Genomic DNA, 230686 nt, shown 5'->3' on the forward strand with positions numbered 1-230686 from the left:
CGCGGATCTGGCGCTGCGCGCGCCCGCTCACCCCGCTCGACACCGCCGACCGCATCCGCTGGCAGCTCGACGGCTGGCTCACCCATCGCGATCGCCCGACCGCGCCGATCGTCGCGCTGCGCCTGGAACCGGTCGAGGTGGTCGCGGCGGGCGCGCTGCAACTCGGCCTGTGGGGCGGGGAGGGCGAGGAGACCGAACGGGCCCGCCGCGCGCTGGTCCGGGTGCAGGGCCTGCTCGGCGGCGAAGCGGTGCGCGTCGGCGTGCTCAGCGGCGGGCGCGGTCCCGCCGAGCGGATCACCATGATCGCCCTCGGCGACGAGCTCACCCCGGCCGCCGACCCGTCCCAGCCCTGGCCCGGCCGGCTCCCCGAGCCCGCGCCGACACTGCTGCTCCTGCACCGGCCCATCGTGCACCTGACCGCCGCCGACGGCACCGCCGTCGAGGTCACCGACCGCGGCCTGTTCACCGCCGACCCGGCCCGCCTGCACTGGGGTCGCAGGCAGTGGGCACTGCTCGGCTGGGCGGGCCCGTGGCCGGTGGACGAGCGCTGGTGGGCCGCCGCCGAGCAGGCGGGTCCGGCCGCCCGCGCCCAGGTCCAGCTCGACGCCGAACCCACCGAGATCAGGACCGTGCTGCTCGTCTACGACGCCGCCGCCTGGCACGCCGAGGGCGTCTACGAATGACCGAACACAGGGTGCCCTTACCGCTGGCCCCGGCGCCGGTTCTACAGTGAAACGACGCCTGTTCCGGATCGGCCGGACATCGGTCGAGGAAGGAGCCGTCGTGAACCCGTTCGAGAGCATGTCGTGCTCGGTGGCCGCGACGGAGCTGTCCCTGCTCGGCACCGCGGCGCATGTCACCGGCTGGCTGTGCATCGAGCATCCCGGTGCCTGGGGCCACGACGTGATCGGTGACGAGGTGCTCGGCCCGGAGATCACCGCCGAACTGGCCGCCCGCACCACCGCCGCGAAGGTCCGCCCGACCCTCATCCGCCGTCCCGGCCGCAACGAGTTCACCGGCACCCGCACCGTGCTGCTGGTCAGCTCGCGCCCCGAGGGTTCCTGGTGCGAGCGGTTCGAGATCACCGACCTGCGTCAGCTCCTCGACATCGACCTGCATCTGGTCGACGGCCCACCGCCGGGAATCGGTGCGCGCGTGGACGAGCCGCTGGTCCTGGTGTGCGCGCACGGCAAACGCGACCAGTGCTGCGCCCGGCTCGGCCGCCCGATCGCCGCCACCCTGGGCGCCGCCCATCCCGACCGCGTCTGGGAGGCCTCGCACACCGGCGGCCACCGCTTCGCCCCCGCCGTCGTCCTGCTCCCGTCCGGTCTCACCTACGGCCGCGTCGACGCCGACGCCGCCGAGGCCATGCTCGCCGCCGCCGACACCGGCGCCGTCTCGCTCACCGGCCTGCGCGGCCGCAGCTGCTACGACCCGATCGGCCAGCTCGCCGAAGTCGCTGTCCGCGAGCGGTTCCCGGCCCTGCCCGCCGACGCCCTGGTCGTCGAGCCCGATTCGAGCCACACCGCCGACCCGACCCTGGCCGGCGCCGCCGTCGTCACCCATCGCGACGGCCGCCGCTGGCGCGTCACCGCCCGCACGGTCCCCGCTCCGCCCCGCAAGGCCAGCTGTGGCGGCGCGCCGAAACCGGCCACCTACCTGGAAACCGCCGCGGTGGAGGAACTGTCAGTGCAGGCGCACCGGTAGTTCGGTCAGTCCGCGGATGAGGGTGCTCGTCTGATACCGCGGATCGTGGGCGTCGGGGGCGAGCGTCAGGGCGGGGAAACGGGAAAGCAGCGCGGTGAAGGCGATCTCGGCCTCCAGCCGGGCCAGCGGCGCGCCGACACAGAAATGGATGCCGTGGCCGAAGGCGAGGTGGCCGTTCGCCGCGCCGTCGACCCGGAGATCGTCGGGGTCGGGGAACCGGTGCGGGTCACGGTTGGCCGCGACGAGCGCGACGTGGACGAACTCGCCCGCGGGAATCTCGATGTCGCCCACCGTGATCGGCTCGGCCGTGACGCGCTCGGTGGACATGTTCACCGGGCCGTCGAAGCGCAGGAACTCCTCGACCGCCGCGGGCACGCCGGCGGGATCGTCGAGCAGCGCCCGCCACTGTTCGGGCGCGCGCAGGAGCGCGAGGGTGCCGTTGCCGATCAGATTGACCGTGGTCTCGTGTCCGGCGACGAGCAGCAGGAACGCCATCGCCACCAGCTCCTGGTCGGTGAGGCGGTCGCCGTCGTCGTCGGCGAGCACCAGCCGCGAGAGCAGATCGTCGGCGGGCCGCTCCTGCTTGGCGCGCACCAGGTCCGACAGGTAGGTGTGCATCTCGATCGCGGCGGTGGCGCCGTCCTGGGTGAGCCGGTGCACGCCGACGAGCAGTCGGGTCCAGGCCTGGAAACGGTCGCGGTCCGCGAACGGCACGCCCAGCAGCTCGCAGATCACCGCCACCGGAAGCGGAGTGGCGAAGGCGGCCATCAGGTCTACCTCGTCCTCGGCGGCGAATCCGTCGAGCAGCGCGTCGGTGATCTCCTGGATGCGCGGTCGCAGCACCGCCACCTGCCGGGTGGTGAAGGCCTTGTTCACCAGTTTGCGCAGCCGGGTGTGCCCCGGCTCGTCGGTGTTGAGCATGTGATCGGACAGCACCAGCGCCCGGTTGTCGACCAGCGTCCCCGTCCGGCTCGCCATGGTCGCCGCGAGTTCCGCGATGCCCTTGTGCAGCCGCGAATCCGCCAGCAGGGCCCGGCCGACCGCGTAGTCGAGGACCACCCACCGGACGATGTTGTCCGGAAACCGCACCCGATGCACGATCCCGCGCTCCCGCCATCGGCGATAGTAGGAGTGCGGATCGTCGTAGAAATCGTTACCGATGGTCTCGACCGTCGCAGGGCCCGAGTGATTCGCCGCCATGGCTCCAGGCTACGCCGACCGCGTCGCCACGAACTCTGGAAATCGGGCGAATTCTACTGCTACACAGTAGCTTTCGCTCGACTCACCAATGGGTGCCCGGCACCCAGCGCGCGGCGCGTCGCAGGGCGCTGCCGGTGGCCTTGCGCGCCGCCGACTTCGGTTTCGGCTCCGTTCGCAGCGCCGTCGGTTCGACGGCCGGTTCGGCGGGGTCGACCGATTCGCCCTTGGCGGCGGGGGAGTCCGGCAGGGCGCGGTAGTAGCGGTGCAGGATGCGGTCGCGCAGCTTGGGGGTGAGCAGCGCGCCGTACTCGGCGAAGGTGCCGAGCGGGACGTCGATGCGCTTGGGGCGCTCGGTGAGGGCGCGGACGATGGTGGCGGCGGCCCACTCCGGTGATTCGGAGGGGCCCTGGTCGCCACTCGGCGCGATCATCGGGGTGCGCACCAGCGGCATGTGGATGGTGGTGAAAGTGACGCCGTCGGCCAGGGTTTCGACGGCGGCGACCTCGGTGAACTTGTCCAGCGCCGCCTTGCTGGCGAGGTAGGCGGAGAAGCGCGGGGTGGCGACCTGCACGCCGGCGCTGGAGATGTTGACGATGTGACCGAAGCCGCGTTCGCGCATCTGCGGCAGCAGCGCCAGCGTCATCCGCAGCGCGCCGAAGTAGTTGACCGCCATGGTGCGCTCGAAGTCGTGCAGGCGATCGGTGGACCGGTGGATCGCGCGGCGGATGGACCGGCCCGCGTTGTTCACCAGCATGTCGACGTGGCCGTGCTGGTCGAGGATCGCCTCGACGGTCGACTCGACGGACTCGGCGTCGGTGACGTCGCACTGATAGCCGTGGGCCCGGCCGCCCGCGTCGACGATCTCGGCGACCACGGCGCCCAGTTCGTCGCCGCGGCGGGCGAGGAGGAAGACCACGGCGCCCTTGTCGGCGACCGCCAGCGCGGCGGCGCGCCCGATCCCGGACGACGCGCCCGTGATCACGACATGACTGCCGGTCAGATCGTGCCGCCGCCGACCGCGACGGCCCTGTGTACCGGGAGAAACCTGTGACATCACTGCTCCTTTGCAGCTCGTTCCCTCGAACTTACTCCAAAGTAAGTTCCGGGACCAGGCCCGGCGAAAAACTCGAAAATATGTTCGAACTCCTCTCGCCAACATTCGAACGTATGTGCGATACTGGGCCACATGGCGGACGATCGGATGGCGGATATCTATGCCGCGGTGCGGCTCGGCGGTGGCGACCCGGAGGCGGCGCGCGCGGCGCTGACCAGGCTCTGGGACGAGGTAGGGGAAGGCGGCGACCCGTTGCATCGCTGCGTGATCGCGCATCACCTGGCGGATGTGCAGGAGTTGCCGGAGGGCGCGCTGCTCTGGGATCAGCGGGCGCTGGCCGCGGTGTTCGGGCCGGGCGTCCCGCTGGACGAGGGACTGCGCGGATTCTTGCCCTCGCTGTATCTGAATCTGGCCGACAGTCACCGTCGCGTCGGTGATTTCGACATGGCGCGGATGCAGCTGACCATCGCGCGCGGGCACCTGGACGTGCTCGCCAACGATGCCTACGGCGCGGTGATCCGGTCGGGTCTGGGGCATGTGGAGGCCGCGCTGGAGTCGCAATCGATGGAGCGTTTGCCCGCGAGTTGAGGGGTCGGGCAACCGCGATCGAGTGGGAGGTGCGGGTGATGCGGGGGCCGTGAGAGGAGTGGGCGCGTGGGCTGGAGCAACGGTCCGCCGACCTGGTCGGAACTGGAACGGGTGCTGTCGGGCAGGCCGTCCCGCCGTCCCGCCGAGGAGATGCATCCCGGCGACGGCGGTGACAGCCCGGCCTGGTCGCGCAAACGCGGTGCGTACGAGGCGAACTCGATCGCCAGGCCCACCGTGTCGACGGTGCCCTTCGCCGAGCTGCACGCTCACTCCGCCTACAGCTTCCTCGACGGCGCGAGTCAGCCGGAGGAACTGGTGGAGGAGGCGGTGCGCCTGGGGCTCGAGGCGCTCGCGCTCACCGATCACAACGGGTTCTACGGGACCGTCCGGTTCGCCGAGGCGGCCAGAGAATGGGGAATGCCAACGGTTTTCGGTGCCGAACTGTCACTGGGAACCGATGCGGAGGCGGCGCCTGGCCGAGGGGATGCGGTCAGGCGCCGTTCTGTTCCCCGGGGCGGGCTGCGGCCGATCGGTGATCCCCGGGGTGCGGTCGGCGGCCACGCCGACGCCCCGGACGCGCTGCCGCGCACGGGGACTCCCGACCCGAACGGGCCGCACCTGCTGGTGCTGGCGCGCGGGCAGGAAGGGTATCGCCTGCTGTCGCGGCAGATGTCGGCGGCGCACATGGCGGCCGGGGAGAAGGGCGTCCTGCGCTACGACCTCGACACGCTCACCGCCGCCGCGGCGGGTCACTGGCACATTCTGACCGGGTGCCGGAAGGGGCATCTGCGCCTGGCCATGGAACAGGACCTGCGCGCGGGCGACACCCGGCTGCCGAAAGCCGACGCGGCGCTGCGTGAGCTGATCGAACGTTTCGGCGCCGACCGGGTGAGCGTCGAACTCACCCACCACGGCATCGCCACCGACGACGAGCGCAACGAGTACCTGGTCGCGCTCGCCGACCGCCTCGGACTGCCGGTCCTGGCGTCCACCGGCGCGCACTTCGCCTCGCCCGCCCAGCGTCGCCGGGCCATGGCGCTGGCCGCGATCCGGTCCAGGAGCAGCCTGGACGCGATGGCGGGCTGGCTCCCGTCCACCGGCGGCGCGCATCTGCGCTCCGGCGCGGAGATGGCCGCGCTGTTCGCCGAGTACCCGCACGCGGTGGCCAACGCGGCGGAACTGGCGCGCGAGTGCGCCTTCGACCTGCGCCTGATCGCCCCGAAACTGCCGCCGTTCGAGGTCCCCGCCGGGCACGACGAGGATTCGTGGCTGCGCGAGCTGAGCTATCGCGGCGCGGCCGAGCGCTATGGTCCGCCGGAGCGGAATCCGAAGGCGTACGCGCAGATCGAGCACGAGCTCGCGGTGATCAAGAAGATGACCTTCCCCGGGTACTTCCTGGTGGTGCACGACATCGTCGACTTCTGCAAGCGCAGCGACATCCTGTGCCAGGGCCGGGGCTCGGCCGCCAACTCCGCGGTCTGCTACGCCATCGGCATCACCAATGTCGACCCGGTGCGCAACGAGCTGCTGTTCGAACGCTTCCTGTCCACCGAACGCGACGGCCCGCCCGACATCGACGTCGACATCGAGTCCGATCGGCGCGAGGAGGCCATCCAGCACGTCTACGCCAAGTACGGCCGCGACTACGCCGCCCAGGTGGCCAACGTCATCACCTATCGCGGCAAGTCCTCGGTGCGCGATGCCGCACGGGCGCTGGGCTTCTCGCCGGGGCAGCAGGACGCCTGGAGCAAACAGGTGAGCCGCTGGTCGGGGGTGTCGGCGGAGCAGGGCACCGATATCCCGGCACCGGTGCTCGAGCTCGCCGGCGAGCTCGACGGCCTGCCCCGGCATCTGGGCATCCACTCCGGCGGCATGGTGATCTGCGATCGGCCGATCGCCGACGTGTGCCCGGTGGAGTGGGCGCGGATGGCGGGGCGCAGCGTCTTGCAGTGGGACAAGGACGACTGCGCCGCCGTCGGCCTGGTGAAGTTCGACCTGCTCGGCCTCGGCATGCTCTCGGCGCTGCACTACATGATCGACCTGGTGCGTGAGCACAAGGGCGAGAAGGTCGAACTGCACGCGCTCGATCTCGCCGAACCCGCCGTCTACGAGATGTTGCAGCGCGCCGACTCGATCGGGGTGTTCCAGGTGGAGTCGCGCGCGCAGATGGCGACGCTGCCCCGGCTGAAGCCGCGCACCTTCTACGACCTGGTGGTGGAGGTGGCGCTGATCCGGCCCGGTCCCATCCAGGGCGGGTCGGTGCACCCGTACATCCGCAGGCGCAACAAGCTGGAGAAGGTCGTCTACGACCATCCGGCGCTGGAGAATTCGCTCGAACGCACGCTGGGCGTCCCGCTGTTCCAGGAGCAGCTGATGCAGATGGCGGTCGACGTCGCCGGGTTCACCCCCGCCGAAGCCGACCAGCTGCGCCGCGCGATGGGCTCCAAGCGCTCACCGGAGAAGATGGAACGGCTCAAGGACCGTCTCTACCAGGGCATGCGCGACCTGCACGGCATCACCGGCGCCGTCGCCGACCGGATCTACGAGAAGCTCTACGCCTTCGCCAATTTCGGCTTCCCGGAGAGTCATTCGCAGAGCTTCGCCTCGATCGTGTTCTATTCTTCCTGGTTCAAGCTGCATCATCCGGCCGCGTTCTGCGCCGGACTGCTGCGCGCCCAGCCGATGGGCTTCTACTCCCCGCAGTCGCTGGTCGCCGACGCCCGCCGCCACGGTGTGCTGGTGCACGGGCCCGACATCAACGCCAGCCTGGCCGAGGCCACCCTGGAGAACGTGGGCACCGAGATCCGGCTCGGCCTGTCCGGCGTCCGCCACATCGGCACCGATCTCGCCGAGCGGATCGTCGCCGAGCGCACCGAGGCGGGCCCGTTCACGTCGATGCTCGACCTCACCGGACGCGTGGAACTGACTGTCGCCCAGGCGGAGTCACTGGCCACCGCGGGGGCGCTGGACCGCCTGGTCGATGCGGTGCCCTGGTCCGGCGAGCAGCGACTTCGCGGTGCCGCGACCGGGACGAGTCGAGCCGCCGCGCGCGCGGTCGACGATGTCACGCCGGTGGATCGAGCGGGTGCGACGGTGCGCGTACCGGCGGAGTCGGCCGATCGGGCGGACGAACGCCCGGTCACCGGGCGCGGCAGCAGCGTGCGCCGGGCCGCGCTGTGGGCCGCGGGTGCCGCGGCGGGCGAGCGTCCGCACCTGCTGCCCGGTACCGGACCGGCGACCGTCGCCCCGTCCCTGCCCGGCATGAGCGCACTCGAACTCGCCGCCGCCGACGTCTGGGCCAGCGGCATCTCGCCCGGCAGCTATCCCACCGAATTCCTGCGCGCGCACCTGAACTCGCTCGGTGTCGTCCCGGCCGCCGACCTGCTGCTCGTCGAAGACGGCACCCGCATCCTGGTCGCGGGCGCGGTCACCCACCGGCAGCGTCCAGCCACCGCGGCGGGCGTCACCTTCCTCAACCTGGAAGATGAGACCGGCATGGTCAATGTCGTCTGCTCGGTGGGTCTGTGGGCCCGCTACCGCCGGCTGGCCCAGAACGCGACCGCACTGCTGATCCGCGGCCGCGTCCAGAACGCCGAGGGCGCGGCCAGTGTCCTGGCCGACCACCTCGAACACCTCGACCTCACCATCGCCGCCCGCTCCCGCGACTTCCGTTGAACCACTGCCGAATCGATGCCGGACATCCGGGAATCGCTGCGGTATCAAGGAAGTGGAGCATCGAATCGTGGGGGCCGCATGTCGCACTCCGAACTGAACGCACTGTCGGTGACCTACCGGCAGGGCTACCACTGGGCCGTGGTGGATCTGCTGGCGTCGCTGCCATCGATCGTGCTGAGCGGTTGGCTGCTGGTGGGAATCGCGGCGCTGTCGGCGAACTGGGTCGCGGTGCTGGTCGCCGTGCTGTGGGTGGCGTCGGGCCCGGTGATGCTGGGCTGGCGCCGGCTCCTGCTGGGGGCGATGGCGCTGTCGTCGGAACGGGACCTGCCGGATGAACACGACCGGGTGAACCGCGCGTGGGCGCGGGTCGCCGAGGCCGCCGGTGTGCCCGCCGCCACGACCACGGTGTGGGTCATGCGTTCCGAGGCCGTCAACGGAGCCGTCAACGCCAGCGGCTATGTCAGTGTCACCCGCGCTGCCGTCGAGGCTTTCACCGAGCGGCAGCTCGAAGCGCTGATCGCCCACGAACTCGGGCATCGCCTGCAGGGCACCGCCACCTGGCGGTCGGTGATCCGGTGGTATCGGTGGCCATTCGAGTGGCTGGTACGCGCTGTTTTCGCGCCGGCGGACCGGTTGATGGTTCCGTTGCACCCGCGCCTGTTGCGATTCTCGAACCGCGTGATCGCCGCCCTGCGCTATTCCGCTCTCGGTGTGGCCGCCGCGACCACGCTGCTCGCGGCCCCGGCCGTCCTGGCCTACGGCACCGCCGCCTGCCTGCTCTTCGCGGCACTCGCACTGCTGCTCGGCCCCTGGGGTTCCGCACTCGCCCTGGCCCTGGCCGCTCTCCAGCCGCTGATCCGGCCCCGGCTGTCGCAGCGCCTCGAATTCCTGGCCGACCGCGTTGTCGTCGACCTCGGCTACCTCGACGACTTCCGCCACGTCCTGCGACTCGTGTACGACCGTTCGACGTTTCCCGGCTCCGCCTACCTCACCGAGGTCCCCACCCTGCTCGCCACCCACCCCCGCCTCGACGACCGCCTCGCCGAACTCGACCGCTACGCCCACCGAACTCACTGACCTGCGACTGCGGTGATCTCGCCGAGCTGGACCAGCTCGTGCACCGCGATCTCGCCGCGGCCCAGCTCATCCGGGCCGAGTACGAGGGCCTTCGGCTCGACTTCGCCGACGCGTTCCGCGTCCTGCCCGCCGACGTGTAGATCCGCGGGTGGGCCCGCTCGGGCCACTCGCGCATTACGCTGCGATCATGCGCAAGCTTGCGGTGGTGATGGTCGGGGTGCTCGGGCTGGTATTGCTGGCCGGGTGTGGGAACGACGTGAGCGAGAGTCCGGCTGATCACGCGTCCTCGCCGACGATCTCGGGCCCCGCCGCGGCGGTGGCGCCGGGGTATCGGGAGGGGGCGCCGGCGAAAGAGAGTCCGGCGCCACCGGATTCGGACCGCAAAGAGGTGATCACCGGGTCGGTCGATGTCACCTCGGGTGATCCGATCGGCGCGGCGGCGCAGGTCACCGAGCAGGTGCGTGTGCTCGGTGGGCGGATCGACAGCCGCACCGAACAGCCGGGGACCGACGACCGCGCGCCGCGCGCCGTGCTCAGCGTGCGGGTGCCCGCGGACAAGACCGATGCCTTCATCACCGGGCTCGACGGGGTCGGCACCGTCACCAGGGTGAGCACCAATCGCGACGACGTCACCATGCAGTGGCAGGACCTCGACGCCCGGATCAGCGCCCTGCGCGCCTCGGTCGACCGGTTGCGCGCGCTCATGGCGGGCGCGACCAACACCGCCGACCTGATCGCCGCCGAGGAGGCGCTGGCCAGCAGGCAGGGCGAACTCGACAGTCTCACCGCGCAGAAGCGTTCCCTCGACGACCAGGTCGCGCTGTCCACGCTCACCCTCACCTTCACCGCCGACGACAAGGACGCCCCCGGCGATCCGGACAACTTCTGGGACGGCATCGTCGCCGGGTGGAACTCGCTGATCGACTGGCTCCACGACGCCGTCGTCTTCGCGGGCAAGGCGGTGCCGTGGCTCGGCTTCCTCGCCGTCCTCGGCGGGGTGATCTGGCTGGTGCTGCGGACCGCGCTGCGCCGTCGCCGCCCCGCGCCGCCCGTCGCGAAAACCCCTGCGGCCGCGCAGACACCCGAGGAGGAACCGACCGATGCCGACCGTACGGGCGACGATCAAACCGAACAGCCGTAAAGGCCCACTGGTCGAAGTCGCCGACGACGGCACCCTCACCCTCTACGTCCGCGCCCCGGCCGTCGAGGGCAAGGCCAACAAGGCCGCCATCGAACTCCTCGCCGACCACTTCGGCGTCGCCAAATCGGCGGTGCGCTTGACCGGCGGCGCCACCTCCCGCTTCAAGCGTTTCGACATCGACGACTGACGCCGGAGCTCAGTCGATGACTTCGACCCGGCACGGCAATCCGGGTGTTCTGCTGAGCCGCGCGTCGCTGGTGAGCGGTGGAACATCGAGTCGTGCCGCCAGCGCGGCGTGGAGGCCGTCGTAGAAGGTGATCGTGTGACGGAGCAGCCAGTCCTGCTCGCTGAGCCATCCCTGGTGGGCATAGCGCCGATCGACCATCGTCGCCAGCATGCGCAGGCCGATCGTGGCGGTATCGGGGTCGATCAGGCCCTCGCGCTCATGGCGGCGCAGCACAGTACCGACTTCGGCATCGATGAGATGTGGCGCGTGACAGGTGCTGGCCTCGATCAGCCGTCCGACGGCGGTCCCGACGGCGTCCTTGCGCAGCAGCGCGGTCGAGGCGGCCGGGGCGTCGAGCACGTACTCGTCACTCGCCACGGGCGTCGTCCAGCGCGCTCAGGATCGATTCGCGATCGGCTCCTCGCTCGTGTCGCGCTCGAGCGAGTGCTATACGGCGCCGGGGAAGCCCAGTTGGCGCCAGGCCTCGTAGACCGCGACCGCCGCGGCGTTGGACAGGTTCATCGAGCGGCGGCCGGGCAGCATCGGGATGCGGACCTGGTCGGTGATGTGTGGGTCGGTGAGGACCTCGGCGGGCAGGCCGGTCGGTTCGGTGCCGAACAGCAGGGCGTCGTTGTCGCGGTAGGCGACCTCGGTGAAGCGGGTGGTGGCCTGGGTGGTGAACGCGAACACCCGGTCCGGCGCGATGGCCGCCCACGCCGTGGCCAGGTCGGGATGCACCGTCACCACCGCGAGGTCGTGATAGTCCAGCCCGGCCCGGCGCAGTTTCGACTCCGAGAGGTCGAAGCCGAGCGGCTCGATCAGATGCAGCGCGCAACCGGTCCCCGCGGCCAGCCGGATCGCGTTGCCGGTGTTGGGCGGGATCACGGGGTTGTGAAAGATCAGGTGCAGCACAGCGCATCACTCTGTCATGCCGGGCTCGCGCGCCCGGTTCGCCCCACCGATCGGGCGCGGGGCGCCCGCCGCGCGGCCGCGTCTGGAACAATCGGGGCCGTGAACAAGGCGGAGACGACCGGGAAGCATCGGGTCGTGCGGTTGAGCGCGGGGGAGCAGTACCTGCGCAGTCACCTGCCGATGACCGTGGTGAGCGCGCTGATCCTGGTCGCGATCGTGTTCGTCGCCTGGGATCGGTGGCGGCGCGGCGCGATCATCTTCGGCAGCGCGGCCCTGGTGGCCGCCGCCTTCCGGCTGTGCCTGCCGACGGTGCAGGTCGGCCTGCTCGCCGTCCGCAGCCGTCCGTTCGACGTGGCCACCCTGACCGCGCTCGGCAGCGCCATCGTCTTCCTCGCCGCCACCATCAACACCCTGGGCGTCAGCTGAGATAGCGCTCGGTGAACACCGCGCGCTCCCGCGGCCTGCGGCCGGGGTGCGGCGGCGTGCCCGCGCCGTAGCCGACGGCGACCATGACCGCGATCGCGGTCTCGGCGTCGGCGTCGATGCCGATCGCCTGCTTGACCAGCGCTTCGTCCCAACCGTTCATCGGCGCGGAGTCGAGTCCGAGCCCGGTCGCGGCGAGCATCACGTAGGTGGCCGCGATCATCGCGTTCTTCACGGCGTTCTCGCGTAGCAGCCCGCGCTCGCGCATCGAGTGATAGTCGGCGCGCGAGTCGAACTTCGCCAGGAACTGCTCGTTCCACGCCCCGTTGCGCGTCGCCTGCTCGGCGATATCGGCGTTGGCACCGGTCCAGGCCGTCGGATCGGCGACGAACACCAGCACCGCGGGCGCCTCCAGCGGCTGCGGCTGACCGAACGCCGCCGCCGAGAGCGCCTTGCGGCCCGCTTCGCTGGTGACGACGACGATCGAGCGGTCCTGCATGTTCCAGGCGCTCGGCGCCTGCACGGCCAGCTCGAGCAGTTCGTCGAGCAGTGCGGGATCGAGCGGCTCGGGCCGGTAGTGGCGGACGGTGCGACGGGTGCGGATGGCCTCGGTGACCGAAAGTGTCTGTGTGTTCATGATTCCTACTATCGGAGAGTCGCTCTCCATTGGGAAGTAGGCACCTTTTTGTGCGTTAGACTCGGTGAGGTGCGCACGATTCACGAGGCCACCGGCCTGCCCGCCGACGTCTACTCGGCCAAATGTCCCACCCGCGAGGTCCTCGACCACATCGCAGGCAAGTGGACGGTGCTGATCGTGGACGCCCTCGCCGAGGGCACCCTGCGCTACACCGATCTGCGCAGACGCATCGACGGCATCTCCCAGAAGATGCTCACCCAGACCCTGCGTCAGCTCGAGCACGACGGATTCGTCGCGCGCACGGTGTATCCCACGGTGCCGCCGCGAGTCGAGTACACGCTCACCGATCTCGGCCACAGCCTGCGCGAGCCGATCGCGGCACTGCGGGAGTGGGTCGAGACGAACATCAATCGCATCGAGAAGGCCAGGCACGCGACGGCGTCCTGATCCGTCGACGCGATCAGGCGGACTCGACGACCCGCTGTTCCCACAGGCTGCGGGTGCCGGTGTTGCCGTAGCGCTCACGGGCTTCGGCGGGGCTGATCGTCGACCGGGTGCGCGGCGGGGCGGCGGCGGCGTGCGCGGCCAGGATCTGTCCGGTCGTCTTCGCGACGAACGGGCTGGCCAGGATCAGTCCGCGGTTGTCGCGGCGCGCGGTGGCCCACACGAGCGCCTTCCACGGAAGCCGCGCCGACGCGTCGACGATGCCCGGCCGATCGAACCGGCCGAGCTCGCGCATCCAGGTGGGTAGCGTCGCGATCGTCGCCAGCGACAGCACGCGGCCACCGACGGCGAACGTTATGCCCTTGCTCGCCGACGGCCACAGCAGGAAGTGCATGGCCCGCACGGCCCGCTCGCTGACGCACAACTGCGGCCGGACCCGCGCGAAGTAGGCGCGCACCTCGTCGCGATTGCGCGGCACATCCGCGGGCTTGCAGGTCTGGAGTTCGGCGGCGATCACGCACTCGGCCCAGTATCGGTCCTCTTCGGCCGGACTCAGCGGGCCGGGGCCGAACATCTCGTAGGCCTTGAGGACCGAATGCCAACCGGTGACGTGGATCCACAGCTGGGAATCGGGGCTGTTGGCGCTGTAGCGCTTGCCGCTGATCGGTTCGATGCCGGTCATCGGCGCGTGCACCTTCATCAGGTGCTCGGCGGCCTGGATGGCGGTGCGGCCGTCGCCGAGCGCGACCAGCAGGAAGTAGGACAGCGTGTGGTCCAGGCGGGTGGCGGGATTGTCGTAGATCCCGTGCGAATCGGCCACCGCGGCGGTGAGGAAGGGGTCGAAGTGCTCGAGCGTGACCGCGCGCTGGAACCCGATCAGCGCGGTCGGTGCCGCCCACACCTTCCAGGTGGGGGAGTCCGGGCCGAAGAAGCCGTAGTCGTCGCGACGCAGAGTCGACGCATCGAATGCCATTGCACCTGCTCCTTTGCAGTTGCCGAGGAAGCCCTCGCAATTGAATACAACACCACCGTAGCAATTGCTCGAAACGAATACAACGGTTGCGTAGGATTGGTGCCGGGAGCCCGGTACCGGGGTATCGTCCAGGCGACGACAGGAGGAGCGCGTGACCGCGACGCAGGACCGACCACCGCGGCGCCGCTATGCCCCGCGCCTGCCACCGGACGAACGCCGCGCCCAGCTCCTCGACGCCGCGTTCACCGTGCTCGAGCGCAGGGAACTGCACGAACTGAGCATGGAGGCCGTCGCGCAGGAGGCCGGCGTCGGCAAGCCGGTGCTCTACACCGTGTTCAAGACCCGTGCCGAACTCGTCGAGGCGCTGCTGGAACGCGAACGTGAACGCGGTCTGGAGCAGATCGCCGACACACTGCCGGAGAGCCTGGTCGACACCGAGCCGCTCGCCGCCGCCTCGGCGACCGTCGAGGCGTTCGTCGGTGTGGCACTGGCGAATCCGACCCGCTGGCGGCTGATCCTGGCGACCCCGGCGAGCGCGCCGGACGAGTATCGCGCGGCGTTGACGGCGGCCAGGGCGGAGATCCTGGCCCGCGCGGAAGCCCTTGTCCGCGTGGGCATCGCGATGTCACCGCGCTGGGCGGCGATGGACGCGGCACTGCTCGCGAACTCGACCCTCACGGTCGCCGAGATGCTCGGCAGGCTCGCGGTCAGCGAACCCGAGGAGTATCCGCGCGAACGGCTGCAGGCCTATGTGCGCTCGATCATGACCCTGCTGGCCGGGACGACACGGGACTGAAACGGCCCGGGCGTCAGCGGTTCTCGCGGGCCAGCCGCATGGTTTCGGTGAGCAGCTTGGACACCGCGGCGGCCTCGGTGAGGAAGCCGTCGTGCCCGTCGCGCGAGTGCACGATCTCGAGTCCGGCGCAGCCCGGCAGCCCCTCGGCCAGCTCGGCCTGGGTGTGCAGGGGGTAGAGCCGATCGGAATCGACGCCGCCCACCACGACCGGCACCGTCGTCGCGGCCAGCGCCGCGGCGATCCCGCCCCGGCCGCGACCGATGTCGTGGCGGTTCATGGCCTCGCTGAGCAGCACATAGGTGGCCGGATCGAAGCGCTGACACAGCTTCTCGGCCTGGTGCTCGAGGTAGCTCTGCACCGCGTAGCGCCCGCCCGTCCACGGATCCTCGTCGCCCTGGGGACGATTGGTGAAGCGGTGGTCGAGCTCGCCTTCGGTGCGGTAGGTCAGGTGCGCGATGCGCCGGGCCAGGCCCATGCCGGTCATCGGCGCGCGGCCGGTGCCGTGGTAGTCGCCGCCCTGCCAGTCGGGGTCGGCCGTGATGACGGCCATCTGGGTGGTCTGGGTGCCGATCTGGTCGGCGGTGGCACGGGCGCCGACGGCCAGCACCAGCGCGGCCGCCGACCGCCCCGGCTGTCCGACGATCCACTCCAGTACCCGCATGCCACCCATCGATCCACCGACGACGGCGGCCAGCCGCTCGATCCCGAACAGATCGAGCAGCTGCGCCTCGGCGGTGACCTGGTCGCGGATGGTCAGGTCGGGAAACCGCGAACCCCACGGCGCGCCGTCGGGCGCGAGCGAGGACGGCCCGGTGCTGCCCTTGCAGCCGCCGAGCACGTTCGTCGCGATGACACACCACTCGTCGGTGTCGATCGGCGCGCCGGGGCCGACCATGCCCTCCCACCAGCCGGGCTGGGCATTGTCGGCGCTGGCGATGACGTGGGAGTCACCGGTCAGGGCGTGTTCGACGAGCACCACATTGTCGAGTGCGGGCGAGAGCTCGCCCCAGCGTTGCACCGCCAGCCGCACATCGGGGACCACGGCGCCGTTCTCCAGCGCGACGTCCCCGATGGCGACCACGCCGAGTCGCCCGTCCGGCGGTGGCAGCAGGGCCACACCGGTTGCGGGACGGGCGATCGGCGATTCGGTGCTCACAGTCACGTGTTCGCCGCCGCGAAACCGGCGCGCAGATCCGCCAGGATGTCGTCGATGCCCTCGATGCCCACGGCGAGCCGGACCAGCCCCGGGGTCACGCCGGAGGCCAGCTGCTCCTCGGGCGTCAACTGCGAGTGCGTGGTCGACGCCGGGTGGATCACGAGAGAACGCACATCACCGATGTTAGCGACATGGCTGTGGAGGCTGAGCGCGTCCACGAACTTCTTGCCCGCGTCGACGCCGCCGCGCAGCTCGAACGCGACGATCGCGCCCGCGCCCTTGGGGGCCAGCTGCTTGGCCCGCGCGTACCACGGCGAGGACTCGAGACCGGCGTAGTGCACGGCCTCGACGCCCGGCTGCTCGGCAACGAACTTCGCCACGGCCTCGGCGTTGGCGACGTGCCGCTCGACCCGCAGGCTCAGCGTCTCGATGCCCTGGGCGATGAGGAACGCGTTGAACGGCGACACCGCCGCGCCCAGGTCGCGCAGCAGCTGCACGCGCGCCTTGAGCGCGAAGGCGGGCGCGCCCAGGTCGGCGAAGACCGCGCCGTGGTAGCTGGGGTCGGGCTCGGTGAAGCCGGGGAAGCGGGCGTTGCCGTCGGCATCGCGCACGGTCCAGTCGAAGGTGCCGCCGTCGACGATCACGCCGGCCACCGCCGCACCGTGCCCGCCGAGGTACTTCGTCGCCGAGTGCACGACGATGTCGGCGCCGTGGGCCAGCGGCTGGATCAGGTACGGGGTCGCGACGGTGTTGTCGACGATCAGCGGGATGCCCGCCTTGTGCGCGATCTCGGCGATGCCGGGGATGTCGAACACGGCACTGCTCGGGTTGGCGATGGTCTCGCCGTAGAACGCCTTGGTGTTGGGCCGGATGGCGGCCTGCCACTGCGCCAGGTCGTCGGGATCCTCGACGAAGGAGACCTCGATGCCGAGCTTGGGCAGCGAGTAGTGGAACAGGTTGTACGTGCCGCCGTAGAGGTGCGGGCTGGACACGATGTGGTCGCCCGCGTTGGCCAGGTTCAGGATCGCGAAGGTCTCGGCGGCCTGGCCCGAGGCCAGCAGCAGCGCCGCGACGCCACCCTCGAGCGCGGCGACGCGCTGCTCGACGGCGTCCTGGGTGGGGTTCATGATCCGGGTGTAGATGTTGCCCGGCTCGGCGAGACCGAACAGCGCGGCGGCGTGATCGGTGTCGCGGAAGGTGTAGGAGGTGGTCTGGTAGATCGGCAGCGCCCGCGCGTTGGTGGCCGCGTCGGGGGACTGGCCCGCGTGGATCTGCTTGGTCTCGAAGGACCAGTTCTCGGGCAGGGCAGAGTCGGTCATGAAAAGCTCCAGGGTTGTTCGCCGGTGTTTCGCGTCAGATGGGTTGGATCGACGGACAACAACACATGGGGGCCTCCTGCGATGCGCGCTTGCTCCCGGCCTTCGGGAGCCCGGTCATCACCCGGAGCACCCCACCGCAGCTGGAGGGTTGCCGACCAGCGAGCCGGGGCTTGGCACTGGTACTCATGACCTTGCCGACATGTTAACCGGCGATTGCGCCCGCGCGGAAACTTCCCCCGGTTTCATGCCGTGGATCACTCCGCCGCCGGTGTGCCGACCGCTGGCGTGTCGGGGTCCGGCTGGGCGCCGCAGATGCGCCGAAGCTCGTGGTAGGCGCGCAGAACGGCGTCGCGGGTGACCAGCGCGGCGGCCTCGGGGGTCGAGCTGAGCAACGCGTCCTCGACCGAGACGAGCGAGAGGTGGCACAGCATCTGCCAGGTGCCTGCCACCAGCCGCACCGAGAAGTCGTCCGGGGTCGTCGACATCCGCTCGGCCAGTCGCGCGCAGACCGCGATGTTCTTCTTCTCGGCGTACTCGAGCGCCCGCGCGTTCACGGCCTGGCTGGCGCGCATGATCCGCTGCATCTGCAGGAACTGACGCAGGAACCGCACGCCGTCGGCATCGGCCTCGGTGTCGATGACCTGCAGGTAGGCGCCACACAGCGCCTGTAGCTCGTTGTCGGTGCGCGGTTGCTCGCCCAGCGCGACGGCGACGGCGAGCCCGAAGTCGTCGATCGGGGCGAGCACGATGTCTTCCTTCATCGGGAAGTACCGGTTCACCGTGCGGGGGGAGACGTCGGCGCCCGCGGCGATCTGCTCGACGGTGGTCGCGTCGAAGCCCTGTGAGTCGCACAGGTTCAGCCCGATCTCCACGATCGCCGCCTTGGTCTGCAGCTTCTTGCGTTCGCGCAGGCCGGTCGGCGCGCGATCGGGCCCGGTAGGGGCTGCGGGTTCGGTCGTCCGGTCCGCGCTGATCGGAGTGGTCGAGTCCAGCATTCCTCCAGATTACCGCCCCACCCGATTCGTCTGTCCTCGCCCGTCAAATGTCGCAGTCAGACATTTTTCTCTTGACGCCAATTGTCTCGCGGTGTCAGGATTGAGCGCGAGCCTTCGAGTGACTAGGAGTCCGCGGTGACCGGCACCGAAATAGATGCGAAACCTACTGAGATACAACAGAGTTCGACGCGCTGGTGGGCGCTCGCCGTGCTCGCCTCCGCGCAGTTGATGGTGATCCTCGACGCCACCGTCGTGACGATCGCGCTCCCGTTCGCCCAGAAAGACCTCGGCATCAGCGAGGGCGACAAACAGTGGGCGCTCACCGCCTACACGCTGATCTTCGGCGGCCTGCTGCTGCTCGGCGGCCGGATGGCCGACTACCTCGGCCGCAGGCGGATCTTCCTGATCGGCCTGGTCGGCTTCGCCGCCGCATCGGCCCTGGCCGGACTCGCCCAGGACGGCTTGCAGCTGTTCCTCGGGCGCGGCTTGCAGGGCGCGTTCGCCGCGCTGCTCGCGCCCTCGGCGCTGTCGCTGCTGTCGGTGACGTTCACCGACGTGAAGGAACGGGCCCGCGCGTTCGCGGTATTCGCCGGCATCTCGGCCGGTGGCGTCGCGTTCGGGCTGATCGTGGGCGGCGCGCTCACCGAGTACGTGTCGTGGCGCTGGACGCTGCTGATGAACACCCCGGTCGCGATCGTCGCGCTGCTCGGCGCGCTGGCGGTCATCGTGCGCGATGTGCCCGCGCCGCGCCTGGGCGGCTACGACCTGCCCGGCGCCGTCACGGTGACGGCGGGCCTGGTGGCGATCGTGTACGGATTCAGCCGGGCCGCCGAGGACGGCTGGCTGGCCGGGAGCACGCTCGGCCTGCTCGGGGTGGGCTTCGCGCTGCTGATCGCCTTCGTCGTCATCGAGGCGCGCTCGTCGAATCCGCTTCTGCCGCTGCGCATTCCGGGCGAGATCAACCGGGGCGGCGCGCTGCTGGCCGCGTTGCTGATCCCGATCGCCATGTTCGCGATGTTCCTGTTCCTGAGCTTCTACTACCAGAACACCCTCGGCTACTCGCCGCTGAAAGCGGGCGTCGCGTTCCTGCCGTTCCCGGTGGGCATCGCGGTCTCGGCCGGAGTCACCAGCGCGCTGATGCCCAAGCTCGGCCCGCGTCCGCTGATGGTCGTCGGCGCGCTGCTCGGCACCGTCGGCCTGCTGTGGCTGGCCCAGCTCGGCTACGGCGACGGTTACGCGCTGAGCGTGCTGCCCGCGCAGTTGCTGATCGCGCTCGGCATGGGCCCGCTGTTCGTCGGGATGCAGGCCGTCGCGCTGCATCAGGTCGACGCCGCGGACTCCGGTGTGGCCAGCGCGCTGCTCAACGCGGCTCAGCAGGTCGGCGGCGCGGTCGGCACCGCCCTGCTGACGACGCTGTCGGTGCAGGCCGCGAAGAACTACGCGACCGACAACCCGACCATCGACCACCTCGTCGAACGCGCCTCGATCTACAGCTACGACGTCGCGTTCTACGTCGGCGCCGGGTTCTTCCTCGCCGCCGCCGTGGTGATCGCGGTGATGATCAGGGACAAGCCGGAGAACCTGATCGAAGGCGACGAGCACGCCACCCGGGTGCCGGTCGCGGTCTGAGTTCGGAGCACCGGGCCCCGCACGCCGTTTCGGCAGGCGGGGCCCGCGTGTGTGCCGGGCGGCGGCGCGCGGGCCAGGCGATCGCAATTCGTTCGCAAGTGGGCGCCAATCGGCCGCGGTCACGCTCTGTGCATGACTATCGAGACCGCCGATGAGGCGAACAACACCGCGCTAGCGCATTCCGCCGACCGCACGTCGAGCTCCGTCCCGCCGGGGAGTCGGGATCGGGGCAGGGCAGTGGTCCTGGCCGTGGGCGCGGCCCTGTGGGCGGCGGGCAACCTCATGCATCCGCTGGAACACGCCGAGTCCTCCGAGCAGGCGGCCACCTGGGCGGCCGCGCATCTCACCTTCGCGGTCGGCGCGGTGCTGATGGCGGTCGGGCTGCCCGCGCTGATCCGGGCCATCCGCAGGCCGGGTGACGAGCGGGCGGGCAAGATGCTCACCCTCGCGCACGGGTTGCTGTTCGCCGGGCTGGCGGTGGTGATCCCGATCGGGGCCTATCACGAGGTGTTCGTCAGCACCCATCTCGACCACCACGCCGCGACCGAGATCGCCGACGCCTCGGCCGCGGTGCTCGCGCCGCTGTCGCTGGCGTTGCTGCTCGGGTTCGTGCTGCTCGCGGTGTACGCGCTGATCCGGCCCGCCGCCGTGTTCGGCCGCTGGTCCGGCGTGCTGATCATCCTGGGCACGCTGTCGATGACGGTCGCGGCGATGCTGCCCGGGGTGCTGCCCGGCGCGGAGGGCTGGTGGATCATCCCCGGAACCGTCGCCCAGGGTGTGGCGATCGGCCTCGCGGGGGTGCGTATCGCCAGGTAGATTGACCGCATCGAAGACGAAGGACCGTACGGCGGCACGCCCGCCGTACGCATCGAAGTGCTCGGCCCGTTGCGGGTCGAGGTGGGTGGGCGGCCCGCCGATCTGGGTGGACCGCGTCAGCGCGCGCTCCTGGCCCGTCTGGTGCTCGCCGGCGGCGAGGTGGTCTCGACCGATCGCCTGATCGACGACCTGTGGGCGGGCGACCCGCCGCCGAAGGCCCTGGGCGCCCTCCAGGCCCACATCTCCTACCTGCGCCGCGCCCTCGAACCCGATCGCCCGCCCCGCGCCCCGGCCACCGTGCTGATCTCCGAGGCCCCCGGCTACGCACTGCGGCTCGACCGGTCCGCGGTCGACGCGTGGCACTTCGAACGCCTGCTCGCCGACGGCGATCGCACCGATCCGGCGCAGCGCTACGCGGCGCTCGGTGCGGCCCTGGCGTGCTGGCACGGTGAGCCCTACGCTCCCTTCGCCACGGCCCACTGGGTCGTCCCGGAAGCCACCCGCCTGCACGAACTCCGCCGCGTCGCCGTCGAACGCCGCGCCGAAGCGGCCCTGGCGCTCGGCCGGTCGGACGAGGCCCTGGCCCTGCTGCACCCGCACGTCACCGATCACCCCGACCGTGAGAACGCCGCCCGCCTCCTGGCACTGACCCACTACCGCCTGGGCCGCCAGCTCGACGCCCTGGCCACCCTCCGCCGGGTCCGCGACTACCTGGACACCGAATACGGCGTCCGGCCCGGCCCGGCCCTCGCCGCCCTCGAAACCGCCATCCTCACCCACGCCCCGGAACTGGACCTGCCACCGACCCACTCGACCGCTGCGGCGCACCCCGCCGAGCCGATGCAGCAATCGACCGGGGCGGTGCACTTCGTCGAGCCGGTGCGGCAATCGACCGGGGCGGCGCACCTAGCCGAGCCGGTGCGGGGATCGACCGGCGCGGTACGCCCGGCCGACTGGGCGCAGGGATCGACCGGCGCGGTGCACTCTGCCGACTCGGTACCGGGATCGACCGGCGCGGTACACCCTGCCGACTCGGTGCAATCATCTGCTGGACCAGCCCAGACCGATCCGGTGCAACCGTTGGCTGGACCTGCGCGGCCGGGTCTGGTGGATTCGTCGGCTGGACAAGCTCAGCCCGCCGGTGGTGGGGAGTCGAGAGGCTCGGCGATCGGTTCGACCGAAGCCGTGCGGTCTGCCGACGGTGGGCCGCCGGTGACCTTCGCGGAGGCGGAGCCGCTCACCGACCACCGCGTCGGACACCCGGCGCGATCTGTCGGCGACGATGCCTCGGCGACCTCGGCGACCTCGGCGACCTCGGCGACCTCGGCGACCCCGGCGAGCGCGGCGAGCGCGGGTGTCGGGGGAGTGGGTGCGGCGAAGGCCGCCGGGGCCGGCGGTGGTCCGGATCGGCCCGCCCCGCGAGCGCGGTTCAGCGCGGACGCGGTCGGCTACGACGCCGAACGGGCGGCGCTGCGCGCCGAGGCGGCCGAGGTGGTGGCGCACGGGCGGGCCCGGGTGGTGTGGCTGGAAGGGGAAGCGGGAGCGGGGAAGACGACGCAGAGCGAGGCCCTGGCCCAGGTGCTGGCCGGGGACGGGTGGACCGTCGCCGGGGCCGCGTGTCCGGAGGTCGACGGTGCGCCCGCGGCGTGGGCCTGGACGCATCTGCTCGAAGGGCTCGGCGCGGAGGCGGAGCGGGAAGCCGGTCCGTTCGGCATCGCGCGGGCGGTGGCGCGGGCCTGCGCGCAGCGACTGGTCGACGGGCCCGTGCTGGTGATCCTCGAGGACGTCCATCGCGCCGACAGCGCCACCCTGCAGATCCTGCGCCAACTGGTGGCGTGGCTGGCGCATCGCCCGGTCCTGGTCCTGGTCACCGCGCGCGGTGACGAGGCCGACGCGGGCGTGCGCGCCTCGGCCGCCGCGCTGGCGGCGGTGACCGGCCGCCGCCTCGAACTGGGTGGCCTCGACACCGCGGCGGTGCGCGCCATCGCGAGCCGGGCCGGTCTGCGGGCCATCGACGACGACACCGCCGAACGCCTGCGCGCCAGGACCGGCGGCAACCCGCTGTTCGTCCGCGAGGTCGCTACCCTCGCCGCGGCGGTGGGCGACCTGCACGCCGTGCCGGACGGCGTCCGCGACGTCCTCGGCCGCCGGATCGCCCGGCTGCCCGCGGGCGCGGCCCGCGCCCTGCGCCTGGCCGCCGTCTGGGGCGACGACATCGACTTCGACACCCTGCTCGAGCTGACCGCCGAACCGGAGGACACGCTGATCGACCTGGTCGACACGGTGACCGTCGCCGGACTGGTCCGCATCGCGGACACCGATCGGATCACCTTCGCCCACGCCCTGATCCGCGACGCCGTCTACGGCGACATCCCCACCCTGCGCCGCGCCCGCCTGCACTGGTCGGCACTGGAACTCCTCGAACGCCGCACCGGCGCGTCCACGGCGGACCTCGAATCCGCTACCGGCACCGTCGACCTCGACGCCATGGCCCACCACGCCATCGCCGGGGCAGGCACCGCGAACGCCACCCGCGCGCTGCGCTACGTCCTCGCCGCCGCCCGCCGCCGCACCGCCCGTCGCGCCCACCAGGACGCCGAGCCACTGTGGCGCTCCGCCCTCGAATTGCACACCAGCGCAGGACACGTCGACGCCACGGCACCGCGCGCCGACCGCCTGGCGGCCCTGTCGACCACCTGCGCGCTGATCAACGCCCTCGCCTACGGCGGCAACGACGAACAGGCCCGCATCCTGCGCGTCGAAGCTCTGGCAACGGCGCGCGCCCTCATGCCGAACACCGCCGCCGCGCGCGGCGACGATGCCAGGATCATCGCCACCGATCCCGTCGTCGCGGTCCTCACCTGCTGGCGTGCCCCCACCATCTGGACCAGCCGCGAACGCGGTCTGCCCGACCCCGGCATGTGGGCGGAGCTGGCCGCCGCGTCGGCGCGTACGACAGCGCCCGACCTGCGGATCCGGCTGCTCGTCAGCACCGCCTTCGAAGTCGTCGGCTTCGACAACCCGCACGCCTTCGCCTGCTCCGCCGAGGCCTTGCGCACGGCGCGCGAGCTCGGTGATCCCGAATTGTTGTGCGCCGCACTCAATGCCAGGGCCTTCGTCGCGCTCGGCCCCGACCTGTGGCCGGAGCGCGGCGCCCTGGCCGACGAACTGCTGCGCGTGTCGACCGAGGCGGGGCTGCCGGAGTACCAGGCGGTCGCGCATTTCCTGCGCTTCCTCGTCGCCTCGGGCGCGGGCCGGCTCGTCGCCGCGCGAGCCGAGATCGCCAAGGCACTCGACTGCGCCGAGGGTGGCCAGCTCGGCCCGCTGCTGGTCGTGTCCACCGCGCACCTGGCTGTGCTCGCCGCGCTGCGCGGCGACTTCGCGACCGCCGAGGCCATCGATGCCGACCTCAGCGCGAAGATGATCGCGGCAGGTCACGCCAACGGCGCCGAACTGGTCCTGCTCGCCGAGATGATGACCGGGTGGGCGCTGGGCGACCTCGCGCCCGGCCTGGAGGGTTTCGCCGCGCTGAACGCGGCCGCGCCGCACGCGCTCAGGTCCGCGTACATGCTGGCCCTGCTCGACGCGGGCGACACCGAGCGAGCGGCCGCTGTGCTCGGCGCGGGCACCCCGGTGCTGCGGGACTACTACTGGTGCGCGATGTCGGTGTTCGAGGCCAGGGTGGTCACCCGGATCGGCACGATCGAGGCGGCCCGGCAGCTCTATCAGGATCTGCTGCCGAGGGCGGGCACCATCGCGGGAATGGACTCCGGGTCGGTCGCCTTCGGCCCGGTCGACACCGTCCTCGCCGAACTGGCCGACCGGCTGGGTGACCACGCCGCCGCGACCGCGCACCGCGCCGCGGCCGAGGACGTGCTCGCCGCCATCGCGACCGAACTGGCCGCACTCGACGATCTCGGCACCACCGCGGGCGGGCCGTCGGCGACCGCGTAGCCCGCCGCCGCCACTGGTTCATCCACCGGCCAGCACACGCTCCCGACGGCGGTATCCGAAACCGAACACCGTCAGCATCACCCGCACCGGCAGTCCACCCTCGGCCCTCAGTTCGGCGAGTTCCGTCGGCGCGCAGACCGCGACCATGCGCGGCAGTTCGAAACTCATCACCGCGCCGCCGCGGGCCGCCGCCTCGACCCGCTCCCACTGCGCGGTGGTCAGGTACTCGGTGATGATCGGGAAGACCGTGCGCTCCTCGTCGGCGATGTGCTCGTCGAGCACGGTGTGCAGCCGGGTCAGCCGCTCGGCCAGGTCGGCGGCGGCACCCGGGCGGCGGGCGACCAGGTCGGCACAGGTCGTCCTGATCTGGGCCAGCGCCGGGTCGAGCTGGGCATGGTCGTCGGTGAGCTCCCTGAGTTCCACCGCGTCGCCCGCGGCGGCGGTCAGCGTCGGCCAGAGCACCTCGTCCTCGACGCGGTGGTGATGGTGGATGGAGTCGCACAGCAGGCCGAGATAGTCGGCGATCGCGCGGGCCCGCCGCGGCGGACACGGTGTCCGGGTGGCGGCGAGTTCCCCGGTCAGAGCGGCGAACCGGGCGGTATCGGCCAGCATCGCGCGATGGGCCAGGCGCATGCCGAGTAGGTTGGGTGTCGAGCGTATGTCGGTCATGACCCGACAGTGCCCTCGGTCACTTGCGACCCGTTTGCCGTCCGCTGCGCCGGCGGAGTCCCGCACAGCGGGCCCTCCCATCGCGGTGAGGTAGGGGGCAGCAGTACGCTCGTCTTGTTTGCACCACACGTCCCGCAGACAACGCGGGGCATATACGTTGTCTGTTGGAACAGCTGGGGTCCGCTCACAAGCGTGTTCGCCTGGCCGTGCAATGAGGGCACCATCCTAGGAGGACACGAAGATCCATGTCCAAGATCAAGGTTGAAGGTACCGTCGTAGAACTCGACGGCGACGAGATGACCCGGATCATCTGGCAGTTCATCAAGGACAAGCTGATCCACCCGTATCTCGACGTGAACCTCGAGTACTACGACCTCGGCATCGAGTACCGCGACAAGACAGACGACCAGGTCACCGTCGATGCCGCGAACGCCATCAAGAAGTACGGCGTCGGCGTGAAGTGCGCCACCATCACCCCCGACGAAGCGCGGGTGAAGGAGTTCGGCCTCAAGAAGATGTGGCGCTCGCCCAACGGCACCATCCGTAACATTCTGGGTGGCACCATCTTCCGCGCGCCGATCATCATCTCCAACGTGCCCCGCCTGGTGCCCGGCTGGACCAAGCCGATCATCATCGGCCGCCACGCGTTCGGCGACCAGTACCGCGCCACCGACTTCAAGGTCTACGAGGCGGGCACCGTCACGCTGACCTTCACCCCGGAGGACGGCAGCGAGCCGATCGTGCACGAGGTCGTGAAGATGCCCGAGGACGGCGGCGTCGTCATGGGCATGTACAACTTCAAGAAGTCCATCGAGGACTTCGCGCGGGCCTCTTTCAACTACGGCCTGCAGCAGAACTACCCGGTGTACCTCTCCACGAAGAACACCATCCTCAAGGCCTACGACGGCATGTTCAAGGACACCTTCCAGGAAGTCTTCGACGCCGAGTTCAAGGCCGAGTTCGACGCGGCGGGCCTGACCTACGAGCACCGCCTGATCGACGACATGGTCGCCTCCTCCATGAAGTGGGAGGGCGGCTACGTCTGGGCCTGCAAGAACTACGACGGCGACGTGCAGTCCGACACCGTGGCGCAGGGCTTCGGCTCGCTGGGCCTGATGACCTCGGTGCTGCTCACCCCGGACGGCAAGACCTGTGAGGCCGAGGCCGCGCACGGCACCGTCACCCGGCACTACCGCCAGCACCAGCAGGGCAAGCCGACCTCGACCAACCCGATCGCGTCGATCTTCGCCTGGACCCGTGGCCTGGAGCACCGGGGCAAGCTGGACAACACCCCCGAGGTGATCGGCTTCGCGCAGGCGCTCGAGGACGTCGTCATCAAGACCGTCGAAGGCGGGCAGATGACCAAGGACCTGGCGCTGCTCGTCGGCGGCGACCAGGGCTACCTGAGCACCGAGGAGTTCCTGGGTGCGCTGGACGTGAACCTCGCTCGCGCCCTGAAGTGAGATAGAGCTGGGGCGCCGCGTCGAACCGCGGCACCCGCACCGCTGGGCAAGGCGCCCGCATCGGACCCGATGCGGGCGCCTTTCTCGTCGCCGGGCATCGGGGTGGGATAACTCACCCTCGCCCCGGGTAGCGATCGGGAAGCGGGGCCCGTTGCATTGATGCGTGACTTCTTCCCTCTCCGCCTCCGGTCTCGTCGAGACGCCACGCACGAACTGGCATGTCCCGGCGATGCTCGCGCTGGCGCTGGGAGGGTTCGGCATCGGCACCACCGAGTTCGTGACGATGGGTCTGCTGCCCGATATCGCGGCCGACTTCGACATCTCCGAGCCGACGGCCGGGCACGCGGTGTCGGCGTACGCGCTGGGCGTCGTCGTCGGCGCGCCGCTGATCGCCGCGCTGTGCGCCCGGGTGCCGCGCAAGAAACTGCTCATCGCGTTGATGGCCGCGTTCACCGTCGGCAATGCCGCGACGGTGCTGGCCCCGACCTTCGGCACGCTGGTGGCGGCCCGGTTCGTCTCCGGTCTGCCGCACGGCGCCTACTTCGGTGTCGCCTCGCTGGCCGCGGCTACGCTCGCCCCGGTCGGGCAGCGGGCCAAGGCGGTGGCCGCGGTGATGCTGGGGCTGAGCGTGGCGAATGTGATCGGGGTGCCGGGCGCGACCTGGCTGGGCCAGCATCTGGGCTGGCGGGACGCCTATGTCGTGGTCGCGGTGATCGGGGTCGCGACGGTGGCCGCGCTGTGGCGGTTCGTGCCGAGCCTGAGCGGTATGAAGATCACCAACCCGATGACCGAACTCGGCGCGCTGCGCCGCCCGCAGGTGCTGCTCACCCTGGCCGTGGGCGCGATCGGCTTCGGCGGCATGTTCGCCGTCTACACCTACATCGCCACCACCATGACCGACGTCGCGGGCATGCCGATCGGCGCGGTCCCGATCGTGCTGGCCCTGTTCGGCCTCGGCATGATCACGGGCAACGTCCTCGGCGGCATCCTGGCCGACCGGGGCGTGGACCGCTCGATCCTCGTCGGCATGATCGCGATGGTGATCATCCTGGCCGGCTTCGTTGCGGCCGCGCACAACCCGATCACCGCCTCGATCGGCGCGTTCCTGGTCGGCGCGTCCGGCGCCGCCCTGGCCCCCGGCCTGCAAACCCGCCTGATGGACGTCGCCGCCGACGCCCAGACCCTCGCCGCCGCCCTCAACCACGCCGCCCTCAACATCGCCAACGCGGCGGGCGCCTGGCTGGGCGGGCTGGTCATCGCCGCCGGTCTCGGCTACACCGCCCCCGCCGCCGTCGGCGCCCTCCTGGCGATCCTCGGCGTCGGCCTGTTCACCGTCACCGTCTGGGCCGCCCGGCGCCGCGCGCCGGACACCGCCGGCTGACCCCGCTGTCGTGCGTTCCGCCGGAGCATCACAGCTCGGACCATGCGACTCCGGACCATGGCGGGGTTCGTCCAGCCAGCAGCTGGAGGTGGAAGTCGGGGCCGTCATGTGTCCGGTCCCGCTCGGGATCGGTGAGCTGACTGATGGTGCAGATGTAGTCGCCGTTCGGGAGTTCGACGCTGGACCCGTAGATCTCCTTGTCGTCGTCCACGGCGGAGTCGGCGAACTGGGCGGCCATGGTGACCGTGTCCAAATGGACGACGACCAGCTCACCGCCCGTCACGGTGATGGGGCCGGCGATCTGCCTGATGATCGGCAGCCGCGGATCTACCGGCGAGTCCGAGAGGTCGATTTGCCATTGCTCCTCGCCGCCGGTTCCCCAGAGCAGCATCGTCCGCTGCCGGATCTGCGATTCGACGCGCTCGAACAGTAGCTCCAAGGTCCAGTCTTCGCCCACGAACGACGTGTACGCGTGTGGGTCGACAAGACCGAGATATCCCGAGTCATCGGTCATTTCGTCGATCCGATGCCGAAGCTGTGCCATGCAGGAGTCCTCCCCGGTTTGCTCACCGAACCCTACAAGCACGGAGGCCGGTCGGGCACCGAGCTGCAACGCGACAACCCGTGCACCGACCCCTGCCCGCGCCCGATCCACCGGCTGAACGCCCGGAAATGTCACACTCGGGCGCGCCGCGTCGTCTCCTCTGCGCAGGACCATCGGCAACAGGAGAGGTGTCATGTCAGTAGTGATCAGCAACCCGTCCGAACTGCACGATCCGACCGGGTTCGGGTACAGCCACGTCGCGCGGGTGACGGGCGAACTGGTCGTCATCGCGGGGCAGTACGACTCCGATGCCGAAGGGCACACGACCAGTACCGATTTCGGCGAGCAGGTGGATCGGGCGTTCGCGAATCTGGGCGTCGCGCTGCGGTCGGCGGGGGCGGACTACGCCGATGTCGCGCAGTTGCGCACGTTCGTCGTCGACCACGATGTGGAGAAGCTGACGGTGCTCGGCGCCAAGATCGCCGCGATCTGGGGTGACCGGCCGCCCGCGCAGACCCTGCTCGGGGTCGCCGCGCTGGCCCTGCCGGGCATGCTGTTCGAGGTGGACGCGCTCGCGGCGCTGGGCTGAGGTGACCGCGCACTCGCCGACCGCCCCGGCGGCGAGTGCGCGACGGACCGCCGCGGCTAGGCGGGCGGGTTGCAGGAGTACGCCGAGCCGCACTGCAGCTGGCGCAGGAACGAGCCGAACTCGTCGAGGAAGGCACTACCCGTGGACGCACCGCCCGGAGCGGGTTCGCCGGGGGCGACGACGGGGGCGGGGGTCAGCGGAGCGGCCGTGGCCGGGCCCGCGGCGAGGACCGCTCCGAAAGCCAGCGCCGCGATGCCTGCGCCGAGCAGCTTGGTGAACGCCATGGTGAATCCTTTGTTCAACTGTGTGACCGTGAAGGGCGGCTCGAAGTGTTGCATACGTGACCGATCGGTCGCAATAGGCGTTGGTATGCTCGGAAAGTGGCGCGTACCAAAGAATTCGACCCCGACGTGGTGCTGGACCGCGCGCTGGATCTGTTCTGGCAGCGCGGCTACGAGACCACGTCGATCGCGGATCTGATCGAGCATCTCGGGATCGCCAGGGGCTGCATCTACGCGACCTTCGGCAGCAAGCACGAACTGTTCATGCAGGCGCTGCAGCGGCACCTGGAGATCGTCGACGCGCGGATCACCGCGGAATTGGCCCGGCCCGGCCCGGCGCTGCCCGCGATCAGAGGGCTGATCGATCGGTTCGTGACCGAGTCCTGCGCGGCGGACAGATTCCTCGGTTGCCTGGTGACGACCGCCGCGGTCGAGCTCGCCGCACGCGACGCCGAGGTCGCGCGGCTGGTCGAATCCAGCTGGGCCCGTACGGAGACGGCGCTGTTCTCCGCCCTCTCGCGCGCCCGCGCGCAGGAAGAACTGCCGCCCGACGCCGATACCCGCGCCATGGCCCGCTTCCTGCTCGTCTTCTTCCAGGGCGTCTGGGTGCTCGAACGCGCGCCCAATTCCGCCACCCGCCTGCGCGACGCGGGCCGGGTGGCCGCGTCGATCCTGGGCTGAGTTCGGTCCTTTCAGGAACGATCGGTCAAGTTTGTGAGCTACCGGCGGCGCCCGCAGGCCGCGCCCAGCCGACGCTGAGCTGCACCGCCCGCTGCCACCGCTCGTACTCCTCGTCGCGGACGGCGCGGTCGGCCTGGGGCACCCATTGCGCCGCCACCCGCCAATTGCTCCGCAGCCCTTGCAGATCCGGCCAGTACCCCACGGCCAGGCCGGCGGCGTAGGCCGCGCCGAGCGAGACCGTCTCGGTCACCAGCGGACGCATCACCGCGACGCCGAGCACGTCGGCGATGATCTGCATGAGCAGATTGTTCGCGGCCATCCCGCCCGCGACCCGCAGCGATCGGGCCCGCAATCCGGCATCGGCGTTCATCGCCTCGACCACATCGCGGGTCTGCCAGGCGGTGGCCTCCAGCACCGCCCGCGCCAGGTGCCCCTTGGTGACGTAGGAGGTGAGCCCGATCAGCAAGCCCCTGGCATCGCTGCGCCAATGCGGTGCGTAGAGCCCGGAGAAGGCGGGGACCAGATAGCAGCCGCCGTTGTCGTCGACGGTGCTCGCCAGGGTCTCGATCTCGGGTGCGGTGGCGATCAGACCGACGATGTCGCGCAACCACTGCACCAGCGACCCGGTGACCGCGATGGGGCCCTCCAGCGCGTACACCGGGTCGGGACCCACCTGGTAGCCGATGGTGGTGAGCAGTCCGTGTTCGGACCGGATCAGGTCGGTGCCGGTGTTCATCATCAGGAATCCACCGGTGCCGTAGGTGCATTCGGTCTCGCCGGGAGCGAAGCAGGTCTGGCCGAACAGCGCGGCGTGCTGGTCGCCGAGGGCCGCGCCGATCCGGACGCCGGGGGCAACCGTGCGCGCGATCCCGAAATCGCCGGTGGAGGGCTCGATCCGGGGGAGCATCGCGCGCGGGATATCGAAGAACCGAAGCAGTTCCTCGTCCCACTGCCGGGTGGCCAGATTCATCAGCAGGGTGCGGCCCGCGTTGGTGACATCGGTGACGTGCGCGCCGGTGAGATTCCAGATCAGCCAGGACTCCATGGTCCCGAACAGCACCTCGCCGCGTTCGGCGCGGGCCCGCAGCCCGTCGACGTGGTCGAGCAGCCAGCGCAGCCGGGGTGCGGCGAAATAGGTCGCCAGCGGCAACCCGCTCAGCTCCGTGATCCGGTGCGCGCCCGGCGTTTCCCGGAACCGCTCGACGAGTTCCTCGGTACGGATGTCCTGCCAGACGATGGCAGGCCGCACCGGCACCCCGGTCGCGCGATCCCACACCACGGTGGTCTCGCGCTGGTTGGCGATCCCGATGGCGGCCACCTGCTCGACGGTGATCCCGGCATCGCGCAGCGCCGCGGGCACGATCCGCTCGACCGTCCGCCAGATCTCCAGCGCGTCCTGCTCGACCCAGCCCGAGCGCGGATAGCGCTGGCGGTGGGTCCGCTGGGCCAGGCCGGCCAGCCTGGCGTGACGATCGAACACGATGCAGCGGGTGGAGGTGGTGCCCTGATCCAGGGCGAGGACATACCGGGGCGTCACCGGATTCTCCCGTTCGTCACGCGGCGCCGGGGTCGTGCGGGGCGCGGCTGGGTGGCCCGGATCATCGCGCCGCTCCGAGATCGCGGTGCACGGCCTGCGCGGCGGCGCGCACCTGCTCCACGGCGGCGGGCCGGATCTGTAATCGGTTGTCGCACAGCCGATCGGTCGGTCCCGAGATGCCGATGGCGGCGACCACCAGTCCTCCTCTGGCGCGGATCGGCGCGGCGATGCCCGCCTCGCCGGAGCGATACTCCTCGACCTCGCCGGCCCAGCCGGTGCGCCGCACTTGCGCGATCGCGCGGTCCAGTGCGGTCGGGTCGACGATAGTGCGGCGCGTGAAGGACTGCAGCGCAGCGGGGTTCGATGCCGCGTCGTAGGCGAGCAGCACCTTGCCCAGCGCGGTGGCGTGCGCGGGCAGCACCTCGCCGACGGCGAGCACCTGCTCGGTGTTGTCGGGCCGGAACACGTGGTGCACCACCGTCACCCCCGACGGTCGCGCCACCGCCATCCGCACCGACTCGCCGGTCCGCGAGGCGAGCGCGTCGGCCCGGTGGATCGCGCGTGAGCGCAGTTCGTTGACATCGAGGTGGTCGGTGCCGAGCTCGCCCAGCGCGGGCCCGAGCAGATACCGCCCCGTCCTCGGGTCCTGGTCGACGAAGCCCACCCCGAGCAGCGTCCGCAGAATCCCGTGCGCGGTGGGTTTGGCCAGGTCGAGCGCGGCGGCGATCTCGCCCACCGCCATCGGCCCCGACCCGCGCGCGAGCAGCCGCAGCACGGCGGCGGCTCGCTCGATCGACTGGATCGGACCCGGCACCGCCCGAACCTATCAGCCCGAGCGTTCGGCATTGTCGAACGGCGGCCGTGGCGGCGGGGCCGGGCCGTTCCTAGCGTGGGTGCCGGGCTCGACGGTGAGCCCGCTCGAAAGGACCACGATGAATCGGTATGTGGGCGCGATCGACCAGGGCACGACCTCGACGCGTTTCATGGTTTTCGACCGCGGTGGCACGGTCGTCGCCCGGCATCAGCTCGAACACGAGCAGATCATGCCGCGGCCCGGCTGGGTCGAACACAATCCCGACGAGATCTGGGAACGCACCCGCACCGTCGTGAAGACCGCGCTCGCCTCGGCCGACCTCACCGCCGCCGATCTGGCCGCGATCGGCGTCACCAACCAGCGCGAGACCACCGTCGTGTGGAACCGCCACACCGGCCGCCCGTACTACAACGCGATCGTCTGGCAGGACACCCGCACCGATCGGATCATCACCGCGCTCGAGGCCGCCGGGCACAGCGATCTGATCCGCGAGCGCACCGGTCTGCCGCCCGCGCCGTACTTCTCGGGCGGCAAGCTGCGCTGGATCCTCGACAACATCGAGGGCGTGCGCGCCGACGCCGAACGCGGTGACGCCCTGTTCGGCACGCTCGACACCTGGCTGATCTGGAACCTCACCGGTGGCATCCGCGGCGGCGTGCACGTCACCGATCCGACCAACGCCTCGCGCACCATGCTGATGGATCTCGAGACCCTGCGCTGGGACGACGAGCTGCTGCGCGTCTTCGACATCCCGCGCGCCATGCTGCCCGCCATCGCGCCCTCGTCGAACCCGGCCGGTTTCGGCACCACCAACCCCGACGGGCCGTTCGAGCGCGCGGTCCCGATCGCCGGGGTCCTCGGCGACCAGCAGGCCGCCGGCGTCGGTCAGGTGTGTTTCCAGCCGGGCGAGGCCAAGAACACCTACGGCACCGGCAACTTCCTGATGCTCAACACCGGCACCGACATCGTGCGCTCGGCACACGGCCTGCTGACCACCGTCGCCTACCAGTTCGGCGACGACAAGCCCGTCTACGCGCTGGAAGGTTCGATCGCGGTCACCGGCTCGGCCGTGCAGTGGCTGCGCGACCAGCTCGGCATCATCGCGGGCGCCGCGCAGATCGAGGACCTGGCCGGCCAGGTCGACGACGCGGGCGGGGTGTACTTCGTGCCCGCGTTCTCCGGGTTGTTCGCGCCGTACTGGCGACCCGACGCGCGCGGCGCCGTCGTCGGCCTCTCGCGCTACAGCAACAACGCCCACTTGGCCAGGGCGACACTGGAATCCATCGCCTATCAGACCCGCGACGTGGTCGAGGCGATGCAGCGTGATTCCGGGGTGCGGCTGGCGACGCTGCGGGTCGACGGCGGCGTGACCGTGAACAAGCTGGCCATGCAGATCCAGGCCGATCTGCTCGGCGTCCCGGTCTCGCGGCCGGTCGTCGCCGAGACCACCGCCCTGGGCGCCGCCTACGCGGCAGGCCTGGCGGTCGGGGTCTGGAACTCCACCGACGAACTGCTCGCGAACTGGCACGAAGACCTCCGCTGGTTCCCCTCCTGGTCCGACGAGCAACGCGAACGCGGGTACGGCCGCTGGCTCAAGGCCGTCGAACGCACCCTCGACTGGGCCGAACTCGACTGATGACCGATCACCTCGACAAGGAGCACACCGTGTCCGTTCCCCTGGACTCCCTCTACCGCGACAAGGCGATCGCGGCGCTCGGCGACCGCGAGATCGACGTGCTGGTGATCGGCGGCGGCGTGACCGGTGCCGGCGCCGCGCTCGACGCCGCCGCGCGCGGTCTCTCGGTCACTCTGGTGGAGGCCCGCGATTTCGCCGCCGGTACCTCGAGCCGGTCGTCCAAGCTCATCCATGGCGGCCTGCGCTACCTGGAGCAGCTGGACTTCGCGCTGGTCCGGGAGGCGCTCAAAGAGCGTGGGCTGCTGCTGAACACGCTCGCGCCCCACCTGGTGCACCCCGTGCCGTTCCTGTTCCCGCTCCAGCACCGGGTGTGGGAGCGCGCCTACATCGGCGCCGGCGTCGCCCTCTACGACACCCTCGGCGGCGCGCGCGCCGTCCCCATGCACAAGCACCTGACCCGTTCCGGCGCACTGGAACTCGCGCCCGCGCTGCGTTCGGACGCGATGACCGGCGCGATTCGCTACTACGACGCCCAGGTCGACGACGCCAGGCACACCATGATGATCGCCAGGACCGCCGCCGACCACGGCGCGACCGTGCTGACCCGCACCAAGGTCACCGGGCTCGTGCGGGACGGGGCGCGGGTCGTCGGCGCGCACGTCGTCGACCTGGAAACCGGTGTCGCCCACACCATCCGGGCCCGCAGCGTGATCAGCGCGACCGGTGTCTGGACCGACGACATGATCAAGATGACCGGCGTCGACTTCCCGTTCCACGTGCGGATGTCCAAGGGCGTGCACATCCTGGTCCCGCGTGACCGGCTCGACCTGCACACCGGCCTGATCATGCGCACCGAGAAGTCCGTGCTGTTCGTGATCCCGTGGGCCGAGCACTGGATCATCGGCACCACCGACACCGCGTGGGAGCTGGACAAGAACCATCCCACCGCCACCGCCGCCGACGTGCAGTACATCCTCGACCATGTCAACGCGCTGCTGCGCGAGCCGCTGACCAGAGCCGACATCGTCGGCACCTACGCCGGGCTGCGTCCGCTGATGACCGGCGCGTCGAAGGAGACGGCCAAGCTCTCGCGCGAGCACGCCGTGGCCGAGCCCGTGCCCGGGCTGTTCGTGATCGCGGGCGGCAAGTACACCACCTACCGGGTGATGGCCGCCGACGTGGTCGACGCCGTCGCCGCGCGCCTCGGCGGTGACATCCCGGCCTCGACGACCGCGCAGCTGCCGATCGTCGGCGCGCAGGGCTATCGCGACATGCTGGCCGAGTCCGCCGAACTGGCCGCCACGGTGGGTCTGCCGCTCGAGGTCGTCGAGCACCTGCTCGGCCGCTACGGCGCGCTGGCCACCGACATCTTCGATCTGATCGCCGCCGATGCCACGCTGCGTCAGCCGATTCCGGGCGCACCCGACTACCTGGCCGCCGAGGCCGTCTACGCGGTCACCCACGAGGGTGCGCTGCATCTGGACGATCTGCTCACCCGCCGCACCCGCATCTCCATCGAGGTCCCCGACCGTGGGCTGGCCGCCGCACCGGAGATCGCCCGGCTGATCGCGCCGCTGCTGGGCTGGGACGACGACACCGCCAACGCCGAGATCAACCGCTACTACGACCGGGTCCATGCCGAACTGGCCGCCAACGAGGCGGGTGACGACGAAGCGGCGAACTCCGCCCGGCTGGTCGCTGTGCGGTGACGCGACGAACTCCCGCTTACCAACAGGTCTGTATGTAAGCGGTAGGATCGCCCGATGACCAGCACCGCAGCCGACAAACCGCAGCGGCGGACGCAGGAACAGCGCAGCAGCGAGATGCGCGTCCGGCTGCTCGACGCGACCATCGACTGCCTGGTCGAGTACGGGTACGCGGGGACGACGACACCGCGAGTCGCCGAGCGGGCCGGGGTGACTCGCGGCGCGCAGGTGCACCACTTCGGGTCCAAACACGACCTGGTGGTCGCCGCCGTCAAGCATCTGGCCGAGCGACGGGTGGCGGCGGCGATGAGCGAGATGACCCAGGTCTCGGTCGGTGACGATCCGGTCGGCGCCGCGCTCGAGTTCCTGTGGGAACTGCATCAGGGACCACTGTTCATCGCCACGGTGGAACTGTGGGTGGCTGGCCGGACCGATCCGGTGCTGGCCGCCGCGATGGAAGAGGTCGAACCGCTGGTCAACACCGCGGTCCTGCGGGCGGTGGCCGAGCTGGTTCCGGATGATCTGCGCCGCAAGGGCGCCCGCGACTTCGCCTACACCGCGATGGACGCGCTGCGCGGCATCCTCGTCGCCAACTTCGTCGTCCCCGACCCCGAACGCGCCCATCGCCGCTGGCGTCGCGCCGCGGTGGACCTGCGTGCCGCGGCGGCCGCCGTGATCACGGCCGATTCCCAGTGAGCGCGGGCAGCGCGGGTCGGTCGGGTCGATGCCTGGGTGTGGCGGGATAGTCCGACCGCGCGCCCGGACATGCCGCCGCGACACCACATCGGTAGCGATCGGTTCCACCGGCGGGGCCGGATGACTAGCGTGAACGCATGTACTCGCACATCGAGCCCTCGCGGGCGCAGGCACCGGACACGCTCTCGTGAGCCGGGGCACCATCGTGATCACCGGCGCCAGCTCCGGCTTGGGCGCGGAGATGGCCCGCCAGTTCGCCGCCCTCGGCTACGACCTGGGCCTGTGCGCCCGGCGCACCGAACGGCTCGACGAGCTGCGCGCGGAGATCCTCGCGGCGCATCCCGATCGCGTCGTCTCGGTGAAACAGCTGGACGTCACCGATGACGCCGCCGTGTTCACCGTCTTCGCCGAGTTCGCCGCCGAGTTCGGCACCCTCGACCGAGTCGTGGTGAACGCCGGACTCGGCAAGGGCGCGCCCCTGGGCACCGGCAAGCACGCCGCCAACCGTGAGACCGCCGTCGTGAACTTCCTCGCCGCCCTGGCCCAGACCGAGGCCGCGATGGAGATCTTCCGCGCGCAGGGTCGCGGTCACCTGGTGATGATCTCCTCGATCTCCGGCCTGCGCGGCATGCCCAAGACGCTGACCACCTACGCCGCCACCAAGGCGGGCGTCGCGGCGCTGGCCGAGGGCCTGCGCGCCGAAGCCGTTCCCGGCGTGGATGTCTCGGTGATCTACCCCGGCTACATCCGCTCGGAGATGAACGACCGGATCAAGCACGAGCCGAAGTTCATGGTGGACACCGAAACCGGCGTCCGTGCCATGGTCGCCGCCATCGAGAAGCGCCGCGCCAAGGCCTACGTCCCCGACTGGCCCTGGATCCCCCTCGCCTTCGCTCTGCGCACCCTGCCCCTACCCCTGGTCCGCAAACTCCTCTGACCACGACGACGGCCGTGCCGGGCGAAAGATGGTCGCCCGGCACGGCCGTCGTGGGTGGGTCAGTGCTGGCGGGGCAGCAGGTGCTTGCCCTCACGGTCGGTGGACAGCGCCAGCGAGCTGATGTACTGGATCTCGCCCTCGGGGCCGGGGACCGCCGAGGCGATCATGTCCGGTCGCTCGAACTCCATGCCGGTGACGTGGCAGGGCAGCAGGTCGCCCGACGGGTTGCCGTGCTCGTCGAACATCGGCAACTCGATGCCGTCGTCGGCGCGGCGCAGGTAGTACTTGCCCTTGGTGGCGATCGCGGTGAGCGGGGTCGCGACGAAGGCCACCAGCACCGCGACCAGCGGCGAGTACGGCTTCAGCAGCTCACCGAAGAGCCCGAAGAAGGTCATGATCGACAGCACCGCCGACAGGCCGAAGCCGACCAGGCCGACCGGGTTGAAGTCGTAGAGCATGCCGCGCCGGAACTCCGGCACCTTCGGCGAGATCTTCAGCAGGTACTTGTTCACCGCGATGTCGGTGGCCACGGTGACGATCCAGGCGATGCCGCAGTTGGCGTAGAAGCCCAGGATGTTGTTGAGGAAGTCGAACATGTTCGCTTCCATCAGCACCAGCGCCACCCCGAGGTTGACCACCAGGAACACCAGGCGACCGGGATAGGTCTTGGTGACGCGGGTGTAGGAGTTGGTCCAGGCCAGCGAGCCGGAGTAGGCGTTGGTGACGTTGATCTTGATCTGGCTGATGACCACCAGCACCACGGCCAGCGTCATGGCCAGCCAGCCCGGCACCATGTCGCGGTAGATCTCCAGGAACTGGTGCACCGGCTGGTTCGCGATGCCCTGCGCGGCGGGCAGATTGGCGATCAGGTAGACCGCGAGGAACAGGCCGACGACCTGCTTGGCCGCGCCGAAGAGCACCCAGCCGGGACCGGCCAGCAGCATCCACCCCCACCACTTGGCGCGGTTCTCGGGGGTGCGCGGCGGCATGAACCGCAGGTAGTCGATCTGCTCGGCGATCTGGGCGATCAGCGACAGGCACACGCCTGCGGCCAGCAGCGCGCCGGACACGCTGACGCCGCCACCGTTCTCGCCGCCGTAGGCGAAGAACGAGCCCACCGAATCGGGGTGGCGCACCAGCAGGAAGCCGAACGGCGCCACCATCAGCAGCAGCCACAGGGGAGTGGTCCACACCTGCAGCTTGGCCAGGGTGTTCATGCCGTAGATGACCAGCGGGAAGATGATCACCGTCGAGGCCAGATAGCCCATCCAGAGCGGAATTCCGAGGCCCAATTCCAGGCCCTGGGCCATGATCGAACCTTCCAGCGCGAAGAAGATGAAGGTGAACGACGCGAACACGATATTGGTGATCACCGAGCCGTAGTAGCCGAATCCGCTACCGCGCGTGATCAAATCCAGATCGATGTTGTAGCGCGCCGCGTAATAGGCGAGCGGAAATCCGGTCAGCATCACCACGACGGCGAAGATACCGATGCCGATCAGCGCGTTTCCGGTGCCGTGCGCGATGCCGATATTCGCGCCGATCGCGAAATCGGCGAGATAGGCGATGCCGCCGAGAGCGGAGATGCCGACCACTGCCGGGCTCCATTTGCGGTAGCTCCGCGGGGCGAAACGCAGCGTGTAGTCCTCGAGTGTTTCTTTGGCAGCGGTATCTGCTCCGGCCATTTCCCTCTCCCTCATCCACGCGGCCGTCGAATTCGGCGGCTCACCGACGGTGCTCGATGGATGTAGACGCCAATTTTCCGAACCGTTACGCCGCTGTTACGCGGCCCGATGGTGACCGGGGTCACGAAAAGCGTTGTGAAGATACATGCAGGGTTGTATGTTTGTGCGGAGCCTGAGGATGGGAGTTCGATGACGAACAAGGTCTATGTGGTCGGCGTAGGGATGACGAAGTTCGAGAAGCCGGGCCGCAAGCAGGTCGAGGAGGCCGACGGGACCACCCGGGCCTGGGACTATCCGGACATGGCGCGGGAGTCGGGCACCAAGGCCCTGGCCGACGCCGGCATCGACTACCGCGAGGTCGAGCAGGCCTATGTGGGCTACGTCTACGGCGAGTCCACCTCCGGGCAGCGCGCCGTCTACGAGCTCGGGATGACCGGCATACCGGTGGTCAATGTCAACAACAACTGCTCGACCGGCTCCACCGCGCTGTACCTGGCGGCGCAGGCGATCCGGGGCGGGCTGGCCGAGTGCACGCTGGCGCTGGGCTTCGAGAAGATGCAGCCCGGTTCGCTCGGTTCCACCTGGGACGATCGCGAACAGCCGATGGCCAAGCACGTGCTGGCCCTGGCGGAGATCTCCGAGGTGCTGTTCCCGGTGGCGCCGTGGATGTTCGGCGCGGCCGGTCGCGAGCACATGAAGCGCTACGGCACCACCGCCGAGCACTTCGCCAAGATCGGTCACAAGAACCACAAGCACTCGGTGAACAACCCGTATTCGCAGTTCCAGGACGAGTATTCGCTCGACGACATCCTGGGCTCGCGAATGATCTACGACCCGCTCACCAAGCTGCAGTGCTCGCCGACCTCGGATGGTTCCGGCGCGGCGATCCTGGCGAGTGAGGCGTTCGTGGACCGGCACGATCTCGCGGAGCAGGCGATCGAGATCGTCGGGCAGGCGATGACCACCGACTTCGCCTCCACCTTCGACGGCACCGCCAAGAACCTCATCGGCTACGACATGAATGTCGCTGCCGCGCGCAAGGTCTACGAACAGGCGGGCCTGGGCGCCGACGACTTCCAGGTGATCGAGCTGCACGACTGCTTCTCCGCCAACGAGCTGCTGCTCTACGAGGCGCTCGGCCTCTGCGGCGAGGGCGAGGCCGGGAAGCTGATCGACGCGGGCCAGACCACCTACGGCGGCAAGTGGGTGGTGAACCCGTCGGGCGGCCTGATCTCCAAGGGGCATCCGCTCGGCGCGACGGGCCTGGCCCAGTGCTCCGAGCTCACCTGGCAGCTGCGCGGCACCGCCGACAAGCGCCAGGTCGACAACGTCACCGCCGCGCTCCAGCACAACATCGGCCTCGGCGGCGCCGCCGTGGTCACCGCCTACCAGCGCGCGGTGCGCTGACCAGCACGAGGAGAACCGCAATGGGACACATCGAAGCCACCAAGACCGTCACGGCCACTCCGGAGGCGCTGTGGGCGGTCGTCTCCGACCCGCAGACCTGGGACAAGTGGTTCACCATCCACGAGAAGTTCATGGAGGAACCGCCCGCCGTGCTGGCCGAGGGCGCCGCACTGGTCGCCAAGATCGTGATGCTCGGCATGGCCAACAAGATCGAATGGACTGTCCGGGCGGTCGAGGTGCCGAACCGGCTGACCCTGGCCGGCGCCGGAATGGCCGGTGTCCGCACCGAATTCACCTTCGACATCCAGCCCGCGGGCTCCGGCAGCACCATCCTGGTCTCGGGTGACTTCGAGGGCGCCCTGATCAAGGGCGCGCTGGGCAAGGCGGTGGAGAAGGACGGCCGCACCCAGCTCGACAAATCCCTCGACCAGCTCGACGCGCTGGCCTCGGCGTAGGGGCGCGGGGATGACAGCACACGCAGCGGGCGGCCGCATCGTCGAATTCGACGACGCCGGCCTGGAAAAATGGAGCGACGCCGAGCAATTCGCCGTCACCGCGGAGCGGATCGCCGACTACGCCGCCGCGACCAACGACCCGATCCGGACCCATCGCGACGGCAGCGTCGCGCCCCCGGTCTTCGCCATCGTCCCGGTGTTCGAGGCCATGATGATGCCGATCCTCGACGTGGCGCCGATGGACATCTTCGGCCGGGTCGTGCACGGCGAGCAGGACTTCCACTTCCACCGGCCGATCCGCCCTGGTGAGCAGCTGGTCTCGCGGGCCAAGGCGGTCGGCTACACCAGCAAGTCGACCGGCACGACCGTCACCATCCTGGTCGAATGCCGGGACACGGCAGGCGAACTGGTCAACGAGCAGTACCTCACCGCCTTCTTCCGCGGTATCGACGCGGGCAAGTCGGTCGGGGAGCAGGCGCCTGCGCATCGCTTCGACGAAAGTCGACGCGCGAGCGCGCCGTTCGCGGTTGTCGAGCACCACGTCGACGACGACCAGACCTTCCGCTACTCGCCCGCCTCGGGCGATCCGATGCCGCTGCATCTGGACGAGCAGGTCGCCAAGGACGCCGGACTGCCCGGGATCATCGCGCACGGGCTGTGCACCATGGCGATGGCGTCGTGGGGCGTGCTCACCGCGACGGCGGGTTCGGACGTGTATCGGCTGCGGCGCTTCGCGGTGCGTTTCGCCAAGCTCGTCTTCCCCGGCGACGATCTGCAGACCCGGATCTGGCCTGTCACCAGCGCGGACGGCGTCACCACCTATGCCTTCGAGACGGTGCGCGGCGCGGACGTCGTCCTCAGCGACGGCCTCGCCGAGATCGCCGACTGAACCCTTCATCACACACAGGAGTCATCCATGAGTTCCCTGGCAGGCAAGGTCGCCGTGATCACCGGCGCGGGTCGCGGCATCGGCCGTGAGCACGCGCTGTTGTTCGCGCGCGAAGGCGCGAAGGTCGTGGTCAACGATCTCGGCGGCAGCAATGCCGGTGAGGGCGCCGATTCCGGCCCGGCGCAGCAGGTGGTCGACGAGATCGTCGCGGCGGGCGGCATCGCCGTCGCCAATACCGACGACATCGCGACCTGGGACGGCGCGCAGAACCTGATCGCCCAGGCGGTCGGTGAGCTCGGCGGGCTCGACATCGTCGTCAACAACGCGGGCATCCTGCGTGACGTCTTCGTCGCCGCGATGGACGAGGCGCAGTGGGACGCGGTGATCGCCGTGCACCTCAAGGGCCATGCCGCCGTGCTGCACCACGCCGCCGCCTACTGGAAGGCGCAGAGCAAGGCGGGCAACCAGCCCAACGCCGCGGTCGTGAACACCGCGTCGGCCTCGGGAGTCACCCTGCCGAACGCGGGCCAGGCCAACTACGGCGCCGCCAAGGCGGGCATCGCGGCGCTCACCCAGGTCGCCGCCGAGGAACTGGGCCGCTACGGGGTGCGGGTCAACGCGATCGCGCCGATCGCGCGCACCCGGCTCACCCTGGCCACCCCCGGCATGGGCGCGATGTTCGCCGCCGAGGCCGCCGCGGCCGAGGAGTCCGGCGGGTTCGACGCGTTCAGCCCGGCCAATATCTCGCCGCTGGTCGCCTACCTGGCCTCGGACAAGTGCCCGATCACCGGCAAGGTGTTCGCCGTGCAGGGAGGCGCCATCTCCGAGCTGGCCGGCTGGCACGATGTGAAGACCATCGAGACCGAAGGGCCGTGGGCGATCGACGACATCGCCGTGCGGCTGCCCTGAGCGGCGGGAGAACGACGATGTTCGAATGGTCCGAAACCGATCTGATGATCCGCGATGCCGTGCGGACCTTCATCGACAAGGAAGTCCGTCCGCATCTGGACGCCCTCGACAGCGGTGAGATGCTGCCGTACCCGATCCTGCGGAAACTGTTCAGCCAGTTCGGGATCGACGCGATGGGCGAGGACGCCGTCACCAAGATGCTGGCCAAGGAGGCGGCCGGTCCCGGCGAGAAGTCCGGCGGCGGCGGTGGGTCGCCGTTCGCCGGGCAGCAGTCGATGATGGCGGTGCTGATCAGCGAACTGTCCGGCGTCTGTATGGGTTTGGTGTCGGCACTGGGTGTCAGCATCGGGCTGGGCGCCACCACCATCATGTCGCGGGGCACTCTCGCGCAGAAGCAACGCTGGCTCGCCGACATCGTCACCCTGCGCAAGGTGGCGTCGTGGGCGATCACCGAGCCCGACTCCGGCTCGGATGCCTTCGGCGGCATGAAGACTCGCGTCGAGCGCGACGGCGACGACTACATCCTCAACGGACAGAAGACCTTCATCACCAATGGACCGTGCGCCGACGTGATGATCGTCTACGCCAAGCTCGACGAGGGCGACGGCGCCGACAAGCGCCACCGCAAGGTGCTGACCTTCGTGCTGGACAAGGGCATGCCGGGGCTCACCCAGGGCAAGCCGTTCAAGAAGATGGGCCTGCACTCCTCACCGACCGGTGAACTGTTCTTCGACAATGTCCGGCTCGGCCGCGACCGGCTGCTCGGCGAGACCGAGGAGCATCGCGGTGGCGACGGACGCGAGAGCGCCAGAGCCAGTTTCACCGCCGAGCGGGTCGGCGTCGGCTTCATGGCGCTGGGCATCATCGAGGAGTGTCACCGGCTGTGCGTCGACTACGCGCGCACCCGCACGCTGTGGGGGCAGGAGATCGGGAAGTTCCAGCTGATCCAGCTCAAGCTGGCCAAGATGGAGGTGGCCCGGATCAATGTCCAGAACATGGTGTTCAACGTGCTCGAGCGCGGCAAGGCGGGCAAGCCGCCGAGCCTGGCCGAAGCGTCGGCGATGAAGCTCTATTGCTCGGAGGCGGCCACCGAGGTCGCGATGGAGGCGGTGCAGCTGTTCGGCGGCAACGGCTATATGAGCGAGTACCGGGTGGAGCAGCTCGCGCGTGACGCGAAGTCACTGATGATCTACGCGGGCAGCAACGAGATCCAGGTGACCCACATCGCCAAGGGTCTGCTCGGCAAGTAGCGATCGGCGAACCCGGCCGCGAGAGCGCCTCGCGCGGCCGGGTTCTCGCGTGCTCAGACCGCGCGCAGGTGACCGCGGCTGGCGTAGATGTGCTCGGCGATGAGGGTGGCGATCCGGTCCGGCGCCTCCAGCATCGGCACGTGACCCACGCCGTTGACCAGGATGCGATCCGCGGATTCGGGGAGCTCGCGCAGGTAGCGGGTGGCGTAGACATGGTTGGGGATGATCCGGTCGTACTCGGCGAGCAGCATGCGGACCGGGGCGGACAGCTCGCTCAGGTCGTCCATCGCGGGCGCGCGCAGGCTGCCGAGCAGCATCGGCACGATCGCGTCGCAGTGCAGGACGGCCGCGATGATCGTGGCGAGGTCGCGCTTGGCCACCGCGCTGGTGTGCTTGCTCAGCATCAGCGCGGCGACCTGCTGGACCAGCGGGTTGTTGATCACCAGGCCACTGATCCGCTTGCCGACCTCGACGAACGGGACCAGCGAGGCGAACTTGGCGCCGATTCGCACCTGAGTGAACGAGGGCGAATCCCAGCCGCCCGCCGGCGCGATCGCGGTGAGCGTGAGCGCCCGCCCGCGCCGCGTCAACTCCAGCCCGACCCAGGCGCCCAGCGAGTTGCCCGCGATGTGACAACTCTGCCAGCCCAGCTCGTCGAGCTGATCCTCGATCTGATCGGCCAGCGCGTACACATCCAGGGACCAGCCCTCGACCTTCGGCCCACCCCAGTGCCCGGCGAACGCGGGTGCGTACACCTCGCAGTGGGCCGACATCCGCCGCGCCACCTGCTCCCAGCAGTGCGGCGACAACATGAACCCGTGCAACAGCAGGACCGGATCACCGGACCCGAGGTGCAGCGCCGCGACAGGCGACGGCCGGGCAGTGGACTTGGCGGTGCGTGACGTCATCGTCAATCACCCCTTCCTGGACGACAGTGTCCGGGGGAGCATTCCTGACCTGTCATTGTACGGTCGTCCGGTGGCTCTCATCCTTTCAACCGTGAACGTCAACGGCGTGCGCGCCGCGGCGACCAAGGGCATGTTGCCCTGGCTCGACGCGACCGAAGCCGACATCGTGTGCTTGCAGGAGACCAGGGCGACCGATGCCCAGGTCGCCGCCGCGCTGGCGCCCGCGCTCGAGGCGGGCTGGGTGCTCTCGCACGCCGAACCGGAGTCGAAGGGGCGCGCCGGAGTCGGCATCCTGTCGCGCCGGACCCCCGACGCGGTGCGGATCGGCTTCGGCAGCAGCGAGTTCGCCGAGTCCGGGCGCTACATCGAGGCGGACTTCGACGAGGTCACCGTGGCCAGCGTGTACGTGCACTCGGGGGAGGAGAACACCCCCAAGCAGGACGAGAAGTACCGGTTCATGGCCGAGTTCGGCGCCTACCTGAAGACGCGGACCGGCGAGTTCGTGGTCAGCGGTGACTGGAACATCGCGCCCGCCGAGGTCGACCTGAAGAACTGGAAGGGCAACCAGAAGTCGGCGGGGTTCCTGCCGGAGGAACGCGCCTGGATCGCCGAACTGCTGGCGGCCGGCTACGTCGACGTGGTGCGGGCCCTGCACCCCGACGTCGCGGGCCCCTACAGCTGGTGGTCCTACCGTGGCCGCGCCTTCGACAACGACTCGGGCTGGCGCATCGATTACCAGCTGGCCCTGGGTGAACTGCCCGGACGCGCCAAGCAGGCCGTCGTCGAACGCGCCGACGCCTACGACCAGCGCTGGTCCGACCACGCTCCCGTGACGGTGCAGTACCGATGAATCTCTCGCGCAAGACGCTCGGTCTGCTCGGCGGACTCGTGCTGATCGTGCTCGCGGTGGGCTTCACCCTGCTCACCGGGCGCGGCGGCGAGGACACCACCGCGGCGACCACCACCCGCGCGGTGGCCGGGATCACCACCACCAAGGCCGCGCCGAAGCCGGGCCCGCCCGCCGGGAATTCCAGCGCGGCCCCGGTCACCAAGGCGGCGGGCGTGCCCGATCGCGCCTACGCCACGCTCGTGGAGATCGATGCCGGACGCTGGCCTGATTCGGCGAACGCGCCTGGCACCAAGGGCGGCGAGCAGTGGATGAACCGGGGAACCAAACTGCCGCCGAAGGATTCGGCGGGCAAAGCCGTGACTTACCAGGAGTGGGACGTCAACCCCAAGCAACGCAACCGGTCTCGCGATGCCGAGCGCATCGTCACCGGCAGCGACGGCACCGCCTGGTACACCGGCGACCACTACGAGACCTTCACGAGGATGCGCTGATGACGACGCGAATGACGCTGTCGCGGTTCCTTGCTCGTCCCAGCGCGGAGGCGCCCGCCGTGGCCGCCGCGCCGCCGGTGCTCGGCGCCCTGCCGGTGGACGCCAACCAGTTCAGCGGCGTCCGCTACGACGCGCCGGCCGACTACCGCGTCCGCGAACTGCGTGGACCCAAGATGCGCACCACCGCCGAACTCTTCGACGAGTTCGCCGCGGCCTTCCAGTTCCCGTACTACTTCGGCGCGAACAAGGACGCCTTCGACGAATGTCTGCGCGACCTGGACGATTTCGTCGGCGACGCGCCCGGCTACGTCGTGGTGGTCCGCGCCGCCGCCGAACTGCTCGCCGACGACCCCACCGAGCGCGCCTGGTTCGACAGCGCCATGCGTGACTGCGCCGCCTACTGGTCGCGCCGCGACGTCGCCTTCCGCGTCGTCCTGCAGGGCGAGCCCGACGACTTCGGCGCCGTCACGCTGACCGACTGACGGCAAGCGGATCGGCGCTGACGACACCGGAGGTCGTGTCGGTGATCGACAGCGTGATCGGCCGACGGATCGTCGCAGCCGTGCGGCAGCCTCGGACCGAACTGCGCGTGGGAGTGCCACGCGTCGCGGGTCGGTGATCGGTCGGCTTCAGCGGTGCCGTTCGGCCAGGTCGTCGCCGAGGAGGACGAACACCTCGGTGACCTGGTCGATCAGTTCCTCGCGGGTCAGGTCCAGGTCACCGGCCAGCCAGGTCGTGAGGGTCTGGGTCAACCCGCCGATGAGGTAGATCGCGCGGAAGTCGACGAGCTTCTGCGGTACCTCGACCCCGTAGAAGCCGGTGCCCTCGGCGGCGACCAAGCGGGAGAACGCCCGCACCGTGCGGGCGGTGCGGGCCCGCAGCTCCGGCGTCGCCATGCCCGCGATCAGCGCGGCCTTCGCCTTGCGCGGATCGTCGATGAGCACCGAGATGCCCGCGTCGATCGCGGCGCGCGACTGGGACCTGCTGTCGGGGTCCGCCGTGGCCAGCGCCGTCACGATCGATGCGGTCAGCTCCTCGGCGATGCGGTCGAGCAGGGCCTCGAGCACGCCGTCGCGATGCTCGAAATTCTCGTAGTAGTAGCGCTCGTTGAGGCCCGCGCGGGCGCAGAGCCCGGCAACGGTGAGCTTGGCCTGCCCGTCCTCGGCGACGATGTCGAGCGCCGCGTCGAGGAGGGCGGTTCGGCGTTGGGCCTGTCGTTGTTCGGCCGAGACGCCACCGTAGGTGCGTTGTGCTGCCACAGCTCCCATTCTGCGTCCTGCCGTCGCGGGAAGGTTTTCTGGTAGAGACTCTTGCCAGATTATCAAATCTGGTGGATTCTATTGCCAGATGCACTCGACGAGGAGGCGCAGCATGGCCGCACGGCAAGGCGAACCCGGATATTTCGCCGACGATTCGATGATTCGACGGGTGATGAGCAAGCGGGCGGTGGGGCTGACCTACGGCGTCCGGGCGCTGGTGATCGGCGCGGTGCACCCGCTGCTGTTCGTCGGCACCAGCGAGCACACCGCGCACCGCGCGACGCCCTACACCCGGCTGGCCATCACCGGTGCGCTGTTCGAGGCGGTCTTCCTCGGCAGCAAGGCCGAGGCCGACCGTGCCCTGGCCTTCACCCGGCGCAAGCACGAGAAGGTGGTCGGCGCCCTGCCCGAGGACGCGGGCGCGCACTATCCGGCGGGCACCGCCTACGCCGCGCACGATCCGCACCTGATGTTCATGACCATGGCCTTCACCTTCGACTCCGCCGAGGCGATGTACGACCGGCTGGTCCGCGAACTCACCGCCACCGAACGCGAGGACCTCTATCAGGACTACGTTCGCTGGGGCGAGCTGTTCGGCATGCCGCGCGAGGGCGCGCCCGCCGACTACCCGGCCTTCCGCCGGTACTTCGACGACTACCTGAACTCGGCCGAGCTGTTCCTCACCGAGGAGGCCGATCTGGTCGGCTCGTACCTGGCGGGCCATCGCAAGGCCTATCGCCTGCGCCCGCCCGCCGAGCAGGTCGGCTCGGCGCTGTATCTGCTGGTGCAGGGCAGCCTGCCCGCCCGGATCCGGGACATGTACGGCATCGAGTGGGGGATCGCCGATCAGCTGGCCTACGGCGCGCTGTGCCGGAGCCTGCGGACCGCGCACGTCGCCCCGCCGCTGGCGCCCCGGGTGCTGGCCGGCGCGCTCGCCGGGCCGAGCACGCCCTCCTATCAGCTGCTGGCCCGCCGCGAACAGCGGATGGTCAAGGCGGGCAAGCCGAGTATGCCCGGCGTCGATCCGCGCAACTGGGTGCAGCGAAATGCCGCGGTATGACCGGCGGGCCCGGAGGCGGTAGCGCAGTGTAACCACGCAGGGCCCTCGGGGCGCACCGCCCGACAAAACGGTTTGAGCGTCATGGAAAGATCGGGGGCATGTCCAGTCCTGCCCCGGCCGCGACGGCCGAACGCAAGCAGCGGGTGCTGTCGGGCATCCAGCCCACCAGCGACTCCTTCCACCTCGGCAACTACCTGGGTGCGCTGCAGTACTGGGTGACCATGCAGGACGACTACGACGCGCTGTACTTCATTCCGGACATGCACGCGATCACCGTCAGCCAGGACCCCAAGGCGCTGCGGGCCCGCACCAAGGCCGCCGCCGCCCAGCTGCTCGCGCTCGGCATCGACCCGAAGAAGTCCACCCTGTTCGTGCAGAGCCAGGTGCCCGAACACGCCGAGCTGGCCTGGGTCCTGAGCTGCATCACCGGTTTCGGTGAGGCCAGCCGGATGACCCAGTTCAAGGACAAGTCGGTCAAGCAGGGCGCGGAGAACGCGACGGTCGGCCTGTTCACCTACCCGGTGCTGATGGCCGCCGACATCCTGCTCTACCGCCCGCACCAGGTGCCGGTCGGCGAGGACCAGCGCCAGCACCTGGAGCTGACCCGAAACCTGGCCCAGCGCTTCAACACCCGCTTCAAGAAGACCTTCGTCGTGCCGGAGCCGCACATCGTCAAGGGCACGGCCAAGATCTTCGACCTGCAGGATCCGACCGCGAAGATGAGCAAGTCGGCCGCCACCGACGCGGGCCTGATCAACCTGCTCGACGATCCGAAGGTCACCGCGAAGAAGGTCAAGTCGGCGGTCACCGACACCGAGCGCGAGATCCGCTACGACCCGGAGCACAAGGCGGGCGTGAGCAATCTGCTGGTGATCCTGAGCGCGCTCACCGAAACCCCGATCGTCACCCTGGAGGAGAATTTCGCGGGTAAGGGTTACGGTGATCTCAAGGCCGACGTGGCCGACGCGCTGGTCGAATTCGTCACTCCCGTCCAGCAGAAGGTGCAGGAATACCTCTCGGATCCGGCCGAATTGGACCGGATCCTGGCCTCGGGTGCCGAGCGGGCACGCGAGATCGCAGGCAACACACTGGCGCAGGTGTACGACCGGGTGGGCTTCCTGGCTCGCTGACCCGGTGTGCGCCTGCGGTTTCGGCCGAAAGGGCGCGTGCCATGCAGCTCGTCGACAACATCTCGGCTGCGGTCGAGAAGCAGATCGGGCGCAGGCCCTGGCTGGATCATCTGGTCAGGGCCGGCGGTCGATTCCAGCGGCAGCGCGGTGACTACTTCGCCGCGGGCATCACGTACTTCACTGTGCTGTCGCTGTTTCCGCTGCTGATGGTGGCGTTCTCGGTGGCCGGTTTCATCCTGGCCGGGCAGCCGGAGCTGCTCGCCCGGCTCCAGGAGAGCGTCGTGGAGAACATCCCGGGCTCCTTCGGCACCCAGATCAACGACCTGATCGATCAGGCGATCCGCTCGCGCGGCACGGTCGGTCTGCTCGGTCTGCTCGTCGGTCTGTATACCGGGCTCGGCTGGATCGCGAATCTGCGGGCCGCGCTCACCGAGCAGTGGGAGGTGCAGAGCCCCGAAAGTCCGTGGTGGCGTAGCAAACTGTCCGACCTCGGCGCGCTGATCGGCCTCGGCCTGGCGTTCGTGGTCTCGCTCGGGCTCTCGGCGCTCGCGTCGAGCGGGCTCGGCGCGCAGCTGCTCGCGCTCATCGGCGCCGATCATCTGCCCGGCGCGCCGGTGGTACTCGCGGTGGTGTCGATCGCGCTCGGTCTGCTCGCCTCGTGGGCGGTCTTCGCCTGGATGATCGCCCGCCTGCCGCGCGAGCCGGTCTCGCTGCGCAGCGCGGCGCGCGCGGCGGCGCTGGCGGCGATCGCGTTCGAGATCTTCAAACAGATCGCCGCCATCTACCTGCAGATGGTGCTGCGCAGTCCGGCGGGCGCGACGTTCGGCTCCATCATCGGTCTGATGGTGTTCAGCTACACCACCTACCGCATCCTGCTGTTCGCGACCGCCTGGGCGGCGACCTCGTCGGACAACGAACGCGATGCCGAGGTGGCGCCGCCGAACGCGGTGGTCATCCGGCCGCGCGTGGTCGATCGCGGCATGTCGACCGGGGCGGGCGCCGCCTACTTCGGCGCGGGCGCGGTCGCCGCGCTGGCGCTGCTGGTGTTCGGCAGGCGCCGCTGACTCAGCGCCTGCGCCGGTAGCTGCGCCGCGCCCACAGCAGCAGCGCCAGCACCACGATCGGCCCGCCGATCAGGGTCGCCACCCGCGCGGCGTGGTGTGGCTGCTGTTCGGGTTGGGCCTGCGTCCCGTCGGCGCGCGGCGGGGGCGTGGCCAGCGGCACGCTGGGATGCACTGCCGCGCTGCCGGACTCGGGCAGCTTGCCGATCCGGGCATCGGCGTCGAGCGCGAAACCGTAGTCGAGCAGCCGGGCCGCCTGTTCCCACGGCCGGATCGGGCGCACGTCGGCCTTGAGCAGGGTGACGACCAGCCGGTGCCCGTCACGCTCGGCGGCGGCGACGAAGGTCTGCCTGGCGTCGTCGGTGAAGCCGGTCTTGCCGCCGATCGCGCCCGCGTAGTTGTAGAGCAGCTGGTTGTCGTTGGCGATCGGGAAGCCGGGGTGGTCCTTGTCGTCGGGGATCTTCGGATCGGCCGGGTAGCCGGGGAAGTCGGCCTGCTCGGTGTGGATGAGCTCGGCGAACAGCGGGATGCTCATCGCCTCGCGGAACAGCACCGACAGGTCGTAGGCCGAGGTGCTCATGCCGGGGCCGTCCAGGCCGGACGGGGTCGCGGCGCGAGTATCCAACGCGCGCAAAGACTTCGCCACGTCGTTCATCTTGGCCACGGTGGCTTTGTCACCGCCGAGCTGGGTGGCGATCGCGTGCGCGGCGTCGTTGCCCGAGCACATGATCAGCGCCTGCATGAGCTGGCGGTTGGTGTAGCGGCCGCCGGGCCCGATGCCGACCCTGGTGCCATCGACGTCGGCGTCGGCCTGGGTGCCGATCACGGCCTTGTCCAGGTCGAGAGTGCGCAGCGCGACGATCGCCAGCGCCACTTTGATCGTGCTGGCGGGGCGGTAGCGCCCGTGCGGGTCCTTGCCCGCGAGCACGCGCCCGGTGTCGAGGTCGGAGACCATCCACGCGGTGGCCGAGATGTCGGCGGGCAGGGGCGGGGCGCCCTTGGGCAGCACGACGCCGCATTCGCTCATCCGGTCGCCGCCGATCGGGGCATCGGGCACCGGTAGCGCGCTCGGCGTCGGCTCGCCCGGCTCGGGCACCTCGGAGGCGTCGATCGGGGCGGGCGGTCGCGTCTGCTGCGGGCAGTCGTCGGTGTTCGGCGTGGTGAACGGGGGTGTGGTCGTCGTGCTCGGTCCGCTGCTCGGTGGCGCGTCGGAACCGGGGACGGCGGTGGCGGCGGGGGCGCAGACCAGGGTGGCGGCGATCGCGGCGGCGCCGAGGGAGCTGGCGGCGCGGACGCCGAGTTCGCGGATCTTCATCGCCACAGAGAGTAGCGAGCCCGCCGGGCGCCGGCGCAGCGGCCGGTGGCAAGTCTTGACATGATCTACTAAATGAGAGTTACTAGCAAATGACTGTAACTTTCATTCTGGAGGAGATATGCGGACGGAATCCCCCCGCCGCTGGCTCGCCCTCGGCGCCCTCGCCCTGGCGATGCTCACGATCGGCCTCGACGTCACCGTGCTGACGGTGGCCCTGCCGACGCTCGCGGTCGACCTCGACGCGAATACCTCGGCGCTGCAATGGTTCAGCAGCGCCTACACCCTCGCGCTGGCCGCGCTGATGCTGCCCGCGGGCGCGCTGGGCGACCGCTACGGGCGCAAGAAGGTGCTGCTCGGCGCGCTCGTCGTGTTCGGACTGGCCTCACTGGCCTGCGCGTTCGCCGGCTCGGCCGGGCAGCTGATCGCCGCCAGGGTCGCGCTCGGCGTCGCCGCCGCGGCCATGATGCCGCTGTCGATGGCGGTGCTGCCGGTGCTGTTCACCGAGCCGGCGCAGCGTCAGCGTGCGCTGACGATCTGGGTCACCTCGACCGCCGTCGGCCTGCCGCTGGGGCCGATCCTCGGCGGCTGGCTGCTGCGGCACTTCTGGTGGGGCTCGGTGTTCCTGATCAATGTGCCGCTGGTGGTGCTCGGCGCGCTGGCGGTCGCGACCCTGGTGCCGGAATCACACGGCGACACCGGCTTTCGCATCGATCTGCTCGGCGCCGCGCTCTCGGCCGCGGGCATGCTCGGGCTGACCTACGGCTTCATCCGGATCGGCGACCGGGACTGGGCCGATGCCCTCGGCTGGCTCGCGGTGGCCGGTGGCGTCGTCGCGCTCGGCGCGTTCCTGTGGTGGCAGCGGCGGTGCGCGCACCCGCTCATCGATGTCGGCCTGTTCGCCGCTCCCGGTTTCCGCTGGGGCACGGCGTTTTCCATCCTCGTCAGCTTCGCCATGTTCGGCATGTTCTTCACCGTCCCGCAGTACTTCCAGGCGGTACTCGGCGTCGACGCGCTCGGCAGCGGCCTGCGACTGCTGCCGATGATCGGTGGCCTGGTGCTCGGCAGCAGGTTGGTCGACCTGCTGCTACCGCGCCTCGGGGTGCGCGTGGTGCTCACCGCCGGCTTCCTGGTCCTGGCGGGCGGGATCGGGCTCGGCGCGCTGACCAGGGTGGACAGCGGCTACGGGCCGACCGCCCTGTGGACGACGGTGCTCGGCGCGGGCATGGGTCTGGTCATGCCGGCGGCGATGGGCCTGGCGATGGGGGAGCTCACCGCCGCCCGCGCCGGTTCGGGTTCGGCACTGCTGCAAGCACTTCGGCAGGCGGGCGGCACCATCGGCGTCGCCGTGCTCGGCACGGTGCTGGCCACCACGTACCGGACCGAACTCGGCGCGCTGAACCGGGAGCCGATCTCCGACGGGGTCAACGCGGGCGTGGCTGTCGCACACCGGACGGGCGATCCGGCGACGCTCGCCCAGGTGCAACAGGCCTTCGTCGCCGGCATGAACACCATGCTCGGGGTATGCGCCGCGCTGTGCGTGGTGGCGGCCGCCGCGGCGGCGCTGGTACTGCGCGAGCGGGCGGCGGCACCGGCTGTCGCGCCGGATACGGCAGAATCGATGCATGTCGGTTGAGATGTCGCTGCGCGAGCGGAAGAAGGAGCGGACCCGCCGCACCATCCGGGTCGAGGCGTTCCGGCTGTTCCGGGAGCAGGGCTACACCGAGACCACGGTGGAACAGATCGCGGCGGCCGCCGAGATCTCGCCCAGCACCTTCTTCCGCTACTTCCCGACCAAGGAACAGCTCGTCATCGCCGACGACCAGGACGCGCTGATGATCGAGGCGCTGGCGGCGCAACCGCGCGGCCTGCATCCGCTGACCGCCTTCCGCAACGCCACCTCGGCGGTGTTCTCGGGCATGTCGCCCGCGGACATGGCCTTCGAGCAGGAACGGCACGCACTGCTGTACCACGTGCCGGAGCTGCGTCCGGCGATCGGCCTGGAATTCCAGCGCAGCATCGAATTGGCGGCGCAACTGCTGGCCGAATACACAGGCAGACCCGCCGACGATTTCGAGGTGCGGGTGGCCGCCGGCGCGATGATCGGCACCATGCTGGCCATCGTGACCACCACGCCGGTCAACGCCGACAATGTCGGGCACGCCCTGCGCTTCCTGCAGGCGGGGCTGCCGTTCGGTCCGGATGACGCACCGAACGGCAGCGACCGGAGCTGACTACTCGCCCTTGCCGTGCTGCACGGGGCAGCCGTGGGCCAGCGGGCCGAGCAGCTTGTTGTTGTCGTAGAAGTGCTCCAGCTCGAGGATGCGCAGGTCTTCGCTGACCCGGGCGATGGTGACGCCGAACATCTCGATCTGCTCACCGGTGGGCTGGTGGCCCTTGTACTCGCCCTCGTACTTGCCCCAGTGCCGCCAGCGGAAGCTCACGGTCGGCGGGCCGGACAGCACCTCGATGACCTCCCAGAAGAAGCCGCCGGGAAACGCGGTGTGGAAGACGTGGTGCGAGGACTCGAAAGTCTCGTTCGCCGCCTCGTAGTACGGGTTGTCGCCGATCAGGATGTTGTAGCTGCCGATCCGGGCGAATTCCTCGGCATCCTGCCATTCGCCGCCGTTGACCCGGCCGCGGTACTGCTCGGCGACCACCGACAGCCAGGTGGCCGGATCGCCCTTGTGCGAGACCTCCATCTCGAAGACCTTCACCAGGTCCTCGACGATCGCCTCGAGCGAGCCGGGGGCGTGCTCGGTGGTGCGCTCGCGCGGGATCACCTCGTGGCTGAGTTCGTAGTCCGGGACGTTGCCACGCCATTCCGTCGGTGCCGCCGCGGCGATCACCGCTTCGCGGCCCTGCAGCCACAGCGGGGCCTCCGGCTCGGGATTCTGCTCGGCTTGCGTATCTGTCACATCCACAGTCATTTTCGGTCTACCCGACCCTTTCGGAAAAGCTCGTAGAACCGGTCGAAGGTAACAGCGACCGCTCCGCCGCGCCTGCCGCGTCTCAGCAGATGAGAATTGCGAAATGTTGAACTGTGTTCTGTGACAACGTTTTCGGAAACGCTATGAGACGGCGTGCGGATGGTGTCCGAGTCTGGCGGGTGTCTCGTCGTCCATGGTCGCGAAGAATTCGCCGAGCACGCCGACGATCTGAGCCACCGAGTCCGCGCAGAACAACACCGGCTGGTAGTGGGTGATGTCGTAGTCGATGGTGCCCATCGCCGCGACGTCGAGCGGGCGTAGCCGGGCGTGCCGGAATTCGTCGATCTCGCCGAAGGAGGACAGCAACCCGGCGCCGTAACAGCGGATCTCGTCGCCCTCGCGGACGACGCCGAACTCCATCGAGAACCAGAACACATCGGCCAGGAATTTCAGCGCCGTCTCGGTCTCCAAGCGCGCCACCGCGGCGCCGACCGTCTCGTAGAGCGCGGCGAATTTCGGGCTCGCGATCTGGTTCGCGTGGCCGATGATCTCGTGGATCGCGTCGGGCTCCGGGGTGTAGAGCGGGGCCGAGTGGTGACGGATGTATTGGGTGGAGTGGAAGGTGCGCTCGGCGAAGGAACCGAAGAACTCGCGCAGCGGGACCAGTCCGGCGGCAGGCACGTAGCTGAAGCCGGTCAGCGGCGCGAGCAGCCGCGACACCTCGTCCAGCTGCGGGATGTGATCGCGCGGCAGGTCGAGCGCCGCCGCTGCCTCGCGCACCTCGCCGCACGCGTAGATCTCGTGCTTGCGGGCCAGCTCGGCCGAGGCGATCCGCCACACCCGCTGCTCGTCGTCGGTGTAGTCGATCCGCGGAATGGGGGAGCCCGGCTGGTAGTCCAGCGCCATCGCGGCGATGGCGTTGCGGCGAGCGCGGTAGTCGCTGTCGTCGACGCCGGGATGATCCGCGCTCAGGTGCACAGTGACATCGCCGTCGCGCTCGCGCGTGACCGGGGAGTACAGCTGCGCCTCGGTGAACATGCCTCCAGGCAAGCACCGCGCGTTCCCGTCGACAACAACGACGCGCACAACTGCGCAAACTGCACAGTTCTCGTGGCGAAAGGCCGCTGTTTCCGGCGATCATCAGGGTTTTCTGCGCGCTTGCCTGCACGCGATCGCGAGGTTCCCGATCGGTTGCTGTGCGGGCTTGCGAACGCGGGTATTCGGTAACGACGCGGTGAATCGGCCGACGCGTCCGGCGCGAATAACGCAAGATTGCGATCGACGAAGGAGGACGATTGCGATCCCTGCGGATAGATCTCGATCAGCACCTGCTGGCTGCGGCGGCCGACATCATGGGCACCGCCGACAGCAACGCGACCGTCAACGAGGCGTTGCGGCGCATCGTCGTGCACGAGCGTCAACTACGCAATCTCGAACGGCTGATGGCCGATTCGATCTTCAGCACCCCACGCGAGGACGAGCGCGACGCGATGCTCGCCGCGGACGCGGTCGCCGAAGGATAGCTCGGGGCGAATGTGTCGGTACCCGCTGGGATCATCGGTCTCGTCGCCGATCCGCAGGGGGAACGATGTCGGTACCGATCGCGAATCTGCCCGTCGCCCAACGCCCGCGTGAGCGCTTGCTGCTGCTCGGCCCGCACGCGCTCAGCGATGTCGAGTTGCTCGCGCTGCTGCTCGGGCAGGGCACGCGCGGGCAGTCCGCGCTCGAGCTCGCGGCGCACCTGCTGGGCGAGTACGGCGGATTGGCCGAGCTGGCCGCCGCCCGGCCGGAGGAACTGGCGCGCAGGGCGGGCATCGGACCCGCCAAAGCGGCGAGGGTGATCGCCGCGTTCCATCTCGGCACCCGGTCGCGCACCAGCGAACCGGTGCCGCGGCTGCGCACCCCCGCCGACATCGCCCGCGTCGCGGTGCCGCTGTTCGCCGGCGCCAGGGTCGAACGCCTGCTCGTCCTGATCTGTGACACCCAGCATCGCCTGCGCCACCGCGCCTTCGTCGCCGAGGGCGCCATCGACCACGTCGCCGTCCCCGTCCGGGAGATCCTCAACACCGTCCTGCGCCATGACGGCCGCGCCTTCGCCGTCGTCCACAACCACCCCTCCGGCGACCCCACCCCCAGCACCGACGACCGCCGCGCGGGCACCCTCCTGTCCCGTGCCGCCGACATCGTCGGCCTGCGCTACCTCGACCACCTCGTCATCGCGGGCGACTCCTGGACCACCGCCCCGCCCCTGGACTGACTCCCTACTGCTCGATGTCGGCGGCGCGGAGGCGGGACAGGGCAGTGGGGTCGGGCCAGTGGCGGGCTTCGAAGCGGATGGGGTCGAGGGTGGGCAGGGGAGTGAGGCCGAGGATCTCGACGACGGTGGGGAAGGGGACGGTGCAGACGAGTTCGACCTCGTCGTTGTCGTCGCGGCGCAGGAAGCGCACGACGTCGGTCTCCGGGAGCAGGTATTCCACGCCCTCGCCCCAGACCACCGAGGTGAAGGCGCCGTCGGTGGACTCCTCGTAGTTGACCGCGGCCGCGTAGGCGGGGGCGATATCGAGGTCGGGCAGTTCCAGATATTCCTCGAACATGGTGTTCAGATGGTCTGTCTGGATGCTGTATTCGGTCGCGGCCAGGCCCGCGCGCGCCCGCAGCGCCAGCGGCATCGACGGGTGCGGGCCCGCCTCGTCGAAGGGGACGACCGTGCCGTGCTCGTCGACCGTGTAGCCCTGCGGCGACACCGGGCGGGCCGCGTCGCGGTACTGCTGCTCGATCATCTCGAACACCTCGACCAGCAGCTCCGGATCGTCGGGAACGACCAGCAGGGAATCGTTCTCGGCGATGAACGCCACCGGGCGGGCCGCCCCGCCCGCGTACCCGGCCAGCCAGCCCGGCACCAGCAGCCAGGAGGCGCAGTAGGAATCGCCGTCATCGACGAAGCGCAGGATCTGTAGTTCGGCCGGGGAGCCGGGCTTGCTCAGCGCCAGGAGATTGTCGCGCGCCGCGGCGAAGACCTGCTCGGCGTCGACACCCCAGGACGCGACCTGCTCGACGGACACGAACGCCCGTGTCCGCGGCAGATCGACGACGATCACCTCGTCGATGAACGGGAACGCCGCGCGGTGCAGCGGGCGCGGGCCGTCCTGGCCCAGCGTCACCGGGCGCAGCACCGAACGCAGCATCGGGCGCACCGAATCCCAGTCTCCCGGTACGTCGTCGGAACCGGTCATCGCCGCGACGAAGGCGGTGACCCGTTCCTCGCTCTCGGCGGGGCCGAGATGGCGGCACTCACGAAAAATGTTGTCCAGGAAGATCACCCGGCCGTCACTGTGCTGCACGCTGAAATCCTCGGCCGAGTACTCGGCATCACCGATCCCGTGCGCCCGCACACTCGCCAGCACGGTTTCCACGAACTGCTCGCGTTCCATCGCCGCTTCCCTCCCCATCCGGTCGGCTCTGGACTCGATCTTGGCCCACCGCACCGACAGAGTCGAGCCGTCGGCCGGGGATAGACTGCGTGAGCAGGCTCGATGGATCGAGGTGGCCGTCATGCCCAGCCCGCCCGGCGGTGTCCGCGTGGTGCGCGTGGGCGAGGTCGGCCTGGAGGTGATCGTCGGCGGCCGCGGCGCGCCCCTCGTCCTGATCCAGACCGGGCTGCTCGCCGAAGAATGCGCGCCGCTGGCGGCCGCACTCGGCGGCGAGTTCACCACGGTGCGCTACCACCGCCGGGGCTACGCGGGCAGCGATCCTGTCACCGGTCCCGGCTCGATCGGCCGCGACGCGCGCGACTGCGCGGCCCTGCTCACCGCGCTCGGCATCGACGCCGCGCACGTGCTCGGGCTCTCCTACAGCGGTGCCGTCGCCTTGCAGCTGGCGGCCGACGTGCCGGAGCAGGTCCGCTCACTGACCCTGATCGAGCCACCACCGGTCCACAATGCCGAATTCCGTTCCGTCACTACCGAACTCCATCGCGCGTACCGGGACGAAGGCGGCGCGGTAGCCTTGGACCGTCTGATGCGCATCATCAGCGGGCCGGGCTGGCGCGAGCTGCTGGACCAGCAGCTGCCCGGCGCCGAGAGGCAGGCGGCGGCCGACGCGGGCACCTTCTTCGCCACCGATCTGCCCGCGCTGTTGAGCTGGTCGTTCACCGCCGCGGACGCGGCCCGGGTCCGGGCGCCGGTGCTCTACCTCGGCGCGACGGCGAGCGGTCCGTGGTTCGCCGAGGTCGCCGAGCTGATCACCACCTGGTTCCCGCGAGCCGAAACAGTGCTGCTCGCCGGGGCCGACCACGGCCTCGCTCTCACCCACACGGCCGACCTCGCCGCGGCGATCACCGCGTTCGCGGCCGAGCGCTGATCATCGGTCGGCGAAACCGGTGGTGCGGGCCAGGTCGGCCAGCATGGCGTCGAACATGATCTCCGGATCGGCCAGCGGAATCGGGTAGTTGCCGAACACCTCGAGGGTGACGTGGCCGAAGAGCCGAGCCCAGATCTGCACCATCAGATAGGTGACGCCCAGGTCCAGCTTCTCGGCCGGGAACTTCTGGCCGGACTCCGAGAGCATGGCCAGCAGATCGGTCTGGAAGGCGACGAGGTCCTCGCGCAGCGCGGCCGGGATGGTCTCGCCGGGCGGGGTGGCGATCTCGAAGCTCACCAGCAGCCTGCCCGCCGCGGCGAGGAAGATCCGGCCGAAGGGCTCGTCGAAACGGCGCATCATCGACCGGCCCGCGGTGGGCGAGGCGAACACCAGGGTGAATTCCCGGGGATTGGCCAGCGCCCACCGCCGGAAACCGCGGCAGATGGCCAGGAACTGCGCCGCGCCGTCGTCGGGCAGCACCGCGATCTCGGCCGAGAGGAACGCGGCCAGGTCGGTGCAGAACTCCACCCGCAACCGCTCGATCAGCTCGTCGCGCGAGGCGTAGTGCCGATAGAGCGCGGGCGCGGTGACGCCGAGCTCGCGGGCGATCGCACGCAGGGTGACCGCGTCCGGGCCCTGGGCGGCCAGCAGCGCCCGGGCGACCCGCCGGATATCGGCATCGGTCACCACGGGCGCGCGGCCACGCGCCTTTCCCGTCACCCCGCCACCCCCTCGATCATGGTTCGGTTCAAGCGTATTCGACCTCCCAGCGCTTGATGCCGTTGAGCCAGCCGCTGCGCAGCCGCACCGGGTCGGCGACCTGGCGCAGGTTCGGCATCGCGTCGGCAATGGCATTGAACATCAGGTCGATCTCCAGGCGGGCCAGATTCGCCCCGACACAGTAGTGGGTGCCGGTGCCGCCGAAGCCGACGTGCGGATTGGGGTTGCGCAGCACGTCGAACTCGAACGGGTTGGCGAAGGCTTCCTCGTCGAAGTTGGCCGAGCTGTAGAACAACCCGATCCGCTGGCCCTTCTCGATCTGCTGTCCGCCCAGTTCCAGGTCGCGGGTGGCGGTGCGCTGGAACGCGGTCACCGGGGTCGCCCAGCGCACGATCTCGTCCGGCGCGGTGCGCGGGCGCTGCTCCTTGTAGAGCTCCCACTGGGCGGGGTTGTCGACGAAGGCCTTCATGCCGTGGGTGATCGAGTTGCGGGTGGTCTCGTTGCCCGCGACGGCGAGCAGGATGACGAAGAAGGCGAACTCGTCGGAGCCGAGGTGCTCACCGTCGACATCGGCGTTGACCAGCTGGGTGACGATGTCGGCGGCGGGACAACCGCGGCGTTGCTCGGCCATGTTCCAGGCGTAGCCCATCACCTCGGCGGTGGCGGTGTGGTGGTTGCCCTCGAACTCCGGATCGTCGTAGGAGATCATCTGGTTGGTCCAGTCGAAGATCTTGCGGCGGTCCTCCTGCGGCACGCCGAGCAATTCGGCGATCGCTTGCAGCGGCAGCTCGACGGCCACCTGTTCGACGAAGTCGCCGCGTCCCGCGCGCTTGGCGTCGAACACGATCCGTTCGGCCCGCTCGGTGAGCGCGGCGCGCAGGTTCTCCACCGCGCGCGGGGTGAACCCCTTGGACACGATGCGCCGGATCTTGGTGTGCTGCGGCGGATCCAGGTTCAGCATGAGCATGTTGCCGAGCATGTCGATCTGCTCGCGGGTGGTCTCCTCGTTGAACCGGATGATGGCGGTGTTCTCGTGCGAGGAGAAGTCGTCGGGGTTCTTCGAGATCTCCTTGATGTCGGCCAGCTTGGACACCACCCAGTAGCCGCCGTCGTCGAACCCGCTGGCGCGGTCCGGCTGGGCGCACCACCAGACCGGCGCGGTCCGCCGCAACTCGGCGAACTCCTCGATCGGCAGTCGGCTGGCGAGCAGGTCGGGATCGGTGAAATCGAACCCCGCGGGGATGTTGGTGCTGGTCACGGCTATCTCCTCCGGTCCGGTGCGCGGACGTCACAACGTGATGTGGAACACGTTCTCGACGATGTAACCACGTCCGACCCGTTTATGAACAGCGTTTAGTAATACCTGTTTACAAAATGTGTCGAGGAGATTCGCGCGGTTCGCCGACCGCGACCGCCGCCCACTCGGCAAGATGGCCGCGTGGACCTGCCGTTTCTGCGCGCGAACCCGCATCTGCTGCCGACCTTCCTCGCGCACCAGCGCCTGCGTACGACGCCCGTGCCGGGCGGCTCGATCAGCGTCGCCGAGCGGATCGTGCTCGACGACGGGACCCATCTGTTCCTCAAGACCTGGCCGGGTGGCGCGTCCGCCGCGCCGACGGCGGCGGCCACCGCCGCGCCCGCCGGTCTCTTCGCGGCCGAAGCGGACGGTCTGCGCTGGCTGCGCGAGGCGGGTGGGGTCGCGGTGCCCGAGGTGTACGCGGTCACCGAGGAACTGCTGCTGCTGGAGTGGATCGAGCACGCCGAGCCGAGTCCCGCCGCCGCCGAACGCTTCGGGCGCGAGCTCGCCACCACCCATCGAGCGGGCGCGCCCTGCTTCGGTGCGGCGGTGTCACCCCACGCCGCCTCGCTTGATGCCGGGCGAGGCGGCGTCGGACCGGCCGGATTCCTCGCGGGCCTACCCCTGGACAACACCCCGGGCGACGACTGGCCGACCTGGTTCCGCGAACGCCGCATCCTGCCGTACCTGAGACTCGCCGTCGACGCGGGCGGCCTGGACGCCGCCGACGCGGCACTGGTCGAATCGATCCGCATCGAGGCGCCGGACGAACCCCCGGCCCGCATCCACGGCGACCTCTGGCCCGGCAACGTCCTGTGGAGCCGCGCCGACACTCCCTGGCTGATCGACCCCGCCGCCCACGGCGGGCACCGCGAAACCGACCTGGCCACCCTCACCCTGTTCGGCGGCGCTCCCCACTTCTCCCGAATCGTCGCCGCCTACGACGACACCTACCCACTGGCCCCCGACTGGCGATCGCGCATCCCCCTCCACAACCTGCCGCTACTCCTGGTGCACGCGATCCTCTTCGGCCGCGCGTACCGCACCGCCGTCCTCGACGCGGCCGCTCCCTATCGCTGAAACAAGACGCGGCCGTCCGGTGCCCGCAGTCCGGTCTCCGATCGACCCGGTGCGGACCGTGCGGACGGACTCGTGGCGAATCCTGGCGTCCGTGAACGACGAAGGCCGCCTCCATCGAAAGATGAAGGCGGCCTTCGCCGAGACCGGGGGAGATCAGCGGGTGAAGAGCAGGGCCCGCTTGACTTCCTGGATGGCCTTGGTGACCTCGATGCCGCGGGGGCACGCGTCGGTGCAGTTGAAGGTGGTGCGGCAGCGCCACACGCCCTCGACGTCGTTGAGGATGTCGAGACGCTCGCGGGCGCCTTCGTCACGGCTGTCGAAGATGAAGCGGTGGGCGTTCACGATCGCGGCCGGGCCGAAGTAGCTGCCGTCGCTCCAGTACACGGGGCAGGAGGTGGTGCAGCAGGCGCACAGGATGCACTTGGTGGTGTCGTCGAAGCGGGCACGGTCGTGCTGGGACTGGATGCGCTCGCGGGTGGGCTCGTTTCCCGAGGTGATCAGGTACGGCTTGACGGCACGGAACGCGTCGAAGAACGGCTCCATGTCGACCACGAGGTCCTTCTCCACGGGCAGGCCGCGGATCGGCTCGACGGTCATGGTGAGGGTCTTGTTGCCCTTGGGCAGCAGGTCCTTCATCAGCACCTTGCAGGCCAGCCGGTTCACACCGTTGATCCGCATCGCGTCCGAACCGCACACACCGTGGGCGCAGGAACGCCGGAAGGTGAGGGTGCCGTCCAGGTAGGACTTGATGTAGATCAGCACGTTGAGGAAGCGGTCGGTCGGCAGGACCGGCACCTGGAACGAATCCCAGTACGCGCCCTTGTCGTTCTCGGTGCTGAACCGGGCCACCTTGACGGTGACCATGACCGAGCCCTCGGGAACGGGCGCCGGCTTCTGTGTGGTGGGTTCGGCTACAGCAGTCATCAGTACTTACGCTCCATCGGCTCGTAGCGGGTCTGCACCACCGGCTTGAAGTCGAGGCGGATCTCGGAGATGAGCTCCGGACCCTCCTTGTAAGCCATCGTGTGCCGCATGAAGTTGACGTCGTCGCGGTCCGGGTAGTCCTCGCGGGCGTGGCCGCCACGCGATTCCTTGCGGTTGAGCGCGCCGACGACGGTGACCTCGGCCAGCTCGAGCAGGAAGCCCAGCTCGACGGCCTCGAGCAGGTCGCTGTTGTAGCGCTTGCCCTTGTCCTGCACCGTGATCCGGGTGTAGCGCTCCTTGAGCGCGTGGATGTCGGTGAGGGCCTGCTTGAGGGTGTCCTCGGTGCGGAACACGGCGGCGTTCATGTCCATCGTGTACTGCAGCTCGGTGCGGATGTCGGCCACGCGCTCGTTGCCGTGGTCGGACAGGATCAGCGTCAGCCAGTCCTGCACCATCTGCGCCGGGTTCTCCGGCATCTCGACGAACTCGGTGCGCTGGGCGTACTCGGCGGCCGCGATGCCGGCGCGACGGCCGAACACGTTGATGTCGAGCAGCGAGTTGGTGCCGAGCCGGTTGGCGCCGTGCACGGACACACACGCGCACTCACCGGCGGCGTAGAGGCCGGGGACCACGTCGGTGTTGTTGCGCAGCACCTCGCCACGGATGCGGGTGGGGATACCGCCCATCACGTAGTGGCAGGTCGGCATGACCGGCACGAGCTCCTTGACCGGGTCGACGCCCAGGTAGGTGCGCGCGAACTCGGTGATGTCGGGGAGCTTCTCCTCGAGCACGTCCTCGCCGAGGTGGGTCACGTCGATGTAGACGTAGTCCTTGTTCGGCCCGGCGCCCCGGCCTTCCAGCACCTCGAGCACCATCGAGCGGGCGACGATGTCACGCGGCGCGAGGTCCTTGATGGTGGGGGCGTAGCGCTCCATGAAGCGTTCACCGGAGGCGTTGCGCAGGATGCCACCCTCACCACGAACCGCCTCGGAGATGAGGATGCCCAGGCCGGCGAGGCCTGTCGGGTGGAACTGGTGGAACTCCATGTCCTCGAGCGGCAGGCCCTTGCGGAACACGATCGCCATGCCGTCACCGGTCAGCGTGTGCGCGTTCGAGGTGGTCTTGTACATGCGGCCCGAGCCGCCGGTGGCGAACACGATCGACTTCGCGTGGAAGACGTGGATCTCGCCGGTGGCCAGCTCGTAGGCGACGACGCCGGTGGCGACGGGGCCACGCTCGGTGTCGGTCATCACCAGGTCGAGCACGTAGAACTCGTTGTAGAACTCGACGTCGTGCTTGACGCAGTTCTGGTACAGCGTCTGCAGGATCATGTGACCGGTGCGGTCGGCGGCATAACACGCGCGACGCACGGGCGCCTTGCCGTGGTCACGGGTGTGGCCACCGAAACGGCGCTGGTCGATCTTGCCCTCGGGCGTGCGGTTGAACGGCAGGCCCATCTTCTCCAGGTCCATCACCGCGTCGATGGCCTCCTTGGCCATGATCTCCGCGGCGTCCTGGTCGACCAGGTAGTCACCACCCTTGACGGTGTCGAAGGTGTGCCATTCCCAGTTGTCTTCTTCGACGTTGGCCAGCGCGGCGCACATGCCACCCTGGGCCGCGCCGGTGTGGCTGCGGGTCGGGTACAGCTTGGTCAGGACCGCGGTGCGAGCCCGGGGACCGGCCTCGATCGCCGCGCGCATACCCGCGCCACCGGCGCCGACGATGACGACGTCGTAGCGATGCTCCTGAATCGGACGGGATTCACTCATGCGAGGTGGCCTGTTCCTAACCGGTGATGTTGGGGTCGAAGGTGAAGATGACGTACGTGCCGACGCTCATCACCAGGATCATCGAGACCACGAGGATGGTCTTGAGCCAGAACCGGGTGGAGTCCTTGCGGGAGTAGTCATCGATGACGGTCCGCAGACCGTTGCCGCCGTGCAGCTGTGCCAGCCAGAGCATGGCCAGGTCCCAGAACTGCCAGAACGGGCTGGACCAGCGACCGGCCACGAAGGCGAAGTTCAGGCGCTTCACGCCACCGTCGATCATCAGCATGATGAACATGTGGCCGAGCACCAGCACGATCAGCAGCAGGCCGGAGAACCGCATGAACATCCACGCGTACTTCTCGAAATTGCTGCTCGACTTGGCCCGGGGGGAGCGGGGAGCGTCGAGGCTGGCCGGGCGGTCGTAGGACTTGCCGAGGACAGGTGCAGACATATCAGTGCTCCGTCAGCAGGTAGAAGAACTGGCGGCCGACGCCGGCGGCGGAGACCAGAACCCAGATGGTCAGCACGATCCACAGCATCTGCTTCTGGAAGCGCGGACCCTGCGACCAGAAGTCGACCAGGATCACGCGGACGCCGTTGAGAGCGTGGAACAGCACGCAGACGACGAGGCCCATCTCCATGAGCGCGACCAGCGGGTTCTTGTACAGCTCGATCGCGTGGTCATAGGTATCCGGGTTGACCCGGACCAATGCCGTGTCCAGCACGTGCACGAAGAGGAAGAAGAAGATCGTGACACCGGTGATCCGGTGCAGCGCCCAGGACCACATGCCAGGGTCGCCGCGGTACAGCGTCTTCCGCTTCGGCTGGGCCGGAGCCGGAGCTTCTATCGTGGTCATAGAGTGCGGTGCCTCCAACGTCGTTGATGGACCCGGTCACAGATCCGACGCCGGCGTGCGTGGAGAGGCAAATGCCCAGGTGGCTGCGCTGTGTTCGCGAGCGCTGGCCCGCCGCCGGGAACCTGAACCGATCTTCGGCTGACTCTAATCCTCTCTGTTTCGCGGAACTAATTCGGCGTGCCGTGCGTTGCGTGCGAATCAGCCGAGTTAGGTTTACCTTTCTCCATGCCGGATACTGGTGCGGAGGCCCGATTGTCGACGCGTTCGGCGGGATCGGCTGGAGGTTCGCGATGCCTGAAATCGACTGGAATACCTTGCATGACATGGCAATTCGCGCTATGGGGTCGGCGTATGCCCCGTACTCGGGATTCCCGGTGGGTGCCGCGGCTCTCACGGCGGCCGGTGGAATTGTGAGCGGTTGCAATGTGGAAAATGTCTCATATGGGCTAACCCTGTGTGCCGAATGTGTACTCGTCGGTAACTTATTCGCTTCGGGTGGGGGACGCCTTGTAGCCGTCTCGGTGACCGATTCCCGGGGCGAAATCCTGATGCCGTGCGGACGCTGCCGGCAGCTGTTGTTCGAGCACGGCGGCGCGGAGTTGCTCGTCGACCACGCCGAGGGGCCCAAGCGGCTGAGCGAACTGCTGCCCTACGCGTTCGGGCCGGACGATCTGGCGGCCGGTCGGACTGGCAAAGGCCCGTCACCACTGATTTAGTGGGCACATGGGTAACTCGTCGGGGACGAACGAACGCTCCACCCACCTGCCGCCGGTCGCCGACGTGAGTCCGTCCGCGCCTGCGTCCGGCCAGGAAACGCGGAGTGGCGGCCACAGCGCGGTATCGGTCATCACTACCAAACGCGACGGCGGGGAGCTGTCCGACGCACAGATCGACTGGGTGGTCGACGGGTTCACCCGGGGAATCGTGGCCGACGAACAGATGTCGGCGCTGGCCATGGCGATCGTGTGGCGGGGGATGACCCGGCGCGAGACCGCCCGCTGGACGGCGGCGATGATCGGCTCGGGCAGCCGGCTGGACTTCACCGACCTGCCCCGGCCCACCGTCGACAAGCATTCGACCGGCGGGGTCGGCGACAAGATCACGCTGCCGCTGGCCCCGCTGGTGGCGGCCTGCGGTGCCGCCGTGCCGCAGCTGTCGGGTCGCGGACTCGGCCACACCGGCGGCACGCTGGACAAACTCGAGTCGATCCCCGGCTGGCGGGCCGATGTCACCGTGCCGCGGATGCGCGAGATCCTGGCCGATCCCGCGATCGGCGCGGTGGTGTGCGCGGCGGGCGCCGACCTGGCCCCGGCCGACAAGCGCCTCTACGCGCTGCGCGACGTCACCGGCACGGTCGAGTCGATCCCGCTGATCGCGAGTTCGATCATGAGCAAGAAGATCGCGGAGGGGACCGCGGCGCTGGTCCTGGACGTGAAAGTCGGCTCCGGCGCGTTCCTCAAGACCCTCGACGACGCGCGCGAGCTGGCCACCGTGATGGTCGAGCTCGGTCGGGACGCGGGCGTGAACACGGTCGCGCTGCTCACCGCGATGGACACCCCGCTCGGCCGGACGGCGGGCAATGCGCTCGAGGTCGCGGAGTCGGTGGAGGTGCTCGCCGGCGGTGGACCCGCCGATGTGGTCGAACTGACGCTGACGCTGGCCCGCGAGATGGTCGCCCAGGCCGGCCTGCACATCGACCCGGCCGACGTGCTCGCCGACGGCAGGGCCATGGACCAGTGGCGCGCGATGATCCAGGCGCAGGGCGGCGACCCCGACGCACCGCTGCCGGTGGCGCGCCACACCGAGGTCGTCCGGGCCGAATCGAGCGGCATCCTCACCCGGCTCGACGCGATGGGCGTCGGCACCGCCGCCTGGCGGCTCGGCGCCGGTCGCGCGCGTCAGGGTGAACAGGTGCAGGCGGGCGCCGGGATCGAGATGCACGCCAAGCCGGGTGACGCGGTGGTCGCGGGCCAACCGCTGCTCACCTTGCACACCGAAACACCGGAGGCCTTCGCCGGCGCTCTGGCCGCTCTCGTGGACGCGGTGGCGGTCGAACCGGACTCCGAGGCGAAGCCGGGGGACCTGGTCCTCGGCCGGATCGGCTGACGACCAGTTCCGGGGGCGGACGTCGGTGATCATCGGCGCCCCGCTGGGGATGGTGGCGACGATCATCTGCGGCGGGCTCGAACTGCCCCTGTTGGTGTTGCCGCTGCCCGTGTTGTTCTTGTTCATGCTGGTCACCGCCGCACTGCCGGGTACCGAACGCCGGCTTCGGGCCGGGCACACGGTGCGCGAGCCCGCGGCACCGTCCGGCTGAGACACCGCACCATCGGCGACCGAACCGGCGGACTCAGGTGACCCGCAATAGTCCGTCGCGGGTCGGATATTCAACGAGACGGTTGCCACGCGGGAAGTTCGCTGCCGGGATCGGCGCATGCGGCTACCGTCTAAACATGACTGGACCGGCGCCCCTAGACCTTGCTTCGATCCGACGCGCACCGAAGGCCTTGCTGCACGATCACCTCGACGGTGGTCTGCGGCCTGAGACGGTGCTAGAGCTGGCCGCGGACTGCGGCTATGACGAATTACCCGCCGACGATGCCGAGAGTCTCGGGGCGTGGTTCCGCGATGCCGCCGACAGCGGATCGCTGGAGCGATACCTGGAGACCTTCGCCCACACGGTCGCCGTGATGCAGACCCCGGAGGGGTTGCGGCGGGTCGCCCGCGAGTGCGCGATCGATCTCGCCGCCGACGGCGTGGTCTACGCCGAGGTGCGGTTCGCGCCCGAACAGCACCTGGAGAAGGGCCTCACGCTCGACGAGGTCGTGGAGCACACCATCGCCGGTTTCCGCGAGGGCGAGGCGATCGCGGCCGAGCGGGGCGAGGTCATCCGGGTGACCTGTCTGCTCACCGCGATGCGGCACGCGGCCAGATCCCGGGAGATCGCCGAGCTCACCGTGCGCTTCCGCGATCGCGGGGTCGGTGGCTTCGACATCGCGGGCGCCGAGGCGGGCTTCCCGCCCACCCGCCATCTCGACGCCTTCGAGTATCTGCGAGCCAACCACGCGCACTTCACGATTCACGCGGGTGAGGCGTTCGGATTGCCGTCGATCCACGAGGCGCTGGCCTTCTGCGGCTGCGATCGGCTCGGCCACGGCGTGCGCATCACCGACGACATCACCGTGCCCGGCGATATCGAGGACGCCCAACTCGGCCTGGTCGCCAACTATGTGCGCGACATGCGCGTCCCGCTGGAACTGTGTCCGTCGTCGAATGTGCAGACCGGCGCGGTGCCCTCGCTGGACAAGCATCCGTTCGACCTGCTCGCACGGCTGCGCTTCCGGGTCACCGTCAACACCGACAACCGGCTGATGAGCGACACCACGATGAGCGCGGAGATGCTCAAGCTGGTGGAAACCTTCGGCTACGGCTGGTCCGACCTGGAGCGCTTCACCATCAACGCCATGAAGTCGGCGTTCATCCCGTTCCCCGATCGGCTGAAGATCATCGACGAAGTGATCAAACCGGGCTACGCGGTACTGCTCGGGTGAAACGCGAACAGGGGCGGTGCCGGATCGGCACCGCCCCTGTGTCGTCGGGCGCTATTCCTGGGTGAGCCGCGCTTCGAAGGCGCGCTGCAGGTCGCGGAACTGCTGGGCCTCCGCGGCGAACGGCGGGTTCGGCGCCATCCGGTTGGGGTCCGGGTTCAGCAGGTAGGAGACGTACCAGCCGAGCGGATTCGACTGTGCCAGCGCCTGATCCACGCTGTCGTCGTCGGCGTAGTCGGCGGCGTCGCTGAACAGTTCGACGGCCAGGTCGAGCTGCTCGATATCGACCGCTTCCGGGCCCTCGGCCAGGTCGTCGACCAGACCGGTGAGCACGTAGACGTTCTCGTCGGTCACCTCGACCTCGAGCGAACCGTCCACCGCCGCGGTCTGCACCTCGGCGAAGGTGGAGACCCGGGCCAGCTCGTGCTCGTGGTCGTCGGCCAGGTAGCGGGCCAGCGCGCGCTCGGAACCGAACACGGTGATGGTGCGGCCGTCACCGAGGAAGATCGGCTCGTCGTCGAGGTAGCAGCGCAGGGTGAAGTGCTCGCCGTCGGAGGTGACGATCTTGACCGGGTCGATGCCGACCTCGTGCCAGAAGGAGTCGTCCTCGTCCTCGTCCTCGTCCTCTTCGTCGTCGTCCTCGGCGGCGAGGTCGACGCTCTCGAACTCCTCGTCCTCCTCGGCCACGTCGTCGGCGTCGACCTCGTTCTCCTCGGCGGCCAACAGCTCGGCCTCGGCGACGGCGACCGCGGCCGCGTCGACCTCGGGGGTGCTGACGACACCGTCGATCGCGTCGAGCACGTCGTCCCAGCCCTTGACGATGGCCGCGCCGACCTGGTCCCACAGCTCCTCGCCGTCGCGGCCGACGAAGGTGCTCGCCCCGCTGGCCAGCGCGCCGAGTACCGGGTTGGACCCGAAGAACTTGGTCACCACGTCGAGCTCGCACACCTCGCCGATGTTGCGCACCATCGCCAGGGTGTCCTCGAGCTCGCCGACGACATCGACGTCCGGGTCGCCCGCCGCCAGCTCGGGCACGGCGACCAGATCGAAGCTGAAGTTCTCCTCCGGCTCCAGCTCGGCGGCCGAGAGACCAGCGATGATCGCCCAGGACGGGTGGTCGACGAGATCGTTGTCGGAGTTGGTGCGGATGAACGCCGCCAGCTCCGCAACGGACTCGAATCCGTAGAGGTCGTCCTCGTGACCGAGGAACGCCTCCCACTCGTCGTCACCGTCGCGCCAGCGCGGTGCCCACAGGGTGACGAGATCGCCATCGGTCAGACCGAGCTCGATCGGGACGATGTCTCCAGAAGCCATGACGCGAAGCCTATCGACCTTCAGCGCCGGGCACTATCCGGCCCGGGTGCTAATTGCTCCGACCCCTGCGGCGCGGACCCGGTGAGCGATTCGTTCAGTGTCGCAATGATGTTGGAACGAGCCGCGCCAGCGGTCTCGGTGGCCTGCCTGCACGCCGTCAGGATGAGCTGCGCGGCCTCGGTGGGCGCCAGCGCGGTGATCCCCTCGTCCAGCGACAGCGCGACCAGTGCGCCGTCGCTGTTGACCTCGGCGGTGACGAGTCCGTCTTCGGTGGTGAATCGCCCGTTGACCTGCTTCAACCCGTACAGCGCCGCCTCCAGCGCCTCGAGTTTTCCGGTCACCCCGGCGACCAGGGCATCCATTTCCGCGCTCACAGTGGCCTCATCCAACTCGTCTGACCGGTGTCGGCGTCGTCGATGCGATCGAGCTCGTCGACCGCCTGGCGCCGGGTGGGCAGGTTCATCCGGTCCAGCAGGTGATCGGGGATCTCGGCCTGCTCGCTGTAGATCTCGCGCAGGCGGGCCGCGGCGGCGATGGTCGAGCGCCTGGTCAGACGCAGGATCTCATCGGCCAGCGCCTGGGCGCCGTACTGGTACTCGCTGCGTTCGAACTTGATCGCGATCGGCAGGCCCATGCTGGTCGCGCGGACCGAGATGGTGCCGGACCGGTTGGTGCTGACCGCGGACTCCACATTGGGAACCTCGGGGATCGGCGTGCCGGTCATGCGGTAGGCCTGTAGAAGCCGTAGAACTCCATGCCACTGTTCTCCGTTCGGATGGAACTGATCGAGACGGGATCGCCTGCCTCGACGAGCTGCCCGTTGCCGACCACCATGGCGACGTGACCGTCCCATACGGCCAGATCGCCCGGCATCAGGTCACCGGGGGATACCTGAGGATGTCCGATGTGCTGTTCCTGTGCGAGCCGGGGCAGCTCGACCCCTGCCTCGCCGTAGGCGTACTGGGTCAGGCCGCTGCAGTCGATGCCGGAGCCCGGGCTGTTGCCGCCCCAGACGTACGGGGTGCCGACGGCGCTGATCGCCGAGCGCACCGCCGTCGCGGCCTCCTCGTTGGGCGCCTCGACGGTGCTGCCGTCAGGCAGGGTGATCTTGACGCCGGTGCCGGTCGACCCGGTCGATGAGCCCGACGACGACCCGGTGGAGGTCTTGCTGCCGTTGTTCGTCGTGGTGCCGGTGGTGGTCGACTTCGAGCTGCTGGAGGTACCGCTCAGCGCGCTCGACAGGCCCGAGGACACGGCGCTGAGCACCGAACCGCCGGTGCCCGACAGCAGGCTCGACGCCGAGGACGCGAGGCTGGAGATGCCCGAGGACGTGCTCGCCAGCGACGTGCTCGACGGCGCCGGGGTGAGCTCCTGGATCGCCGCGGTCTGCGTGCCCAGCTCCTCCTCCACCCGGCTGACGACGCCGAGACCCTGACCGATGTGGTCGATCGCCGAGCTCACCACGGCCACCAGGCCCGCGGGGGTGGCCAGGGTGGGGCTGAGCGCCGACACGTCGGCGAGGAAGGAATTGACGATGGTGTCGAGATCCTTCTGCCCGGTCTCGACATAGGCCGCGGCCTGGTCGACGACCGTCGCCATCTCGTTGCCGGTGTCGGACAGGGTGGCCGAGGAGGTCTGCACGCGCAGCGCCTTGGAGGTGGCGGCGTCGACCGCCATGCCGTCCCACGCGGTGTTCACGTTGTTGATGCTGTTGCGGCCGAGCTCGTAGATCTGGTCGAGGTTGGTCGAGGTGGACCGCAGCCCGTCGGACGCGCCGCCGGTGCCCAGCACCCCGGTGCCGAAGCTGGACAGCAGATCCAGCAGGGGCTGGGCCAGTCCGCTGAGGTCGATCATGCCTCGGTGCCGATCTCGCCCGCCGAGCCGAGCCCGCCCGCGAAGTCGGCGTCGGTGTCGACGAGGGTGGTCGCTGCGCTCGCGGTCGCCGCGCTCATACTCGCCATGACCGCCGAGAGCTGACCGATCGCGGCCACATGGCCGGCGTGCGCCGCCGAGTACGCGGCGACGAAATCGCCGCCGATCAGGCCCATGATCGGGCCGAGCAAGCCGGGGGCCGAGGCGATCGATCCGGCGACCGCCGTCGCCAGGTCGGTGGACATGACCCCGGCGGTCGCGCTGTAGGCGACGATGCCCTCCGCATCGGCCGACATCTTAGTCATCGAACTTCCCCCAATCCTCGAGTTCCCGGGCAGAGTACGTCACTCTCTTGCTTGGACGCACCGAGGCCGCATTCGGTTCCCTCGACCGCGAAAATTTCCCCAGCAGCCGCACCCGGAGCGCCTGGTGACCCTATCGTTTTTTCATGCGCACCGACACCGTCGATCACCCGCTGGCCGCGACCCTGCTGAGCACCATGCGGGACGCCCGTACCGACAACGCCGCGTTCCGCACGGCATTGCGCGACCTCACCGGCATTCTCATGTACGAGGCGCTGCGCGACGCGCCCGTCGTGCGTGAGCCGATCGACACGCCGGTGGCGGTCACCGAAGGCGTGCGGCTGGCCGCGCCGCCGCTGCTGGTTCCGGTGCTGCGTGCCGGGCTCGGCATGGTCTACGCCGCCGCGGATCTCGTGCCCCAGGCGCGGGTCGGTTTCGTCGGCATCGCCCGCGACGAGCAGACCCATCAGCCGGTGCCCTACCTGGAATCGCTGCCCGCCGACCTGAGCGGCCTGCCCGTGTTCGTCCTCGATCCGATGCTCGCCACCGGCGGCTCGATGCGCCACACCCTCGAACTCCTCGTCGCCCGCGGCGCCACCGACATCACCGCCGTCTGCGTCGTCTCCGCGCCCGAAGGTGTTGCCGCCCTGGCCGACTCCGGCCTGCCGGTCCGTCTGGTCACCGCCGCCGTCGACGAGAAACTCAACGAGAACGCCTACATCGTCCCCGGCCTCGGCGACGCGGGCGACCGCCAGTTCGGACCGCGCTGAAATCCTGTCACTGACCGGCCGATCTGTGTCATTCTGCCTCTATGGGGAGTGCGGACAGCAGCGGGGACGAACCGGTCGATCGGGTCTACGCCAATGTGCTGGAGTGGGTCTCGGGGTACTTTGCCGGGCTGGTCGGTGACACCGTGGGATACCGGCCGGGCGAGCAGGTGCACTGGTGCCCCGAATGGTGGCGGCATGCCGGTGCGGTGGTCCGGCTCGATGCGTTATGGCAAGCCTGGGAGGAACTGCGGCTCGGCGGCGGGTTCGGCCTCAGCGTGTGGTTCCTCGATCACGCGGATCCGCATGTCCGCGTGCTGCTCTCGTCGTCGGGGCCGTTCCGGCAGTGCTCGATCGAGCGCGGCCACCGCTCAACATCGCCACTGCCGATCGCCGAGATGCCACCGGCGGATCGTGAACTGTTCGACCGCCCGCAGGTGCGCGAAACCCGGTGACGCGGCCTGCGCGTCAGTCGTTCCGAACGAACAGCTCGAGGTGGTCACAAGCGACGCATCGGTAGGCGTCGACATCGACGGCCGCTTTACGGGAGCGCCTCGTGCCGCCGTAAGAGCCGCTCTGGAATGGACCTTCCAGCCATCGAGTCTCGGCCTCGGCATTGCTTCCAGTACCTTCCAGCCTGCCGAGGCGCAGAACAGTTCCGCCGCAATGAGTGCCGTGCTTCTCGATCACCGCGTCCCCGTGTCGAGGGAACGGCAGTAGTCGGCCAGTTCGGCTAGGCGGTGGGCCGCGGCGGTGCGGGCCTGCGGAAGGGCGGTGGGGTCCGGGACCGGGGCGAAGACCTCCAGGTAGCACTTGAGTTTCGGTTCGGTGCCCGAGGGACGCACGACGATGCGGAAGTCGTCGGCGTCGAAGATCAGGGCGTCGGTGCGCATCCGGCCGCGGACCTGGGACTGGTCGGTGAATTTCACCGGGGTCACGGCGATCTCGCTGGGCGGGTTCGCGCGCAGGGCGGCGGCGAGGGCGCTCGCGGCGGCCTGGTCGGGCAGGCGCAGGGAGACCTGATCGCCCGCGTGCAGGCCGAATTCGACCGCGTAGGAATCGAGTTCGTCCTGGAGGGTGCGGCCCTCGGCCTGCAGCAGGGCGACGAGGTCGGCGGCCGCGACGGCGGCGGAGATGCCGTCCTTGTCTCGGACAGTGGCCGGATCGACGCAGTGGCCGATGGCTTCCTCGTAGGCGTAGACGAGCCCTTCGCCCGCCCTGGCCAGCCATTTGAAGCCGGTGAGGGTCTCGGCGTAGCGGGCCGATCGGGCCGGGGCCAGCTTCGACAGCAGTCGCGAGGAGACGAGGGTGGTGGCGACCAGCGGGTCGCCGGTGGCGGTGCGCAGGACGTAATCGGCCAGCAGCACACCTGTTTCGTCGCCGCGCAGCATGCGCCAGCCGGCGGGGCCGGGCACGCCGAGGGCGCAGCGATCGGCATCGGGATCGAGCGCGATCGCCAGATCGGCGTCCACCCGTTCGGCCAGTGCCAGCAGCAGGTCGGCCGCGCCGGGTTCCTCGGGGTTCGGGAACGCGACGGTCGGGAAGTCGGGGTCGGGGGCGAACTGCTCGTCGACGACGTGCACGTCGGTGAATCCGGCGGCGGCCAGCGCCCGCACCGCGAGCTCCCCGCCGACGCCGTGCAGCGCGGTCAGCGCGATCCGCACCGGAGCCCGCTCGCCCGCGCCGCCGAGCACGCCGGGCAGTTCGGCGACGCGCGCGAGGTAGCGGTCGACCAGTTCCGCGCCGGACGGGGAGACCGGCTCGCGCGCGATCGGGTCGCCCACCGCCTCGATGCACCGCTCGATCTCGGTGTCGGCGGGCGCGATCAGCTGGGACCCGCCGTCGAGGTACACCTTGTAGCCGTTGTCGGCGGGCGGGTTGTGCGACGCGGTGATCTGCACCCCGGCCACCGCGCCCAGCTGCCGGACCGCGAACGCCACCACCGGCGTCGGCACCGGCTCGGGCAGCAGCGTCACGGGAAAGCCCGCGGCCGTGAAGATCTCGGCGGTCGCGGTGGCGAACTCGGCCGAGCCGTGCCGGGCGTCGCGCCCGACGACGACCGCGCCGCCGCCCAGGCACCGTTCGCGCAGCCAGGCCGCGACACCGGCGCTCGCCCGCGACACGGTGGTCACGTTCATGCCGTCCGGGCCCTCGCGCAGCGGTCCACGCAGGCCCGCGGTCCCGAAGCGCAACATCTACACGCGCTCCAGGATCCCGCGCAGCAGCTTGCCGAGCCGAGGCGCGGCGGCCTGGCCCTCGGCGAGCACTTCCGCGTGCGACAGGTGCTGACCGGTGACGCCTGCCGCGAGGTTGGTGACCAGCGAGATGCCGAGCACCCGCGCGCCGCGCGAGCGCGCCTCGATCGCCTCCAGCACCGTCGACATGCCGACCAGGTCGGCGCCGATCGTGGCCAGCATGCGGATCTCGGCGGGTGTCTCGTACTGCGGGCCGGTGAGCCCGGCGTAGACGCCCTCGGTCAGGCTGGGGTCGATCTCCCTGGCCAGGGCGCGCAGTTCGGGGTCCCAGGCATCGACCAGGTCGACGAAGCGGGCGCCTTCCAGCGGCGTGCGCGCGGTGAGGTTGAGGTGATCGGCGATGAGCACCGGCTCACCGACCCGCAGGCCGGGCCTGATCCCGCCCGCGGCATTGGTGAGCAGCACGATCTCGGCCCCCGCCGCGATCGCCGCCGTCACCGGGTGGACCACCTGCTGGGGCGTGTAGCCCTCGTACAGGTGCTGACGGCCCATCAGCAGCAGCACGTTGTTGTCGTCGACGGTGACCGAATGCACCATGCCGCCATGGCCCTGCGCGCTGGGTTTGCCGAAGCCGGGTAGCTCCGGCATGGCGATCGAGGCGTGCGGCGCGCCGATCTCGGCGGCTGCCTCCTGCCACCCCGATCCCAGCACCACGGCCACGCGATGACGCGGCACTCCCGTACGTTCGGCGATCGCCTGAGCGGCCTGTTCGGCAAGCATGGGCTGAGTCTATGCGGCGCGGGCGCCGCGTGTTCGCGGCCCCGAGGGGTCGCCGGTCAGGCGCCGCGGCTTGCTCCTTCGTCGCGTGCGCCGCGGCGCCTGACCGGCGACCCGGCCGCGAACCGGCCGCTGCGCGGCCGCCCCTCCTCGAGGTCGGGGGTGCGGGGTCGGGCGGGCGGGACGCTATCCGTTGGCGGGCGGAGGCTACCCGTTGGTAGGTAAGTGCCCAGCTGCGGTTTATTCTTCCCGTCATGCCGTATTTGGAGCGCTCCGGTGATGTGTTCGTCCTGTACCTCGGGAACGAGGGGGAGACCGACAACGAGAACCGTTTCTCGCCGGGTTGGATCGATGCCTTCCACGCCGCCCTCGACGAGGTCGAGGCGTCGGAGGGTGCTGCCGCGCTGGTCACGGTGGCGACCGGCAAGTACTACAGCAACGGTCTCGACACCGACTGGCTGTTCGGCAATCTGGACAAGATCCACGGCTACCTCGACCGGGTGCACACCCTGTACACCCGCCTGCTGACCTTCCCGATGCCCACCGTCGCCGCGATCAACGGCCACGCGTTCGGCGCGGGCGCGATGCTGGCCTCCTCGCACGACTTCCGTGTGATGCGCGGTGACCGCGGCTTCTGGTCGCTGCCCGAGGTGCACCTCGGCATGCCCTTCACCGTCGGCATGAACGGCCTGCTCAAGGGCCGGCTGAGCAACCAGGTGTGCGTGCGGGCGATGACCACCGGCCACCGCTTCGCCGCCGACGAGGCGATCGCGGCGGGCATCGTGGACGCGAAGGCCGACGCCGAGGAGGTGCTGCCCGCCGCGATCGGGCGCGCCGCCGCGCTGACCAGCCTGCGCAAGCCGATCACCCCGATCATCAAGACCGCGCTGCACGCCGAGACCCTGGCCGCGCTGGCCACCCCGGTCACCGCCGAGAACCTGCCGTTCGGCAGCTGACTCCCGCGCCGGTGCGCCCCGGACCGCCGCTGATGCGAGACTGGGGGGTATGGCACCCTCGCGCACCGGCGAATTCTCGGCCACCGCCTCCGATGCCGCGATCGCCGCGGCCTCGGAGGAGCTGATCGGCCTCTCGCACGCGATCCACGCCGAACCCGAGCTCGCTTTCGCCGAGACGCGCAGCGTCGCCAAGATCCTCGCGCCCCTGGCCGAGCGCGGTTTTCTGATCACCACCGGCGTCGCGGGCCTGCCGACGGCCTTTCGCGCCGTCTACGGCAGCGGCCCGCTGACCGTCGGTATCTGCGCCGAATACGACGCGCTGCCCGAGATCGGGCACGCCTGCGGGCACAACATCATCGCCGCCTCCGCGGTGGGCGCCGCGATCGGACTGGCCGAGGTCGCCGATCAGCTCGGTCTGACCGTCGTCGTGCTCGGCACGCCCGCCGAGGAGAGTGGCGGCGGCAAGGTCCTGATGCTCGAGGCGGGCGCCTTCGACGACATCGCGATGGCGATGATGGTCCACCCCGGCCCCGCCGACATCGTCGGCGCGCGCTCACTGGCCCTGGCCGACCTGTCGATCGTCTTCCACGGCCGCGAGGCGCACGCCAGCGCCGCACCGGAGCTCGGCCGCAACGCCGGTGACGCGGTGACCCTGACCCAGGTTGCCGTCGGCTTGCTGCGCCAGCATTTGCGCCCTGGCCAGCAACTGCACGGTATAGTCGCTGACGGTGGCGTAGCCCCCAACATCGTGCCCGGACGGGCGGAGTTGCTGTACTACCTCCGCGCGGCCGATTCCGCGTCACTCGACGACCTGATGCGACGAGCGAAGGCGTGTTTCGAGGCGGGCGCCCTGGCAACCGGCTGCACTCACGACATACGGACGCTCGCGCCCACCTATACCGAGCTCACCCCCGACCCGGTTCTCTCGGCTGTCTACCGCGCGCAGATCACCGGATTGGGCAGGGTGCCGATCGCGCCCGAGCTCGAGGTGCTGCGTCCGCTCGGGAGCACCGACATGGGCAACGTCACCAACGTGATCCCCGGTATCCACCCGGTGATCGGCATCGACGCCGGTGGCGCGGTGACCCATCAGCCGGACTTCGCCGCCGCCGCGGTGAACGCCTCGGCCGATCGCGCGGTACTCGACGGCGCCCGCGCACTGGCGCGTACCGCTGTCGCGATAGCGCGCGATGAAGTACACAGGGACAGGTTGTTGCAACGGCTGGTCGAACGACAGGAGGACATTCGGTGAGCATTTCCGGCTATTCGGGCACCGCGCGCGCAGGCGCCGACGCGCTATCGATGGGCGTGGGAGCCCACTCGATGATGCGTGAGAACGCGGTCTGTCCGACCATGCCGGACACCGAACGAACCGATATGCCAGGAGCGGAGATCGTCGACGCGTGGCTGGCCGAGCACACCGCCGACCTCGTGCAATGGCGCAGGCACATCCACGCCAACCCCGAGTTGTCGCGCGCGGAGTTCGCCACCACCGAGTTCGTCTCGGGGTGGCTGACCAAAGCGGGTCTGAGCTGGGACGTACTGCCCGGCGGCACCGGCCTGATCTGCGATCTGGGGCCGACCGGCACGCGGCGCATCGCCCTGCGCGCCGACATGGACGCGCTGCCGATGCAGGAGTTCACCGGTCTGAGCTTCGCCTCGACCGTGCCGGGCGTCTCGCACGCCTGCGGGCACGACGCGCACACCACGGTGCTGCTCGGTACCGCGCTGGCGCTGGCCGAGGCCGAGCACACGCTGCCGGTCGGGGTGCGGCTGGTGTTCCAGCCCGCCGAGGAAGTGATGCCGGGCGGTGCGCTCGACGTCGTCGCCGCGGGGGCGATGCAGGGCGTCGACCGGATCTTCGCGCTGCACTGCGACCCCCGGCTGGAGGTCGGCAAGGTCGGCCTGCGGACCGGGGCGATCACCTCGGCCGCCGACACCGTCGAGCTGGTGTTGGACTCGCCGGGTGGGCACACCTCGCGCCCGCACCTGACCAGCGATCTGGTCTACGCGATCGGCACGGTCATCACCGGCCTGCCCGGGCTGCTGAGCCGTCGGGTGGATCCGCGCACCAGCACCGTCATGGTGTGGGGCGCGGTCAGCGCGGGCAAGGCGCCGAACGCGATCCCGCAGACCGGCATGCTCACCGGCACCGTCCGCACCGGCGACCACGCCACCTGGCTGCTGCTGGAACCGCTGGTCCGCGAGATCGTCGACGGCCTGCTGGCGCCGACCGGCGTGCGCTACCAGCTCAACTACAAGCGCGGCGTGCCCCCGGTGGTCAACGACCCCACCTCGGCCCTGATGTTCGAGAACGCGGTTCTGGCGATGGGCCCCGACGCCCTGGCCGACACCCCGCAGTCCGGCGGCGGCGAGGACTTCTCCTGGTACCTGGAGGAAGTTCCCGGCGCCATGGCCCGACTGGGCGTCTGGTCCGGCACCGGCGACCAACTGGACCTGCACCAGCCCACGTTCGACATCGACGAGCGAGCCCTGGCCGTGGGCGTGCGGACCCTCACGAACATCATTCTTCAGGCGTGAGCAGCACCGAAGCACACGGGTAACTCACCGGGTACGGGCTGAGTCCCACGACCGCCGGCCGCCGACGAGAAAGTCAGCGGCCGGTGAGTCCGGCCAGAATTCGCGGGGAGGCGGACGAGCTCAGGCGCCGGGGCCGACGTTCTTGCTGTTGCGGGTGCGCAGGGCGTGGACGTAATCCTCTGGGGCGCCCGCCTTCTCGGCCGCGTCGGCGATCACGCCGATGTAGCGCGCCGAGGGCAGTCCGCCCTCGTAGGCGTCGAGGACGTACAGCCACGCCAGCCGGGACTCGCCCTGGGTGCCGGTGACCCGGATCCTGATCTTCTTGTGGATACCGAAGTCTGAGCCTTCCCAGCGGTCGAGGCGTTCCTCGTCCTCGGGGGAGACGTCGTAGAGCACGACGAATACCCGGGAGCCCGGATCCTCGACGACGGTGGCCAACGGCCCTTCCCAGCCGATGTCGTCACCGGCGAAGGTCAGGCGCCAACCTTCCAGCCACCCGGTCCCGGACATGGGCGAATGCGGGCAGCGTTCCAGCATCTGCGTCGAGTCCATGTTGGACCCGTAAGCGGCATAGATCGGCACCTGACGAACTGTAGCCAATAACAGCAGTGGAATTCCTGTCTCCCACCCAGATCGGCTGACGGTCACAGTTGTGGCGGGCCTCGACACGCCGAACTTGTTCACCGATCCGACCCCGAACCGTCACAGCGCACCTGAAATGATGGGGTGACAGTACGGACGGGTCCTCACAAGGGACGCGGCTGATCAGGCGAATACAGGGAGCGTGGCTGTGGCACGGATTGCGATCATCGGTGGCGGACCGGCGGGATACGAGGCGGCGCTGGTGGCCGCCCAGCACGGGGCCTCGGTCACCCTGGTCGACGCCGACGGCATCGGCGGCGCGTGCGTGCTCTGGGACTGCGTTCCCTCCAAGACCTTCATCGCCTCCACCGGTCTGCGCACCGACCTGCGCCGGGCTCGTGATCTGGGCATCACCCTCGACGCCAGCCAGGCGCAGGTGCACCTGCCCGAGGTGAACGGCCGTGTCAAGGCGCTCGCGCTGGCCCAGTCCGCCGACATCCGCGCCAAGCTGCAGGCCGCCGGGGTGCAGTTGCTGGCGGGCCGGGGCGAATTGGTCGGTCCCGCCGCCGGATTGGCGCACCGCGTCAGGGCCACGCTGGCCGACGGCAGCGCCGAGGAGTTCGAGGCCGAGGTCGTGCTGATCGCGACCGGCGCCAGCCCGCGCGTGCTGCCCGGCGCCGAGCCCGACGGTGAGCGCATCCTGAACTGGCGCCAGCTCTACGACCTGCAGGAACTGCCCGAGACGCTGGTGGTGGTGGGTTCCGGCGTCACCGGCGCCGAGTTCGTCTCCGCCTACACCGAGATGGGCGTGCGGGTGAAGCTGGTCTCCAGCCGCGACCGCGTGCTGCCGGGCGAGGACGCCGACGCGGCGCTCGTACTGGAGGACGCGCTGGCCGAGCGCGGCGTGGAACTGGTCAAGCACGCCCGCGCCGACGCGGTGGAGCGCACCGCCGACGGCATCGTGGTGAAGCTGTCCGACGGCCGTACCGTGACGGGTTCGCACGCGCTGATGACCGTGGGTTCCACCCCGAACACACAGAGCCTGGGCCTGGACCGGGTCGGCATCGAGCTCGATCGCGGCGGATACCTTCGCGTCGACCGGGTTTCGCGCACCTCGGTGCCCGGCATCTACGCGGCGGGCGACTGCACCGGCCTGCTGCCGCTGGCCTCGGTAGCCGCCATGCAGGGCCGCATCGCGATGTATCACGCGCTGGGCGAGGGCGTGAGCCCGATCCGCTTGAAGACGGTGGCCTCGGCGGTGTTCACCCGCCCGGAGATCGCGACCGTCGGCGTCAGCCAGACCGCCATCGACAACGGCGAGGTGCCCGCCCGCACGGTGATGCTGCCGCTGAACACCAATCCGCGCGCGAAGATGTCGGGGCTGCGGCGCGGTTTCGTCAAGATCTTCTGCCGCCCGGCGACCGGCGTGGTGATCGGCGGTGTGGTCGTCGCGCCGATCGCCTCGGAGCTGATCCTGCCGATCGCGCTGGCGGTGCAGAACAACCTCACCGTCACCGATCTCGCGCAGACGTTCTCGGTGTATCCGTCGCTGACCGGTTCGGTCACCGAAGCCGGGCGTTTGCTGATGCGCCACGACGACCTGGACTGAGCGGCCGCGCCGGAATGTGAGTCGGATCACTGAACGGCGAGGTTTCGAATTGTCTTGTTCGACAACGGTGGTCGTCGATTCCGCGCGGGGGTCCCGGAGCGTGTTTCCGCAGGCGGAGCGGCAGCGGTGCGAAACTTACTGCTGCGTTGCCTGTCCCGCGCTCATGTGGTTGACTCACGGCCGAGGCGCGATCAGAAGTGGTCGCGTGGTGGAGCAGTGGGGGATTCCCTCCGGGAAAGGGATAAGCGAAAAGTGAAGCATCGTAAGCCGAGTCGGGCGCAGCGAGCGATGGCCAGCACGTCGTTGCCCCTGGCCGCTGCGGCTGCCGTGGCAACCATTCTCGCGGCTCCGGCCGGCGCGGTCCCCAGTGACCAGCCGACCACTCCCGCGACCCCGGCGCCTGCGCAGCCGGGCACCCAGCAGCCCTCGGAGGAGGCGCCGGAGACCGGCGGCCCCGAGCAGACGCAGCCGGAGACGCCGGAGAACGTGAAGCCGGGCGAGACCAAGCCCGGTCAGACCAAGCCGACCCCGGCCCAGCCGGGCGTCACCAGCCCCGCGCCGGGTCAGCCGGGTCAGGCCACGCCTGCCACCCCGACCCCGAGCCAGCCGGGCGTCACCAGCCCGCGTGTCGCGCCGCTGCCGGTGCCGGGTCAGACCGGCCAGGGCGGCCAGGCGCAGCCGGCCGTGCAGCCGGAGCGCGCGGGCACCACCCCGCAGGAGGAGACCACTCCAGGCCAGCAGGGCACCACGCCCGGCCAGCAGGGCACCACCCCGGGTCAGCCGGGTACCACGCCCGGTGGTCAGCAGTCGCAGGGTCAGCCGTCGCAGACCCAGCCGAGCGTGCCGTCCGATCAGGGCACGGCCACCGAGGGCGAGGGCTCCGACCAGCTCGTGCAGACGCCCACCTGGCAGGCGCCGCACTTCACCGACGCCCCGGCCGCGCCGGTCGTCGAGATGGAGGGCCCGCACCAGGAAGTCGGCGTCTCCATCGACGGCGGCGGCGTGCTGCCCGGTGTGGTCAACACCCACCACTACAACAACGCCTCCGGCTACGTCGGCACTGTCGGCTACCGCACGCCGACCGGTTTCGGTGACGCGGGCGTCTCGGTCGAGTACATCGGCGAGAACTCGGTGAAGGTCACCACCTACAACGGTGGCGACGGCCGGGCCGACAACACCACCGTGACCGTCCTCGACACCACCCAGGCCAACCTGGCCAAGGCGGCGGTCGAGAACTGGATCAAGGCGCAGCCGGGTGGCGCCGCCGCGATCGAAGCGGCCGCAAAGGCTACACTTCCGGTGCCGGGGGAGCTGCTTCAGACGGTGAACGTCGCAGGTGTCACCACCCAGTGGGGTGGCTCGCTCCAGTACTGACACGCAGTACGTCGTGTGGGGCGGTCGGATGGCGACCGCCCCACACGTGTGTCCTGGGGAAAGGATTGGATTTGGGCACCGACGGTGACGACAACGAGCGCGGCGGCACACCACCCGCCGCCGGATTCGGTCCTCCCGTAGGCGATTTCGGGCCGCCCGTCGACGACGTGACCACCGGTTTCGGTGGTCCGCTCGCCGCGGCCCCGCCGCCCGCGCCGCCCGGCGGCCACCCGGAGATGGGCTGGCGACCGGCCGCGCCGCCGTCCGGTCCGGCCGCCGCGCCCGGTCCGTTCGGCGCGCCGATCGCCGGACAGCCGCCCGTCCCGCCGCCGACGATGCCCCCGCGTCCGCCGGTACAGCCCGCCGCGCCCACCTCGGTCTTCGGCGACGCCGTGGCCACCCCGCCGCCTGTGCCGCCGCAGGCGCCCTCGCCGTTCGGCGCCCCCGATCCGCGCATGAGCGCGCCATCGGAAGACCAGACGGTCCGTTTCACCGGTGAACTGCCGCGCCGGGACGGTTCGCCGTTCGGTGACTCGGTGCCGGTGACCTCGGGTCGTGAGCACACCGAGGTGATCCGCCGCGAGCGGCCGACGCCGCGCGCCCAGGCGCCCGTCGACGCCCCCGCCCCCGAGACCGTGCGGGTGCCCGCGCCGGAGCCGGTGCGCGCGCCGATCACCGAGGAGCCCAAGGCCGACGACAAGGCCTGGTGGAACAGCCCCGACGAGGGCGGCGCGGTCCCGAAGCCGCCGTCGGAGCCCGGGTTGTCCTGGGCCGACGACCCGATCGCCCGTCGCCTCGCGCCGAAGACCCCGGTGACGCCGGTCAGCGAGAAGCCGGACATCGACAAGCGCCGCCTGCGCTGGATCATCGGCGGCGCGGCGGCCGCGGTGCTGCTCGTCGTCGCGCTGATCCTGACGATCGCCCTGGTCAAGCGCGGTGGTGGCAGCGACCCCGGCGTGACCGCCGCCCCGATTCCGTCGATCGCCTCGCCCACCGAATGCAAGGCCGTGGCCGAGCAGGCCGTCACCGTCGGCAACGGCCCGGGGGACACCTCGTCCGGCTCGAAGGCCATCCTGGGCTTCCAGTACGCCTTCTACGTCGACCGGTCCGGGGCCAAGGTGCGCGACTACGTGGCGCCGGACGCCGAGAACATCTCCACCGCCGAGACGATCCAGAAGGCGATCGACGAGCTGATCCCCACCGGGTCCAAACACTGCGTGAAGATGCGCGAGACCGCCGTCGGCCGCTACGACGTGGAATTGCGCGAATGGCATCCCGATGGTTCGGCGATCGTCTACAAGCAGGAGATCGTCACCACCAACACCGATGGGAAATGGCAGGTCAAGTCGATTACGGCGCGATAGCGGTCCCATAATCTGGGATCTCTATTTCACATCCTGGCGAACAGTATGCAATCGTGGGATGATTGCGGTTCCGTGGCGTTCCCGGGAGGTTTCCATGTTGTCGACAACTCCAGCACTGGCGAGCAAGCTCGCGGGCCTGCAGAGCTCGGCGATCAGGGACCTGCTCAAGCTCACGGCGCGCGCCGACATCATCAGCCTCGCGGGCGGGCTGCCCGACGCGGCGCTGATGCCGCGCGAGCGCATCGCCGCCGCCGCGCAGGCCGCGCTCACCGACGCCGCGGCCCTGCAGTACACCGAGTCGCCGGGCTGGCCCGCACTCCGTGAGGTGATCGCGGCGCGCGAGTCCGCGCGGATCGGCCGCGCGGTGCCGCTCGGGGAAGTCTTCATCACCCACGGCTCGCAGCAGGCGCTGTCGCTGCTCGCCGAGGTGCTGCTCGATCCGGGTGCGCTGGTGATCGTCGAGGATCCCGCGTATGTCGGTGCGCTGCAGGTGTTCCGGGCCGCGGGCGCGCGAATCGTCGCGGTGCCGCTCGACGGTGACGGCATGCGCGTCGACGTGCTGGAAGACCTGCTCGCCGCCGGGGAGCGCCCCGCCGTCGTGCACACGGTGTCCAACTTCCACAACCCGGGCGGGGTCACGCTGGCCCCCGAACGCCGCCGCCGCCTCGCCGAACTCGCCGAGGCGCACGGCTTCTGGGTCATCGAGGACGACCCGTACGGTGAGCTCTGGTTCGACCGGCCCGCGCCCGATCCGGTCGCGAGCTACTCGCCGCAGGTGATCCGGCTCTCCAGTACCTCCAAGATCCTGGCTCCCGCCCTGCGCGTCGGCTGGATGGTCGCGCCCGACCACGTCTGTCGCGCGGTCGAACTGCTCAAGCAGGGCGCCGATCTGTGCGGCTCGGCCCTCACCCACCAGATCGCCACCGACTTGCTGACCGACACCGATTGGCTTGCCGCCCACGTCGATTCGGTGCGCTCCGCCTACGGCAGCCGGGCCCGTGCGCTGGTCTCGGCGGTGCGCGACACTTTCGGCGAGCGGGTGCGCAGCACCGACGCGACGGGCGGCATGTTCGTCTGGGTCGACTTCACCGACGGCACCGACACCACGGACCTGCTCCCCGCGGCCCTCGACGTCGGCGTGGCCTATGTCCCCGGCGCGGCCTTCGCCGTCTCCGACGCCTACCGTTCGTCGATGCGGCTGTGCTTCACCACCTCGGACGAGGCGACCCTGGCCGAGGCCGTGGCCCGGCTGGGGCGCGCGCTCTGAGTCCTCAGACCCAGCCGTAGGTGCGTTCGACCGCCTTGTTCCATTCGGCGTAGCGCAGGATGCGCTCGTCCTCGGACATGGTGGGCGTCCAGGTGTGATCCGCGGTCCAGTTGGCGCGCAGGTCGTCGAGGCCGGACCAGTAGCCCACGGCCAGGCCCGCCGCGTAGGCGGCGCCGAGCGCGGTCGTCTCGCGGACCACCGGGCGGACCACGGGGACGTCGAGGATGTCGGACTGGAACTGCATGAGCAGGTCGTTGCCGGTCATGCCGCCATCGACCTTGAGCGTGGTCAGTTCCAGATCGAGCTGCTGGGCGCCGGCGTCGGCGCGCATGGCGTCGACGACCTCGCGGGTCTGGAACGCGGTGGATTCCAATGCGGCCCTGGCCAGATGGGCCTTGGTGACGAACCGGGTCAGGCCCGCGATGACACCGCGGGCGTCGGGCCGCCAGCGCGGGGCGAACAGCCCGGAGAAGGCGGGGACGAAGTAGGCGCCGCCGTTGTCCTCGACGCTGCGCGCCAGCGGTTCCACCTCCTCCGCCGAGGAGATGATGCCGAGATTGTCGCGCAACCACTGCACCAGCGAACCGGTGACGGCGATGGACCCCTCCAGTGCGTAGACGGCGGGCTGGTCGCCGAGCTGATAGCACGCGGTGGTGAGCAGGCCGTGCTTGCTGATCACCGGGGTGGTGCCGGTGTTGAGCAGCATGAAATTGCCGGTGCCGTAGGTGTTCTTGGCCTCGCCGGGCGACAGGCACGCCTGGCCGAAGGTGGCGGCCTGCTGGTCGCCGAGAATGCCTGCCACGGGCGCCCCGGCGAACGGTCCCGCGGTGATCTCGGCGTAGACCTCCGAAGAGCTGCGGATCCGCGGCAGCAGCGACATCGGGATGTCGAACTCGGCGCAGATCGCCGAATCCCATTGCAGCGTACGCAGATCCATCAGCATGGTGCGCGAGGCATTGGTGACGTCGGTGAGGTGCTCGCCGGTCAGCTTCCACAGCACCCAGCTGTCCATGGTGCCGAAACAGAGGTCACCGGCCTCGGCGCGGGCGCGGACACCGGCGACGTTGTCGAGGATCCAGCGCAGCTTCGGACCGGCGAAATAGGTGGACAGCGGCAGGCCGGTGCGTTCGGCGTAGCGCTGCGGGCCCTGATCACCGGCGAGTTCGGCGCACAGCTGATCGGTGCGGGTGTCCTGCCAGACGATCGCGTTGTAGACCGGTGCGCCGGTGGCGCGATCCCAGACGACGGTGGTCTCGCGCTGGTTGGTGATGCCGATGGCGGCGAGGTCACCGGCCGAGCAGCCGGCGTTGCCCAGCGCCGCGCCGAGCACCCATTCGGTATTGCGCCACACCTCCGCCGGATCGTGTTCGACCCACCCCGGCTTCGGGAAGATCTGGCGATGCTCCCGCTGCGCGGTCCCGACGATCCGGCCCTGCCGGTCGAAGACGATGCAGCGACTCGAAGTCGTGCCCTGATCGATGGCGGCCACATAGCGACGCATTGATGCAGGCTACCGAACCCCGGACCGGCGACGCTGCCGCTTCGTCGCGAAGACACCGCCGCGCGCTCCCGGCTGTTTTCCGCGCCGAATTCGCTGCCACACCCCGCGGTGAACGTCCCGCGCGCCGCGAAGGCACTACGTTTAGCCTGTACGCAGCGGCGCCGGGACCGTGCACGGCGTCGACCCACTGTCGGGAGATTCCGACCGTCCTCGGTCGGCGGCGAGGAGTCGAGCATGTCGCAGACACCGGAGTTTCCGTTCCTGCGCCCGGGCGAACTGGTCGCGGGCGGTCAGCGGCTCGGACCCGGTCAGCTCGGCCCCGACCAGCGTCGCGCCGCCTGGGAACGACTCGGCAAGGACCAGTTCGACGTGCTGGTCGTCGGCGGCGGCGTGGTCGGCGCCGGTATCGCGCTCGACGCCGCGACCCGTGGCCTGTCGGTCGCGCTCGTCGAGGCCCGCGATCTGGCCTCGGGGACGTCGAGCCGGTCGTCGAAGATGTTCCACGGCGGCCTGCGCTATCTCGAACAGCTCGAGTTCGGTCTGGTCCGGGAGGCGCTGAAGGAACGCGAGCTGGCGCTGTCGACCCTGGCGCCGCATCTGGTGAAGCCGCTGCGGTTCCTGTACCCGCTGACCCGCCGGGTGTGGGAGCGGCCGTACGTGGCCGCGGGCCTGACCCTCTACGACACCATGGGCGGCGCCAAATCGGTTCCGGGACAGCGTCACCTGACCAGGCACGGCGCGATGCGGCTGGCTCCGGGATTGCGCCGGGACGCGCTGATCGGCGGTGTCACCTACTACGACACCGTCGTCGACGATGCCAGGCACACCATGACCGTGGCCCGCACCGCCGCCCACTACGGCGCGGTCATCCGCACCTCCACCCAGGTCGTCGGATTCCTGCGGGAGGCCGACCGGGTCGTCGGGGTGAAGCTGCGCGACACCGAGGACGGGCGCACCGGGGAGGCGCGCGCGAACGTGGTGATCAACGCGACCGGCGTGTGGACCGACGAGGTGCAGGGCCTGTCGCGGCAACGCGGCCGATTCCATGTGCGCGCGTCCAAGGGCGTGCACATCGTGGTGCCGCGCGACCGCATCGTCAGCGACGCCGCGATCATCCTGCGCACCACCACCTCGGTGCTGTTCGTCATCCCGTGGGGCGCGCACTGGATCGTCGGCACCACCGACACCGACTGGAAACTCGACCTCGCCCACCCCGCCGCCACCAAGGCCGATATCGACTATCTGCTCGACCGGGTGAACGAGGTGCTGGTGACCCCGCTCACCCACGCCGACATCGACGGCGTCTACGCGGGCCTGCGGCCGCTGCTGGCCGGGGAGAGCGACGAGACCTCCAAACTGTCGCGTGAACACGCGGTGGCCCGCGTCGCGCCCGGCCTGGTGAGCATCGCCGGCGGCAAGTACACCACCTACCGGGTGATGGCCGCCGACGCGATGGACGAAGCGGCGCAAGACATTCCGGCCCGGGTGTCGCCGTCGATCACCGAGAAGGTCGCGCTGATCGGGGCCGACGGCTACTTCGCATTGGTGAACCAGACCGTGCAGCTGGCCGAGCACTACGGCGTGCACCCGTACCGGATGACGCACCTGCTCGACCGTTACGGCTCGGTGGTCGACGAGGTGCTGTCCCTGGCGGCGGGCAGACCCGAACTGCTGCAACCGATCACCGACGCGCCCGCCTACCTCCAGGTCGAGGCGGTGTACGCGGCCGCCGCCGAGGGCGCGCTGCATCTCGACGACATCCTGGCCCGTCGCACCCGCATCTCGATCGAGTACGCCGATCGCGGCGCGCACTGCGCCGAGCAGGTCGCGCACCTGGTCGCGCCCGTAGTGGGCTGGGACGCCGACGATATCGACCGCGAGGTGACCATGTATCAGGCGCGGGTGCGGGCCGAGATCGAATCACAGACCCAGCCCGACGACATCTCCGCCGACGCGCTGCGGGCGGCGGCGCCGGAACCGCGCCCGCAGCTGCTCGAGCCGGTACCGCAGGAGCGGTGACCGCTAGACGGTGGCCTTCTGCAACGCGCGCAGTTCGACCGCGTTGTGCGCGCAGAACACCTCGACGTCGTCGCCGTGCCCACGCAGCAGTTCGCGCAGCCGCTCCTGATTGTCGATCCGGTCGGACCCGACGGTCTGCACCAGGCGCTCGAACAGCGCGGCGCCGGGTGGCTGGTGCGGGTGCCCGAGATCGAGCTGACCGGGATGGAAGTACGCGTCACCGACCGCGAACTTCCAGCCGGCGCCGGTGTCGATCGCGATGCCCGCGTGGCCGCGGGTGTGCCCGGCCAGCGGGATGATCAGCAGTTCGGCCGGCAGGCCGCGCAATTGGCGCACCGCGCCGAAGCCGAACCACGGCTCACCGAGTTCGTCGTAGCTCGCCCAGCGCGGCTTGTGCTCGAATTGCGCCGTGCGATAACGGAATTTCTCGCGCGGACCGAAATGGCCCTCGAGCGCGCGCAGTTCCTCGCCGTAGACGTGCACGGTGGCCTGGGGGAATTCGGCGAGACCGCCCGCGTGGTCGAGATCGAGGTGGGTGAGCACGATGTCGGTGACGTCCTCGCGGCGGAAGCCCAATGCCTCGATCCGGCGCGCGATGGTGCCCTCGAGCTCGAGGACGGGACGGGTCAGCCGGATGAAGCGGCGGCCGAGCCAGGCGTCGGGACGGCGCACCGCGCCTTCGCCGATGCCGGTCTCGATCAGTACCAGCCGGTCGTCGAGTTCGACGAGGACGCAGTGGCAGACCATTTCGGCTCGGCGGGCGAGGCCGCCGACGCCGTCGAGCAGACGGCCGCCGAAAGGACGCATGGTGCCGCCGTCGAGGTGGTGCAGACGCATCAGGAGAGCTCCTGTTCGAGGGTGGCGCGCAGGTGGTCGGCCACCGCGCGCAGAGGGGTGAGGTCACGTCGGGTGCGGGCGAGCAGGAGTGCGCCTTCGAGCATGGCCAGGGCCACCGTGGACAGCTGGTCGGCGCGGTCGTCGGGAATTCCCTTGGCGCGCAGGAACTCGTCGATGGCGGTGCGCCAGGAGTCGAAGCCGGTGACGCAGGCTTCGCGGATCGGTTCGCTGTCGACGCCCGCGTCGAGGGCGATGGTGGCGATCGGGCAACCGCGCTGGAAGTCCGAGTCGGTCAGCATCGTGGCGAGGGCGGCGAAGACGCCGTCGATATTGCCGGCCGCGAGCGCGTCGGTGAGCAGCGTCCGCAGCGTGTCGGACGACTGGGCGATGGCCTCGGCGGCGAGCTGTTCCTTGCCGCCGGGGAAGTGGAAGTAGAACGAGCCCTTGGGCGCGCCGCCCGCGCTGACCAGCTGATTGACGCCGGTGGCGTGGTAGCCCTGGGTGTGGAACAGGTCGGCGGCGGCGTCGAGGAAACGCTGCCGGGAGTCCGTGCGTGGGGTCACCGGCTCAGCGTAGCTCGAATATGACGACCGGTCTAGTTAGTTGGTTCGGGTTGGCAGCGAGGACAGAAGTAGATGCCGCGTTCACGCCGGGTGATGCGATCGGCGGGGTCGTCCTCGCCGAGCAGCCGCGAAACGATCGCGGTGCCGCAGCGCGGGCAGGGGCGGCGGGTGCGTCCGTAGGCCATCGCGCGCCAGGGCGGCTGGTGCGCGGCCTTGCCGAGCACGCGGTGGGACTCGTCGACCAGGGCGGGCAGGTCGCCGATGTCACCGACCGGGGTCGCGGGGTGGACGCGGCGCAGGAAGCAGATCTCGCTGCGGTAGATGTTGCCGATGCCCGCCAGGTTGCGCTGATCGAGCAGGGCCAGGCCGATGGGGCGGCGGGGATACTCGCTGATCCTGCGCAGGGCCTCGGCGGCGTCCCAGTTCGGGCCGAGCAGGTCGGGACCTAGGTGATCGATGACGGTGTGTTCCTCGGCCCGCGGCAGCACCTGCACCTTGCCGAGTTCGAAGCCGACCGCCTCGAACTCGTCGTTGGCCAGCACCAGCCGGGCGGTGACCGGCGGTTTCGTCCAGCGCTGGCCGTGGTGGAAGATCCGCCAGACACCCTCCATCTTCAGATGGGTGTGGATGCTCACGCGGTCGGTGCGGATGAACAGGTGCTTGCCGTAGCTGCCGACCTCGGTGACCAGGTCGCCGACCAGGTCGACCGTCGCGTATCGGGGCACCCGGAAGTCGCTGCGGGTGAGGGTGCGCCCGGCCAGCGCGGTCCGCAGGCGCTCGGCGGCGCGGAAGACGGTGTCGCCCTCGGGCATCCGGCTACACCTGCCTGCGCAGCCGCAGGCCGCGCGGGGTCATCGAGAACCCGGACTCGACCAGGACATCGGCGAAGGTGTTGCCGTGCACGGTCTCTCCGTTGATCTTGTCGATCACCAGGCCGTCGACCCGGCGATCGTGCACCAGCCCGGCCAGCGCGGTCGCGGCCAGCCGCCGCAGTCCGGGGTCCTCGGTGAAGCTGAGCAGGGTCTTGCCGCCGCGCTCCACGTACAGCACCAGCTCGCCGCCGACCAGCACCACCAGGGCGCCCGCCTTGCGGCCGGGCCGGTGGCCGCCCTCGGCGTCACCCTTCGGCCACGGCAGCGCGGCGCCGTACGGGTTGGCCGGATCGCAGGAGGCCAGGGCCACCGCGACGCCGGGCTGGGTGGCGGTGCGGTCGGTGTCGAAGGAGCGCAGCCGGTCGACGGTGTCGGTGGTGGAGAACTGCGCGCCGCCGAGCGTGTCGACGAAATAGCCACGGCGGCAACGACCGCGGTCCTCGAACTCGGTGAGCACTCGATACATCAGCGCGAAACCGCCGGGCACGCCCTCGTTCTGGACCGACCCCCGGGTCAGCACGCCGTAGCGTTCGAGGAGTTGATCGGCGGTGGCGTGGGCGCGCAAGGTGTTGTCCTGCACCCGTTCCGGCAGGATCGACCAGCGCCCGGCCAGAGTCGGCGGACCGCTGCGGGTCGGCATCGCCGGGCGCGGCAGGTAGGCGCGGCCGCGGGGAGCCCGGCGCGGGGTGCGATGGGCGGTGGTGCTGCGGGCGGTGCCGGAGAGCAGAGCGCGCACGGGGGCGAAGGTGTCGCCGGAGACGTAACCGGCCCACACCAGCTGCCACAGCGCCTCGCCGACGGCCTTGTCGTCGAGCAGGCCGGTGGCGTCGGAGAGCTGGCGGAAGAAGTAGGCGCCGCCGCCGTGCAGGGTGGGCGGTAGGCGGCGCGGGGAATCCGGGCTCGCGGGCACGGCGGCCGGATCGCCTGCGTCCGCGCGGGGCGTGCGGTCGCCATGGGTGGTGAGGTGGGCGGTGGGCGGATCGGTCGGCCCGGCACCGGATCCGGCGGGCCCGGAGGCCGCCGGTGCGTCCAGGTCGACCGTGGGTGGTTGCGCGGCGCGCGGCGGCCACGGCTCCAGCGGTGCGCCCAACGCCGCCAGGAGGCCGAGCTGGAGGTCGGTGGGATCGATGTCGTCGGGCGGCGGCAGGGTGAACGGGGCCTGGTCGGCCAGGTGCAGCGCGATCCAGCCGTCGCGGGCGGTGATCGCGCCGTGCCCGGACCAGATCACCTCCCCGCTGGCCATCAATTCGTCCAGCATGGCGGGGGAGTAGTCGCGCACGCGCATCGGCAGGATCAGCGATTCCCAGGCCGACGCCGGAATCGGCACGCCCGCGAGCTGTTCCACCACCGTGGCGACCCCGTCGATTCCGCGCAGCTCACCGGAACCGACGTGCTGCCAGGCAGGGAGGAAGCGGCCGAGCGCGGCGGTCGACACCGGCTCGACTTCGTGCCGTGCGGCAGCCAGCGAGCGGCGGCGCAACCGGCGCAGCACCTGCGCGTCGCACCATTCGGTGCCAGCCGTCGCGGGCGTGAATTCGCCCTCCACCACCCGTTTCTCGGCCAGCAACCGATGCAGCGCGGTGGCCGCGACCGCCGAGCCGAGGCCGAAGCGCGCCGCGACATCGGCGGTGCTGAACGGTGCGTGGGTGCGGGCGTAGCGGCCGACCAGGTCGCCGAGCGGGTCGGGGACGGGTTCGATGAACGCGGCGGGCACCCCGATCGGCAGCGGCACCCCGAGCGCGTCACGCAGGCGGGCGGCGTCCTCGATCGCCACCCACCAGGTGCGGCCCGCGAAGGAAACCTCCAGCGCGCGATGGGCGTGCCGGAGTTCCGCGAACCAGGTCGGTGCGTCGGAGTCGGCGAGCACGTCGGTGTGCGCGGCGGCCGAGTCAGCGGCCTCGGCGATCGGCAAGGCGAGGTCCGCGGCCGCATCGGGCCGGCCTGCCTCGACGGACGGGCTTTCGAGCGCGGAAGCTGGTGTGTCACCGCGCCGCACGCAGCGGGCGGCGGCTTCGGCGGGGGTGAGCGGGCCGAGCAGGCGCAGCAGGTCGGCCAGGCCCTCGGCGTCACGGGCCCAGCGTTCGGGGGTGAGGCGCTGGAGTTCGCGTTCGGTGAGGGTGATGACGGCGGGGTCGAGCAGTTCGCGCAGTTCGACGCGGCCGAGGAGTTCGGCCAGCAGGCTCGAGTCCAGTGCCAGGGCGGCGGCGCGGCGCTCGGCCAGCGGGCTGTCGCCGTCGTAGAGGAACTGGCCGATGTAGGAGAACAGCAGGGCGTTGGCGAACGGGGACGGGCTGGCGGTCTCGACATCGATCAGCCGCACCTCGCGGCGGGCGAGCTTGGTCAGCAGCTCGCGCAGGGACGGCAGGTCGTAGACATCGCGCAGGCATTCGCGCACGGTTTCCAGCAGGATCGGGAAATCCGGGAATTTGCGTGCCACATCCAGCAATTGGGCCGAGCGCTGTCGCTGCTGCCACAGCGGTGCGCGCTTGCCCGGGTCGCGGCGCGGCAGCAGCAGCGCCCTGGCCGCGCACTCGCGGAAGCGGGAGGCGAACAGCGCGGAGCCGCCGACCTGCTCGGTGACGATGTCGTCGATCTCGTCGGGTTCGAAGGCGAACAGTTCGGCGCCGGGCGGGTCGTCGGTGGTGTCGGGCAGGCGCACCACGATGCCGTCGTCGGACGCGGTCGGCGCCGCGTCGATGCCGAAGCGTTCCTGGAGCCGGGCCCCGACGGCCAGTGCCCACGGTGCGTGCACCGGGGTGCCGTAGGGGGAGTGTAAGACCAGTCGCCAGTCCCCGAGCTCGTCGCGGAAGCGCTCCACGATCAGGGTGCGGTCGGTGGGGAGCTGGCCGGTGGCGGTGCGCTGCTCCTCGAGCAGGCCGACCATGTTCGCCGTCGCGTTCTGGTCCAGGCCCGCGGTGCGGACCAGCTGTTCCAGCCGGGCGGCGGCGTCGGGGGTCTGCGCGCGCTTCGTCGAACGCGCGCGGGCGGACTTCTGCACGCCGCCGTTCGCCGCGGGCTCGGCGAGCGCGGAGGACGTCATCGAATTGTCCTGTGACGCAGCAGATCCGGGCGGCCGGATGCCCATGTCCGCGACGATCCGGGACAGGTCGTCGGCCGACACCTGACCCGCCGTGCGCACGAATTCGCCCAGGGCGGTGCCCAATTCGGCCGGACGACCCAAACTGTCGCCGTGCCAGAACGGCAGCCGGCCGGGCAGTCCGAAGGCGGGCGAGACCAGCACCCGGTCGAAGGTGATCTCCTCGATCCGCCAGCTGGTCGCGCCGAGCGCGAAGACGTCGCCCACGCGCGACTCGTAGACCATCTCCTCGTCGAGTTCGCCCACCCGGGAAGCCTTCTCGCCCACCATGAACACCGCGAACATGCCGCGATCGGGGATGGCGCCGCCGGAGGTGACGGCGAGGCGTTGCGCGCCGGGACGGCCGGTGAGGGTGCCCGCGTCGCGGTCCCAGACCACGCGCGGTCGCAGTTCGGCGAACTCGTCGGACGGGTAGCGGCCCGCCAGCAGGTCGAGCACGGATTCGTAGGCCGAGCGGGGCAGGTTCGCGTAACTGCCGGTGGCGCGGACGATATCGAACCAGCCGTCGACATCGATCGGTTCGAGCGCGCAAGCGGCCACCGTCTGCTGGGCCAGGATATCGAGCGGATGCGCGGGGATCTGCAGCATCTCGATCTCACCGGCCAGCATCCGCTGGGCCGCGACGGTGCAGTGGATGACATCGGTGCGGTGCTTCGGGAACAGCACGCCGCGCGAGACCTCGCCGACCTGGTGCCCGGCGCGGCCGACTCGCTGCAGCCCGCTGGCCACCGACGGCGGCGCCTCCACCTGCACCACCAGATCGACCGCGCCCATGTCGATGCCGAGCTCGAGGCTGCTGGTGGCCACCACGCAGCGCAGTCGGCCGCTCTTGAGGTCGTCCTCGATGAGCGCGCGCTGCTCCTTGCTGACCGAGCCGTGGTGGGCCCTGGCCAGCAGCTGGTCGGCGCCGTGGATCACCTCGGTGGACGGGCCGAGCTGGGCGGGTGGCGCGTGCTCGGTGTCCACCGGCTCGCCCAGCCTGGCCGCGTAGGCCTCGTTGAGCCGCGCGGTCAGCCGTTCGGCGAGCCTGCGCGAGTTCGCGAACACGATCGAGGACCGGTGCTCGAGCACCAGGTCGACAATGGCCTCGTCGACGTGCGGCCAGATCGACCCCGGCTGCTCGGAATCGCCCGGATCGGTCATGTCGGCCACCGGGACGCGCACCGACAGGTCGAAGGTCTTCGGCGCGGGCGGGCGCACGATGGTGATCGGCGCCGAGCCCACCAGGAATCGGCCGACCTCCTCGGGCGGGCGCACCGTCGCCGACAGGCCGATCCGCTGGGCCGGCCGCTCGGTCAGCTGATCCAGCCGGGCCAGCGACAGGGCCAGGTGCGCGCCGCGCTTGGTGCCCGCGATGGCGTGCACCTCGTCGACGATCACCGTGCCGACCTGGGCCAGGCTCTCCCTGGCCGCCGAGGTGAGCAGCAGGAACAGCGACTCCGGCGTGGTGATGAGGATGTCGGGCGGCGTGCGCTGCATCGCCCGCCGCTGCGCGGGCGTGGTGTCGCCGGAGCGCACCCCCACCGAGATCTCCGGCGGGTCCAGCCCCAGTCGCTTCGCGGTCTGCGTGACCCCCACCAGTGGCGCCCGCAGATTCCGCTCGACATCCACCGCCAGCGCCTTGAGCGGCGAGACGTACAGCACCGACGTCCCGCGCGGCGTCCCCGGTTCCGGTGCGGGCCGGGTCGCCAGCCGATCGATGGCCCACAGGAACGCGGACAGCGTCTTCCCCGACCCGGTGGGCGCGACGACCAGCGTGTGCTCCCCGTCGGCGATCGCCTGCCACGCCCCGAGCTGGGCCGACGTGGGCCCGGCGAAGGCCCCGTCGAACCACTGCGCGGTAGCGGGCGAGAACCGATCCATAGCGTTCAGTGTGCACCGCCCCACCGACAAGCCCCTGGACGCTAGCAGCGCGGTCACGTTTGCCGTCTGTAGCCGACGGGATTACCGTTCCCCGGGGATGGACGGGTGACCGGAACCCGTCACCGGGGACATTCGACGGAGGATTCGATGGCTGGGGGCGATCCTTCGACGGTTTCGGTCGAGCCCGAAGAAGTCAGAGCGCTGGGGCGGGTGGCCTATCAGGTGGCGCAGGAATGCCAGGCCGGGTACGCCTCGTTGGTGACCGATTTGCGGGCCACGATCGAGACCTGGACCGGGAACAACGCCGGTGTGTTCACCGCGGGGTGGGAGGAGTTCCATCTCGGTGCCGATCAGGTGTGGGACGCGTTGTTCGAACTGGCCGAGAAGCTGGGGATCACCGCGGAAACCCTCGCGCAGGTCGACGAGTCCAATGCCGCGGCGACCTACACGCTGAATCTGTGAGTGCGGAGCCGACCTCTGATGACGACTGAACCTCCCGCGTTCTCGGTCGATCTCGACCAGCTCGAACAGTTGACCGCGCGGATGCGTGGGTACATGTCCGCTGTCGCCGATGTGCTGACCGCGCTCGATGCCAAGGCCAAGGAGGTCGAGGGCGTGTGGTCCGGTGCGGCGGCCACGGCCTACAGCGAGGCGCATACGGAGTGGCGGGCCGGGGTCACCGATATGCAGGAGGGCCTGGCGGCGTTGGAAGCGGCGGCGAAGACCGCACACCAGAGCTATACCGACGCGGCGTCGGCGACGTTGAAGATCCTGGGCGTATGACGCCGACGGTCACCAAGCTCGACGTCGATCCCAAGGTCTACTACCAGGCTGCCACCAATTGCTTCGATGCCGCCGCGTCTCTGTTCGACAGCTTCACCTACGTTTTCGGTGAGCTCAACGGCTACGGGATGATGGCGGGCCGCGACGAAGACGGCCGAGCTTGGGCGGCGTCCTACGACCAGTCCGCGCGGGATGCCGTCGCGTTCTACGGGCAGACGTATTCGACCTTGCGTGCCTACGGCACGGCGCTCAACGACATCGGTTTCGAACACGCGAAGTCCGACGCCGCGATCAAGGGCACAGAACAACCGACGAGGCCCGCAGATTCGGCGTCGACCGCCACGTTCGGGCCCTACGCGCTGCCCGCGTCGGCGGCGGGCGGGACACCGCAGGGTCTGGCGCAGACGGCCATCGACGTTCTCGATGCGATCAACTGTCCACTTCCGGACGGTAATACCGACACGCTCACCAAAGCGGCGGAGGCGTGGGACCGGCTCGGCACGATCTACCAGAACACGAACGCCAAGGACAAGATCACGATCGCCGCCGGTCTGTTCGACGGGGTCACCTCCACCGACGCGATGCAGGTCCGGGAAGACCTGAAGAAGATCGAGAAATCGATCGGGGCGTTGCTCACCACGTGCACGCAGATCAGTACGTCGTGTCTCGACTACCGAGGCGCGATCCAGGAACTTCGCGAGGAGATCAAGGGGTTCATCGAGGCGATCATCACCGACGCCGCCATCGACGCTGCCGTCACGGTGATCGCCACCTGCCTGACCGGCGTCGGCGGCCTGATCGCCGGCGCCAAGGCGGTGGAGTCGGCTCGTCGATGGTCGGTGACGATCAAAGCCGCGGTGACGGCATGGCGAGCCCGCAAAGCGTTGCAGCTGAAAGGTCTGGCCGACGATGCCGCGGCCGCCATGTCGAAGGCCAAACAGGAGATCACCGAACTCTTCGAACGGTTGCGAGGCAAGGGTGACGGGGTCACGACACCGAAGGCGGCAAGCCTGAGCGACGATGATCGCCGCGCACTGCTCCAGGGCCCGAGTGACCTTCGGGGCCGATCGCTGACCGATATCCTGCGCTCCGGGGAAACACCGACCGCCGACCAGCAGCGCCAGATCGACGCGCTCAACGAGGCGCTCGGAAAGATGCCCGCCCACGAGGGCCTGGTCAGCCGGCATACCAACCTGACCCCCGAACAGCTTGCCCGGTACCAACAGGACCAGCCCGTCACCGAGCTGGGATTCACTTCGGCCAGTACCAATCCGAAGGGCGTCAACGAACTCACCGTGCAGAACTCGGAGGTCGAGTTCCAGATCGTCAGCAAGACCGGCCGCGACTACAGCGAGTACGGGACGCCCGACGAGGTGCTGTTCGCGTCCGGGACCAACTTCTTCGTCCACAGCAAGACGGTCGACCCGGCGACCGGCCGGATACTCATCAAGATGACGGAAATGTAGGAGGACCCCGATGCCCGAGAAGTTCGGCGGCAAGATCTTCTATTCGGCGGAGGAAGCCGAGCGACTGGGGTTGCGACCGTCCGCGGAGGACATCGCGCGCAGCGAGCGCATGTTCGCCGAGTTCGAGGAGCAGCGGCGACTGCTCGGTCCGGCGCCCGCGGGCACCAGCCCCGGGTTCGGCGGCCGGTTCTCCGATGATCTGGGCGGCACCGAGTTCGAGGGCTGGACACGTCATCCCAGCACCGGTGCGTGGCTCGACAAGGAAGGTCGACCGGCCTACGACGACGACGGCCGAAGGATCGACTACGACGGATAGACCCTGCTGCGGACCGGCTCCGGAAGTTGGCCGATGACCTGCGTCACACTGCCGAGTGAGCCGACGCTACGCTGGGCTCTCGTGCAAACGGTGCTCAGAGTCGACCTCGTCGGTCACGGCCTGACCGAGGCGGTCCGGAAGGCGCGATTTCCTGTCGACGAACCACTCGACGAGTCGGGGCGGGGTGCGCTGCGGGCGTACTCGGTGCCCGAGGGTGCGCAGGTGCGGACCGGGCCGGAACGGCGGGCTCGGGAGACGGCCGAGACGCTCGGGGTGGTCGGGGAACTGGACGCGCGATTGCGGGATCTCGACGCGGGGTCGTGGCGTGGGACCGAGATGAGCTCGCTGGCCCAGGATCAGCTGTTCGCCTGGCTCACCGATCCCGAATTCCGCGGGCACGGCGGCGAGTCGGTGACCGACCTGGTCGACCGGGTGCGGTTCTGGCTGGCCGAGATCGCCTCGGCGGGGCGCGACACGGTGGCGGTGACCCATCCGGCGGTGGTCAGAGCGGTGCTGCTGGTAGTGCTCGACTCGCCGCCGAAATCGTTCTGGCGCATGGATGTTCCGCCCGCGAGCGTGACCCGGCTGCACTACCGCGGCAACTGGACGCTGCGCCTGGGCGGTTCCTAGCAGCGACGAAACCCCCGGACTCACGGTCGATTCCGGGGGTCGTCGGTGGCCGTGGTCAGGTGTGGGCGGCGCCGTCGATGCGGATTTCGGTACCGCTGATGAAACGGCCGTCGTCGGAGACGAGCATGGCGATGACGCCGGCGACATTCTCGGGACCGGCCAGCTCCGCCGGGTTGTCCTGCGGGACAACGGCGACCAGGCGGCTGAACAGCGACCAGTCGGAGTCCTGGGGCAGGTAGCCGGGGGTGGCGTCGGTGAGGCCGGACTTGATGCCGCCGGGGGCGACGCTGACCGCGCGCAGGCCCTGCTTGGCGTACTCGAGGGCCAGCACATGGGTGAGCGATTGGATGCCGCCCTTGCTGGCGGAATAGGCGGCCATGTACGGATGGGCGAAGGTCGCCGACGTGGAGCTGAAGTTCACGATCGTGCTGCTGGGGTTGGCGAGCAGGGCGGGCAGGGCCTCGCGGATCACCAGGAACGTGCCGGTGAGGTTGACGTTGATGATCTGGTTCCAGAGATCCAGGGACGTCTCGTGGGTATGGGCGGCGCGCAGAATGCCCGCGGCGTTGACGAGGGCGTCCAGGCCGCCGAGTGACGCCACGGCGCTGCGGACCCCGGCGATGACGTCGGACTCGTCGCCGATGTTCATCTCCAGCGTGGTGAACCGCGCATCGGTGCCCGCCTCGGCGGCGCGGGCACGGGTCGCCCGCAGGCCTTCGGCGTTGACGTCGGCGCCGACGACGACCGCGCCTTCGGACAGCAGGCGGAGGGCGGTGGCCTGGCCGATGCCGGATCCGGCTCCGGTGACCAGGATGCGGCGCTGTTCGAGACGGTTCATGTGATTCTTCCTCGTCGTTGAGAGTGTTTCTGACACGATATGCCATAAATGGCAGGACGTGCAGAGAATCTTGGCGAGGTGGGTATAGTGCGGCCGTGACCAGGCAACCGAAGCGCGCGGCGCCCAGCCCTGGGCGGCCGGCGCTCAGCGAGATCCGCCGTGCGGCCACCCGCAAGGAGGTGGCCATGGTCGCCGCTCGGCTCTTTGCCGAAAACGGGTATTCCGCGACGACTGTCGAGGACATCGCCGCGTCCGCGGGGATGGGGTTGCGGACCTTCTATCGGTACTTTGCAGGCAAGGAAGACGTCGTCGCCCCACTGCTGGCCATCGGCACCCAGGCCTGGGCGGACGAACTCGCCGCTTGTCCGCCGGAGCTCCCGCTGCGCGAGGCGCTGAGTCGCTCCTACCGCACCGCGACCGCCGCCACCCTGGCCGACGGCGGCATCGCCGGCGAGCTCCTGCATCCCCTGCTGCGCGCTGTCACCGAACTGCCCGCCCTGCGGGCGACCTGGCTGCGTGTCCAGCAGGATTGCGAACTCAGCCTGATTCCCATCATCGCGGCGCGCACCGGCCGCTCGCCCGACGACCTGGATGTCGCGCTCGCCGCCGCCATGGCCAACGCGGCGGTGCGGCTGGGTACCGAAAGATGGGCCGCCGAAGCGGAATCCGACTCGGCCGCCGTTGTCGTCGACGCCTGCCTGGCCCGCCTCGCCGCGCACACACTCCTGTAGCCGGGATCGCGGGGTGCGCGCGGCCGTCGACTCGGTGCCGGAAAACGACGAAAGCCCCGGAGTCGAAACTCCGGGGCTTTCGTCTAGTAGCGGGAACAGGATTTGAACCTGCGACCTCTGGGTTATGAGCCCAGCGAGCTACCGAGCTGCTCCATCCCGCGTCGTAAATACCACTGTACACGGCGCGGCACGGAAGACGAAATCGGTTCCTGATCAGCCGAAATGTATGCCCTGGGCCAGCGGCAGCTCGGCGGAGTAGTTGATGGTGTTGGTGGCCCTGCGCATGTAGGCCTTCCACGAGTCGGAGCCGGATTCGCGACCGCCGCCGGTGTTCTTCTCGCCGCCGAACGCGCCGCCGATCTCCGCGCCCGAGGTGCCGATGTTGACATTGGCGATGCCGCAGTCCGATCCGGCGAGGAACCGCTCGGCCTCGCGCTGGTCGAGGGTGAAGATCGACGAGGAAAGACCCTGTGGCACAGCGTTGTTGAGGGCGATGGCGTCGTCGATCGCGTCGTAGACGAGCACGTAGAGGATCGGCGCGAAGGTCTCCTCGCGCACCAGCTCGGTCTGCGCGGGCATGCGCACGATGGCGGGGCGCACGTAGTAGGCGTCCGGGCCGACGAGGTCGATTCGCTCACCGCCGCAAACGATCTCGCCGCCGGTGTCCTCGGCCTGCAGCAGTGCCTTCTGCATCGAGATGAAGGCGCGCTCGTTGATCAGCGGGCCGACCAGCACGCCGTCGTCGAGCGGATTGCCCACGGGCAGTTGGCGGTACGCGGCGACGAGCCGCTCGACGAGCTGATCGGCGATGGATCGGTGCACGATCAGCCTGCGCAGCGTGGTGCAGCGCTGCCCCGCCGTGCCCGCCGCGGAGAAGACGATGCCGCGCACCGCCAGCTCCAGATCCGCGCTCGGCGCGACGATCGCGGCGTTGTTGCCGCCCAGCTCCAGCAGACAGCGGCCGAACCTGGCGGCCACGCGCGGGGCGACGGCGGCGCCCATCCGCACCGAACCGGTGGCGCTGAGCAGCGCGACCCTCGGGTCGTCGACCAGTGCCTCGCCGACCGCCGCGTCGCCCTGGATCAGCTGGTGCACCGCGGGATCGGCGCCGACGTCGACGGCGGCGCGGCGCAGCAGGGTGTGACAGGCCAGTGCGGTCAGCGGGGTGGTCTCCGAGGGCTTCCACACCACGGTGTCCCCGCAGACCAGCGCGATCGCGGTGTTCCACGCCCACACCGCGACCGGGAAGTTGAACGCCGAGATCACCCCGACGACGCCGAGCGGATGCCAGGTCTCCATGAGCCGGTGCCCGGGCCGCTCGGAAGGCATCGTGGCGCCGTAGAGCTGGCGGGACAGCCCGATCGCGAACTCGCAGACGTCGATCATCTCCTGCACTTCGCCCAGGGCCTCGGGGCCGATCTTGCCCGCCTCCAGCGTGACCAGCTCGGCCAGCTCGCTCTGGTGGGCGACCAGCAGCTCGGCCAGCCGGCGCACCAGCCCTGCGCGCACCGGCGCGGGCACGGTGCGCCAGCTCAGGAACGCGGTGGCGGCCCGCTCGATCGCGGCGTCGACGTCGTCGGTGGTGTCGGTGGTGACCGGCGGCAGGGCGCCACCGGAGATGGGGGTGCGGGCGAGCAGGTCACCGGACTCGGGGAGCTCGGCGCCGAGGCCGTGCAGCAGCGCCCTGGCTCGCAGCGCCAGCTGCTCGGAGAAGTGCTCGGTCACGCTGTGGGTCATCGCTGCTCACCTTCTGCTGTTTGGTACGGCTCACGGAAAAGTTCGGTGGAATTCGGTGGGGGAACAGAAAGAAGTTTTCCCCGCGCGACCCCCGTGCTGCGTTAGCCTTCGCTGATGGCGGATACACCGGCTAGACCCCAGCTCGACGACATCGACCGACTATTGATCAAAGAACTGATGAGCGATGGTCGCGCCACGTTGTCGAACCTGGCGGAGAAGGCCAGCCTCTCGGTCTCGGCAGTGCAGTCGCGGGTGCGCAGGCTCGAAGCGCGTGGAGTGATCCGCGGGTACGCGGCGCATGTCGATCCCGAAGCGCTCGGGCACCTGTTGTCGGCGTTCGTCGCGATCACTCCTCTCGACCCGTCCCAGCCCGATGACGCGCCCGCATTGTTGCAACACATCCCCGGCATCGAGGCGTGCCACTCGGTGGCGGGCGAAGAGAGCTACGTCCTGCTGGTTCGGGTCGCCTCCCCGCGGCACCTGGAACAGCTGCTGCAGGAGATCAGAGCCACCGCCAATGTGCGGACGCGCAGCACCATCATCCTGCAGACATTCTACGACAGGTAACGATTCCTCGTAATTGTTCCGCGATTCCGTAGAGGTTCCGTAAATATTTGCGTACCCTCGGCGTTGTGACCATCGAACTGGAGCGCCCCGGCGCGGCGGTCACCCCCGCCAACCGGGTCCACGAAATCCTGTCCTCGCACATCCTCGCGGACGGCTTCGAGCTTGTGCTCGATCTGCACAAGTCGCACGGCCGGACACTGATCGACGAACGTGACGGCACCGCCTACCTCGACATGTTCGGCTTCTTCGCCTCCAACGCGCTCGGGATGAACCATCCGGCGCTGGCGGGCGACGAACGCTTCCGCGCCGAGCTGGCCACCGCCGCGCTGAACAAACCGAGCAACTCCGACATCTACACCGTCGAGATGGCCCGCTTCGTCGAGGCCTTCGTCCGCGTCGTCGGCGACCCACGCCTCCCGCATCTGTTCTTCGTCGACGGCGGTGCGCTGGCGGTGGAGAACGCGCTCAAGGTCGCGTTCGACTGGAAGAGCAGGCACAACGAATCACACGGTCGTCCACCGGAACTCGGCACCCAGGTACTGCACCTGACCGGGGCGTTCCACGGCCGCAGCGGCTACACGATGTCGCTGACCAACACCGACCCGGTCAAGACCGCGCGGTTCCCGAAGTTCGCCTGGCCGCGCATCGAGACCCCGCACACGTTCGCGGGCCCGGACATCGCCGCGCTGGAGGCCCGCGCCATCGCGCAGGCCGCGCAGGCCTTCGCCGACCATCCGCACGACATCGCCTGCTTCATCGCCGAGCCCATCCAGGGTGAGGGCGGCGACCGGCACCTGCGGCCGCAGTTCCTCGGCGCGATGCAGCGCCTGTGTCACGACAACGACGCGCTGTTCGTCCTCGACGAGGTGCAGACCGGCGTCGGGATGACCGGAACCACCTGGGCCTACCAGCAATTGGGCATCGAGCCGGATGTGGTCGCGTTCGGCAAGAAGACCCAGGTCTGCGGCATCATGGCCGGCGGACGCGTCGACGAGGTGCCCGACAACGTCTTCCAGGTGAGCTCGCGGCTGAACTCCACCTGGGGCGGCAACCTCACCGACATGGTGCGCACCCGGCGCATTCTCGAAGTGCTGGAACAGGATCGGCTGATCGCGAAGTCGGTGCCGCTGGGCGCCTACCTGCTCGACCAGCTCGGCCAGCTCGCCGCCGCGCACCCGGACAAGGTGAGCGAACCCCGCGGGCGCGGTCTGATGTGCGCGGTCACGCTGGCCACCCCGGACCTGCGGGACCGGGTGGTGACGGCGCTGCGGGAGCGTCAGCACGTGCTGCTGCTCGGCACCGGGACCAGTGGCCTCCGTTTCCGGCCGCCGCTGACGGTCACCGAGGAAGAGCTGGAGCGGGCGGTCGATGCCTTGGACGCGGTGCTGACGCGAGAGCGCCTGTAGCGCAACAGGTGCCGCTCATGGCCTTGCGGCGCGTGTCCATCGACGACGCGCCGGGGCTGTGAGCGGCGCGCTGTCCGAATTGCTGGATTTTCGCTGGTGCTGCTTCTAGGCTTCGCACCCATGTCACTCGGAAGTCACCCTGACATGGAACGGTGCAGCGCGTGAACTGCCTCACCGAGCGAATCGGACAAATTGCTGTCACCTTGCTGCTCGCCGTCACGGCGGGCTGTTCGAACAGTGAGGCCGTGACTGTCGAGACGCCGACCGCGCCGCCCGCCTCGACGACCTCGCCGACCGCGATGCCGCCCCACATGACCGATCTGCTGCCCGGCATGCCGCCGCCGCTGTCGCCCACCGACATCTACGCCGCCAACCGGGAACTGAGTCCGTCGGTCGCCGATCACCGGCCGCTGGTCTACGTGCCCAACAGCAAGTCCGACACCGTGACGGTGATCGACCAGAACACCTTCCAGGTGCTCGGCACCTTCTCCTCCGGCGGCACCGAGCCACAGCACGTGGTGCCGTCCTACGACTTGCAGACCCTCTACGCCACCAACGATCTGCCGATCGGCGGCGGCAGCCTGCTGCCCATCGACCCGCGCACCGGAGCGCCCGCGGGCCCGGCGTTCCCGGTCCGCGACCCGTACAACATGTATTACACGCCCGATGGCGAGTTCGCCCTGGTCGTCGCCGAAGCGGACAAGTCGCTGGACTTCTACGACCCGGTGACTTGGCAGAAACTGCACGCGCTCGCGGTGCCCGAGTGCGCCGGGGTCGATCACATGGACTTCACCGCCGACGGCCGCTTCGCCGTGGCCAGCTGCGAATTCATCGGGCGGATGGCCGTTTTCGACGTCGCGCGGCGCACGCTGATCAAGATGATCGACCTGCCGGGCGGGCGCGGTGGCATGCCCCAGGACGTGAAGCTCTCGCCCGACGGGCACGTCTTCTTCGTCGCCGACATGATGGCCGACGGCATCTACACCATTCACGCGCACACCTTCGACAACACCGGGTTCATCCCCACCGGCAAAGGGACGCACGGGCTCTACGTCACCCGCGACTCCACCCAGATGCTGATCACCAACCGGCACGAGGGCAGCATCTCGGTGTGGGATTTCGCCGCGGGCGGGTTGGTGCACAAGTGGTTCATCCCCGGCGGTGGCAGTCCCGACATGGGCAACATCTCCGCCGACGGGCGGGTGTTCTGGGTGTCGGGACGGCACAACAACGAGGTGTACGCGGTCGACATCGTGAACTGGAAACTGCTGGCGCGCATCCCCGTCGACCACGGGCCACACGGGTTGACGGTGTGGCCGCAGCCAGGGCGCTACTCCACCGGGCACACGGGGGTCATGCGGTAGATCGCACGGTCGAGGCGACAACGGCGCGGTCGGTCGATCCGCGGGCAGCGTCGGTGGGCCGGCCGATTCCGTCAGGCGGGGACGGCGGTCAGTCCCAATGCGCCCGCGACGAACCGGTGGACCGACGCGAGACCCGCCGCCAGCGCCTCGTCCTCGCCGGGACGGGCCCAGCCGGTGACGGTGGCGGTGTCGTCGGGGCCCGGCGTCACGCCGATCTCGGCGACCAGCTCGGCGGTCGTCGGGACGCAGACGGCCCAGGAGAAGTGGGATTCGTCGGCCCACTGCGCGGCGCGGGTGGCCACATAGCCGGGATCGGTGATGCCGCCGTCGGCCAGCGCGGGGCGGTCGTCGATGCGCTCGTCGGCCCGCAGGGCACGCAGGTACCAGGCGCCCGCGTTGATCTCGATCGGTTCCACGTCCGCAGTGTAGGGGGAGCGCGGGTGCGCTCATGCGGTCAGGCCGGGCGGGGCTGGGCGCCGAGCACCGCGTGGACGGCGGCGCGGCCGATGTCGAGGGCCCGGGTGAGCAGATCGGTGTCGCGAGCCGCGCTGTCGACGGCGGGGGCGTCGGCGGGCGGGTGCACCTGCAGGACGCGCTCGCCCAGGGCGGCGAGGAAGTCGTCCTCGACCGCCTGCTGACCGGGGCGCTGGGACCACGCGCGGAAGGCGCCGGGGGCGATGGCGCGCATGTAGCCGCCGCCGACGACGCGGTGCAGCAGGGGCGCGGGCGGGCGGACCTCGTCGCAGCGGCGGGTGCGCAGCACCAGGGCGTGGGTGGTGCCCGCGGCGACGGCGGTGCGGATCGGGACCGTCTCGGAGAGGCCGCCGTCGAAGTAGCTGCGGCCGCCGAGGTCGACCGGGGGACCTGCCAGCAGGGGCAAGCCCGCGGAGGCCCGTAGCGCGGTCATCAGGGTGGTTTTATCGACGATGTGAGGTCCCAGGTCCACCGACTGGCCGGTGCGGACATCGGTGGCGATGGGGTGGAACGTGGTGGGGTTGGCCAGGATCGCCGGGAAGTCCATCGGCTCGATGCCGTCGTAGACCTGGTGCACCAGGTAGCGCAGATCGAAGACCGGACGACCGCGCAGGATGCGGACCGGGTCGACCACGCGGCGCATGATCGTCGCGTCGGTCCAGGACCGCATGCCCGTCGCCGCGCGTCCGCACAGCAGCCACGCGCCGTTGATCGCGCCCGCCGACGTGCCGTACACGGCGTCGAACACCGCGGACAGGCCGAGTTCCTCGAGTGCCTGCACCATGCCGCTGGAGTAGACCCCGCGGCTGCCGCCACCCTCGATCACCAGCGCGAGGCGATGGCCGTCGGCTCGGCTCCCGGCTTGCCTGCGGGACTCGATCACCTCGGTGACCGTGGCCGGACCCGGCGTTGCCGAGGGGTCCTGATCGGTGCGCGCACTGCTGGTCACCCGATCCACGATACGACAGGTGCCCGGGGTGCGGCCCGGCCCGAAGCCCGATCTTCGCCGCCCGTTCACCCGGACCGCGGTGATCGTTCCCGCGGTGTCGGAAACGACGACGGGCGCCGGTCGCGATCGACCGGCGCCCGTCTACGACGTGGGAGCTACTTGATCTCCGCCAGGACGGTGCCCTGGGTGATCGCCGCGCCCGCCTCGACGGCGAGGCCGGTGACGACGCCCGCCTTGTGCGCGTTGACCGGGTTCTCCATCTTCATGGCCTCGAGCACCACGATCAGGTCGCCCGCCTCGACGGTCTGGCCCTCTTCGACCGCGACCTTGACGACGGTGCCCTGCATGGGCGCGGTGACCGCGTCACCGGAGGCCGCACCGGCACCCGCGCCGCCACGCTTGCGCGCCTTCGGCTTCTTGCGGATGACACCGACACCGTTACCGGCCGAACCGGCGGCGCCACCACCGAGGGTGAACTGCCCGGGCAGCGACACCTCGACGCGACGGCCACCGACCTCGACGACGACCTTCTGCCGGGGCAGATCCTCGTCCTCGTCGTCGGCGGGAGCACCGGCCGTGTACGGCTCGACGGTGTTCTTCCACTCGGTTTCGATCCACTTGGTGTAGACGTCGAACTTCTCGCCGTCACCGATGAACGCCGGGTCCTCGACGATCGCGCGGTGGAACGGGATGACCGTCGCCAGGCCGTCGACCTCGAACTCGGCCAGCGCGCGGCGGGCACGCTGCAGCGCCTGGTCGCGGTTCTCGCCGGTGACGATCAGCTTGGCCAGCATGGAGTCGAACTGACCGCCGATGACGCTGCCGGCGACGACGCCGGAGTCGACGCGCACACCGGGGCCGGTGGGCTCGCGGTAGACGTTGACCGGGCCGGGGGCGGGCAGGAAGCCGCGACCGGCGTCCTCACCGTTGATCCGGAACTCGAAGGAGTGGCCGCGCGGGGTGGGGTCTTCCTTGATCGACAGTTCCTCGCCGTTGGCGATGGCGAACTGCTGACGCACGAGGTCGATGCCCGCGGTCTCCTCGGTGACCGGGTGCTCGACCTGCAGGCGGGTGTTCACCTCGAGGAACGACACGGTCTCGCCCTGCACCAGGTACTCCACGGTGCCCGCGCCGTAGTAGCCTGCCTCGCGGCAGATGCGCTTGGCCGAGTCGTGGATCTTGGCGCGGACGTCGTCGGACAGGAACGGCGCGGGCGCCTCCTCGACGAGCTTCTGGAACCGGCGCTGCAGCGAGCAGTCGCGGGTACCGGCGACGACGACGTTGCCGTGCTGGTCGGCGATGACCTGGGCCTCGACGTGGCGGGCCTTGTCCAGGTACTGCTCGACGAAGCACTCGCCGCGACCGAAGGCGGCGATGGCCTCACGGGTCGCCGACTCGAACAGCTCGGGGATCTCCTCGATGGTGTGGGCGACCTTCATGCCGCGGCCACCGCCACCGAAGGCGGCCTTGATGGCCACCGGGACGCCGTACTCCTTGGCGAACGCGACGACCTCGTCGGCGTTCTTGACCGGGTCCTTGGTGCCCGCGGCCATCGGCGCCTTGGCGCGCTCGGCGATGTGGCGCGCGGTGACCTTGTCGCCCAGGTCGCGGATGGACTGCGGCGAGGGGCCGATCCAGATGAGCCCGGCGTCGAGGACGGCCTGGGCGAAGTCGGCGTTCTCGGAGAGGAAGCCGTAACCCGGGTGGATCGCGTCGGCGCCGGACTTGGCGGCGGCGTCGAGGATCTTGTCGAACACGAGGTACGACTCGGCCGAGGTCTGACCGCCGAGGGCGAACGCCTCGTCGGCGAGCTTCACGAAGGGAGCGTCGGCATCGGGCTCGGCGTACACCGCGACGCTGGTGATCCCCGCGTCCTTGGCAGCCCGGATCACGCGGACCGCGATCTCGCCGCGGTTAGCTACGAGTACCTTCGTGATCCGTGCGCTGGCATGGCTGGGCACTGAGCCTCCTGTGTGCAATCTTTGGTCGCTTCGGGGGACGGGTCGCCGTGTAGGCCCCGTGCCCGGTATCGACAACTTTCGTCTCGGGCGAGTGTAGGCAGTCTGCCAATTGGGCCCGAACTCGGCTAGCCCTACTGTCGAGTAGGTCGCAGGTCACAGTACTCGGCACGCTGTGATGTGAATACGTTTCAATTGATCCCGGTCGCGTGGCCCGGGTCGGTGCCCCGGCTGATCGGCAGCCGTACCGAGTTGCCCCACTCGATCCAGGAACCGTCGTAATTGCGCACCGACCTGCGGCCGAGCAGGAAGGTCAGGACGAACCAGGTGTGGCTGGAACGCTCGCCGACCCGGCTGTAGACGACCAGATCCTCGGCGGGCAGCGCCCCGTAGACCGCGTCCAGCTCGGCCCTGGACCGGAATCGGCCGTCGGTGGTGCAGGCCTGCGTCCACGGGATGTTCACCGCGGTCGGCACGTGGCCGCCGCGCAGCGTCGCGTACTCCTGGTCGAGCGGCTTGTCCTCGACCTCGCCGGAGTACTCCTGGGCCGAACGCACGTCGACCAGCGGGCTGCCCAGACGGGTCAGCACCTCGTCGCGGAAGGCGCGGGCGGTGGTGTCGTCGCGCTCGACGTGGGGGTAGTCGGTGGGAGTGGGGGAGGGCAGGTCGAAGGTGGTGTCGCGTTCCTCGGAGATCCAGGCGTCGCGGCCGCCGTCGAGCAGGCGCACGTCCTCGTGGCCGAACAGGGTGAAGATCCAGGCGGTGTGCGCGGCCTGGGCGTTGTCGCGGTCGCCGTAGATCACCACGGTGTCCTCGCGCCGGATGCCCTTGGCCCGCATCAGCTCGGTGAACCGGGCGCCGTCGACGTAATCGCGGGTCACCGGGTCGCTCAGGTCACCACGCCAATCGATTTTGACCGCGCCGGGCACATGGCCGATGTCGTAGAGGAGGATGTCATCGTTCGACTCGATGATCTTCAAACCGGGTACGCCGATGTTTGCGGACAGCCATTCTGTGGTTACCAATCGGTGCGGGACTGCGTAGGAACCGAAGGCGGGGTGCGGATCCGGGGCGACGGGCACGGTGTGGTCCTTCACGCGAGAGTATGGGCGGATGCGACAGTGTGATGGGGTCGCAGCCGATGGTATGTCTGTGTTGGCACATCACGAATCGACACAATGGTCGAATAAAGCGCAGAGCCGTCCGATAAAGTCTCTGGAGAGGAGGGGTGAGCTATGTCCGATTCTTGGCCGCGACGGCGACTGCTCGCGATCCTACGTGGCGCCACCGAGCCCCTCGACGCCCAGGAACTGGCCAGGATCACCGGACAGCATGTCACCACGGTCCGATTCCATCTCGATGTGCTCACCCGCGAATCCCTCGTCCGGCAGTTCCAGCAGCCGCCCCGCGGTCGCGGCCGTCCCCGGATCGGCTACCGCGCCGTGCAGCGCTCGGTCGGCTATCAGGAACTCGCCCAGGTCCTCGCCGATCATCTGGGACCCGATCCGGTCACCCGCTCGGCCGCCGCGGTCGCCGCGGGCCGTGCCTGGGGCGCCCGGATGGACATCGGCACCCACCCGGTGGAAACCCTCGCCGACGCCAGGGACATCACCATGTCGCTGATGTCGGAACTCGGCTTCGCGCCGGAGAAGGACCCGGTCGGCGAGACGCCCGAGCACGTCCAGATCAATCTCACCGCCTGCCCGCTGCGGGAACTGGCCCGCTCGCACGCCGAAGTGGTGTGCGGGGTGCACATGGGGCTCATGCGGGAGGTGCTGGAACGCAACGGCGCGCGCGGTCGTGTCGACGTGCAGCTGCACCCGTTCGTCGAGCCGGAGCTGTGTACGGCCCGGCTGGAACTCACCCTGGGCGCGGAGAACTCCGCACCGGTGACGGCCGGACCGGCCGCGAGCGGGGAGAAGCCGGTGATCGCGCCGTCAGGCCCGCGCGTCCCGCCACAGCTGCGTGACACCGACGCCGACGTCTTCGAGCAGCCTGCGCAACAGCGGTAGCCCGATCCCGATGACGCTGGACGGGTCGCCCTCGATCCGGTCGACGAACCAGCCGCCCAGCCCGTCGAGGGTGAACGCGCCCGCGACCTGCAGCGGTTCGCCCGAGGCGATGTAGGCGTCGAGCTCGTCGGGGGCCGGCTTCGCGAAATGCACCGTAGTGCTGCTGCACTCCGCCGATTCGGCGACGACCGCGCCGTCGCGCAGCCGCAGCACACAGTGCCCGGTGATCAGATCGGCGCTGCGACCGGCCATTCCGGCCCAGCGGGCACGCGCCACCTCGGGCGTGTGCGGTTTGCCTTGCAGCTGCCCGTCGACGAGCAGCATCGAATCGCAGCCGACGACGACACAGTCGGCGGCGAGTTCGGGAATCGACGCGGCGACGTCGACCGCCTTGGCGCGGGCCAGGGCGACGACGACGTCGTGCGAGGAGGTGTCAGGGGGGAGCGCGGCCGATACCGCGTCCTCGTCCACGCCCGAGACGCGCACGACGGGGTCGATGCCCGCCGTGCGCAGGATCCCGAGACGGGCGGGGGACGCGGAGGCCAGAACCAGCCGGGTCACCCGCGTCAGCGCAGGTGCGACAGCAGCGGGTACGCGTACGGCGAGAACGGGGACGTGCCCCGGTGCATCAGCGTCGCCCTGCCCCAGTTGTCGTTCGGGCCGGTCGGGCCGGTGGCGGGGGCGCTCGCGGCGGCCGCGCTCAGCACGGCGACCAGCGCCGCGATGTCCTCATCGGTCGGCGAGCCCTTCACGATGCGGAACATCGGCTCCCCGAGGCTCTCCGCGGGCTCGACGGCAACCGCGCTAGCGGACGGCTCGACCTCGTCGACGAGTGGTTCGACGGCGAGCTCCAGCTCGGCGGCGGTCAACACGTCTTCTTCTGCCACAGTTGTCACAGTGCCAGATCCTTCCTGCCTCGTCCGGGAGATCTGCCCCGGTGGCGAAGCTGTGGTACTCCGATGTCCTACAGCGCGGTTGACGCGATCATTCCCGGTAGGGACGCGACGATCAACAGTTGCGTCATAGCAACAAGTGTGCGCGGCCTACCGGGGATATCGCGCTTTCACAGCGGAATGTTGCCGTGTTTCTTCGGCGGCAGGGTCACCATCTTGCGCTCGAGCAGTCGCAGCGCCGACACGATCTGGCCGCGGGTGTGCGAGGGCGGGATGACCGCGTCGACGTAACCGCGCTCGGCCGCGACGTACGGGTTCACGAGGGTGTCCTCGTACTCGTTCTGCAGCTCGAGGCGCAGAGCGTCCACGTCGGCGCCGTTCTTGGCGGCCTCCTGCAGCTGCTTGCGGTAGACGAACCCGACGGCGCCGGAAGCACCCATCACGGCGATCTGCGCGGTCGGCCACGCCAGGTTCACATCGGCGCCCATGTGCTTGGAACCCATGACGTCGTAGGCGCCGCCGTAGGCCTTGCGAGTGATGATCGTGATCTTGCCCACAGTGGCCTCGCCGTAGGCGTAGAGCAGCTTCGCGCCGCGGCGGATGATGCCGTTGTATTCCTGGCCGGTGCCGGGCAGGAAGCCGGGAACGTCGACCAGGGTGATGATCGGGATGTTGAAGGCGTCACAGGTGCGCACGAAGCGCGCGGCCTTCTCCGAGGCGTCGATGTCGAGGCAGCCGGCGAACTGGGTCGGCTGGTTGGCGACGATGCCGACGCTGCGGCCGTCGACGCGACCGAAACCGCAGATGATGTTCATCGCGCGCTCGGCCTGGACCTCGAGGAACTCGTCGTCGTCGAGCAGCCGGGTGATGACCTCGTGCATGTCGTACGGCTGGTTCGGCGAGTCCGGGATGATCGTGTCGAGCTCGAGGTCCTCGTCGGTGAGCGAGTCCTCGATCGCGCCGTTGATCGGGTCGGTCGGCGCGTGCCGGGGCGCCTCGGCGCGGTTGTTGCTCGGCAGGTAGCTCAGCAGGTCCTTGACGTAGTCCAGGGCGTCCTGCTCGCCGGAGGCCACGTAGTGGGCCACGCCGGACTTGGTCATGTGGGTGTGCGCGCCACCCAGGTCCTCCATGGTGACCTCTTCACCGGTGACGGTCTTGATCACGTCGGGACCGGTGACGAACATCTGCGAGGTCTGGTCGACCATCACCACGAAGTCGGTGAGCGCGGGGGAGTACACGTGACCACCGGCCGCGGCGCCCATGATCAGCGAGATCTGCGGGATCACGCCGGAGGCCTGCACGTTGCGGTGGAAGATCTCGCCGTAGAGGCCCAGGGAGACGACGCCCTCCTGGATGCGCGCGCCGGCGCCCTCGTTGATGCCGACCAGCGGACGGCCGGTCTTGATGGCCAGGTCCATGACCTTGACGATCTTCTCGCCGTAGACCTCGCCGAGCGAGCCACCGAACACGGTGACGTCCTGCGAGAACAGGCACACGTCGCGGCCGTCGATGGTGCCGTAACCGGTCACCACGCCGTCGCCGAGCGGACGGTTGTTCTCCAGGCCGAAATTCACGCTGCGGTGCTTGGCGAGGGCGTCGAGTTCGACGAAGGAGCCCTCGTCGACCAGGGCCAGGATGCGCTCGCGCGCGGTCATCTTGCCCTTGGCGTGCACCTTGTCGACCGCGGCCTCACCCATCGGGTGTTGCGCTTCTTCCAGCCGATTCCGCAGGTCAGCCAGCTTCCCGGCGGTCGTGTGGATATCGGGGGTGCCCGCCGAATCCGATGCGGGCTGCTGCTGGACACTCGTCATGGGTTGCGAGTGTAACCAGTGACACCACGTCGCACTACGGCAGTCTCGCCTACCGGCCAGTACAGAAACCCCAGCTAGGCGCGGCCACAAAGTTGCCCCCATCCGGGCGAGTAGCGTTCCCGGAATGAACAGGGCACCGATCGATGCGCCTCGTCTGCGCAGCTCCCTCGCCACTCCGGCACCGACGTTCTACGACCGGATCGACGTGGTCGAATCGACCGGTTCGACCAATGCCGACCTGGTGGCCAGGGCCGCGGATCCGTCCGCCGACCGGCAGGCGCTGCTGGCCGAGGAGCAGGTGCGGGGCCGCGGCAGGCACGCCCGTGCCTGGGTGAGCCCGCCGCGCGCGCAGATCTCGCTGTCGATCCTGGTCCGCCTGCCCGGGATCGACCCCGGCGCGCTGGGCTGGCTGCCCCTGCTGACCGGGATCGCGGTCGTCGACGCGGTGCGCGGCACGGCCGGGGTCGCGCCGGAACTGAAGTGGCCCAACGACGTCCTGCTCGACGGCCGCAAGCTCGCCGGCATCCTGGCCGAGGTGGCGGCGACCGGCATCGCGCCCGCCGTGGTGGTCGGCATCGGTCTCAATGTCGACCTCGACGAGGCGGAACTGCCGGTCCCGCACGCGACGTCGCTCGCGCTGGCCGGCGCGCGCGACCTGGACCGGACCGCGCTGGTCGCGGCGATCCTCACCGAGTTCGCCCGCCGGTTCACCGCGTGGGAGCGGGCGGGCTGGGCCGTCGAGGAACTCGCCGCCGCCTATCGCGAGCGCTGCGCCACCCTCGGCATCGAGGTGCGGGCCGAGCTGCCGGGCGGCCGGGTCGTCACCGGCGTCGCGACCGGCATCGACGACACCGGCCGGCTGCTGATCGGCGACGAGGCGGTCTCCGCCGGCGACGTGAGCCACCTGCGCGGCCAGTACTGACGCGAGCGGTCCCGGTGCGCCGGGACCGCTCGGCACCGGGTCAGCGCGCCGCGACGGCGTTGCGCTCGGCCACTTCGCGCTCGCGCGCCAGCAGCCGGTCGCGCTGCTCCTCGAAGCGCAGCACGTCCTTTTCCAGTTTGTCGACGAACTGCGCCAGGTCGTCGCGCGCCGCCTCGCCGGCCGCGCCGAAGTCGGTGCGGTCGAAGATGTTCCACTGCTTGAGCACCGGCAGCACCACCTCGTCGAGGTGCTGGCGCAGGTCGTAGATGCCGTGCTTGGCCATCAGCACGCCGTTGCGCCGCCAGTTCGGCATGCCCGCGCCGGGCATCTGGAAGTTGGTGAGCACCTTGGTGATCGCGGGCATCGCCTGGTCGGGGACCAGATCCAGCGCCGCGCCGCAGAGGTTGCGGTAGAAGATCATGTGCAGGTTCTCGTCGGTGGCGACGCGGGCCAGCATGCGGTCGGCGACCGGATCGTCACAGACGCGGCCGGTATTGCGGTGGCTGACCCGGGTAGCCAGCTCCTGGAACGTCACGTACGCGACGTTGACCAGGAATCCGCCCCAGTTGGCCGGCGCGTGCGCGCCCTGGGTCATGTGGATCATCCTGGCCTCTTCCAGGGCGACCGGGTCGACGCCACGGGTGACGACCAGATAGTCGCGGATCACGATGCCGTGCCGGTTCTCCTCGGCGGTCCAGCGACCGACCCAGGTGCCCCAGGCGCCGTCCTGGGAGAAGTTCTCGGCGATTTCCCGGTGGTAGGACGGGAGATTGTCCTCGGTGAGCAGATTGGTGATCATCGCCGCCTTGGCGACCTCGGAGAGCCTGGATTGTTCCGGCTCCCAATCGATTCCGCCCATCGCGGCGAAATTGCGGCCTTCGTCCCACGGGACGTAATCGTGCGGATTCCAGTCCTTGGCGATCGAGAGGTGCCGATTGAGATTCTGTTCGGCCACCGGTTCCAGGGCCGTCAGGATTTCGAGCTGAGTCAGAGCTTTGGTCACGCGTGCCTCCACTGTCGGGTGTCGAGCAAGCAGATATGGGCAAAACCTGGCATCTAGCGTGGAAACCACAGTATCGCCTCGGCCGTGGCATCGGGAAATGCACCGTCCCAACGGGGTATCGTTCGGCCATGGGGTACCCGGAGGACGTTCTCGCGCCCGACGAACAGCTGATCCTGCACCGCCATCCGCACTGGAAGATGCTGGTGTGGCCGGTCGTCACACTCATCGCCGGGACCGCCGTGGCGGGCTTCCTCGGCGGCCTCGCCTGGCGCAACACCGAGGGGCACGTGCGCACGGTGCTGCTGCTGCTCATCGGGCTGATCTGGCTCGGGCTCATCCTGTGGCGCTGCGTCGGCAAGGTGATCGCCTGGAAGTCCACCCATTTCATCATCACCGACCGGCGGGTGCTGGTGCGTCAGGGCGTGCTCACCCACACCGGCATCGACATCCCGCTCAGCCGCATCTCCAGCGTGCAGTTCCAGCACGGGGTGTTCGACCGGATGCTGGGCACCGGCACACTGATCATCGGCTCGTCGTCGGAGGAGCCGCTCGAATACGACGACATCCCGCAGGTCCAGCAGGTGCACGCGCTGCTCTACCACGAGGTGTTCGAGGCGGGCAGCGCTCGCCGGGACCAGACCTGGGGCGGTTATCGGTGAGCTTCCGGCCCACCCCGACCGGTATCCGTAATCTGAGCACATGACCGCCGTACTGCTCGCCGAAGACGACGAGGCGATCGCCGCGCCGCTGTCGCGCGCTCTCGGCCGCGAGGGCTACACCGTCACCGTCGAACGGTTCGGTCCCGCGGTGCTGCGCCGCGCGCTCGAGGGCGACCACGATCTGCTGATCCTCGATCTCGGCCTGCCCGGCATGGACGGGCTGGAGGTGTGCAGGCAGGTCAGGGCCAGCGGCGCCGATCTGGCGGTGCTGATGCTCACCGCCCGCACCGACGAGGTCGACTTCGTCGTCGGGCTGGACGCGGGCGCCGACGACTACGTCGGCAAGCCGTTCCGGCTGGCCGAGCTGCTGGCCCGGGTGCGCGCGCTGCTGCGGCGCAGCGGCATCGGCGACGACGCGGTGGAGGTCGGCGGGATCCGGCTCGAACCGGCCGCGCGCCGGGTGCTGGTCAACGGCGCCGAGGTGAACCTGGCCAACAAGGAGTACGAACTGCTCAAGGTGCTCATCGACCGGGCCGGTCAGGTGGTGCCGCGCGAGACCATCCTGCGCGAGGTCTGGGGCGACGCGGACCTGCGCGGTTCCAAGACCCTGGACATGCACATGTCCTGGTTGCGCCGCAAGATCGGCGACGAGGGGCCGATGGCGGAGCGGCGCATCGTCACGGTGCGCGGGGTCGGTTTCCGGCTCAACACCGACGGGCCGTCGAGCCAGGGCCGAGGCTGATCAGGGCAGTGCGCCGCCGCATCCTGCGCTCGATCCTGACCGTGCTGACCATCACCACGGTGGTGCTCGGCGTACCGCTGATCTACACCGCGTGGCTGTGGGTCGAGGACATCACCCGCAACGATCTGCAGAGCCGCCTGGAACGCGTCGCCGCCGAGGTGATCGCCCAGGAGCGCGGCGACGGCACCGTGCACGACGGTCTGGATGTGCGCGCGATGCGGGCGCTGGTGCCCGAGGGCGGCAAGCTGACGATCGTCTATCCGGCGCCGCACGACAACGCCGCGCGCACCGACATCGGCGTCGACCACGTCGACGATCCCCTCGTCGAATCGCTGTCCATGGGCACCTCCGGTTCGCTGCGGCTCGAGGTGCCCGCCGGGCCCATGCACGCCCGGCAGGAGCAGGCGGTGGCCGCGGTCGCGCTGGCCGTGCTCGCCTCGCTCGGTGCCGCGTTCTCCGTCGCGGTGGTGACCGCGCGCCGGGTCGCCGACCCGCTGCGGGACGTGGCCGCCCGCGCCGCCCGCCTGGCCATGGGCGACTTCCGGCCCGACCCGCGCAGGCACGGCATCGCCGAACTGGACCGCGTCTCCGACGTGCTCGATTCGGCGACGGTCGAGATCGCGGGCAGGCTGCAACGCGAACACGCGCTGGTCGCCGACGTCTCCCATCAGCTGCGCAGCCGGCTGACCGCCGTGCGCCTGCGCCTGGACGAGCTGTCCACCCACGCCGACCCCGAGGTGGTGCACGAGGCCGAGGAGGCGATGGCGCAGGTCGACCGGCTCACCGACGCCATCGACGACCTGGTGCGGGCCTCGCGCGACGAGGACGCTGCCGACCGCGATCCGGTCCCGGTGATGGCCGAGCTGCGCGGTGTCATGGCCGAATGGGCGCACCCGTTCACCGAGGAGGGGCGCGAACTGCGGCTGATCGGTGACGAGTCGCTGCGTGCCCCGATCACCGGTTCCCGGCTGCGCGAGGCCGTCGCGGTGCTGGTCGACAACGCCCTGATGCACGGCGGCGGCACCTGCACGGTGTCGGTGCGCACGGTGCCGACGATGAGTTCGCGCGATCCGCTGATCTGTGTGGAGGTGGCCGACGAGGGCGAGGGCGTGCGCGACGAGCTCGCGCCGCACATCTTCGATCGGGGTTTCTCGGCCGGTGGTTCGACCGGTGTCGGCCTGGCCCTGGCGCGTGCGCTGGTGGAGGCCGACGGTGGCAGGCTGGAGCTGCAGCGTCGCCGTCCCGCGCTGTTCGCGGTGTTCCTCGGCTCGAAGGTCAACCGGTCGCCGAACGCGACCCTCACCGAGCCGCGCTGACTCAGCTCTGGCCGAGCGGTTCCTGTTCCTCTTCGATGAGTTCCTCGAGCTCGGCGACGATCTCGTTCATCTCGTCCGGGAACACCCAGCGGCGCATCGCCCAGAACCGGAACGCCATCTGCAGCAGGTTGCCGATGATGAACGCGCTGACGAAGTCGGCGATGTTCTCGACCAGGAAGCTCACATCGGGCTGGCGCAGATCGAGGACGTAGCTCGAGATCCACAGTGGAATGTTGCTCAGGATGACGCCGATGCCGCTGACACCGAAGAACAGCAACGCCTCGTGATGTTTCTCTCGGCCGCCGCGATTCTTGAACGACCATTCCCGGTTGAGAATGTAGGACGCGATCACCGCGACGACCCCGGAAATGATCTTGGCGGTGACCGGTTTGTCGGCCAGCACCGTCCATTTCAGGAGGTAGAACAGGCCGCTGTCGATCACGAACGTCGTGGCACCGACGATGGCGAACTTGATCAGCTCTTTATGCCGGAACGCTAGCTCGCGCAGGCGCGGGGGAAGGACGCTGACCACGTCGTCGACGATTGACACGAGTTCCGAGTGTACCGGTAGCAAAGATTCGCATTCGACATGACAACATTGCACGACGTGAGTGCACGTTCGTTCGATCCGTCTGCCATGCCCACCGTCACGATGGTCGGTGGTGGCCAGCTCGCGCGCATGACGCACCAGGCCGCGGTCGCCCTCGGCCAGCGTCTGCGGGTGCTCGCGGAGCGCCCCGAGGACCCCGCCGCGCAGGTGACCCCCGATGTCGTCCTCGGCAGCCACGACGATCTGTCCGCCCTGCGCAAGGCCGCGGTCGGGTCGCACGCGCTGACCTTCGATCACGAGCACGTGCCGACGGCACACCTCGAGATCCTGGTCGCTGAGGGCGTCAATGTGGCCCCGCCGCCGCAGGCGCTGATCTTCGCGCAGGACAAGCTCGCCATGCGGACCAAGCTGTCCGCGCTCGGCCTGCCGGTGCCCGCGTTCGTGGAGGTCACCGCGCCCGCCGACGCGATCGCCTTCGGTGACGAGCACGGCTGGCCCTTCGTCCTCAAGGCCGTGCGCGGCGGCTACGACGGCCGCGGCGTGTGGATGCCCGCCGACGCCGCCGAGGCCGAGCGGCTGGTCACCGACCAGCTCGCGCACGGCGTGCAGCTGCTCGCCGAGGCGAAGGTCGACCTCAAGCGCGAGCTGTCGGCGATGGTCGCGCGTTCGCCGTTCGGTCAGGCGGCGACCTGGCCGGTGGTGGAGACCGTGCAGCGCAACGGACAGTGCGCGGTGGTCATCGCGCCCGCGCCGGAGCTGGCCGAGGAGACGGCCGCCAGGGCCGAGACGATGGCGCTGGAGCTGGCCGCCGGGCTGGGTGTGGTCGGGGTGATGGCGGTCGAGCTGTTCGAGACCCACGACGGCGAGATCCTGGTCAACGAGCTCGCCATGCGCCCGCACAACTCCGGTCACTGGGGCATGGACGGCGCCTGCACCGGCCAGTTCGAGCAGCATTTGCGCGCGGTGCTGGACTACCCGCTCGGCGACACCACCCCGCTCGCCCCGGTGACGGTGATGGCCAACATCCTCGGCGCCCCCGCGGCGCCCGAGATGTCGATGGACGAGCGCCTGCACCACCTGTTCGCCCGCCTGCCCGAGGCCAAGGTCCACCTCTACGGCAAGGGCGAACGCCCCGACCGCAAGATCGGCCACGTCAACATTCTCGGCGAGAATGTCGACGAGGTCCGCGAGAAAGCCGAACGCGCCGCCCACTGGATGTCGCACGCGGTCTGGACCGACGGCTGGGACCCCCACGCCGAATCCTGAAACACTCCACGGCATCCGCGACCACACGCCGAACCCGAACCACCCCAACGGCATTCGTGATCCCTACGTTTTCGGCCGCCTCGCCTCCGAGGGGCGAGACGTAACGCCGAAGGCGAAGTATCGCCCCTCGGAGGCGAGGTCACGAGGCCGAAAACCGCGGCGCCAGCCGCCGACAACACAGGAGCGCACGTGAGCAACATCGGTCCCCAGGTCGGCCTGATCATGGGCAGCGATTCCGACTGGCCGACGATGGAGGCCGCCGCCGAGGCGCTGGCCGAGTTCGGCATCCGTTTCGAGGTCGGCGTGGTCTCCGCGCACCGCACCCCGCAGCGCATGCTCGACTACGCGCGCGACGCCGCGGGCCGTGGTCTGCAGGTGATCATCGCCGGCGCGGGCGGGGCCGCCCACCTGCCGGGCATGGTCGCCTCGGCCACCGCGCTGCCGGTGATCGGCGTGCCGGTCCCGTTGAAGTACCTCGACGGCATGGACTCGCTGCTGTCGATCGTCCAGATGCCCGCGGGTGTCCCGGTCGCCACCGTCTCCATCGGCGGCGCCCGCAACGCCGGCCTGCTGGCCGTGCGCATCCTGGCCGCCCACGACCCCGCCCTGCGCACCCGCATGGAGCAGTTCCAGGCCGGCCTCGAGCAGATGGTCCTGGACAAGGACGAGGCCCTGCGCACCAAGCTCCTGGGCTAGATCCCGGTCGGGACCCGTCGTGGCCGGTGACTACGGTGGTCGGGTGGCACACGACGATGCGGCGCAGTTCCGGCTCACGGTGGTGGATCAGGCGTTGCGGTTGTTCGCCGAGCGGGGGTACGAGGCGACGACGGTGGACGAGATCGCGGTGGCGGCGGGGATCTCGCGGCGGACCTTCTTCCGGCAGTTCCGGTCCAAAGAGGACGTGATCTTCGCCGATCACGAGTTCCAGCTGGCCCTGGCCGAGGACTCGTTGCGGCGGGCCACGGGTGATCCGTGGGATGCGGTGTGTGAGGCCGTGATCGGGGTGTTCGAGCGGTTCACCCAGTGGCGTGACATCGCCGCGCGCCGGTATCAGGTGGTGCGGCGGGTGCCCGCGCTGCGCGAGCGCGAGATCGTGACGGTGTTCCGGTACGAGCGCCTGTTCACCGATTTCCTGCGCGAGCAACTGCCCGACGAGCCGGACCTGGTTCGGGTCCAGTTCACCGCCGCGGTGACCGCGACGCACAACTATCTGCTGCGCCGGATGGTGCGCGGCGAGTCCGCGGCCGCCGTCGCCGATCTGCGCACCGAACTGGCCCTGATCCCGCGCGGCAGGCCGGCGCCGACCCCGCGCGAGGAGCTGGTCCTCGCGGTCTTCCCCCGGGACATGCCGCCACGCAAGGTCGCCGACCTGATCACCGCCCAGCTCGGTAACCTGTGAGCGCCGCTTCGGCGGCGTGAAGGATCGGTGACACTGAGTGCCACTGGCATATCCCCATGTAGGGGTAGAGTGCCGGGCGTATAATCGAGCCGAATTGGCACTGGGTGCCGATGTAGGACGCGCTGTTGACCGCAGCGATCACCACCACGACCAGGAGAGTGCCCGATGGCGGGAAACCCGGATTTCAACCTGTTCCAGCTCGAGGACTTCCACGATGAGCTCCGTGGCGCCATCCGTGGCCTCGCCGAGAAGGAGATCGCTCCGTACGCCAAGGACGTCGACGGCAACGCCCGCTTCCCCGAGGAGGCGCTGACCGCCCTCAACGCCGCCGGCTTCAATGCCGTGCACGTGCCCGAGGCCTACGGCGGCCAGGGCGCCGACTCGGTCGCCACCTGTATCGTGATCGAGGAAGTCGCCCGCGTCTGCGGCTCGTCCTCGCTGATCCCCGCCGTCAACAAGCTCGGCACCATGGGCCTGATCCTCAACGGCTCCGAGGAGCTGAAGCAGAAGGTCCTCGGCGACCTGGTGAACGGCAAGATGGCCTCCTACGCGCTGTCCGAGCGTGAGGCAGGCTCCGACGCCGCCTCCATGCGCACCCGCGCCAAGGCCGACGGCGACGACTGGATCATCAACGGCTCCAAGTGCTGGATCACCAACGGTGGCAAGTCCGAGTGGTACACCGTGATGGCCGTGACCGACGCCGAGAAGGGCGCCAACGGCATCTCCTCGTTCATGGTCCACAAGGACGACGAGGGCTTCGTCGTCGGCCCGCTCGAGCACAAGCTGGGCATCAAGGGCTCGCCCACCGCCGAGCTGTACTTCGAGAACTGCCGCGTCCCCGGCGACCGCATCGTCGGCGAGCCCGGCACCGGCTTCAAGACCGCGCTGCAGACCCTCGACCACACCCGCCCGACCATCGGCGCGCAGGCCGTCGGCCTGGCCCAGGGCGCCCTGGACGCCGCGATCGCCTACACCAAGGATCGCAAGCAGTTCGGCAAGGCCATCGCCGACTTCCAGAACACCCAGTTCATGCTGGCCGACATGGCGATGAAGGTCGAGGCGGCCCGCCTCATGGTCTACACCTCCGCGGCCCGCGCCGAGCGTGGCGAGAAGAACCTCGGCTTCATCTCCGCCGCCGCCAAGTGCTTCGCCTCCGACGTGGCCATGGAGGTCACCACCAACGCCGTCCAGCTCTTCGGCGGCGCCGGCTACACCACCGACTTCCCGGTCGAGCGCATGATGCGCGACGCCAAGATCACCCAGATCTACGAGGGCACCAACCAGATCCAGCGTCTGGTGATGTCGCGCCAGATCCTGCGCTGATCGCGGCGCGACAAGCGCGAATCCGTGGCCCCCGGCGAACTCGCCGGGGGCCACGGCTGTTTCGCGGGCGATCCCGCGGCGTTATCTCGATAGTCGCCGCGTAGGGGGCGATTGATGATCGAATTGTGGCTGTTTATTAACAGGAGAAGCGACCGAGAAATTTTCTCGACACCAGAGGGTTATTTATTCGTGCCCTGGGCGCGAATCGTTTCGCCGCCTCCGTGCAATATACCAAGACAGGTGGGATCCAACTGAGCCGTCGGGGTCGTCGAATGTGGCCGATGTCGAATCCTCCTGAGTAGAAAAGGGCTTTGAGCTGGCCCTTTGTCCTTCTATAGCAGGAGTCGGCAACATGGTGCATAGCGCTGGAGTCGTCAATGGGCCGGGCTGCCTCGAATATTCGAGTGGCCCGCTACTCGCGTGCACGGCGATGCTTCGGAGAATGCTCGACCTCGTGATATGGCGAGGTGAATCATGACCGAGGTAATTTTCGGATCCCGCTCGGGAATGAGCTGGTACCCCCTGTCGACTGCCACCGAGAGCTCGCGTTTCACGCAGGCCACCCTGGACGGGGTCCGCGCCTGGGCACGCGACCATCTGACCCAGCCGCTCGGCGAGATCGGGCGCGACGGTCCGGTCTGCCCGTACGTCGGCCCGGCGATGCGCCGCGACCTGATCTGGGTCGGCCGGGTCGCGGGCGCGCGACCGTGGCCCGCCTACGTGCGGCTGGTGTTGTCCGACGCGCTGGAACTGTTCCCGAAGCTGCCGCCGGACGTCGGTGGCGCCGCCGTGCTGCGCTGCCTGGTGACGGCGATGCCCGAGCTGCACGACTACACCCTCATCGACGACCTGCACGACCAGCTCAAATCGGAATTCGTCGAACGCGGTCTCATGCTCGGGCAGTTCTACCCCGGCTGCACCCAGCCGGGACTGTGGAACCGGGAGTACCACCCGCTCGACTCGCCGATTCCGATGCTGGTGGTGCGCACGATGATGGCCACCGACTTCCCGTTCCTGATCGCGCGGCCGGAGTGGATGTCGGCCTACGTCAAGAAGTTCGCGCCCGGCCTACCCGCGCATGTGCGCCGGGTCGTGGTGGGCAGGCTCATCGCGAACGCGAGTACCGAGGTACCCGCGTACTACGACGAGGAACTGCACGGGATCAGTGCGGGGAGCGCCGGGCGATGACCCGCGAACTGTCCACCGCGCCGGCGCCGGATCCGGCAGCGGTCGAGGAGTTTCCGCTCTCGCCCGCCCAGCTGGGCATGTGGTACGCCCAGCAGCTCGACCCGGCGGTGCCGCTGTACGAGGCGCAGTACATCGACATGCGCGGCCCCCTCGACGTCGACCTCCTGATCGCGGTATCGCAGCAGGTGAGCCGGGAGTTCGAGTCCGGGCTGTTGCGGCTGGTCGACACCGGCGAGGGCCCGCGTCAGATCGTCGACCGGCGGATCGATCTGACGATGGCCGTCCTGGACTTCAGCGACGCCACCGATCCCGAGGCCGAGGCGATCCGGTGGATGCGCGCCGATGTCGCGGCGCCGATCGATCTGCTCGGCGACCGGCTGGTCATGTCGGCCCTGCTCCGCGTCGCACCGCAGCGGGTGCTGTGGTATTCGCGCGCCCACCACATCGTCATCGACGGTTTCGCGTCGGCGTCGGCGCTGTACCGGGTCGCCGAGCTCTACAACGCGGCCCTAGCCGGGCAGCCGCCGAAGCCCAGCGTCGCGGCGGGCCTGCGTGCGGTGCACGAGGCGCAGCTGCGCTATCTCGACAGCACCCGCTGCGCCGCCGACGCCGCGTACTGGGAGCAGCGGATCGCCGAGATGCCGCGTCGGTGCAGTCTGGTCGACGCCCCCGCGCCCGCCCACGCCCTCGGCCGCCAGCACCGCGCCGAACTCTCGCCCGCGGCGAAGGCGCGCCTGGACGCGGCGGCCGCCCGCTACGGCGTCGGCACGGCCGGGCTGGTGATGACCGCGCTCGCCGTCTACTACGCGCAGGCCACCGGCACCGAGGACGTCGTACTGAGCCTGCCGGTGTCCGGCCGCACCACCGCCATGCTGCGCCGTTCCGGCGGCATGCTCGCCAATGTGGTGCCGCTGCGGGTGCCGGTCCGCGCGCACAGCACCGTCGCCGAGCTGGTCGAGGTCATCCGGGTCGAGGTCTCGGGCGCACTGCGGCATCAGCAGTTCCGGCACGAGGAGATCCGCCAACATGACGGGGGCGCCGAGGGCGGACGCGGGTTCGTCGGCCCGGTCGTGAACATCATGCTGTTCCCGACCGAGGTCGACTTCACCGACGTCGAGACGAGCCTGCACGTGCTGACCTCGGGCCCGATCGAGGACCTGTTCGTCAACTTCTACCAGCACGGCGCGAACAGCCCTGTCCACGTGGACTTCACCGCCAACCCCGATCTCTACGACGCCGAAACCCTGGCCCGTCACCACGATCGGTTCCTCGCGCTGTTCGCCGCGATCATCGACGCCGATCCGGCCACCGAGGTGCGCGCGCTCGACTACTTCCTGCCCGACGAGCGGCCGCTGCGCGCCGGGTTGCGCGGTGCCCCCGCCCCCGCGCCCCGGCTGCTCGGGGATGTGCTCGACGAGGGGATGATCACGGCGGGTCCGGCGGCGACGGCGGTGGTCGCCGGCGATTGCGTTCTCGATTACGGTGCGCTGGATCGGCTTTCGGCCCGGTTGGCCCATCGACTGGTCGCGGCTGGTGCGGGTCCGGAGGCCGCCGTCCTGGTCGCGCTGCCGCGCTCGGTGGAGTCGGTGGTGGCGTTCTGGGGCGTGGCGCGTTCGGGTGCGGCGTACGTACCGGTCGGCGTGCAGAATCCGGCGCCGCGCCTGGCGGTCATGGCGGCGGAATGCGTTGCACGGCTGGGTGTTACGACGTCGGACCGGCGCGCGGACCTGCCCGACACGGTGACCTGGATCGCCGTCGACGAGCTCGGCGAGGACTATCCGTGCACCGAACCGTTGCCTCGGGCCCGCATCGACAACCCCGCCTACATCGTGTTCACCTCGGGCTCCACCGGTACGCCCAAGGGCGTCTTGGTCACCCACGCGGGCATCGCCGGACTGGCCGATGCCGTCCGCGACGCCTACGGCGCGGACCGTGACTCCCGTGTATTGCACTGTCTCAACCCGAGTTTCGACGCGTCCCTGCTCGAGCTGCTGGTCGCCTTCACCGTGGGGGCGACCCTGGTGATCACCGACGCGGCCGCGGGCGCCGAACTGGCTGCCGCGATCCACGAGGCGGCGATCACGCACCTGTGCTCCACGCCCGCCGTGCTGTCGTCGCTGCCGCCCGACGCGCTCGACGGCGTGCGCGCGGTGTCCACCGGCGGGGAAACATGCCCACCCGAGGTGGTGGCGCGGTTCGGCACCGGCCGCGCGCTGATCAATTCCTACGGACCGTCGGAAACCACGGTGGCGGCGACCTTCACCGCGCCGCTGGCGCCCGATCGGCCCACGGGTATCGGGTCACCCGTGCCGGGTGTCACGCTGCATGTCCTCGATCACCTGCTGCGCCCGGTGCCCGCCGGGACGCCCGGCGAGCTGTTCATCGCGGGCCCGGGGCTGGCGCGGGGCTACGCCGGTCGTGCGGGCGTGACCGCCCAGCGGATGGTGGCCGATCCGTTCGGCGCGCCGGGTGCCCGCATGTACCGCTCCGGTGACCTGGTCCGGTGGCGTGCCGTCGACGGCACCTTCGTCCTGGACTATCTGGGCCGCACCGATTTCCAGGTGAAGCTGCGCGGGATGCGGGTGGAACCGGGGGAGATCGACGCCGTGCTGGCGACCTGCCCCGGAGTCGACTTCGCGGTGACGGTGGTGCGGGCCGGTGCCTCGGGGCGGGACATGCTCGCGTCGTATGTGGTGCCGGTGCACGGGACGACGGAGCTCGACGGCGCGGCGCTGCGCGAGTTCTGCCTGCACCGGCTGCCCGGACACCTGGTGCCGAGTTCGGTCACGGTGCTCACCTCGCTGCCGCTGACCGGCAACGGCAAGGTCGACCGGCGCGCGCTGCCCGAACCCGCGGTGGCGCCGTCGGCACCGGCCGCGGCGGGACCGGAGCGGGCGCTGTGCGCGCTGTTCGCCGAGGTGCTCGGGGTCCCCGAGGTGGGGGCGCGGGCGTCGTTCTTCGCGCTCGGTGGGGACTCGATCCTGTCGATCCAGCTGGTGTCGCGGGGCCGCGCCGCCGATCTGGTCTTCTCGGCGCGCGATGTGTTCGAGCATCCGACCCCGGCCGAGCTGGCCGCCGTCGTGGCGGTGCCGGGGGAGCGCACGGTGCTGCGCGAATTGCCCGGTGGCGGTGTGGGTTCGGTGCGGCGGACGCCGATCGTGGACTGGCTGCTGACCCGGCCGGGCTGGCAGCGGTTCGCCCAGACCATGGTGCTGGCGCTGCCCGCGGACATCGATCGTGCCCGGCTGGTGCGCACGCTGCAAGCCGTCGTCGACCGGCACGACATGCTGCGTGTTCGCGTCGTCGACGGCGATCGGCTCGAGGTCGCCTCGCCCCGCACGATCGACGTGTCCACCCTCGTCGACCACCGCCCGCGCGCCCGGATCGCCCGCGCGGACATCGCGGCGGCTACAGCGGCGGCGGTAGATCGGCTCGACCCCACCAGGGGCGATGTGCTCGCCGCCGGGTGGCTCGATCCGGGCGGTCCCGGTGGGCGGTTGGTCCTGGCCGTACACCACCTGGCCGTCGACGCGGTGTCCTGGCGCATCCTGATCGCCGATCTGGTCGCCGCGTGGACCGCGGTCGAGGTGGGCGCTCCGGTGCAGCTGCCGCCGGTCGGCACCTCCGTGCGAACCTGGGCGCAGGCACTCGACGGCCTGGCCGACGCCGCGGAATGGACCGACCAGCTGGACTACTGGCGCGCCGTCCTCGACACTCCCGAACCGCGCCTGGGCGAGCGAGCCCTCGACCCGGCCCGCGACGTCGGCGCGCGACTCGACTGCATCGAGATCGTGATCCCGACCGCGACCGTCGCCCCGCTGGTCGAGCACCTGCCGACGGCGCTGCGCTGCGGTCTGGAGGAAGCCCTGCTGGCCGCCCTGGTCGCGGCGGTGCGCGAGCACCGTGGCGAGCCAGGTCCGGCGCTGCTCATGCTGGAACGGCACGGCCGCGACGAGACCGTCGTGCCCGGGGCGGATCTGTCGCGCACGGTCGGCTGGTTCACCAGTCAGTTCCCGATCGCGCTCGACCTCGGCGCCGATACCGAACCGCTGGCCTGGGTGGCCGCCGTGAAGGAGCAGTCGCGTGCGGTGCCGCGTGGCGGGTTCGGGTTCGGCCTGCTGCGGCATCTGTGGCCCGCCGGTGCCGACAGTCTGCGAGCGGCGGGGAGTCCGCAGATCGGGTTCAACTATCTGGGCCAGATCTCCGGTGCCGACACCGAAATACCTTGGCTCCCGGTCGATGTGGCCGATCAGCTCGGCGGGGCCGGTGACGGCGAACTGCCCGCGTCCACGGTGCTCTCGATCGACGCGGCGACCCTGAACAGCACGGAAGATCCTGTGGTGCGGGCGGTCTGGCGGTTCCCCGCCGAGGTCATCGCCCGCGAGACGGTGGAGCGGATCGCCCGCCGTTGGGTGTCGGCGCTGGCTGCGATCGCCCGAGCCGTGGTCGCGCCGGGCGCGGGCGGACTGACACCGTCGGATCTGCCGCTGGTGCGGGTCACCGGCGGTGAGCTCGACCGGTGGCGGCACCGCTACGACGGCATCGCGGACGTCTGGCCGTTGTCGCCGTTGCAGCAGGGCCTGCTGTTCCACACCCGGCTGGCCGCCGGACACACCGACAAGTACGTCGTGCAATCGGAGTTCGCGCTGGCGGGCCCGGTGGACCTGGAGCGGCTCCGGTGCGCGGCCACGGCCCTCGTGCATCGGCACGCCGCGCTGCGCACCGCGTTCGTCACCACGGCGAACGGGGCGGTGCAGGTGGTGCTCGACGAGGTCGACGTGCCGTGGCGGGTACTCGACGCCGACCCGGCCGACCGCGCGGCGCTCGCTGCGGCCGAACTCGCCCGTCCCTTCGATCCCGAACAGCCACCGCTGCTGCGGTTCCTGTGCCTGCGCTGCGGTCCCGACGACATGCGCCTGATCGTCACCAACCACCACCTCGTCCTCGACGGCTGGTCGATGCCGCTGCTGCTGGGTGATCTGCTCGCGCTCTACGACGGCACCGCGCCCCTGGACGAACCGGTGCCTTACCAGCGCTATCTGGAGTGGCTGGACCGTCAGGACCGGGTCGCCGCGCGGGCCGCGTGGTCGGACGCGCTCGCCGGACTCGCAGGCCCGACCCTCGTCACCGCGGCGCGCGCCCCACGGACGCACGGTACCGAACCGGCCGACCTGCGCCGGGAGGTGCCGCTGTCGGCGGACGCCGCCGCGCTCGCCCGGCACCGCGCGGCGGGTATCACCCCGAACACGGTGGTGCAGACGGCCTGGGCGGTGCTGCTGGCGGAACTGACCGGGCACACCGACGTGGTGTTCGGGGCCACCGTGTCCGGTCGCCCACCCGAGCTGCCCGGTGCCGATCGGATCGTCGGCATGCTGGTGAACACGATTCCGGTGCGGGTCGGCCTGCGCCCGGACGAGCCGGTCGGCGCGCTGCTGGCGCGCGTCCAGCGCGAGCAGGGCGCACTCGTCGACCGGCACATCGTGGGACTCGCCGAGATCCAGTCCGCGGCCGGGCTCGGCCCGCTGTTCGACACCGGCATGGTCTTCGAGTCCTACCCGATGGACGCCGAGGCCCTGCGCGCGGCCTCGGCGCAGGCGCGTTTGCGCGTCACCGACTTCCACGGCCGCGACGGCACCCACTACCCGCTGTGCCTGGCCGCCCACGACCGGGCCGGCCTGCGCCTCTCCCTCACCTGCTCGGACCGGTACTTCGACGACGCCGAGGCCACCGCGCTCGCGGATCGCCTGTCCCGCATCCTCACCTGCCTCGCCGACCCGGCCACCCCGGTCGCCGCCGTGCGCGGCCTCGCGGGCGCCGAGGTCCTGCGCACCCGGCCACGGCCGATCCAGCTGCTGCCGGAACTGCTGGCGGCCGGAGTGTCCGCAGGGCAGACTGCCGTCATCGGATCGTCTGTCGCGCAGGCGATTCAGGCGAGCGGACCTGGGCCCGTGAAAGTCGGCGCGTCCGACGAGCTCGAGCCGGACGATATTTCCGGGCGCGAATCCGCCGGCGGTGCGACTGCCGAGCCGGAGCCGGAGCCGGAGCCGGAGCAGGTGCTGGAGCGGGGGCTGGGGCCGGTGCAAGTGCCGGTGCCGGTGCCAGGGTTGGAGCCGGAGCAGGTGCCGGTGCAGGGACCGGAGTCAGGGCCGGTGCCGGGGCTAGAACTCGGCGCGAGGGCGGCGGTGGTCGAGCTCGGGTACGCCGCGCTCGACGAGCAGTCGAATCGCTTGGCGCGCACCCTGATCGCCGACGGTGCCGGGCCCGAGGGCGCGGTGCTGGTCGCAATGCCTCGGTCACCGGAGTGGTTGGTGGCCGTTTGGGCGGTCGCCAAGTCGGGTGCGGCGTTCGTGCCCGTCGACGTCGACCACCCGGTCGACCGGATCGCCGCCGTCGCCCACGGCAGCGGCGCCCGGCTCGGCATCACCGTCGCCGCGCACCGGAAGACATTGCCGGACACAGTGTCCTGGCTGGTGCTCGACGACGACCCGGTCGCCACCCGTGTGGCCGCCCGCCCGGCCGACCCGGTGACCGACGCCGACCGGACCCGCCCGCTGCACGCCGGGCATCCCGCGTACCTGATCTACACCTCCGGCTCGACGGGCACACCCAAGGGCGTCGCGGTCACCCACGCGGGACTCAGCGGGCTCGTCACCGGCGTCGCCGCGCGGCTGCGTCCCGGCCCACGCGACCGCTTCCTGCTGTGTATGAATCCCGCCTTCGACGCCTCGGTCCTGGTGTGGCTGAGCTGCTGTCACGCCGGCGCCACACTCGTCGTCGCCACGTCGACGGCCACGGCGGGCGACGAGCTCGCCCGCGTGATCACCGATCATCGGGTGACCCACCTGATCGCACCGCCCGCCGTCCTCACCACGCTGCCCACCGCGGCCGTCGCCGGGGTCCGCGCGATCGTGACCGGCGGCGAGCCCTGCCCGCCCGAACTCGTCGCGCGCCTGGGCACGGGCCGGACGATGCTGAACTCCTACGGCCCCGCCGAGTCGACGGTGGCGGTGACCCTGAGCGCGCCGCTGACCCCGGACGACGCGGCCGACCTCGGCACCCCGCTCCCCGGGTGCGGCCTCGCGGTGCTCGACAGCTGGCTGCGGCCGGTGCCGCGAGGCGCGGTCGGCGAGCTGTACCTGATCGGTCCGGGCCTGGCCCGCGGCTATGCCGGCGCCGCCGCGCGCACCGCGGAGCGCTTCGTCGCCAACCCGTTCGGTACCCCCGGCGAGCGGATGTATCGCACCGGCGACTTGGTGCGCCGGACCTCGTCCACCGGGCTGAACTATGTGGGCCGCAACGACTCCCAGGTGCAGTTGCACGGCATCCGGGTAGAGCCGGGCGAAGTGGACGCCGCGCTGCTGGCCGCGCCCGGCGTCGCGCTCGCCGTGACGGTCCCGCGTCCCGGGCCGACCGGTGACCAGACGCTGGCCTCGTATGTCGCGCCGGTCGCCGGGGCCGAGCCGAGCCCGACGGCGCTGCGCGAGTTCCTGGTACGGCGGCTGCCCCGGCACCTGGTGCCCGCGACGGTCACGGTCCTGGACGCGCTGCCGGTCACCGGCAACGGCAAGGTCGACCTGCGCGCGCTCCCGGAACCCCAGCACACCAGCGCGCCGTACGTCGCCCCGGTCGGCGCCGAGCGGCTGGTCGCGCAGGCCTACGCCGCCGTCCTCGACCACCCGGAGGTCGGCGCCGACGACGACTTCTTCGCCCTCGGCGGCGACTCGCTGTCCGCGACGCGCGTCGCCGCCCGCCTCGGCGCGGAGCTGGGCGTACAGGTCCCGCTGCGGCTGCTGTTCGAGGCGCCGACCGTGCACGGGCTCGCGGCCCGGCTGGGCGGTGCGGCCGCGCTGCCCGCCGGGGTACTCGGCGGGCCGAGCACGGGGCCGCGCCCCGACCGGATCCCGCTCGCGCCCGCGCAGCGGCGGATGTGGTTCGTCAACCAGTACGACCCGGCCTCCGGCGCCTACAACATCCCGGTGGTGCTGCGGCTGACCGGACGGCTCGACCTCGCCGCGCTGCGGGCGGCCCTGCTCGACGTGGTCGAGCGGCACGAGGCGCTGCGCACCGTGTACCCCGGCCACGATGGCATCGGCTACCAGGTGGTCGTGGCGCCGGACGACCTCGCCGACCGGATCGAGGTCACCGACATCGACCCCACCCGCCTGGCGGCCGCCGTCCTCGCCTGTGTCACCGAGGGTTTCGATGTCGCCGCCGCGGTTCCCGTGCGGCTGCGGCTGTTCCGCGTCGGTCCCCAGGAACACGTGCTGGCCGTGGTGGTGCACCACATCAGCGCCGACGGCTCCTCGATGGGGCCGCTCGCGCGCGACGTGATGACCGCCTACGCCGCCCGCGCCGCCGGGTCGTCTCCCGCGTGGCGGGCGCCGGCGGTGCAGTTCGCGGATTACACCCTGTGGCAGCGTGATCGGCTCGGCAGCCCCGACGATCCCGAGGCGCTGTCGGCGCGGCAGCTGGCCTATTGGACCGACACCTTGGCGGGACTCCCGGACCGGCTGGAACTGCCCGCCGATCGTCCCCGCCCACCGGTCGCGTCCCTGCGCGCGGGCACCGTCGCCCGCACCGTGGATCCGGAGCTGCGAGCCGGGCTGGAACGTCTCGCCGCCGCCCGCCGGTGCTCGCTGTTCATGGTCCTGCACAGCGCCCTGGCGGTGCTGTTCGCCCGCCTCGGGGGCACCACCGACATCGCGTTGGGCACGCCCGTCGCGGGTCGCGGGGTGGCCGAACTCGACGAAGTGGTCGGCATGTTCGTCAATACGGTGGTGCTGCGCACCGAGGTGCCCGCCGCGCTGCCGTTCACCGACCTGCTCGACCGGGTCCGCCGTACCGACCTCGATGCCTTCGCCCACGCCGACGTCCCCTTCGAGAACCTCGTCGACCTGCTCGAACCCACCCGCTCGGCGGCCCGCCATCCGCTGATCCAGGCCATGCTGATCTTCCAGAACCTGGGCCGCGCCGAGTTCGCGCTACCCGGTCTGGGCGTCGAGGCACTCGAACTGGACCAGCAGAGCCTGCGCTTCGATCTCAGCGTCACCGTCGGTGACGACGGCGCCGAGGGATTGGCGGTCCGCCTGGGCTACGCGACCGACCTGTTCGACCCGAGCACCGCCGCCCGCTTCGCCGACCGCTGGCTGCGCATCCTGCGCGCCGTCGTCGCGAATCCCGCCGTGCCGGTGGGCGATATCGGCCTGCTCGACGCCCGCGAGCGCACGATCCTGCCCGGTGCCGCACTGCCTGCCGTCGTCGCCCCCGCCGTCCTGCCCGATCTGCTCGCCGCCGCCGTCACCACGAACCCGGACGGTGTCGCCGTCATCGACGGGCCGACCCACCTCACCTACCGTGACCTGGACGAGCGCTCGAACCGCTTGGCCCGCACCCTGATCCGCTGCGGCGCGGGTCCCGAGACCCCCGTGGTCATCGCCGTCCGCCGCAGCGCCGCCTCGGTCACCGCCGTCTGGGCCGTCGCCAAGACCGGCGCGCCCTTCGTCCCGGTCGACCCCGCCTATCCCGCCGACCGCATCGCCCAGATCGTCACCGACTCCGGCGCCCACCTCGGCATCACCACCCGCGACGCCACCGCCGTCGATCCGTGGCTCGACGCTCGGACGGCAGCGGGCAGGGCTCCCGGATCGATGGTGCCGGGCGCGGACGCGATCCCCGCGTTGCGGTGGCTGTTCCTGGACGACCAGGTCGCGGGGGACCTCACCGTGTCGGCCGCGCCGATCGACCCCGCCGAACGCCTGGCACCCCCGCGACCGGCGCACGCCGCCTACCTCATCTTCACCTCCGGATCGACCGGCAGGCCGAAGGGCGTCGTGGTCACCCACGCCGGGCTGGCGAATCTGGTCGCCGCGCAGCGGGAACGGATGAGTATCACCAGCGACTCGCGCGTACTGCACGTGGCCTCGCCGGGTTTCGACGCCGCCGTGCTGGAACTGCTGCTGGCCACGGGCGCGGGCGCCGCCCTGGTGGTCGCGGGGCCGACCGCGTACGGCGGGGCCGAGCTCGGCGAGCTGCTCGCCGGGGAACGGGTCACCCATATCGCGCTCACCCCCTCGGCGCTGAGCTCGGTGGACACCGTCGACCACGAGCACCTGCGGGCCATCGTCACCGGCGGCGAACCGTGCCCGCCGGAGCTGGTGCAGCGGTGGGCGGCGCCGGGGCGGGTGCATTTCAACGACTACGGGCCGACCGAGGCCACCATCTGGGCGACCGGCGCGGGCCCGCTGCTGCCCGGCGGCGAGATCACCATCGGCACACCGATTCCGGGCCTGGCCGCGCTGGTGCTCGACGAGCGGCTGCACCCGGTGCCCGATGGCGTCACCGGCGAGCTGTATCTGGCCGGGCCCGCGCTCGCCCGCGGCTACCAGGGCCGCGCCGATCTCACCGCCGCCCGTTTCGTCGCCGACCCGTTCGGCGGGCCGGGCGAACGGATGTATCGCACCGGTGATCTCGTGCGCCGCCGCGCCGGCGCGCTGGACTACCGCGGCCGTGGCGACCTCCAGGTGAAACTGCGCGGCCTGCGCATCGAACTGGGTGAGATCGAATCGGCGCTCATCGCGGACCCGGCGGTGCGGCAGGCCGCTGTCGCCGTGTACACCGACCCCGCCGTCGGCGAACTGCTCGTGGCCTACCCGGTGCCCGAACAGCCGGGAACGCTCGACGTCGACGCGGTGAAAGCGGCGCTGGCGCTGCGTCTTCCGTCGTACATGGTGCCCTCGGCCTTCGTCGTCCTCGACGCGCTGCCGCGCACCGCCAACGGCAAGCTCGACCGGCGCGCGTTGCCCGCTCCCGACCTCAGATCCGGCCGGTTCCGGCCTCCGGTCACCGCGGCCGAGCGGGCGGTGGCCGACACCTTCGCCGACCTGCTCGGCGTGCCGAAGGTCGGCCTGGACGACGACTTCTTCGCCCTCGGCGGCAACTCGCTGATCGCGACCAGGATCGCGGCCCGGCTCGGCGCGGCCCTCGATACCCGCGTTCCGGTGCGCACCGTCTTCGACGCGCCGACCGTCGCCGAGCTGGCCGCCGCTATCCGCGCCGACGCGCGCCCGCCGGGCCCGCGTCCGGGCCCACGGCCGCGCTCCGACCGGATTCCGCTCTCGGCCGCGCAGCGGCGGATGTGGTTCCTCAACCGCTACGACCCGGATTCGCCCGCCCAGAACGTGCCGATCGCCGTCGAGGTGGACGGCGAGATCGACCCGGTGGTGTTGCGCGCCGCGGTCGACGACGTCGCGGCCCGGCATGAATCGCTGCGCACCGTGTACCCCGTCGACGCCGACGGTGACCCGTACCAGGATGTGCGCACCGACGCCCGGGTGCCGGTGCGGGTGTCGGCGATCGCGCCGGACGGTATCCGGGCGGCGGTGGCGGGTGAGATCGCCCGGGGCTTCGACCTCACCACCGAAGTGCCGGTGCGGGTTGGCCTGTTCCGGATCGCCGCGCAGCGGTCGGTCCTGGCGGTCACCATGCACCACATCGCCTCCGACGGCTGGTCGCTGGCACCGCTGACCCGCGACGTCGCGATCGCCTACGCGGCGCGCCGCGCGGGCACCGCCCCGGCGTGGGCGCCGCTGCCGCTGCAGTACCCCGACTACGCGCTGTGGCAGCACGAAGTACTCGGCGACGCGGACGATCCCGGCAGCGTGGCGTATCAGCAGCTGGCGTACTGGCGCGACCGCCTCGCGGGACTGCCCGAGGTCTCGGCGCTGCCCAGCGACCATCCGCGCCCGGCGATCCTCACCCACCGGGCGGGACTGGTCGAATTCGAGATCGACGCGACCGTCCAGATCCGGCTGCGCGAACTGGCCCGCTGGCACGGCGTCAGCGTGTTCATGGTGGCCCACGCGGCGCTGGCGGTCCTGCTGGCGCGGCTGTCCGGGACCGAGGAGGTGGCGATCGGTTCGGTCATCGCGGGCCGTGGCGCCGGTGAACTCGACGATCTCATCGGCATGTTCGTCAACACCCTGGTCCTGCGCAGCCGAGTGCGGTCCGCGGACACCTTCGAGGCGCTGCTCGCCGCGACCAAGGACGGCGACCTGGACGCCTTCGGCAATGCCGATGTCCCCTTCGAACAGCTCGTGGAAGTGCTGGCCCCCACCAGGTCCACCGCGCACCACCCGCTGTTCCAGGTGCTGCTGGTCTTCCAGAACTTCGATCGGGAGTCGTTCGATCTGCCCGATCTGCACGTCCGGCCGATCGAGATGCCGCCGGTCGGCGCGAAATTCGACCTGGAGTGGATGCTGGCCGAGGAGTTCGGTCCCGACGGCGCGCCCGCGGGCATGTCGGGCACCCTGACCTTCGCCCGCGACCTGTTCGAGGAATCGACCGCGGCGACCATCGCGCATCGCTTCGTCGACGTGCTCGACGCGGTCACCGCCGACCCCGGCCTGCTGGTCGGCGCGCTCGATGTCACCGCGCCACCCGGCACCGTGGTGCACGCGCTCGCGCCCGCGCCCGCGCACCGCGTCGACCTGCCGTACCGGCCGCCGGTGACGCCGACCGAGCACGCCGTGGTCACCGCGTTCGAGACGGTGCTCGATGTCGACCGGGTCGGCCTGGACGACAACTTCTTCGAGCTGGGCGGCACCTCCATGGTCGCCATCCGGTTGGTCGCGCAGGTGCGCGAGCTGCTCGACTTCCCGATGCCGGTGCAGTGGATGTTCGGCGACCCGTCGCCGGGCGCGCTCGCCGAGCGGATCGCCGCGTCCGGGGACACCCCCGTCGATCCGGCCCTGCGGACGCTGCTGCCGCTGCGTTCCGGCGGTACCGGCCCGGCCCTGTTCTGCGTGCATCCGGCGATCGGCGTCGCCTGGTGCTACGCGGGGCTGTCCGCTCATCTCGACCCCGGCTATCCGGTCTACGGCCTGCAATCACCCGGGATCGTGGCCGAACGACCCGACCGGCCGCTGCGCGAGCGGGTCGCGCACTACGCCGACGAGATCCAGGCGACCCAGCCCGACGGACCGTACCGGCTGCTCGGCTACTCCGCGGGCGGCCCGATCGCCCACGCGCTCGCGGTGGAACTCCAGCGCCGGGGCGCCCAGGTCGACGCGCTGATCGTCCTGGACGGTCGGGCCGACGTCGACCCGGCCAGCGCCGCGGACATGCCGCCGATGCAGGCCCTGCTCGCCGAGTTCGGCGGCCTCGATCCGGCCCGGCTCGGCGGCGACGACCAGGCCGAACAAGCCGCCCGACTACTACGCGCCGGCGCTGCCGCCGACGCCGTCGATCGAATCGCGCCGACAGCGTCGTCGGCCGATTCCGCGGGGTATCGGGGTACTGCCGCACCGCTGCCCGGCGCCGACAACGAGGTCGGCGCCGGCCCCGGCAACCCGGCCGCCGGACTCCTCGACACCATCAGCGCGGCGGACCTGCGCCGGCTCTACGCCGACTACCAGCAGATCGTCCGCGAAGCCGCCGGCTACGCGCCGGGCGTGTTCGACGGCGACCTGCTGTTCTTCAGCAGCACCAGCGCCCGTCCCGGCTACGCGCCCAACGCCGACACCTGGCGCCCCTACATCAGCGGCGAGATCATCGACCATCAGACCGGGCACGAGCACAACCGGCTCACCGGCCCCGAGGCGCTCGCCGTGATCGGCCCGATCCTGGCGGGCTACCTGCGGCGCTAGGCGACCAGGTCGGCGTACTCGCGGTGCTCGGCGATGTACTTCTCCACGTACCAGCAGGTGGGGATGACCTGGTAGCCGGCGGCGCGGGAATCGTCGAGGCCGAACTTCACCACGTCGGCGGCCACGCCGCGGCCCCGGTACTCCGGGAAGGTCATGGTGTGGTGGAAATCGCGAACCTTGGGGTCGTCCCGTTCGGCGTAGTCGGCGTATCCCGCGAGGACGTCGTCGTGATAGATCTCGTAGCGGGTATCGGCGACGTTGTGCTCGAGCCTGGTGGTCATACCGGATGCTAACCCGGTGCCGGGACGGGTTGTTCCGCTAGAGCACCGCACCGGGGTTGAGGATGCCCTCGGGGTCGAGCGCGTCCTTGATCCGGCGGGTCAGCGCCATCACCTCGGGACCCACCTGATCCGGCAGCCACGCCTTCTTCAATCGGCCGACGCCGTGCTCGCCGGTGATGGTGCCGCCCAGCGCGATGGCGAGGTCCATGATCTCGCCGAAGGCGCGGTGCGCGCGGGCGGTGTTGTCGGGGTCGGTGGGGTCGTGCACGATCAGCGGGTGGGTGTTGCCGTCGCCCGCGTGCGCGATGACCGAGACCAGCACGTCGTTGCGTTCCCCGATGGCGGTGATCCCGGTGATCAGATCACCCAGCCGGGGCAGCGGGACGCCGACGTCCTCGAGCAGCAGCGGTCCGATCCGCTCCACGGCGGGGATCGCGAATCGCCGTGCGGCGGTGAAGGCTTCGCCCTCGGCGGGGTCCTCGGTATCGAAAACCTCGGTCGCCCCGGCCTTCTCGCACAGCGACACCATCAACCGCGCTTCGTGCGCGGCGAATTCGCCCGGCGCGTCGGACCGGGCGACCAGCAGCGCGGCGGCGGTGCGGTCCAGCCCCATCCGCATCTCGTCCTCGACGGCGTTGATCGCGACGGTGTCCATGAACTCGAGCATCGCCGGGCGCAGCGTCGAGGTGATGGCCAGAATCGCGTCGGTGGCGGCGGTGAGCGAGCCGAAACTCGCGACGACGGTCGCCTGCGGCGGCTGGGCGGGCAGCAGGCGCAGGGTCAGTTCGGTGATCACCCCGAGCGTGCCCTCGCTGCCGACGAACAGCTTGGTCAGCGACAGTCCGGCCGAGTCCTTCAGCCGCGGTCCGCCCAGCCGCACGGCGGTCCCGTCGGCCAGCACCACCTCCATGCCGAGCACGTAGTCGGTGGTGACGCCGTACTTCACGCAGCACAGTCCGCCCGCGTTGGTCGCCGCGTTGCCGCCGATGGAGCACATCTCGAACGAGGACGGATCGGGCGGATACCACAGGCCTTCCGCCGCGACGGCCCGCTTGACCTCGGCGTTGAGCAGCCCGGGCCCGACGACGGCGGTCCGGGTGACCGCGTCGACGCTGATCGCGCGCATCAGCTCGGTGCTGAGCACGATCCCGCCGTCCACCGCGGTCGCGCCACCGGACAACCCCGACCCGGCCCCGCGCGGCACGACGGGCACCCGCCCCGTGTGCGCCCACCGCAGCGTGGCCACCACGTCGGCGGTGTCGCGCGCCCGCACCACCGCCAGCGGCGTGCCCGCGTCCGGATCGCGCGCCCAGTCCTGCCGGTACCCCGCCAGCAGATCGGGATCGAGGACCACAGCCCCCTCGGACACCGCGGAAATCAACGACTCGAGGTCAACCCTGCTCTCGTCCACCTACTCAAATTAACCCGCGACGACCACCCCGCGTCGGTACTCCGGCCGGACTCGTGAACAGCGCTGACCCGCCGTGGGAGCGAGCTGGTCACCTGACCGACGTGATGTGCGCCCGACCAAGTGAATTTGCGCATGATTGTGATCCGGCGCGCCCGGTTGGTGTATACGGCGTCCAACCCGTCACAATGCCCATAGCGGGTGTGTCCGTCGGCGATCGGCCGTCGCGCACCCGGCGTGTTTCGCATTCCGCTCTACGGTGCGCTCGCTCGCGCATCGCACACACCGACGCGCCGCGTCGCACCGTACTCGCCGGGAGGGGCCGGAAGATGAAGGAACCGCAGGACCGCAACGAGTTGGTCGGCGCGCTGCTCGCCGCCGAGTTCGCCGATGCCGGGATCGACCCCGATGCCATGCGCCGGGTGCGCGACGGCGAACACGAGGAGTGGCTGTCCGCGCTGGAGGCCACCGGCATGTTCGGCCTCCGCGCGCTGGCCGAGATCGCCGGTGAATGGTCCGCCGAACCGCGCCTGCTGCGGGACGCGCTGCTCGCCGAGGCCGACGAGTTCACCCGGCGCCGCTGCCTGGCCGCCTGGACCGCGCTCGGCCGCCCGGTCGTCGAGCAGCCGACCGCGCACGCGGTGGCCGTCGCCGTCCCGCACTGAGGCGGCGCACGCGCCCGTTTGCCGACTGCTCATCTCGGCGTCATCTCGCGCTGGCAGGCTGACGGCGTGGAGCAGCACGCGGGTGTCACCGACTCGATCGCCGACCGGTTCACCCGCTGGTGCGAGGCCGTCGTCGCCCGCCTGCCGTTCGGGCTGGACCGGATCGTGCCCGCGACGCTGCTCGGCTTCGGCTTGATCAACAGTTTCACCTTCGGTGTCGACCTGCTGCTGCTCACGCTGCTGCACACCGGGCTCGGGGTGCCGGTACCGGTGTCGATCACGCTGGCCTATGTCGCCGCCTTCGGCCTGGCCTTCCTGCTCAACCGCACCTTCAACTTCCACTCGCACGCGCCGATGGGTACGCAGGCCGTGGTGTACGCGGCGGTGGTGCTGGTGAACTATCTGGCCTTCATCCTCGGGGTCGGCTCCGGTCTGGTGGCGCTGGGCATGGAGTATCACCTCGCGCGGCTGGCCGCCGGGGCCTGCGAGGCCGTCTACATGTACTCCGCGATGCGCTGGATCGTGTTCCGGCGCAAGCGATCAGCGGATCCGGTCGGCGCCGGGCGCTGAACCGCCGCGCAGCACCTCGGTACGGTCGCCGTCGACCAGGACGACGTCGTCGTCGGTGAGGGCCCAGTGCGGGGTGCCCTCGGCGCGATAGCGGGCCAGCAGCTTCGCGGACTCGCCGTCAGGGTCGGTGGGGGAGTCGAGATGGACCACGAGCGGACGGTCCACCACACCCAGTCCGTCCCATCGTGATTCGACGCCGGTGGCCGGACGCACCTCGGCGGGGTCGTCCATCGTCTCCAGGCCGTGCAGGTCGGGAGCGAGCAGGCAGGCGCCCGCGCTGTAGCCCGCGTAGACCAGCGCGTCCTCGGCGAGCAGCGCGGGCAGCACGGAATCGGCTCCGCTGCGGGCGAATTGGGCCCGCAGGACGAAGGTGTTCCCGCCGCGCACCCACACCATGGCGAACGCGCGCAGACGCCGCTCCAGTTCACCCGGCGCGCCGAGGTGGTCGCGCAGGTCGACCACTTCCGGCGCGTACCCGTGCTGCCGCAGCGGGGTCAGGTCACTGGCCACCGCCGACGACCACGCGGCAGGCCACGCGTCACAGGCGTTGGGGATCACCGCGACCCGGCCGCCCGGCGCGCCGACGAGCCCGGCGAGCCGGTCGGCGAAGGCGCCGAACCGATAGGACGCCAGGAACAACCGCATCAGATGGTGAAGGCCAGGTTCTGCACGAGGCGCTCGCCGAGGGCCTTGTCACCGGTCACGGTGACCTCGTCACGGTGCGCGTCGGCGGTGGTCCGCCCGCCGCGCAAGCGCGCGAAGAGCCCGGAATCCATGCTGATCACGGCGTTCGGTTCGGCGTCGGCGGCGTCGAGCACCGCGCCGCGGCCGTCGAGCACCCCGAGGTGGATCTGCCGGGTGACCGGGCCGGTGAGGTCGAAGGTCAGGCGCGCGCCGTCGGGCGCCTTGGCCCCCTTCACCACGGCCCGGCCCAGCCCGATGGTGAGTTCGGCGAAGGCGGTCTCGGCGCGCGCGCCGCCCTCGGATACCGGGCGGCCGATGCCGTCGGCGAGGTCGAGTTCGTGCATCCAGCAGTCGAACAGGCGCACCCGCATGAACCGCCCGTAGGGCACCTGCCCGACCGGCGACACGGTCGGTGTCTGCCAGGCCTGCTCGTCCATCGCGGCCAGGGCGGCTCGCCGGCGATCGGTGACCTCGTCGAACAGCGCGAGCAGCCGCTTGCCGGACAGCGGGCGTAGTCGGTCGATCCAGATCTCGTTGAGCACCGCGACCTCGTTGCGCACGTGCGGCAGGGTCCGCACGTCGGTCTTGGGCCGCAGCGGGTCGTGCGGGGGCGGGGTCTCGCCGAGCAACCACGACTCGGTGCCGATCACATGCGCGACCACGTCGAACAGCGTCCAGCCCGGCAGCGGCGACGGCTTGCGCCACGCCTTCTCGTCGAGGTCGGCCACCAGGATGCCGATGGCCTCCCACTGCTGGGCGAGCAGGTCGGTCAGCTGCTCGCGGTCGGGCGTGCCCTCGGTCATCCCTGTGCTCCTTCAGCGTCGAGCGCCGTGAGTCCGGCGCGGATCGCGGCCGCGGTCGAGTTCGGTTCGTGGGGGCGGCGCAGCAGGAAGCCCTTGGCGAAGCTGAGCTTGTCCCCGTGTCTACGCGGCACCACGTGCAGGTGCACATGGCCGACGGTCTGGAAGGCCGCGATTCCGTCGTTGAGGATGAGATTGGCGCCGTCGCTGCTCAAGTCGCTACGGCGCAGGGCGCGCGCGAGCCGGTGCCCGGTGCGGAAGAGTGTCGCGCCCAGATCGGGGGCGAGATCGTCGAGCTCGGTGGCGTGCTGCTTGGGAACGACCAGGGTGTGCCCGCGGGTGATCGGCCTGATGTCGAGGAACGCGCACACCGCGTCGTCCTCGTAGACCTTGGTCGCGGGCGCGGCACCCGCCACGATCCGACAGAAGACGCAGTCGTTCACAGCGACGACCCTACGGTGTGGCGTGGGTCGCGCAACAGTCCGAACCCCGCACCGACATGACGCGCGTCACGTATGTCGAGTAACCGGTCGGCTGACCAGCATTCGGACGTGGAAGTAAGTAGCCCACCTTCATGTGCGGTCTTGTCCGGCCCTACCTGCGGCGACGAATGTGATCATGGCCGCGGGGCCGCGGCCGCCGTGCGGAAAGGTCGTCAACTTGGCGAAACGGGTCGGGTCTGTCCTATTTCCCAGTGGATGGTCCAGCCCGCCGATGTGACGGGCATCTCGGCTAGGCTCACCGCGAGCCGAGTACAGTAGCGAGGATTTCAGCCGAACCTACTCGCAAGTAACGTCGGCTGACCCGTTGTTCCCCGGCTCGAAGCCAGCACAAGAAGGAAGTCTGACTAGTGGAGACAACGCAAAACGTGGGCGAGGGTTCGCCGCGCGGCGCGCGTGTCGGAGTCGTTCGCGAGTCCGGCCCGGGTGAGCGGCGGGTCGCATTGGTGCCCAAGATCATCCCCGCCCTGTCCAAGCAGGGTGTCGAGGTGGTCGTGGAAGCCGGTGCCGGCCTCGGCGCCCTCATCCCCGACGAAGCCTTTGTCGAGGCGGGCGCGACCATCGGTGATCCGTGGTCGGCCGAGGTCGTGGTCAAGGTCGCCCCGCCCAGCGATGCCGAGGTGGCCAAGCTGTCCTCCGGACAGACTCTGATCGGGTTCCTCGCGCCCCGCAACGCCGAGAACCAGATCGGCGCGCTGCGCTCCGCCGGTGTGCAGGCCTTCGCGGTCGAGGCGATTCCGCGTATCTCGCGCGCGCAGGTGATGGACGCGCTGTCCTCGCAGGCCAACGTCGCCGGATACAAGGCCGTGCTGCTCGCCGCCTCGGAGTCCACCCGCTTCTTCCCGATGCTGACCACCGCCGCGGGCACCGTGAAGCCGGCCACCGTGCTGGTGCTCGGTGTCGGTGTCGCCGGTCTGCAGGCGCTGGCCACGGCCAAGCGCCTCGGTGGCCGCACCACCGGCTACGACGTGCGTCCCGAGGTCGCCGACCAGGTGCGCTCGGTCGGCGCCCAGTGGCTCGACCTGGGCATCGACGCCGCCGGTGAGGGTGGCTACGCCCGCGAGCTCACCGACGACGAGAAGGCCCAGCAGCAGAAGGCCCTCGAAGACGCCATCAAGGGCTTCGACGTGGTCATCACCACCGCGCTGGTGCCGGGTCGTCCCGCGCCGCGCCTGGTCACCGCCGCCGCCGTGGAGGGCATGAAGCCCGGCAGCGTGATCGTCGACCTGGCCGGGGAGACCGGCGGCAACTGCGAGCTCACCGAGCCCGGTCAGACCGTGGTCAAGCACGAGGTGACCATCGCCTCGCCGCTGAACCTGCCCGCCACCATGCCCGAGCACGCCAGCGAGCTGTACTCCAAGAACATCGCGGCCCTGCTGGAGCTGATGCTGGTCGACGGCAAGCTCGCGCCCGATTTCGAGGACCAGGTGCTGGCCGATTCCTGTGTCACCCGTGAGGTGGAAGCCTGATGTACACCGAACTTCTCGCCAATATCGCGATCCTGGTCCTGTCCGGATTCGTCGGCTTCGCCGTCATCTCCAAGGTCCCCAACACCCTGCACACCCCGCTGATGTCGGGCACCAACGCCATCCACGGCATCGTGGTGCTCGGTGCGCTGGTGACGCTGGGCAATGTGAAGGACCCGTCCCTGCTGGTCCAGATCATCCTGTTCGTCGCCGTGGTGTTCGGAACGCTGAACGTCATCGGTGGCTTCGTGGTCACCGACCGCATGCTCGGCATGTTCAAGGGTAAGAAGAAGGCGGCCGAGTGATGCACGCAGTCGACAACATGACCTACCTGGTCAACGGCCTCTACATCGTGGCCTTCTCCATGTTCATCTACGGCCTGATGGGTCTGACCGGTCCGAAGACCGCGGTGCGCGGCAACCAGATCGCCGCGGTCGGCATGGCCATCGCCGTGATCGCCACGCTGATCTCGGTGCGCCACGCGGACCTGATCAACTGGATCCTGATCGGCGCGGGCCTGGTCGTCGGTGTGGCACTGGGTGTTCCGCCCGCCGTGCGCACCAAGATGACCGAGATGCCGCAGCTGGTCGCCGCGTTCAACGGTGTCGGTGGTGGCACGGTCGCGCTCATCGCGTGGGCCGAGTTCATCGACAGCTCGGGCTTCTCGGCGCTGCACGACGAGCCGAACATCCACATCATCATCGGCTCGCTGTTCGCCGCGGTGATCGGTTCGGTCTCGTTCTGGGGCTCGATCATCGCCTTCGCCAAGCTGCAGGAGATCCTGTCCGGCAAGCCGATCAGCGTCGGCCGCCTGCAGCAGCCGCTGAACCTGCTGCTGCTCGTCGGCGCGATCGTGTGCGCCGTGGTGATCGGCCTCGGTGCCGACAACGGCGGCGTCTCGCAGCTGTGGATGATCGGCCTGCTGGTGCTGGCCGGTGTGCTCGGCCTGATGGTCGTGCTGCCGATCGGTGGCGCGGACATGCCGGTCGTCATCTCGCTGCTCAACGCCCTGACCGGGCTGTCGGCCGCGGCCGCGGGCCTGGCGCTGAACAACACCGCGATGATCGTCGCGGGCATGATCGTCGGCGCGTCCGGCACCATCCTGACCAACCTCATGGCCAAGGCCATGAACCGCTCCATCCCGGCCATCGTCGCCGGTGGCTTCGGTGGCGGCGGCGGTGCGGCCGGTGGCGGCGCCGGTGGCGAGAACAAGCAGGCCAAGGCCACCTCGGCCGCCGACGCCGCGATCCAGATGGCCTACGCCAACCAGGTCATCGTGGTGCCCGGCTACGGTATGGCCGTCGCCCAGGCCCAGCACGCGGTCAAGGAGATGGCCTCGCTGCTCGAGGGTAAGGGCGTCGAGGTCAAGTACGCGATCCACCCGGTCGCCGGTCGCATGCCCGGGCACATGAACGTGCTGCTGGCCGAGGCCGAGGTCTCCTACGACGCGATGAAGGAAATGGACGACATCAACGGCGAATTCGGCCGTACCGATGTGGTCCTGGTCATCGGCGCCAACGATGTCACCAACCCGGCCGCCCGCGAGGACAAGTCCAGCCCGATCTACGGCATGCCGGTCCTCAACGTCGACCAGGCCAAGAGCGTCATCGTGCTCAAGCGCTCGATGAACTCCGGCTTCGCCGGCATCGACAATCCGCTGTTCTACGCCGATCACACCTCCATGCTGTTCGGCGACGCCAAGAAGTCCGTCGGTGCGGTCACCGAGGAACTCAAGGCGCTGTAAGTCGCCACGTCCCGGGGCCCTTGCCGTTCATCGCGAACGGCAAGGGCCCCTTGCGTTGTCGGCTCAGAACAGCCGGTTGTACTTGCGGGTCCCCGGGAGATCCGGATAGGGGCAATCGGCGGAACCGGTGCGCAGGGTCGCGGTGGCGTCATCGGGGGCGATCCACTGGAGCTTGCCGCTGTCCAGCCAGGGTCTCAGGTCGAAGTCCTTGCTGTTGGAGCCCCAGTTGTCGTCCCAGGCGGCGTACCGGCCCGGAGCCCGAACGACGTCGTAATGGTCACTACCCCACACCGGTTCGAGCGCGATGCCGCGCGGCCGGTACACGGAGCAGTGGTAGGTGATCGGCCAGCCGGTGTGCGGACCGACCCGCAGCTGGGTGATCACGGCGCGTATCTCGGGATGGCCGAGTACCTGGGGATACACATAGGGCACGTCGGGGCCTACGCGGCGGGCGAACGGCGCGGGCGCGGGCGGGCCGTCGAGCCGCATCGCACCGGCCATCAACAACCAGGTGTGCGGTACGGGGTCCAAGCGGCGAACCGGGTTGGACGACATCCAGAACCACCCGTCGACATCGACGATGTCGAGCGGCCAGTACACCAGCTGTCCGGTGAACGGGCACCGCGAGACCACGATGTCGGGCAGCAGTTCCTGGTACCGGGCGTGGAGCGCGGAGAAACGCTGGTAGGCCGCCCAGCCGTCGTCGGTGGCGCCCAGCTCCTGGTAGCGGGCGGTGAAGTGATTGCCTTCCGCGAGCAGAGCCGAACGCTCGGTGACGAACGGCTCCACTCCGACGATCTTGCGCACCGTTGACCCCCCACTCCCACGCGACTGTCGCGGAACCGACTGTGCCACAGCCGGAATCCTCGGCCAACCCGTCCGTGCGTGGTGCGGTGCCGCCGAAACGCGGCCACCCCGCCCGCTGGAGGTCCGGCGGACGGGGTGATCGGGACGGCGTCGGTGCCCGAGGACTACTTCTTGAAGCGCTCGGCCAGCAGATCGAGGGTCGCCATGGCCTGCCGGTAGTCCGGCCGCTTGCTGGCGGCGGGCAGCTCGTAGACCTGGCCCCGCTGGAAGGCGGGCAGCATGGCCAGCGCCGGGTCCTGCTTCAGCTGGGCGATGTCGCGGCCGCCGTCGAGCTTGATCACGAACAGCACCGGAGCGTCGACGACGGTGCTCAGCAGTTCGGGGCTGAAGGTGACCCAGTCACCGGCCTCGGCCTTGGTCGGGTTGCCCGCCTTCGCTTCGATCTTGTCGTCGACGGTGAAGCCGACCCCGGACAGCAGCGTGGCCAGCGGGGTGTTGGGGGCGAGCAGGATGGGCTTGCCATCGGACTGGGACTGCATCACCGCCGTCGCGCCCTGCGGCAGCCGCACGGCGGATTTCACCTCGTCGACCCGCGTGTTGTAGGCGGTGATCATGCCGTCGACCTTCTCGGGGCGGTTGACGAAGTCGGCCACCGCCTTCAGCTGGTCCTGCCAGTTGGCGAGGTTGGACGCCACCAGCGCGGTGGGCGCGACCGCGGCCAGCTTGTCGTAGTTCTTGATCGTCTGCTGACCCGGCCAGCCCGGTCCGCCGCCGATGATCAGGTCGGGCTGCTGGGCGGCGATGAACTCCAGGTTCAGGTCGTCGCCGGAGGGCACCGCCACGGTGCCCTGTGCCTCGGCGTCGGCGGCCCAGGCGGCGGGGAACTCGCCGGGCTGCAGCGTGACACCCAGAATCCGTGGATCCGCGGCCTTCACCTTGGCGTCGAGGTCGAACAGGTACCCGGCGAGCGCGCCGTTGAGGACCACGATGCGCTGCGGGTCGGCGGGCACGGTGACCGGGCCCTTGGCGGTTTCCACCTGGCGAGTGCCGGACTCGGCCGCCTGCTCGGAGGTGGAGCTGCCGCAGCCCACCGCCGTCGCGGTCACCGCGACGATCAGGAGGGCGACGGCGGCACGCATGCGTGCCGTCATTCGGTGCGCTGACATGGAGTGATTTCCTTCTTTCTATCCAGGTGGAAGGTCAGGTGCGGATCGCGGGATCCACGTCGAGCAGCGCGGCCACCTCGGTCCAGCCGGTCGGCATCGCGATCTCGTTGTGCGTGTAGGGAAGTCGCCGGACCACCAGGTGCGCGCCCGCGGCCTGCCACCCGGTGAGCTGGGCGTGCACGCGTTCGGGTTCCAGGCCGTTGTCCGCGCAGTACAGGGCCATCGGGCCGCGATAGCGCGGTGACGCGGACTCGGTGACCATGCGCAGCAGCTCGGTCGCCGCGTTGCGCACCACTTCCGCCAATTCCGGTGCGTACTCCGCGATTTCGGGCAGCAGCGCGTCCATGCCGGAGGGGTCGGCCAGGGTCGCGGCGGCCCGATCGGTCAGGTTCGACAGCGGATGCGAGTCCAGCAGACCAACGAAGCCGACCTGCTCGCCCTCGGCCTCCAGGATGGCCGCCATCGCGTGGGCCAGGTTGCCGCCCAGCGAGTAGCCGAGCAGGTGGTACGGGCCTCGCGGCTGGATGCGGCGCACGGCGTCGAGGTAGAACCGGGCCAGATCGTCGAGCGTGGGCGTCCGCCTGTTCGGCTCGGTGAGCTGGGGCATCTGCACACCGATGATCGGCCGGTCGGCCCGCAGCAGCCGGGCCAGCGGCGCGTACTTCCAGGCGGTGCCGCCGATTTGGTGGATGCAGAACAGCGGTGGGGCCGATCCCTCGGCGCGCAGCTCCAGCACCGGATCGAGGCGGCTGCCCAGACTGGCGAGACCGTTCGCCGGTCGCGCCGCGGTGGGATCGACCGCGCCGATCCGGGCCGCGAGCGCACGTGGTGTGGGAGCGCTGAAGACGTCGTCGAGGACGGCGGGCAGGTCGGCCCGGGTCAACCGGCCGATCAGCCGCACCGCGAGCAGCGAGTGCCCGCCCTGATCGAAGAAGTCGTCGTCCGCGCCGACCTCGTCGATCGACAGGACCGCGGCCATGGCCTGACGGATCGCGTCGAGCAGGCCGGGTTCGGTCGGCGCCGGTGTGGTCGCCGTGGCGGGTGTGTGCGCGGGGGCCGCCCCGGGCCGGACGGATTCCGGCGCGGGCAGTTCCTGCCGGGCGATCTTCTCGGTCGCGGTGCGCGGGATGTGATCGAGCACCAGGAAGGCGGCGGGAATCATGTACGCGGGCAGCGCTGTTCGCAGCTGCTCGCGCACCGCGTCGGTGTCGAGTACGGTCCCGGACTCGGCGATGAGGTAGGCGACCAGGCGCTGGTCACCCGGGGTGTCCTCGCGCAGCAGCACCACCGCGTGGGCCACTCCGGCACAGGTGAGCAGGGCGGATTCGATATCGCCCAGTTCGACGCGCTGGCCGCGCAACTTCACCTGGCTGTCGGTGCGGCCGACGTACTCGAGCTCACCGCGCGGGTTCCTTCGCACGAGATCGCCGGTGCGGTACATCCTTTCGCCCGTCCCGTACGGGTCGGCCACGAAGGCGGCCGCGCTCAGGTCGGGACGGGCCAGGTAGCCGCGCGCCAGCCGGACGCCGGTCAGGTAGAGCTCGCCGACGGTTCCCTCGGGTACCGGCCGCAGCCGGTCGTCGAGGATGCGGATCGGATCGGCGGGCGCGCCGACCGGCACCGAGGTCGTGTCGGCGTCGACGGTCTGGTGGAAGGTGAAGCCGATCGCGGCCTCGGTGGGACCGTAGAAGTTGTACACGGCGGTGCCGGTCAGCGCGCGCATGCGCTGCGCGGTCGCGGGCGGCAGCACCTCACCGCCGGTGAGGACACAGCGCAGGTCCGTGCAGCCCGAGAGGTCGGCCTCCTCGGCGAGCACGGTCAGCATTGAGGTCGTCATCCACATCGCGGTCACGCGCTCGGTGCTCATGAGCCGCGCCTGGTAGTAGGGATCGCGGTGCCCGCCCGGCCGGGCCAGCACGATCCGCGCGCCGACGCACAGCGGCAGGAACATCTCCAGGAGCGAGGCGTCGAAGATCGGCGGCGTGCGGTAGAGCATGGTGTCGCCCGGTCCGAACCGGCGTTCGCGGTGCAGCCACTCGAAGGTGGAGATGATCGAGGCGTGCGAGAGGCTCACGCCCTTGGGCACCCCGGTGGAGCCGGAGGTGAACAGCAGGCAGGCGGTATTGGCCGGGCGCAGCGGCGCGCGCCGGTCGGCGTCGGTGAGCGCCGCGTCGGCGAATCCGCTGCTGTCGGCCTGGTCCAGCGAGCGCAGCACCATGGCGGGCGCGGCCGTGGCGAGGATCTGCTCGACGCGCTGTGCGGGCTGTTCCGGGTCCACCGGCAGGTACACGCCACCGGCCCGGCAGATCGCGTGCGCCGTGACGACCGAATCGATGGAGCGTGGCATGGCGACGGCGACCACGGTCTCGGGACCGACGCCGCGCGAGACGAGCCAGCGGGCAAGACGATTCACCCTGGCATCGAATTCGCCGAAGTCGAGGGTGACGTCCTGCGCGGTGATCGCGGGGGCCGCCGGATCGACGGGCGTTCCCCAGACGGCGAGCGTGTCGCCGTGGGGGACGGGCTGTTCGCCGGTTGGCTGTGCGACGGCGGCGGTCGATGCCGTCGCGACCGGCACGGGTGTGAGCGGTGCGAGGAACATCGCGGGACGCAGGTCGGTGTCGGCGATGACCGCGGTCAGGATCTCGACGATCCGCTCGGCGATCCGGGCGAGCGTGCTGTCGTGGACGGCGGCGCGGTCGTACCAGATCACCAGCGTCAGCTGATCGCCCGGCGGGGCGATCAAGGTCAGCGGATAGTGCGTGTTGCCGTGGTTGTGGAACTCGCCGCGGCGCAGCTCGTGCGACTCCGGCTGTCCGGCACCGGAATCCGGGAAGTTCTCGAAGGCGACCAGGGTGTCGAACAGTGTCCCGAGGCCCGCGATCCGTTCGATCTCCGCCAGGCCGGCGTAGTCGAATTCCTGCATGGCGAACTGGTTGTCCTGGAGCTCGGCCAGCTGCGCGAGCAGCGCGCGCTCGGGGTCCACGGCGCAGCGCACCGGCACGGTGTTGGCGAACAGGCCGACGATGCCGGCCACACCGGGCAGTTCGGCGGGTCTGCCGGAGACGGTCGCGCCGAACACGACGTCGGCGCGTCCGGTGAGCGCGGCCAGGGTCAGTGCCCAGGTGCCCTGGACCAGGGTGTTCATCGTCAGGCCGCGGCGGCGGCCCAGCTCGGCCAGTGCCGTGGACAGCGATGCGGGCAGCGGCACCTGCCACTGCCGGAACTCGCGTGCGCGGCCGGTGTCGGTGCGCACCAGCGTGGGTCCGGCGAGTCCGGCCAGCCGCGCCGACCAGGCCGCGCGGACCGCCGCGCGGTCGCGGGTGCCGAGCCAGGCCAGATAGTCGCGGTAGGAGGCGGGTGCGGGCAGGTCGTCGCCGTGGTAGGCGGCGAGCACCTCGCGCAGGACGATCGGGGTGGACCAGCCGTCGATCACCAGATGATGGGTGTTGAGGACCAGCCGGTGCGCGTCACCGGGCATCCGGATCAGCGTGGCGCGCAACATCGGCGACCGGTCCACCGGGAAGCGGTGCCGGGTCGCTTCGGCTTCCAGCCGGTCGGCGGCGGCTCGCGCCGTGGGCAGCGGCAACCGGGACAGATCGATCTCCCGCCACGGCATGCCGACCGCACGCGGGACGGCCTGCACGGGCTGGTCCAAGCCCGCGTAGTGGAAGGCGGCGGCCATGGTGGGATGGCGGCCGACGACGGTGTCGAACGCGGCCGACAGCCGTGCGCCGTCCAGCGGACCGTGCAGGTCGACGCGGGCGCTCAGCGCGTAGACGTCGTCGGCTCCGTCGCGAATCGCGTGGAACAGCAGCCCTTCCTGCAAGGGGGACAGCGGCAGCAGTTCGGCCAGCGGACCGTGCGCGGTCTCGAGCGCATCGATCGTCTCCTGGGTGACGGCGAGGCCGGGGGCGTCCGACGGCGTGAGCCCGCCGGGGAACAGCACCGCGTGCGCGGCGAACGCCGCCAGCGCGCGGTCGAAGTGCCGCTGGATGTCGGCGACCTGATCCGCGCCGAGAATTCGGCTCGCCGCGGTCCACTCCACCGCCAGCCGGGCGCCACTTGGCTGCGCGGCGGGGGGTTCGTGCACGAAGATGTTGAGCGAAAGCACTTCCGTGAGAGCCTTTTCCGACGGCTCCGTCACGGCGAACGCGTCGTGGTCGGGCAGCCGCCAGCCTGCGGTGCCCCCGCCCCCGAAGCGCCCGAGATAGTTCAGCAGCACCTCGGGTGCGCGCCGCCCGGCGAGTCGCGGCACGGTCTCCGGGTCGAGCCAGCGCAGCACGCCGTAGCCCACACCGTTGCCGGGGACGGCCCGCTTGGCCTCTTTGACCGCGCGCAGCAGCCGTCCGGCCGCCGCGCCGCCTGCCAGGGCGTCGGCCAGCCCGTCCGGGTCGTCGATCCCGGTGGCGGGTGTCCACACCGGGAACTCGGTGGTGAACCAGCCGATGGTGCCGGCGACATCGGTATCGGCACGCGGGGCTTCGCGCCCGTGTCCCTCCACCGTGACCGGCCTGCCCGACTGGAGTGCTTCGCCTCGCTCGTGCCGCCAGGCGTTGAGCGCCAGCACGAGCGCGGCGAGCAGCACGTCGTCGGTCTTGGCCCGATAGGCGCTGGGCAGCGTGGTCAGCAGCGCCTCGGAGACCTCGGCAGCGGCGAAAGTTCTCGTCCGCTGGGCGCTCTCGACGCGGTCCACCGTGCGGTCGAGCGCGCGTGCGCCCAATGTCGCGACGGTGTCGTCACCGAGCGCGCGCTCCCAGTGCGCCAGTTCCGGGCGGTGCGCGCCCGCGGCGCCGGACTCGGCGAGCAATGTGGCGTAGCGCCGCCACGAACTGCCCTTCGCCGACATCCGCGCCGGACGGTCCTCGCGCGCCGCCGCACACGCCTCGTACAGTTCGGGCACCAGGATGCGCCACGAAACCCCGTCCACCACCAGGTGGTTGGCGACCAGGACCAGCCGGTCGGCGGTTCCCGGCGCGGTGCGCACCACCGCGGCGCGGATCTCGACACCGGCGGCGGGATCTAGTTCCCCCGACAGTGTGGTCGCCACCGACTCGATCAGCGCGTCCACGTCGCTGTGCGGTGTCGCGGCCTTCGCGCCTGCGGGGTGGAGCCGGTCATAGAACAGCTCGCTGACCAGCTCCGATGCGCGGACAGTGCCGACACCGGCGACCTCGAGCCGGTCCGATTCGCCGAGGATCAGGCGTAGGGCGTCGTGGCGGTCGAGCAGGGCCTGGAGGCCGGCGGTCAGGTGGTCGAGGGTGAGGTCCTCGCGCAGGGTCAGGGCGGTCCACTGGGCGTAGCCGGCCACCGCGGCGCGATCGGGGTTCGCCGCGAGCAGCGCGGCCACCATAGGGGTGATCGGAACGGGGCCGGTCGCCTCGTCCGGGACCGGGGCGTCGGCGTGCTGGTCGCTCACCTGGGCCGTGGCGGCGATCGTGGCCAGATCACGCTGGGCCAGCAGTGTTTTCGGCGGGACTGCCCAGCCGAGGGCGCGCAGCCGACTGCTCACGCCGATCGCGGTGATGCTGTCGCCGCCGAGCCCGAAGAAGTCGTCGGTGGCGTTGACCTGGGCCACGCCGAGCACCTCGGCCACCGCGCCGCACAGCGCCCGCTCCTGCTCGGTGCGGGCCGGCCGCCCGGTGGAGGTCAACTGGGGCGCGGGCAGCGCCGCGCGATCGAGCTTGCCGTTCACGGTGGTGGGCAGGGCGTCGAGCACCACGAGCGCCGAGGGCACCAGATGGTCGGGGACCAGGGTGGTGAGCCGGTGCCGCAGCTGATCGCCGTCGAGCGCGCGCCCGGCCTCGGGGACCAGGTAGCCCACCAGCCGCGTGCTGTCGCCGGACGTGCGCACGGTGGCGGCCGCGGCGGCCACGCCGGGCAGCGCGCCGAGCGCGGCCTCGACCTCGCCCAGTTCCACGCGGTAGCCACGGACCTTGATCTGCGCGTCGGCACGGCCGAGATAGTCGTAGCCGCGGCCGGGGAGCCAGCGCGCCCGGTCGCCGGTGCGGTACATGCGCTCGCCGGCCACGAACGGATCGGCGACGAACCGCTCCGCCGTCACCTCGACCCGGCCGAGATAGCCGCGCGCCAATTGCGGCCCCGCCAAATACAACTCGCCGATCTCGCCGTCGGGGACCAGGTGCAGCGCACCGTCGAGCAGATAGGCGCGGGTGCCGTCGAGCGGCCCGCCGACATGCGGCAGCGCGCCGGTCACCGGGGCACTGAGCGCGTCGACCGTGGCCTCGGTCGGCCCGTACATGTTGCGGGCGGCCACCCCCGAGGCGACGATGACCGACCACAGCGCGGGCGGGGTCGCCTCGCCGCCGAGCAGCAGCAGCCCGGGACGGTGCGCGCCGGCGAGCAGCCCGTTGTCGATCAGGGCGGTCGCCATCGACGGGGTGGTGTCGACGACGTCGATGCGATCGGCGCCGAACGCGGCGACCTGCGCGGCCGCGTCCTTCTGGATCTCGGTGTCGTACAGGTGCACTCGGTGCCCGCACCACAGCCACAACAGCTGGTCCTGCGCCGCGTCGAAGGCGAACGAGTAGGTGTGCGCGACGTGCAGCCGGCGCCCGCCCGCGCGCTGGGCGGCCTCGGCGTAGACGGTCGACCGATGGTGGTGCAGCAGCTGGGCCATCGCACCGCAGGAGATCTGCACGCCCTTGGGCTTGCCGGTGGACCCCGAGGTGTACACGACGTAGGCCAGATGCGCGGGCGAGCGCGGCGCGGCGAGCTCCGCGGTGGTCAGCGGACCGTCGGCGAGCCCGGCGACGGCCTCGCGAATGCCGCTGTCCGAGAGCCGGATCAGACCGCACACGGCGTCGTGGGTCGCTCGTTCGGCCGATGCCGCGTCGGTGATCGGGAGCGGGGCGTCGGACCGATCGGCGAACACCGTCGTCGCGACCGCGTCGTCGGTCAGGATCAGCACCGGCGCGGCGTCGTCGACGATGTCGGCGAGGCGCTGCGCGGGGTGCCCGATGTCGAGGACCAGGTAGGCCGCGCCCGCGTGCCGGACCGCGAGCAGCGCGACGACCAGGTCCACGGTGCGCGGGAGCGCGATCCCGACGATGTCCTCGGGGCCGACGCCGAGGCCGCGCAGGTATCGGGCCAGCCGGTGCACGCGGGCGCCCAGGTCGGCGGCGGTGAGCCGGTGGGCGCCGGCGACGAGCACGATGTCGTCTCCGCGTGCCGCGACCATGCTGTCGAAGACCTCCACCGCGTCCACCGCGCGGCCGGGCAGCGCGGCGCCGGCACGCTCGACAGCGATGCCGTCACTGATCTCGTTCCGGTACAGGGTGATCGCGCCGATCGGGGTGTCCGCTCCGTCGACCAGTGCGGTGATCAGCGTGACCAGCGCGGCCATCCGCCGCCGGGCCGTGGTGGCGTCGAGCGAGCGGGCGTCGACCTCGAAGCCGAGCTGGATCCGGTCCTCCGACAGCGGGGTGACGGTCAGGCCCAGGTTCTCCGGCGGGCCACCGGCGACATTGCGCAAGGTGCCGGTGGCGCCGTCGAAGTCGAGCGCGAAGTCGAACGCCTTGAGGTTGATGCCGATGCCGTGCAGCAGCGCGCCGGTCTGGGCGCCGCCGAATTCGCGAGCCAGGTCCTCACCGCGGAACCGCTGGTGCGCGCGCATCTCCCGCAGCGCGTCGGCCACCCGCTTGCCCAGGTCGCCGAGGCGATCCTGGCTGGAAACCGCGATCCGCAGCGGCAGTACGTTGACCGCCATGGACGGGGTGGTGAGGGCGGTCTTGCCGACCCGCGCCATCACCGGCAGGGCGATGACGACATCGTTCTCGCCGAGCAGCCGGTGCACGAACCCGACGTAGCCGGCGACGAGCACATCGGCCCAGGTGATACCGGCGGCGGTGGCCGCCTCCTTGATGCGGGCCACCAGGTCGGCGTCGAGGACGGCGCGGGCCTGGTGGGTCCGCTCGACCACGCCCTCGGGCGCGCGGCCGCGCCCGTCCAGCGGCGGCAGCGGGGTCAGCCGGTCGCGCCAGTAGTCGCGATCGTGCTGATGTGCCTGGCTCGCCCGGTATTCCAGGTCCTCGGCCACCAGCGTCTCGATCGAGCCCCACCGCAGGCGCGGCACGTCACCGCCGCGACGCAGCGCGGTGTAGTGGGCGGCGACCCGGCGCGAGACCATGGCCGCGCTGTAGCCGTCGATGATCAGGTGGTGGTAGAGCTGGATGCACCACACCTCGGTGTCGGTGAGGCGCAGCAGCGTGTAGGTGTAGAGCTGCCGGTCGACCATGGCGCGGCAATAGGTGGCGGAGCGTTCGCGTTCGGCCGCGACCAGCCGGTGCGCGGCCGCGATCGGGTCGGCCTCGCCACGCAGGTCGACGAGCGGACGCAGTTCGGGTTCGTGCTCGGTGATCCGCTGGCGCGGGCCGTCCGGGGTGTCGGCGAATCGCAGTCGCATGGTGTCGGTTTCGGCGATGGTGCGGCGAATCGCGGTGTCCAGCAAAGCGACATCGAGTGGCTCGGGTCCGGCGATCTCGAGTACCTCGCCGACCAGGTAGCTGAGCGAGTCGGAATCCAGGCGCTGGGCGTTCCAGATGCCCAGTTGCGCTCCGGTGAGCGGTAATCCGGGAGTTTCGGCGCTTACGTCGTCCCGTTCCACCGAGCTCACAACGACTCCTTCATCAACGTTCTCGACCCCCGCGCGCAGGTGGTCCCGGCCGGCGAAGAGCGCAGCGGGACGCGGCGAAGATAGGTTAGCCTAAGTTAATTTCGAATGGCGAAATGTGGCCCGCGTCACCGCATCCGGCGCGGTACCGATGACGCGGGGCCTGGTCAGGCGTCTGCTTCGATCCGGGCCGGATCGAGGTGACGCAGCAGCTCCGCGGTGCCGGTGACCGCCCCGCATCGCCGCGCGACGTAGTTGAGCGCCATCACGTGCTCGTCGCGGCTGAAGTCCGCGGTCGCGTCGTGGACGAGGAACGGGCGCACGTCGCTCATGAAGGCCTCGGCGGCACTGAGCATGCAGCCCATGTGGGTGTAGACGCCGGTGACCAGGAGCTGATCGCGCTGGTAGTAGCCGAGCAGCTCGCGCAGGTCGGTGCGCTGGAACGCCGAGTACCGCCACTTGGTCACCTGGATGTCCTGCGGTTCCGGGGCGATGGCATTGATGACGTGGGTGTCGGCCCCCTCGGCCATGCCGCTGCCCCAGAAGTCGGCGAGGATGCCACGCCGGGAGGGATGCTGGTTGCCGGGTTGCATCGTGTAGATCACCGGGATGTCCAGCTCGTGGCAACGGTCGCGCAGCAGGGCGATGTTGGCGATCAGGGTGCGGGCGGGATCGCGGTGCACGTCGTAGGCGTCGAGGAAATACTGCTGCATGTCGTGGATCAGCAGCGCGCAGCGCCCGGGCTCGGCGGTCCAGTCGACCTGGCCGGCGGGGACCTCGTCGGCGCCCGGCATCGGATAGGGCGCGATCGGGGGGATAGGCATAGCGGTCTCTCGTTCGGGGGAAGTCGGCCTCAGCCGACGGTGACGGGCAGATCCGCGATACCGAGCGGACCGAGGATGCGCTGGAACTTGCCGGTGGTCTCGGCCAGTTCGGCGGCCGGATCGGATTCGGCGACGATGCCGCCGCCCGCGTGCGCGAGCAGCGTGGTGCCGTCGGCGGACAGCTCGGCGCAGCGGATGCTCACCATCCACTCACCGTTGCCGTCGGCATCGCACCAGCCGACCGCGCCCGCGTAGAAGCCACGCTCGCCCTCGAGTTCGGCGATGAGCCGCGCGGCCGCGCCGGTGGGCGTGCCGCAGATCGCGGGGGTGGGGTGCAGGGCCGCCGCCAGCTCGAGCGCGGAGGGACCGGCCGGCGGGACCGTCGCCGAGATCGGCGTACCGAGGTGCCACATGGCGGGGGTCTGGGTGAGTTCCGGTGCGGGCGTGCGCACTTCGGCGCAGCGGTCGCTGAGCACGGCCGAGACCTGATCGACGACGTAGCGGTGCTCGGCGTGGTCCTTGGCCGAGGCCAGCAGCGCGTCGGCGGCGGCTCGATCGGCCGCGGCGTCGTCGGCCACCCGGCGCGCGGAACCGGCCAGCGGATGACTCAGCACCTGGTGGCCGCTGCGGCGGGCCAGGATCTCCGGGCTGGAACCGACGAGATGGCGGCCGAGATGGCGGCCGCCGGCGGCGGAGAGGTCGACCAGGAAGCCGTTGGACAGCGGATCCGAGCCCACCATCAGGTCCAGGATGTCGTGCGGGCGGACGGGTCGCGCCGATACCGCGCGAATAGCCCTGGCCAGCACCACCTTCCGGATCGGATGTGCCGGATCGCCGAGGAGCTCGACGGCGCGGGCGACCCGCCGCTGATGTTCCTCCGGGTCGGGCACTGCGGCATCGATCTCGAAGTGGGGGACCGTGGTGCGCGGGTCCGGCGTGTGCGGTGCCTCGACGACGCGCACCGACTCCGGCGCCCACAGCGCCGTGGGTGCGCCGGGGGTGAACGGCAGGGCGCCCACGATATGGCTGATCCGCCCACTGCGCAGGGCGGTGACCGCGTCGTGCGCCGAACGGAAGATCGTCGCGCCCCCGGACGCGGACACGGTCCGCCGTGGACGGGACAGCACGAAAGCGGGGTCTGAACTGTCGGTACTGATGGTGATCACCCTTTCGGTCACATGTCGAGCGTTGCGCCACCGTCGACCCGCAGGTCGTGCATGGTGATGTGGCGGGCGCCCTCGGACGCCAGGAAGTGGACGGTTTCGGCGATATCCGCGGGAGCGGCGATGCGGCGCAACGGGATACCCAGCCGGTAGACGGTCGGGTCGCCGTCGAGCAGCGCGGTCTCGGCGGCCGCGTCGATCCGATCGCCGCCGAACATCTCGCGCAGCATGGCGGTGTCGGTGGAGCCGGGGGAGACGAGATTGACCCGCACGCCCAGCGGGGCGACCTGGAGGGCCAGGGCTTTCGTGTAGGCCGTCGCGGCGGCCTTCGCCGCGCCGTAGGCGGCCATGTTCACCCGGGGCATGGCGGCGGCGTTGGAGGAGACCACGACGATCGAGCCGCGCCCGGCCGCGACCATCTCGGTGGCGGCGCGCTGGGTGACCAGCATGGTGGCGGTGGCGTTGACGGTCAGGCAGCGGGTCCACTCGGCGGCGTCGAGTTCGAGCGCGTTGCCGCCGACCATGACTCCCGCCGCGTGCACGACCACGTCGGCGGGCCCGTGCGCGGCGCCGAATCGGTCGAACGCGGTCCGCACGGCCTCGGCATCGCAGACATCGACTTCGACGCCGTGCACGGATTCGGCCGCGTCCCAAGCTTTGTCACGCCCACCCGCGACGGCGCGGTCGACGGCGCGCTGGGCGAGGTCGGCGGCGACGGCGTGCACCGCGCTCTCGCGGTCCCACAGCGACAGCACTCGCGCCTCGGCGGCGAACCTGGCGGCGATCGCGGCGCCGATCCCCCCGGCCGCGCCGGTCACGACAACGGTCTGCCCCGTGGAATAGCCCTTAGACATGAGGTTAGCCTAACCTGAATCGGACGCCGGATGGTTACCTTCCCTCAGAACATCCGACGGGCAGTTCCGCAGATCCGCTGGAAAGAGGTGCTCGACTTGACCGCTCCCGTACTCCCCGGATTCACTCCGTGGCCGCCTGAACAGGCGCAACGCTATCGAGAGCAGAACCTTTGGGCCGGTGAGACATTCGGCGATCTGCTCGCCGCACGCGCGGCCGCGACCCCCGACCGGATCGCCGTCGTCGACGCCGCGAACCGCTGGACCTACGCCGAGCTCGCGCACCGCTCGGGCGCCCTGGCGACCGGTTTGGCCCGCCTCGGGCTGACGCCGGGCGACCGGGTGCTGGTCCAGCTGCCCAACCGCGCCGAATTCGTCGAGGTGATCTTCGCGCTGTTCGAACTGGGCGCGCTGCCGGTGTTCTGCCTGCCCGCCCATCGCGGCGCCGAACTGGTGCCGATCGCCAGGGCGGCGCGGGCGCGCGCCATGATCACCTGCGCGACCCACCAGCGCTTCGACTACGCGGCGCTGGCGGAGTCGGTGCGCGCGGAGGTGCCGAGCCTGCGGCACGTGCTGCTCGTATGCGACGAAACCGGGCCGGTGCGGGGCGAGGGTGTCCACGATCTCGCCGACTTCCGCGACACGCCCACCGAATTGCCGCGCGTCTCGGCGAGTTCGGTTGCGTTCCTGCAACTCTCCGGCGGCAGCACCGGGATTCCGAAGCTCATCGCCCGCACCCACGACGACTACCTCTACAGCGTCCGGCGCAGCGCCGAGATCTGCGAACTCGACAGCGACACGGTCTATCTCGCCACTCTGCCGGTGGCACACAACTTCCCGATGAGCTCGCCGGGCATTCTCGGGGCGCTGTGGGCGGGCGGCACCGTCGCGATGACACCGGACCCCACCCCGGCGACGGCGTTCCCGCTGATCGAGCGGTTCGGCGTCACCATCACCGGCCTGGTCCCGCCGCTGGCCCGGCTGTGGACCGAGCGCGCCGAGGCGGGTGATACGCCGGATCTGTCCAGCCTGCGGGTACTCCAGGTGGGCGGCGCCCGCTGTCAGGAGGAATTGGCCCGCCGGATCGGGCCCGCGCTCGGCGTCACCCTGCAGCAGGTGTTCGGGATGGCCGAGGGCCTGGTCTGCTACACCCGGCTCGACGATCCGATCGAGGTGGTGGTGAGCACCCAGGGGCGGCCGATGTCGGAGTTCGATCGGATCGCGGTCGTCGACGACGACGGCGCCGAGGTGGCGCCGGGCGCCCAGGGCAATCTGATCACCCAGGGCCCGTACACGATTCGCGGCTACTACAACAATCCCGAGGCCGACGCGCGCAGCTTCACCGCCGAGGGCTGGTATCGCACCGGCGATATCGTCTCGGTGCGGCCCGACGGCAATCTGGTGGTCGCGGGCCGCGCCGGTGACTGGGTGAACCGCGGCGGGGAGAAGGTGTCGGCGGAGGAACTCGAGGCGCACCTGCTCGAGCACCCCGACGTGCGCGAGGCGGTGATCGTCGGCACGCCCGATCCCGTTCTCGGCCAGCGCATCTGCGCGTTCGTCCAGCCCGTCGACCCGGCACGGCGGCTCACTCTCACCTCGGTGCGCTCGTTCGTGCGGGGTCGCGGGGTCGCGGCCTGGAAGATGCCCGACGCGGTGGTCGTGGTCGACCGGTTCCCCGAGACGGGCGTCGGCAAGACCAGCCGCAAGGAGCTGCGGCGATTGCTGGCCGACGGCGCGCACGGGAACTGAACCGGCCCGGGGTGGCGTGCCCGGCACGCCACCCCTCGGCTCAGGCCAGCAGTTCGATCCAGGACCCGAGGACGGGATCGCCCGCGAGCGTGGGGAAGTCGATCTCCGCATGTCCAGCCGACCGCCATTTCTCCACCAGCGCCATGATGCGCACCGAATCGAGCCCGGCATCGAGCAGATCGGTCTCCGTGGTCAGCTCGGCGGGCTCGATACCCAGCGCGGTGGCCACGTCACCGATCACCTGTTCGTCGGTCATGTCTCATTCCTCTCGATCGAAGTCGGCGACGCCGCGCTTCCAGTACCCGGCGATGAGCGAGTCCTTGGGGCCGATGCCCAGGTCGTCGCGGACGATCTTGCGGACTCCGCGCAGGCAGCCCGCCTCACCGGCCACCCACGCGAAGACGCGGTGCCCGGCGGGGACTTCCACGCCGCGCACGGCCTGCTCGAGCAGGTCGCCGGTGCCCGGCTCGCGCTCACCTCGATGCAGCCACCGCACTGCGACGCCGTCGGGGCCGTCGAGCGGGATCTGCTCCTCGGGCCCGGCCACCTCGATCAGCGCCCAGCCGGTGGTCTCGCGCGGCATGCGCTCGAGCAGGCGGGCGATGGCGGGTAGCGCGGTGATGTCACCGACGAGCAGATAGTCGTCATAGGTCTGCGGAATGACGACGCCACCGGGCGGGCCCGCGATGTACACCTTGGTCCCCGGGGTGACCGAGCCCGCCCAGTCGGAGGCGAGGCCACCGGGATGGATGACGAAATCGATGTCGAGTTCGTTGTCTTCGACGCTGTGGCGGCGCACCGTGTACTCCCGCGAGACCGGTCGCGGGTTACCCCACTCGAGCATCGTGCCCTCGAGCTTGGGCAGCCGGAGCACGCCGTCCGCGCCCGGGAAGATCAGCCGCACATGCTCATCGGGGACATAGCTGTGGAACGTCGCGATGTCCGGGCCGCCGAAGGTGATCCGCCGCAGTGCCGCGCCGAGGGGAACGACCCGCACCACCTCGACTTCCTGCAGGCCGATCGGGTACGGCACCTTGGCGTAGTGCTCACCGGCGAGCACCTCGGCGATATTGTCGGCGTAGGCACTGCGATCCTTCACCCTTGTTCCTTTCTGTACAGCGGCCCGGCGCCGAGCGCCATCAGGCCGGTGAGTATCAGGACGACGACGCCGTAGAGCACGAGCGCCCGTCCGGGAGCGAACATCTGGCCCGCGACACCGGCCACCATCGAGCCGACCGCGGTACCGGCGACCGACTGGACCATCAGCAGGCCCGACATCCGCCCCCGCAGGTGATCGGGCGTGGCCTGCTGCAGCATGGCGTAGCGCAGCACCATGTTCACGGCTCTGGCCAGGCCGAACCCGGCGAGACCGAGGAACACCAGCGCCGCGTGCGACCACAGCCCGGCCGCGATGACGCCGACCGGCATCAGCGCCAGCGAGATCAGCAGGGCCCGGCCGGTATGGACGCGGCTCATCCAGCCGCTGCTGAGCGTGCCGAGCACCGCACCGGCTCCCGGCGCCGCGTAGAGCAGGCCGAGAGTGCCGGCGCCCGCGTCGAGTTCGACATCGGCGAAGGCGGGCAGCAGCACCAGCGGTCCGCTGACGAGCATCCCGATCAGCCCGGTCAGCAGGATGAGCCGGATGGATTCGCGGCGCGCGGCGAAGGCGATGCCCGCCGCGAGCTCGCGCACCGGGTTCTGCAGGTCGCGTTGCGGTGGCGGGGAGGGTCCGATCGCGGTGATCAGCCCGACGGTCGCGGTGGTCGCCAGGGCGCAGAGGAAATAGGCCGTGGCCACACCGGCTTTCGCGACGAGCAGTCCGGCGACCGCCGGGGTGAGCATGGTGCCGAGGTCAGTGGTCAGCGAGACCAGCGCGCCCGCGGCCGCCACCTTCTCCCGGCCCACCAGCACCGGAACCATGGCCATCAGCGCCGAACCGCTCACCCCGCCGGCGAGGCCGTCGACGACGGCGGCGAGATAGATCGCGGGCAGCATCGGATCCGGCAGCACGGCGTTCACCCCGAGCAGCAGGAAGCCGATCCCCGCGGCGCTGCGCGACCATTGGATCACCGTGCGGCGGTCGTAGCGGTCGGCGACCACGCCGCCGGCGAGACTGCCGAGGAACAGGGCCGCCGCGGTCGTGGTGGCGACCCCGGCGACCTGCACGCTCGAGCCGGTCAGCTGATAGACCTGCAACGGCAGGGCCACCATCAGCAGCCCGATGCCCAGCACCGACACCAGCCGCGCCGCGAACGCGCACCGGAACGGGCGCGAGGCCCGCAGCGGGCTGAGGTCGATGAGCAGGCCGCCGGCGGCGCTCATGGGCGGCGATCCGTCCGGGGCGATTCGACCGGGCTCACTTGAAGCGCTCCACGAGCAGATCGAGGGTGGTCATGACCGTGCGGTAGTCCGGCCGCGAGCTGGTCGCGGGGAGCTCGAACACGGTGCCCGCCTTGAACGCGGGCAGTGTCGCGTACATCGGATCGGCGCGCAGTTCCTCGAGCGAACGGCCACCGGCGAGCGGGATGGTGAACAGCACCGGCGCATCGATCACGGTGTTGAGCAGTTCGGGGCTGAAGCTGATGAAATCGGCGCTCTGCTCCTTGGCCGGATTGCCCGCCTTGTCCTCGAGCCGCGTGTCCAGCGTGAACCCGACCTCCGAGAGCAGGGTCGGCAGCGCGGCGGTCGGCACGAACAGGGTCGGCTTCTGGCTCTTGATCGACTGCATGACCACGGTCGCGCCGGCCGGCGCCTTGATCTTGCTCTTGGCCTCGGCCAGCTTGGCCTGGTAGTTCGCGATCAGGGTGTCGACCTTGCCCGGCTTGTTCACCGTCGCCGCGATGAACCGCAGCTGGTCCTGCCAGTAGGTGGTCTCGGTCGGCATCAGCACGGTCGGCGCGATGGCGCTGAGCTGGTCGTAGGCGTTCACCGACTGCTGGCCCGGGAAGCCCTGGCCGCCGCCGATGATCAGATCGGGACGCTGCGCGGCGATGAACTCCAGGTTGATGTTCTCACCGGACGGAACCGGCTGGGTGCCTTGCTTCTTCGCGTCCTCGGCCCAGCCGGTCGGGAACTCGCCCGGCTTGTTGGGCACGCCGAGCAGGCGCGGGTCCGCCGCGACGACCGTGGCCTCGAGATCGTAGAGGTAGCCGGCCAGGTTGCCGTTGAGCACCACGATGCGCTGCGGATCGGCGGGAACCTTGATGGGCCCCTTCGCGGACGGTACTTCGCGCGGGCCCGAGTCGGTGGACTCCGAGGTCGAGGTGCCGCACGCGGTGAGCGCCGCGACCAGGGCGAGAACGAGCAGGGCGAGGGCGGCGCGGAGGCGGCCCGATGATCGGTTGCTGAACATGGACGGGGATTTCCTCATTTCTGTCGAACGGCTGCTACTGCGGGTCGGCCCGTGCGTCACTGGACCTGGGCCGCGTTCGTCGCCAGCGGAATCACCAGTGGCGTCCCGGTTTCCGGGTCGTCGACGATCCGGCAGCGCAGCGAGAAGACCTCGTGGACGAGGTCGGCGGTGACGATCTGGGCAGGCGCGCCGGTGGCGACGATCCGCCCGTCCCGCATGGCGATCAGGTGATCGGCGTAGCGGAAGGCGTGGTTCAGGTCGTGCAGGACGGCGACGACCGTGCGGCCCGACTCGCGGTTCAGCGTTCGGCACAGGTCGAGCAGCTGGATCTGGTAGGCGATGTCGAGATAGGTCGTCGGCTCGTCGAGCAGGATGATCGGGGTGTCCTGGGCGAGCACCATGGCGATCCAGACGCGTTGGCGCTGACCGCCCGACAGCTCTTCGACCGGTCGCGCCGACAGCTCGGTGACGCCGGTGGCCGCCATCGCGGCCGCCACGGCCTGCTCGTCGGCCGTGGACCACTGCCGCAGCAGGGTCTGGTGGGGATAGCGGCCGCGCGCGACGAGATCGGCGACCCGGATGCCGTCCGGCGCGGTGGAGGTCTGCGGCAGCAGGCCGATCTGCCTGGCCACCACCTTCGCGGGCGGCGCGGTGATCGGCTTGCCATCGAGCAACACGGTGCCGGTCTCGGGGGTGAGCAGGCGGGCCAGGGCCCGCAGCAGTGTCGATTTGCCGCAGGCGTTGGGGCCGATGATCACGGTGAACTCGCCGTCGGGGATGTCCACGGAGAGCTGGTCGCTGATCGTGGTGCCCTGGTAGCCGAGGCGGACCCGGTCGGCGCGCAGCCGTGAGGCGTGAGAGTCGGTCATGTCGCTTTCCCTAGTTCCGTCGCGCTTCGGCGACGAGCAGATACGCCAGGTAGAGGCCGCCGATCGAGGCGGTGACGATGCCGACCGGCACGGTGGTCGGCGCGAACGCGTGCTGGGCGATCCAGTCGCAGGTGGCCAGCAGCGTCGCGCCCATCACCGCCGCGGGCACCAGCGCGATCGACGGTGTGCGGGTGAGCCTGCGCGCCAGATGCGGTGCGGCGAGCGCGACGAAGGCGATCGGGCCTGCCACCGCCGTGGCCACCGAGGTGAACGCGACGCTGAGCGCGATCAGCCAGCCGGTCGCCCTGCTGACGTTCAGACCGAACGAGCGCGCGGTGTCGTCACCGAGCTCGAGGATCCGCAGCCGCGGCGCCGCGGGGATCAGTGCCAGCGCCGGCACCGCCAGGATGATCAGGGTCGGCGCGACCTGCGGCCAGGACAGGCCGTTGAGCGAGCCGGCGCCCCAGGCCGCCGCCGACATCGCCGCGTCCAGGTCGGCGCGCAGGATCAGCCAGGTGTTGATCGAGGCCAGCATGGCACTGACGCCGATGCCGACGATGATCATCCGGAAGCCGGTCACGTTGTGCCGGAGAGCGAGCAGGTGGATCACCAGCGCGGCGCCGAGGCCGCCGATGATCGCGCCCGCCGCGGTCTGGAAGTGCCCGCCGCCCAGGGTCAGGATGGCGATCAGCGCGCCGGTGTAGGCGCCGGTGTTGAACCCGATGATGTCGGGGCTGCCCAGCGGATTCCTGGTCACCGACTGCAGGATCGCCCCGCTCACGCCGAGCGCGGCGCCCAGCGCCAGGGCGAGCAGGATGCGCGGCAACCGCCAGTCCCACACCACCAGCCGGTCGAACCGCTCGTCGCCGACGAACAGCGCGCGCAGCACCCGGGCCGGCGGGATCAGGTAGTCGCCGCTGCCCAGCGCGAGCACGGCGGTCGCGAGGGCGATCACCAGCAGCACCGCGCACACCACCACGGTGCGCACGCCGATCCTGGCGGTGAAACCCAGCCGGCGGGGCCGGATCACCAGCATCGCCCGGCCGAAATCGATTCCCGAACTCATGCGGCGGCACCTACCTTCGCGCGGCGGGCCAGCCAGATCAGCACCGGTGCGCCGAGGAACGCGGTGATCAGGCCGGCGGGGACCTCGTCGGGGCGGATGATGACGCGGCCCAGCACATCCGCGGTGATCACCAGGATCGGCGCCAGCACCAGCGAGTAGGCGAAGATCCAGCGCTGATCGGGGCCGACCAGCCACCGGGCGATATGCGGGACCGCCAGGCCGACGAAGGCGACCGGGCCCACCGCGGCGGTCGCGGTGCCACACAGCAGGACCAGCGCCAGGGCGGTGCACAGCCGGGTGCGGGTGACGTGCACACCCAGCGATCGCGCCAGGTCGTCGCCGAGGGCCACCGCGTTGAGCGAGCGGGCGCACAGCGCCGCGATCAGCAGCCCGACCACGATGAACGGGGTCGCGCCCGTGACGATCTCGAAGCCGCGTCCGGCCAGCGAGCCGGAGTCCCAGCGACGCATCTCGTCGAAGGCCTTGGGGTCGAGCAGCATCAGGCCGCGGGTGAGTCCGCTGAGCACCGCGGTCGCGGCCACGCCCGCCAGGGTCAGCCGCACCGGATCGGTCCCGGTTCGCCCGGCGGTGCCGAGCCGGTACACGACGACGGAAACCAGTGCGGCGCCCGCGAATCCGAACCAGACGTAGGAGGTGATATCGCTCACGCCGAGGAGTCCGACCGCGATGGTGATCGCGAACGCCGCGCCCGCGTTGACGCCGAGCAGGCCCGGATCGGCCAGCGGATTGCGGGTCAGACCCTGCATCAAGCAGCCCGCGACACCGAGCGCGAGCCCGGCCAGCAGGCCGAGCAGCGTGCGGGGGACCCGGTACTCCATGACGGTCACGTGGTCGGGTGTGGTGCTCATCCCCGTCAGCGCCAGCCAGACCTCGCCGACCGGAATCGATTTCGTGCCGACGAGCAGGCTGAGTACGCAGGCCGCGACCAGCACGGTTACCGCCAGCAACCACCCGCACCACCGCGGACTCTTCATCAGGGGTTCTCTCTCGCTGCGAACACTGTCTCGAAGGGAGGTTAGCCTAAGCAAGGTCTTGATAGGTGAGGCTTACCTAGCTATGGTCTCGGTTCGTTCGGTCCGCAGTTTGTGCGCCGCGCAGTTCACCACGAGGAACACGAAAGGTTCACCCCCGTGAAAATCACCAAGTTCGCCCTGCTGGCCTCCACCGTCAGCGTTGCCCTCGGCATCGCGGCAGGCACCAGCCACGCAGCCCCCGCCGCGGACCCGAGCGCGCCGATCAACTACACCGCCACCACCACCGAGACCAACACGGTCATCGGGACCGACTCGGGCTCGCTGGTGGTCGAGGACGGGGTGTTCAAGATCAAGGCGGCCGACGGCACCACCGTCGCCGGCAGCGAACTATCGTTCCGTGTCGACGAATTCGTGTTCCCGATCGCCGCCGACATCTCCGGCCGCACCGCGACCCTGACCCCGCAGTTCGACCTCGCGCACGCCACCTACAAGCCGGTCGCGCTGCCGTACGAGGACAAGGCGCCGTGGAAGAACGAGTACGACCGTGAGCAGGCCGCCTGGAGCCGTCTGGGCAGCACCATCTCCCTGGGCGCCAGCATCGCGACCCTGGTCGGCGGCCTCGGCGGCGGCGCGGTCGGCTGCGTGCTCGGCGGCATCGCGGGCGCCACCATCGCCTCGGCCACCATCGTCGGCATGTTCGGCCCGTTCATCCCCGCCGCGGCCGTCGGCTGCGTCGCGGGCATCATGGCCATCGGCGCCCTGGGCACCCTCGCCGGCCAGATCTTCATCACCGCCCCCGTCGCGATCATGGCCGCGGTCCAGTACTTCACCACCATCAACTCCCCGATGCCGAACAACCCCGCGCCCGCCAAGTAGGTCGCCCCAGAACACTCGTGGAGGGGACAACTCGACGAGCTGACGAATCCCGCCCGACTACCGTCGCGCGGGATCTCGTCGGCTCGTAGATCCGGCCGAGAGGAAGAGTGGTGACACCGCTGTCGTAGTCGGACCGAACGACGATCTCGTACACCTTGTTCAGTACCCATCTCGACGATGAGTGGGAGGCGGGCTGGGGGCGAACGCGTGCCGAGATCAACTCGCCATGAGTCGCGCGGCAACCGGTCGCTGATCAGCCACCCCGACGAGCGGCTCGCGCATCAGCGGCCGGTGGCAGAATCGTGCGATGACAGCCGACCGGGCCGACCTGCACCGCGAACTCTCGGCCTTTCTGGCTTCCCGCAACGACATCGAGCTGGCCGCGCTCGTGGACGAGGGGCGCGCTGTCGGTGTGGGCGTGGGCGGCGGGTCGGCGGTAGTCGACGTCGATGGTGTGGTGGTATTCGTCAAGCGCATACCGCTGAGTGATCGCGAGCTCGCCCACGGGGGTAGTACAGCGAATCTGTTCGACCTACCGGTCTACTGTCAATACGGCATCGGTGGCCCGAGCTTCAACGCATGGCGGGAACTCGCCGCGAATGTCCTTGTCACCGAGGCGGTTCTAGCTGGGGATGCTCGATTGTTCCCGCTGCTCTATCACTGGCGGGTGCTGCCCGGCCGGGCGCCGATCGCGGCCGAACACACCGATATCGACACGGTCGTCGCCGCGCAGGGTGATTCGCCCGCGGTGCGGGTCCGTCTCGAGGCGCTGGCTGCCGCGACGGCGAGCCTCGTGCTGTTCTGCGAATACCTTCCGTACAGGATTGCGGACTGGCTGCGGGAGGACCCGGTGGGCAAGGCCGTGGTCGTCGAGCGGCAGATGTCGGAGATCGTGGGATTCCTCGGCGATCGGGAATTACTGCATATGGACGGGCATTTCGGCAATCTGCGCAGCGACGGGGAGCGGATCTATCTCACCGACTTCGGGCTGGCCACCTCGCCGCGCTTCGACTTGTCGGACGCCGAGCGCGAATTCGTCGCACGTCACGTGACGCATGACGCCGACTACCTCGCCATGCGACTGGTCAACTGGGTGGTGACCGATATCTGCGGAATACCGACGCCGGCCGGGAGTGCTCCCGTCGCCCGCAACGAGTACGTACTCCGATGCGCGGCGGGGCATATCCCCGACGACGTGGCACCGGTCGTAGCCGCGATCCTGACTCGCCACGCACCCGCCGCGGCGACGCTGAACGCCTTCTACTGGAAACTGTTCGCAGGCGAGGTCCACGCGGAATACCCCGGCACAGCGAGAGCGGCCGATTCCCAGGTCGGTCGTCGGCACGGGCCGCCAGGGGGCTAGCTCGGGTCGGCGTCCGGGGTGGGCGTTGCGTCGTTCGGGGCCGGAAGGTGACGGAGCAGAACCAGCACCAGGACCGTGGCGACCGCGGTGAGGCCGATGGCGACCAGTGAATTCACCTGGAGGGCATGGGTGTAGGCATGGCGGGCGAGAGTGGCGAGTTCGGCGCCGAGGGTTTCCGGGAGCATGGCGGCGACGTGGAGAGCTCCGGCCAGGGTGTCCTCGGCGGCGTGGGTGACCTCGGTGGGCAGCCCGGCGGGCAGGCTCTCGGTCATCCGGCCGCGGTAGACCGCGGTTCCGATGCTGCCGATCACGGCGACACCGAGCGCGGCGGACAGTTCCTGGCCGGTCTCGGAGATCGCGGACGCGGCGCCGGCGCGGGCCGGGTCGACGGCGCCGACGATCAGGTCCAGGCCGAGCACGAACATCGGACTCAGGCCGAGGGAGAACACGACCATGCCGGTGACGATCAGCGCGAGGTCGTCGGCGCCGGAGAGTTGGGTGAAGATCGCGTACCCGGCCATGGCGATCACCAGCCCGCCCGCCATCAGATAGGCGGGCCGCACCCGTGGTGCGAGGGCGCTCACCGCCCCGGCCGCCACGACCATCGCCGCGGCCTGCGGCACCGTCCACAGCCCGGCTTCGAAGGCCGACAGCCCGAGTACCAGTTGCAGGTACTGCGACAGCAGCAGGAACAGTCCGCCCATGGCGAGCATGGCGACCATCAGCGCGACGAGCGAACCGCTGAATCGCACATTGCCGAACAGCCGCAGGTCGATGAGCGGATCGGTGAGCCGCCGCTGCCGCAGGACGAACACCGTGCCCAGCACCAGTCCGGTCCCCAGCACCGCGATCGCGTCGACCGCCCAGCCGTCCTTGGCCAGTTCCTTGATGCCGTAGATGACGGCCATCACCGACAGCAGCGACAACACCGCGCTCAGCACATCGAGCCTGCCCGGATTCGGGTCCTTGTACTCGGGCAACAGGATCGGCCCGGCCACCAGCAGCAGCACCATCGCGGGCACCGCGACCAGGAACACCGAGCCCCACCAGAAGTTCTCCAGCATCGCCCCGCCGACCAGCGGGCCGATCACCATGCCGATCATGAAGCTGGTCATCCACACGCTGATCGCGGTGGTGCGCTGGCGGTCGTCGTGGAACATGTTGCGGATCAGCGCCAGCGTCGACGGCATCAGGGTCGCGCCCGCGATGCCGAGCAGCGCCCGCGTGCCGATCAGCATGTTCGCGCTGGTGGAGTACGCGGCGACGATCGAGGCGACGCCGAACGCGAGCGCGCCGATCATCAGCAGCCGGCGCCTGCCGATCCGGTCACCGACGGTGCCCATGGTGATGAGGAATCCGGCGACCAGGAAGCCGTAGATGTCGAGGATCCACAGCAGCTGGGAGCTGCTCGGTTGCAGCGCCTCGCTGATCTGCGGGATGGCGAGGTAGAGGACGCTCAGATCCATCGAGATCAACAGCGTCGGCAGGGCGAGTACCGCCAGTCCGATCCACTCCCTGAGCCCGGCCGTCGTGGTGGGTTCGCCTGCGGCCTGCTCGCTCTGCGTGGACGTCACGGCCTCGACGTTACCGACGAATCGACCGCATGTGCCAGGCGTTTTTCGGCGCCGCGGCCGGTCCGCCCGCCGAGAAGTCATTGGACATTGCCGGGCCGGTGCCGCGAGGATGGGCGCGGTGTCCACACGTAATGAACAGCTCAGGCTCGTCGATCCGCCGCGTCAGCCGGAGGATCCGGGCGAGCGGTTTCCGTGGTCGGCGGCCATCGACTCCACCTACTCGACCCGCGACGCCATCGACGCGCTGGCGCTCGCGCCGTTCCTGCGCGGTGACCAGTCCTTCGCCCGGCAGGCGCACCTGGATCGGGTGCGCCCCGACGCGCCCCTGCGCCCGGCCGACTCCCGGATCGTGCGCTCGGTGGCCGACGACGACAGCAGCGCGTTGCTGGTCGAAGGCGACGGCTGGTCGCTGCGGGCGGTGCGCTGGGCGGGCGGGTCGGCCACGGTCGAGGTGACCGCGGTCAGCGACGAACTCGCCGTCGCCGTGCTGGCCGGGGCCACGGCCGACGCCGTGCAGCCGCCGGGTGCCGGCGCCACCGTGGAAATGGGCTTCTGGCACATGGATGTCCGGCGGCCGCTGCGCAGGCGCCGCCAGATCAGCGCGCCCGCCTGGGCGGAGATCCGCGGCAACTACGCCGCGCCGGTCTCGGCGAGCATGGATCGGTTGATGGCGCTCGAGGTCGCCGAGATCAGAGGCAGGCTGGTGCTGCTGCACGGCGAACCGGGCACCGGCAAGACCACCGCGTTGCGCGCGCTCGCGCGGGCGTGGTCGTCGTGGTGTCAGGTCGACTGTGTCGTGGACCCCGAGGAACTGTTCAGCAATCCCGGCTATCTCATGGAAGTGGCGGCGGGCGCCGACGGCGACGACGGCAGCCGCTGGCGCCTGCTGGTGCTCGAGGACTGCGACGAACTCATCCGCGGCGAAGCGAAAGAGGCCGCGGGACAGAAGCTGTCGCGCCTGCTCAACCTCACCGACGGCATGCTCGGGCAGGGCCGCAACGTGCTGATCGCGGTCACCACCAACGAGGACCTGTCCCGCCTGCATCCCGCGGTGGTGCGCCCCGGCCGCTGCCTGGCCCAGATCGAGGTCGGCCGCCTGTCGCCCACCGAGGCCCGCGACTGGCTCACCGCACAGGACTGTCCGCCGGGCGAGCCGATCGGTCGCGAGGGCGCGACCCTCGCGGAGCTGGTCGCCCGCCGCGACGGCGAGATCCAGATCCAGTCCGTCACCCCGGACGCGACCGAGGTCGGCATGTACCTGTGACGCTCACGCGGGCGTGTGGGCCCTGATCAGTTCGGTGAGGTGGCGGCCGACGCGATCCAGTGGCTCGGTGCTGTGCTTGGCCAGCGACATCACCACCGCGCCCTCGATCGAGGCGATGACCGTGGTCGCCAGGGATCGGGCGGTGTCGGGGGCGATGTTCTCCGCGCGCAGCCGCGTCTCCAGGGCATGTTCCCAGTCCCCGAAGGCCTCGCCCGCGGCGTCGGCCGCCGACGCGGATTCCGAGCGGCCGAGGGCGGCCGCGACGATCGGGCAGCCCGCCAGGAAATCGCTGGACTCGACGACGTGCTTCCACGCGTCGGCGAAGGAGGCGATGGTCGTCTCCGGCTTCGCGTCGGCGCCGAACGTCTCGATGAGCGTCGTCATCGCCCGCCCGGCGACCCGGGTGGCCTCGGTGATCAGCTCGGATTTGCCGCCGGGGAAATTCAGGTAGATCGTCCGGCGGGAGAGCCCGCTGTGGTCGAGCAGTTGCGCGACTCCGGTCCCGGTCACGCCGTTGCGGCGGACCAGGTCGATCGCGCTCTGCACGAGTCCGTCGCGCGCTGCCATCGGCGTCCTTTCGGTCGGTTCGATTGAAGTATACCGATCGGTGTACTACCGTTCGGGCAAGTACACCGATCGGTGTAGCGCGCGATCCGTGGAGGAGTCGACGATGACAGCCCTGAGTGACCCGCTCGCCCTGCCGTGCGGCCAGGTGCTCGGCAACCGGCTGATGAAGGCCGCCCTGAGCGAGGGTCTCGGCACCCCGGCGGCGGGACCGGACGAACGCCTCGACCGGCTCTATCGCCGCTGGGGAACCGGCGGCTTCGGCCTGGTGGTGACCGGCAATGTCATGGTCGATCGCGACCATCTCGGCGAACCGGGCAATGTCGTCGTCGAGGACGAGCGCCATCTCGACGATCTGCGCCGCTGGTCGGCCCACGCGACCGGGGCGGGCGCCCGGATCTGGATGCAGATCAATCATCCCGGGCGCCAAGCGAATCCGCTGATGACCAAAGTCCAGCCGGTGGCGCCGTCGGCGATCGGCCTGGGCCTGCCCGGCATCCCCGCGCCGCGCGCGCTCACCGACGCCGAGATCGTCGAGATCGTGCACCGCTTCGCCACCACCGCGCGGATCGCCGAGCGGGCGGGTTTCGACGGCGTGCAGATCCACGGCGCGCACGGATATCTCGTCTCCCAGTTCCTCTCGCCGCTGGCCAATCAGCGCGAGGACCGCTGGGGCGGCGACCCCGAGCGGCGGGCGCGGTTCGTGCTCGAGGTGGTCCGCGCGATCAGGGCCGAGGTGTCCTCGACGTTCGCGGTCGCGATCAAGCTCAACTCCGCCGACTTCCAGCGCGGTGGTTTCACCGAGGACGAGTCGCGCGCGGTGGTGCGGCGCCTGGCCGACGAGCGTCTCGACCTGATCGAGATCAGCGGCGGCAGTTACGAATCGCCGGCCATGATGGGCAGGCCGGTGGCCCGGTCGGCGAGCACGGCGGCGCGCGAGGCGTACTTCCTCGAGTACGCGCGGTCGGTACGGGCGGTCGCGGGCTCGGTGCCGCTGGCCGTCACCGGCGGCTTCCGGTCCCGTCCGGCCATGCTCGACGCGGTCGAGTCGGGGGAGTGCGATGTGGTCGGCCTCGGGCGTCCCACCGCCGTCGATCCCGGCGCGGCCGCGCAGATCCTGCATCAGCGCACCGAGCGCCTGCATTCGCCCAGCATCACGCTCGGCCTGCCCGCGCGGGTGGCGACGCTGCCCAATGTCAAGAGTCTCGAAGGCGCCCTCGACCTGCAGTGGCACACCGACCAGCTGCATCGTCTCGGCGCGGGCGCCGACCCTGATCCCGACCGCGCGCCGTGGCTCACGGCGGCGGCCATGCTCAAACACCATGGTGTCGACGCGTTCCGGAGCAGAAGGAGTTCTACCGTGACCCGGCCGGCGAAGGACCCGGCTCTGCGCAAGTTCGAGTTCGAACGCGCGGTGGGGCGCTATCTCGCCAACCCGACCGTCCGCGCTCTGAGCCGCATCGGCATCCGCACTTCGTTCGCGACCGAACTGGAGACGACCGGCCGCAAGTCCGGGCAGGCCAGGGTGGTCCCGGTGTCGGTGTCGTTCGACGACACCGGCGCCTGGGTGATCAGCCAGCACGGGACCAGGTCGGGCTGGGCGGCCAATATCGGGGCCGAGCCGAAAGTTCGCGTCCGCCAGGGTGATCGGTGGCGGACCGGGGTCGCGGAATTGCGTCCGGCCGACGACGTCGTCGCGCGGGCGCGCAGCTTCGCGCCCAACCCGGTCTTCGCCGGGCTGACGGCGGCGACCTTCCGCGCGTTGCAGAGCACGCCGATCTCGGTCCGGATCACCTTCACCGACTGACGACCTCGGCCCGCGCGGCACAGGCCAGGGTGAGCACGAGCGGCACGGCCAGCGCCGCGGTGAGCGGGACGAGGGCGGTCAGCCAGCCGATCATGGCCGGCCCGGCCAGCAGCCCGAGATAGCCGATGGTGAACACCCGGGACATGTCGGTCGCGGCGGTCGTGCCACCCAGATTGCCCGCCGCGGTGAAGATCTGGGGCACTCCACCGGCCAGCCCCAGGCCGCACATCGCCCAGCCCGCCAAGGTCAGCGGCAACCACGGCGACGCGATGACCACCGCGAAACCGGCCGCGGCCAGCAGGCTGCCGTAGCGCACGATGGCGACCGGACCGATCGCGCCGCTGACCCGGTCGGCCAGGAACCGGCCCAGCGTCATGGTCGCGGAGAAGGCGCCGAACGCCAGGGCGGCATCGGATTCGGAGACGCCCAGGTGTTCGCGCGCCTGGAGCGCGCTCCAATCGCCCGCGACGCCTTCGGCGAGCAGCAGGACGAAGGCGATGACACCGAGGGAGAGCACTTTTCGGGTGCGCACTCGGGCGCGCTGTTCTGTCGTCGGCCCGGTGGACGGGTCCGACGCCGCGATCGTCGATCGGGTGGCATCGGTGGCGCCCGGTTCGGCGCCCACCGGCGGGGCGAGTTCCGGGCGCCCGTCGCGGGTCATCGCCTCGGCCGGGTACGCGCGGTCGGGCTCACCCGCGTCCGCCTCGGGCGTCCGGTCGGGGTCGTCGTAGTGCTCCGGTCGTGAATCGGCGTCGGACCGGTGGTGCGGAATCAGGTGTGGCACGAGCACGGCGGTGACAGCCAGTCCAGCGATCCCCGCGAGGGTCAGCGTCAACTGCGGTGACCAGCCGAGGCGCTGGGTGGCGGCGCCGACCAGCGCGCCCGCGAACCCGCCGCCGGAGAACATGGCGTGGAACGCCGACATGATCGGCCGGTGATAGGCCCGCTCGACGTGCACCGCCTGGGTGTTCATCGAGACGTCGAGCGCGCCGTTGCCGAGTCCGAAACAGGCCAGCGCGATCGCCAGCGTCACCGGGCCCGTGGCCAGCGCGGGACCGAGCACCGTCACCGAGACGGTGGTCGCGGCCACCGCGACGAGTGTGCGGCTGCCGAATCGGTCGGCGGCCGGGCCCGCGAGCCGCATCCCCACGATCGCGGCCCCGGCCAGCAGCAGGACGAACATCCCGAGCAACGAGGCCGACACCCCGGTCCGATCGGTGATCGCCGGAATGTGCACCACCCACATGGCCAGCAGGAACCCGTTCAGTGTGAACACGGAGAACACGGCGGCCCTGGCGAACCGGAGCTCGCGGTCGATCGTCGCTGGAGTCACCGATTCGACGGTACCCGCGCCCGCTGCCGGACGCGGGCAGACCGAGCCCACCACGCGCTGCCGGTCCGGGCGCGCAGCGCGTGGGCAGCCGGCTCACTCCTGGGGCGTCCAGATTCCGGTGGCCGCGGTCTCCTTGGCGTATTCGCTGAAATCCCGCGGCGCGCGGCCGAGCGCGCGCTCGACGCCGTCGGCGGTGGCGGAGTTGCGGCCGTCGAGGATGGTGCCGAACAGGTAGTCGAGCAGGCTGATCACATCGTCGGGAACCTGGTATTCGGCCAGTGTCGCAACGAATTCCGGGCGCGAGACCGGGATGAACGCGATCTCGCGGCCGCTGGCCGCGGCGATCTCGCCCACGGCCTCGGCGAAGGTCAGGGCCCGCGCCCCGGTGATCTCGTAGATCTCGCCCGCGTGCCGGGCATCGGTGAGCGCGGCCACGGCGACCTCGGCGATGTCGTCGGCGTGCGCGAACGGTTCGGGCACATCGCCGTTGGGCAGGGCGACCGCGCCGGCGAGCACGTCGGGCAGGAAGGCGCCCTCGCTGAAGTTCTCCGCGAAGAAGGCGGAGCGGACCACGGTCCAGGCCAGGCCCGAATTCTCCACGATCACTTCGCATTCGCGCGCTTCGGGCTCGCCGCGACCGGACAACAGGACCACCGAGGTCACCCCGGCGGCCTTCGCGGCGGCGGTGAACGCGTGGATGACATCCGGTGCGCCGGGGACGGCGAGATCGGGCTGGTAGGACAGGTAGACCGAGTCGACTCCGGCCAGGGCCGGGCCCCAGGTGGCCCGGTCGGTCCAGTCGAACGGGATCGGGGCGGTACGCGAGCCGAGCCGGACCGGGTGGCCCGCGGCCGCCAGGCGCGCCGCGACACGGCTGCCGGTCTTGCCGGTGCCGCCGGTGACGAGGAAAAGCTGCTGGTGAGAAGCGGTGTTTGTCATGAGATAAGTACAGCGGTCCTGGGCCGCGGGCAACATCGTCGTACCGCTCGCGAACATGCGCGGTCGTCTACTGTGGACGACGTGGATGCGTTGGCCGGACTGCTCGAAGGGCCGCGTGCTCGCGGTGCGTTCCTGATGTGCTCGCTGCTGAACCCGCCGTGGTCACTGCGGATCCAGGACGGCGCGCCGTTGACGGTGCTCGCGATGATCCGGGGAAACGCCTGGGTCGGTACCGATTCCCAGCCGCCGCGGCAGCTCCGCGCCGGTGATGTCGCGATCTTCCGTGGGCCGCACCCGTATACGGTGGCCGACGATCCGGCGACCGAACCGCAGATCATCATCCAGCCGGGTCAGGTCACCACCACCGCCGATGGTGAGATCCTTTGCGAGACACTGAGTCTCGGGGTACGACAGTGGGGCACCGACGCCGACGGCGAGACGCTGATGGTGACCGGCACCTACGAATCGGCGGGTGCGGTGAGCAGGCGGCTGCTGCGGGCGCTGCCGCAGGTCGCGGTGCTGCCGCGTGGTGATCTCGACACCCGGCTGCTCGATCTGCTCGTCGACGAGGCCACCAAGGACCTGCCTGGCCAGACCGCCGTGCTGGACCGCCTGCTCGACCTGCTGCTCATCGCCGCCCTGCGCGCGTGGTTCGCCCGCGACGACGCCCCCGCCTGGTATCACGCCTACAGCGATCCGCTGGTCGGCAAGGCCCTGCGCCTGCTTCAGCACAACCCGGCCCACCCGTGGACGGTGGTCGCGCTGGCCGAGGCGGTCGGGATGTCGCGGGCCGCGCTGGCCCGGCGGTTCACCGAGTTGGTCGGCGAGCCACCGATGACGTTCCTGACCGAATGGCGGCTGTCACTGGCCGCCGATCTGCTGGCCGAGTCCGACGCGACGGTGGAAGCCATCGCCCACCAGGTCGGCTACGGCAGCGCCTTCGCGCTCAGCACCGCGTTCAAGCGGCACTTCGGGGTGAGTCCGCGCGACCACCGGCAGGGAAACACGGCCGCGCTGTCGTCGTCCGCATGAGCGGTCGGTTCCCGGCGGCGATCGCGGAACGTGGCCACGCCGGGCCGCAGGCCCATGCTGCATGATGACAGCGTGAGCTATCCCGTCCTGTGGCCGATGCCGACTCGCTGGGCCGACAACGACCAGTACGGCCACGTGAACAACGTGACCTACTACTCCTACTTCGACACCGCGGTGAACGCCTGGCTGATGCGCGCCACCGGCACGGATATCACCGCGCTGCCCGCGCTCGGCGTCGTCGCCCAGACCTCGTGCCGGTTCCACGGTTCGGTGAGCTTCCCCGACCAGTTGCAGGTCGGCCTGCGCATCGCCCGCCTCGGCACCTCGAGCATCACCTACGACCTGGCGATCTTCAAGGAGACCGAGGCGGGACTCGAACTGGCCGCGACGGGCGATTTCGTGCACGTCTATGTCGACGCCGACACCCGCAAACCGGTGGCGATCCCGGAGGTCGTCCGGACCGCCGCGGCCGAACTCGTCACCGAGTAGCCGAACTCAGGAGGCGATGACGCCGACCTCCGGCCATTCGCTCGCACGGCGGGCGCGCAGGATGATCTGGCCCGCCGGGCTGTAGCCGGGCGGGCCGGGTAGCGCCGAGAAGGTGGTCTTATCGATCACCAGCGCGGAATCGAGCTGGTCACGGCTGGGGCCGAAATGGTATTCGACCTCGGTGGTTTCGTCGCGAACCTTCTTGAAATACACCAGTGTTGCCATCGCCGGATCTCCGCGTAGACCTGCGCCGGTCAGCGGATCGTGACCGGCGGCTACCGACCATCGTGGCAGGGATCGAGCGATCGCGCGGCTACCTCGGGCGAATTGTTCCGAGCGAGTTGCGCGCTCACCCGCGCAGCATCGTCTGGAATCGGCGCATGCCGGAAATCCACCGGTCGTAGTCGGAGCCCTTGTTGCGGTACATCTGCAGGACCTCCTGGTGCGGCAGGATCAGGAAGTGCTCGGCGGCCATCGCCTCGATCACCGTCTCGGCGACCTCCTCGGTCGAGAGCACCGCGCCCGCCGTCGTCACGGCCTTGATCGCCAGCGCGGCCGCCTCCGGTGCGTCGGGGATCAGGTCGCCGCTGAGCAGCCGGGTATCGACGCCCATCGGGCACAGGCAGCTCACCCGGACGCCCTGGTCGCCGTAGGTGACCGAGAGCCATTCGGCGAAGCCGACCGCCGCGTGCTTGGTCACCGAATAGGGCGCCGAGCCGATCTGGGTGAGCAGCCCGGCCGCCGACGCGGTCGAGACGAAGTACCCGCCGCCGCGCTCGACCCAGCCGGGTACGAGCAGCCGCGCGGCGCGCACATGCGCCATCACGTTCACCTCGAGTGCCGCCGACCACTGGTCCTCGGTGCTCTCCAGACCGGGTCCGCCGCCGATGCCCGCGTTCGCGAAGAACAGATCGACCGGACCGAACGAGCCTTCCGCCGCCGCGATGAGCTCGGCGATCACCTGCTCGTCGGCCACGTCACCGCCGACCGCGACGGCGTTCTCGCCCAGCTCATTTGCTACTTTCGCCGCGGTGTCCGCGTCGATGTCGGCGACGACGACCCGCGCGCCGCCCGCGACGAGCCGATGCGCGAGCGCGGCGCCGATGCCGCCGCCCGCGCCCGTGACGATGCCGACCTTGCCTGCAATCTCCATGACCGCACCCTAACGGCGGCCGTCACCGCTCGGCGGGGAATTCCGCCACCACGGTGTACAGCGCGGGGTGCGCGGTGGCATAACTCGGCGCGGCCGAGAGCCGCCGCTGGAATTCGGGGCTCGCGCCCGCGGCGCGCCAGGCCTGCTCGCCGTCCCAGTGCGCGATATCGACCAGTGGGAAGCGGACGCCGGGGTCGATGGCTCGGTGCAGGCGGTTGTCCCGGAGACCGGGCGCGCGCGACATCAGGCCGGCGCGGGTGTGCCAGTGCCCGATGAACTCGTCGATCCGCGCCACGGGCAGATCGAAGGCGTTGACGAAGACGATGCCCGCACCGGTCGCCGGCGCCTCGGCGGTGTACTGGGCGGCCACGCCGTAGCTGCCGGTCGCCGCCTCGACCGGCGCCGTGAACAGGGGCGTGGTGCTGTCGACGTCGACGACGCCGACCGAGACCAGCTGATGCGCGGTGCCGCGCTCGATCGCCCGGAGCAGGACGGCGGTAGCCACGCCCGGCACGAGATCGGGCCGCCACGCGGGCCGCAGGGCGTCGACTCGCGCGGCCGAGGTCTCGACGATGCTGATCTCGATCATGGTGCCCACCTGAGGAATTCGGCCCGTTCCCGACGCGGTGCCGCTGCGTCGAGGATAGGCCGAGTCGCCGCGTCGTGCCCGCCGTCAGGTGGTGACCGCCGCCGCGGGCTGCGGTGCCTGCGCCACCGGTTCGGCCGGGGCGATCGCGGCGCGGGCCATGGTGCCGAGGCGGGTGTGGTTGAAGACCAGGTTCAGCAGGAACGCGGCGCCGGCGCCCAGCGTGACGCCGCTGTCGAGCAGGATCTGCGCCGAGGTCGGGAACTTGGTGAACATGCCGCTGGTCAGCTCGGGCAGCAGGCCGATGCCGATCGCGGTCGCGGCGATGGTGGCGTTGACCCGGTCGAGCAGGTCGGCCTGGCGCAGCGTGTTGACGCCGACCACCGCGACCGTCGCGAACAGCACCAGCCCGACCCCGCCGACCACCGGCTTCGGGATCGCCGCGACGACCTCGCCGATCCGTGGCACCAGCCCCAGGACCACCAGGATTGCGCCGCTCACCGCGGTCACGTACCGGCTGTAGATCCGCGTCGCCGCGACCGCGCCGACGTTCTGGTTGAAGATCGTGTCGACGAACGCGGTGAAGACCCCGCCCAGCACGCCCGAGAGGCCGTCACCGACCAGGCCGCGGGCCAGATCGCCCTTGCCGACGGGCTTGCCGGTGATCTCGCTGATCGCGAGCATGCTCGCGGTCGACTCGGCGAACACCACGGCCATCACGATGCTCATCGCCACCACCGCGGTCACCGGGAACTGCGGTGCGCCGAAGTGGAAGGGCTGCGGGATCCCGACCCAGTCGGCGGTGCCGATGCCCGCGGTGCTCACCAGGCCCATCGGCAGCGCGATCGCGATCCCGGCGACCAGCGCGATGAGCACGCCCAGTTGCGACCACACCCCGCGGCCGAGGCAGACGAACCCGACCGCGATCAGCACCACGACCGCGGCCAGCCCGATGTTCGACGGCGCGGCGAAGCTCGGCGACTTCGGGTCGGTGCCGATGATCAGGCCCCCGGCGACCCCGATCAGCGACACCCCGACCACCGTCAGCACGGTTCCGGTGACCAGCGGTGGGAACAAGCGCACGACCCGGGCGAACGGCCAGGCCAGCGCGATGCCGACGACACCGCCGATCAGCATCGACCCGTAGACGGCGTCCAGGCCGTACTCCTTGGCGATCAGGATCATCGGATTCAAGCCGACGAAGGTCGCGCCACACACGATCGGCAGGCGCGCGCCCGCCAGCTTGCCAACGCCGAGGCTCTGCACCAGCGTGATGATCCCGGCGACCAGCAGATCGGCGCTGATCAGCAGTCCGATCGTCGACCGGTCGAGCCCAGCGGCCGCGCCGAACACCAGCGGCACGGTGATACATCCGGTGTACATGATCAAGACGTGCTGGATGCCGAACACCAGCTGCCGCGCGAACGGCAGCCGGGTGTCGACGGGATGTAACTCACTCATGCACCTGTTTGTAGCCCGCCATTTTTACCGCCGATGCGCGTCGTGTTTCGGCGGTGTGACGGGTCGGGTATATCGCTCAGACGCGGCTGAGCAGCGTCAACGGGTCCTCGAGGAAGCCGGCGGTGGTCGCGAGGAAGCGGGCGCCGAGCTCGCCGTCGACCATCCGGTGATCGAAGCTCAGACCCAGCGTGGTCACCCAGCGCACGGCCAGTTCGTCGCGGAACACCCACGGCCGCTTGCGGATCGATCCGAGGCACAGGATCGCGGCCTCGCCCGGATTCACCAGCGGCACCCCGGTGTCCACGCCGAACACCCCGACATTGGTGATGGTGAAGGTGCCGCCGCGCAGATCGGCGGGCGTGGCGTTGCCCGATCGGGCCGTCTCGGCCGACCAGCTGATCTCCCGGCACAGTTCACGCAGGCTCAGCGACTGCGCCTCCTTGAGATTCGGCACCAGCAGCCCGCGCTCGGCGGCCACCGCGATCCCCAGGTTCACGTAGTGCTTGGTGACGATCTCCTGGTTCTGCTCGTCCCAGGCGGCATTGATTCCCGGATACTCCGCGATCGCCGCCAGTGCGGCCTTGGCCACCAGGGCCAGCGGAGTGAGGGTGAGTCCCTCGAACGATGTCGTCGTGCGCAGGTGATCGAGCAGTTCCATCGTGGCGGTGCAGTCGACGGTGACGAAGGTGCTGGCCTGCGGGATCGTGCGGGAGCTGGCCTGCATCGCCGCGGCGGTGCGCTTGCGGATGCCGGTGACGGGGGTGCGGTGCTCGCGGGCGGTCGGCTCGATCAGCCCGCCGTCGGCGTCGCCGGAGTGCCCGTCGACCGGCGCGGGCGCGGTCTCACCCGCGCGCGCCGGTGTCCTCGGTGCCGTCACCGGGACGGCCGAGCGCACGTCCTCCACGGTGACCGCGCCCTCCGGCCCCGAGCCTGCGACGAACCACAGATCGATGCCGAGTTCCTTGGCCAGCTTGCGCGCCGCGGGCGTGGCCGCCGCGCGATGAGTGCTCGGCGTGCTCGACGCCATCGCGGCCGCCGGGGTGGATCTGCGCCTGCGCGAGGTGGATTCGGCCTCCGGGCCGTAGCCGACCAGCACGTCGTTGCGGGTGACGTGGTCGGCGGTCGGCGGCGCGGTGACCTCGAGATCGTTGCGCACCCGGATCAGCGGCGCACCGACCGGAACGGTGTCGCCCTGCTGGGCCAGCAGCTCCACGACCACCCCGGAGAACGGCGACGGCAGCGCGACGACGGCCTTGGCGGTCTCGACCTCCGCGATGGTCTGGTTCAGTTCCACCGTGTCGCCGACCGCGACGGCCCAGGACACCAGGTCACCGTCGGCGAGGCCCTCGCCCAGATCGGGTAGGCGGAATTCGAGAACATGACCGTCGTCGGCGGCTTGTTCCGGCACTGCGGCACCTTTCATCACGCGGCTAGACAGCGATCGACCGCCGCCAGAATGCGGTCGGGGTCGGGCAGGTGGTGCTTTTCGAGCTTAGCCGGGGGGTAGGGGATGTCGTAGCCACCGACGCGCAGCACCGGCGCCTCGAGGTGATAGAAGCAGCGTTCGGTGATCCTGGCCGCGATCTCGGCGCCGAGCCCGGCGAAGACCGGCGCCTCGTGCACGACGATCAACCGGCCGGTCTTGTCGACCGATTCGGCGATCGTGTCGACGTCGATCGGCGAGAGACTGCGCAGATCGATCACCTCCAGCGAATGTCCTTCCTCGGCCGCGATCTTCGCCGCAGTGAGCGCGGTGGCGACGGTGCCGCCGTAGGCGACCACGGTCGCGTCCGCGCCGCGGGTGCACACCCTGGCCTTGTGCAGCGGCAGATCCGGTTCGCCGTCGAAATCTACGTCGGATTTGTCCCAATAGCGACGTTTCGGTTCGAAGAACACCACCGGATCGTCCAGCGCGATGGCCTGGCGGATCATCGAATACGCGTCCGCGGGGGTGCTCGGCGAGACGACCCGCAGGCCCGCGGTATGCGCGAAATACACCTCCGGCGACTCCGAATGGTGCTCGACCGCGCCGATGCCGCCACCGAACGGAATGCGAATCGTCAACGGCGCCTTCACCTTGCCGCCGGTGCGGTAGTGGATCTTGGCGACCTGGGAGACGATCTGGTCGAAGGCGGGATAGACGAAACCGTCGAACTGGATCTCCACCACCGGGCGGTAGCCGCGCAAGGCCATTCCGAAAGCCGTGCCGACGATGCCGGATTCGGCCAGGGGAGTGTCGATCACGCGGTTGTCGCCGAAGTCCTTCTGCAAGGTGTCGGTCACCCGGAACACGCCACCGAGCCTGCCGATGTCCTCGCCGAGCAGGACCACCTTGGCGTCGTCTTCCATGGCGCGGCGCAGGCCGGTGTTGAGGGCGGCGGCGAAGGTGGTGATCATGACTGGGCTCCTTCGGCGAGGTAGGCCGAGAACTGCTGTGCCTCTTCGGTGATCAGGGGGTGCTCGGTCGCGTAGACGTGGTCGAACATGCGCTCGGGGTCGGGATCGGGCATCTCCAGCGTCGCGGTGCGCACGCGGCGGGCCACGTCGTCGGCGGTGGCGGCCACCTGGCGGGCGAACTCCGGGTCGAGGTGGCCCTCGCGGTCGAGCAGCAGGCGGATGCGCTCGATCGGGTCGCGGTGTTCCCAGTACTCGGTGTCGGCGGCGGTGCGGTAGCGCGACGGGTCGTCGGCGGTGGTGTGCGGGCCCATCCGGTAGGTCATCGCCTCGATGAAGGTGGGGCCGCCGCCGGTGCGGGCCCGCTCCACCGCCTGGCGGGTGACGGCGAGGACCGCCAGCACATCGTTGCCGTCGACCTGCACGCCCGGGATGCCGTAGCCGTCGGCCCGGCGCACCAGCGGCACGTGGCTCTGCACCGTCACCGGTTCGCTGATCGCCCACTGGTTGTTCTGGCAGAAGAAGACCACCGGCGCGCTCCAGGTCGCGGCGAAGCCGAGCGCTTCGGCGATGTCGCCCTGGCTGGTCGCGCCGTCACCGAAGTAGGCGATGGTGGCGATGTCGGCGCCGTCGAGGTGGGCGGCGTAGGCGTAGCCGGTGGCATGCAGCCCCTGGGAGCCGACGACGATATTGGCGTTGGTCATGTTGACCGTGTCCGGGTCCCAGCAGTGATGGGCGACGCCGCGCCACAGGGTGGTCAGCTGTTCGGGCGCGACACCGCGGACGTAGGCCACCGCGGTCTCGCGGTAGGAGCAGAACACGTAGTCGTCGGGGTGCAGGGCGTGCGCCGAGCCCACCTGGGCGGCCTCCTGGCCGAGCAGCGGGGGCCACAGGCCGAGCTGTCCCTGGCGTTGCAGAGCGGTAGCCTCGACGTCGATCCGGCGGGTCACGACCAGGTCCTCGTAGAGCTGCCGCAACCGCCCGGCATCGATGTCGGCGACCAGCGCGGCGTGTTCGCGATCGAACACGCGCCTGCCGTCCGGCTGAACCAACTGGACCGGGTAGGTCTGCTTCTCCGACATCGAGATCGCCTCCTCACCACCGCGCCTTGTGGGCCGATGCAAGTACGACAATCGCTGAGTGCGATGTGTATCACTCAGCATCCACGATAAAGCCGACTGCGCAAGCGACCGACACGGCAATGAGCAGAATGCATGGTCTGGACCCGGCGCGCGCTGTCATACTGCGTCGTATGACAAGTCGCGAACCCGACGCCGTGACACTGGACGCCACCGACGCGCGGCTGCTGCGCGAGCTGATCGCCAATCCCCGGGCCACCGGCGTCGAGCTGGCCGCCCGCCTCGGCTTGTCCCGCAATACCGTCCAGGCCCGCCTGGCCCGCTGGGACAACGGCGGCGTGCTGGGCAGCTTCGAGCGACGCGTCGAGCCTCGCGCCCTCGGCTACCCGCTGGCGGCCTTCGTCGCGGTGGTCGTCGACCAGCATCAACTCGACTCCGTCGTCGACGAACTCGCCGACGTCCCCGAGGTCACCGAGGTCTGCGGCATGACCGGCTCCACCGACCTCACCGTCCGTATCGTCGCCCGCGACGCCGACGATCTCTACCGCATCGCCGGCCGGATCCTCAAGATCCCCGGCGTGGAACGCACCAACATGGCCCTGGTGATGCGCGAACTCGTCGGCCCCCGCACCGCCCCCCTCCTCGACCGCCTCGCCGGGCCGAACTGAGAGCCGTCGGCGCTGCGCCGCCCTGTGCCGATCGTGTTGCCCAGCGCGGTGTCGGCCCTACGTGCCGGACGGCAGGAAGCGGCGGACGAGGAGACCGGCCAGGAGGGCCCAGAAGGCTCCACCGATGCCGAAGAAAGTGGTGCCGGAGGCGGCTACCAGGAAGGTGACCAGGCCGGACATGCGGTGGTCGGGGTCGGTGAGGGCGCCGGTGAGGGCGGCGGCGAGGGTAGCGAGCAGCGCCAGGCCCGCCACGGTTTCCAGGGTGCCTGCCGGGGCGGCGGCGATCAGGGTGACCAGGGCGGCCGAGGCGAGGCCGAGGATCAGGTAGGCGGCGCCCGCGGTGGCGGCGGCGATCCAGCGGCGTTTCGGGTCGGGGCTCGCGGCGGGGGCGGCGGACAGCGCGGCGCTGATGGCGGCGAGGTTGATCGCGTGGCCGCCCGCGGCGGCGCCGGCGATGGTGCCGATGCCCGTGACGAGCATCGACGCGCGCCAGGGCACCTGGTAGTCGAACGAGCGCATCACCGCGACGCCGGGAATGTTCTGCGAGGCCATCGTGACGATGTAGAGCGGCACCGCGATGCCGACGATCGCCTGCCAATGCCAGTGCGGCGCCGTCCATTCCACGGTCGGGACCATCGCGGCGAGATCGAGGTGCCGGTCGCGGACCGCGATGTCGACGCCGGTGCCGATCGCCGCGGTGGCGAAGGCCACCAGCACCGCCCACTTCGGCGCGTACCGCTGCAGCACCAGCCACACCAGGATGACCGGCACGACCACGGCGGGGGAGGTGTGCAGCGCCTTGACCGGCGCCAAGCACAGCGGGACGAGTACTCCGGCGAGCATCGCCTGCGCGATCGGCACCGGGATCGCCGCCACCAGCGACCCGAGCCGCTGCCACAGCCCGGTGATGACGATGAGCACGCCGGTCACCGCGAACGCCGCGACCGCGCCGGGCCAGCCGCCGGCCACCAGCCCGGTGCTCGCCAGCAGCGCCGCGCCCGGCGTCGACCAGGCCAGCGTGATCGGGATCCGGTACCGGAAACTGAGCAGCAGAATGCCGATGCCCTGCGTGAAGCACAGGATCATCAGCCCGGATGCCGCCTGCGCCGGGCTCGCGCCCACCGCCCGCAAACCGCTGAGCACCACCGCGAACGAACTGGTGAACCCGACCAGTGCGGTGATCGCGCCCGCGCCGAGCGGTTGCGCGATTCCGGCCCGAGGTTCGGTGACCTCATCGGGCGTGGTGGTGACCTGCGACATTGTCCCGATATTGCCGGTCGGTGCTGCCGCTGTCGCCTGCCAGTACCGGGAAAGTGGCCTGATCTGCGGTCGGCGCCGGGCAGTCCAGTTCGTGCCGGCAGGCGGTCGAGGATGGACCATGTCGGCGCGTCGCCGCAGTCGGTTCACCCGGCCGGTGGCCGGATTCGTCGGTCGAGCCGAGGTCGCGGCCATGTTCGGCACCGGTGAACCGCCCGCTCTGCGTAGGGTGGCGACGGGGGATTCGCAGGTACGACCGTGGTGAGGAGTGGCAGTGGGCGCGGTATTGATCTCCCCGGAGGAGCTCCGGGAAGAGCTGGCGGACAACAACATCCACCTGCTCGATGTGCGGTGGGCGCTCGGTGATCCGAACGGCCCGCAGCATTATCTCGACGGGCACATCCCGGGCGCGGTCTTCGTCGACCTGGAGACCGAACTCGCCGCCGCGCCCTCGCCCGCGCGCGGCCGTCACCCGCTCCCCGATCCGGGCACCTTCGAAAAGTGCGCGCGCAGTTGGGGACTGGGCGACGGTGAACCGGTGGTGGTCTACGACGCGACCGGCGGCATGGCCGCGGCCAGGGCCTGGTGGCTGCTGCGCTGGGCCGGGGTCGCCGACGTCCGCATCCTCGACGGCGGCCTGCCCGCCTGGACCGCCGCCGACGGCGAGCTCGCCACCGGCGCCGAGCCGGACCCGGCCACCGGCGACCTGGTGGTCCGTCCCGGCGCTCTGCCGGTGATCGACGCCGACGCCGCGGCGAGCTGGTCCGGCGTGCTCCTCGATGCCCGCGCGGGCGAACGCTATCGCGGTGAGGTGGAGCCGGTCGATCCGCAGGCCGGGCACATCCCCGGCGCGGTGAGCGCCCCGACCGCCGACAACCTCGACGACACCGGACGTTTCCACCCCGCCGACACCCTGCGCGCCCGCTTCGCCGCGTTCGGGGACGGCCCGGTCGCCGTGTACTGCGGCTCCGGCGTCACCGCCGCGCACCAGATCGCGGCCCTCGCCGTGGCGGGCATCCCGGCCGCGCTGTATCCGGGCTCCTGGTCGCAATGGTCCAACGACCCGAAGCGCCCGGTCGCGACGGGAGCCTAGGCCAGGCCGGAAGGTCGAGCGGGCGCCTCGCGCGCCGCGCTGGTGGACCCGCGCTCGCCGGCGCACCGGTGGACGGCTGATCGCGGCAGTCGCCGTCACCGGGGCTCAGGGGCAGCCGCGGGCGATGTCGTGGAGGGCGGCGTTGTCGGCGGCGGTGATCGGGAGGTCGTAGTCGACGGCGACCGTGAGGTACTTCGCGGCGTAGAAGCAGTGGTTGGCGCGGGCCGGGGGGAGCCAGTCGGCCGGGGTGTCGTCGCCCTTGGACTGGTTGGTGGTGGCCCCGGTGGCCAGCAGGTTCACCGACAGGTCGTTGGCGAAGCGCAGGCGCTGGGCGGGCGGCCAGCCGGCCGCGCCCATGTCCCAGGCGGCGGCCAGCGGGTAGACATGGTCGATCTGCACCCGGCCGCCGTCGGACTTGCGGAAGGTGATGTCGGCGCCGGTGTAGGGGTCGGTGAGCACGCCCTCGACGACGACGCAGCGGCCGCGCAGCACCACCTCGCGCAGCTGTCCGGCGAGGACGTTGTTGCGCGTATCGCAGCCGTCGTGGCCGCCCGGTGCGTCGGTGTCGTCGGACCAGGCGGTGCCGAACACGCACGCCTGGCCCGCCTTGCAGCCGCGTTCGTAGCCGCCGGGACGGGGGCGGGCCGCGATCACCCGCACCCGCTCGAGCAGCGCGGTCACCTCGGCACGCGTCGGACTCCCGGGTGCCGGGGTGACCGGTTCATCCGGGGTGAGAACGCCACAGCCCGCGACCGCGAGCACCATCACCAGCAGCCGCGCCCATGTCCACATACCTGCAGGTTGTAGCCGGAGGCACCGACAACAACCCGCGCGGGCTCACAACCAGGCGCGGGCGAGGATGTCGTCGGCGGCTACTTCGCTGGAGTTCGGCGGGAATCGCGTCGCCGCGATCGAGGACACGTGTGTGCCGTCGTGGCCGACCAGCCAGGATCCGCCACGGTCCTCGCATTCGGCGATCTTGGCGAACACGGTCAACAGGAAGGTGATCGACTCGCGCGGATCGGCCGTGTGGGCCAGACGCTGGGATTCGCCAGGTCTGGACAGGTCGAGCCACACCCCGGATTGGCCGTCCAGGCGCATGCCGACGATCTTTCCGGTGTCGATGAAAGTGAATTTGCGCCGTTCCCACGGGGTTGTCGGGGTATAGCTCTGCTCGAGAACCTGGAGCAGAATCGTCATCACTGCCCTCCGCACGCATACAAGGGGTTCATCGGCCGAGCCGGAGCGAGCCCGGTTCGCCTGGGTCGTTATGTAGTTGTCGCCGGTGGATGGTCCGGCCCGTGACCAGGGGATATCCAAGTATGTTCCGGGATCGGCGAGAAATCCAGGGGGAGGAGCCGCCGCGCCGGTTGTCGGTGCCGACTGCTTGGATGGAACCCATGCTGCACGGTCTGTGGTCCCCCGGGTCGGGCCTGCTGCTGTGGCACGACGGGGCGCCGGTGGCCGTCGGCTCGGTGCTGGGCGACATCCTCGAACGCGCCAGGTTCCGGCATCGCGCCGAGGTGCTCGTCGTCGATGCCGCGGGACGGCCCGATACCGCCGAGGTGCGCGCCCACGCGCTCGCGCCGCCCACGGCGGCCGTCGTGCTGCGCAGCAGACTCGGGCGCGAGCACATCGCCGGCGATCTGCGGTTCCTCGGGCATGTCGCCCGTGGCGTCGAACGATGGGTGCGGGCGGGCCGGGTGGTGCCGCAGGTCGAGCGGGCCGACGGCCAGTGGTGGGTGCGCTGGCGGCTGGTCGGCGGGCAGCGGCAGCGGGCGTGGCTGGCCGAGCTGGCCGCCGCGATGCCCGCCGCGCTGCGCGTGGCCGGGTCGCCATCGGCCGTGCTGGACGACCTCGTCACCGAGCTCACCGACCCGATCGCGCGCGAGTACCTCGCCCACCGCACCATGACCCACCCGATGCTGCGGGCGCTGGTCGGCGACACCCCGCTCGAGGCGGGCTCCTACCGGCTGGCCGAGACCCTGGGGCAGTGGCGGGCCGGCTACGCCGCCGACGAGCCGGAACTCGTGCTGCGCCTGTGCGAACCCGACGGTGAGTTCGGCGCCGTCGACGAATCGGTGGCGCTGTGGCGCTTGCAGGTGTGCCTGCGCCCGGTCGACGACGCGCCCAAACCCGTTGTCCTCGACGATGACCCGGTCCTGGTCCGGACCGCCGCGGAGAAACTCGGGCACGCGCGCAAGGCGTATCCGCGCCTGCGCGACCTGCCCACCGACCCGCGCGGACTCGACCTGCTGCTGCCCACCGCGGTCGTCGCCGACCTGGTCGCGCACGGTGCGCACGCCCTGCAGGAAGCCGGTATCCGCCTGCTGCTGCCGCGCGCCTGGAACATCGCCGAGCCGAGCATGCGGCTGCGGGTGAGCAGTCCGGCCGCCGCCGAGACCACGGTCGGGCTGAGCGGATTGCTGTCCTACCGGTGGGAACTGGCGCTCGGCGACCTGGTGCTGACCAAGGCCGAGATGGAGCGGCTGATCCGCAGCAAGTCCGATCTCGTGCAGCTGCGCGGGGAATGGGTGCAGGCCGACCATCGGGCGCTGGCCGCGGCCGCCCGCTATGTGGCCCTGCACGCCGACGACACACCGATCACCCTGGCCGACATGATCGGCGAACTGGCCGCCGAACGCGTCGACGATGTGCCGGTCACCGAGGTCACCGCCGTCGGCTGGGCGGCCGAATTGTTCGCCGGGGAAGGCGAACCCGAGCCGGTCCCGGTGCCGGTCGGCCTCAAGGCCGAGCTCCGGCCCTACCAGGAGCGCGGGCTGAGCTGGCTGGCCACGATGAGCAGGCTCAACTGCGGTGCGATCCTGGCCGACGACATGGGCCTGGGCAAGACGGTGCAGGTGCTGGCTCTGCTCGCGCACGAGCGCGAATCGGCCGCGGTCGGCACCGGACGGGCCGACCCGGGAGATCGGGTCGGCCCCACCCTGCTGGTGTGCCCGATGTCGGTGGTCGGCAACTGGCAGCGGGAAGCGCAACGGTTCACCCCCGATCTGCGAGTGCTCGTCCACCACGGCCCTTCGCGGCTCACCGGCCCGGAATTCGCTGCCGCCGTGGCCGACGCTGATCTGGTGGTGACCACCTACGCCCTGCTGGCCCGCGACGCGACCCTGCTCGGCGAGCAGCGGTGGGAGCGGATCGTGCTCGACGAGGCCCAGCACATCAAGAACGCCGCCACCCGCCAGTCGCGCGCGGCGCGCGCGCTCACGGCGCGACATCGGCTGGCGCTCACCGGAACCCCCGTGGAGAACCGCCTCGAGGAACTGCGCGCGCTGTTCGACTTCGCCATGCCGAAACTGCTGGGCAGTCCGCAGTCGTTCCGGGCCAGGTTCGCCGTGCCGATCGAACGCGAACGCGATCAGCAGGCCGTCGAGCGGTTACGCCTGATCACCGACCCGTTCGTGCTGCGCAGGCTCAAGACCGATCCGGCGGTCATCAGCGATCTGCCGGAGAAGCTGGAGATGACGGTGCGGGCCAACCTCACCGTCGAACAGGCCGCGCTCTATCAGGCGGTGGTCGACGACATGCTGGCCAAGTTGAAGGACGCGAAGGGCATGGCCCGCAAGGGCGCGGTGCTCGGCGCGCTGACCAGACTCAAGCAGGTCTGCAATCATCCCGCGCACTACCTCGGCGACGGTTCGCCGATCCTGCGTCGCGGCAGTCACCGCTCCGGCAAGCTCGCCCTGGTCGAGGACGTGCTCGACGCGGTCGTCGCCGACGGTGAGAAGGCCCTGCTGTTCACCCAGTTCCGGGAATTCGGCGACCTGGTGCTGCCGTTCCTCACCGAGCGCTTCGGTACCCCCATCCCGTTCCTGCACGGCGGAGTGTCCAAGAAGGGACGCGACGAGATGGTGACCGGGTTCCAGCGGGAGAACGGGCCGCCGCTGATGCTGCTCTCGCTCAAGGCAGGCGGCACCGGGCTCAACCTCACCGCCGGCAATCACGTGATCCACCTGGACCGCTGGTGGAACCCGGCGGTGGAGAACCAGGCCACCGACCGCGCGTTCCGGATCGGTCAGCAGCGCGTGGTGCAGGTCCGCAAGCTGGTCTGCGTCGACACCATCGAGGAGCGCATCGACGAGATGATCAGCGGGAAGAAGCAATTGGCCGACCTGGCCGTCGGTGCGGGCGAGAACTGGATCACCGAACTGAGCACCGACGAACTGCGCGACCTGTTCACCCTCGGTGCCGAGGCGGTGGGCGACTAGTGGCCGATTTCAGTCAGTTCGGACCGCGCCGACCGGTCACCGGCGGCGCCCAGGCGCGCGGCGGGTTCGGCCGGACCTGGTGGGGCCGGTCCCTGCTGGAGGCGGTGGAGAAGGTCGCCGACGCGGGCAGGCTCTCGCGCGGGCGCACCTACGCCAGGGTCGGCCAGGTGGTGAACTACCGGATCGAGCGCGGTGCCGTCACCGCCGAGGTGCAGGGCAGCCAGCCCAGCCCGTTCACCTCGGTGCTGGCGCTGCGGCCGTTGCGTGCGGAAGAAATCGAGCTGCTGCTCGCCGAGATCAGGGAGGCACCCGGCATGCTTGCCGAGATCGCCTCCGGCGCACTGCCGCCCGCGTTGGGCCCGCACCTGCTGCCCACCACGGCGTCCGAACTCGACTTCTCCTGCAGCTGCCCGGACATGGGCTGGCCGTGCAAACACGTCGCCGCGGTCTGCTACCTGCTCGCCGAACGGCTCGACGAGCAGCCCAGCGAAATCCTCACCCTGCGCGGCCTCGACCTGGACACCCTCATCGGCGGCGTCGAGAAGTCCACCCGCACCACCGAATCCGCCGACCCCTACGGCGACGACCTCGGCCTCCCCGAACTGCCCCGCATCGAATTCCGCGCCGTCATCGAGGACCTGGACCCGGTCCCCCTCCGCCGGGCCCTGCGCATGTCCACCGAAGACGAACAGACCGCGGCGACCGGCCTGCGCGAATTACGTTCCCTGTACCAGGAATTCGACAGCTGAGTCAGGGCAGGTCGTAGTCGAACCAGATGTGGTGGCCGCCGGTGGAATCGACGTAGAGGGCGCCGGTGCCGGTGATGCCGGTGAGTTCGCCGGTGCCACTGGCGGGGACGATGTGGAAGAACTCGTCGGTGCGATCGGTGCCGCCGGTCGTGGCGGAGTGGACGAAGTTGAACGCGCCGGATTTGCCCGCCAGGGTGCCCTCGAAGGACTCCATGGCGATGTAGGTGCCCGCGCCGGTGGACATGTCGAACGCCGCGGTGAACAGGGTCGCCGAGGTGCCGGTGATCTCGCCGGCGTAGACCTTCGTCATGAGCGTGACGCCGACCGGGAGCCCAGTGCTGATGGGCGGCTGGGGCTGCAGGTCGGTGGGGTCGAACGCGGTGACTTCGAACGTGCCGGTTGCTTTCATGCGGCGATGCTAAACCGGGCCACCGACACCGCGGTCACCGCTGCGCTGTCGTGTCGATGCGGTAGATCCGGACGGCATTGCCGCCGAACACCTTCCGCAGGTCCTCGGTGCTCGCCCCGGCGTCGGTGAGCACGCTCGCCACGGTCTCGACCGCGCCGGTGATGCTGGTGATCGGCTTGTCGACCGGGAAGTTGGAGCCCCAGATCAGCCGGTCGGCGCCGAAGGCCGTCAGCGCGTGGGTGAGCAGCGGTCGCACCCGGTCGATCAGGGTGGGCACCGGTGTCGGGACCCCGCGCGGCGGCACCGGGTGCCCGAGGACCGGCATCATCAGGCCGCTGACCTTGGCCACCACATTCGGCTGGGCGGCCAGATCGGTGAGGTCGTCGCGCCAGCGGTCGAACAGGGCGCCGCGCTGGGCGGCGGTGTGCCCGGTGTCCTTGCCGACCGGCCCGAAGATGCCCGCGGGCGTGCCCAGGTGGTCGAGCACGATGGTGACCTCGGGGAATCGCTCGGCCAGTGCCGTCACCTCGGCCAGCTGTCCCGAATAGACCCAGGCGTCGAAGGACAGGCCGCGCTCGGCGAGCAGGCCGAAGCCGTTCAGGAAGGCGGGGGCGGTCAGGTGGCCGTCGTGCGCCGCGAACGACTTCACGGCCGGGTCGGGGTGGTGGGCGACCATGGTCCTGATGCCGCGCAGCAGCGGCGAGGCCGACTGATGCGCGTCGAGCACCGCGCCGAAGTCCGCGGCGGCCGGATCGGCCGCCCCCACGATGAGGCTCAGCGGCGGGGTGTCGACGCCGAACGGCAGGCTGGCCACCCACCTTGTCTCGTCGGGCTTCCAGCCGGTCCATTCCACTTCGCAGTGCCCGATGCCGCGCACCGCCGTCGTCCCCAGGTCGGTGCGGTAATCGGCGGGCAGATAGGGGCCGGTATAGGCGGTGGGATCGCCGACGAATTCCCGGTCACGGCGGGGCGCCAGCTTCGCCGCGATATCGATCGACAGCGGCAGATAGCGCAGCAGGGTGGCGAGCTTGCTGAATTCGCGCGGGGTCGTGCGCGGGTCCCACTGATGGATGTGCGCATCGATGATGTCGAGGTCGGTCAGGTCCATTGCTGTACGTCCCATCGCCGCCGCTGGCAGTGTGCTGGCGGCAATTGTCACACGCGGGTGCCGGGTGTGGCTGGATTCGTGCTCGCGGCGATCGCTTCAGACGGTCCGTCGATACTGACCACCGACAGCGAAGAACGTATCGGTGACTTGCTGTAGGGTGCACACCCGCGCCGCGTCCATCAACACCTCGAAGATATTGCCGTCGGTATGGGCGACCTCGGCCAATCGCACCAGCGCGCGATGGGACTGTTCGGCATTCTCCTCGACGAACGTGCGCAACCGGTCCAGCTGGGAACGGCGCTCCCGCTCGGTGCCGCGGGCCAATTCCAGCGGGCCGTGCGCGGCGTCGTCGCCGTGACCGCGGAAGGTGTTCACTCCGACGATCGGCAGGGAACCGTCGTGTTTGCGCTGTTCATAGCGCATCGACTCGTCCTGGATGCGTCCGCGCTGGTAGCCGGTCTCCATCGCGCCGAGCACGCCGCCGCGTTCGCTGATGCGCTCGAATTCCAGCAGGACCGCCTCCTCGACCAGGTCGGTGAGCTCGTCGATGACGAAACTGCCCTGCAGCGGATTCTCGTTGACCGCCAGCCCCCATTCCTTGGCGATGATGAGCTGGATGGCCAGCGCGCGCCGCACCGAATCCTCGGTGGGCGTGGTCACCGCCTCGTCGAAGGCATTGGTGTGCAGGCTGTTGCAATTGTCGTAGACCGCGATCAGCGCCTGCAGGGTGGTGCGGATGTCGTTGAACTGCATTTCCTGTGCGTGCAGCGAACGGCCCGAGGTCTGCACGTGATACTTCAGCTTCTGCGCGCGTTCGCCCGCGCCGTAGCGGTCGCGCATCGCGACCGCCCAGATCCGCCGGGCGACCCGGCCGATCACGGTGTATTCGGGGTCCATGCCGTTGGAGAAGAAGAACGACAGATTCGGCGCGAAGTCGTCGATCGCCAGTCCACGGGCGAGATAGGTCTCCACGTAGGTGAATCCGTTGGCCAACGTGAAGGCGAGCTGGCTGATCGGGTTCGCGCCCGCTTCGGCGATGTGATACCCGGAGATCGACACCGAATAGAAATTGCGGACGTCGTTGCGCACGAACCATTCCTGCACGTCGGCCATCATCCGCAGACTGAACTCGGTGGAGAACAGGCAGGTGTTCTGCCCCTGGTCCTCCTTGAGGATGTCGGCCTGCACGGTGCCGCGCACGGTCGCGAGCGTGCGCGCCCTGACCTCGGCGGCTTCGTCCGGGGTCGGCGGCCTGCCCTCGGCCTCGGTGAAGCGGCCCAGCGCCTGGTCGATCGCGGTATTGAGGAAGAACGCGAGGATGGTCGGGGCCGGTCCGTTGATGGTCATCGACACCGAGGTCGTCGGCGCGCACAGGTCGAAACCGTCGAACAGCGTGCGCATGTCCTCGACGGTGGCCACCGAGACTCCCGAGGTGCCGACCTTGCCGTAGATATCGGGGCGCTCGGCCGGATCGTGGCCGTAGAGGGTGACCGAGTCGAACGCGGTGGACAGCCGGGTCGCCTCGGCGTGGGCGCTGAGGACCTTGAACCGCCGGTTCGTGCGCGCCGGATCGCCCTCGCCGGCGAACATCCTGGCCGGGTCCTCGTTGTCGCGCTTGAACGGGAAAACCCCTGCGGTGAAGGGGAATCGGCCGGGCAGATGTTCCGCACGCAGGAAACGCAGCAGTTCGCCGTCGTCGGTGTAGCGGGGCAGGGCGACGCGGGGGATGCTCGAGCCGGACAGTGACTCGCGCCGCAGCGGGGTGCGGATCTCGCGATCGCGGACCCGCACGATTTGCTCCTCGCCCGCGTAACTCGCGGTGACGGCGGGCCATTCGGCCAGCAGCGCGGCCGACGCCGGGGAGAGGTCGCTGCGCGCGGCTGTCAGCAGGTCGGCGACGGCGGCGTCGTCGGGCAGTTCGTCGTGCACCAGCCGCAGGCGCTGAATGCGCTGGGCCGCGGCCACGTCCCGGACGGTGTCCGCGTGGTAGTCGCGCACGGTCTCGGCGATCTCGGCCAGGTAGCGGACCCGTGCCGGCGGCACGAGCTGGGCGAACCGGGTGGAGACCTTGGTGTCGACGCGGGGCAGCGCGCCTTGCTCGAGCGGGAGTCCGTGTTCGGCGAGCAGCCCGGTCAGGTGCTGATAGAGGGCGGTGACGCCGTCGTCGTCGAAGGTGGCCGCGCTGGTGCCGAAGACCGGCATATCGGCCGGCTGCGCGCCGAATTCGGCCCGGTTGCGGATCAATTGGCGCGCCACGTCGCGGACCGCGTCGGCCGCGCCACGGCGCTCGTACTTGTTGATCGCGACCACGTCGGCGTAGTCGAGCATGTCGATCTTCTCGAGCTGGGAGGCGGCGCCGAACTCGGGCGTCATCACATACAGCGCCACGTCGACGTGGTCGACGATGCCCGCGTCGCCCTGGCCGATGCCGGGGGTCTCCAGGATCACCAGGTCGTGGCCCGCGGCGCGGCAGGCGGCGATCATGGTGTCGATGTCGTCGGGCAGTTCGTGATTGCCGCGGGTGGCCAGCGAACGGAAATACACGTGGTCGCCGTCGAGCGCGTTCATCCGGATGCGGTCGCCGAGCAGTGCGCCGCCCGCCCGGCGCCGGGTCGGGTCAACGGCGAGGACCGCGATGCGCAGCTTGTCCTGCTGGTCTGTCCGCAGCCTGCGCACCAATTCGTCGGTGAGCGAGGACTTTCCGGAGCCGCCGGTGCCGGTGATGCCGAGCACCGGCACCCGGCGCTTGCTCGCCGCCGCGAGGATCGCCGCCCGGTCCGGCGTGGACAGCGCGCCCTGCTGCAGACAGGTGATGGTGCGCGCCAGGGCATTCCGGTCGCCGGTGTAGAGGGCATCGAGGTCGGGCGGGGTGGCGGCCCGGTCGACATCGCACACCCGGACCAGCTCGTTGACCATGCCGGGCAGACCGAGGCGCTGGCCGTCCTCCGGGGAGAAGATCCGCACGCCGACGCGCGCCAGCCGCTCGATCTCCTCGGCGACGATCACGCCGCCGCCCCCGCCGAAGATCCGCACGTCGCCCGCGCCCGCCTCGCGCAGGGCCGTGGCGAGGTACTCGAAGAACTCGATGTGCCCGCCCTGGTAGGAGCTGACCGCGACGCCTTGGACGTCCTCCTCGATCACCGCGTCGACGATCTCGCGCACCGATCGGTTGTGGCCGAGGTGGATCACTTCGGCGCCCTGGGCCTGCAGGATGCGCCGCATGATGTTGATCGCCGCGTCGTGCCCGTCGAACAGGGCCGCCGAGGTCACGAATCGCACGGGATGGACCGGCACATGCAGGGCGCTGGACTCGCTCATGACTGCCTCCGCAGCAGATAGTACGACCAATACTAGGACGTCCAACTAATTGTAGTATGAACTGCGTCACTCCGGCGCGAAACGCGGCCCGCGGGATTCGGCCGAATCGCGCACCCCGGTCGACATACTCGACGGATGGTTCGCGAACACAGGGTGGGCGTGGCGTTGGAGCGGCTGGTGGCGGCGGGCGTGATCAGCGGCGACCAGCGCGGGGCGGTATTGCGGGCCGTGGAAGCCGAGGAGCGGGCGGGCCGGGCGAGTGCGGGCCGGATGATCGCCGAGATCGTCGCCTATCTCGGGGCGGGCCTGGTGGCCGCCGGGGTGGCGCTGTTCCTCGGGCTGGCCTGGTCGGACGTGGCGCAGACCGGGCGGGTGGTATTGCTGCTGGTCGTGGCCGGGTGCGCGGTCACCGGCGCGGTGCTGCTGGCCGGTGGGTGCGACGGGATCTTCCGACGGGTGCCGATCGCGTCGGCGGGGCGCAGCAGGCTCGCGGCGGTGCTGCTGGTGCTGGCCGCGGTCATGGTCTGCGGCGCGGTGGTCACGGCCTTCGGAGACGACGCCGAGATCGCGGCCGCGATCGCGGGACTGCTCGTCGCGATCCTCGGATATCTGCTGGTGCCCACCGTGCTCGGCATGGTCGCGATGGGCGGGTTCGGCGTCGCGAGCGTGGTGACCACGGCTTCGGCGGTGCTCGACTACCGCTCCGCCTGGCCCGGCGTGGTGCTGATGCTGCTCGGCGCGGTGTGGGTCGGGCTCGCCTGGGCCCGGCTGTTCGTCGCCGACTGGGCGGGGTACCTGATCGGCGGCGTGATCCTGGTGAGCGGGGCGCAGTCGGTGACGCCCGGGGAGTCGCTGTGGCGGCCCGCGCTGACCGCGCTGGTCGGTGTGGCATGCCTGCTGCTGTACGCGCTGCGGCGCGAGCCCGTTCTCGTGCTCGGCGGCGCGGCGGCGGTGGCGATCGCGGTGGGGCAGACGGTGGCCGAGCGGACCGACGGCGGGCCGGTCGCCGCGAGCGTGGTGCTGGCGATCGGCGCTGTCGTGCTCACCGTCGGTGTGGTCGTGCTGCTCGCCGGATCGAAACAGCCGGACTGAGTCAGCGGATCAGCGTGGTCTCCTGCGCGCGGATCGTGCGGAAGAACCGCGGGCCCACGTCGGAACCGTTGTGGTTGTAGCTGTCGATGATCTCGGCGAGTTCGTCGGCCAGGCGGCGCAGGTCCGCGGTCGCGGTGGTGCGGTCGAACTCGTCGGACTCCCAGCCCCACGCGGGCGGGATGTCGGTGATGGTGACGACGATCTGATCGGCGAACGGCGTGCTCACCGCCACCGTGAGCTCGGCGGGCGCGGCCGCGAGTGGGCTGTGCACCGTGAGCTCGCCCGGACCGCCGACGACGGCGAACGTGCGGGCGAAGGCGATGTCGTCGCGGACCGACTCGACGATCGACGCGGTGCTCGCGTGCCTGCCCGGCCGGTGATGCCTGGCGCCGTACACCCGATCCGGTGCCGCGGCGGACACGGTGTCGCCGTGCGTCTTCCGCAGAATCCGGTCGAGCATGCGCTGGGCTGTGGCCCGCTCGTCCGCGCCGGTGTTCTCGTGCTCGATCAGCGCGCGCAGGCGGCTGATCCGCGCGAAATGGTCGGTGCCCATGCCCCCGATTGTGCCGCAGTGGATCCGGAATATCGGGCACTGCGCCACGCCTACTTGCGGGTTTGCCCGCGTGGCCGGTGGGCGGCCGGGCTCGGTATCGTCTGCACCATCCGTGACCACTGAAGAACAAGAGGGTGCCTGGTGACCGATTTCGAGACGATTCTGCTGGAGCGCAAGGGCGGCGGCGAGGGCAAAGGCGGGGTCGGCTGGATCACGCTGAACCGGCCCAAGGCACTCAATGCGCTCAACGCGCAGGTCCTCGCGGACGTCATCGCCGCGCTCGACGAGCTCGACGCCGACGACTCGATTGGTGCCGTCGTGATCACCGGATCGGAGAAGGCCTTCGCGGCCGGGGCCGACATCAAGGAGATGGCGGACAAGTCCTACATGGACATGTTCGCGTCCAACGCCTTCGCGGGCTGGGACCGGCTGGCCAACTTCCGCAAGCCGACCATCGCCGCGGTCGCGGGCTTCGCCCTCGGCGGCGGCTGTGAGCTGGCGATGCTGTGCGACATCCTGATCGCCGCCGACACCGCCAAGTTCGGTCAGCCCGAGATCAAGCTCGGCGTGATCCCCGGCATCGGCGGCTCGCAGCGGCTGACCCGCGCGGTCGGCAAGGCCAAGGCCATGGATCTGATCCTGACCGGCCGCACCCTGGGTGTCGAGGAAGCCGAGCGAGCCGGGCTGGTGTCGCGGATCGTGCCCGCCGACCAGCTGCTCGACGCCGCGCTCGAGACCGCTCAGACCATCGCCTCGATGTCGCTGCCGGTCGCGATGATCGCCAAGGAAGCGGTCAACCGGGCCTTCGAGACCACCCTCACCGAGGGCGTGTTGTTCGAGCGCCGGGTGTTCCACTCGCTGTTCGCCACCGACGATCAGAAGGAAGGCATGGCCGCCTTCGTCGAGAAGCGCACACCGAACTTCACCAACAGCTAGTTCTGTCTCAGCCGCAGCGAACCATCGGTGAGCTGGGCAGTGGTCGGCGCGGTTCCCGGTTCGGGGGACCGCGCCGACGAGTCGTCGGTGCCGAGCAGTCCGGCGACCGTGCCGCCGAGCGTGGCCGTCACCGCCATCGCGGCGAGGAGTTTTCGCCGGCCGGGTCGCGGCCGGGCCTCGCGGGTGACCACCGCGCTGCCCGCCCGCAGCCGCGGCATCCGCAAGCGAGCGGGGCGCTGCGCGGCCAGCAGGACCGCGCCGCGCGCCGAGACGTAATCCGGCTCGGGGTCGTAGACGATCGGCAGCCCGATCCGGTGGGCCAGATCGGCGCGCAGCGACGGATTGCGGGTACAGCCGCCGAGCAGCACCAGCGCACCCGGCCGCATCCCCGTCTCCTCGACCACCTGACGCACGAACGAGGCCGAATGATGCAGACCCGCCTCGCACAGCTCGGCCAGATCGCTGCGGGTCACCACGGCACGGCCGCCGGTATCGGCGTCGGTCGCCGTCACCACCCTGGCCCGGCTCAGCGACTCGCGATGCTCCCTGGTGGTGCGCGCGTCGGCCAGCACACCGCCGCGCGCGAGCTGCCAGCGCAGCAGCGCGTCGTAGCCGTCGCCGCTGAGTACCGTGCTGCGCCTGCTCGCCAGGATCGTGTCGGTGCGGCAATCGGCATGGGTGACAGTCAGGCCCGAGCAGCCCAGGTCGTAGAGGATCACCGAGTCGGAGTCGGGCAGCATGCCGGTGAAGCGCAGATAGCGCAGCTGCGCCAGCGGCTCGTCGACGATGCCGACCTCGGACTTACCGACCGCCGCCCGGATCGCGTCGGCGTGCGACTCACTGCGGCAGGTGACCGCCGTGGCGGTGACACACTCACCGCGCGCCAGCGCCGCGACCCGCATCCGGCGGATCACCGACAACACCGCTTCGTCGACCGAGCCGCCCGCCCTGCGCGGTAGCCGGAGCCGGTCCACCGGTGGCAGGTGCGGCTGATCGGAGTGGGTCAGCACGGCGCGGGCCCCACCCGCACCCGCTGATACCCCCAGGACCAGCACCATGCGCTACATCGTGGACCAATTTCGGCTAGCTGCCAAGCGAGTCGCGCGGTGATTCGCCCGTCGGTTGCCAGGTCGCGTGGAATGCGAGGTTTTCGGTGTCGGGAGCCTCGTAGTCGCCCGCCTCGTGCCGGAATTCGGCGAGCAGGGTCAGCAGGGCGCGGATCCGGTCCGGCGGCAGGCCGGGCTCGGCGAACACCTGCGCGTTCAGTGCCGCGGTCGCCTCGGCGACCGATGTCCTTCCCGCATCGGTGATTTCGATCAGCGTCGCGCGCCGGTCGCTCGGATGCGGCACCCGGACCACCAGGCCTGCCGCCTCGAGCCGGTCCACGGTATTGGTCACGCTGGTCGGATGCACCTGCAGGCGCGCGCTGGCCTTGGCCATCGGCAGCGCGCCCGTCTTGCTGAAGCTGAGCAATTGCAGCAGCTCGTAGCGGGAGAACGTCAGCCCCGACGGTTTGAGCGCCTCGTCGACCCTGGCCATCACGATCTGCTGGGCCCGCACCAGCGACGTCACCGCGGCCATTCCGTCGGCCACCGCGCCCCAGCCGTGCCCGGTCCATTGCCGGTGCGCTTCGGCGATCGGGTCATGCGGAAGCGGTCGTGGCCGAGACATGGCATTGATCATCGCATAGGGCCAGGTCGCTGCCGCCCAGTCGGCGAACCGGCATTTCGCTCAGGCCGAGCGCAACCCTGGGCAACGTGGGCCGAACCGGGCACTCTCTAGGACGAGGCGGGCGTGGCTGAGTGGTTGAGGCAACGGTCTGCAAAGCCGTTCACGCGGGTTCGATTCCCGCCGCTCGCTCTGGTCGGAATAGGCGTTTCACCCGCACGGGTGGAGCGCCTATTTCTCGTAGGCAGTCCCGGAACCCTGCACGGTCAGGCGCACGCGATCGCCGCGCGCGGGTGCCGCGATGCCGGTGCGGCGGACCGTGACGGTCCCGGCGCCCTCGGCCAGCTCGATGGTCAGGATGACATCGGGACCGCGGAAGTCGACCTCGGTCACCGTCCCGCTGTGCTCGGCGGTGACGACCTCGGCGGTGAGTTGTTCGGGCCGCAGCATCAGGGTGGTCTCGCCGGTGGGGGCGTCGCGCTGGACCGGGACCGCGCCGAGCGCGGACTTGGCGACGTCGGCCTCGCAGAGTGCGTCGAGCAGAATGCAGTCGCCGAGGAAGCGGGCGGTGAACAGGTCGGCCGGATGGTGATAGACCTGCTCGGGCGGGCCCACCTGGGTGAAGCGGCCGTCGCGCATGACGGCCACCTGTTCGGCGAAGCTCAGCGCCTCCTCCTGATCGTGGGTGACCAGGATGCTGGTCATGCCCGCGGCGCGCAGGGTGTCGGCGACCGCCTGGCGGGTGGTGGCGCGCAGGCCGGTGTCGAGGGCGCTGAAAGGCTCGTCGAGCAGCATCAGATCGGGCTTGCGGGCCAGTGCCCGGGCCAGCGCCACCCGCTGCTGCTGGCCGCCGGAGAGCTGGTGCGGCGTGCGATCGGCGTAACCGGGATCCAGCGACACCATCGCCAGCAGCTCGACGACGCGGTCGCGGTCGCGGTGACGGCGCAGCCGATCGCCCAGCCCGCGCCAGCCGGTGTGCAGGCCGTAGGCGATGTTGTCGGCGACGCTCAGGTGCGGGAACAACGCACCGTCCTGCGCGACGTAGCCGATCCGCCTGCGCTGTGGTGGCAGGCAGACACCGTGGCGCACAACGGTTTCCGCGCCCAGCTGCACCGTGCCCGTCTCGGGCGCCTCGAAGCCGGCGATCACCCGGAGCAGCGTCGTCTTGCCGCAGCCCGACGCGCCGACGACGGCCGCGGCGGTGCCGTCGGGGACGTCGAGATCGATGTGGTCGAGGACCCGCGTCGAGCCGAAGGTCTTCGACACCGCGCGCACGAGAAGCCGACTCATACCCCGGCCGCCTTTCTGGACTGGGTGAACAGCACATAGGTCACCGGGATCGCGGCGACGATCATGATCAGCGCGTACGGTGCGGCGCCGGCGTAGTCGAGTTCGCCCGACAGGCCCCAGAACTGCATGGCCAACGTGCGAGTTCCATTGGGCGCCAGCAACAGTGTCGCGGTGAGCTCGGTGGACACGGCGACGAACACCAGCGCCGCGGCCGAGGCGGCGGCGGGCGCGGTCATCCGCAGGGTCACCCGGAAGAACGTGGCCGAGGCCGATTCGCCCAGCGAGCGCGACACCTCCTCCAGTCCGACCGGCACCTGCGCCAGCCCGGCCCGCACGCTCACCAGCGCGCGGGGCAGGAACATCAGCGCGTAGGCGATCACGACCAGCGTCACCGTCTGATAGAGCGGCGGGGTCCAGCGGATGGTGACCGTCACCAGCGCGAGCGCGATCACGATGCCGGGCAGCGAGCTGGTGATGTAGTTCGCGCCCTCGATCACCCGGGCGAACCTGCTGGTCGAGCGCACCGCGATCCACGCGACGGGGAACGCGCACAGGGCGGTGATCAGCGCGGCCGCCGCCGCCAGACCGATCGTCTGGCCCAGCGCCTGCCCGATCACCGCGGTGTCCCAGACCGCCGCGCCGCCCAGCCACAACCAGCGCCCGATCGTCCACAGCGGCACGCCGAGCGCGCCGCCGACCACCGCGACCAGCACGCCGAACAGCGGAATCCGCCACCAGCCCAGGGCGATCGGCCGCGCCGCGCGCTGCGCGCCCGCGCCCAGCCTGGCGTAGCGCGCGTTCCCGCGCAGCAGCGCCTCGCCGCCGAGCAGCGTCAGACAGCACAGGACGAGCACACCGGCCAGCATGCTGCCCGCGGGTCCGGCGAAACTGCTCTGGTACTGCTCGAAGATCGCGGTGGTGAATGTGTCGTAGCGCAGCATCACGAACGCGCCGTACTCGGCGAGCAGGTGCAGACCGATCAGCAGCGCGCCGCCCAGGATCGCCAGCCGCAACTGCGGCACCACGATGCGCCAGAACACTTCCACCGGCCCCGACCCGAGGGCGCGCGCCGACTCCTCGACGGCCGGATCGAGGCGGCGCAGCGTGGCGGCCACCGGCAGATACACCAGCGGGAAGTACGACATCGTGGCCACGATGACCGCCGCCGACAGCCCGTACATCGACGGGAACGCGCTCACCCAGCCGTAGCTGTTGACGAACGCGGGCACCGCCAGCGGCGCGACCAGCACCGGACCCCACCACGCCCGGCCCGGCACGTCGGTGCGCTCGACCAGCCAGGCCAGCCCGACCCCGAGCACCACACACACCGGAACCGTCCACACCACCAGCGCGACGGTATTGGTGAGCAACTCGCCGACCCGTGGCCGGAACACCAGCGCGGCGGCTTCACGCAGGCCGGTGTCGAACAGCACCGAGACGATGTAGCCCAGGGGAATGAAGGTCGCCGCCGTCAATGTCAGCGCGACGAGCGTGACGAACACCCCGGGCCTGCCGACCCGGGGTGCTGTCGTCGATGCGGTCCGCAGGGCCACTTACAGCAGTCCCGCCTCGGTCATCAGCTGGGTGACCTTCTTCGAATCGAGCTTGCTGGGATCGATCGCCGGCGCCTGCAGGTCGGCCAGCGGTGGCAGCGCGGGGTTCGCGGCGACATCGCTCGCCACGGGGTACTCCATCGACGTGCCGTCGCGCAGGATCTCCTGGCCCTGCTTGCCGGTGATGTAGGCCAGGAACTTCTGCGCGGCCTCCTGCTTCTTGCTCGACTTCAGCACGCCGCCGCCGGACACGCTGACGAAGGCGCCGGGGTCCTGGTTCTTGAAGTAGTGCAGCGCGGTGTTCGCGCTGCCTTCCTTGGTGTTGGCCTGATCGCGGTACCAGTAGTAGTGGTAGATCACGCCGCCCTCGGGGTTGCCCGAGTTCACCGCCTTCATGGTCGCGACGTTGTTCTGCAGCGAGGTCGCGTTGGCCTTCATGCCCTGCAGCCAGGAGCGGGTCACGTCCTCGCCCTTCAGCGCGAGCAGGCCCGCGACGATCGCCTGGAAGTCGGCGCCGGAGGTGCCCGCGCCCCAGCGGCCCTTCCACTGCGGCTGCGCCAGGTCGAGCAGCGAGGCGGGCAGGCCCGCGGTCGGCAGCTTGTCCTTGTTGTAGACGAAGACCGTGGCACGCGCCGCGACACCGGTCCACTTGCCGGTCGACGGGCGGTACTGGGCGGGGACCTGGTCGAGGGTGGCCTTGTCGACGTCGGCGAACAGGCCCGCGTTCTCGACCAGTGCCATGGCCGGGGAGTTCTCGGTGAGGAAGGCGTCGGCGGGGGAGTTGGCGCCCTCGGCGACCAGCTGGTTGCCCAGCGCGGTGTCGCCACCCTGACGCAGGACGACCTTGATCCCGGTCTCCTTGGTGAACGCCGCGGCCCACTCCTTGGTGAGCGACTCGTGCTGGGCGTTGTAGACGGTGATCTCGTCGGCGTCGCCCGAGGAGGACGAGCAGGCGCTCACACCGAGCGCCGCCACCGCGATCGCCATCAGCCCGGCCAGGGGTTTCCAACTACGCGACGTCATCGCCGTCCTTCCACACAGGTACCCCATCCTATGATGAGGCTTACCTAAGCAAGATACCCCGCCTGACGTGCGTGGACGCAACGGCGGCCCGCCCCGGGTTCGGGACGGGCCGCCGGGGGCTCGATCAGTGCTTGGTGGCCGGCGCCGAGCAGATCTTCCAGGTGCCGTCTTCCTTCTTCAGATGCTCTTCGGTGCTGTCCTCGGTGTCGGGCTCCTCCCCCGCGACCGAGAGTGTCAGCTTGCCGACCACCGTCGCCTTGGCGGTGTCACCGGTGATGACGATGTCCTCGACGTTGTCGATGGTCACCGAGACCGTCGCCGAATCGAACTGCTGCCGCTGCTCGGGCGAGAGGTTGGCGATCTCGGCCCGGTCGGCCTCGCAGGCCAGCTCCGCCGCGGCGATGAACCCGTCCGCGTCGAGCGTGTCGTAGAAATCGCGGATCGCGACCTCGATCTTCTTGTCGTCCGAGGACAACGGGGTGCGCCCCTGGAGCGTCAGCACCACCCCGGTGACCAGCGCGCCGATCACCACCAGCGCGACCACGCCCAGCGCGATGAACAACCCGGTCCGCTTCTTCTTCGGCGGCTGCTGGGGCGGGAACACGTCCGGCGCTCCGGGCGGCCCCGGGGGCGGCGTCTGTCCCGGCCCGAACCCGGCGTGCGGGTACCCGGGCGGTCCCGAGGGCATCCCGGGCGGCTGCTGCCCGAACGGTGGTTGCTGTCCTTCTGGCGGATTCGTCAAGCCTCGCTCCTATGTCATCGGGGCGAGGCCCCGAAACCTGTGGAACCGTGCGTGAACAACCTGATTTCAAACGAACGAGGCCCCGACCGAACGGACGGGGCCTCGAAATGTGCCCTCGGCAGGATTCGAACCTGCGGCCTTCTGCTCCGGAGGCAGACGCTCTATCCCCTGAGCTACGAGGGCGGGATAGATGCCGGTCGCGGTGAGGCGATCGGGCAGCGACAGCGTATCGCATCGAGTGCGGTGCGCCAAAAACGGTGCCGGACCGGGCGGTTGACCCGGTCCGGCACTCGATCAGCTCAGTGGGAGCGGGCTGGCGCCGCGGGCGGCCAGCATGCTCTCCATCAACTGGGACTCGCCCGCTTGGGTCTTGGACATCTGCGCGGCCAGGGTGCGCACCTCGGTGGTGTCGGCGTGCTCGGCGGCGTAGTCGAGCATCGGCACACCGCCCTGGTGGTGGCGCAGCATGAGCTGCAGGAACAGGGTGTCCATCGCGGCGCCGGTGGAGCGGCGCAGCGTCGTCATCTCCTCCTGGCTGGCCATGCCGGGCATCGACGTCATCGGGCCCGCCATCGCGTGCCCGGTGGTCGTCGCGGCACCGTGGCCGTGCGCGCCCGCGCCGTGGTCGGTCATCCAGCCCATGTAGCCGTCGACGTTCTGGTTCGGCTCGCCCCACAGCTGCAACCAGCCCTGCATCCGGCCGATCTGGTTCTGCTGGGTGGTGAGGATGTCGTAGGCGAGCCTGCGCACGTCGTTGTCGGTCGAGCCGATCAGCGCCGCGCCCGCCATGTCGACGGCCTGCGCGTGATGGGCCGACATGTCCTGGCTGAACCCCACGTCGACAGGGCCCGGCGCCGGAGTATCGGCCTCGTTCAGCGGCATCCGCAGCAGCACGCCCGCGACGGCGCCCAGCAGCAGCAGGCCGATCGCGCCGAGCACCAGGATCGCCCCGGCCGGGCGACGCGCGCCCGCCTCGGCCGCGGCGTCCTCGGGCTCGGGCGCGGTGTGGTCGGGGTCGACCGCGCTGTCGGTTCCCACTACTGGCCCGCGGGCTGGGTGCCCGGCATCTGGAAGCCGTCGGGCAGACCGGGCAGACCCGCGCCGCCGGGCAGACCGGCACCCGCGCCGAGCTCGGACTGGTCCTGGGTCAGGCCCTTGCCGTCCATCGGCACGGCCTCGGGGCCGTAGGGCGCCGGGTCGAACGGCGGCGGGTTGTTGGCGTCGAAGATCGGGTTCGAGCAGCTCGCGCCGACCTCGGGGTAGGCGTACGGGTTCTCGCGCAGGGCGGAGATGAACTGCTTGATCCGCGCGTCGTCGGCGGAATCGAGCTTGAGCTGGTGACCCCACGACTGCAGCGCGATCGGCGCGTCGAGTCCCGGGTAGGGCGACATCAGCGAGTACTGGCGGCCCTTGACGTAGTTCGACAGCTTCTCCACGCCCGCCGCGTCGACCTTGTCCGGGTTGTAGGCGATCCAGACCGCGCCGTGCTCGAGCGAGTGGACCGCGTTCTCCATCCGGATCGGCTTGGCGTAGACGGTGCCGGTGCAGTTGGCCCACGCGCCATCGTGCGGGCCACCGTAGGCGGGCGCCTTGTCATAGGCGACGCGCTGGGCCGCGGTCACGTGCAGACCGGCCGGGTACTCCTGCTTGACGACGCCGCTGATCTTGGCCGAGGGGTCCTGGTTCTCCTTGGACGGCACCCATTCCTTGAGGTCGGTCTGGGCTTCCCGGATCGCGGCCTGGTCCAGGTACTTGGGCACCAGGCTGTAGGCCAGCAGGCCGATCAGCGCGACGATCGCGACACCGGCGCCCAGCAGGGCCCAGGGCACGTCGCGCTTCTTGTGCGGAAGGTTGCCCTTGCCGGGTTTGCGGGACGGAGACGACTTCCCCGCGGCCCGGACGGCCTTGGCTGATGTGGCGCTGGTCCTGCTCGGCATCGCTCGTTGTGCTCTTTCGACGTGTGGATCGGGACGTTCGTACCGGGCGGTCGTGGTTGCGAGGCGCCCAGCCAATAGGATAGAGACTCGTGACTCCAGCTGACCTTGCAGATCTCCTTCGCACCACCGCCGCGAAGGTGCTTGTCGAACGCGGACTGGACTCGTCGGTCCTGCCCGAGCAGGTCACAGTGGAGCGTCCGCGCAACCCCGAACACGGCGACTATGCCACGAATGTGGCGATGCAGGTGGCCAAGCGCGTGGGAACCAATCCGCGCGAACTCGCGGGCTGGCTGGCCGAGGCGCTCTCGGCGACCGACGGCATCGATGTGGCCGACGTCGCGGGTCCCGGCTTCCTCAACATCCGCCTGGCCGCCTCGGCGCAGGGCGCGATCATCGCGCAGATCCTGGCCGCGGGCGAGAAGTTCGGCACCGGCGCGGCCCTGGCCGGCACCAAGATCAACCTCGAGTTCGTCTCCGCCAACCCGACCGGCCCCGTGCACCTCGGTGGCACCCGCTGGGCTTCCGTCGGTGACGCGCTGGGCCGCATCCTGGCCGCGCAGGGCGCCGACGTGACCAGGGAGTACTACTTCAACGACCACGGCGCGCAGATCGACCGCTTCGCCAAGTCGCTGGTCGCGGCCGCGCTCGGCGAGCCGACCCCCGAGGACGGCTACGCGGGCGAGTACATCCAGGAGATCAGCGCGAGCATCGTCGCCGCGCACTCCGATGCGCTCACCCTGCCCGCCGACGAGCGGCACGAACTGTTCCGGCGCGAGGGCGTGCAGCAGATGTTCGCCCAGATCAAGCAGGATCTGCACGACTTCGGCACCGATTTCGACGTGTACTTCAACGAGAGCGAACTGTTCGCCTCCGGCGCCGTCGAGCGGGCCGTCGAGGAGCTCAAGAACTCCGGCAACCTGTACGAGAAGGACGGCGCCTGGTGGATCGCGTCCACCGAATACGGCGACGACAAGGACCGCGTCGTCCTCAAGAGCGACGGCAACGCCGCCTACATCGCCGGTGACATCGCCTACTTCCAGAACAAGCGCGCGCGTGGCTTCGACCTGGCCATCTACATGCTCGGCGCCGACCACCACGGCTACATCGGCCGGTTGAAGGCCGCCGCGGCCGCCTTCGGCGACAACCCCGACACCGTCGAGGTGCTGATCGGGCAGATGGTGAATCTGGTCCGCGACGGCCAGGCCGTGAAGATGAGCAAGCGCGCCGGCACCGTGGTGACCCTCAACGACCTGGTCGAGCAGATCGGCGTCGACGCGGCCCGCTACTCGCTGGTGCGCTCCTCGGTGAACTCGAGCATCGACATCGATCTCGACCTGTGGACCAAGGCGAGCAGCGAGAACCCGGTCTACTACGTGCAGTACGCGCACTCGCGGACCAACAGCATCCTCGGCAATGCCGCCAAGTACGCCGAGTTCGCCACCGTCGCACCGGATTTCGCGCTGATGACCTCGGCGCGCGAAGGCGACCTGATCCGCACCCTCGGTGATTTCCCGCGCGTGGTCGCCACCGCCGCCGAGACCCGCGAACCCCACCGCATCGCCCGCTACCTCGAAGAACTGGCCGGTGTCTACCACCCCTTCCAGTCCGACGACGACATGCGCGTGCTGCCCAAGGGTGACGACGCCGTCACCCCGCTCAACGCCGCCCGGCTCGAACTGGTCAAGGCCACCCGCCAGGTGCTGGCCAACGGTTTGGCCCTGCTCGGCGTCAGCGCACCGGAGCGCATGTGACCACCGGCAAGCTTTTCAGGAAGGACGCACAACTGTGAGTGGTGCACACCCGGCCGGTCCCCGGCACGCAGAGATCCCGCACGCCCCGAGCCTGCCCGAGCGCCCGACCGATCCGCGCGAGATGATCGACCTGCCCGCCAACGTGTGGCCGCGCAACGCCGCTCGTGGCGAGGACGGCGTCGTGCGGGTGGCCGGGGTGCCGATCACCGAGCTGGCCCAGCAGTACGGCACCCCGCTGTTCGTCGTCGACGAGGACGATTTCCGCTCCCGCTGCCGCGACATGGTGCGCGCTTTCGGGCCCAACGCCCGCGTGCACTACGCGTCCAAGGCGTTCCTGTGCGGTGAGATCGCGCGCTGGATCCGCGACGAGGGGCTGTCGCTGGACGTCTGCTCCGGTGGCGAGCTGGCCATCGCGCTGCACGCCGGGTTCCCGGCCGAGCGCATCGCGCTGCACGGCAACAACAAGTCGGTGCCCGAGCTCGAGGCCGCGGTCGCGGCGGGCGTCGGCCACGTGGTCGTCGACTCGCTCTACGAGATCGAGCGGCTCGAAGCGGTCGCCGGTGCCGCGGGCGTGGTGCAGGACGTGCTGGTCCGGGTCACCGTCGGTGTCGAGGCGCACACCCACGAGTACATCTCCACCGCGCACGAGGACCAGAAGTTCGGTTTCTCGATCGCCGGTGGCGACGCCATGGAGGCGCTGGCCCGCGTCTTCGAGGCCGACAACCTGCGCCTGGTCGGTCTGCACAGTCACATCGGCTCGCAGATCTTCGAGCTCGACGGCTTCGAGATCGCCGCGCGCCGCATGCTCGGCCTGCTCCGCGAGGCCATCGACAAATTCGGTATCGAGCGCACCGCACAGATCTCCACCCTGGATCTGGGCGGTGGCCTCGGTATCTCGTACCTGCCGAGCGACAACCCGCCGCCGCTGGACGAGTTCGCCGCCAACCTGCGCGGTCTGGTCGCCGCCGAGGCCGCCCGCGCCGGGCTGCCCGAGCCGACCATCGCCGTCGAGCCGGGTCGCGCCATCGCGGGGCCGGGCACCGTCACGCTCTACGAGGTCGGCACCATCAAAGACGTCGAGCTCGACGGTGGCGCGCGTCGTCGCTACGTCAGCGTCGACGGCGGCATGAGCGACAATATCCGTCCCGCGCTGTACCAGGCCGATTACGATTGCCGTCTGGTCTCGCGCTCGTCGGACGCCCATGCGGTCGTCGCGCGTGTGGTCGGAAAGCATTGCGAGAGTGGCGATATCGTCATTCGTGACACCTGGATGCCTGCCGATGCGGGCCCCGGTGACCTGGTCGCCGTCGCGGCGACCGGCGCGTACTGCTACTCGATGTCGAGCCGCTACAACCAGCTCACCCGGCCCGCGGTGGTCGCGGTGCGCGACGGTGCGTCGCGACTGATTCTGCGCCGGGAAACGGTGGCGGACCTGCTCAGCCTGGAGGTGGAATGATGAACGCATCGCGGAGCGATTCGATCGGGGACGCGGGGCGCCCGCTGGGTGTCGCCGTGCTCGGCATGGGCACAGTGGGTACCGAGGTCGTCCGCGTGCTGCGCGACCACGCCGACGACCTGCGCTCGCGCGTCGGCGCGCCGCTGGTGCTGCGCGGCGTGGCCGTACGCGACCTGAGCAAGGACCGCGGCCTGCCCGCCGAACTGCTCACCACCGACGCCGAGGCGCTGGTCGCCCGCGACGATGTCGACCTGGTGGTCGAGGTCATGGGTGGCATCGATCCCGCCCGTGCGCTGATCGGCGCCGCCCTGAGCGGGGGCAAGTCCGTCGTCACCGCCAACAAGGCGCTGCTGGCCGACTACACCGGTGAGCTGGCCGCCGCCGCCGAGCGCAGCCGCGCCGACCTGTACTTCGAGGCCGCCGTCGCCGGCGCGATCCCGGTGGTCCGTCCGCTGATCCAGTCGCTGTCGGGTGACCGGGTGAACCGCGTGGTCGGCATCGTCAACGGCACCACCAACTTCATCCTCTCCGCGATGGACGAGACCGGCGCCGCCTACGACGACGTGCTCGCCGAGGCGACCGAGCTGGGCTACGCCGAGGCCGACCCCACCGCCGACGTCGAGGGCTTCGACGCCGCCGCCAAGGCCGCCATCCTGGCCTCGCTGGCCTTCCACACCCGCGTGACCGCGGCCGATGTGTATCGCGAGGGCATCTCCAAGATCACCGCCGAGGATCTGGAAACCGCCTCCGCCGTCGGCTGCACCGTGAAGCTGCTCGCCATCTGCGAGCGCGTCGCGGCCGGTCCGGGGGAGCCCACCTCCGCCGAAGGCGGCAAGGACCGCGTCTCGGTGCGGGTGTACCCGGCGCTCATCCCGCGCAAGCACCCGCTGGCCTCGGTCAACGGTGCGTTCAACGCCGTCGTCGTCGAGGCCGACAACGCCGGTAGGCTGATGTTCTACGGTCAGGGCGCCGGTGGCGCGCCGACCGCCTCGGCCGTGCTCGGCGACCTCGTGATGGCCGCCCGCAACAAGTTCTACGGTGGCCGCGCTCCCGGCGAGTCGGTCTATGCTGAGCTGCCGATCGCGCCGATCGGGGACACCCCCACCCGCTACCACGTGAACCTGCAGGTGGCGGACCGGCCCGGCGTGCTCGCCGCGGTGGCCGACACCTTCGCCCAGCACGGGGTGAGCATCTCCACCGTGCGTCAGCAGGGGCACGGCGACGGCGCCCGGCTCGTGGTCGTCACCCACCATGCGGTGGAGTCCTCGCTGGCCGATACTGTCGCGGCATTGGCGGACATGGATTCCGTCACCTCCGTGACCAGCGTTCTCAGACTGGAAGGCACCGAAGAATCATGAGCACCACTGGCATCGCCCCCCAGCTCGGCGTGCACTCGCGCTGGCCGGGTCTGATCGCGGCCTACCGCGACCGGCTGGCCGGTGCGGCCGACTGGGAGCCGGTCACCCTGTTCGAGGGCGGTACCCCGCTGGTCCCCGCGACGCACCTGTCCGAGCTGACCGGGTGCGAGGTTTACCTCAAGGTCGAGGGTGCCAACCCGACCGGTTCCTTCAAGGACCGCGGCATGACGATGGCGATGACCGACGCGAAGTACCGCGGCCAGAAGGCCGTGCTGTGCGCCTCGACCGGCAACACCTCGGCCTCGGCCGCCGCCTACGCCACCCGCGCGGGCATGGAGTGCGCGGTGCTGATCCCGCAGGGCAAGATCGCGATGGGCAAGCTGGCCCAGGCCGTGATGCTGGGTGCGAAGATCATCCAGGTCGAGGGCAACTTCGACGACTGTCTCGAGCTGGCCCGCAAGGTCACCTCGGACTTCCCCGAGGTCGGGCTGGTGAACTCGGTGAACCCGGCGCGGATCGAGGGGCAGAAGACCGCGTCGTTCGAGATCTGCGATGTGCTGGGCAAGGCGCCCGATGTGCACGTGCTGCCGGTGGGCAACGCGGGCAACATCACCGCCTACTGGCGTGGGTACCGCGAGTACCACGCCGACGGCATCACCTCGGGGCTGCCGCGCATGCTCGGCGTGCAGGCCGCCGGTGCGGCCCCGCTGGTCAACGGCGCGCCGGTGCGTGACCCCGAGACCGTGGCCACCGCGATCCGGATCGGCGCCCCGGCGTCGTGGAACGGGGCGATGGAGGCCAAGGAGCAGTCCGGTGGCGCGTTCCGCGCGGCCACCGACGAGGAGATCCTGGCCGCCTACCGGCTGGTCGCGGCGACCGAGGGCGTCTTCGTCGAGCCCGCGTCGGCGGCGAGCGTGGCCGGTCTGCTGGCCGCTCGCGCGGAGGGCTGGCTGGATTCGGGCCTGACCGTGGTCTGCACGGTGACCGGCAACGGTCTCAAGGACCCCGACAACGCGCTGGCCGGCATGCCCGAGGTCAAGCCGATCGCCGTCGACCCGGTGGCCATCGCCCACGAGCTCGAGCTGGCCTGAGTTGAGCGCACGCGAGAGCAGGCTGATGACCGCTACCCTGCCCGCCGGTCTCGAAGTGACCGTGCGCGTTCCCGCTTCTACGGCCAACCTCGGTCCCGGATTCGATTGCCTGGGAATGGCATTGGGTCTCTACGACGAGATCGTGGTGCGCACCACCGATTCGGGTCTCGAGATCCGGGTCGAGGGTGAGGGCGCCGACGACGTGCCGTGGGGCCCAACGCATCTGGTGGTGCGGGCGATCGAACGCGGACTGGAATCACTCGGTGTCTGGGCCGACGGCCTCGACGTGGTGTGCCGCAACGTGATTCCGCACTCGCGCGGCCTCGGTTCCAGTGCCTCGGCCGTGGTCGGCGGCCTGGCCGCCGGCGCCGGGCTGGCCGCCAAGTTCGATCCCGACCTGCGGCTGGACGGCGCGCAGCTGGTGCAGCTGGCCTCGGAGTTCGAGGGTCATCCCGACAACGCCGCGGCCAGCGTGCTCGGTGGAATCGTCGTGTCGTGGACCGAATCCGATGCCGAGCAGAATCGCGCCTATCGGGCCGTGCGGCTGACCCCCGCCGCGGCGCTGCGCCCGGTGGTGCTGATCCCGCAGGAACGCTCGTCCACCGCGCACACCCGCGGGCTGCTGCCCGAGCAGGTGCCGCACGGTGACGCCGCGTTCAACGTCAGCCGGGCCGCGCTGGCCGTCGTCGCGCTCACCGAGCGCCCCGATCTGCTGATGCCCGCCACCGCCGACCGGCTGCACCAGACTCAGCGTGCTCCCGCGCTACCGCTCACCACGACCTGGATCGAGCGACTGCGGGCCGCGGGAATTCCGGCCACCGTTTCCGGCGCCGGTCCGACGATTTTGGCGCTCGCCACCGAAGATTTCCCCGATGACCTGCGCAAACAGGCGGAAGCGGACGGGCTGCGAGTGGTCGAGCCCGGCATCGCCGACGGCGTCGCGATCGACTGACGGCGTGCCTGCCTTGCCGTTGTTCGCAATTGGCAGCTATTCTGTGCAAGTCCGTACATCGTGCGCATCAGACGCCGGTGCTTCATCAGGGCAATCGCTCCAGCAGGCTCCAGGCTCGAGCCTCCACACCATGGAGGTGCTGCGACGCCGAGAAGCCGCTCAACTGGAATGATCTCTCCTCACCACTGTCTTCTGGTGGCGAAGCCTCCGGTCCGGCGGGGCGGGTAGTACGGCACAGGCGTCCGGTCGGACGCATAATCCGAGCTCGGCACAGGGTGCCGGGTCTACGGAACGAACCCTCGATTCAGCACACGGCATTCGAGGGAAGGAAAGGATTTCCGTGACAGATACGGACCTGCTCGCGACACCCGGGGTGGAATCCAACCCTACGAACTCGGGCGGCCGCGAAAGTGAATCCGGACAGATTTCGAAAATGAGCGAACACACCGACGTCGCACGATCGGGGCTGACTGGAATGCTGTTGCCGCAGTTGCGCGCATTGGCGGGGGAGCTCGGTATCCGAGGCACCTCCGGTATGCGCAAGGGCGATCTCATCGCCGCTATCAAGGAAAACCAGGCCGGAGCGCCTGCGAAGGCGGGTAAGCCCGCCGAGGCCGCCGCCGTGACGGCCGACGCGCCCGCCGCCAAGAGCGAAGCGCCCGCCAAGGCGGAAGCGCCCGCCAAGACCGAGGCGCCCGCCAAGGCCGACAAGCCGGCCAAGGCCGACAAGGCCGAGCCCGCCGAGAAGCAGGCCGCCGCGGTCGTGACCGAGCAGGCCCCGGCCGAGCAGGGGACGGCCGAGACCAAGACCGCCGAGTCGACCGAGGATTCCGGTCGCGAGGGCGGTCAGCGTGGCCGTGGCAGGCAGCGTCGTGGCCGTGACCAGGCCCGTTCCGGCGGTGGCGAGAACGCCCAGGCCGAGAACCGCGCCGAGGAGACCAAGCAGGCCGACAAGGCCGACGGTGGCGAGCAGGGCGAGCGCAGGCGTGAGCGTGGCGAGCGCAACGGCGGCGACCGGGGCGAACGCGCCGGTGGCGACCGTGGTGAGCGCACCGGTGGCGACCGTGGTGAGCGCAACCAGAACGAGCGCAACCAGAGCCAGAACGGCAACAACGCCGGGAATCGCGGTCCCCGCGACGACCGCGGTGGCGACGACGAGGAAGGCGGCCGCGGTCGCCGGGGTCGCCGGTTCCGTGAGCGTCGTCGTGGTCGTGACCGCGATGGTGGCGCCGGTGGCGGTGGCGGCGAGGCCCGCGACTTCGAGATCCGCGAGGACGACGTCCTGCAGCCGGTCGCCGGCATCCTGGACGTGCTGGACAACTACGCGTTCGTGCGGACCTCCGGCTACCTGGCCGGCCCGAACGACGTGTACGTCTCGATGAACCTGGTGCGCAAGAACGGCCTGCGCCGCGGTGACGCGATCACCGGTGCGGTGCGCGCCCCGCGTGACGGCGAGCAGAGCAACCAGCGCCAGAAGTTCGACCCGCTGGTCCGCCTGGACACCGTCAACGGCGGCGAGGTGGAGGCGGCCAAGCGTCGTCCCGACTTCCAGAAGCTGACGCCGCTGTACCCGAACCAGCGTCTGCGTCTGGAAACCACCCAGAACAAGCTGACTACGCGTGTGATCGACCTGATCATGCCGATCGGCAAGGGCCAGCGCGCGCTGATCGTGTCCCCGCCCAAGGCGGGTAAGACCACGATCATGCAGGACATCGCCAACGCGATCGCGATCAACAACCCCGAGTGCTACCTCATGGTCGTGCTGGTCGACGAGCGTCCCGAAGAGGTCACCGACATGCAGCGTTCGGTGAAGGGTGAGGTCATCGCCTCCACCTTCGACCGGCCGCCGGCCGACCACACCTCGGTCGCCGAGCTCGCCATCGAGCGGGCGAAGCGCCTGGTGGAGATGGGCAAAGACGTTGTCGTGCTGCTCGACTCGATCACCCGATTGGGCCGCGCGTACAACAACTCCTCGCCCGCCTCGGGCCGCATCCTCTCCGGTGGTGTCGACTCGACCGCGCTGTACCCGCCCAAGCGGTTCCTCGGCGCGGCGCGCAACATCGAGAACGGTGGCTCGCTCACCATCATCGCCACGGCGATGGTCGAGACCGGCTCCACCGGTGACACGGTGATCTTCGAGGAGTTCAAGGGCACCGGCAACGCCGAGCTCAAGCTCGATCGCAAGATCGCCGAGCGGCGCGTGTTCCCGGCGGTGGACATCAACCCGTCCAGCACCCGCCACGACGAGTTGCTGATGTCGCCCGACGAGATGGCCGTGGTGCACAAGCTGCGGCGCGTGCTCTCGGGCCTGGACTCGCACCAGGCGATCGATCTGCTGATGGATCGGCTGCGCAAGTCCAAGAACAACCTCGAGTTCCTGATGACGGTCTCCAAGACCGCACCGGGCGCACTCGACGAGTGACGCGACGGGGGCCCGCTACGGCGGGCCCCCGCTGCGTTTCCCGGCCGGGAACAAACCTGTGGCCGGGGGTGTTTTCGGAGGGTGCGGCCAGGTCTGGCATACTGGATCGCTGTGTGTCTGCGAGTTCGCAGACATCCCGCCTAGTCGGTTCCGGTTCACGTATCCCGCGCTCCAGCGGTGTACGACCCGGCGACCATTATCGAGAGGACGCCCATGAAGGCAGGAATCCACCCCACGTATGTCGACACCACCGTTGTGTGTGGTTGCGGCAACACCTTCCAGACTCGCTCCACCAAGGAGTCCGGCCAGATCACCGTCGAGGTCTGCTCGCAGTGCCACCCGTTCTACACCGGCAAGCAGAAGATCCTCGACACCGGCGGCCGCGTCGCTCGCTTCGAGGCTCGCTACGGCAAGCGCGCGGGCAAGAAGGCCGACGCCAGCTAGTTGCCTCACCCGACGCCCGGTTCTGCTTTCGCAGGCCGGGCGTCGGTATTTTCGGCGGCGCGAGCGCCGCGGGGTCTCGGCCTTTCGGCCTCGATTCTTCCCTCCTCCGCTCAGTCGCTTCGCTCCTTCGCTCCGTCAGTCCAGAATCGAGGCGGCCGAGACGGGCCTTCGGCCCACCAGACTCCGCAGCCGCTACCTCCCCAGTAGGAGTTCACCGACATGGCCGATCAGACGGCCCCTTCCGCCATCGACGACATTCTGGCCGAGTACGCCGGCCTGGAGACGCAGCTGGCCGATCCGTCGTTGCACAACGACGCCGGTGCGGCCCGGCGGGTGGGCAAGCGATTCGCCGAGCTGGCGCCGGTGATGTCGACCTACCGCAAGCTCGAGTCGGTGCGCGACGATCTCGAGGCGGCCCGTGAGCTGGCCGCCGACGACGCCACGTTCGCCGCCGAGGTGCCCGGCCTGGAAACCCAGCTGGTGGAGCTCGAGCAGGCACTGGCCGATCTGCTCGCTCCGCGCGACCCGCACGACGGCGACGACGTGGTGCTCGAGGTGAAGTCCGGTGAGGGCGGCGAGGAATCGGCGCTGTTCGCCGCCGACCTGGCCCGCATGTACATCCGCTACGCCGAGCGGCACGGCTGGAAGGTGGAGACGCTCGACGTCACCTATTCCGACCTGGGCGGCTACAAGGACGCGACGCTGTCGATCAAGAGCAAGGACGCGGCCCGCGACGGCGTGTGGTCGCGCTTCAAGTTCGAGGGTGGGGTGCACCGCGTGCAGCGCGTGCCCGTGACCGAGTCGCAGGGCCGCATCCACACCTCGGCCGCCGGCGTGCTGATCTACCCCGAGCCCGACGAGGTCGAGCAGGTGCAGATCGACGAGACCGACCTGCGCATCGACGTCTACCGGTCCTCCGGCAAGGGCGGCCAGGGCGTCAACACCACCGATTCCGCGGTCCGCATCACCCACCTGCCCTCCGGCATCGTGGTGACCTGCCAGAACGAGCGGTCGCAGCTGCAGAACAAGGCGCGCGCGATGCAGGTGCTCGGGGCTCGGCTGCAGGCGCTGGCCGAGGAGCAGGCCGAGCAGGAGGCGGCGGCCGGTCGGGCCAGCCAGATCCGCACGGTGGACCGTTCCGAGCGGATCCGCACCTACAACTTCCCGGAGAACCGGATCGCCGATCACCGCATCGGTTTCAAGGCGCACAACCTCGACGCCGTGCTCGACGGTGACATGGACGCGCTGCTCGACGCGCTCGGCAAGGCCGACCGCGACGCCCGGATGGCAGCCGAGTAGCCGGGATGAGCGCTCAGCGCCCGGACCGGGCAACGCGCGCCACGCTCGCCACCAGGGAGGACGCCCGCGCATGCCGGACGACACGGTGACCGAGCGGGTCCGGTTGCGTCCGCTGATCGTCGCGGCCGCCGAGCGACTGGCCGCGGCGGGCGTGGCCTCGCCCCTGCCCGATGCGGAGAACCTGGCCGCGCACGTGCTCGGGATCGACCGGATGCGGTTGGCGCTGCATCCGATGGTCGAGCCGGACGAGGCCGCGCGATTCGCCGCGCTGGTCGATCGGCGGGCCGCGCGAATCCCGTTGCAGCACTTGACCGGCACGGCCGCGATGGGCGAGATCGACCTCGCCGTGGGTCCCGGGGTGTTCGTGCCGCGCCCGGAGACCGAGCTGCTGTTCGCCTGGGCGCTGGCCTGGCTGGAGACGCTGCCCCACGACCACGCGCCGCTCGTCGTCGACCTGTGCACCGGGTCGGGCGCGCTGGCCCTGGCCATCGCGCATGCCCGCCCGGATGCCGAGGTCCACGCCGTCGAACTCGACCCCGACGCCCTGACCTGGGCCCGCCGCAACGTCGACGACCGCATCGCCGACGGCGACACCCCGATCACCCTGCACGCCGACGACGTCACCGACCCGGCCCTGCTCACGGCCCTGTCCGGCCGCGTCGACCTGGTCGTGTCGAACCCGCCCTACATCCCGGAGGCGGCGGTCCTCGACCCCGAGGTCGCCGACCACGATCCGCACCGCGCCCTCTTCGGCGGCCCCGACGGCCTCGATGTCATCCGCCGGATGGTCCCCACCATCGCCCGCCTGCTGCGCCCCGGCGGCGCCACCGCGATCGAACACGACGACACCAACGGCGGGGGAGTGGCGGCCCTGCTCGCCGCGGCCGATTTCACCGGCATCGTCGAACACGCCGACCTCGCCGACAAGCCCCGCTTCGTCGTCGCGACAGTGCCCAGCAAATCCTGAGTCCTGATCGAACGACGTGCCAGGGCCGACGAGGTCGGCCCCCGAGTCCCGGCAGCACACTTCCAGCAGGAAACGAATTCCGTGCTCGCGCATGCGCCACGGGCGTATCCCGGGGACGCCCAAAAGTCCCCCCACATTCCGCCGTCGGCCCGACAGCTAGACTCTTGCCGCATCCACAGACCAGCAAGAAACGCGGAGAGGCGGACAAGCCGTGAGTACCGTCTATGACTGTGCCGAGCAGGATTCGCGGGCCGCTGGGCTGACCGCGGCGACCAGCGCGCTGAAGTCGGGGCGGCTCGTGGTCATGCCGACGGACACGCTGTACGGCCTGGCGGCCGACGCGTTCGACGCCGACGCGGTGGGCGCGCTGCTGGCCGCCAAGCGGCGCGGTCGCGATATGCCCGTCCCGGTGCTCGTCGGGTCGTGGCACACCATCGATGGACTGGTGTTCTCGGTGCGCCCGCAGGCGCGCGAGCTGATCCGGGCGTTCTGGCCGGGCGCGCTGAGCCTGGTCGTGCAGGCCGCGCCCTCGCTGGCGTGGGACCTGGGCGATACCCGGGGCACGGTGATGCTGCGGATGCCGCTGCATCCGGTAGCGCTGGAACTGCTGCGCGAGGTCGGTCCGCTGGCCGTGTCGAGTGCCAATGTGTCGGGGCAGCCCCCGGCCAGCACCGTCGAGCAGGCGCGCGAGCAGCTGGGTTCGCTGGCGAGTGTGTATCTCGACGGCGGTCCCGCCGAGCACGCGGTGGCGTCGACGATCGTCGATCTGACCGCGGATCAGCCGCGGGTGTTGCGGGAAGGTGCGGTGGCGGTGGCCGATGTCGCGGAGGTCCTCGGTATGGCGCCGGATGCCCTGATCAGCCCCGCGCAGCGGTGATCGCACGCATCCGATGAGCACGGTCGTTCCCCTGCGCGAGCTGGTGCTCGTGCTGCTCGTCTCCGCCACGGTGACGTTCCTGGCCACCGGCGGCATCCGGGTGCTCGCCATCGCGTTCGGCGCGGTCGCGATTCCGCGTGAGCGCGATGTGCACGTCACGCCGATTCCGCGGATGGGCGGTGTCGGCATGTATGTCGGCGTGGTCGCCGCGGTGTTGTTCGCACACCAATTGCCCGCACTGCGGCGCGGTTTCGATTACGCCCCCGATATTCCGGCGGTCCTGGTCGCGGCGACGATCATCGTGCTGGTCGGCATCGTCGACGACCGGTGGGGCCTGGACGCGCTCACCAAATTCGCCGGGCAGGTGACCGCCGCGGGCGTGATGGCCGTGATGGGCCTGAGCTGGTACGTGATCTACGATCCGTTCAACGACACCACCGTCGTCCTGGACGCGCTGCAGGGCGGCCTGGTGACGGTGGGAATCACCGTCACCCTGGTGAACGCGATGAACTTCGTCGACGGCCTGGACGGCCTCGCCGCGGGCCTCGGCTTGATCTGCGCCGGCGCGGTTTTCGTGTTCTCCGTCGGTTTGCTCTATGACCAGGGCGGTTCGGTCGACACCTATCCGCCCGCGTTGCTGGCCGCCGCGCTGGCCGGTGCCTGCCTGGGATTTCTGCCGCACAATTTCTCGCCCGCCCGAATCTTCATGGGTGATTCCGGCTCGATGATGATCGGATTGATGCTGGCCGCGGTTTCCACTGGTGCCTCGGGTCGAATTCCGCTGCAGGGCTACGGCCCGCGCGACATTGTGGGTTTGCTCTCGCCGCTGTTGCTGGTGGGTGCGGTGATGTTCATTCCGGTGCTCGATCTGTTGCTGGCGATCGTGCGCCGCGTGCGCGCCGGCGTGAGTTTCTCCACACCGGACAAAATGCATCTTCATCACCGATTGCTGCAGATCGGACATTCACAGCGACGCGTTGTGCTGTTGATCTATTTGTGGGTCGGCGTGCTCGCCTTCGGCGCGGTGGGGACCTCGTTGATGGATCGGCGCCTGGTGGTGCTGCTGGTGGCGGGTGGATTGGTGTTCGCCCTGGTAGTGACCGCGATCCCGTCGATGCGCCGGATGGAGTCGGCCAATCGCTGAGAAGCGGCCGAAGGTAAAGTACGGCCCGTGAGCTTTACACCCACCCCCGTGCCAGGACCCGACGCCCCTCTGCGCACCGCGCTGCGCTACGGCCTGATCGGGCTCGGTGTCCTCGTGGTCGTCTCGGTGGTGATCGGCACCCTCGTCGCGGGTATGCCGGGTCTGTGGGGCGCGCTGCTGGGCGCGGCGATCGGCGGCGGGTTCATCCTCACCACCGTGGTGGCCGTGCTGCTGGGCGCCAAGCTGCCGCCGAGCACGGCGGGCCTGGTCATGCTGGTCAGCTGGGTCGGCAAGCTGCTGATCGCGCTGGTGATCGTCGGCGTGCTGAACCAGTTCGACTTCTACAGCAGGCCCACGCTGTTCTTCACCGTGGTCGGAGCCCTGCTCATCGTGCTGGGGGCGGAGACGTATGGCGTTGTGAGCGTGAAGGTTCCGTATGTCACGACACGCGCGGGAGACGACGAAACGGCTTCCGAGCAGGAATAATCCCACCCAGCTACACACTGTCGTAGATAGCTTGGTAAAGTGTTGGTAAGCAAGCACCCAAGCTGGAGGCGCTGCCCAGGATGACTCGGGGCATTGCCTCGGGTTACCAGGGGGGATCGCCAAGATCCTGCCCGGTGCCGCTATGCTTACTGCCGATCCGGGTGGAATGTGCCCGGTTGAAGCATGTCGACGATGTCGCCGACGCCCGAACAGAAGCTTTACGGGGTTACACCGTACGAGCAACTGTCGAATTTCGAGCCGACCAGAGTCGACCCCATTGATCGTCAATGTCCGATCGAACCGCGGGAATGACCGTCGTACCCGCGGCCCGAACACGGGAGAGAACGCTGAGCGTCATCACTTTGGCGGCGGGCGAGTTCCACGCGCCATCGCTGTCCGACTTCTTCCCTCCAGCAGTGCTGTTCGAGGGTACGCCGTTCGAACTCGACCGCCTGATGCTGATCCGGCTGCTGATGACCGCCGTTGTGGTGCTCGTCTTCGTGCTGGCTTTCCGCTCGCCGAAGATCGTGCCGCGCGGCCTGCAGAACGTGATGGAAACCGCGGTGGTTTTCGTCAAGGAGCAGATCGCCGACGAGGTACTCGGTAAGGAAACCGGTAAGCGGTTCCTCCCGCTGATCGCGACGATCTTCTTCACGGTTCTGTTCCTGAACTTCTCCAGCATTGTTCCGTTCCTGAACATCTCGTCGAATGCGCGAGTCGGCATGCCGCTGGTGCTCGCCGCGATCGCGTACATCGCGTTCAACTACGTGGGCATCCGCAAGTACGGCTTCTTCAAGTACATGCGCTCCAGCATCGTCGTTCCGGATGTGCCGCCCGCCCTGCACGTGCTGCTGATCCCGATCGAGTTCGTCTCGACGTTCATCCTGCGCCCGTTCACGCTGACCGTCCGACTCATGGCGAACATGCTGGCCGGCCACATCATGCTGGTGCTGTTCTTCAGCGCCACCTGGTTCTTCCTCTTCGATGCCACCGCGTGGATGAAGGTCTTCACGCCCTTCTCGCTGCTGGCAGGCATCGGCTTCACGCTGTTCGAGCTGCTGGTCATCTTCCTGCAGGCGTATGTGTTCGCCCTGCTGACCGCGGTGTACATCAGCCTCGCGCAGCACGCCGCCGACCACTGACCTGAATCCACACCAGTACTGCCAAACCTGCTACACACGCCGACCGGCGGGTGAGCAACAGAAAGGGAAAGAAGACTCATGAGCCTCGCTTACCTGGCCCAGGAAGCCGCGACCACCGAGAGCACCTTCAAGGGCTTCGGCGCCATCGGCTACGGTCTCGCCGCGATCGGCCCCGGCATCGGCGTGGGTATCGTCGTCGGTAAGGCCATCGAGGGCTTCGCCCGTCAGCCCGAGCTGGCCGGCCAGATCCGTACCAACATGTTCCTCGGTATCGCGTTCACCGAGGCCCTGGCGCTGATCGGCCTCGTCGCCGGCTTCATCTTCTGATTCCGATGCGCGAACTCATCACGCTCGCTGCCGAAGGGGGAGAGGATGTGAATCCTCTCATTCCCGAAACGTACGACATCGTCTGGTCGATCGTCTGCGTCGCCATCATCGGCGTGCTCTTCTGGAAATACGTGATCCCGCGTGTGACCAAGACACTCGATGAGCGTGCCGACAAGATCGAAGGCGGTATCGCCAGGGCCGCAGCCGCGCAGGAAGAGGCACAGCAGACGCTGCAGCAGTACCAGCAGCAGCTTGCCGACGCCCGGCTCGAGGCCGCACGTATCCGCGAGGATGCGCGCACCCAGGGTCAGCAGATCCTCGCGCAGATGCGCGCGGATGCCCAGGCCGAAAGCGACCGTATCGTCGCCGCCGGTCACTCCCAGCTGGAAGCCCAGCGCCAGCAGATCCTGACCGAGCTGCGCTCCGAGGTCGGCCGCACGGCCGTCGACCTGGCCGAGAAGATCATCGGCCAGTCTGTCTCGGACGAGGCCAAGCAGGCGGCGTCGATCGACAAGTTCCTCAGCGAACTCGACGACACCGACGCCATCGGGGTCGGAAGGTAACGACGCGAAAGTGAGAAGCATGTACGCAGCGAGCCGCGAGGCCAGCTCCCGGTCCCGGGAGGCGCTTCGGGCCGCTCTGACCGGAAGCGAAACTGTTGCGGCCACAACGGGGTCGGAACTGTTCGCCGTTGTCGCCGTGCTGGACGACCAGCGTTCGCTGCGTGTGGCGCTCGCGGACGTGTCGGTGCCGGGTTCGGCGCGCGCTGAACTCAGTGAGCGGATCTTCGGCGGCAAGGTCAGCGCTGCCACGCAGGCAGTGCTGACCACCGCGGTGGCCCAGAACTGGTCGCGCACCCGCGATCTGGTCGACACCCTGGTGCTGCTCGGGCAGGAGGCTCTGCTGGAGTCCGCTGCCGACGGCGGCCGGCTGGACGCGGTGGAGGACGAGCTGTTCCGGCTCGGTCGCATCATCGCCGACAACCCGCAGCTGGAGCAGGCACTGTCCGATCAGGGCAAGCCGGCCGCGGCGCGGCGTGAGCTGATCGAGCGGCTGCTGACCGGCAAGGCCGAGCCGATCACCCTGACGCTGGCCGAGCAGGCGGTGACCCGACTGCGGACCAACAACATCGGCGTCGCCTTCGGCGCCCTGTCCGATCTGGCGGCGGCCCGTCGTGACCAGATCGTCGCCCACGCGCACGCCGCGGTCGAGCTGTCCGATCAGCAGAAGGAGAAGCTCTCGGCTTCCCTGCAGCGGATCTACGGCAAGGCGGTCACCGTGCACGTGCAGGTCGACCCGACGCTGCTGAGCGGCGTCGTCGTGCGCGTCGGAGACGACGTCATCGACGGCAGCGCCACCGGCCGACTGGAGAAGCTGCGCCGGGCGCTGTCCTGATCAAGGACAGCTCACCGCAGTAATTCTCCAACCCCCGACATTCGAGACCACAGCGAGAGCAGGAACAACATGGCGGAGCTGACGATCTCCTCCGACGAGATCCGTAGCGCGATCGAGAGCTACACCCAGAGCTACACCCCGGAAACCTCCATCGAAGAAGTCGGCCTCGTGACCGACACCGGCGACGGCATCGCGCACGTCAGCGGTCTGCCTTCGGCGATGGCCAACGAGCTGCTCGAGTTCCCGGGCGGCGTCCTGGGCGTCGCGCTGAACCTCGAGGACACCGAGATCGGTGCCGTCATCCTCGGCGAGTACGCCTCGCTGGAAGAGGGCCAGCAGGTCCGCCGCACCGGCGACGTGCTGTCGGTTCCCGTCGGCGACAAGTTCCTCGGTCGCGTCGTCAACCCGCTCGGCCAGCCGATCGACGGCCTGGGCGAGATCGAGGCCGACGACCGCCGCGTGCTGGAGCTGCAGGCCGCGACCGTGCTGGAGCGCCAGCCGGTCGAAGAGCCGCTGGCCACCGGTATCACCGCGATCGACGCGCTGACCGCCATCGGCCGCGGCCAGCGTCAGCTGATCATCGGCGACCGTAAGACCGGCAAGACCGCCGTCGCCGTCGACGCGATCCTGAACCAAAAGGCGAACTGGGAGTCGGGCGACCCCAGCAAGCAGGTTCGCTGCATCTACGTCGCGATCGGCCAGAAGGGCTCCACCATCGCGGGCGTCAAGACCGCGCTCGAGGAGCACGGCGCGATGGAGTACACCACCATCGTCGCGGCCCCGGCCTCCGACTCCGCCGGCTTCAAGTGGCTGGCTCCGTACACCGGTTCGGCCATCGGCCAGCACTGGATGTACCAGGGCAAGCACGTCCTGATCGTGTTCGACGACCTGACCAAGCAGGCCGAGGCGTACCGCGCCATCTCGCTGCTGCTGCGTCGTCCGCCGGGCCGCGAGGCGTACCCCGGTGACGTCTTCTACCTGCACTCCCGCCTGCTGGAGCGTTGCGCGAAGCTGTCCGACGAGATGGGCGGCGGCTCGATGACCGGTCTGCCGATCATCGAGACCAAGGCCAACGACGTCTCGGCGTTCATCCCGACCAACGTCATCTCCATCACCGACGGCCAGGTCTTCCTCGAGTCCGACCTGTTCAACAAGGGCGTCCGCCCGGCGATCAACGTCGGTACCTCGGTCTCCCGTGTCGGTGGCGCCGCCCAGACCAAGGCCATGAAGAAGGTCGCCGGTTCGCTGCGTCTGGAAATGGCGCAGTACCGCGAGCTGGAGGCGTTCTCCGCCTTCGCTTCCGACCTGGACGCCGCCTCGCTGGCGCAGCTGGAGCGCGGTGCCCGCTGGGTGGAGCTGCTCAAGCAGAACCAGTACTCCCCGGTCGCCGTCGAGGATCAGGTCGTCTCGATCTACCTGGTCGACGCCGGCTACTACGACTCGGTGCCGGTCGGCGACGTGCGTCGCTTCACCGCCGAGCTGCTGGAGCACCTGCACAGCGCGACCCAGTCGTCCTTCGACGCGCTCGAGGGTGGCCGCAAGCCGCTCGACGGCGAGGCCGCCGACGCGATCAAGTCGGAGACCGACAAGTTCAAGGAAGGCTTCCTGGCTTCCGACGGCAGCCGTGTCGTGAACGAGGCCGCTGCCGGCGATCTGGACCACGAAGAGGTCGAGTCGCTGTCGGTCACCCGCAAGCACGTCGACAAGTAAGCCGGGTCAGGACTGATGTCGGCATATTCCGATCTGGCGAATGAAGGGAGTGTGAACCGCTAGTGGCAAGTTTGCGTGAATTGCGCTCCCGCATTCGTGGTGTGAATTCGATCAAGAAGATCACCAAGGCTCAGGAACTGATCGCGACCTCGCGAATTTCCAAGGCCCAGGCCAGGGTTGCGGCGGCCAAGCCGTACGCCGAGGAGATCACCAAGGTCCTCGGTGAGCTGGCGAGCGCCTCGAAGAACCTGTCGCACCCGCTGCTGACCGAGCGTCCCAACGCTCGTCGGGCCGCTGTCCTGGTGATCACCAGTGACAGCGGTATGTGCGGTGGCTACAACTCGAACGTGCTCAAGCGCGCCGAGGAGCTCATGACCACGCTGCGTGGCGACGGCAAGGAGCCGGTGCTGTACGTGATGGGCAACAAGGGCCTCACGTACTACAAGTTCCGCAACCGTCCGTTCCAGGCGTCGTGGACCGGCTTCTCCCAGCAGCCGAAGTACACCGATGCCTCGGCCGCGTGCCAGCACCTGGTCGAGGCCTTCATGGCCGGCTCCGAAAACGAGGTTCCCTCGCTGGACGGCACCGGGACCATCGCGGGCGTCGACGAACTGCACATCGTGTACACCAAGTTCGTCTCGATGCTGACCCAGACCCCGGAGGTGCGCCGCTTGGCGCCGATCCAGGTGAGCTTCGTCGACGAGAAGTACGAGCTCGGCGAGGACATCGTCTCGGATTCGCCGAACGCGGTGGTCACGGCGCAGTACGAATTCGAGCCGGACGCCGATGTGCTGCTGGGCGCTCTGCTGCCCAAGTACGTCAACACGCGTATCTACGCATCGTTGCTCGAGGCAGCGGCATCCGAGTCCGCGGCTCGGCGCACCGCAATGAAGGCGGCGACCGATAACGCCAACGAGCTGGCCAGTGTGCTCCAGCGCGAGGCGAACTCGGTGCGTCAGGCCCAGATCACGCAGGAAATCAGCGAAATCGTCGGCGGCGTGAACGCGCTGGCGTCGAGCTCGGACCGCGACTAGAAGCGCAGGAAGAGAACCAATCTAATGACCGCAGCTGTCACTCAGGACAACGCGACCAAGGCGGGCGCAACCGCCGGCCGCGTCGTCCGTGTCATCGGCCCCGTCGTGGACGTCGAGTTCCCGCGTGGCGCCATCCCCGAGCTGTTCAACGCTCTGCACGCCGACATCAAGCTCCCGTCGGTGGCCAAGACCCTGACCCTCGAGGTCGCGCAGCACCTCGGCGACAACATCGTGCGCACCATCTCGATGCAGCCGACCGACGGCCTGGTCCGTGGCGCG

Annotated in this window: 203 protein-coding genes, 3 tRNA genes and 1 riboswitch (2 of these 207 running past the window's edge); of the genes, 109 read left to right on the forward strand and 97 right to left on the reverse strand. The window is 70.1% G+C overall.

Annotation, left to right across the window (positions count from 1 at the left end; translation table 11 throughout):
- Both ACIO52_RS24525 and ACIO52_RS24530 read left to right on the forward strand, forming a co-directional pair.
- Positions 1-683: the 3' end of a DNA polymerase Y family protein gene (locus ACIO52_RS24525; protein ID WP_402647069.1), read on the forward strand. 889 nt of this gene lie to the left of the window's left edge; the window shows 683 of its 1572 coding nt (coding positions 890-1572); its start codon lies beyond the left edge, outside the window; its stop codon occupies positions 681-683.
- Positions 684-801: 118 nt separating this feature from the next.
- A complete protein-coding gene (locus ACIO52_RS24530; protein WP_402647322.1) occupies positions 802-1707 on the forward strand; it encodes a sucrase ferredoxin in 906 nt (301 codons plus the stop codon).
- Here the strand turns inward: ACIO52_RS24530 and ACIO52_RS24535 are convergent.
- Together ACIO52_RS24535 and ACIO52_RS24540 are read right to left on the reverse strand one after the other, a co-directional pair.
- On the reverse strand, positions 1687-2907 hold the full coding sequence (locus ACIO52_RS24535) for a cytochrome P450 (RefSeq protein WP_402647072.1): 1221 nt from the start codon (positions 2905-2907) through the stop codon (positions 1687-1689). The two genes, ACIO52_RS24530 and ACIO52_RS24535, sit on opposite strands and share 21 nt — an antisense overlap.
- Before the next feature lie 82 nt (positions 2908-2989).
- Complete coding sequence (locus tag ACIO52_RS24540; RefSeq protein WP_316573602.1) at positions 2990-3961, reverse strand: SDR family NAD(P)-dependent oxidoreductase; 972 nt, start codon at positions 3959-3961, stop codon at positions 2990-2992.
- A gap of 132 nt (positions 3962-4093) precedes the next feature.
- Between ACIO52_RS24540 and ACIO52_RS24545 the strand changes: the two genes are divergently transcribed.
- From ACIO52_RS24545 to ACIO52_RS24565, 5 genes are all read left to right on the forward strand, one after another.
- Positions 4094-4549: a hypothetical protein gene (locus ACIO52_RS24545; protein ID WP_218717333.1), complete on the forward strand. Its 456-nt coding sequence runs from the start codon at positions 4094-4096 to the stop codon at positions 4547-4549.
- Positions 4550-4615: 66 nt separating this feature from the next.
- A complete protein-coding gene (locus ACIO52_RS24550) occupies positions 4616-8224 on the forward strand; it encodes an error-prone DNA polymerase (protein WP_402647076.1) in 3609 nt (1202 codons plus the stop codon).
- 78 nt (positions 8225-8302) lie between these two features.
- Entirely contained in the window at positions 8303-9301 is a 999-nt protein-coding gene (locus ACIO52_RS24555) for a M48 family metalloprotease (protein ID WP_218717335.1), read from the forward strand.
- Between the two features lie 187 nt (positions 9302-9488).
- Positions 9489-10442, forward strand: a complete 954-nt coding sequence (locus ACIO52_RS24560) for a DUF4349 domain-containing protein (protein ID WP_218717336.1) — start codon at positions 9489-9491, stop codon at positions 10440-10442.
- Positions 10402-10629, forward strand: coding sequence for a DUF167 domain-containing protein (locus ACIO52_RS24565; protein ID WP_218717337.1), 228 nt, complete (start codon positions 10402-10404; stop codon positions 10627-10629). Before ACIO52_RS24560 ends, ACIO52_RS24565 begins: the two co-directional genes overlap by 41 nt.
- Before the next feature lie 9 nt (positions 10630-10638).
- Here the strand turns inward: ACIO52_RS24565 and ACIO52_RS24570 are convergent, their stop codons facing one another.
- Together ACIO52_RS24570 and ACIO52_RS24575 are read right to left on the reverse strand one after the other, a co-directional pair.
- Positions 10639-11046, reverse strand: a complete 408-nt coding sequence (locus tag ACIO52_RS24570; RefSeq protein WP_402647080.1) for a type II toxin-antitoxin system VapC family toxin — start codon at positions 11044-11046, stop codon at positions 10639-10641.
- 69 nt (positions 11047-11115) lie between these two features.
- Entirely contained in the window at positions 11116-11580 is a 465-nt protein-coding gene (locus ACIO52_RS24575; protein ID WP_218717339.1) for a tRNA (cytidine(34)-2'-O)-methyltransferase, read from the reverse strand.
- A 99-nt stretch (positions 11581-11679) separates the two neighbouring features.
- On the opposite strand from ACIO52_RS24575, the gene ACIO52_RS24580 reads away from it, so the two are divergent.
- Positions 11680-12006, forward strand: a complete 327-nt coding sequence (locus tag ACIO52_RS24580; protein WP_308248410.1) for a DUF3017 domain-containing protein — start codon at positions 11680-11682, stop codon at positions 12004-12006.
- Here the strand turns inward: ACIO52_RS24580 and ACIO52_RS24585 are convergent.
- Positions 11999-12640: a nitroreductase family protein gene (locus tag ACIO52_RS24585; protein WP_218717340.1), complete on the reverse strand. Its 642-nt coding sequence runs from the start codon at positions 12638-12640 to the stop codon at positions 11999-12001. The genes ACIO52_RS24580 and ACIO52_RS24585 overlap by 8 nt on opposite strands.
- A 69-nt stretch (positions 12641-12709) precedes the next feature.
- On the opposite strand from ACIO52_RS24585, the gene ACIO52_RS24590 reads away from it, so the two are divergent.
- A complete protein-coding gene (locus tag ACIO52_RS24590; protein ID WP_316573606.1) occupies positions 12710-13087 on the forward strand; it encodes a helix-turn-helix domain-containing protein in 378 nt (125 codons plus the stop codon).
- A 13-nt stretch (positions 13088-13100) separates the two neighbouring features.
- Here the strand turns inward: ACIO52_RS24590 and ACIO52_RS24595 are convergent, their stop codons facing one another.
- The gene (locus ACIO52_RS24595; protein WP_402647086.1) at positions 13101-14057 is read right to left on the reverse strand and encodes an oxygenase MpaB family protein; all 957 of its coding nucleotides are present in this window, start codon (positions 14055-14057) and stop codon (positions 13101-13103) included.
- A 151-nt stretch (positions 14058-14208) separates the two neighbouring features.
- Between ACIO52_RS24595 and ACIO52_RS24600 the strand changes: the two genes are divergently transcribed.
- Positions 14209-14853, forward strand: coding sequence for a TetR/AcrR family transcriptional regulator (locus ACIO52_RS24600; RefSeq protein WP_402647089.1), 645 nt, complete (start codon positions 14209-14211; stop codon positions 14851-14853).
- 13 nt (positions 14854-14866) lie between these two features.
- Here ACIO52_RS24600 and ACIO52_RS24605 read toward each other — a convergent pair whose 3' ends face one another.
- From ACIO52_RS24605 to ACIO52_RS24615, 3 genes are all read right to left on the reverse strand, one after another.
- Entirely contained in the window at positions 14867-16015 is a 1149-nt protein-coding gene (locus tag ACIO52_RS24605) for a homoserine O-acetyltransferase (RefSeq protein ID WP_218717343.1), read from the reverse strand.
- Positions 16012-17328: a bifunctional o-acetylhomoserine/o-acetylserine sulfhydrylase gene (locus ACIO52_RS24610; protein ID WP_218717344.1), complete on the reverse strand. Its 1317-nt coding sequence runs from the start codon at positions 17326-17328 to the stop codon at positions 16012-16014. Before ACIO52_RS24610 ends, ACIO52_RS24605 begins: the two co-directional genes overlap by 4 nt.
- A gap of 80 nt (positions 17329-17408) precedes the next feature.
- A riboswitch (SAM riboswitch) is annotated at positions 17409-17519 on the reverse strand.
- Positions 17520-17582: 63 nt separating this feature from the next.
- Positions 17583-18323 (reverse strand): TetR family transcriptional regulator, encoded by a 741-nt coding sequence (locus ACIO52_RS24615; protein ID WP_218717345.1) that lies wholly within the window; start codon positions 18321-18323, stop codon positions 17583-17585.
- A gap of 135 nt (positions 18324-18458) precedes the next feature.
- Here ACIO52_RS24615 and ACIO52_RS24620 point away from each other — a divergent pair, with 135 nt between their 5' ends.
- From ACIO52_RS24620 to ACIO52_RS24630, 3 genes are all read left to right on the forward strand, one after another.
- The gene (locus ACIO52_RS24620) at positions 18459-19952 is read left to right on the forward strand and encodes an MFS transporter (protein WP_218717346.1); all 1494 of its coding nucleotides are present in this window, start codon (positions 18459-18461) and stop codon (positions 19950-19952) included.
- A gap of 132 nt (positions 19953-20084) precedes the next feature.
- Positions 20085-20768, forward strand: coding sequence for a hypothetical protein (locus ACIO52_RS24625; RefSeq protein WP_316573609.1), 684 nt, complete (start codon positions 20085-20087; stop codon positions 20766-20768).
- Between the two features lie 57 nt (positions 20769-20825).
- Positions 20826-24722 carry a BTAD domain-containing putative transcriptional regulator gene (locus ACIO52_RS24630; RefSeq protein ID WP_402647094.1) on the forward strand — a complete coding sequence of 1299 codons (3897 nt, stop codon included), beginning with the start codon at positions 20826-20828 and terminating at the stop codon, positions 24720-24722.
- 18 nt (positions 24723-24740) lie between these two features.
- Here ACIO52_RS24630 and ACIO52_RS24635 read toward each other — a convergent pair whose 3' ends face one another.
- Positions 24741-25391, reverse strand: a complete 651-nt coding sequence (locus tag ACIO52_RS24635; protein WP_402647097.1) for a hemerythrin domain-containing protein — start codon at positions 25389-25391, stop codon at positions 24741-24743.
- A gap of 245 nt (positions 25392-25636) precedes the next feature.
- Between ACIO52_RS24635 and ACIO52_RS24640 the strand changes: the two genes are divergently transcribed.
- Together ACIO52_RS24640 and ACIO52_RS24645 are read left to right on the forward strand one after the other, a co-directional pair.
- On the forward strand, positions 25637-26854 hold the full coding sequence (locus ACIO52_RS24640) for an NADP-dependent isocitrate dehydrogenase (RefSeq protein ID WP_218717647.1): 1218 nt from the start codon (positions 25637-25639) through the stop codon (positions 26852-26854).
- Between the two features lie 229 nt (positions 26855-27083).
- Complete coding sequence (locus tag ACIO52_RS24645; RefSeq protein ID WP_218717703.1) at positions 27084-28235, forward strand: MFS transporter; 1152 nt, start codon at positions 27084-27086, stop codon at positions 28233-28235.
- A 28-nt stretch (positions 28236-28263) separates the two neighbouring features.
- Here the strand turns inward: ACIO52_RS24645 and ACIO52_RS24650 are convergent, their stop codons facing one another.
- Positions 28264-28779 carry a hypothetical protein gene (locus tag ACIO52_RS24650; RefSeq protein ID WP_402647100.1) on the reverse strand — a complete coding sequence of 172 codons (516 nt, stop codon included), beginning with the start codon at positions 28777-28779 and terminating at the stop codon, positions 28264-28266.
- Positions 28780-28972: 193 nt separating this feature from the next.
- On the opposite strand from ACIO52_RS24650, the gene ACIO52_RS24655 reads away from it, so the two are divergent.
- Positions 28973-29368, forward strand: a complete 396-nt coding sequence (locus tag ACIO52_RS24655; protein WP_342801191.1) for a Rid family hydrolase — start codon at positions 28973-28975, stop codon at positions 29366-29368.
- 56 nt (positions 29369-29424) lie between these two features.
- On the opposite strand, the gene ACIO52_RS24660 is transcribed toward ACIO52_RS24655, so the two are convergent.
- Complete coding sequence (locus ACIO52_RS24660) at positions 29425-29652, reverse strand: hypothetical protein (protein WP_218717650.1); 228 nt, start codon at positions 29650-29652, stop codon at positions 29425-29427.
- Between the two features lie 96 nt (positions 29653-29748).
- On the opposite strand from ACIO52_RS24660, the gene ACIO52_RS24665 reads away from it, so the two are divergent.
- Positions 29749-30330 carry a TetR/AcrR family transcriptional regulator gene (locus ACIO52_RS24665; RefSeq protein ID WP_218717651.1) on the forward strand — a complete coding sequence of 194 codons (582 nt, stop codon included), beginning with the start codon at positions 29749-29751 and terminating at the stop codon, positions 30328-30330.
- 25 nt (positions 30331-30355) lie between these two features.
- Here the strand turns inward: ACIO52_RS24665 and glpK (ACIO52_RS24670) are convergent, their stop codons facing one another.
- On the reverse strand, positions 30356-31867 hold the full coding sequence (glpK, locus tag ACIO52_RS24670; protein ID WP_218717652.1) for a glycerol kinase GlpK: 1512 nt from the start codon (positions 31865-31867) through the stop codon (positions 30356-30358).
- Between the two features lie 61 nt (positions 31868-31928).
- Positions 31929-32681 (reverse strand): IclR family transcriptional regulator, encoded by a 753-nt coding sequence (locus tag ACIO52_RS24675; RefSeq protein ID WP_402647105.1) that lies wholly within the window; start codon positions 32679-32681, stop codon positions 31929-31931.
- 118 nt (positions 32682-32799) lie between these two features.
- On the opposite strand from ACIO52_RS24675, the gene glpK (ACIO52_RS24680) reads away from it, so the two are divergent.
- The 4 genes from glpK (ACIO52_RS24680) (at position 32800) to ACIO52_RS24695 (ending at position 37656) form a co-directional block, all read left to right on the forward strand.
- Positions 32800-34317 carry a glycerol kinase GlpK gene (gene glpK / locus ACIO52_RS24680; protein ID WP_402647108.1) on the forward strand — a complete coding sequence of 506 codons (1518 nt, stop codon included), beginning with the start codon at positions 32800-32802 and terminating at the stop codon, positions 34315-34317.
- Positions 34317-36026: a glycerol-3-phosphate dehydrogenase/oxidase gene (locus ACIO52_RS24685; RefSeq protein WP_394358662.1), complete on the forward strand. Its 1710-nt coding sequence runs from the start codon at positions 34317-34319 to the stop codon at positions 36024-36026. The genes glpK (ACIO52_RS24680) and ACIO52_RS24685 overlap by 1 nt, the downstream gene beginning before the upstream one ends.
- 54 nt (positions 36027-36080) lie before the next feature.
- Positions 36081-36719: a TetR/AcrR family transcriptional regulator gene (locus ACIO52_RS24690; RefSeq protein ID WP_316573616.1), complete on the forward strand. Its 639-nt coding sequence runs from the start codon at positions 36081-36083 to the stop codon at positions 36717-36719.
- A gap of 187 nt (positions 36720-36906) precedes the next feature.
- A complete protein-coding gene (locus ACIO52_RS24695) occupies positions 36907-37656 on the forward strand; it encodes an SDR family oxidoreductase (RefSeq protein ID WP_342801188.1) in 750 nt (249 codons plus the stop codon).
- A 59-nt stretch (positions 37657-37715) separates the two neighbouring features.
- Here ACIO52_RS24695 and ACIO52_RS24700 read toward each other — a convergent pair whose 3' ends face one another.
- A complete protein-coding gene (locus tag ACIO52_RS24700; protein WP_316573618.1) occupies positions 37716-39341 on the reverse strand; it encodes a hypothetical protein in 1626 nt (541 codons plus the stop codon).
- A 189-nt stretch (positions 39342-39530) separates the two neighbouring features.
- Between ACIO52_RS24700 and ACIO52_RS24705 the strand changes: the two genes are divergently transcribed.
- Genes ACIO52_RS24705 through ACIO52_RS24725 form a run of 5 tightly spaced genes read left to right on the forward strand, consistent with a single transcriptional unit; the run spans position 39531 to position 44251 of the window.
- Positions 39531-40748, forward strand: a complete 1218-nt coding sequence (locus ACIO52_RS24705) for a lipid-transfer protein (protein ID WP_218717659.1) — start codon at positions 39531-39533, stop codon at positions 40746-40748.
- 20 nt (positions 40749-40768) lie between these two features.
- A complete protein-coding gene (locus tag ACIO52_RS24710; protein ID WP_342801186.1) occupies positions 40769-41203 on the forward strand; it encodes an SRPBCC family protein in 435 nt (144 codons plus the stop codon).
- Positions 41204-41213: 10 nt separating this feature from the next.
- Positions 41214-42092, forward strand: a complete 879-nt coding sequence (locus tag ACIO52_RS24715) for a MaoC/PaaZ C-terminal domain-containing protein (RefSeq protein WP_402647114.1) — start codon at positions 41214-41216, stop codon at positions 42090-42092.
- A 27-nt stretch (positions 42093-42119) separates the two neighbouring features.
- The gene (locus ACIO52_RS24720) at positions 42120-43001 is read left to right on the forward strand and encodes an SDR family oxidoreductase (protein ID WP_218717662.1); all 882 of its coding nucleotides are present in this window, start codon (positions 42120-42122) and stop codon (positions 42999-43001) included.
- A gap of 17 nt (positions 43002-43018) precedes the next feature.
- Positions 43019-44251 carry an acyl-CoA dehydrogenase family protein gene (locus ACIO52_RS24725; RefSeq protein ID WP_218717663.1) on the forward strand — a complete coding sequence of 411 codons (1233 nt, stop codon included), beginning with the start codon at positions 43019-43021 and terminating at the stop codon, positions 44249-44251.
- A 53-nt stretch (positions 44252-44304) separates the two neighbouring features.
- On the opposite strand, the gene ACIO52_RS24730 is transcribed toward ACIO52_RS24725, so the two are convergent.
- Complete coding sequence (locus ACIO52_RS24730; protein WP_218717664.1) at positions 44305-45159, reverse strand: alpha/beta fold hydrolase; 855 nt, start codon at positions 45157-45159, stop codon at positions 44305-44307.
- A 70-nt stretch (positions 45160-45229) separates the two neighbouring features.
- On the opposite strand from ACIO52_RS24730, the gene ACIO52_RS24735 reads away from it, so the two are divergent.
- From ACIO52_RS24735 to ACIO52_RS24745, 3 genes are read left to right on the forward strand one after another with little or no spacing between them, the layout of a single operon-like run.
- Positions 45230-46009: an exodeoxyribonuclease III gene (locus ACIO52_RS24735; RefSeq protein ID WP_218717665.1), complete on the forward strand. Its 780-nt coding sequence runs from the start codon at positions 45230-45232 to the stop codon at positions 46007-46009.
- On the forward strand, positions 46006-46500 hold the full coding sequence (locus ACIO52_RS24740) for a ribonuclease domain-containing protein (protein WP_402647119.1): 495 nt from the start codon (positions 46006-46008) through the stop codon (positions 46498-46500). Before ACIO52_RS24735 ends, ACIO52_RS24740 begins: the two co-directional genes overlap by 4 nt.
- A complete protein-coding gene (locus tag ACIO52_RS24745; protein ID WP_316573623.1) occupies positions 46500-46982 on the forward strand; it encodes a barstar family protein in 483 nt (160 codons plus the stop codon). The genes ACIO52_RS24740 and ACIO52_RS24745 overlap by 1 nt, the downstream gene beginning before the upstream one ends.
- 147 nt (positions 46983-47129) lie before the next feature.
- On the opposite strand, the gene ACIO52_RS24750 is transcribed toward ACIO52_RS24745, so the two are convergent.
- Positions 47130-47768, reverse strand: coding sequence for a TetR/AcrR family transcriptional regulator (locus tag ACIO52_RS24750; protein WP_218717669.1), 639 nt, complete (start codon positions 47766-47768; stop codon positions 47130-47132).
- A 103-nt stretch (positions 47769-47871) separates the two neighbouring features.
- Here ACIO52_RS24750 and ACIO52_RS24755 point away from each other — a divergent pair, with 103 nt between their 5' ends.
- The 3 genes from ACIO52_RS24755 (at position 47872) to yhjD (ending at position 51013) form a co-directional block, all read left to right on the forward strand.
- Positions 47872-48819 carry an oxygenase MpaB family protein gene (locus ACIO52_RS24755; RefSeq protein ID WP_402647123.1) on the forward strand — a complete coding sequence of 316 codons (948 nt, stop codon included), beginning with the start codon at positions 47872-47874 and terminating at the stop codon, positions 48817-48819.
- 98 nt (positions 48820-48917) lie between these two features.
- Entirely contained in the window at positions 48918-49949 is a 1032-nt protein-coding gene (gene trpS / locus ACIO52_RS24760; protein WP_218717671.1) for a tryptophan--tRNA ligase, read from the forward strand.
- Between the two features lie 41 nt (positions 49950-49990).
- Entirely contained in the window at positions 49991-51013 is a 1023-nt protein-coding gene (yhjD, locus tag ACIO52_RS24765) for an inner membrane protein YhjD (RefSeq protein ID WP_218717672.1), read from the forward strand.
- Position 51014: 1 nt separating this feature from the next.
- Here yhjD and ACIO52_RS24770 read toward each other — a convergent pair whose 3' ends face one another.
- Positions 51015-52325 carry a D-alanyl-D-alanine carboxypeptidase family protein gene (locus tag ACIO52_RS24770; RefSeq protein WP_402647127.1) on the reverse strand — a complete coding sequence of 437 codons (1311 nt, stop codon included), beginning with the start codon at positions 52323-52325 and terminating at the stop codon, positions 51015-51017.
- Between the two features lie 118 nt (positions 52326-52443).
- Here ACIO52_RS24770 and ACIO52_RS24775 point away from each other — a divergent pair, with 118 nt between their 5' ends.
- Positions 52444-53958: an MFS transporter gene (locus tag ACIO52_RS24775; RefSeq protein WP_402647129.1), complete on the forward strand. Its 1515-nt coding sequence runs from the start codon at positions 52444-52446 to the stop codon at positions 53956-53958.
- Complete coding sequence (locus ACIO52_RS24780) at positions 53948-54556, forward strand: TetR family transcriptional regulator (protein ID WP_255587495.1); 609 nt, start codon at positions 53948-53950, stop codon at positions 54554-54556. Before ACIO52_RS24775 ends, ACIO52_RS24780 begins: the two co-directional genes overlap by 11 nt.
- Here the strand turns inward: ACIO52_RS24780 and ACIO52_RS24785 are convergent, their stop codons facing one another.
- The gene (locus ACIO52_RS24785; protein ID WP_308248434.1) at positions 54557-55240 is read right to left on the reverse strand and encodes a SnoaL-like polyketide cyclase; all 684 of its coding nucleotides are present in this window, start codon (positions 55238-55240) and stop codon (positions 54557-54559) included.
- A gap of 153 nt (positions 55241-55393) precedes the next feature.
- Positions 55394-56290 (reverse strand): phenylalanine 4-monooxygenase, encoded by an 897-nt coding sequence (locus ACIO52_RS24790; RefSeq protein WP_402647133.1) that lies wholly within the window; start codon positions 56288-56290, stop codon positions 55394-55396.
- A 257-nt stretch (positions 56291-56547) separates the two neighbouring features.
- On the opposite strand from ACIO52_RS24790, the gene ACIO52_RS24795 reads away from it, so the two are divergent.
- Together ACIO52_RS24795 and ACIO52_RS24800 are read left to right on the forward strand one after the other, a co-directional pair.
- Positions 56548-56775 carry a type II toxin-antitoxin system VapB family antitoxin gene (locus tag ACIO52_RS24795; protein WP_218717677.1) on the forward strand — a complete coding sequence of 76 codons (228 nt, stop codon included), beginning with the start codon at positions 56548-56550 and terminating at the stop codon, positions 56773-56775.
- A 65-nt stretch (positions 56776-56840) separates the two neighbouring features.
- Positions 56841-57509, forward strand: coding sequence for a RadC family protein (locus ACIO52_RS24800; RefSeq protein WP_402647136.1), 669 nt, complete (start codon positions 56841-56843; stop codon positions 57507-57509).
- Positions 57510-57513: 4 nt separating this feature from the next.
- On the opposite strand, the gene ACIO52_RS24805 is transcribed toward ACIO52_RS24800, so the two are convergent.
- Positions 57514-58683: a hypothetical protein gene (locus tag ACIO52_RS24805; RefSeq protein ID WP_218717679.1), complete on the reverse strand. Its 1170-nt coding sequence runs from the start codon at positions 58681-58683 to the stop codon at positions 57514-57516.
- A gap of 121 nt (positions 58684-58804) precedes the next feature.
- Between ACIO52_RS24805 and ACIO52_RS24810 the strand changes: the two genes are divergently transcribed.
- Positions 58805-59611, forward strand: coding sequence for an alpha/beta fold hydrolase (locus ACIO52_RS24810; RefSeq protein ID WP_402647139.1), 807 nt, complete (start codon positions 58805-58807; stop codon positions 59609-59611).
- Here the strand turns inward: ACIO52_RS24810 and ACIO52_RS24815 are convergent, their stop codons facing one another.
- Positions 59612-60331, reverse strand: a complete 720-nt coding sequence (locus ACIO52_RS24815) for a TetR/AcrR family transcriptional regulator (protein WP_218717681.1) — start codon at positions 60329-60331, stop codon at positions 59612-59614.
- A 28-nt stretch (positions 60332-60359) separates the two neighbouring features.
- Positions 60360-61589, reverse strand: coding sequence for a cytochrome P450 (locus tag ACIO52_RS24820; RefSeq protein ID WP_218717682.1), 1230 nt, complete (start codon positions 61587-61589; stop codon positions 60360-60362).
- A 180-nt stretch (positions 61590-61769) separates the two neighbouring features.
- Here ACIO52_RS24820 and ACIO52_RS24825 point away from each other — a divergent pair, with 180 nt between their 5' ends.
- Entirely contained in the window at positions 61770-62708 is a 939-nt protein-coding gene (locus ACIO52_RS24825; RefSeq protein ID WP_218717683.1) for a fructosamine kinase family protein, read from the forward strand.
- Positions 62709-62861: 153 nt separating this feature from the next.
- On the opposite strand, the gene ACIO52_RS24830 is transcribed toward ACIO52_RS24825, so the two are convergent.
- From ACIO52_RS24830 to sdhC, 4 genes are read right to left on the reverse strand one after another with little or no spacing between them, the layout of a single operon-like run.
- Positions 62862-63632: a succinate dehydrogenase iron-sulfur subunit gene (locus ACIO52_RS24830; RefSeq protein ID WP_218717684.1), complete on the reverse strand. Its 771-nt coding sequence runs from the start codon at positions 63630-63632 to the stop codon at positions 62862-62864.
- Complete coding sequence (gene sdhA, locus ACIO52_RS24835; RefSeq protein WP_255587496.1) at positions 63632-65401, reverse strand: succinate dehydrogenase flavoprotein subunit; 1770 nt, start codon at positions 65399-65401, stop codon at positions 63632-63634. Before sdhA ends, ACIO52_RS24830 begins: the two co-directional genes overlap by 1 nt.
- A 16-nt stretch (positions 65402-65417) precedes the next feature.
- A complete protein-coding gene (locus tag ACIO52_RS24840) occupies positions 65418-65852 on the reverse strand; it encodes a succinate dehydrogenase hydrophobic membrane anchor subunit (protein ID WP_218717685.1) in 435 nt (144 codons plus the stop codon).
- Position 65853: 1 nt separating this feature from the next.
- On the reverse strand, positions 65854-66258 hold the full coding sequence (sdhC, locus tag ACIO52_RS24845) for a succinate dehydrogenase, cytochrome b556 subunit (protein WP_218717686.1): 405 nt from the start codon (positions 66256-66258) through the stop codon (positions 65854-65856).
- A gap of 290 nt (positions 66259-66548) precedes the next feature.
- Between sdhC and ACIO52_RS24850 the strand changes: the two genes are divergently transcribed.
- The 4 genes from ACIO52_RS24850 (at position 66549) to ACIO52_RS24865 (ending at position 69809) form a co-directional block, all read left to right on the forward strand.
- The gene (locus tag ACIO52_RS24850) at positions 66549-66974 is read left to right on the forward strand and encodes a cytidine deaminase (protein ID WP_402647146.1); all 426 of its coding nucleotides are present in this window, start codon (positions 66549-66551) and stop codon (positions 66972-66974) included.
- Positions 66975-66981: 7 nt separating this feature from the next.
- Positions 66982-68364, forward strand: a complete 1383-nt coding sequence (locus ACIO52_RS24855; protein WP_218717688.1) for a thymidine phosphorylase — start codon at positions 66982-66984, stop codon at positions 68362-68364.
- A gap of 25 nt (positions 68365-68389) precedes the next feature.
- Positions 68390-68575: a hypothetical protein gene (locus ACIO52_RS24860; RefSeq protein ID WP_402647149.1), complete on the forward strand. Its 186-nt coding sequence runs from the start codon at positions 68390-68392 to the stop codon at positions 68573-68575.
- A gap of 136 nt (positions 68576-68711) precedes the next feature.
- The gene (locus tag ACIO52_RS24865; RefSeq protein ID WP_218717690.1) at positions 68712-69809 is read left to right on the forward strand and encodes an adenosine deaminase; all 1098 of its coding nucleotides are present in this window, start codon (positions 68712-68714) and stop codon (positions 69807-69809) included.
- Positions 69810-69860: 51 nt separating this feature from the next.
- Here ACIO52_RS24865 and ACIO52_RS24870 read toward each other — a convergent pair whose 3' ends face one another.
- From ACIO52_RS24870 to ACIO52_RS24890, 5 genes are read right to left on the reverse strand one after another with little or no spacing between them, the layout of a single operon-like run.
- Positions 69861-71120 carry a primosomal protein gene (locus ACIO52_RS24870; RefSeq protein ID WP_402647152.1) on the reverse strand — a complete coding sequence of 420 codons (1260 nt, stop codon included), beginning with the start codon at positions 71118-71120 and terminating at the stop codon, positions 69861-69863.
- Positions 71121-71140: 20 nt separating this feature from the next.
- A complete protein-coding gene (locus tag ACIO52_RS24875) occupies positions 71141-71494 on the reverse strand; it encodes a YbaB/EbfC family nucleoid-associated protein (RefSeq protein WP_316573629.1) in 354 nt (117 codons plus the stop codon).
- Positions 71491-71844: a hypothetical protein gene (locus ACIO52_RS24880; protein WP_218717692.1), complete on the reverse strand. Its 354-nt coding sequence runs from the start codon at positions 71842-71844 to the stop codon at positions 71491-71493. Before ACIO52_RS24880 ends, ACIO52_RS24875 begins: the two co-directional genes overlap by 4 nt.
- On the reverse strand, positions 71841-72974 hold the full coding sequence (locus ACIO52_RS24885; RefSeq protein WP_316573631.1) for a C40 family peptidase: 1134 nt from the start codon (positions 72972-72974) through the stop codon (positions 71841-71843). Before ACIO52_RS24885 ends, ACIO52_RS24880 begins: the two co-directional genes overlap by 4 nt.
- Positions 72971-73297 carry a type VII secretion target gene (locus ACIO52_RS24890; protein WP_218717694.1) on the reverse strand — a complete coding sequence of 109 codons (327 nt, stop codon included), beginning with the start codon at positions 73295-73297 and terminating at the stop codon, positions 72971-72973. The genes ACIO52_RS24885 and ACIO52_RS24890 overlap by 4 nt, the downstream gene beginning before the upstream one ends.
- A gap of 143 nt (positions 73298-73440) precedes the next feature.
- Between ACIO52_RS24890 and upp the strand changes: the two genes are divergently transcribed.
- Positions 73441-74064 carry a uracil phosphoribosyltransferase gene (gene upp / locus ACIO52_RS24895; RefSeq protein ID WP_218717695.1) on the forward strand — a complete coding sequence of 208 codons (624 nt, stop codon included), beginning with the start codon at positions 73441-73443 and terminating at the stop codon, positions 74062-74064.
- A 41-nt stretch (positions 74065-74105) separates the two neighbouring features.
- Positions 74106-74516, forward strand: a complete 411-nt coding sequence (locus tag ACIO52_RS24900; RefSeq protein ID WP_402647158.1) for a DUF4913 domain-containing protein — start codon at positions 74106-74108, stop codon at positions 74514-74516.
- Between the two features lie 231 nt (positions 74517-74747).
- Here the strand turns inward: ACIO52_RS24900 and ACIO52_RS24905 are convergent, their stop codons facing one another.
- Positions 74748-76256 carry a phospho-sugar mutase gene (locus ACIO52_RS24905; protein WP_402647161.1) on the reverse strand — a complete coding sequence of 503 codons (1509 nt, stop codon included), beginning with the start codon at positions 76254-76256 and terminating at the stop codon, positions 74748-74750.
- Positions 76257-77036 (reverse strand): purine-nucleoside phosphorylase, encoded by a 780-nt coding sequence (locus ACIO52_RS24910; RefSeq protein ID WP_218717698.1) that lies wholly within the window; start codon positions 77034-77036, stop codon positions 76257-76259. It abuts the gene before it with no gap.
- 251 nt (positions 77037-77287) lie between these two features.
- Here ACIO52_RS24910 and ACIO52_RS24915 point away from each other — a divergent pair, with 251 nt between their 5' ends.
- From ACIO52_RS24915 to ACIO52_RS24925, 3 genes are all read left to right on the forward strand, one after another.
- Positions 77288-77989 (forward strand): enoyl-CoA hydratase-related protein, encoded by a 702-nt coding sequence (locus tag ACIO52_RS24915; RefSeq protein ID WP_218717699.1) that lies wholly within the window; start codon positions 77288-77290, stop codon positions 77987-77989.
- Positions 77990-78038: 49 nt separating this feature from the next.
- Complete coding sequence (locus ACIO52_RS24920; RefSeq protein WP_218717700.1) at positions 78039-79241, forward strand: M20 family metallopeptidase; 1203 nt, start codon at positions 78039-78041, stop codon at positions 79239-79241.
- 125 nt (positions 79242-79366) lie between these two features.
- Entirely contained in the window at positions 79367-80530 is a 1164-nt protein-coding gene (locus ACIO52_RS24925; RefSeq protein WP_218717707.1) for a M20 family metallopeptidase, read from the forward strand.
- A 120-nt stretch (positions 80531-80650) separates the two neighbouring features.
- On the opposite strand, the gene ACIO52_RS24930 is transcribed toward ACIO52_RS24925, so the two are convergent.
- Positions 80651-81112 (reverse strand): gamma-glutamylcyclotransferase, encoded by a 462-nt coding sequence (locus ACIO52_RS24930; RefSeq protein ID WP_218717701.1) that lies wholly within the window; start codon positions 81110-81112, stop codon positions 80651-80653.
- Between the two features lie 208 nt (positions 81113-81320).
- Here ACIO52_RS24930 and ACIO52_RS24935 point away from each other — a divergent pair, with 208 nt between their 5' ends.
- From ACIO52_RS24935 to ACIO52_RS24950, 4 genes are all read left to right on the forward strand, one after another.
- Positions 81321-82721: an NAD(P)H-quinone dehydrogenase gene (locus tag ACIO52_RS24935; RefSeq protein ID WP_218717702.1), complete on the forward strand. Its 1401-nt coding sequence runs from the start codon at positions 81321-81323 to the stop codon at positions 82719-82721.
- A gap of 288 nt (positions 82722-83009) precedes the next feature.
- Positions 83010-84095 carry a hypothetical protein gene (locus ACIO52_RS24940; protein WP_255587498.1) on the forward strand — a complete coding sequence of 362 codons (1086 nt, stop codon included), beginning with the start codon at positions 83010-83012 and terminating at the stop codon, positions 84093-84095.
- A gap of 71 nt (positions 84096-84166) precedes the next feature.
- On the forward strand, positions 84167-85459 hold the full coding sequence (locus ACIO52_RS24945; protein ID WP_402647167.1) for a hypothetical protein: 1293 nt from the start codon (positions 84167-84169) through the stop codon (positions 85457-85459).
- Positions 85460-85553: 94 nt separating this feature from the next.
- Complete coding sequence (locus ACIO52_RS24950) at positions 85554-86726, forward strand: PLP-dependent aminotransferase family protein (RefSeq protein WP_316573637.1); 1173 nt, start codon at positions 85554-85556, stop codon at positions 86724-86726.
- Positions 86727-86730: 4 nt separating this feature from the next.
- On the opposite strand, the gene glpK (ACIO52_RS24955) is transcribed toward ACIO52_RS24950, so the two are convergent.
- Positions 86731-88227, reverse strand: coding sequence for a glycerol kinase GlpK (glpK, locus tag ACIO52_RS24955; protein WP_316573638.1), 1497 nt, complete (start codon positions 88225-88227; stop codon positions 86731-86733).
- Positions 88228-88461: 234 nt separating this feature from the next.
- On the opposite strand from glpK (ACIO52_RS24955), the gene glpD reads away from it, so the two are divergent.
- Positions 88462-90246, forward strand: coding sequence for a glycerol-3-phosphate dehydrogenase (glpD, locus tag ACIO52_RS24960; protein WP_255588468.1), 1785 nt, complete (start codon positions 88462-88464; stop codon positions 90244-90246).
- Between the two features lie 3 nt (positions 90247-90249).
- Here the strand turns inward: glpD and ACIO52_RS24965 are convergent, their stop codons facing one another.
- The 4 genes from ACIO52_RS24965 to ACIO52_RS24980 are packed head-to-tail and all read right to left on the reverse strand — an operon-like array spanning position 90250 to position 97478.
- Positions 90250-91083: an MBL fold metallo-hydrolase gene (locus tag ACIO52_RS24965; protein ID WP_316573640.1), complete on the reverse strand. Its 834-nt coding sequence runs from the start codon at positions 91081-91083 to the stop codon at positions 90250-90252.
- Positions 91083-91646: a TetR/AcrR family transcriptional regulator gene (locus tag ACIO52_RS24970; protein ID WP_402647172.1), complete on the reverse strand. Its 564-nt coding sequence runs from the start codon at positions 91644-91646 to the stop codon at positions 91083-91085. The genes ACIO52_RS24965 and ACIO52_RS24970 overlap by 1 nt, the downstream gene beginning before the upstream one ends.
- 32 nt (positions 91647-91678) lie before the next feature.
- The gene (locus ACIO52_RS24975) at positions 91679-92458 is read right to left on the reverse strand and encodes a DNA-formamidopyrimidine glycosylase family protein (protein ID WP_218720901.1); all 780 of its coding nucleotides are present in this window, start codon (positions 92456-92458) and stop codon (positions 91679-91681) included.
- 4 nt (positions 92459-92462) lie between these two features.
- Positions 92463-97478, reverse strand: a complete 5016-nt coding sequence (locus ACIO52_RS24980) for a DEAD/DEAH box helicase (protein ID WP_402647177.1) — start codon at positions 97476-97478, stop codon at positions 92463-92465.
- Between the two features lie 147 nt (positions 97479-97625).
- On the opposite strand from ACIO52_RS24980, the gene ACIO52_RS24985 reads away from it, so the two are divergent.
- From ACIO52_RS24985 to ACIO52_RS25000, 4 genes are all read left to right on the forward strand, one after another.
- On the forward strand, positions 97626-97940 hold the full coding sequence (locus ACIO52_RS24985) for a WXG100 family type VII secretion target (RefSeq protein ID WP_218720903.1): 315 nt from the start codon (positions 97626-97628) through the stop codon (positions 97938-97940).
- A gap of 18 nt (positions 97941-97958) precedes the next feature.
- Entirely contained in the window at positions 97959-98261 is a 303-nt protein-coding gene (locus ACIO52_RS24990; protein WP_218720904.1) for a WXG100 family type VII secretion target, read from the forward strand.
- Positions 98262-99737: 1476 nt separating this feature from the next.
- Positions 99738-100043 carry a hypothetical protein gene (locus tag ACIO52_RS24995; RefSeq protein ID WP_218720905.1) on the forward strand — a complete coding sequence of 102 codons (306 nt, stop codon included), beginning with the start codon at positions 99738-99740 and terminating at the stop codon, positions 100041-100043.
- A 90-nt stretch (positions 100044-100133) separates the two neighbouring features.
- Positions 100134-100673 carry a histidine phosphatase family protein gene (locus tag ACIO52_RS25000; RefSeq protein ID WP_374104906.1) on the forward strand — a complete coding sequence of 180 codons (540 nt, stop codon included), beginning with the start codon at positions 100134-100136 and terminating at the stop codon, positions 100671-100673.
- Positions 100674-100728: 55 nt separating this feature from the next.
- Here the strand turns inward: ACIO52_RS25000 and ACIO52_RS25005 are convergent, their stop codons facing one another.
- Positions 100729-101511: an SDR family NAD(P)-dependent oxidoreductase gene (locus ACIO52_RS25005; RefSeq protein ID WP_218720907.1), complete on the reverse strand. Its 783-nt coding sequence runs from the start codon at positions 101509-101511 to the stop codon at positions 100729-100731.
- 95 nt (positions 101512-101606) lie between these two features.
- Here ACIO52_RS25005 and ACIO52_RS25010 point away from each other — a divergent pair, with 95 nt between their 5' ends.
- The gene (locus tag ACIO52_RS25010) at positions 101607-102242 is read left to right on the forward strand and encodes a TetR family transcriptional regulator (RefSeq protein WP_218720908.1); all 636 of its coding nucleotides are present in this window, start codon (positions 101607-101609) and stop codon (positions 102240-102242) included.
- An 87-nt stretch (positions 102243-102329) separates the two neighbouring features.
- Here the strand turns inward: ACIO52_RS25010 and ACIO52_RS25015 are convergent.
- Together ACIO52_RS25015 and ACIO52_RS25020 are read right to left on the reverse strand one after the other, a co-directional pair.
- Positions 102330-102403, reverse strand: a tRNA-Met gene (locus ACIO52_RS25015).
- A 52-nt stretch (positions 102404-102455) separates the two neighbouring features.
- Positions 102456-103979: an aldehyde dehydrogenase family protein gene (locus ACIO52_RS25020; protein ID WP_316573643.1), complete on the reverse strand. Its 1524-nt coding sequence runs from the start codon at positions 103977-103979 to the stop codon at positions 102456-102458.
- Between the two features lie 114 nt (positions 103980-104093).
- Here ACIO52_RS25020 and ACIO52_RS25025 point away from each other — a divergent pair, with 114 nt between their 5' ends.
- From ACIO52_RS25025 to ACIO52_RS25035, 3 genes are all read left to right on the forward strand, one after another.
- Positions 104094-104546: an Lrp/AsnC family transcriptional regulator gene (locus ACIO52_RS25025; protein ID WP_071926582.1), complete on the forward strand. Its 453-nt coding sequence runs from the start codon at positions 104094-104096 to the stop codon at positions 104544-104546.
- A 65-nt stretch (positions 104547-104611) separates the two neighbouring features.
- Entirely contained in the window at positions 104612-105952 is a 1341-nt protein-coding gene (gene lat / locus ACIO52_RS25030; RefSeq protein ID WP_316573644.1) for an L-lysine 6-transaminase, read from the forward strand.
- 245 nt (positions 105953-106197) lie between these two features.
- A complete protein-coding gene (locus ACIO52_RS25035; protein WP_402647185.1) occupies positions 106198-107316 on the forward strand; it encodes a hypothetical protein in 1119 nt (372 codons plus the stop codon).
- 71 nt (positions 107317-107387) lie between these two features.
- On the opposite strand, the gene ACIO52_RS25040 is transcribed toward ACIO52_RS25035, so the two are convergent.
- The 4 genes from ACIO52_RS25040 to ACIO52_RS25055 form a co-directional block, all read right to left on the reverse strand.
- Positions 107388-107732 carry a hypothetical protein gene (locus tag ACIO52_RS25040; protein ID WP_218720911.1) on the reverse strand — a complete coding sequence of 115 codons (345 nt, stop codon included), beginning with the start codon at positions 107730-107732 and terminating at the stop codon, positions 107388-107390.
- A gap of 38 nt (positions 107733-107770) precedes the next feature.
- A complete protein-coding gene (locus ACIO52_RS25045; protein WP_316573646.1) occupies positions 107771-108739 on the reverse strand; it encodes a patatin family protein in 969 nt (322 codons plus the stop codon).
- 155 nt (positions 108740-108894) lie between these two features.
- On the reverse strand, positions 108895-110700 hold the full coding sequence (locus ACIO52_RS25050; RefSeq protein ID WP_218720913.1) for an acetyl/propionyl/methylcrotonyl-CoA carboxylase subunit alpha: 1806 nt from the start codon (positions 110698-110700) through the stop codon (positions 108895-108897).
- A gap of 188 nt (positions 110701-110888) precedes the next feature.
- Positions 110889-111779: a sulfurtransferase gene (locus ACIO52_RS25055; RefSeq protein ID WP_402647190.1), complete on the reverse strand. Its 891-nt coding sequence runs from the start codon at positions 111777-111779 to the stop codon at positions 110889-110891.
- 153 nt (positions 111780-111932) lie between these two features.
- Between ACIO52_RS25055 and ACIO52_RS25060 the strand changes: the two genes are divergently transcribed.
- Positions 111933-112709 carry a metalloregulator ArsR/SmtB family transcription factor gene (locus ACIO52_RS25060; protein WP_218720915.1) on the forward strand — a complete coding sequence of 259 codons (777 nt, stop codon included), beginning with the start codon at positions 111933-111935 and terminating at the stop codon, positions 112707-112709.
- Here ACIO52_RS25060 and ACIO52_RS25065 read toward each other — a convergent pair.
- The 3 genes from ACIO52_RS25065 to ACIO52_RS25075 all read right to left on the reverse strand — a co-directional run bounded on the left by ACIO52_RS25065 (position 112635) and on the right by ACIO52_RS25075 (position 115413).
- On the reverse strand, positions 112635-113270 hold the full coding sequence (locus ACIO52_RS25065; RefSeq protein WP_218720916.1) for a nucleoside triphosphate pyrophosphatase: 636 nt from the start codon (positions 113268-113270) through the stop codon (positions 112635-112637). The genes ACIO52_RS25060 and ACIO52_RS25065 overlap by 75 nt on opposite strands.
- Before the next feature lie 5 nt (positions 113271-113275).
- On the reverse strand, positions 113276-113605 hold the full coding sequence (locus tag ACIO52_RS25070; protein ID WP_218720917.1) for an acyl-CoA carboxylase subunit epsilon: 330 nt from the start codon (positions 113603-113605) through the stop codon (positions 113276-113278).
- 167 nt (positions 113606-113772) lie between these two features.
- Positions 113773-115413: an acyl-CoA carboxylase subunit beta gene (locus ACIO52_RS25075; protein ID WP_402647195.1), complete on the reverse strand. Its 1641-nt coding sequence runs from the start codon at positions 115411-115413 to the stop codon at positions 113773-113775.
- Between the two features lie 124 nt (positions 115414-115537).
- Between ACIO52_RS25075 and ACIO52_RS25080 the strand changes: the two genes are divergently transcribed.
- A complete protein-coding gene (locus ACIO52_RS25080; RefSeq protein WP_402647197.1) occupies positions 115538-116335 on the forward strand; it encodes a biotin--[acetyl-CoA-carboxylase] ligase in 798 nt (265 codons plus the stop codon).
- Positions 116336-116375: 40 nt separating this feature from the next.
- Here the strand turns inward: ACIO52_RS25080 and ACIO52_RS25085 are convergent, their stop codons facing one another.
- Complete coding sequence (locus ACIO52_RS25085) at positions 116376-117338, reverse strand: acyl-ACP desaturase (protein WP_218720920.1); 963 nt, start codon at positions 117336-117338, stop codon at positions 116376-116378.
- 128 nt (positions 117339-117466) lie between these two features.
- Between ACIO52_RS25085 and ACIO52_RS25090 the strand changes: the two genes are divergently transcribed.
- Genes ACIO52_RS25090 through ACIO52_RS25100 form a run of 3 tightly spaced genes read left to right on the forward strand, consistent with a single transcriptional unit; the run spans position 117467 to position 120055 of the window.
- A complete protein-coding gene (locus ACIO52_RS25090) occupies positions 117467-117997 on the forward strand; it encodes a PH domain-containing protein (protein WP_218720921.1) in 531 nt (176 codons plus the stop codon).
- A 40-nt stretch (positions 117998-118037) separates the two neighbouring features.
- Positions 118038-118739, forward strand: coding sequence for a response regulator transcription factor (locus ACIO52_RS25095; RefSeq protein WP_218720922.1), 702 nt, complete (start codon positions 118038-118040; stop codon positions 118737-118739).
- 8 nt (positions 118740-118747) lie between these two features.
- The gene (locus ACIO52_RS25100) at positions 118748-120055 is read left to right on the forward strand and encodes a HAMP domain-containing sensor histidine kinase (protein WP_218720923.1); all 1308 of its coding nucleotides are present in this window, start codon (positions 118748-118750) and stop codon (positions 120053-120055) included.
- A gap of 1 nt (position 120056) precedes the next feature.
- Here ACIO52_RS25100 and ACIO52_RS25105 read toward each other — a convergent pair whose 3' ends face one another.
- Complete coding sequence (locus ACIO52_RS25105) at positions 120057-120605, reverse strand: GtrA family protein (protein WP_316573648.1); 549 nt, start codon at positions 120603-120605, stop codon at positions 120057-120059.
- A 39-nt stretch (positions 120606-120644) separates the two neighbouring features.
- Here ACIO52_RS25105 and ACIO52_RS25110 point away from each other — a divergent pair, with 39 nt between their 5' ends.
- From ACIO52_RS25110 to ACIO52_RS25135, 6 genes are all read left to right on the forward strand, one after another.
- Positions 120645-121871, forward strand: a complete 1227-nt coding sequence (locus tag ACIO52_RS25110; protein WP_218720925.1) for a 5-(carboxyamino)imidazole ribonucleotide synthase — start codon at positions 120645-120647, stop codon at positions 121869-121871.
- A 189-nt stretch (positions 121872-122060) separates the two neighbouring features.
- The gene (purE, locus tag ACIO52_RS25115; RefSeq protein ID WP_308248629.1) at positions 122061-122567 is read left to right on the forward strand and encodes a 5-(carboxyamino)imidazole ribonucleotide mutase; all 507 of its coding nucleotides are present in this window, start codon (positions 122061-122063) and stop codon (positions 122565-122567) included.
- 43 nt (positions 122568-122610) lie between these two features.
- Positions 122611-123270, forward strand: a complete 660-nt coding sequence (locus ACIO52_RS25120; protein ID WP_218720926.1) for a TetR family transcriptional regulator — start codon at positions 122611-122613, stop codon at positions 123268-123270.
- A 165-nt stretch (positions 123271-123435) separates the two neighbouring features.
- On the forward strand, positions 123436-124593 hold the full coding sequence (locus ACIO52_RS25125) for an acyl-CoA dehydrogenase (RefSeq protein ID WP_316573650.1): 1158 nt from the start codon (positions 123436-123438) through the stop codon (positions 124591-124593).
- 474 nt (positions 124594-125067) lie between these two features.
- Positions 125068-125781: a DUF6875 domain-containing protein gene (locus ACIO52_RS25130; protein ID WP_255588469.1), complete on the forward strand. Its 714-nt coding sequence runs from the start codon at positions 125068-125070 to the stop codon at positions 125779-125781.
- Positions 125778-139424, forward strand: a complete 13647-nt coding sequence (locus tag ACIO52_RS25135) for an amino acid adenylation domain-containing protein (RefSeq protein WP_402647206.1) — start codon at positions 125778-125780, stop codon at positions 139422-139424. The genes ACIO52_RS25130 and ACIO52_RS25135 overlap by 4 nt, the downstream gene beginning before the upstream one ends.
- Here the strand turns inward: ACIO52_RS25135 and ACIO52_RS25140 are convergent.
- Positions 139421-139705, reverse strand: a complete 285-nt coding sequence (locus ACIO52_RS25140; RefSeq protein WP_218720929.1) for a GNAT family N-acetyltransferase — start codon at positions 139703-139705, stop codon at positions 139421-139423. The two genes, ACIO52_RS25135 and ACIO52_RS25140, sit on opposite strands and share 4 nt — an antisense overlap.
- Positions 139706-139742: 37 nt before the next feature.
- On the reverse strand, positions 139743-141074 hold the full coding sequence (locus ACIO52_RS25145; protein ID WP_402647209.1) for an FAD-binding oxidoreductase: 1332 nt from the start codon (positions 141072-141074) through the stop codon (positions 139743-139745).
- 368 nt (positions 141075-141442) lie between these two features.
- Between ACIO52_RS25145 and ACIO52_RS25150 the strand changes: the two genes are divergently transcribed.
- Together ACIO52_RS25150 and ACIO52_RS25155 are read left to right on the forward strand one after the other, a co-directional pair.
- Positions 141443-141778, forward strand: a complete 336-nt coding sequence (locus ACIO52_RS25150) for a hypothetical protein (protein ID WP_402647212.1) — start codon at positions 141443-141445, stop codon at positions 141776-141778.
- A 66-nt stretch (positions 141779-141844) separates the two neighbouring features.
- Positions 141845-142348: a GtrA family protein gene (locus ACIO52_RS25155; protein ID WP_402647215.1), complete on the forward strand. Its 504-nt coding sequence runs from the start codon at positions 141845-141847 to the stop codon at positions 142346-142348.
- On the opposite strand, the gene ACIO52_RS25160 is transcribed toward ACIO52_RS25155, so the two are convergent.
- Genes ACIO52_RS25160 through ACIO52_RS25170 form a run of 3 tightly spaced genes read right to left on the reverse strand, consistent with a single transcriptional unit; the run spans position 142319 to position 144275 of the window.
- Positions 142319-142993, reverse strand: coding sequence for a Type 1 glutamine amidotransferase-like domain-containing protein (locus tag ACIO52_RS25160; RefSeq protein WP_218720933.1), 675 nt, complete (start codon positions 142991-142993; stop codon positions 142319-142321). The two genes, ACIO52_RS25155 and ACIO52_RS25160, sit on opposite strands and share 30 nt — an antisense overlap.
- Positions 142993-143835 carry a maleylpyruvate isomerase family mycothiol-dependent enzyme gene (locus ACIO52_RS25165; RefSeq protein ID WP_316573654.1) on the reverse strand — a complete coding sequence of 281 codons (843 nt, stop codon included), beginning with the start codon at positions 143833-143835 and terminating at the stop codon, positions 142993-142995. The genes ACIO52_RS25160 and ACIO52_RS25165 overlap by 1 nt, the downstream gene beginning before the upstream one ends.
- A complete protein-coding gene (locus ACIO52_RS25170) occupies positions 143832-144275 on the reverse strand; it encodes an HIT family protein (RefSeq protein WP_218720935.1) in 444 nt (147 codons plus the stop codon). The genes ACIO52_RS25165 and ACIO52_RS25170 overlap by 4 nt, the downstream gene beginning before the upstream one ends.
- A gap of 407 nt (positions 144276-144682) precedes the next feature.
- On the opposite strand from ACIO52_RS25170, the gene ACIO52_RS25175 reads away from it, so the two are divergent.
- Genes ACIO52_RS25175 through ACIO52_RS25185 form a run of 3 tightly spaced genes read left to right on the forward strand, consistent with a single transcriptional unit; the run spans position 144683 to position 147542 of the window.
- A complete protein-coding gene (locus ACIO52_RS25175; protein ID WP_316573655.1) occupies positions 144683-145801 on the forward strand; it encodes a Re/Si-specific NAD(P)(+) transhydrogenase subunit alpha in 1119 nt (372 codons plus the stop codon).
- Positions 145801-146103, forward strand: coding sequence for an NAD(P) transhydrogenase subunit alpha (locus ACIO52_RS25180; RefSeq protein WP_019045334.1), 303 nt, complete (start codon positions 145801-145803; stop codon positions 146101-146103). The genes ACIO52_RS25175 and ACIO52_RS25180 overlap by 1 nt, the downstream gene beginning before the upstream one ends.
- A gap of 17 nt (positions 146104-146120) precedes the next feature.
- Entirely contained in the window at positions 146121-147542 is a 1422-nt protein-coding gene (locus ACIO52_RS25185) for an NAD(P)(+) transhydrogenase (Re/Si-specific) subunit beta (protein WP_218720975.1), read from the forward strand.
- A 63-nt stretch (positions 147543-147605) separates the two neighbouring features.
- On the opposite strand, the gene ACIO52_RS25190 is transcribed toward ACIO52_RS25185, so the two are convergent.
- The 6 genes from ACIO52_RS25190 to ACIO52_RS25215 form a co-directional block, all read right to left on the reverse strand.
- Entirely contained in the window at positions 147606-148349 is a 744-nt protein-coding gene (locus ACIO52_RS25190; RefSeq protein ID WP_342800884.1) for a hypothetical protein, read from the reverse strand.
- A gap of 164 nt (positions 148350-148513) precedes the next feature.
- Positions 148514-149515: an ABC transporter substrate-binding protein gene (locus ACIO52_RS25195; protein ID WP_255588470.1), complete on the reverse strand. Its 1002-nt coding sequence runs from the start codon at positions 149513-149515 to the stop codon at positions 148514-148516.
- 34 nt (positions 149516-149549) lie between these two features.
- Entirely contained in the window at positions 149550-158150 is an 8601-nt protein-coding gene (locus ACIO52_RS25200; RefSeq protein WP_402647221.1) for an amino acid adenylation domain-containing protein, read from the reverse strand.
- 164 nt (positions 158151-158314) lie between these two features.
- Entirely contained in the window at positions 158315-158971 is a 657-nt protein-coding gene (locus ACIO52_RS25205; protein ID WP_402647224.1) for an isochorismatase family protein, read from the reverse strand.
- Between the two features lie 29 nt (positions 158972-159000).
- Positions 159001-160074, reverse strand: a complete 1074-nt coding sequence (locus tag ACIO52_RS25210) for an isochorismate synthase MenF (RefSeq protein ID WP_402647227.1) — start codon at positions 160072-160074, stop codon at positions 159001-159003.
- 71 nt (positions 160075-160145) lie between these two features.
- Positions 160146-160988: an SDR family NAD(P)-dependent oxidoreductase gene (locus ACIO52_RS25215; protein ID WP_218720941.1), complete on the reverse strand. Its 843-nt coding sequence runs from the start codon at positions 160986-160988 to the stop codon at positions 160146-160148.
- An 87-nt stretch (positions 160989-161075) separates the two neighbouring features.
- Between ACIO52_RS25215 and ACIO52_RS25220 the strand changes: the two genes are divergently transcribed.
- The gene (locus ACIO52_RS25220; RefSeq protein ID WP_402647327.1) at positions 161076-162734 is read left to right on the forward strand and encodes a (2,3-dihydroxybenzoyl)adenylate synthase; all 1659 of its coding nucleotides are present in this window, start codon (positions 161076-161078) and stop codon (positions 162732-162734) included.
- Between the two features lie 40 nt (positions 162735-162774).
- Here the strand turns inward: ACIO52_RS25220 and ACIO52_RS25225 are convergent, their stop codons facing one another.
- Genes ACIO52_RS25225 through ACIO52_RS25255 form a run of 7 tightly spaced genes read right to left on the reverse strand, consistent with a single transcriptional unit; the run spans position 162775 to position 169016 of the window.
- Positions 162775-162990, reverse strand: a complete 216-nt coding sequence (locus tag ACIO52_RS25225) for a phosphopantetheine-binding protein (RefSeq protein ID WP_218720943.1) — start codon at positions 162988-162990, stop codon at positions 162775-162777.
- A 3-nt stretch (positions 162991-162993) separates the two neighbouring features.
- The gene (locus ACIO52_RS25230) at positions 162994-163833 is read right to left on the reverse strand and encodes a siderophore-interacting protein (RefSeq protein WP_218720944.1); all 840 of its coding nucleotides are present in this window, start codon (positions 163831-163833) and stop codon (positions 162994-162996) included.
- Positions 163830-165056, reverse strand: coding sequence for an enterobactin transporter EntS (gene entS, locus ACIO52_RS25235; protein WP_402647232.1), 1227 nt, complete (start codon positions 165054-165056; stop codon positions 163830-163832). Before entS ends, ACIO52_RS25230 begins: the two co-directional genes overlap by 4 nt.
- 34 nt (positions 165057-165090) lie before the next feature.
- Complete coding sequence (locus tag ACIO52_RS25240; RefSeq protein ID WP_218720946.1) at positions 165091-166086, reverse strand: ABC transporter substrate-binding protein; 996 nt, start codon at positions 166084-166086, stop codon at positions 165091-165093.
- 56 nt (positions 166087-166142) lie between these two features.
- A complete protein-coding gene (locus tag ACIO52_RS25245; RefSeq protein ID WP_402647236.1) occupies positions 166143-166955 on the reverse strand; it encodes an ABC transporter ATP-binding protein in 813 nt (270 codons plus the stop codon).
- A gap of 10 nt (positions 166956-166965) precedes the next feature.
- A complete protein-coding gene (locus tag ACIO52_RS25250; protein ID WP_402647239.1) occupies positions 166966-168021 on the reverse strand; it encodes a FecCD family ABC transporter permease in 1056 nt (351 codons plus the stop codon).
- Entirely contained in the window at positions 168018-169016 is a 999-nt protein-coding gene (locus tag ACIO52_RS25255) for a FecCD family ABC transporter permease (protein WP_402647242.1), read from the reverse strand. The genes ACIO52_RS25250 and ACIO52_RS25255 overlap by 4 nt, the downstream gene beginning before the upstream one ends.
- Positions 169017-169172: 156 nt before the next feature.
- Here ACIO52_RS25255 and ACIO52_RS25260 point away from each other — a divergent pair, with 156 nt between their 5' ends.
- Together ACIO52_RS25260 and ACIO52_RS25265 are read left to right on the forward strand one after the other, a co-directional pair.
- Positions 169173-169892, forward strand: coding sequence for a hypothetical protein (locus ACIO52_RS25260; protein ID WP_316573666.1), 720 nt, complete (start codon positions 169173-169175; stop codon positions 169890-169892).
- Between the two features lie 412 nt (positions 169893-170304).
- Positions 170305-171255, forward strand: coding sequence for a serine/threonine protein phosphatase (locus ACIO52_RS25265; protein WP_402647245.1), 951 nt, complete (start codon positions 170305-170307; stop codon positions 171253-171255).
- Here the strand turns inward: ACIO52_RS25265 and ACIO52_RS25270 are convergent.
- Positions 171252-172829, reverse strand: a complete 1578-nt coding sequence (locus ACIO52_RS25270; RefSeq protein WP_402647248.1) for an MFS transporter — start codon at positions 172827-172829, stop codon at positions 171252-171254. The two genes, ACIO52_RS25265 and ACIO52_RS25270, sit on opposite strands and share 4 nt — an antisense overlap.
- Before the next feature lie 109 nt (positions 172830-172938).
- Between ACIO52_RS25270 and ACIO52_RS25275 the strand changes: the two genes are divergently transcribed.
- Positions 172939-174093, forward strand: a complete 1155-nt coding sequence (locus ACIO52_RS25275; protein ID WP_342800893.1) for a DUF5925 domain-containing protein — start codon at positions 172939-172941, stop codon at positions 174091-174093.
- A 3-nt stretch (positions 174094-174096) separates the two neighbouring features.
- On the opposite strand, the gene ACIO52_RS25280 is transcribed toward ACIO52_RS25275, so the two are convergent.
- On the reverse strand, positions 174097-174660 hold the full coding sequence (locus tag ACIO52_RS25280; protein WP_316573670.1) for a TetR family transcriptional regulator C-terminal domain-containing protein: 564 nt from the start codon (positions 174658-174660) through the stop codon (positions 174097-174099).
- Positions 174661-174763: 103 nt separating this feature from the next.
- Here ACIO52_RS25280 and ACIO52_RS25285 point away from each other — a divergent pair, with 103 nt between their 5' ends.
- Positions 174764-176464 carry a nitroreductase family deazaflavin-dependent oxidoreductase gene (locus tag ACIO52_RS25285; RefSeq protein WP_316573671.1) on the forward strand — a complete coding sequence of 567 codons (1701 nt, stop codon included), beginning with the start codon at positions 174764-174766 and terminating at the stop codon, positions 176462-176464.
- Here the strand turns inward: ACIO52_RS25285 and ACIO52_RS25290 are convergent.
- The gene (locus tag ACIO52_RS25290) at positions 176454-177797 is read right to left on the reverse strand and encodes an MFS transporter (protein ID WP_402647253.1); all 1344 of its coding nucleotides are present in this window, start codon (positions 177795-177797) and stop codon (positions 176454-176456) included. The two genes, ACIO52_RS25285 and ACIO52_RS25290, sit on opposite strands and share 11 nt — an antisense overlap.
- 93 nt (positions 177798-177890) lie before the next feature.
- Positions 177891-178736 (reverse strand): NAD(P)H-binding protein, encoded by an 846-nt coding sequence (locus ACIO52_RS25295; RefSeq protein ID WP_402647256.1) that lies wholly within the window; start codon positions 178734-178736, stop codon positions 177891-177893.
- 81 nt (positions 178737-178817) lie between these two features.
- On the opposite strand from ACIO52_RS25295, the gene ACIO52_RS25300 reads away from it, so the two are divergent.
- Complete coding sequence (locus tag ACIO52_RS25300) at positions 178818-179768, forward strand: AraC family transcriptional regulator (RefSeq protein ID WP_402647259.1); 951 nt, start codon at positions 178818-178820, stop codon at positions 179766-179768.
- A gap of 54 nt (positions 179769-179822) precedes the next feature.
- Positions 179823-180257 (forward strand): thioesterase family protein, encoded by a 435-nt coding sequence (locus ACIO52_RS25305; RefSeq protein ID WP_218720959.1) that lies wholly within the window; start codon positions 179823-179825, stop codon positions 180255-180257.
- A gap of 6 nt (positions 180258-180263) precedes the next feature.
- Here the strand turns inward: ACIO52_RS25305 and ACIO52_RS25310 are convergent, their stop codons facing one another.
- From ACIO52_RS25310 to pdhA, 7 genes are all read right to left on the reverse strand, one after another.
- The gene (locus ACIO52_RS25310; RefSeq protein WP_218720960.1) at positions 180264-180482 is read right to left on the reverse strand and encodes a hypothetical protein; all 219 of its coding nucleotides are present in this window, start codon (positions 180480-180482) and stop codon (positions 180264-180266) included.
- 124 nt (positions 180483-180606) lie between these two features.
- Positions 180607-181410 carry an SDR family oxidoreductase gene (locus ACIO52_RS25315; RefSeq protein WP_218720961.1) on the reverse strand — a complete coding sequence of 268 codons (804 nt, stop codon included), beginning with the start codon at positions 181408-181410 and terminating at the stop codon, positions 180607-180609.
- Positions 181411-181432: 22 nt separating this feature from the next.
- A complete protein-coding gene (locus ACIO52_RS25320; protein WP_402647263.1) occupies positions 181433-181999 on the reverse strand; it encodes an antibiotic biosynthesis monooxygenase family protein in 567 nt (188 codons plus the stop codon).
- Between the two features lie 84 nt (positions 182000-182083).
- Positions 182084-183457: a nucleobase:cation symporter-2 family protein gene (locus tag ACIO52_RS25325; protein ID WP_316573675.1), complete on the reverse strand. Its 1374-nt coding sequence runs from the start codon at positions 183455-183457 to the stop codon at positions 182084-182086.
- A gap of 76 nt (positions 183458-183533) precedes the next feature.
- Positions 183534-184865 carry a dihydrolipoamide acetyltransferase family protein gene (locus ACIO52_RS25330; RefSeq protein WP_402647267.1) on the reverse strand — a complete coding sequence of 444 codons (1332 nt, stop codon included), beginning with the start codon at positions 184863-184865 and terminating at the stop codon, positions 183534-183536.
- Positions 184866-184879: 14 nt separating this feature from the next.
- Positions 184880-185854 (reverse strand): alpha-ketoacid dehydrogenase subunit beta, encoded by a 975-nt coding sequence (locus tag ACIO52_RS25335; RefSeq protein WP_218720965.1) that lies wholly within the window; start codon positions 185852-185854, stop codon positions 184880-184882.
- The gene (gene pdhA, locus ACIO52_RS25340) at positions 185851-186933 is read right to left on the reverse strand and encodes a pyruvate dehydrogenase (acetyl-transferring) E1 component subunit alpha (protein WP_316573678.1); all 1083 of its coding nucleotides are present in this window, start codon (positions 186931-186933) and stop codon (positions 185851-185853) included. The genes ACIO52_RS25335 and pdhA overlap by 4 nt, the downstream gene beginning before the upstream one ends.
- Positions 186934-187103: 170 nt before the next feature.
- Here pdhA and ACIO52_RS25345 point away from each other — a divergent pair, with 170 nt between their 5' ends.
- Positions 187104-187598 carry an Lrp/AsnC family transcriptional regulator gene (locus ACIO52_RS25345; protein WP_218720967.1) on the forward strand — a complete coding sequence of 165 codons (495 nt, stop codon included), beginning with the start codon at positions 187104-187106 and terminating at the stop codon, positions 187596-187598.
- A gap of 57 nt (positions 187599-187655) precedes the next feature.
- Here the strand turns inward: ACIO52_RS25345 and ACIO52_RS25350 are convergent, their stop codons facing one another.
- Positions 187656-188858 carry a benzoate/H(+) symporter BenE family transporter gene (locus ACIO52_RS25350; RefSeq protein ID WP_218720968.1) on the reverse strand — a complete coding sequence of 401 codons (1203 nt, stop codon included), beginning with the start codon at positions 188856-188858 and terminating at the stop codon, positions 187656-187658.
- A 271-nt stretch (positions 188859-189129) separates the two neighbouring features.
- On the opposite strand from ACIO52_RS25350, the gene ACIO52_RS25355 reads away from it, so the two are divergent.
- Positions 189130-189948 carry a sulfurtransferase gene (locus ACIO52_RS25355; protein ID WP_402647272.1) on the forward strand — a complete coding sequence of 273 codons (819 nt, stop codon included), beginning with the start codon at positions 189130-189132 and terminating at the stop codon, positions 189946-189948.
- 105 nt (positions 189949-190053) lie between these two features.
- Here the strand turns inward: ACIO52_RS25355 and ACIO52_RS25360 are convergent, their stop codons facing one another.
- Both ACIO52_RS25360 and ACIO52_RS25365 read right to left on the reverse strand, forming a co-directional pair.
- Positions 190054-190740 carry an HNH endonuclease family protein gene (locus tag ACIO52_RS25360; protein ID WP_218720969.1) on the reverse strand — a complete coding sequence of 229 codons (687 nt, stop codon included), beginning with the start codon at positions 190738-190740 and terminating at the stop codon, positions 190054-190056.
- Positions 190741-190785: 45 nt separating this feature from the next.
- A complete protein-coding gene (locus tag ACIO52_RS25365; protein WP_218720970.1) occupies positions 190786-191148 on the reverse strand; it encodes a hypothetical protein in 363 nt (120 codons plus the stop codon).
- A 200-nt stretch (positions 191149-191348) separates the two neighbouring features.
- Between ACIO52_RS25365 and ACIO52_RS25370 the strand changes: the two genes are divergently transcribed.
- Both ACIO52_RS25370 and ACIO52_RS25375 read left to right on the forward strand, forming a co-directional pair.
- A complete protein-coding gene (locus ACIO52_RS25370) occupies positions 191349-194174 on the forward strand; it encodes a DEAD/DEAH box helicase (RefSeq protein ID WP_402647330.1) in 2826 nt (941 codons plus the stop codon).
- A complete protein-coding gene (locus ACIO52_RS25375) occupies positions 194174-194923 on the forward strand; it encodes an SWIM zinc finger family protein (protein ID WP_402647275.1) in 750 nt (249 codons plus the stop codon). The genes ACIO52_RS25370 and ACIO52_RS25375 overlap by 1 nt, the downstream gene beginning before the upstream one ends.
- Before the next feature lies 1 nt (position 194924).
- On the opposite strand, the gene ACIO52_RS25380 is transcribed toward ACIO52_RS25375, so the two are convergent.
- The 3 genes from ACIO52_RS25380 to icmF all read right to left on the reverse strand — a co-directional run bounded on the left by ACIO52_RS25380 (position 194925) and on the right by icmF (position 199758).
- Positions 194925-195332 (reverse strand): DUF3224 domain-containing protein, encoded by a 408-nt coding sequence (locus tag ACIO52_RS25380; RefSeq protein WP_402647278.1) that lies wholly within the window; start codon positions 195330-195332, stop codon positions 194925-194927.
- Positions 195333-195366: 34 nt separating this feature from the next.
- On the reverse strand, positions 195367-196455 hold the full coding sequence (locus tag ACIO52_RS25385; protein ID WP_255588552.1) for an amidohydrolase: 1089 nt from the start codon (positions 196453-196455) through the stop codon (positions 195367-195369).
- Positions 196456-196536: 81 nt separating this feature from the next.
- Positions 196537-199758 (reverse strand): fused isobutyryl-CoA mutase/GTPase IcmF, encoded by a 3222-nt coding sequence (gene icmF / locus ACIO52_RS25390; RefSeq protein WP_402647283.1) that lies wholly within the window; start codon positions 199756-199758, stop codon positions 196537-196539.
- Between the two features lie 135 nt (positions 199759-199893).
- On the opposite strand from icmF, the gene ACIO52_RS25395 reads away from it, so the two are divergent.
- Positions 199894-200850 carry a DUF2157 domain-containing protein gene (locus tag ACIO52_RS25395; protein WP_218721207.1) on the forward strand — a complete coding sequence of 319 codons (957 nt, stop codon included), beginning with the start codon at positions 199894-199896 and terminating at the stop codon, positions 200848-200850.
- A 1-nt stretch (position 200851) separates the two neighbouring features.
- Here the strand turns inward: ACIO52_RS25395 and ACIO52_RS25400 are convergent, their stop codons facing one another.
- Positions 200852-201403 (reverse strand): hypothetical protein, encoded by a 552-nt coding sequence (locus tag ACIO52_RS25400; protein ID WP_316573682.1) that lies wholly within the window; start codon positions 201401-201403, stop codon positions 200852-200854.
- A gap of 141 nt (positions 201404-201544) precedes the next feature.
- Between ACIO52_RS25400 and ACIO52_RS25405 the strand changes: the two genes are divergently transcribed.
- Positions 201545-202339: an enoyl-CoA hydratase gene (locus ACIO52_RS25405; RefSeq protein ID WP_218721205.1), complete on the forward strand. Its 795-nt coding sequence runs from the start codon at positions 201545-201547 to the stop codon at positions 202337-202339.
- Here the strand turns inward: ACIO52_RS25405 and ACIO52_RS25410 are convergent.
- Complete coding sequence (locus ACIO52_RS25410) at positions 202336-203397, reverse strand: hypothetical protein (protein ID WP_402647287.1); 1062 nt, start codon at positions 203395-203397, stop codon at positions 202336-202338. The genes ACIO52_RS25405 and ACIO52_RS25410 overlap by 4 nt on opposite strands.
- 25 nt (positions 203398-203422) lie before the next feature.
- A complete protein-coding gene (locus ACIO52_RS25415; RefSeq protein ID WP_255588551.1) occupies positions 203423-204010 on the reverse strand; it encodes a MarR family winged helix-turn-helix transcriptional regulator in 588 nt (195 codons plus the stop codon).
- Between the two features lie 117 nt (positions 204011-204127).
- Here ACIO52_RS25415 and ACIO52_RS25420 point away from each other — a divergent pair.
- Positions 204128-204199, forward strand: a tRNA-Cys gene (locus ACIO52_RS25420).
- Between the two features lie 39 nt (positions 204200-204238).
- On the opposite strand, the gene ACIO52_RS25425 is transcribed toward ACIO52_RS25420, so the two are convergent.
- From ACIO52_RS25425 to ACIO52_RS25455, 7 genes are all read right to left on the reverse strand, one after another.
- Positions 204239-205297 carry an ABC transporter ATP-binding protein gene (locus tag ACIO52_RS25425; RefSeq protein ID WP_402647291.1) on the reverse strand — a complete coding sequence of 353 codons (1059 nt, stop codon included), beginning with the start codon at positions 205295-205297 and terminating at the stop codon, positions 204239-204241.
- Complete coding sequence (locus ACIO52_RS25430; protein ID WP_394358665.1) at positions 205294-206850, reverse strand: ABC transporter permease; 1557 nt, start codon at positions 206848-206850, stop codon at positions 205294-205296. Before ACIO52_RS25430 ends, ACIO52_RS25425 begins: the two co-directional genes overlap by 4 nt.
- The gene (locus ACIO52_RS25435; RefSeq protein ID WP_218721201.1) at positions 206851-207873 is read right to left on the reverse strand and encodes an iron ABC transporter substrate-binding protein; all 1023 of its coding nucleotides are present in this window, start codon (positions 207871-207873) and stop codon (positions 206851-206853) included.
- A 124-nt stretch (positions 207874-207997) separates the two neighbouring features.
- Positions 207998-208615, reverse strand: a complete 618-nt coding sequence (locus ACIO52_RS25440; RefSeq protein ID WP_316573684.1) for a hypothetical protein — start codon at positions 208613-208615, stop codon at positions 207998-208000.
- 110 nt (positions 208616-208725) lie between these two features.
- Positions 208726-208798, reverse strand: a tRNA-Arg gene (locus ACIO52_RS25445).
- A gap of 111 nt (positions 208799-208909) precedes the next feature.
- Positions 208910-209653 carry a DUF305 domain-containing protein gene (locus ACIO52_RS25450; RefSeq protein ID WP_218721199.1) on the reverse strand — a complete coding sequence of 248 codons (744 nt, stop codon included), beginning with the start codon at positions 209651-209653 and terminating at the stop codon, positions 208910-208912.
- Complete coding sequence (locus ACIO52_RS25455; protein ID WP_218721198.1) at positions 209653-210552, reverse strand: DUF3105 domain-containing protein; 900 nt, start codon at positions 210550-210552, stop codon at positions 209653-209655. Before ACIO52_RS25455 ends, ACIO52_RS25450 begins: the two co-directional genes overlap by 1 nt.
- 89 nt (positions 210553-210641) lie before the next feature.
- On the opposite strand from ACIO52_RS25455, the gene argS reads away from it, so the two are divergent.
- From argS to atpD, 19 genes are all read left to right on the forward strand, one after another.
- Entirely contained in the window at positions 210642-212303 is a 1662-nt protein-coding gene (argS, locus tag ACIO52_RS25460; RefSeq protein ID WP_402647298.1) for an arginine--tRNA ligase, read from the forward strand.
- A gap of 34 nt (positions 212304-212337) precedes the next feature.
- Entirely contained in the window at positions 212338-213759 is a 1422-nt protein-coding gene (lysA, locus tag ACIO52_RS25465; RefSeq protein WP_316573687.1) for a diaminopimelate decarboxylase, read from the forward strand.
- Positions 213759-215117 (forward strand): homoserine dehydrogenase, encoded by a 1359-nt coding sequence (locus ACIO52_RS25470; protein ID WP_316573688.1) that lies wholly within the window; start codon positions 213759-213761, stop codon positions 215115-215117. Before lysA ends, ACIO52_RS25470 begins: the two co-directional genes overlap by 1 nt.
- A complete protein-coding gene (gene thrC, locus ACIO52_RS25475; RefSeq protein ID WP_342801140.1) occupies positions 215114-216208 on the forward strand; it encodes a threonine synthase in 1095 nt (364 codons plus the stop codon). The genes ACIO52_RS25470 and thrC overlap by 4 nt, the downstream gene beginning before the upstream one ends.
- A 25-nt stretch (positions 216209-216233) precedes the next feature.
- A complete protein-coding gene (gene thrB, locus ACIO52_RS25480; protein WP_218721213.1) occupies positions 216234-217160 on the forward strand; it encodes a homoserine kinase in 927 nt (308 codons plus the stop codon).
- A gap of 340 nt (positions 217161-217500) precedes the next feature.
- On the forward strand, positions 217501-219582 hold the full coding sequence (gene rho, locus ACIO52_RS25485) for a transcription termination factor Rho (protein ID WP_218721193.1): 2082 nt from the start codon (positions 217501-217503) through the stop codon (positions 219580-219582).
- A gap of 213 nt (positions 219583-219795) precedes the next feature.
- Positions 219796-220026, forward strand: a complete 231-nt coding sequence (gene rpmE / locus ACIO52_RS25490) for a 50S ribosomal protein L31 (protein WP_022567395.1) — start codon at positions 219796-219798, stop codon at positions 220024-220026.
- Positions 220027-220245: 219 nt separating this feature from the next.
- Complete coding sequence (gene prfA / locus ACIO52_RS25495; protein ID WP_218721192.1) at positions 220246-221325, forward strand: peptide chain release factor 1; 1080 nt, start codon at positions 220246-220248, stop codon at positions 221323-221325.
- A gap of 70 nt (positions 221326-221395) precedes the next feature.
- On the forward strand, positions 221396-222292 hold the full coding sequence (gene prmC / locus ACIO52_RS25500) for a peptide chain release factor N(5)-glutamine methyltransferase (RefSeq protein ID WP_402647304.1): 897 nt from the start codon (positions 221396-221398) through the stop codon (positions 222290-222292).
- A 211-nt stretch (positions 222293-222503) separates the two neighbouring features.
- Positions 222504-223169, forward strand: coding sequence for an L-threonylcarbamoyladenylate synthase (locus ACIO52_RS25505; RefSeq protein WP_218721190.1), 666 nt, complete (start codon positions 222504-222506; stop codon positions 223167-223169).
- 13 nt (positions 223170-223182) lie between these two features.
- Positions 223183-224313 (forward strand): MraY family glycosyltransferase, encoded by a 1131-nt coding sequence (locus tag ACIO52_RS25510; protein ID WP_218721189.1) that lies wholly within the window; start codon positions 223183-223185, stop codon positions 224311-224313.
- 27 nt (positions 224314-224340) lie between these two features.
- On the forward strand, positions 224341-224799 hold the full coding sequence (locus ACIO52_RS25515) for a hypothetical protein (protein WP_218721188.1): 459 nt from the start codon (positions 224341-224343) through the stop codon (positions 224797-224799).
- A 308-nt stretch (positions 224800-225107) separates the two neighbouring features.
- Positions 225108-225941: a F0F1 ATP synthase subunit A gene (gene atpB, locus ACIO52_RS25520; protein ID WP_218721212.1), complete on the forward strand. Its 834-nt coding sequence runs from the start codon at positions 225108-225110 to the stop codon at positions 225939-225941.
- A gap of 78 nt (positions 225942-226019) precedes the next feature.
- Positions 226020-226268: an ATP synthase F0 subunit C gene (locus ACIO52_RS25525; protein WP_019045404.1), complete on the forward strand. Its 249-nt coding sequence runs from the start codon at positions 226020-226022 to the stop codon at positions 226266-226268.
- Between the two features lie 5 nt (positions 226269-226273).
- Positions 226274-226831, forward strand: coding sequence for a F0F1 ATP synthase subunit B (locus ACIO52_RS25530; protein ID WP_218721187.1), 558 nt, complete (start codon positions 226274-226276; stop codon positions 226829-226831).
- 19 nt (positions 226832-226850) lie between these two features.
- Positions 226851-227663, forward strand: coding sequence for a F0F1 ATP synthase subunit delta (locus ACIO52_RS25535; protein WP_218721186.1), 813 nt, complete (start codon positions 226851-226853; stop codon positions 227661-227663).
- A 69-nt stretch (positions 227664-227732) separates the two neighbouring features.
- Positions 227733-229373, forward strand: coding sequence for a F0F1 ATP synthase subunit alpha (gene atpA, locus ACIO52_RS25540; RefSeq protein WP_218721185.1), 1641 nt, complete (start codon positions 227733-227735; stop codon positions 229371-229373).
- A gap of 62 nt (positions 229374-229435) precedes the next feature.
- Positions 229436-230407, forward strand: a complete 972-nt coding sequence (locus ACIO52_RS25545; protein ID WP_402647311.1) for a F0F1 ATP synthase subunit gamma — start codon at positions 229436-229438, stop codon at positions 230405-230407.
- A gap of 24 nt (positions 230408-230431) precedes the next feature.
- Positions 230432-230686: the start of a F0F1 ATP synthase subunit beta gene (gene atpD, locus ACIO52_RS25550; RefSeq protein WP_218721183.1), read on the forward strand. The gene runs 1194 nt beyond the window's last position; 255 of the gene's 1449 nt are visible here — the first part of the coding sequence; the start codon lies at positions 230432-230434; its stop codon lies beyond the right edge, outside the window.

The sequence above is a fragment of the Nocardia sp. NPDC087230 genome, assembly GCF_044744725.1.
GTDB lineage: Bacteria > Actinomycetota > Actinomycetes > Mycobacteriales > Mycobacteriaceae > Nocardia > Nocardia canadensis.

What these genes read in the sequence shown, in the direction of transcription:
- ACIO52_RS24530 (WP_402647322.1), top strand. Translation starts at nt 802, where the DNA reads ATGTCGTGCTCGGTGGCCGCGACGGAGCTGTCCCTGCTCGGCACCGCG.
- ACIO52_RS24535 (WP_402647072.1), bottom strand. Translation starts at nt 2,907, where the DNA reads ATGGCGGCGAATCACTCGGGCCCTGCGACGGTCGAGACCATCGGTAAC.
- ACIO52_RS24540 (WP_316573602.1), bottom strand. Translation starts at nt 3,961, where the DNA reads ATGTCACAGGTTTCTCCCGGTACACAGGGCCGTCGCGGTCGGCGGCGG.
- ACIO52_RS24545 (WP_218717333.1), top strand. Translation starts at nt 4,094, where the DNA reads ATGGCGGACGATCGGATGGCGGATATCTATGCCGCGGTGCGGCTCGGC.
- ACIO52_RS24555 (WP_218717335.1), top strand. Translation starts at nt 8,303, where the DNA reads ATGTCGCACTCCGAACTGAACGCACTGTCGGTGACCTACCGGCAGGGC.
- ACIO52_RS24560 (WP_218717336.1), top strand. Translation starts at nt 9,489, where the DNA reads ATGCGCAAGCTTGCGGTGGTGATGGTCGGGGTGCTCGGGCTGGTATTG.
- ACIO52_RS24565 (WP_218717337.1), top strand. Translation starts at nt 10,402, where the DNA reads ATGCCGACCGTACGGGCGACGATCAAACCGAACAGCCGTAAAGGCCCA.
- ACIO52_RS24585 (WP_218717340.1), bottom strand. Translation starts at nt 12,640, where the DNA reads ATGAACACACAGACACTTTCGGTCACCGAGGCCATCCGCACCCGTCGC.
- ACIO52_RS24595 (WP_402647086.1), bottom strand. Translation starts at nt 14,057, where the DNA reads ATGGCATTCGATGCGTCGACTCTGCGTCGCGACGACTACGGCTTCTTC.
- ACIO52_RS24610 (WP_218717344.1), bottom strand. Translation starts at nt 17,328, where the DNA reads ATGACCGACTCTGCCCTGCCCGAGAACTGGTCCTTCGAGACCAAGCAG.
- ACIO52_RS24615 (WP_218717345.1), bottom strand. Translation starts at nt 18,323, where the DNA reads ATGCTGGACTCGACCACTCCGATCAGCGCGGACCGGACGACCGAACCC.
- ACIO52_RS24625 (WP_316573609.1), top strand. Translation starts at nt 20,085, where the DNA reads ATGACTATCGAGACCGCCGATGAGGCGAACAACACCGCGCTAGCGCAT.
- ACIO52_RS24635 (WP_402647097.1), bottom strand. Translation starts at nt 25,391, where the DNA reads ATGACCGACATACGCTCGACACCCAACCTACTCGGCATGCGCCTGGCC.
- ACIO52_RS24640 (WP_218717647.1), top strand. Translation starts at nt 25,637, where the DNA reads ATGTCCAAGATCAAGGTTGAAGGTACCGTCGTAGAACTCGACGGCGAC.
- ACIO52_RS24645 (WP_218717703.1), top strand. Translation starts at nt 27,084, where the DNA reads ATGCTCGCGCTGGCGCTGGGAGGGTTCGGCATCGGCACCACCGAGTTC.
- ACIO52_RS24650 (WP_402647100.1), bottom strand. Translation starts at nt 28,779, where the DNA reads ATGGCACAGCTTCGGCATCGGATCGACGAAATGACCGATGACTCGGGA.
- ACIO52_RS24655 (WP_342801191.1), top strand. Translation starts at nt 28,973, where the DNA reads ATGTCAGTAGTGATCAGCAACCCGTCCGAACTGCACGATCCGACCGGG.
- ACIO52_RS24660 (WP_218717650.1), bottom strand. Translation starts at nt 29,652, where the DNA reads ATGGCGTTCACCAAGCTGCTCGGCGCAGGCATCGCGGCGCTGGCTTTC.
- glpK (WP_402647108.1), top strand. Translation starts at nt 32,800, where the DNA reads ATGAATCGGTATGTGGGCGCGATCGACCAGGGCACGACCTCGACGCGT.
- ACIO52_RS24685 (WP_394358662.1), top strand. Translation starts at nt 34,317, where the DNA reads ATGACCGATCACCTCGACAAGGAGCACACCGTGTCCGTTCCCCTGGAC.
- ACIO52_RS24690 (WP_316573616.1), top strand. Translation starts at nt 36,081, where the DNA reads ATGACCAGCACCGCAGCCGACAAACCGCAGCGGCGGACGCAGGAACAG.
- ACIO52_RS24700 (WP_316573618.1), bottom strand. Translation starts at nt 39,341, where the DNA reads ATGGCCGGAGCAGATACCGCTGCCAAAGAAACACTCGAGGACTACACG.
- ACIO52_RS24705 (WP_218717659.1), top strand. Translation starts at nt 39,531, where the DNA reads ATGACGAACAAGGTCTATGTGGTCGGCGTAGGGATGACGAAGTTCGAG.
- ACIO52_RS24710 (WP_342801186.1), top strand. Translation starts at nt 40,769, where the DNA reads ATGGGACACATCGAAGCCACCAAGACCGTCACGGCCACTCCGGAGGCG.
- ACIO52_RS24715 (WP_402647114.1), top strand. Translation starts at nt 41,214, where the DNA reads ATGACAGCACACGCAGCGGGCGGCCGCATCGTCGAATTCGACGACGCC.
- ACIO52_RS24720 (WP_218717662.1), top strand. Translation starts at nt 42,120, where the DNA reads ATGAGTTCCCTGGCAGGCAAGGTCGCCGTGATCACCGGCGCGGGTCGC.
- ACIO52_RS24725 (WP_218717663.1), top strand. Translation starts at nt 43,019, where the DNA reads ATGTTCGAATGGTCCGAAACCGATCTGATGATCCGCGATGCCGTGCGG.
- ACIO52_RS24730 (WP_218717664.1), bottom strand. Translation starts at nt 45,159, where the DNA reads ATGACGTCACGCACCGCCAAGTCCACTGCCCGGCCGTCGCCTGTCGCG.
- ACIO52_RS24740 (WP_402647119.1), top strand. Translation starts at nt 46,006, where the DNA reads ATGAATCTCTCGCGCAAGACGCTCGGTCTGCTCGGCGGACTCGTGCTG.
- ACIO52_RS24745 (WP_316573623.1), top strand. Translation starts at nt 46,500, where the DNA reads ATGACGACGCGAATGACGCTGTCGCGGTTCCTTGCTCGTCCCAGCGCG.
- ACIO52_RS24750 (WP_218717669.1), bottom strand. Translation starts at nt 47,768, where the DNA reads ATGGGAGCTGTGGCAGCACAACGCACCTACGGTGGCGTCTCGGCCGAA.
- ACIO52_RS24755 (WP_402647123.1), top strand. Translation starts at nt 47,872, where the DNA reads ATGGCCGCACGGCAAGGCGAACCCGGATATTTCGCCGACGATTCGATG.
- trpS (WP_218717671.1), top strand. Translation starts at nt 48,918, where the DNA reads ATGTCCAGTCCTGCCCCGGCCGCGACGGCCGAACGCAAGCAGCGGGTG.
- yhjD (WP_218717672.1), top strand. Translation starts at nt 49,991, where the DNA reads ATGCAGCTCGTCGACAACATCTCGGCTGCGGTCGAGAAGCAGATCGGG.
- ACIO52_RS24770 (WP_402647127.1), bottom strand. Translation starts at nt 52,325, where the DNA reads ATGAAGATCCGCGAACTCGGCGTCCGCGCCGCCAGCTCCCTCGGCGCC.
- ACIO52_RS24775 (WP_402647129.1), top strand. Translation starts at nt 52,444, where the DNA reads ATGCGGACGGAATCCCCCCGCCGCTGGCTCGCCCTCGGCGCCCTCGCC.
- ACIO52_RS24780 (WP_255587495.1), top strand. Translation starts at nt 53,948, where the DNA reads ATGTCGGTTGAGATGTCGCTGCGCGAGCGGAAGAAGGAGCGGACCCGC.
- ACIO52_RS24790 (WP_402647133.1), bottom strand. Translation starts at nt 56,290, where the DNA reads ATGTTCACCGAGGCGCAGCTGTACTCCCCGGTCACGCGCGAGCGCGAC.
- ACIO52_RS24800 (WP_402647136.1), top strand. Translation starts at nt 56,841, where the DNA reads ATGTCGGTACCGATCGCGAATCTGCCCGTCGCCCAACGCCCGCGTGAG.
- ACIO52_RS24805 (WP_218717679.1), bottom strand. Translation starts at nt 58,683, where the DNA reads ATGGAACGCGAGCAGTTCGTGGAAACCGTGCTGGCGAGTGTGCGGGCG.
- ACIO52_RS24810 (WP_402647139.1), top strand. Translation starts at nt 58,805, where the DNA reads ATGCCCAGCCCGCCCGGCGGTGTCCGCGTGGTGCGCGTGGGCGAGGTC.
- ACIO52_RS24830 (WP_218717684.1), bottom strand. Translation starts at nt 63,632, where the DNA reads ATGACTGCTGTAGCCGAACCCACCACACAGAAGCCGGCGCCCGTTCCC.
- sdhA (WP_255587496.1), bottom strand. Translation starts at nt 65,401, where the DNA reads ATGAGTGAATCCCGTCCGATTCAGGAGCATCGCTACGACGTCGTCATC.
- ACIO52_RS24840 (WP_218717685.1), bottom strand. Translation starts at nt 65,852, where the DNA reads ATGTCTGCACCTGTCCTCGGCAAGTCCTACGACCGCCCGGCCAGCCTC.
- sdhC (WP_218717686.1), bottom strand. Translation starts at nt 66,258, where the DNA reads ATGACCACGATAGAAGCTCCGGCTCCGGCCCAGCCGAAGCGGAAGACG.
- ACIO52_RS24850 (WP_402647146.1), top strand. Translation starts at nt 66,549, where the DNA reads ATGCCTGAAATCGACTGGAATACCTTGCATGACATGGCAATTCGCGCT.
- ACIO52_RS24855 (WP_218717688.1), top strand. Translation starts at nt 66,982, where the DNA reads ATGGGTAACTCGTCGGGGACGAACGAACGCTCCACCCACCTGCCGCCG.
- ACIO52_RS24865 (WP_218717690.1), top strand. Translation starts at nt 68,712, where the DNA reads ATGACTGGACCGGCGCCCCTAGACCTTGCTTCGATCCGACGCGCACCG.
- ACIO52_RS24870 (WP_402647152.1), bottom strand. Translation starts at nt 71,120, where the DNA reads ATGGCTTCTGGAGACATCGTCCCGATCGAGCTCGGTCTGACCGATGGC.
- ACIO52_RS24880 (WP_218717692.1), bottom strand. Translation starts at nt 71,844, where the DNA reads ATGACCGGCACGCCGATCCCCGAGGTTCCCAATGTGGAGTCCGCGGTC.
- ACIO52_RS24885 (WP_316573631.1), bottom strand. Translation starts at nt 72,974, where the DNA reads ATGATCGACCTCAGCGGACTGGCCCAGCCCCTGCTGGATCTGCTGTCC.
- ACIO52_RS24890 (WP_218717694.1), bottom strand. Translation starts at nt 73,297, where the DNA reads ATGACTAAGATGTCGGCCGATGCGGAGGGCATCGTCGCCTACAGCGCG.
- upp (WP_218717695.1), top strand. Translation starts at nt 73,441, where the DNA reads ATGCGCACCGACACCGTCGATCACCCGCTGGCCGCGACCCTGCTGAGC.
- ACIO52_RS24900 (WP_402647158.1), top strand. Translation starts at nt 74,106, where the DNA reads ATGGGGAGTGCGGACAGCAGCGGGGACGAACCGGTCGATCGGGTCTAC.
- ACIO52_RS24905 (WP_402647161.1), bottom strand. Translation starts at nt 76,256, where the DNA reads ATGTTGCGCTTCGGGACCGCGGGCCTGCGTGGACCGCTGCGCGAGGGC.
- ACIO52_RS24910 (WP_218717698.1), bottom strand. Translation starts at nt 77,036, where the DNA reads ATGCTTGCCGAACAGGCCGCTCAGGCGATCGCCGAACGTACGGGAGTG.
- ACIO52_RS24915 (WP_218717699.1), top strand. Translation starts at nt 77,288, where the DNA reads ATGCCGTATTTGGAGCGCTCCGGTGATGTGTTCGTCCTGTACCTCGGG.
- ACIO52_RS24920 (WP_218717700.1), top strand. Translation starts at nt 78,039, where the DNA reads ATGGCACCCTCGCGCACCGGCGAATTCTCGGCCACCGCCTCCGATGCC.
- ACIO52_RS24925 (WP_218717707.1), top strand. Translation starts at nt 79,367, where the DNA reads ATGCCAGGAGCGGAGATCGTCGACGCGTGGCTGGCCGAGCACACCGCC.
- ACIO52_RS24940 (WP_255587498.1), top strand. Translation starts at nt 83,010, where the DNA reads ATGGCCAGCACGTCGTTGCCCCTGGCCGCTGCGGCTGCCGTGGCAACC.
- ACIO52_RS24950 (WP_316573637.1), top strand. Translation starts at nt 85,554, where the DNA reads ATGTTGTCGACAACTCCAGCACTGGCGAGCAAGCTCGCGGGCCTGCAG.
- glpK (WP_316573638.1), bottom strand. Translation starts at nt 88,227, where the DNA reads ATGCGTCGCTATGTGGCCGCCATCGATCAGGGCACGACTTCGAGTCGC.
- glpD (WP_255588468.1), top strand. Translation starts at nt 88,462, where the DNA reads ATGTCGCAGACACCGGAGTTTCCGTTCCTGCGCCCGGGCGAACTGGTC.
- ACIO52_RS24965 (WP_316573640.1), bottom strand. Translation starts at nt 91,083, where the DNA reads ATGCGTCTGCACCACCTCGACGGCGGCACCATGCGTCCTTTCGGCGGC.
- ACIO52_RS24975 (WP_218720901.1), bottom strand. Translation starts at nt 92,458, where the DNA reads ATGCCCGAGGGCGACACCGTCTTCCGCGCCGCCGAGCGCCTGCGGACC.
- ACIO52_RS24980 (WP_402647177.1), bottom strand. Translation starts at nt 97,478, where the DNA reads ATGGATCGGTTCTCGCCCGCTACCGCGCAGTGGTTCGACGGGGCCTTC.
- ACIO52_RS24985 (WP_218720903.1), top strand. Translation starts at nt 97,626, where the DNA reads ATGGCTGGGGGCGATCCTTCGACGGTTTCGGTCGAGCCCGAAGAAGTC.
- ACIO52_RS24990 (WP_218720904.1), top strand. Translation starts at nt 97,959, where the DNA reads ATGACGACTGAACCTCCCGCGTTCTCGGTCGATCTCGACCAGCTCGAA.
- ACIO52_RS24995 (WP_218720905.1), top strand. Translation starts at nt 99,738, where the DNA reads ATGCCCGAGAAGTTCGGCGGCAAGATCTTCTATTCGGCGGAGGAAGCC.
- ACIO52_RS25005 (WP_218720907.1), bottom strand. Translation starts at nt 101,511, where the DNA reads ATGAACCGTCTCGAACAGCGCCGCATCCTGGTCACCGGAGCCGGATCC.
- ACIO52_RS25020 (WP_316573643.1), bottom strand. Translation starts at nt 103,979, where the DNA reads ATGACCCACAGCGTGACCGAGCACTTCTCCGAGCAGCTGGCGCTGCGA.
- ACIO52_RS25025 (WP_071926582.1), top strand. Translation starts at nt 104,094, where the DNA reads ATGGCGGATACACCGGCTAGACCCCAGCTCGACGACATCGACCGACTA.
- ACIO52_RS25060 (WP_218720915.1), top strand. Translation starts at nt 111,933, where the DNA reads ATGTCCGATTCTTGGCCGCGACGGCGACTGCTCGCGATCCTACGTGGC.
- ACIO52_RS25075 (WP_402647195.1), bottom strand. Translation starts at nt 115,413, where the DNA reads ATGACGAGTGTCCAGCAGCAGCCCGCATCGGATTCGGCGGGCACCCCC.
- ACIO52_RS25080 (WP_402647197.1), top strand. Translation starts at nt 115,538, where the DNA reads ATGAACAGGGCACCGATCGATGCGCCTCGTCTGCGCAGCTCCCTCGCC.
- ACIO52_RS25090 (WP_218720921.1), top strand. Translation starts at nt 117,467, where the DNA reads ATGGGGTACCCGGAGGACGTTCTCGCGCCCGACGAACAGCTGATCCTG.
- ACIO52_RS25095 (WP_218720922.1), top strand. Translation starts at nt 118,038, where the DNA reads ATGACCGCCGTACTGCTCGCCGAAGACGACGAGGCGATCGCCGCGCCG.
- ACIO52_RS25110 (WP_218720925.1), top strand. Translation starts at nt 120,645, where the DNA reads ATGACAACATTGCACGACGTGAGTGCACGTTCGTTCGATCCGTCTGCC.
- ACIO52_RS25125 (WP_316573650.1), top strand. Translation starts at nt 123,436, where the DNA reads ATGGCGGGAAACCCGGATTTCAACCTGTTCCAGCTCGAGGACTTCCAC.
- ACIO52_RS25130 (WP_255588469.1), top strand. Translation starts at nt 125,068, where the DNA reads ATGACCGAGGTAATTTTCGGATCCCGCTCGGGAATGAGCTGGTACCCC.
- ACIO52_RS25135 (WP_402647206.1), top strand. Translation starts at nt 125,778, where the DNA reads ATGACCCGCGAACTGTCCACCGCGCCGGCGCCGGATCCGGCAGCGGTC.
- ACIO52_RS25140 (WP_218720929.1), bottom strand. Translation starts at nt 139,705, where the DNA reads ATGACCACCAGGCTCGAGCACAACGTCGCCGATACCCGCTACGAGATC.
- ACIO52_RS25150 (WP_402647212.1), top strand. Translation starts at nt 141,443, where the DNA reads ATGAAGGAACCGCAGGACCGCAACGAGTTGGTCGGCGCGCTGCTCGCC.
- ACIO52_RS25160 (WP_218720933.1), bottom strand. Translation starts at nt 142,993, where the DNA reads ATGCGGTTGTTCCTGGCGTCCTATCGGTTCGGCGCCTTCGCCGACCGG.
- ACIO52_RS25165 (WP_316573654.1), bottom strand. Translation starts at nt 143,835, where the DNA reads ATGACCGAGGGCACGCCCGACCGCGAGCAGCTGACCGACCTGCTCGCC.
- ACIO52_RS25180 (WP_019045334.1), top strand. Translation starts at nt 145,801, where the DNA reads ATGTACACCGAACTTCTCGCCAATATCGCGATCCTGGTCCTGTCCGGA.
- ACIO52_RS25185 (WP_218720975.1), top strand. Translation starts at nt 146,121, where the DNA reads ATGACCTACCTGGTCAACGGCCTCTACATCGTGGCCTTCTCCATGTTC.
- ACIO52_RS25195 (WP_255588470.1), bottom strand. Translation starts at nt 149,515, where the DNA reads ATGTCAGCGCACCGAATGACGGCACGCATGCGTGCCGCCGTCGCCCTC.
- ACIO52_RS25205 (WP_402647224.1), bottom strand. Translation starts at nt 158,971, where the DNA reads ATGCCTATCCCCCCGATCGCGCCCTATCCGATGCCGGGCGCCGACGAG.
- ACIO52_RS25215 (WP_218720941.1), bottom strand. Translation starts at nt 160,988, where the DNA reads ATGTCTAAGGGCTATTCCACGGGGCAGACCGTTGTCGTGACCGGCGCG.
- ACIO52_RS25225 (WP_218720943.1), bottom strand. Translation starts at nt 162,990, where the DNA reads ATGACCGACGAACAGGTGATCGGTGACGTGGCCACCGCGCTGGGTATC.
- entS (WP_402647232.1), bottom strand. Translation starts at nt 165,056, where the DNA reads ATGAGCGCCGCCGGCGGCCTGCTCATCGACCTCAGCCCGCTGCGGGCC.
- ACIO52_RS25240 (WP_218720946.1), bottom strand. Translation starts at nt 166,086, where the DNA reads ATGTTCAGCAACCGATCATCGGGCCGCCTCCGCGCCGCCCTCGCCCTG.
- ACIO52_RS25245 (WP_402647236.1), bottom strand. Translation starts at nt 166,955, where the DNA reads ATGACCGACTCTCACGCCTCACGGCTGCGCGCCGACCGGGTCCGCCTC.
- ACIO52_RS25250 (WP_402647239.1), bottom strand. Translation starts at nt 168,021, where the DNA reads ATGAGTTCGGGAATCGATTTCGGCCGGGCGATGCTGGTGATCCGGCCC.
- ACIO52_RS25255 (WP_402647242.1), bottom strand. Translation starts at nt 169,016, where the DNA reads ATGAAGAGTCCGCGGTGGTGCGGGTGGTTGCTGGCGGTAACCGTGCTG.
- ACIO52_RS25275 (WP_342800893.1), top strand. Translation starts at nt 172,939, where the DNA reads ATGGGCGCGGTGTCCACACGTAATGAACAGCTCAGGCTCGTCGATCCG.
- ACIO52_RS25280 (WP_316573670.1), bottom strand. Translation starts at nt 174,660, where the DNA reads ATGGCAGCGCGCGACGGACTCGTGCAGAGCGCGATCGACCTGGTCCGC.
- ACIO52_RS25285 (WP_316573671.1), top strand. Translation starts at nt 174,764, where the DNA reads ATGACAGCCCTGAGTGACCCGCTCGCCCTGCCGTGCGGCCAGGTGCTC.
- ACIO52_RS25295 (WP_402647256.1), bottom strand. Translation starts at nt 178,736, where the DNA reads ATGACAAACACCGCTTCTCACCAGCAGCTTTTCCTCGTCACCGGCGGC.
- ACIO52_RS25305 (WP_218720959.1), top strand. Translation starts at nt 179,823, where the DNA reads ATGCTGCATGATGACAGCGTGAGCTATCCCGTCCTGTGGCCGATGCCG.
- ACIO52_RS25310 (WP_218720960.1), bottom strand. Translation starts at nt 180,482, where the DNA reads ATGGCAACACTGGTGTATTTCAAGAAGGTTCGCGACGAAACCACCGAG.
- ACIO52_RS25315 (WP_218720961.1), bottom strand. Translation starts at nt 181,410, where the DNA reads ATGGAGATTGCAGGCAAGGTCGGCATCGTCACGGGCGCGGGCGGCGGC.
- ACIO52_RS25320 (WP_402647263.1), bottom strand. Translation starts at nt 181,999, where the DNA reads ATGATCGAGATCAGCATCGTCGAGACCTCGGCCGCGCGAGTCGACGCC.
- ACIO52_RS25325 (WP_316573675.1), bottom strand. Translation starts at nt 183,457, where the DNA reads ATGAGTGAGTTACATCCCGTCGACACCCGGCTGCCGTTCGCGCGGCAG.
- ACIO52_RS25335 (WP_218720965.1), bottom strand. Translation starts at nt 185,854, where the DNA reads ATGATCACCACCTTCGCCGCCGCCCTCAACACCGGCCTGCGCCGCGCC.
- pdhA (WP_316573678.1), bottom strand. Translation starts at nt 186,933, where the DNA reads ATGTCGGAGAAGCAGACCTACCCGGTCCAGTTGGTTCAGCCGGACGGC.
- ACIO52_RS25345 (WP_218720967.1), top strand. Translation starts at nt 187,104, where the DNA reads ATGACAAGTCGCGAACCCGACGCCGTGACACTGGACGCCACCGACGCG.
- ACIO52_RS25350 (WP_218720968.1), bottom strand. Translation starts at nt 188,858, where the DNA reads ATGTCGCAGGTCACCACCACGCCCGATGAGGTCACCGAACCTCGGGCC.
- ACIO52_RS25360 (WP_218720969.1), bottom strand. Translation starts at nt 190,740, where the DNA reads ATGTGGACATGGGCGCGGCTGCTGGTGATGGTGCTCGCGGTCGCGGGC.
- ACIO52_RS25365 (WP_218720970.1), bottom strand. Translation starts at nt 191,148, where the DNA reads ATGACGATTCTGCTCCAGGTTCTCGAGCAGAGCTATACCCCGACAACC.
- ACIO52_RS25370 (WP_402647330.1), top strand. Translation starts at nt 191,349, where the DNA reads ATGCTGCACGGTCTGTGGTCCCCCGGGTCGGGCCTGCTGCTGTGGCAC.
- ACIO52_RS25380 (WP_402647278.1), bottom strand. Translation starts at nt 195,332, where the DNA reads ATGAAAGCAACCGGCACGTTCGAAGTCACCGCGTTCGACCCCACCGAC.
- ACIO52_RS25385 (WP_255588552.1), bottom strand. Translation starts at nt 196,455, where the DNA reads ATGGGACGTACAGCAATGGACCTGACCGACCTCGACATCATCGATGCG.
- icmF (WP_402647283.1), bottom strand. Translation starts at nt 199,758, where the DNA reads ATGAGCGAGTCCAGCGCCCTGCATGTGCCGGTCCATCCCGTGCGATTC.
- ACIO52_RS25395 (WP_218721207.1), top strand. Translation starts at nt 199,894, where the DNA reads ATGGTTCGCGAACACAGGGTGGGCGTGGCGTTGGAGCGGCTGGTGGCG.
- ACIO52_RS25400 (WP_316573682.1), bottom strand. Translation starts at nt 201,403, where the DNA reads ATGGGCACCGACCATTTCGCGCGGATCAGCCGCCTGCGCGCGCTGATC.
- ACIO52_RS25410 (WP_402647287.1), bottom strand. Translation starts at nt 203,397, where the DNA reads ATGGTGCTGGTCCTGGGGGTATCAGCGGGTGCGGGTGGGGCCCGCGCC.
- ACIO52_RS25415 (WP_255588551.1), bottom strand. Translation starts at nt 204,010, where the DNA reads ATGTCTCGGCCACGACCGCTTCCGCATGACCCGATCGCCGAAGCGCAC.
- ACIO52_RS25425 (WP_402647291.1), bottom strand. Translation starts at nt 205,297, where the DNA reads ATGAGTCGGCTTCTCGTGCGCGCGGTGTCGAAGACCTTCGGCTCGACG.
- ACIO52_RS25435 (WP_218721201.1), bottom strand. Translation starts at nt 207,873, where the DNA reads ATGACGTCGCGTAGTTGGAAACCCCTGGCCGGGCTGATGGCGATCGCG.
- ACIO52_RS25455 (WP_218721198.1), bottom strand. Translation starts at nt 210,552, where the DNA reads ATGCCGAGCAGGACCAGCGCCACATCAGCCAAGGCCGTCCGGGCCGCG.
- ACIO52_RS25470 (WP_316573688.1), top strand. Translation starts at nt 213,759, where the DNA reads ATGAACGCATCGCGGAGCGATTCGATCGGGGACGCGGGGCGCCCGCTG.
- thrC (WP_342801140.1), top strand. Translation starts at nt 215,114, where the DNA reads ATGAGCACCACTGGCATCGCCCCCCAGCTCGGCGTGCACTCGCGCTGG.
- thrB (WP_218721213.1), top strand. Translation starts at nt 216,234, where the DNA reads ATGACCGCTACCCTGCCCGCCGGTCTCGAAGTGACCGTGCGCGTTCCC.
- rpmE (WP_022567395.1), top strand. Translation starts at nt 219,796, where the DNA reads ATGAAGGCAGGAATCCACCCCACGTATGTCGACACCACCGTTGTGTGT.
- prfA (WP_218721192.1), top strand. Translation starts at nt 220,246, where the DNA reads ATGGCCGATCAGACGGCCCCTTCCGCCATCGACGACATTCTGGCCGAG.
- prmC (WP_402647304.1), top strand. Translation starts at nt 221,396, where the DNA reads ATGCCGGACGACACGGTGACCGAGCGGGTCCGGTTGCGTCCGCTGATC.
- ACIO52_RS25510 (WP_218721189.1), top strand. Translation starts at nt 223,183, where the DNA reads ATGAGCACGGTCGTTCCCCTGCGCGAGCTGGTGCTCGTGCTGCTCGTC.
- atpB (WP_218721212.1), top strand. Translation starts at nt 225,108, where the DNA reads ATGACCGTCGTACCCGCGGCCCGAACACGGGAGAGAACGCTGAGCGTC.
- ACIO52_RS25525 (WP_019045404.1), top strand. Translation starts at nt 226,020, where the DNA reads ATGAGCCTCGCTTACCTGGCCCAGGAAGCCGCGACCACCGAGAGCACC.
- ACIO52_RS25530 (WP_218721187.1), top strand. Translation starts at nt 226,274, where the DNA reads ATGCGCGAACTCATCACGCTCGCTGCCGAAGGGGGAGAGGATGTGAAT.
- ACIO52_RS25535 (WP_218721186.1), top strand. Translation starts at nt 226,851, where the DNA reads ATGTACGCAGCGAGCCGCGAGGCCAGCTCCCGGTCCCGGGAGGCGCTT.
- atpA (WP_218721185.1), top strand. Translation starts at nt 227,733, where the DNA reads ATGGCGGAGCTGACGATCTCCTCCGACGAGATCCGTAGCGCGATCGAG.